This window comes from Streptomyces sp. NPDC050439, from assembly GCF_040655335.1.
In the GTDB taxonomy this organism is placed as follows: Bacteria; Actinomycetota; Actinomycetes; order Streptomycetales; family Streptomycetaceae; genus Streptomyces.
In genome coordinates, this window is sequence record NZ_JBFAJT010000009.1 from 293,474 (window position 1) to 483,268 (window position 189,795).

Consider the following 189,795-nt stretch of genomic DNA (forward strand, 5'->3'; position numbering starts at 1 on the left):
CGTTCAGCCGTGGAACCGGGGGACTTAGCGTCCGCCTTGAGCTCCGCAGGCTTGGCGTCGGCCGTGGCCTCAGCGGACCTGGCGTCCGCCTTGGGGGCGGTGGGCGCAGCGTCCACCTTGGGGGCAGAGGGCTCGGCGCCAACCGTGGACTCGGCGGGCTTTGCATCCGCCATGGGGTCGGCAGACTTGGCGTCAGCCGTGGAACCGGGGGACTTAGCGTCCGCCTTGAGCTCCGCAGGCTTGGCGTCGGCCGTGGCCTCAGCGGACCTGGCGTCCGCCTTGGGGGCGGCAGGCTTTGCGTCAGCCAGGGGCTTCGCAGGCTCAGCGTCAGCCGTGGACTCGGCGGGCTTTGCGTCCGCAGTGGACCCGGCGGGCTTTGCGTCCGCCGTAGGCCCGGGTGCCACCGCGGGCTCGGCGGCAGCGTCGCGGGAGTCGTCCGCGTCGCCGGAGGGGCCGTCCTGGCCCGCAGCCGCGTCAGCCTGTTCGGGCTCATCGGCGGAGTCAGCGGCGTCACGGGAGCCGCCCGCAGCGCTTACGGAACCAGCCGTGCCCGTGGGCTCAGAGGCGCTGGTGGCCGCGTCGGCGTCACGGGAATCGTCCGAGTCGGCAGGCTCATCGGCCGCCGCGAGCTCGGCAGACGCGGTGGCGTCACCGGAACTGCCCGCGCCACCCGCGGAACCGTCCGTCTGCGCAGGCTCGTCGGCCACCGCAGACGCGGAAGAGCCAGCGTTCTCGTTGGCCGCATCGGCATCGTCAGAGCTCGCCACGTCCGCAGCCTTCGCCTCGGCGGCAGCCGAAGCCCCGCTCCCCGCGGCGGACTCACCGGCCGCACCGGCATCGTCAGAGCCATCCGCGTCGCCCGCAGCGTCACCGGAGCTCGCCACGTCCGCAGGCTCGGAAGAGCCGGGAGCCTCGTCAGAGTTGCCCGCGTCGCCGGAGCTTGCCGCGTCCGCAGGCTTGTCAGAGCCGCCCGCGTCGCCGGAGCTCGTCGTGGCCGGAGTCTTCGGCTCGGCGGCAGCCGGAGCCCCGCTTTTCTCGGCGGTCGCGTCCGCCGCCGCAGCCCCGGGGGCCTCCTCCTCGTCCGCCGTGGCCACCCACGCCGCCACAGCGGCCCTCAGCCGGGCGTCGCCGGGCTCGGGGGCCTTCGCGCCCTTGGGGGGCTCCTCGGGCGTGGCCGAGGACTCGCTGCGCTCGTCCGGGCCGGAGGCCACCGCCTTCGTCGAGAAGACCGCCGTCGCCTGATCCTCGCGCTCCTCGCGCGCCGCGGGGACCTCCCGGGCCACCGCGAGACGCGGGTCGCGTTCCTCCGGCGCCGGTGCCGGCACGGACGGTTCTGCCCCAGTCGGGTTCCCCGACGACTTCCGCTGCTTCGACCTGTCGGGGGTCTCGCCCGCCACCGATGCCTCCTCGTACGCCATGCCGCTCGCGTTGCCGTTGCGCCAAAACCACGGCCGGACCCGCTGTCCGAACCATGTACCAGTGTCCTGTGTGAGGGCTTAACCCCCGTGGTAGACGAGAACGACATACCTACTGGTTCCCGTACGTACCGGTCACGCACTCTCGACAGACCAATGTGAGAGGGGTCACCCTGTCATTCATCCACGCGGGGAGGCATGGATGGGCAGGAGCCGCAGAACAATTCCGGAGGAGCTTCTGCTGCTCGCTTTGGACCCGGCCACGGGTACCACAGCGCAGCCGCAGTCGCTCGACCTCGGTCTGGCCGGAGCACAGCTAGTGGAGCTGGCGCTGGCCGGACGGATAGCCCCAGACGGGGATCGTATCGCCGTGGTGATGCCACGGCCGACCGGAGATCCGACTCTGGACTCCGCACTGGAACTGCTGCGCAGGCGCGGCAGCCCGGTTCGGGCAGTCCACTGGATTGGCGGGCCCCGACTGGGGCTGCGCCAGATCTACCTCGCGCACCTGGAGCGGTGCGGCATGGTGCATGCCGTATCGGGCCAGATGTGCGGAGTACTGCCGACGACTCGCTACCAGGCGACGGACACGGCAATCAGCCGGGACATCAGGTCCCGACTGGACAGCGCGATCCGCACCGGCGTACCCCCGGACCCGCGGACCGCGGCGCTCGCCGCGCTCGCTCACGCAGTGGGACTCGGCAAGCACCTCTACCCCGGCAACGAAGGGCGTTCATCGCGCTCCCGTCTCCGGGACCTGATCAGGCACGACCCGATGGGCGGCCTCGTGGCGCACGCCGTGATGGACGTCCAGAACGGTGTGGCCGCTCAGCCACGCCGCAGCCCGGCCCCAGCGGGACCGGGTGGGCCGGGTGGGCCGGGTGGACCAGGCGGTGGCCGACAGCCGGCCAGGACCGTGCCGGAGCCCGGCGGGGTTCCGATGCAGCCGCGCCGCGGATCCATGGCACGTGCCGTGGCCCACTGAGCCGGTCAGAGATGTAGGGAAGCAGGGAAACAGGGAAACAAGGACTCACCCGCAGTACCCGCAACACCCGCAACACCCGCAACAAAGGACTCACCCGCAGTACCGGCAACAGCAACGCCGCACCGCAGTCCCCCAGACCCGGTTCGGGAGCCGCTGGGCCGCGCGGGGCACTGGCATCGGGCCGTCCGGACGACGACACCGGTACCTCCGCCCCGCGCGGCCGCGCAACTGGCACCGCGCGGCCGGGCCGCACCCCTCGCACCAGTCCTCATGTCCGTCTTCGCGTCGCATGCATGGCAATGCAAGGCAGTTCGCACTTCACATCGGCTGTTTCCCAGCGGTGCGCGACGCGTTGGTGGCACTCTGCTGAACAGCAGATACGCAAAGTAGAGGCATGTAGTCGGAGGTGCACGTCCGTGGCGTCCAATGTCAATCCCACCGTCAGGCGACGCCGGTTGGGCCAGGAGCTCCGCAGGCTCCGCGAGCTCAAGGGCATGACGGCCGAGGAGGTGGCCGAGCGCCTGCTGGTCTCGCAGTCGAAGATCAGCCGCCTCGAGAACGGCCGCCGTTCGATCAGTCAGCGCGATGTACGCGACCTCTGCGGGGTCTACGAGGTCGAGGACCACCGCATCGTCGACTCGCTCATGCAAATGGCCAAGGACTCCCGCCAGCAGGGCTGGTGGCACTCCTTCGGCGACATCCCGTACAGCGTCTACATCGGTCTGGAGACGGACGCCGCATCCTTGCGCGTCTACGACCCGCAGGTCGTCCCCGGCCTGCTCCAGACCCGTGCGTACGCGGAGGCGCTCATCACCGGCGCGCTGCCGGAGACCACGCCGACGGACATCGAGAAGCGAGTCCAGGTCCGCGTCCGCCGCCAGGAGCGCATCAACGCCCCGGAGAACCCGCTGCGTCTGTGGACCGTCCTCGACGAGTCCGCGCTGCGCCGCGTGGTCGGCTCCCGGCACCTGATGCGCGACCAGCTGGAGCACCTCGTGGAGCAGTCCCAACTGCCGCACGTGACAGTCCAGGTGATTCCCTTCGAGATGGGCGCGCATCCCGGCCTCAATGGCCAGTACGCGATTCTCGAGTTCCCGGATGCGGCGGATTCCAGCGTCGTCTACATCGAGGGCGTCACCAGCGACCTGTATCTGGAGAAGGCCAACGACGTGCAGCAGTACAGCGTGATGTACGAACATCTGCGGGCACAGGCACTGAACGTGGATCAATCACGCCAACTCATCGCAGACATCGCGAAAGAGTATGCACGCTGAGGCATACGTCGCCTATGAGACCGCCTCGCGAGGGAAAGCGCCGCACGGTACACCTACCACTCGGCGAGGCGGAAGACCCCACTGGAATATGCCATCCGGTCGAGTGAACGCCCGCTTCACTCAGCGATGTTGGCGAGTAGCGTCATTCACGCCATCAAGCAACATCTGTTGGCGCAGCCGCTGCCGGCGGTGACCGCAACTCAACCACTGGGCGAACCGGAGTAACCATGGCAATTCATCAGGGCGCTACGAATACGTGGGTCAAGTCCTCGTATTCCACGGGAAACGGCGCATGTGTCGAGGTCAAGTCCCCTCTTGCGACAGCGATTTCGGTACGAGACTCCAAGGTCACCGAGGGACCCGTCCTCGCCTTTCCCGCCGACTCATGGCGCGCGTTCGTCTCCGAAGTCGGCCGGGAGAAGTAACGAGAGATCGACAATTGCATAAGCAACACCGATTGAGCCCTCTCGACTGGCCCGCCGTCCCGGCCGAGGGGGCTCGGCCTTTCCCGGAGCTGATCGACTACCGGAGCTGATCGACGTACGTATCCGTTCCCGGCACCGTGGGAATGAACGGAGCCACCAGCTCCACCCTCCCCAGGCCTGATTCCGCCACCGCGTCCGCCCGCCCGGCGAAATGCTCCTGCCAGCACTCCCGCGGATCGGCCTGCAGGAACCAGAGCAGCGTGAGGCGCGTGTCGACTCCCTCCACCTGCTTCACGTACGTCATCCGGTCCCCCGGCAGCGGAGTCGGCCGGAAAATGGTCACCATCGCGGCCGGAGACCCGGCGAGGGCACGCGGCAGATGCCTGGCCCGCAGCCACTCCAGCAGTTCCGCCCGCTGCGCGCCCGACTCGGCGTCGACGACTTCGAGCACGAGGCCCTGGTAGGGGTGGTCCAGCGCATGGAAGTCGCGTGGTCCGGCGGCCCCGTCGCGGTAGACGGTGGCCTCGTGGTCCTGGAAGGCCGTGAACACGTGCGTGCGGTCCTGATAGACACGGCCGTCGCGATTCAGGCGCTTGTTGATGCCGACGGTCCACTTCATGTGCTCGTCGTAGCGGCCCTCGGTGACCCAGTAGGTGGAGAGGTAGCAGCCGGCGGTCACGGGCTCGGCGATCGCCGACTTCTCCGGGTGGCGCAGGAGTTGCAGTTCGCGGGGAGCGACCCAGCGGCGGCCCGCGTACATCCAGGGCATCGCCATCGCGCCGGCGTAGTAGTGGTCGTCCTCGTACCAGCGGTTGTACGCGCACTCGTGGCCCGGGTGCGGCTCGACCATGGTGATCAGGGCGTGGCCCGGGTGCACGCCGTACGGGCCGACGGCGGCCAGTTCACCGTAGACCTCGCTGCGGGTGTCCTCGCTCATGAGTCTTCCTTCCTCCGGTGGTCGCCCATACTCTGACGCCCCGTCAGCAAAACTGCCAGAGCCGGGAGGCGCCCCATGCGCTCGCTCCTCGAAGGAAAGACCGTCGTCGTCTCGGGGGTCGGCGCGGGCCTCGGCCACCAGGTGGCGGCCGCCGTCGTACGGGACGGGGGCCGGGCAGTGCTCGGGGCGCGCACGGAGGCGAACCTCGCCAAGTCCGCCGGCGAGATCGACCCCGAGGGCACGCGGACGGCGTACCGCCCGACCGACATCACCGACGAGGCCCAGTGCGAGGCGCTCGCGGGCCTGGCGCGCGAGCGGTTCGGCGGGATCGACGCGGTGGTCCATGTGGCCGCCTGGGACAGCTACTTCGGCGGCGTGCAGGACGCGGACTTCGCCACCTGGCAGCAGGTCATCGACGTCAATCTGCTCGGCACGCTGCGGATGACGCGGGCCTGCCTCCCGGCGCTGAAGGAGCGCGGCGGCTCCGTGGTGTTCATCGGCACGCAGTCGGCCGTCGCGGCGCCCTCGCAGGTGCGGCAGGCGGCGTACGCGGCGTCGAAGGGCGCGCTGACGTCGGCGATGTACTCCCTCGCGCACGAGGTGGGCCCTGACCGTATCCGGGTGAACACCGTACTGCCCGGCTGGATGTGGGGCCCGCCGGTAGAGGCGTACGTCCAGTTCACCGCACACACCGAAGGGGTGCCGGAGACGGAGGTGCGGGACCGTCTCGCGGCGCGGATGGCGCTCCCGGAACTGGCGACGGACGGGGACGTGGCGGACGCCGCGGTGTTCCTGGCGTCGGACATGGCGCGGGCGATCACGGGACAGTCACTGCTGGTGAACGCGGGTGAGCTGATGCGGTAGAGCGCTCGGCGGAACAGGCGACGGCTGTACGGGACTTGGGTCCCGTACAGCCGTTTTCGTGTGCTCCGGGGCTTGAGAACTCACTGCCGGGCCCCCTGCTCGTCGGTCAAGCATGTGAACGCAGGTCAGCAAACAGAACGATTTTACTCGCTCTTGACCTTACTGCCGGTTGTCGGCACCGCACACCCGAACCCACGATGAGCGGGCACTTCAAGGCCGCCCAGGTCCGTATGTCACGAAACTGGCGAAGTGCACGGCATAACAGCACAGTTCACAAGGCGGACCCCTGGAGGGGGCACATGAACAGTCTCGACTGGGCCGTGCTCATCGGCTACTTCGGCATCATGGTCGCGATCGGCGTCTGGTCCCACAAACGCGTGGACAACGTCAGCGACTTCTTCACCGCGGGCGGCAAGATGCCCTGGTGGCTGTCCGGCATCTCGCACCACATGTCCGGCTACAGCGCCGTGATGTTCACCGGGTACGCGGGCATCGCGTACACCTACGGCGTCACGTCCTTCATCACCTGGTCGTTCCCGATCGCGCTCGGGATCGCCATCGGCTCCAAGCTCTTCGCGCCCCGCATCAACCGGCTGCGCGGACGCCTGCACGTGGCCTCACCGCTCGAATATCTCAAGAACCGCTACAACCTGAAGACCCAGCAGGCCCTCGCCTGGTCCGGGATGCTCCTGAAGATCGTGGACGTGGCCGCCAAGTGGGCCGCCATCGCCACCCTGCTCTCCGTCTTCACCGGCATCTCGATCAACCAGGGCATCCTGATCACCGGCGTGATCACCGCCATTTACTGCACGATCGGCGGCCTGTGGGCGGACGCGCTCACCGAGCTCGGCCAGTTCATCATCCAGCTCCTCGCCGGTGTCGCGATGTTCGTGGCCGTGGTGTCGAAGCTGGGCCCGCACGGCGGCTTCTTCGGGGTCTGGGACGAGCCCGAACTCGCGGGCCACGGAAAGCCGCTGGTCGGCCCGTACGGCACGATCTTCCTGCTCGCGTTCCTCTTCATCAAGCTCTTCGAGTACAACGGCGGCATGCTCAACCAGGCCCAGCGCTACATGGCCACGGCGACCCCCCGCGAGGCCGCGCGATCGGCCCGGCTCTCGGCGGTGCTGTGGCTGGTGTGGCCGGTCATCCTCTTCTTCCCCATGTGGATGTCCCCGCTCCTGGTGGACGCGAAGAAGCCGGACGGCTCGGACTCGTACGCCCTGATGACCGAACAACTCTTGCCACACGGCCTGTTGGGCCTGGTCATCGTCGGCTTCTTCTCCCACACGATGGCCATGTGCTCCTCGGACGCCAACGCGATCGCCGCGGTCTTCACCCGGGACGTGGCGCCGGTGATCTCCCGGCAGGCCAGGCTCTGGAACGAACGCTCGGGCCTGCTCGCCGCGCGTCTGACGACCGTCGTCTTCCTCGGCCTGTCCATGGCGGTGGCCACACAGGTCAACTCGCCCGCGTTCAAGGACATCATCACGGTCGTCATCAAGTGGGTGGCCGGTCTGATGGGTCCGATCGCGATCCCGATGATGCTGGGTCTGCTGCGCACGTTCCGCAAGTCGGGTCCGACCGCGGCGCTCACCAGCTGGTCGATGGGCCTGCTCGCCTTCTGGCTGGTCAACTACCCGATCAACTGGGCCGTCGAGGGCGGGGTGCCCCTGGAGTACCAGGTCTCGATCCCGCTGGCGGTCTCGCTGATCCTCTACATCCTGGTCGGCTACCTGAAGCCGGAGGACACTCCGGAGCGGGACGCGATCATCGAGAAGATCAATACCGATGACGACGGCTCGGCGGCGGCGGCTGTTCCGGCACCGGCGGAGCCCTTCGAGCGGGAGGGTGTGGCCCGCTCGCAGGTGAAGGACTGACGCGACAGCTGCGGGAGTCGTCGGGTGGGCCGGGGGTGACACCTCCGGCCCACCCGGCGTTTCTATGCCCGCGGATACCGCGCGAGCCACCCGGGTGACGAGACCGCAGGCCCGTGCAGCGCGGGACCCTGCGTCATCTCCATCGCGAAGTCGTCGGCCAGCTCAAGGATCGTGGCCCGCCCTTCCAGCTCGGTGAGCCAGGCGGGCGGCAACGCGGTCTCGCCGTGCAGCGCGCCGAGCAGCGCCCCGCACAGGGCGCCCGCGGCAGCAGACGAACCGCCGTGGTTGATCGCGAGCCGCAGCCCGTGGCGGATGTCCTCGCCCACCAGGGCGCAGTACACGGCGGCGGCAAGGGCGCCCTCGGCGCCGCCGTCCCCCATCAGCTCCTCCACCCGGGAGGGAGTGGGCATCCCCTGCCGTACGGCTCCCAGGGCGTGCTTCAGCGCGTCGGTCACGGGCTGGTGACCTGGCCGGGCGGCCAGCAGGGCGAGCGCCCGCTGGATGGCGCCGTCCAGGGAATCCCCGCGGGCGAGACCGTGGACGAGGATGGTGTGCGCGCCGGCGGCGAGATAGGCGGTGGGGTGCCCGTGAGTCTGTACGGCGCACTCCACGGCGAGCTGCAGCACCAGCTGCGGCTCCCAGCCGACGAGGAGCCCGAAGGGCGCGGACCGGGTGACGGCCTCGGCGCCCTGCTCGCCCGGGTTCTTGGGGGCTTCGAGCGTCCCCATGTTCTCGTCGCCGAACCCGATCAGGCAGGCGCGGGCGGGCGAGCGGCGCGAGTAGAGCCACTCCTCACGGGCCAGCCAGCCGTCTTCCTTGCGCCGTTCGTCGGGCCCCCAGTCGCTCTGGGTGGCCGCCCAGCGGCGGTAGGCGCGGTGCAGGTCGGTGGGCGGATGCCAGGCGCCGGTGTCGCGCCGCACCTGGGCGCGTATGAGTCCGTCGACGGTGAAGAGGGTGAGCTGGGTGGCGGCGGTGACGGCGCCGCGTCTGCCGTGCGCGGGGGCGGGTTCGGTGAGGCCTTCGGCGCCGTGCGCCTCGCGTATCTCGTCCAGGCTCAGCGCGTCGACGGGCGCGCCAAGCGCGTCCCCGACGGCGGCTCCGAGGAGAGTGCCGCGCACCCGGCTCCGGAAGTCCTGCTGCTCGGCGCGCCCCCAGACTCCGGTGGCTGCTGCGGTACTCACGGCACCTCCTCCCCTGGCTCGCCCCCTGCACTTCCGCGCATGTTCTGCGCAGCACTGTAATCGACCGGGAACAGTCGGTTCAGGGTCGATGCGATTTCTAAGGAGACGCCCTTCAGGTCACTTTTGACCGGCCTTCACCTGGGCTTTCAGAGATCTCCGCAGGACGCCTGCGAGCTCCACCGCTCCCGGAACGCGTCCCTGGCCGCGACCACCCTGGCCAGGCGCGGGGCCAGGCGGGGCCGGTCGGCGCCGGGGGCGTCGAGGAGTCCGGTGAGGAGGTCGGAGAGTTCCGCCAAGTCCTCCCAGTCGACTTCCGGGGGCGCCGTGGCCAGGACGCGGTCCAGGCTCGCGTCGAGGGACGTCCAGTCGGCCATGGCCGCACCAGACACCACGTGCACGCAGTCGTCGGCTACGGAGGGCGGCGCCTCCCGCGGCTGCCAGAGGCGGATCGCCTCCTGCCACGAAGGGAGGGCCGCGTCACACCCCTTCGCGCCGCTCTCCGTCAGCGCCAGGACGAACGCACCGGCCTCCTCGTCGGCCGCGGCGAGCGTCCGCGCCGCCTCCCGCGCACGGTCCCACTGCCCCGTCATGCGATACGCCTTGGCCAGCTCCTCGCCGTCGTCGGGGTCGTCCACGTCCAGCACCGCGAGCGCCCGCTCCGGGTCACCCGTCCACATGTGGAGCTCGGCGGTCTTGCGGCGCGCCCAGGCGAGGTCCACACCGATCTCCGCATAGCGCGCGAGATCGGCGAGGGCCTGCTCCCAGCGGCCGCACGCCAGACAGGTCTGCGCACGGACGGCCAGCGTCCAGCCGTCGTCCGGTTCCGCCTCGACGGCACGGTCGAGATCCGCCGACGCCTGCGCGTATCGGCCCAGTTTCCGCAGCGTGGAGCCGCGCAGCACCAGCGCCAGCTGGTAATCGGGAGCCATGCCGAGCACCTGGTCGAGTTCGGCGCATGCCTCCTCGTACCGCCGGAGATCGTGCAGGACCGCGCCACGCAGGTACAGCAGCCCCTCGCTGTCCGGCCGGAGCGCGCATGCCCGGTCGACGTCGGCGAGCGCGCGCTCGTGATCGGCCAGGGCTCGGTGCACGCCTGCCCTCTGGGTCAGCGCCCAGGCGTTGTCGGGATGAAGGTCGAGGGACCGGTTCAGGTCGGCGAGCGCCTCCTCGTGCCGCCCGAGGTCGTTCAGCGCGGCACCGCGGCTCGCGTACGCCGACGCGTACGCGTCGTTGAGCCCGATCGCCCGGTCGTAATCCGCGAGAGCCTCCTCCGGCCGGTCCGCGGTCCGCAGGGCGTCACCCCGCTCACACGCGACGAACGCCGACTGCGGGGAAACCCGGGCCGCGAGGTCCAGGTCCGCCATCTGCTCCGCGTGCTGCCCGCGGTGACGTCGTATCCGCGCACGGCGCGCCAGCGCCCACGCGTACTCCGGGTCGAGTTCCACCGCCCGGTTCAGATCCGCGAGGGCCTCGTCGTCCTGCTCGATGCTGTACTGGGCGGCGCCCCGGGACGCCCAGGCATACGCGTCCGTCGGCCGGAACTCGATCGCCCTGCTCAAGTCCCTGATCGCCTCACCCCAGTTGCCGAGCACCCGGTGGTATTCGCCCCGCAGCCGCAGGGCCCGGCGGTAGTCCGGGTCCACGGCGAGGGCACGGTCGAGCTCCGTGATCGCGGCGTCGAAATCGCCCTGCTTGGCCCGGGTCGACCCCTTGCCGTAGTGGGCCCGCGCCAGCTCCGGTTCCAGGGCGAGGGCGCGGTCGTACTCGGCAAGCGCCTGCTCGTACGCCCCGCTCTCCCGCAGATCGCGGCCCCGCAGCATCCGGGCGACCGCCTGCCCCCGCACGTCGAGGCCCGCCCGGTCGGCCAGCAGTCCCAGGGCGTCGGCGCACGCGTTCTCCGTCAGCGCGGCCAGCAGGTCCCGCCCCCACCGCCCGGCAACCGCCGCGCCCGCGTCCTCCCCGGCGTCCACCAGGACCTGCGCCCAGCGCCGGGCCACGACCTCGCCCATGTCGCAGGCGTCGACGACCTCCCGCAGGACAGCGGGCAGCGCTCCCCGCTCCCCCGCGCACAGCAGGTGGTACGACTCCGCGAGCCGCAGCTCACGCCAGGCCTCCGACTCCCACAACTCCGCCGCGTCCACGCCCGCTTCCGCCTCCGCCCGCCACGCCGCGAACGTCTCCGCCAAGCGGCCGTGCGCCTCCGCCCACCCCCGTGGCGACCCCCTGCGCTGCGAGCGGAGCATCGGCGCCCGCACCACGTCGTGGTACTGCACCCGGTCGCCCCGGTCGCTCACGAAGGGCAGCCCCCGCAGCCAGCCGAAGAGCCCGGGCACCTCCCCGTCCGTGCAGATCCCGTCCACCGCCGCACGGAACACATCCGCGTCGAAGCTCCTGGGCAGCGCGCACGCCAGCGCCACCGCCCGGCGCACGGGGTCCCGCTCCCACTTCAGGAAGCGCTCGACCGCGGTGGCGCTCGGGTCACCGACGTCGTCCGGGGCCGCGGGCCTGCCCTCGGCGAGCGTGGAGACCAGGACGGGCAGGCCGCCGGAGAGCCGCAGGACCTCCTCCACCACCGGCTCCGCCACCACGCCCTTCCCGGCGAGCAGCCCCCGCGCCTCAAGTTCCGTGAAGGGACCGAGCGGCACATCCATGACGAAGTCGCCGTAGCCGCCCCACCGGACCGTGTCGAAGGGCCGCTGCCCGGCCGTCACCACGATCACGTCGGCGGGCAGCGCACCGTGCCGGTCGGTGAGCATCACGTCGTGCAGCCAGCTGTCCAGGAACGGCGCCGTCCTCTCGTACGTGTCGAAGAAGAGGACGATCCACGGCGCGTCCTTCGCCGCGTCGGCCAGTTCGTCCAGGAAGACCGGGGTGAGGACCCGCTCAGGGGACAGGACCAGCTGGACGTCGTCCTGGTTGCCGAGGCGCGCGCTCAGGCCCGCGCGCAATCTGTCGGCACCCTGCGCGAGTTGGGCCGGGTCGACCGCTCCCGCGAAGGCGCCCACGCCCGGCAGGAGGCCGAGCCCGACCAGGCTCGCGCGGGCGGCGGTCATGCTGCCGGTGGAAGGCGTGGGCACTCCCGCGGGTCCGGGCTCCTGGCCCGCGGCCTCGAACATCGCCGCAGCCGACGCCGATTCCGCTTCGTGACGGCGTTCGCGGTGGGTCGCCAGAAGCCGGGTGAGGTCCTTGCAGCGGCGGCCCCGCAGAGCGAACTGGGCGGCGATCGCCGCCATCGCCTCGGGCACGCTGCCGACCGACTCGTCGACGTACGCGGTCAAGGCGCCGCGCTCGCGGGCGAGTTGCTCCCACTCCCGCACCAGGGACGTCTTGCCGACGCCGCCGATCCCGTGCACGTGGAACAGGAAACGGTGCCGCTCGTCCGCCGGAGGAACGTCGAAGTTCGCGCGGAACGCGTCGAGTTCACCCCGGCGGCCGACGAACCCCGCACGCCTGCGGCGGCGAATCAGCTCCTGCATGGACGGCTGTTCCGCCCCCGCCGACACCACTACAGGATCACCCTCCCCGCGATACGGACTGCCCTGCGCCCAGTGTTCCACCGGTCCCGGGGACGGCGGGCCGAAACCGTGTGGCGGGAAACGGAGGGCAACGTCACGGGAATGTCCGGGCGTCGTAACAAGAAACCTGCGGGGTACAACCACTTCACCCGTGGGCCTGTCTTCCCTGGTGTCACAGCAGTTACCCCACAGGAGGACCAGTGCGTCGCTCACTCATAGCCGCCGTCGCGGTGACCGCGCTCGCGACCCCGTTCGCCGTCGTCGTCACGGCCGGTTCCGCCGCCGCGGCGCCCGCCGCGGCGAGCAAGCCCGTGACCGACTTCAACCATGACGGATACGCCGACCTCGCCATCTCCGCGGGCGGCGGCGCCGTCGACGGCACGGCAGGCGCCGGCTACGTATCGATCGTGTACGGCTCGGCCTCGGGCCCCGACACCGCGCACGCCAAGCAGATCAACCGCACCACCCCCGGCATTCCCGGCGACCCCGAGGAGGACGGCAGCTTCGGCGCGTCCACCGAGGCCGGTGACCTCGACGGCGACGGATACACCGACCTCACCGTGAACAACGGCAAGACCCACGCGGTGGTCTGGGGTTCCGCGAACGGACTGACCCAGGGCGCCGAGCTGCCGGGCGACTACGTGAACGAGCTGAAGGCCGGTGACTTCAACGGCGACGGCAAGACGGACCTCGTCGCCAACTCGCAGAACACCCTGAAGGTGAACTACGGCCCGTTCACCCGCGACGGGAAGCCCGCCTCCACCTCGTCCGTCGAGAACGGCGACGACGGCCCCCAGGACCTCATGGTGGGCGACGTCACCGGGGACGGCGCCGACGACCTGGTGACCGGCCACGCCATGGAGGAGATGCAGCACTCCTCACGCCTGTGGAAGGGCACCAAGGACGGCCTCTCCACGACGTCGACGCCGACCAAGAAGTTCACGACGAACGGCGTCATCGCCGACGTGGACAAGGACGGCTACGGCGACCTCGTGGCCCACGAGGTGGACGAGGTCTCCGAGACCCAGGTGTACGACGCGGGCGCGATCCGTGTCGTCTACGGCTCCAAGTCCGGCTTCTCCACCCGCACCGCGAAGATCGACCAGGACACCGCGGGCGTCCCGGGCGCCAGCGAGGCCGCCGAGATCAACGGCCCCGAGCGCGGCGACCAGTTCGGCTACTCCCTTTCCGCGGGTGACGTCACCGGCGACGGCTACGCAGACATCGTTGTCGGCGTGCCCGGCGAGAACCTCGGCAACGTCGCGGACACCGGTGCGGTCGTCCTGCTCAAGGGCGGCGCGAGCGGCCTGACCGGCACCGGCGCCCAGGCCTTCAACCAGGACACGGCGAACGTCCCCGGCGTCTCGGAGAAGGGCGACAACTTCGGTGAGGCGGTCCAGCTCACCGACGTGAACAAGGACGGCCTCGCCGACCTGACCGTGGGCGTGCCCCAGGAGGACGGCACGACCAAGGACTCCGGCGCCGCCTGGCTGTTCCGCGGCGCGAAGACCGGCCTGACGACGACCGGCATCACGTCGTTCAGCCCGTCCTCGCTCGGCACCCCGGAGGCGGGCGCCTACTTCGGCGCCGACCTCACCGGCTGACCCCGCCCCCCGGTGTGACCTACTCCAGCACCGGAAGCAACTCCGGGAGGTGGCCGTCCGAAGCGGCGGCCGCCTCCTGGCGCTCCACCGGCACCTCTCCGTACAGCGTGGTGCGCGGCTTCGCCGGGCGCCCGGCCTCCTCCGCGATCGCGACGAGATCCTTCACCGAGCGGTACGAGCCGTAACTGGAGCCCGCCATCCGGGAGATGGTCTCCTCCATCAGCGTGCCGCCCAGGTCGTTCGCGCCCGAGCGCAGCATCTCCGCCGCCCCCTCCGTGCCCAGCTTCACCCAGCTGGTCTGGATGTTCGGGATGTACGGGTGGAGCAGGAGCCGCGCCATCGCCACCACCGCCCGGTTGTCGCGGGTGGTGGGGCCCGGCCGTGCGATGCCCGCCAGATAGACCGGCGCGTTCGTGTGGATGAAGGGCAGCGTCACGAACTCCGTGAACCCTTCGACCCCCTTGGCCAGCGCGTCCCGCTGCATCCCGGCCAGTGTGCGGAAGTGCCCGAGCCAGTGCCTCGGCTGGTCCACGTGCCCGTACATCATCGTGGACGAGGATCGGATGCCCAGCTCGTGGGCCGTCTTCACGACCTCGATCCATGTCGCCGTCGGCAGCTTGCCCTTCGTCAGGACCCAGCGCACCTCGTCGTCGAGGATCTCCGCGGCCGTGCCGGGGATCGAGTCCAGGCCCGCTTCCTTCGCCGCGCTGAGCCAGTCCCGTATCGAAAGGCCGGTCCTGGTCGCGCCGTTCACGACCTCCATCGGCGAGAACGCGTGCACGTGCATGCCCGGCACGCGCTCCTTCACGGCCCGCGCGATGTCGAAGTACGCGGTGCCGGGCAGGTCCGGGTGGATGCCGCCCTGCATGCACACCTCGGTGGCGCCGACCTCCCACGCCTGCTGGGCGCGGTCGGCGACCTGGTCCAGGGAGAGCGTGTAGGCGTCGGCGTCCGTGCGGCGCTGGGCGAAGGCGCAGAAGCGGCAGCCGGTGTAGCAGACGTTCGTGAAGTTGATGTTGCGCGTGACGATGTACGTGACGTCGTCGCCGACCATTGACTTGCGCAGGTCGTCCGCGATGCCGCACAGCGCGTCCAGGGCGGGCCCGTCCGCGTGCAGCAGCGCGAGCGCCTGCTCGTCCGTCAGGCGCGTCGGGTCGTCGGCGGCCGTCTTCAGGGCCGCCCGTACGTCGCCGTCGATGCGCGAGGGGACCATGCCGGGCGCGGCCTGCTCGCGCAGGGTCTCCCAGTCGCCGTACACCTCGTCGAAGTCGTCACGCCGGTCCGACGTGCGGCCCGTCGTGTCGATCGTGCGGTGCAGGTCCGTGCGGCCGGACGAGGCGACGTACCCCTCGTCGGGTTCCTGCCAGGGCAGGCCGCTCGGCCGGGCGTCGGGGTTCGCGAGGCCCGTCTCCGGGTCGACGAGCGCCCGCACGTGCGGCAGGAGGCGCGGGTCGAGCCAGGGCTCGCCGCGCTCGATGAACTCCGGGTAGATCGTGAGGCGTTCACGCAGCTCGAAGCCCGCGTCCGCGGTCTTCTCGGCCAGCTCGTCGATGTGCGGCCAAGGGCGCTCGGGGTTCACGTGGTCGGGCGTCAGGGGCGAGACGCCGCCCCAGTCGTCGATGCCCGCGCCGATCAGGAGGGCGTACTCGGCGTCCACCAGGTTCGGCGGGGCCTGGATGCGGGCGCTCGGGCCGAGGATGTGCCGGGACACCGCGATGCACGCGGCGAGCTCCTCCAGCTCGGCGTCCGGCATGCCGCGCATCGCCGTGTCGGGCTTGGCGCGGAAGTTCTGGACGATGACTTCCTGGATGCCGTGGTACGAACGCTGCGTCGAGCGCAGCCGGAAGAGCGCGTCCGCCCGCTCCTCGTACGACTCGCCGATCCCGATGAGGACCCCGGTGGTGAAGGGGACGTTCGAGCGCCCCGCGTCTTCCAGGACGCGCAGCCTGACGGCGGGCTCCTTGTCGGGCGAGCCGTGGTGCGGGCCGCCGGGCTCGCTCCACAGCCGGGTCGCGGTCGTCTCCAGCATCATGCCCATGGACGGCGCGACGGGCTTGAGCCGCTGGAGGTCGGTCCAGGTCATGACGCCCGGGTTGAGGTGCGGGAGCAGGCCCGTCTCCTCCAGGACCCGGATCGCCATCGCGCGGACATAGGCGAGGGTGTCGTCGTACCCCTCCGCCTCCAGCCACTCGCGGGCCTCGGGCCAGCGGTCCTCGGGCCGGTCGCCGAGCGTGAACAGGGCCTCCTTGCAGCCCATCTCGGCGCCGCGCCGGGCGATGTCGACGACCTCGTCGGGCGAGAGGAACATGCCGTGGCCCTCGCGCCGCAGCTTGCCGGGGACGGTGACGAAGGTGCAGTAGTGGCACTTGTCCCGGCACAGCCGCGTCAGCGGGATGAAGACCTTTTTCGAGTACGTGATGACGCCGGGCCGCCCGGCTGCCGCGAGGCCCGCGTCCCGCACCCGCGCGGCGGACGCGGCGAGGTCCTTCAGGTCGTCGCCGCGCGCCTGGAGCAGCACGGCGGCTTCGGCGGTGTCGAGCGCGACGCCGTCCCTGGCGCGTTTGAGCGCGCGACGCATGGCGTTCGCGGTGGGCCGTGCCGGCGCCGGCGTCGGCCCCTGGGGTGCTTTGTCCTGCGGCGCGCTGTTGGTCATGCGTCCGAGCATACGAGCGACCTCCCGCAGAAACAGCTACAGGTCAGTGCTGGTTGCCGGCCGCCTGTCGGGGGCAGGTGCGAGGGGCACGTATCGCTGGAATCCGTCCAGCGCACGCAGCACCTCCGTCTCACCGCGCGCCGGGAGCTGCACGATGACCTCGTCCACGCCGAGCTCCGCGTAGTGGGCGAGCTTGCCCTCGGTCGGCTCGACGGCGGACAGCGCCACATGCAGGTCGGCGGGGTCCCGGCCCGCGTCGGTCCAGGCGGCGCGGAGCTGCGGGAGCGCGTCGCGCAGACCGCCGCCGCCGATGGGCAGCCAGCCGTCGGCGTACTCCGCGATGTGCGCGAACAGCTTGGGCCCGGCGGCTCCGCCGATGAGGGTGCGGGGGCCGTACAGAGGGCTTTTCATGCGCGGCCGTATGCGGGGCACATGCACCGGCTTCGGGTGCGCCTCGCTGGCGCGCACACTCCCGAACTCCCCTTCGTACGCCGTCGGCCGCTCGGCCCACAGGGCCCGCATGACCGCCATCCGGTCCCGCACGAGCGCGCGCCGCGTGCGCCACTCGACGCCGTGGTCGGCGGCCTCCTCCTTGTTCCAGCCGTAGCCGATGCCGAGGGTGAACCGGCCGCCGGAGAGATGGTCGAGGGTCGCGATCTGCTTGGCGAGGTCGATGGGGTCGTGCTGCCCGACGAGCGTGATGTTCGTGCCGAGGCCAAGGCGCCGCGTGACGGCGGCGGCCTGGGCGAGGGCGACGAACGGGTTCAGCATCCGGGCGCACTCGGGCGGCAGTTCACCGCCGGGGTACGGGGTCTCGCGGGACACCGGGATGTGGGAGTGCTCGGGCAGGTACAGCGCCGCGAAGCCCCGCTGCTCAAGGTCCTGGGCCAGGCGGATCGGCGTGATGGTCTCGTCGGTGAGGTAGAGGGTGGCGGCAACTCGCACGGGAGGGCCTCCTGTTGTCACTGCTGTCGCTGGCGGGGCTCACTTACTAGCCGTCAGCGGCGCAGGAGTCCATGCCGCGCCCGCACCTCGCGTCCGCCTCTTGTAGTACGCGGCCGTCACCGCGAGCAGCAGCGGGGCCCACAGGAGCAGCGGCGCGTAGCTGACCACCAGGAGCGTCTGCTTGGCCGCGCTGTCCGTGACGCCGGGTCCCAGATCCGCGAACGCGGCGTACACGAACCAGCCGGTGATGAGGAAAAGACCGGCGGCCCCGAGCACCGCCGGGATCACCGCGGCGAGCGGCCGCACGCGGCGCCCGCCGAGCAGCGGTATCCACCCCGGCACGACCTCGCCCCAGCCGCGCACCAGGCCGAGCGTCAGCAGGGCGAGCAACTCGGAGACGACGCTGAGCCCGAGGACGTAGAGCATCTCGCCCCAGCCCTCCACGGGCATGTCGGCCACCGGGAGCCCGGCGACCAGGGCGACCCGCCACAGCCCCGAGGGCAGGGTGGCCAGCGGCACGGCGTGGGCGGCGATCACGGCCCACCGGGGGACATCGGGAAGAGCGCTCATCTTCAGCATGGGCCTCATGCTGGCCGCGGGCGTAGGCCCGTCACATCGACGTACGGACCGATCAGGGCCACCGGGCCTCCGCCGCACGGGGGAGCGAAAAATCCGACCACCTCGCGCGGCTCCCGAACTACCCTGGCGCCCGATGAGCAGAAGACGACGCAAGAAGCAGACACAACAGCTCGTCATGGCAGCGCAGCTGGGCTGGACCACGCAGGTCAAGGCGCTGCTGCGGGCCGGAGCGAACCCCAGGACCCCCGACCCCGACGGCACGACACCGCTGTACGGCGCGTCCGTGCACGGCGCGGCGCCCATCGTCCGGGCGCTCCTGGAGGCGGGCGCCGACCCCGACGTGGAGAGCGGGCACGGAGACCAGGGGACGCCCCTGTGCGGGGCGGCGTGCTGGGGTCACACCGACGCGGTGCGTGAACTGCTCGCCCATGGAGCGGACCCCAACCTCCGCGAGGACCACGGCACCGGGATCTCCCCGCTGGGGTGGGCGACGCAGGGCTCCCACGCGGAGACGGCGGACGTGCTGCGGGCCGCCGGCGCGAGCGCCTAGGCGTGGGGCTCCGCGTGGCCTAGGATCCGCCAGAACCGGGGTATTCCGGCGAGTTCCGGGGGAATTGGGGGGCTCCATCATGCGACTTCGTCTGGCGACCGTCCTGCTGCTGCTCGGCGCGCTGCTGGGAGGCACGGCTTCCGCGGGGGCCCACGCGGTCACTCCGCGGACCGTGTCGGTCGCGGCCACGGCTGCTTCTTCTTCGGCGGCGTACGCGACAGGGGCCGTCACCGTCCGTACGGACACCAAGGCGGCCGACGAGGCGCAGTCCAAGCCCAAGAAGAAGAAAAAGAAGAAGTCCAAGGGCGGCATCGGGCTGATCATCGGGATCATCGCCGTCATCGCGATCATCATCATCGTCATGATCGCCGTCCGCCGTGTGCGCAAGGCCCGACACCGGGCGTAAGTCTGTCAATTGCCTTCCCTTGGCGGGGAGTTCACGGCTCAATACCAGGGTTGCCCTGCAGTCCCTTCCGACACCCTGGGGAGCCGACACATGTGCGAGGACGAACACCACCGGGCCAGACCCGCCGACACACCCCTGAACCGGCGCGGTCTGCTCGTGACGGGAGCCGCCGCCGCGCTTACGTTGAACAGCGTGAGCTTCGCGAGCGCCGCAGGGCGTGACTCCAGGAGTGGCGACGAGACCAAGGTGGTGCGCGGCACGCTGCCCACCGGGTCCCCCGACTTCGTGTACCTGCCGGTCGAAGTCCCGGACGGCGTACGGGAGATCCACGTCGCGTACACCTACGAGAAGGTCACGGTCCCCGCGGGCACGCAGGGCAACGCACTCGACATCGGCATCTTCGACCAGCGCGGCACCGCGCTCGGCGGCAAGGGTTTCAGGGGCTGGTCGGGCGGCGCGCGCACCGAGTTCTTCATCCGCGCCGACGAGGCGACGCCCGGCTACATCCCGGGCCCGGTCAAGGCGGGCACCTGGAACATCGCGCTCGGCCCGTACACGGTCGCACCGCAGGGCCTGCCCTACGAGGTCACGATCACCCTCAAGTTCGGGGCGCCCGGCAAGGCGCCCAGGCCCACCTACCCTCCGGAGCGGGCGAAGGGGCGGGGCCGCGCCTGGTACCGCGGCGACTGCCACCTGCACTCCTGGCACTCGGACGGCAGGCGCACCCCCGCCGAGATCGCGGCCCTCGCGCGCGCCGCGGGTCTCGACTTCATCAACTCCTCCGAGCACAACACGCATTCCGCGCACGCCCATTGGGCCGAGCACGCGGGAGACGATCTCCTGGTGATGCTGGGCGAGGAGATCACCACGCGCAACGGCCACGTGGTCGCCCTCGGCACGGACCCCGGCACGTTCGTCGACTGGCGCTACCGCGCCCGCGACAACCGCTTCGGCAAGTACGCCCGCGAGGTCCGCGACGCGGGCGGCCTCGTCGTCCCCGCCCATCCGCACGCCACCTGCATCGGCTGCAACTGGAAGTTCGGCTTCGGCGAGGCGGACGCGGTGGAGGTGTGGAACGGCGCGTACACCCCGGACGACGAGATCTCCCTCGCCGACTGGGACAGCACGCTGGTCGCCGCCGTCCGCGGCCGCAAGCCCTGGATCCCCGCCATGGGCAACAGTGACGCCCACCGCGACCCCGACCCCATCGGCACCCCGCAGACGGTGGTCCTCGCGGACGACCTGTCCCGCGAGGCCATCCAGGCGGGCATCCGCGCGGGCCACAGCTACGTCGCCGAGTCCAAGAACGTCTCGCTGAAGTTCACCGCCACCGGCGGCAGGGGCAAGCAGGCGGGCATCGGCGACCGCCTCTACGTCGAGCAGGACGCCCCCGTCACGGTCCGCCTGGACGTCACGGGCGCCCCCGGCTGCACGATCCGCTTCGTCACCGACCAGGGCGTGCTCTTCACGGCCCCCGCGCTCCCCGCCTCCGGGAGCGGCACGGCGGAGTGGCGTACGACGCCTTCGTACGCGGCGTACGTACGGGCCGAGGTCCGCCACCCCGCGACGGTGCCGACCCTCCCGGGCCCCTTGACGGCCTTCACGAACCCGATCTTCCTGGGCCGGACTTAAAGGTCTCCCGATCGGGCGGCCCCGCCCCTGCCCAAGGGCGGGGCCGTCCTTCGCGAGGGCAGGCGCAGACGCATAGGGTCGGTCGACAACCAGCAACCCTGGAGAGCCGTCAATGCCGTCCGCCAAGCCCCGCCTCCTGCTCGTCACCGACCTCGCCTACCAGGCGCGGGGCCGCCGCTACTGCGACGAGGACATCGCGCTCGCCGCCTGCCTGCGCGAGGACTTCGACACGGCGCTGTGCCATCCGCTGGACGCCGCCGCGCTGATGGACTCCTTCGACGCGGTACTGATCCGCAACAGCGGCCCGGTCCTGAACTACCAGGAGGCCTTCGACGCCTTCCGCACCCAGGCGCTCGCCTCGAACACCCGCGTCTACAACCAGCTGACCGGCGGCGCGGACATGGCAGGCAAGCAGTACCTCGTCGACCAGACGGCACAAGGCCACCCGGTGATCCCCACCGTCGACCGCCTGACGGACCTCGACAGGCTCCCGGACACCGCCGAGTACGTGATCAAGCCCAAGCAGGGCGCGGACTCGATAGGCCTGAAGATCCTGTCCCGGGCGGAGCTGCCGGACCACGTCGGCGCCGGGGACACCTTCCTTCTCCAGCCGCGCATCGACTTCGCGTACGAGGTGTCGTTCTACTTCGTCGACGACACCTTCCAGTACGCCCTGCACGCACCGCACCCCGACAAGCGCTGGGTCCTGGAGACCTACACCCCGACCCCCGCCGATCTGGTCTTCGCCCAGGGCTTCGTCGACTGGAACACCGTCACCCACGGCATCCAACGCGTCGACGCCTGCCGCACCCGGTCGGGAGATCTGCTCCTGGTCGAGCTGGAGGACCTCAACCCGTACCTGTCCCTGGACCTCGTCCCCCGGGAACGCCGCGACGCCTTCGTCACGAACCTGAAGGCGTCACTGCGAAAGCTGCTCGCGGGCTGAGGGTCAGTCCGCGACCACCAGCGCCGGGGTGTCCCGCTTCAGGACCTCGCCGCGGAAGAACGCCGGGCTCTTGCGGCCCATCGCCAGCATGATGACCACGCCGAGCAGCAGCAGGCCCACGCCGATCACGAAGACCGAGCCGACGCCGAAGACGGAGGAGCCGCTGCCGTAGGCGGGGTTCCACATGTCGACGAGGGTCTTGAAGAAGACGGCGGTCAGCAGGATGCCGCCGAACACCGGGAAGAAGCCCTTGAAGGCGAAGTCGCGCGCGGACGAGAACAGTTCGCGGCGGAAGTACCAGGCGCAGGCGAATGCGGTGAGCGCGTAGTAGAAGCAGATCATGAGGCCGAGCGCGTAGATCGTGTCGACCAGGACGTGCTCGGAGACCAGCGTCATGACCGTGTAGAAGACGCCGGTGGCGACTCCGGCGACGACCGTCGCGCGGCCGGGGGTCTTGAACCGGGGGTGCACGCGCGCGTAGGAGGGCGGCAGCGCCTCGTACGTCGACATGGCGAGGACCGTGCGGGCCACCGGGATGAACGTGGTCTGCAGGCTCGCGGCTGCCGAGGCGAGGACGGCGACGAAGAGCAGGATGCCCAGGCCGTTGCCCATGATCGGTCCTGCGAGCGCGGCGAAGACGTTGTCGGAGGTGTCGGGGTTGGCGAGGCCGAGCCCCTTGTCGCCGGAACCGACGGCCATCTGGGCGGCGATTCCGGTGGCGAGGTAGGAGCCGATCAGGACGACCATCGAGATGAGCGCCGCGCGGCCCGGGGTCTTCTCGCTGCCGGTGGTCTCCTCATTGGCGGTGAGGCACGCGTCCCATCCCCAGAACATGAAGATCGACAGGGAGAGACCGGCCGTGAAGGCGCCGAAGGACTGGACGGAGAACGGGTTCAGCCAGGACCAGGAGAAGTCCATGGACCCGGCGATCTCACCGCTGTCGGCCTTGCCCAGGGCCATCACGACGAAGAGCGCGAGGACCACGAGCTGCAGGCCGACCAGGAGGTACTGCACACCCTTCGTGGCTGTCATCCCCCGGTAGCTGATGGCCGTCGCAGCGGCGATCAGGGCGAGGCACGTGAGGATGTGTACGGCCTTGTTGTCGTCCAGGGCAGCCACCGAGTCGCTGCCCGTGATCTCGCCCGCAAGGAGCCAGAAGTACGAGGTCGCCACGCCCGCCAGGTTCGACAGGACGATGATCGTGGCGATGACGAGGCCCCAGCCGCACATCCAGCCGATCCGCGGGCCGAAGGCCTTGACCGTCCAGGTGAAGGACGTGCCGCAGTCCGGCATGGCCTTGTTGAGCTCGCGGTAGGCGAACGCCACCAGGAGCATCGGCAGGAAGCCCGCGAGGAAGACCGCGGGCATGGCGAGGCCGACCTCGCCGGCCGTGGAGCCGAGGGTCGACGTCAGGCAGTAGACGGGGGCGACGGTGGAGATGCCGATGACCGCGCTGCCCATGAGGCCCACGGAGTTCCCGCCGAGGCCTTTGGCGCGCACGCCCCCGTCGGGGGCGCCGCTTACCGTGTCTCCGGCCTGTGGCCGTACGTCCAACTGGGTCATGAACAGGACGTTAAGTCCTGCGGTTTCCATATACGGAGGATGGAGATCCGCTTCCCCAGGCTTGCAATCAATGGAGAAAACGGGACAGCGACCATTGATTAGCAGAGGCCTCAGCAGTAATGCTTATTCATTGCGAGGCAAAAGCCAGACTGTCCGGTATGCGGGAACCGCAGCGCTGTCCGTTTTGACCCGTTTCCAAATTTTCCCGCGCCTCTTTCCGCATTTCACATACCGGACTTCTCGCGGCTCTCAGCCCGGCCACACGATCGACTGCAGCTCGCTGTACGCGTGCAGCGCGTACGAGCCCACGTCCCGGCCCACCCCGCTCTTCTTGAACCCGCCGAACGGCGCCTCCATGTTCCGGCCGATCGTGTTCACGCCGACCCCGCCCGCGCGCAGCCGCCGCGCGACCCGGAAGGCGCGGGCCACGTCGCCCGACCAGACATAGTCCAGGAGGCCGTAGTCGCTGTCGTTGGCGAGGGCGATGCCTTCCTCCTCGTCCTCGAAGGGGACCACCACCACGACCGGGCCGAAGATCTCCTCCCGGACCACCCGCATGTCGTTCGTGCAGTCCGCGAGCAGCGTCGGGGCCACGTAGAAGCCACGCTCCAGGCCCGGCCCCGCCGGGCGCTCGCCCCCCGCGACGACCCGTGCGCCTTCCTTGCGCCCCAGCTCGACGTACGACTCGATGCGGTCGCGGTGAGCCGCCGAGATCACCGGGCCGACGATCGTCCCCTTCTCCCGGGGGTCCCCCACCTTCATGAAGCCGATGTAGCCCGTCAGCTTCTCGACGAGAGCGTCGTAGACCGCCCGGTGCGCGATCACCCGGGTCGGGGCCGTGCAGATCTGCCCGCTGTAGAAGGAGAACGTCGTCCCGATGCCCGCCACCGCCGAGTCCAGGTCCGCGTCCTCGAAGACGAGCGCCGCGCCCTTGCCGCCCAGCTCCATCAGCTGGCGTCTCATGCCGCGGCCGCACACCTCGGCGATCCGCTGCCCCACCGACGTCGAGCCGGTGAAGCTCACCATGTCGACGTCCCGGGAATCGACCGCCGCCTCGCCCACCTCGGGACGCGCGCCGCTCACCACGTTCACCACTCCCGGCGGCGCCCCGGCCTCCTCAAGAGCCGCCGCCATCCGGTACACCGACAGCGGGTCCTGCGGGGCGGGCTTCACCAGGACCGTGTTGCCCATGGCCAGGGCGGGCGCCACCTTGCCCGCCGGGTTGGCCCACGGGTTGTTGTACGAGGTGATGCAGGTGACGACACCCACCGGCTGGCGGACGGTGAGCGCCCCCACGACGCCCGCCTTCCCCATCGGCCCCGCCTCGTTGATCTGCGGGGGCAGGCCCTCCTCGACCGGCTCCATCGCCCCCTTCGCGTACCTCCTGAAACGCGCCACCGACACCGCGACCTGCATGCCCCGCGCCGTACCGGTCGTCGCGCCGCTCTCGGCCTGCGCGAGCTCCGCGTACGGGCCCATGTCGCGCTGCATGATCGACGCGGCGCGGTCCAGGACCGTGGCCCGCTCCTCCGGGGTCGTGCGCGACCAGGTGGCGAAGGCCTCCCGGGCGGCGCCGGCCGCCGCGTGCACCTGCTCGCGGCTCGCCTCGGGAGCGAGACCGACCACGCCTTCGGTGGCCGGATTGACGACTTCGTAGTGACCACCGGCGGGTTCGACCCACTCGCCGCCGATGAACAGCCGCTGCTCCTGTGCCCGCTGATCCTGCGGGAGTTCGCCGCTCACTTGGTGCTCACCGTCCTGGTGTCGCGGCCCGAACGCAGCACCGTGCCCGGGGTCGCACCCGTCACCCGGTCCTCGCGGATGGCCTCGACGCCGTTGACCCAGACGGCGTTGATCCCGATGGCCTTCGAGTCCAGACGCGGGCTGTCACCGGGCAGGTCGTGCACAAGGGTGGCCTTGCCCGCGTCGATGCGCTCGGGGTCGAAGAGGACGAGGTCGGCGTGGAAGCCCTCCTCGATACGGCCCCTGCCCCGCAGCCCGAAGAGCTGCGCGGGATCGTCGGTGAGCATCTTCACGGCCTGTTCGAGACCCACCAGCTTCCGCCCGCGCAGACAGTCCCCGATGAACCGGGTCGTGTACGGGGCTCCGCACATGCGGTCCAGGTGCGCGCCCGCGTCGGAGCCGCCCAGCATGACGTCCTCGTGCCGCCAGGTCTCCTGACGCAGGGCCCACGAGGCGGGGTCGTTGTCGGAGGGCATCGGCCACAGGACCGTGCGCAGGTCGTCGTTGGCGCAGATCTCGACGAGGCACTGGAAGGCCTCCTGCCCGCGCTCGGCGGCGATGTCGGCGACGACACGGCCGGTGAGGCCCTCGTTCTCCTTGGAGTACGTGTCCCCGATGACGTACCGGTCGAAGTGCGCGAGCCGCCGGAAGACCCCGGCCTCCTTGCTGTCGGCGCGCCGCAGCATCTCGCCCCTGACGTCCGGGTCACGCAGCCTGGCGATGCGCTCGGGCACGGGCAGGCCCAGTACGTCTCCCCAGCCGGGGATCAGGTTCAGGGCGCAGAAGGTGCCGAGCGACATGTTCATGGGGGTGAGGATCGGCATGGTCAGGGCGACGATCCGGCCGCCGGACTCGCGGGCCCGCTCACTGGCGATCAGCTGGCGTGGCACGCGCTCGGGCACGGCGGCGTCGATGGTGAGGACGTTCCAGTTCAGCGGCCGTCCCGCGGCGGCGCTCATCTCGACGAACAGATCGATCTCGTCGTCGCTGAACTGATCCAGACAGCCCGCGACGATGGCCTCCAGCTGCGTGCCCTCGTGCTCGGCGACGGCCCGGCTGAGCGCGAGCAGCTCGGCCGGCTTCGCGTGCCGGGAGGCGACCGGCTGCCCGTCGCCGTCGGAGTGCGTGGACGACTGGGTGGTGGAGAGCCCCCAGGCCCCGGCGTCCATGGCGTCATGGAAGAGCCGCAGCATCGCGTCGAGCTGCTCGCCGGTCGGCTGCCCGCCCACGGCATCCGCACCCATGACGTACCGCCGCAACGCGCAATGCCCGACCATGAACCCGGCGTTGACGGCGACGCGCCCCTCCAGGGCGTCCAGATACTCGCCGAACGAACTCCACGACCAGGGCGCACCCTCTTCCAGGGCCACCAGGGACATGCCCTCGACCTTGGACATCATCCGCCGCGTGTAGTCGGCGTCCTCGGGACGGTCGGGGTGCAAGGGGGCCAGGGTGAACCCGCAGTTGCCGCCCGCGACGGTGGTGACGCCGTGGTTCAGGGAGGGCGTCGCGTACGGGTCCCAGAAGAGCTGGGCGTCGTAGTGCGTGTGGGGGTCGACGAACCCGGGGGCCAGCACGCGCCCCCGGGCGTCCTCGCTGGACCGGGCCTCTTCGGACGTGGTCCCGGGCTCGGCGATGACGGCGATGCGCCCGCCCCGGATACCGACGTCGGCGGTGTATGCGGGGGCGCCGGTTCCGTCGACTACGGTCGCGCCTTTGATGAGGTGGTCAAGCATGGCGGGAGAGGTCCCCCTTCGGAGAGCGGGTGGGTGGGTGGGAGCAAGCCTGTCCGGCGCTTGAGGACACGCCCGAAGGGCGAAGAGGGGGGCACCCCGGCCTCCGTCCGGGAGGGGAGGCCGGGGCAGTCGGTGGTGACGGCTCAACCGCCGGAGGCACCCCGCATGCGGGACGTCCGATGCACGGGATCCGTGTCAATCTTCGGAATCACATGCTCACCGATCAACTTGATCGTGTTCTTCGTGTCCTCGGGCGAAATCCCGATAGGCAGCCCGAAGCTGAGCTGATCCGCCCCCGCCTGCTCCCACCGCTTGCACTGCGTGAGCACCTCGTCCGGGTCGCCGCAGATCATCAGTTCCTCGGCGATGAGCAGCTCGATGATCTCCTCGGTGTACTCGGGGAGCAGCTCGGGCCACTCGGGGATGCCCTCCGGCCGCGGGAAGGTGTCGTGGTACCGGAACAGCAGCGACTGCAGATAGTTGAGCCCGCCGCTGACGGCGATCTCCACGGCCTTCTTGTGCGTCTCGGCGCAGATCGCCGTGGAGGTCACCATGACGTTGTCGTTGACGAAGTCACCGACCGGCTCGGCGTTCTTCACGGCCGTCTTGTACGACTCCAGGACCCACTCCATGTCGGAGACCTTCTGCACGCTGAAGCCCAGGACCCCGAGTCCCTTCTTGCCTGCCATCGCGTACGAAGGGGGGGACCCGGCGGCGTACCACATGGCCGGGTGCGACTTCCCGTACGGCTTCGGCAGCACCTTGCGGGGCGGCAGCGACCAGTGCTTGCCCTGGAAGCCGACGTACTCGTCCTGGAGCCACATCTTGGGGAACTCGGCGATGGTCTCTTCCCAGAGTTCCTTGGTGTGGTTCATGTCGGTGATGCCCGGCATGAAGCCCAATATCTCGTGCGACCCGGCCCCGCGGCCCGACCCGAACTCGAAGCGCCCCTCGGAGAGGTGGTCGAGCATGGCGACCTTCTCGGCGACCTTGACCGGGTGGTTCACCGGGGCGAGCGGGTTGAAGATGCCGGAGCCCAGGTGGATGCGGTCGGTCGCGTGGGCGAGGTAGCCGAGGAAGACGTCGTTGGCGGAGAGGTGCGAGTACTCCTCCAGGAAGTGGTGCTCGGACGCCCAGGCGTACTTGAAGCCGGACTTGTCCGCCTGGATGACGTACTCGGTCTCCTCGATGAGCGCCTTGTGCTCTGCTTCGGGGTCGACCTTGGCCCGCTTGGCGGGCACGTATCCCTGTACAAAGAGGCCGAATTCCAAGGAGGTTCACCATCCTCGTGAGTATCTTCGAGTTACGAGTTTCTGACGAACCGTCAGATCGTGATGCGACGACTGTTCCACCGGCCGGGGGGACCGTCAATACCCGCGGGCGCGGATACTGACGTCCCGTCAGTTCCAGGTGTCCACGTCAGACGACGCTGACCCCCGCGAGCCACCCGCCGTCGATGACGAACGGCTGCCCGGTGATGTACGCCGAGTCGCCCCCGGTGAGGAAGAGTGCGAGCGCGGCCACCTCCTCGGGCCTGCCGATCCGGCCGAGCGGCACGAGCTTCTTGTAGAGCTCGGCGACGGCGTCGCCCGCCTCGACGGGGTCGGCGGCCGGGTCGAGCTGCGCGGGATTGGTCATGGGGGTGTCGACGGCACCGGGGCAGACGGCGTTGACGCGGATGTTCTTGGCGGCGAGCTCCAACGCGGCGACCCGGGTGAGGCCGAGGATGGCGTGCTTGGTCGCGGCGTACGCGCCGACGTACGCCATGCCGGTCATCGCCGTGTACGAGGCGGTGTTCACGATGGTCCCGCCACCGGCTGCGGCGATCTCGGGGGCGACGGTGCGGATGCCGAGGAAGCAGCCGATCTGATTCACCTGGATGATCTGCTGGAACTCTTCGAGCGGGGTGCTGACGAGTTCGTTGAAGCGCAGGATTCCGGCGTTGTTGACGAGGCCGTCGATCTTCCCGAAGGCGTCCTTGGCGGCGGACACGGCCGCGTCCCAGTCGGCCTCCTGGCTGACGTCGAGGTGCACGTACTTGGCGACGTCACCGCCGAGTTCCTTGGCCAGGGCCTCGCCCTGGTCGTCGAGCACGTCCCCGATGACGACCCGCGCGCCCTCGGCGGCGAAGAGCCGCGCCTCCTGCTCGCCCTGCCCGCGCGCGCCACCGGTGACGATGACGACGCGCCCGTCCAGCTTGCCCATACGAGTCTCCTTGCGTGAGGTCGGGGTCAGGGGGTGCTCAGTTGAGGTGCGGGGCGACTTCGGCGGCGAAGGCGGCCATCTGGTCGGTGAGTTCGGTGCGGCCACGACTGCGGAAGCGCACCTGGATCTGCTGCACGCCCATCGCGCCGTACGCGCGCAGCGACTCGGCGAGGGCGTCAGGCTTCCCGCTCAGGGTGCGGCGCCCCACGGACCAGCCGGGCTCCCCCACGTACAGGGGCTCGGCGATCGCCCCCACGACGATCGGCTCCTCGACCCCCGCCTCCTCCCTCAGCCGCTTGAGTTTGGCGATCTGCGCGGGCAGCTTGTCGCGCGGGTCACCCTGCGGCAGCCACCCGTCGCCGCGGACGGCGGCCCGGCGGACGGCGGCGGGCGAGGAGCCGCCCACCCAGACGGGCACGCGCTCCTGCGCCGGGCGCGGCAACTGCCCGAGCCCGCTGAAGTCGTAGCGCTCGCCGTGGTGTTCGGGATACTCCTCGGGCCCAAGGGCGGCCTTCAGCGCGTCGATGCTTTCGTCCAGCACCGGCCCGCGCCGCTCGAAGTCGGCGCCGACGGCGTCGAACTCCTCCTGCACGTGCCCCGCCCCGACGCCGAGGATCAGCCGCCCGCCGCTGAGCCGGTCCAGGGTGGCGTACTGCTTGGCGGTGACGAGCGGATGCCGGAGCCCGACGACGGCGACGTGACTCATCAGCCGTACGTTCTCGGTGATCCCGGCGAGGAAGGAGAGCGTGGCCACCGGGTCGTACCAGACGGTGCTCATGGTGTCGGCGAGCCGCCGCGGAATGGCCACGTGATCACATACGGCGACGTACGCGAAGCCTCCGCGATCGGCGGCACGGGCGATCTCGGCGAGATCGTCGCCGGCAGCATCGGCCTCCCACGCCTCGGCATAGATGACGCTCTGCGACTGGATCGGGAGCTGCATCCCGTAGACCAGTCGCCCCTGCGGGAAGATGTGCGCCAGCGCATTGGCAGCCATGGGAACCCGACCCCTCACCTTGATCTGACGGTGTGTCATATACGGCGACGGCACTCATCGTCGTAGCTGACGAAGCGTCAGGCAAGGGGTTGGCGGCGCCTGTTCGTGAGGGCGTGAGACAGCGGACGCCACCCCCGGGCGCGGGTCCGCAGGCCACCACCCCCAGGGCAGCGGCCTGCTGACGATGTCCCCGCCTACGTCCCCGCCTGCGCCCCCGGCCCCGCCCACAATCCGTCCGCCGTCAGCCCGAGCAGATCGATCGCGTTGCCCCGCACGATGCGGTCCACGACGTCCGGGGCGAGGTGGCCCATCTGGGACTCCCCCACCTCCCGCGACTTCGGCCAGGTCGAATCGGAGTGCGGGTAGTCGGTCTCGTAAAGAACATTTCCCACCCCGATCGCGTCGAGGTTCTTCAGACCGAAGGCGTCGTCGAAGAAGCACCCGTACACGTGCTCGGTGAAGAGCTCGGACGGCGGCCGGTGCACCTTGTCGGCGACCCCGCCCCACCCCCGGTTCTCCTCCCAGACCACGTCCGCGCGCTCAAGGATGTAGGGAATCCACCCGATCTGCCCCTCCGCGTACATGATCCGGAGGTTCGCGAAGCGTTCGAACTTGCCGCTCATCAGCCAGTCGACCATCGAGAAACAGCAGTTGGCGAAGGTGATGGTGGACCCGACGGCGGGCGGCGCGTCCGCGGACGTGCTCGGCATCTTGCTGCTGGACCCGATGTGCATGGCGATGACCGTGCCGGTCTCGTCGCACGCGCGCAGGAAGGGGTCCCACTCGTCCGTGTGGATGGAGGGGAGCCCGAGGTGGGGCGGTATCTCGGAGAAGGCGACGGCCCGCACCCCGCGAGCGGCGTTGCGCCGCACCTCCGCGGCGGCGAGCTCCGCGTCCCAGAGCGGAATGAGGGTGAGGGGGATCAGCCGGCCCCGCGCCTCGGGCCCGCACCACTCCTCCACCATCCAGTCGTTGTACGCGCGGACACCGAGCAGACCCAGCTCCCGGTCCTTCGCCTCGGTGAACGTCTGCCCGCAGAAGCGGGGAAAGGTGGGGAAGCAGAGGGCGGACTGGACGTGGTTGACGTCCATGTCGGCGAGGCGGTCGGGCACACTGAAGGACCCCGGCCGCATCTGCTCGTACGTGATGACCTCGAGCTTGATCTCGTCCCTGTCGTACCCGACCGCGGTGTCGAGGCGGGTGAGGGGCCGGTGCAGGTCCTCGTAGACCCACCAGTCACCTATGGGCCCGTCGTCCCCTTTCGCCCCCATCACGGGGGCGAACTTCCCGCCCATAAAGGTCATTTCCTTCAGCGGCGCCCGGACGACGCGCGGCCCGCTGTCCTGATACTTCGACGGAAGGCGGTCCCGCCAGACATGGGCGGGCTCAACGGTGTGGTCGTCCACCGAGATGATCCTCGGGAACGTCGGCAAGGTCTCAGTGGTCTCCATGTGCTCCACGGTAGCGCTGATCTGACGACCCGTCAGCTCCCTGTCGGGCACGAGTACGCGGGCTGTCGCCCCGCCCCTGTGTGCGTGGACCCTGTGAGAGCCGTCTCGCACGGCTGACGTATCCGCCATGAACAAGGCAAACTGGCGGGCAGCAAGAATCAGGTAAAGAACGGAACCTGAGAAAGAACAGAAAGCACAAAAACCAACCAAGGCGCAGAAAGCACGGAAAGCACGCACATCGCGGGCAGGGCAGACCCGCGGCGCACTACCAGGCACGGTGACGGCCGGGCACGTCAGGGCAGCAGGGGGAGCGATGGACGGTGTACCGCGAGTACCGGACCAGCGGCGTCCGGCCCCGGGGAACGCCCCCGAGGAACTGAGACCGCACTTCAGCGTGCTCGGCCCGGTACGCGCATGGCACGGCGCCGAGCAGCTTTCCATGGGCTCTCCGCAACAGCGCGCGCTCCTCGCGGCGCTCCTGTTGCGCGCCGGCCGCACGGCGACCGCACACGAACTCATCGACGCCCTCTGGGGCGACGACCCGCCCTCGCAGGCCCTGGCCGCGGTCCGCACGTACGCGTCCCGGCTCCGCAAGGTCCTGCCCGCGGGAGTCCTGGTCAGCGAATCGGGCGGATACGCGATCGCGGTGGCCGAAGGCGCACTCGACCTCTCCCTCGCGGAAGACCTGTCGACGGAGGCGGAGAAGGCACGCGGAGTGGCCGACCTCTGCCAGGCCCGCTCCCTGCTGAACAAGGCACTGAGCCTCTGGGACGGCGAACCCCTCGCCAACGTCCCCGGGCCGTACGCGGAAACCGAACGCACACGCCTGGAGGAATGGCGCCTCCAGCTCCTGGAGTCCCGCCTGGACATGGACCTGGAGGTCGGGTGCCACGCGGAAGCGGTCTCCGAACTCACGGCCCTCACCGCGGCACACCCTCTGCGCGAACGCCTGCGCGAGCTCCTGATGCTGGCGCTGTACCGCAGCGGACGCCAGGCGGAAGCCCTCGCGGTGTACGCCGACACCCGCCGCCTGCTCGACGACGAACTGGGCGTGGACCCGCGCCCCGGCCTGAAGGAACTCCAGCAGCGCATCCTCCAGGCGGACCCGGCACTGACGGAACCCTCGGCGGCAGCCCCGGAACCGGCGGCGGCCGTAGTGCGCCCCGCGCAACTCCCGGCCACCGTCCCCGACTTCACCGGCCGTGCCTCCTTCGTCACCGAACTGAGCGAAATCCTCTCGGCGGCCGAGGGCCGGGTGATGGCCGTATCGGCGCTCGCGGGCATCGGAGGCGTCGGCAAGACGACCCTCGCCGTCCACGTGGCCCACGTGGCACGGACGTACTTCCCCGACGGACAGCTGTACGTGGACCTGCAGGGCGCCGGCGCGCGAGCGGCGGAACCGGAAACAGTCCTCGGCGCGTTCCTCCGCGCCCTCGGCACCCCTGACTCATCGATCCCGGACTCCTTGGAGGAGCGTGCAGCCCTCTACCGCTCGGTCCTCGACGGCCGCCGGGTCCTGGTGGTCCTGGACAACGCCCGCGACGCCGCCCAGGTACGCCCCCTGCTCCCGGGCATGGAGGGCTGCGCGGCCCTGGTGACCAGCCGTATCCGCATGGTGGACCTGGCCGGCGCACACCTGGTGGACCTGGACGTGATGTCCCCCGAGGAGGCCCTCCTCCTCTTCACCCGGATCGTCGGCGAGGAGCGCGTCACCTCGGAACGCAAGGCCGCGCTCGACGTCGTGGCGGCGTGCGGCTTCCTGCCCCTCGCCATCCGCATCGCGGCCTCCCGCCTCGCGGCCCGCCGCACCTGGACGGTCTCCACCCTCGCCGCGAAGCTGGCGGACGAGCGCCGCCGCCTGGACGAACTCCAGGCGGGCGACCTCGCGGTCAAGGCCACGTTCGAACTGGGCTACGGCCAACTGGAACCGGCCCAGGCACGAGCCTTCCGCCTCCTCGGCCTCGCAGACGGCCCGGACCTCTCCCTCGCAGCAGCGGCAGCGGTACTCGACCTGCCGCCCGAGGAAACAGAGGACCTCCTGGAGTCCTTGGTCGACACATCCCTGGTGGAATCCGCGGCCCCCGGCCGCTACCGCTACCACGACCTGGTCCGGCTCTACGCGCGTGCGTGCGCGGAACGCGACGAGCAGCCGCCGAGCGAGAGGGGGGCGGCGATGTCGCGGTTGCTGGACTTCTATCTGGCGACGGCGGCGGGGGTTTACGCGTTGGAGCGGCCGGGGGACCGGACGGTGGACCACCTGGAGGTCACCGAGCGGGTCGGCCTGGACTTCACCGATGGCGCCAAGGCCTTCGACTGGCTGCACGCGGAGGCCTCCTGCATCCTGGCGTGCGTCCAGCAATCACTGAGCAAGGAGGGCCTGCGACGAGCGGTGGACCTGCTGCTCGCGGCGAAGGACCTCGCGGAATCCGGAGCCATCTCCTACCGGTACGAGATGGCGACGCGCGCCGCATGCGAGGTCGCCGCCTCAGAGGGCGACGCACGCGCCGAAGGGCGCGCGAGGGTGAGCCTTGCCCAAGTCCTCAACAAGGTCGGCCGCTTCGACGACGCAGCCGTCGAACTGGAGCGCGCCGCCGCGCTCGCCTCGGACTCCGGTGACCCCTGGACCACCGGAAACGCCCTCAACGAGCAGGGAATCATCAACAACTGCATCAACCGGCCCGCGGTGAGCGAGATCCATCTGCGCGAGGCCATCGACGTCTTCCGGGCCGACGGCAACCGCCACAGCGAGGCGAGCGCCCTGTGCAACCTGTCCCGGGCCCTCCTCGCGATGGGACGCACCACCAAGTCGATCGACCTCGCCCAGCAAGGGATCGCCATATACAGCGATCTCGGGGTCACCTTCCGGCTGGCGAACGCGAAGTACGCGCTCGGGCTCGCCCTGAGCGGCGCGGATCGACGCCCGGAAGCCCTGGATCAGCTGAACGACGCGTTGCAGATCTTCGCCGAGAACCGTCAGCGCCTGTGGGAGGGGACGACGCACTACCGCATCGCCCAGGTGTACCTCGCGGACTGCCATGCGGCGCAGGCGGCCCAGCACTCCGAACAGGCGCTCGCCATCGGGTGCGTCGGTGGCGAGTGGATGCGGGCCAACGTCCTGACCCTGCTGGGAAGGTCTCTCGTGGACCTGGGGCAGGTCGACCGCGCGCAGGCCTGCTGGCGCGAGGCGCTGGCCATCCACGAGGAAGCGGGCGCACCGGAAGCCGCTCAGGTGAGGCAGCTCCTCGCTCCGGCCACCGTCGCCTGACCACGCCCGAAGCGGCGTTCATCGAACGTTTATGAGTGGCTGCCACTCTCATGGAGTCGATCCGTCGCGTCGGGGGGCAGACGGGTCGCACGGGCCCTACGGATAAGGTAAGCGGCCCACTACGCCCGTTCGGCGATCCTCGGGGGAGTTGCCGAACGGGCGTATCCGATCCCGAAGCCCCGCCCAGAGCTTAGGAGTTGTCTCATATGAGCGAAATCGACAAGAACACCGGCATCACCACCATGGGCGAGGGCCACACGCCCGCCCCGCCGAAGGACGGCACGGCCACCACCCAGGGCGAGGGCCACACGCCCGCCCCGCCCAAGGACGGCACGGCCACCACGCTGGGCGAGGGCCACACGCCCGCCCCGCCCAAGGACTGACCCAAGCCACACATCCCGACGGGGGAACGATCGGCCGCGGCGGCGCGGAGGGGGAGCCGCCGCGGCCGACGCATGTCCAAAACCAGCTCCACCCCGGGCCCTGACCCCGCCCCCGCGCCCCGCCCTCGCTCTCGCCCTCGCCCTCGCCCTCGCCCGAGGACTCCCACGCCTCACGCAGCTCAGGCCCCACCCGGCCAAGGCAGAGGGCGCCCGCTTTGCCACTGGGATCGCGCCCCGCCGCGGTCCGGTGGCGGACCGGCCGCTGAGGTGCGGGCTGAGGGCTGGGGGCTGAGGGCTGGGGGCTGGTCGGGGCAGCTGGCGCGCTCTCGCGACTCACCCACCGGCCCCGCATACGGGGCATTCCGGGCTCCTGGTGCCTCATCGCGCCCCCGTACGCAAATTTCTCCCACCTTCCAAACCCCCGCACTGGCCCCCCGCGGGATTCCCCTGCAACCCACCCTCCTCACACCCTCACGCCGCCCCATCCACCCACACCCCACCCAGCGCGGCGGCCCCCACCCACCCCATCGCCCGAACACCCACGCGCCACCGCGGCTCCCCCGACCGCTCAGGCCAGCCTCTCCACCTGACGTCCACCCCGGAAGAACCAGTCCGCACCCGGCAGCGAGACCCCTCACCGCCACCGGAGCCGAGCCGCTCGGCCAGGCGGCCCCAACTTCCCCTGACGTCTGCCCCGGAAGAACCAGTCCGCACCCGGCAGGAGACCTGGCCCCGTCACCGGCCGCAACCATACGCCCCGCCCCGGCCGCCCGGTACACGAAGCCCTTGCGGTGGAGGTGGGGCAGTCAAGGGTGGAGCGCAGCGGAATCGGCGTAGCCGACGCGACGTAGGAGCGCCCTTTACTGGCCCACCTCCACCGCCACACTCCGGAGCACCGGGCGGCCCCGGCCACCACCCGACCCCGGAACATCAAAGCCCCCGGATCGCCCTTCGGCGCCCACAGCTTCCGCCACCAACCGGCCCCCGTTCCACCGAAGCTTCCTCCCCCTCCCCCCACCCCTCCCTCCCCCACCCCACCCCCGGGCAACATCAGCCGCCCCCTCGCCTCGCCCTCCCACCTCCGGGCGCCCTCACTCCACCCCGCACGCACGCTCCCCCCGGCGCTTTCTCCACCCCCGTACGCACTCACCCCACCCCCGTACGCACTCACCCCACCCTCGCGCGCACCCTTACCGCCCGCACCCATACCGCGCGCACTCACCCCACCCCCGCGCGCACCCTTACCGCGCGCCCTCAACCCACCCCCGCCCGCAACGCCCCCTCCACCGCCGCCCGCACCCTCGCCACGAACGCCTCCGGTGCCGCGAAGACCTCCTCTGCTGCGAAGCGCAGGACCACTCTGATCTCGGGGCAGGACGCCAAGTCGTTGTAGCGGGCCAGGTCTCGGCGGTGGGCCTCCCTGGTGCCGTGGTAGCCGTAGCCCTCGATCTCGACCACCACTCCCACCCCCCGGAAGAAGAAGTCCGGGCGCAGTAGGCGGCCCGTCGGCGTCACAAGCCTCGCCTGGGACTCCGGGTGCAGGCCCGCGTCCCGCATCCGGAGTCGGGCCACCGTTTCCGCCGGCGAGCCCGCCTCGGGGTCGGCCAGCGTCAGCCACCGGCGCGCCCTCACCGCCCCCGGCGACCGCGCCACCGGTGGGGAATCCAAGGCCGCCGCCACCGTGTCGAGGCCCCCGATCAGCGGGCCCCGCCAGTGACGACCCCCGTAACGGCGGCTGCTCAGCGCCGAGTCGAGTGCCACCACGGCGTCCTCGCGCGGGCCGCGGCGCAACAGATCCGCCAACGTACGCGCGACCGTCGTCACCCGTAGGTCCCCCACCACGGTGATCTCCTCAGGCGGCAGCGGTAGCCAGTGGACGCGCGCCCCCGTCTTGCGCCCGGCCCCCCTCGGGTCGGTGAACTCCAGCTCCTCCCGTAGGACTTCGATACTCCACAGCCTTGCCGCCGACCTGTGGCTCGCCACCAAACCCGGCATCGTCAACTGCCCCGCCCAGACACGTAACGTCAGGTCGAGCTCCCGCCCCGGCTCCGCCCAGCCACCGCCGGGGATACGCGTCCACCCCTCAGCGGCCAGGCTCCTCGACAACGTGCTCCTCGGCCAGCCCGCCTCCCTGGCCCAGCACGTGAGCAGCACCCCCTCCACGGCCAACTCCCGCAGCTCGCCCCACTTCCTCGCACCTCTCGACCCTCCCGGCCCTCTCGAACCCCCCATGGCCTCAGGCTGCCTCACATCTGCCGCGCGCGTTTCAGCCTGTGGATAACCCATCTCATGGGGATAACCCGCGCCCCCTTCCCCCCCCCACACGCGCACGCACCCCATGGCAGTAAAAGTGGGCTCCTCGTCATTGCGGACATTCCCGACCGCCTGAAGACTTGGGCCCACCTACACAGCCGCGCGCGCAGCGCGCCGTCGGAAAGGGACCCCATGCAGATCGCGATCCTGCTCTACGACAACTTCACCGTCCTCGACGCCATCGGCCCCTTCCAGACCCTCTCCTCGCTCCCCGACGCCGAAGTCGTCTTCGTCGCCGAGCAGGACGGGCCCGTGCTCGACGACACCCGCACCCTCTCCCTCGTCGCCACGAAATCCCTCTCCGAGGTCAGCAGCCCCGACATCGTCGTCGTGCCCGGCAGCCCCGATCCCGACCTGAAGAACGAGGCCGTGCTCAGCTGGCTGCGCGCCGTCGACGCCGGCACCACCTGGACGACCTCCGTCTGCACCGGGTCGCTGATCCTCGCCGCCGCCGGGCTCCTCAAGGGCCGCCGCGCCACGTCCCACTGGCTGGCGCTCGAACAGATCAAGCAGTTCGGGGTCGAATCGACCGGTCAGCGCGTCGTCTTCGACGGGAAGTACGTCACCGGCGCCGGCGTCTCCGCCGGGATCGACATGGGCCTCACCCTCGCCGGGAAGATAGCGGGCGACGAGCACGCGCAGACCGTGCAGCTCCTCATCGAGTACGACCCCCAGCCGCCGTACGACGCCGGCTCACCGGACAAGGCCCCGGCCGCGCTGGTCGAGAAGTTCCGGGCGCAGACCATGTCGTAGCCGTATCTCACCTGGGCCGAGCGGGCCGTGCCCCTCGCGCAACCGTGGCAGAGTCACCGGCATGGTCCGCTTGAGACGTACGCCCGCCATGGTCACCCCAACACAACGGCGCCCCCTCGGCGCGATCTCCGCCCTCCTCCTCGTCTGCGCCGCCACCGCCTCGCTCACCGGCTGCGGCGAGCAGCGGCACGGCACCGCGGCCAACCCCTCCACGGCAGGAGCTCCCACCACCATCAGCCCCACCCCCACCCCTGCCCCGACCAGCCCTACCCCCACCCCCACCCCGCCCGGCGCCTCCCCCTACGTGGAACCCGGCGTCGTCGACGGCGCCCCCCACAACGGGGAGAACAACGCCTACCGCCGGCCCGGCGACATGTCCGCGGCGAGCGAGGAAGCCGCCGAGGCCGAGGCCGCTCGCATCAGACCCGTCCTCAAGCGGCTGCACGCGAAGAAGCAGTGGGATGAGGAGAGTGTGCGGGCGGCCCTCACCGGTGAGCTCGGGTACAAGATCGAGAAGTACGACGCCAAGGGCAAGATCCTGAGCGGCGAACTCACCGTCCAGGACATGCGTGCGCGCTACGAGAACGGCGAGTACGTCACTCCCGAAGGGACCATGATCGGTCTGCGCGTACGCGATGACGCCTGCGTCACCGCCTTCGTCCAGCCGACCAATTACGAGGCGCTGACCAACGGCCCCTTCATGGAGACCGGCTGCCTCTCTCCCCCCATCGGCCACTGAAGCCTCAGGTCGCGCGCGCCGGTCAAGTCGCCCGCGCCGGTCAAGTCGCGCACGCCGGTCAACTCGTACGGAGCCCCAGGAGCCCCGGGAGCATCCGCAGCCACCCCACCAGCAGCCGGTTCACCTCGAACGCCCGCTCCTGCTGCACCCAGTGCCCGCACCCCTCCAGGATGTGCGAGGACACCAGGCCCGGCAGCGTCTCTGGGAAGGCCTTGATCGCGTCCGCCAGCCACGTCGTCGACGCGTCCTGGTCGCCGCCGATGAACAGTGACGGCTGGGTGATCGGGGCCCCGTCCCACTCGGCCAGGTCCTCCCAGTCGCGGTCGACGTTGCGGTAGCGGCTGAGCGCGCCGGTCAGGCCGGTGCGCTCGAACTCCTCGGCGTAGAAGTCGAGATCAGCCTGCGTCAGCCAAGAGGGTAAGGGCACAGTCACAGGCGAAGTCGAAGTCGAAGTCGAACTCGAAGACGAAGACGAAGCCGGCGTCCCTCCTCCTGCGAAACGGTCCGACATGCGTCCGCCCCTCGCCACGAAGTGCAGGCCCGGACCGCCCTCCGGCCTCGGCATCGTGTCCGCCGACAGCCCCGCGTAGAACCCCGCGAGCCAGCCCCGCACATCTGGCTCGATCTCCGCCTCGGCTCTCCCCTCCTCCTGGAAGTAGCTGACGTAGAACTCCTCGTCGCCGCCGATCATGGCGAACGCGTCCGTGGGGCGGAGGCTGTTCCGGGGCGTGTACGGAACGCTCAGCAGGCCCACCGCCGTGAAGACGTCCGGCTGGAGCAGCGCGGAGTTGGCGGCGATGGTCGAGCCCCAGTCGTGGCCCACGATCGTCGCGGTCTCCTCGCCCAGGGCGCGTACGACCGCCACGTTGTCGGCCACGTGAGCCGTCATCCGGTACGCCTCCACCTCGCGCGGCTTCGACGAGCGCCCGTATCCGCGCACGTCGATCGCCACCGCACGGAAGCCCGCCTCGGCGAGCACCGGCATCTGGTGGCGCCACGAGTACCAGGACTCGGGGAAGCCGTGGACGAGGAGCACCAGGGGGCCCGTCCCCTGCTCCACCAGGTGAATCCGGCCTCCGGGGACATCGACCAAGCGGTGCTGCATGTTGTGCTGCATGGCGTGCGGCATGTTTGCTCCCATACCTGGAAGTAAAAGACGGGGCGTATCGAACAAGTACGTACGTCATGATGCCGACGTACATCATGATGTCGACGTACGTCACGATGCTGTCCCCTCGCCTCCCCCACCCGGAAGAAACTTTGCCGACCCGGCAAACCGGCGACAGGCGCTCGGTCACCCCGAAACCCGGTGGACACCCCCCACCCCCCACCCCGATAGTGCCGCCCATGACCTCACTCGTGCGCCACCTCACCTTCGACTGTTCCGACGCCTACCGTCAGGCCACCTTCTGGGCCGAGATACTCGGCGGGAAGATCGCCGACGACGACTTTCCCGGCGACCCCGAAGCCCTGGTCACCGCCGAGGGCATGACGCTGCTCTTCGTGACCGTGGCCGATGCCAAGTCCGCCAAGAACCGTGTGCACGTCGACCTTCAGCCGCAGGACCGCACCCGCGACGAAGAGGTCGAGAGGCTGGTGGAGTTGGGCGCCAAGGTCGTGGGCGACCATCGTCTGCCCGACGGGCGCGGCTGGGTCACTCTCACTGACCTGGAGGGCAACGAGTTCTGCGTCGAGCGCAGCGCCGCCGAGCGTTCGGCCTGAGCGGTCGACTACCCCCGGCGAGCACTCCGCAGTTCCCTCTTCAGCACCTTCCCACTCGCATTCCTCGGCAACTCACCGACGAACTCGACCTCCCTGGGCACCTTGTAGTTGGCCATCTCGCGGCGCGACCAGGCGATCAGGTCGTCCGCCGTGAGGACCGCGTCCGGGCGGCGCACCACGTAGGCCTTGCCCACTTCGCCGAGGCGCGGGTCGGGTACGCCGATCACCGCGACGTCCGCCACCTGCGGGTGTACGCCGATGAGTTGCTCTATCTCGGCGGGGTAGGCGTTGAAGCCGCCGACGATGAACATGTCCTTGATCCGGTCCGTGATGCGGAGGTTGCCGGTCTCGTCCAGGACGCCGACGTCGCCCGTGCGCAGCCAGCCGTCCGGGGTGACGGTCTTCTTCGTCTCGGCCGGGTCCTCGTAGTAGCCCTGCATGACGTTGTGTCCGCGTACGAGGATCTCGCCCGGGTGGCCCGGTGAGAGTGCTTCGCCGGCGGGACTCACCACGCGTACCTCCGTGTCCGGGATGGCGCGGCCTGAGGTGGAGGCGATGACGCGTGCGGCGTCTCCTTGGCGGCACATGGTGACGATGCCGCTGGCCTCGGAGAGGCCGTATGCCGTCAGGACCGTGGCGATGTGCAGTTCGGTGCGCAGGCGCTCGACGAGTTGCAGGGGGACCACCGCCGCGCCCGTCACCACGAGGCGCAGGGCGGACAGGTCGTGCTGGTCGCGGGCGGGGTGGTCGAGGAGGGACTGGTGGAGTGTGGGTGGGCCGGGGAGGACGGAGATGCGTTCCGCGGCCACGTTGGCGAGGACCGTGTCCACGTTGAAGACCGGCTGCGGGATCATCGTCGCGCCGCGCATCAGGCAGGCGATGATGCCCGCCTTGTAGCCGAAGGTGTGGAAGAAGGGGTTGACGATGAGGTAGCGGTCGCCTTCTCGCAGGCCCGCGAGCTCGCTCCAGACGTCGTAGCAGCGCAGGGTCTGGGCGTGGGTGATGACGGCGCCCTTGGGGCGGCCTGTCGTGCCCGAGGTGTAGATGATGTCGGAGGGTGTCGCGCCGTCGACGCTTTCGGCGCGTGCCCGCACGTCGGCGCCGCTCACCCCGTCGCCGCTGGCCAGGAAGTCCTTCCAGGTGCGGAAGTCCTCGGGGGCGTCGTCGGACAGGACCACCACTTGTTCCAGGTGCGGGAGTCCTGGCAGCGGGCCGTCCCCCTCGCCCTCCTGGGTGGCGCGGCGCAGTGAGGCGACGTACGACGTGCCGAGGAATGTGCCCGTGACGAAGAGCAGTTTGGCGCGGCTGCGTCGCAGTACGTAGGACGCCTCGGCGCCCTTGAAACGGGTGTTGAGGGGGACGAGGACCGCGCCCGCCGAGACCGCGCCCAGCGCGGAGACGATCCAGTCCAGGGTGTTGGGGGCCCAGACGGCCACGCGGTCACCGGAGTTGACGCCGTTGGCCATGCATGCGGCGGCGGCCCGCTCCACGCGCCGGCCGAGTTCCGCGTACGTGACGCGGGTGCGGCCCTCGACGACCGCCTCTCGGTCGCCGTACCGCTCGGCGGCCGCCCGGACAAGTCCCGGGATGCTGCCCCACTCCAGGTCGCCGCGCATCACAAGCCCCTCCGCCGCAGTAGCTGACTATCCGTCAGATTAGCTGTAACCTGACGCGCTGTCAGCAGTCGGGACGACGTATGGCGAAGCCCTGGAGCCTCGCCACTCGCGGAGGTGCCGTTGCCCATGCCGTTGCCCATGGCCTCACTCAAAGACGCTACAGCGATAGTCGGGATCGGACAGACCGCCTTCGCGAAACAACTGGCCGAGGACGAGAAGACGTTGGCCTGCCGGGCGATCGTCGCCGCGCTGAACGACGCGGGCATCGCCCCGTCCGAGGTCGACGCCTTCGCCTCGTACACGATGGAGGAGACCGACGAGGTCGAGGTCGCCAAGGCGATCGGCGCCGGAGACGTGACCTTCTTCAGCAAGGTCGGCTACGGCGGCGGCGGTTCCTGCGCGACCATCGCGCACCTCGCGGCGGCCGTCGCCACCGGACAGGCGAGCGTGGGCGTCGCCTGGCGGTCCCGCAAGCGGGGCAGCGGGCCGCGCCCGTGGAAGAACACCGCGGTCCAACTCCCCACCCCGGGGCAGTGGACGCGCCCCTTCGGTCTCCTGCGGCCCGCCGACGAGATCGGGATGCTGGCCCGCCGCTACATGCACGAGTACGGCGCCACCCGCGACCACCTCTTCAACGTCGCCCTCGCGTGCAGGAACCGGGCCAACCAGAACCCTGCCGCGATGATGTACGAACGGCCGCTCACCCGCGAGATGTACATGTCCTCGCGCTGGATCAGCGAGCCGCTCTGCCTCTTCGACAACTGCCTGGAGACGGACGGCGCGTTGGCGTGCGTCATCGTCTCCGCCGAACGGGCGCGGGACTGCCGGCAGAAGCCCGTGTACGTCCATTCCGTCGCCCAGGGGCTGCCCGCGCAGCACCACGGGATGGTCAACTACTGGAACGACGACCCGCTCACCGGGCCCGCGTGGACAGCGGCCCGACACCTTTGGAAGCAGGCGGACTTCGGTCCTGAGGACGTGGACGTGGCGCAGATCTACGACGCGTTCACCCCTCTCATCCCGCTCTCCCTGGAGGGCTACGGCTTCTGCGGCCGCGGCGAGGGCGGCGCGTTCACGGAGGGCGGCGCGCTGGAGAGCGGCGGCCGGCTGCCGATCAACACCGGGGGCGGCGGCCTGAGCGAGGCGTACGTCCACGGCTTCAACCTCATCAACGAGGGCGTGAAGCAGCTGCGGGGCACGAGTACGGCTCAGGTGCCGAACGCGGCGACGTGCTTGGTGACGGCGGGCGAGGGAGTACCGACGTCGGCGGTGCTACTGCGGGCCCCGTAGGAGGGGCGCGGGGCTGTGACACATGCGGCTCCGCCGCGTGAGCGCGAGCAACCACATGCGGCCTTCAGACGCAAAAGGACACCCACATGGCAGACGCGACGACAACGACCGAGCCCCTCCTGAGGCCCACCATCGACAGTGACGGCGCCCCCTTCTGGGAGTACGCCGCCCGGGGCGAACTCCGGATACAGGCCTGCACCGCCTGCGACGAGCTCCGCTTCCCGCCGAGGCCCTGCTGCCCCCACTGCCAGTCCTTCGACTCAGAGTGGCGGCGCATGGCCGGGCGGGGCCGCATCTGGTCCTACGTAAGACCACACCCACCCCTGCTCCCCGCTTACGCGGCGAACGCCCCGTACAACGCGATCATCGTCGAGCTGGCCGACGCCCCCCGCATCCGGCTCGTCGGCAACCTCGTGGCCGCACCGGACGCCCCGCTGGACTCCGTCGAGCCCGAGCGGCTGCGCATCGGCGCGAAGGTGCAGGTCGCGTTCACCGACGTGGACGGGATCGCGATGCCCCGCTGGCTCCTGGAGCGGCCATGAGCGTGCGCACGGAGACCGACAAGGACACGGGCGTCGCGGTCGTCACGCTCGACCGCCCCGCACGGCACAACGCCATGGACGCGGAATCGGCCGAGCAACTCACGACCGCCTGGCGGGAGTTCCGATTCGACGACTCCGTGCGGGCGATCGTCCTGACCGGCGCCGGGGAGAAGGCGTTCTGCACCGGCATCGACCGTGACACCGTCGTCCCGCAGCCCGGCTCCCCCTACTCGATGGACGACCCGCTCCTGAGGGTCGGCCCCAAGGCCAACGACCTGTGGAAGCCGGTCATCGCCGCCGTCAACGGCATGGCGTGCGGCGGTGCCTTCTACCTCCTCGGCGAGGCGGAATTCGTCATCGCCGCCGAGCACGCCACGTTCTTCGACCCGCACACCACCTACGGCATGGTCAGCGCGTACGAGGCGATCCTGATGGCGCAGCGCATGCCGCTCGGCGAGGTCGCCAGGATGTCCCTGATGGGTACGGCCGAACGGATCTCGGCGCGGCGGGCGTACGAGGTGGGCCTGGTGACCGAACTCGCCGCACCCGCCGATCTGTTGACGACCGCCGTCCGCGCGGCCGAGGTCATCGCCTCGTACCCCACCGAGCCGGTCCAGGGGACCGTACGCGCGCTCTGGGCGGCGAAGGAGGCGGCCCGCACCCAGGCCCTGACCCAGGCACCCCACCTCATCGCCCTCGGCAACCTGCCCCCGGAACGGCAGGCGGAGCTCTTCGCGGGGCGGGGGCGGGGGCGAGGGCGCGAGCAGGGGCCCGGCTTCCGCACCAGGTGAGCGGGGGCAGCAAGGACTCGGACCTCGCGTCTGCCATGTCACTGGCGCCTTCCGGGTGCGGCTTCATCGTGGCTGGTCGCGCAGTTCCCCGCGCCCCTTACGGGGCCCGCGGTCCAGGCCGCCGCCTGGCATGGTTCAGCCAGTCGGCGTAGCGTCACGAGTGGACGGCCGCCGTCCGGAGCCCCTTCCAAAGCTGGTGCGACGGCCGTCACGAGGCGCGGCCCGCACCTGACGAGGCTCGACGCGGGGTGCTCGGGTGGGTGGGCGGGCAGAATCCGCCGCGAAGCGGCGGCGCAGGCCGGACGCGGCCCGCACCCGAGAGACAGGCACCCGGGCCGCTAGGACCGAGCCGTGCCCGTCCCCCGCTCCGCGTCCAGCGCGTACACGCAGCGGTCCTTGCTGCACGCGTACACGACGCCGTCCCGCACCACCGGTGCCCCGGTGATCTCGCCGCCCGTGGCCAGCTTCCAGCGCAGGCGGCCGTCGTCCGCCTTGAGCGTGTAGAGCAGGTGGTCCGTCGACCCGAAGTGGATCCGCCGGTCCGCCACGACGGGCGTGCCGACGACCTCGCCGCCCGCCTGGAAGCGCCACTTGGGCGTGCCCGTCACCGCGTCCAGGGTGTAGAGCCCCTTGCCGCTGCCCACGTGCACATGGCCGTCGGCGACGAGCACCGGCTCGATCGAGGCCCGGGACTCCGTGGCGATGCGCCACCGGTCACGGCCGTCCGTGGCGTCGAGGGCGTACACGGTGCCCAGGTAGTCGGCGAGGTACACGCCGCCGCCGGTGACCGCGGGCCCCGGCGCGAACGCGGGCGGACACAGGAACGCGGCGGGCGCCTCGAAGTGCCAGCGGACGTGCCCGCCCGCCACGTCGATGGCGAGGACCCGGGAGCCCGCGGACACGTACACGTACCCGTCCTGGGCGGGCGCGAGACGCACCGGGACGCCGCCGCAGGAGGCCGCGTCGCCGATGGGGTACGACCAGCGCTCGTCGCCCGTACGGGCCTCCAGGGCGCGCAGGCGGGCGTTCTGCCAGACGTAGACCGTGCCGTCGTGGACGACGGGTCCGGCCTCGGGGGTCTCGAAGTCGGTCTGGGCCCCGGTGATCTCCCAGAGCTTCTCGCCGTTCGCGGCCTCCCAGGCCTGTACGCCGCCGCCGCGCGTCCCGGTGACGACGGTGCCGCGGTCGGCCTGCAGGGAGTACACCCAGGCATCGGTGTTCAGGCGCCACAGGTCGGAGCCGTCGGCGCCGTCCAGGGCGTAGAGCGTGGGTCCGTCAGAGGCGTGGATACGGCCGTCGGCCACACCCATGGACCAGGCGACGTCCCGCGTCTTGAAGCTGCGGCGGCCCGTGCCGACGTCCAGGGCGTGCACCTCGAAGGACGTGACGTACACGAGGTTGCCCGCCACGGCGGGCGTACCCCACACGTCGTTGGACATCCGGAAGCGCCACGGGCGCCACGCGGCCCCCGCGTCCGGCGCGGCGGCGGGGGCGGGCACCACGGGCTCGGCGCCGTTCGCCGCGGCCTTGGACCGCGACCAGGAGGCGGCGAGGCCGGTGTCGGCGGGCACGGCGCCCACGGCGGCGCGGGCGTCGGCCACCCGCGGGCCCGGACCGATCGGCACCTTCGCGCCGGCGAGGTGTACGGGGCCGGCGTCCGGCACGCCTCCGAAGGGCGGCGGCTGCGTGGGCGGCACCGGCGGGGCGTGCTGCGGAGGGGGCGGCGCGACTGCGGGGGCGCCACCGCGGCCGCCACTGCGCCCGGAGGAGGCGAGCGCGGCCCGCGCGGGCAGACGGCCGCCTCTGCGGGACTCGATCAGCGCGACGGCCCGCTCCGGAAGCCAGGCGGAGGCCGTGCCGCTGTCGCCGTCCTCGCTCTCGGAGGCGAAGAGGTGCGGGGCGAGCTGGGCCTGGAGGTCGGCGGGGCTTGGCCGCAGCGGGGCCTCCATCTGCATGCACGTCTCGATGAGCGGACGCAGCTCGTCCGGGAGTCCCTCCAGGTCAGGGCCCTCGCGGAGCAGCATGAAGACGGTCTCGACGGGGTTCGCACCGTGGAAGGGCGCGTGCCCGGTGGCGGCGAAGACGAGCATCGAGCCGAGCGAGAAGACGTCGCTGGCGCCGGTGACGCTGCGCGAGTCCTTCGCCTGCTCGGGCGACATGTACGCGGGCGTGCCCACGGCGACGTTCGTCATGGTCAGGCGGGTGTTGGAGACGCCGGACGCGATACCGAAGTCGATCACGCGCGGGCCGTCCTCGACCACGAGGACGTTCGACGGCTTGAGGTCACGGTGGACGAGGCCCGCGCCGTGGATGGACTCCAGGGCCTCGGCGACGCCCGCTGCCAGCCAGCGCACGGCCTGGGTGGGCAGCGGCCCGTGCTCGTTCACTATTTCCTCGAGCGAGGGAGCGGGCACATACGCGGTGGCCAGCCACGGCACGGCCGCGCGCGGGTCGGCGTCGACGACGGCGGCCGTGTAGAAACCGGACACCGCCCGTGCCGCCTCGACCTCGCGCGTGAAGCGGACGCGGAACAGCTGGTCCTCGGCGAGCTCGGTCCTGACCGTCTTGATCGCCACGCGCCGCCCTGACGCGGAGCGCGCGAGGTAGACAAGGCCCATGCCCCCGGCTCCGAGCCGGCCGAGCACCTCGAACGGGCCGATCCGCCTCGGATCGTGCTGCGTCAGCTGATCCACCACTTGCCCTGCCACCTCCCCGTACCCGGGCGCCGTATGAGCGGCCCCGTGCAGCGTCTCACCACCGAGCCGCTACGGCGGCACGCACCCTGATTCTTCCTGTCCGGGGCGGTGGTTGCGAACCCGGGGCGGGATCGGGGTGTTGTGGGACAAAGAAGACGCAAGAAGAAGGAGATATGTGAGCGAAACCTGATCCGAACAGTCATTCGAACGTGTGGGCGATTCAATTTCCGGCCATCAACGATGCCGGGAGCGGCTCCCGGCCCGGCGCTCGACGACCGCACGACCGGCGCCCGACCGGCGCCCGACGGGCGTACGGAAACGCAAGGAATACGGCCCCCAACCCCATTTGCACTCGGCCGAATCGCGCTCCGATCACCCCTCGGTAAGCTGACGGCATGACAGGACAGGTACGTACCGTCGACGGCCGTGTGGCCGGTCGGCGCGGTCAGGCGACGCGTCAGAAGCTGCTCGACTGCCTCAGCGAGATGCTCAGCTCCTCGCCCTACCGGGACGTCAAAGTCATCGACGTCGCCCGGAAGGCGGGGACTTCACCCGCGACCTTCTACCAGTACTTCCCGGACGTCGAGGGCGCCGTCCTGGAGATCGCCGAACAAATGGCCACCGAGGGCGCCGAGTTGACCCAGCTCCTCGACGGCCGCTCCTGGGTCGGCAAGGCGGGGTGGCAGACCTCGCAGGAGCTGGTCGAGGGCTTTCTCGACTTCTGGCGCAAGAACGACGCGATCCTCCGGGTCGTCGATCTGGGCGCAGCGGAGGGCGACAAGCGCTTCTACAAGATCCGCATGAAGATCCTGAACTCGGTCAACAACTCCCTTACGGACACGGTCAAGGAACTCCAGGCCAAGGGCAAGGTCGACAAGGACGTCAACCCGGCGGCGATGGCGGGCTCCCTGGTCGCCATGCTCGCCGCGGTCGCCTCGCATCAGCGGGGTTTCCAGACCTGGGGCGTCAAACAGGCCGAACTGAAGCCGAATCTCGCACTGTTGGTGCATCTGGGCGTAACAGGCAAGAAGCCGACGAAGTAGGGCATCCCATACGTCTCACGTCTCTTCTGAAGCTTTCCAAGTCCTGTCACCCCAGCGGCGGATCACGATTTTCCAGTGATCCGCCGCTGTGTTATCCGGGTACGTACGCGCTTCTATGCCTGCCGACGCTCCAGGCGGAACAGGCGGATCTCCCGCTCCACCCGGGACTGGTACGTCGCGTACGGCGGCCAGAACTTCAGCGCCGCCTCCCAGGCCGCGGCCCGCTCGTCGCCCGTCAACAGCCGCGCGCTGACCGGAATGTCCGCGCCCTGCCAGTTGACGTCGGCATCCGGATGGGCGATGAGGTTGCCGGTCCAGGCGGGATGGCCCGGGCGCCCGAAGTTGGAGCCGACGAGAATCCAACTCCCCGTCTCCTCGGGCATGCAGGCCAGCGGAGTGCGTCGCGGCAGGCCGCTCTTGGCCCCGCGCACCGTCAGGATCACTCCGGGCAGCATCTTCGCACTGAGCAGCACCTTGCCGCGCGTGAGGCGGTGCACTGTGCGGTCCATCGCGGGGATGAAATGCGGGGCGACCTTCGCGAAGGCGCGGGTGGAGGAGACCTTCTGCATGAGGCGGACGCCGGGGGCCATCAGACGGCCGCCGTCGGCTGCGAGGGGGACGGGGAAGGGGAAGGGGAAGGGGAAGGGGAAGGGGAAGGGGAAGGTGAAGGGGAAGGTGAAGGGGGTGGCACGGGCGCTGTGGGCTGCGAAGGGGCCGGCGGCGGGGCGGACTGCGGCGGAACGGGCTGCGGCGCGGCTGCCGTGGTGAACAGCTCGGCCCGCTCCGCCGCGCGCGCCCGCAGCCGGTGCACGGGCCCCAAGAGCAGCTCGTCGCTCGACGCCCGCTTGAAGTACAGGTGCGCCTCGTGCTCCCAGGTGAACCCGATGCCGCCGTGCAACTGCACGGCTTCCGACGCGGCGGTCCGCAGCGCGTCGAGCGACTGCGCGAGGGCAAGTCCCCCAACCTGCTCGGAGTCCGTCCCCGTGGCCCACGCCGCGTAGTACGCCGCCGACCGGGCGGCCTGCACCTGCACGTACACGTCCGCGAGGCGGTGCTTGACCGCCTGGAAGGAGCCGATCGCCCGCCCGAACTGCTCACGCTGCTTGACGTATTCGACGGTCCGCTCCAGGACGCGGTCCGCCGCGCCCACGGCCTCGGCGGCGAGCACGGTCGCGGCGACATCACCGACGGCGGCAAGCACACCCGACACATCGGCACGGTCGTCGGACTCGATGTCGTCTACGGCGCCGAGCAACTCAGCTACCACATACCGCAGTTCGACTCGCGCCTGAGGCCGGGTCTCGTCGAGGGAGGTCTGCCGTGTGCGTACGAGCCCGGCGGCTCCCTCACACACCAGATAGAGGAGCGTACGAGAACGGGCGAAGCCCCCCGTATGCGCGGCCACGACGAGCAAGCCCGCGCTGTGTCCGTCCAGGACCTGCTCGGCCTGCCCATAAAGACGCCAGACCCCGTCGTCCGCGAGCTTGGCCTGCACTCCGCCCGCGCGGCCGCCGCCCGACCAGTCGCCGAGGTTGTCGCCGACCAGGCCGAGGGCGGTGGCCAGACCCGCGCCGGGCACGGCGAGCGCGGCGGTGAGGCCGCCGTTCGCGATGCGGGGCAGGAGCTCCGCCCGCTGCTCTTCGGTGCCGAGGCGCTGGATGAGCGGGGCGACGAGGGCGGCGGTGGCGAAGAGGGGCGAGGGGGTCAGGGCGCGGCCCAGCTCCTCGCTGCCGAGGGCGAGCTCCGCCGGGCCGCACCCCACGCCCCCGTACGCCTCGGGGACGGCGATGCCGGGCAGGCCGAGCTGTTCGGCGAGGGCGGACCAGAGGGCGGCGTCGTACCCGGCGGGGGTGCGGACCGCGGCCTTCACCTCGTCGGGGCCGCAGCGTTTGGTGACGAGCTCACGAAGGGTGCGGCGGATTTCTTGCTGCTCCGCGGTGAAGGCGGCGTCCATCGGCGGGCTCCTCCCCCGGGTCCCGGCCGCGGCCCTCGGCGCCGTGCACGAGGGCGGGCCGACCCGGATCTGACGGGCCGTCATGCTAAGGCGGCACCCGCCAGATGCACAGGGCCGCGACGGACGTAACACCCTCCCGCGGCCACACGCATCTGATGTACCGTCAGATTCATGCCAACTCCGCACCCACTAGGCCCAGATGCGTCGCCGCAGCAGCCCGGCGAGGGCGCGACACCCACCCCACGCAACGCACCCACCCCACGCAACGCACCCAGCCCACGCAACCCACGCAACCCACGCAATATGCACCACCCGCGCAAGGTGGCCGTGGTCGGCATCTCCCTCTCCGACTGCGGCCGGGTCGACGAGGCCACCCCCTACGCCCTGCACGCCCAGGCGGCTCGCCGCGCCCTGGCCGACTCGGGCCTGGGCCGTGAGGTCATCGACGGGATCGCGTCGGCGGGCCTGGGCACGCTTGCCCCGGTCGAGGTCGCGGAATATCTGGGCCTGAAGCCGCGCTGGGTGGACTCCACCTCCGTCGGCGGTGCCACCTGGGAGGTCATGGCGGGCCACGCGGCGGACGCGATCGCGGCGGGCCGCGCGAACGCCGTGCTCCTCGTCTACGGCTCGACGGCGAGGGCGGACATCAAGGCGAGGCGCCGCACGTCGAACCTCTCGTTCGGCGCGCGCGGCCCGCTCCAGTTCGAGGTCCCGTACGGGCACTCCTTGATCTCCAAGTACGCGATGGCGGCGCGCCGCCACATGCACGAGTACGGCACGACGCTCGAACAGCTCGCCTCGGTGGCCGTCCAGGCGCGCGCGAACGCGGCGACGAACCCCGACGCGATGTACCGCGACCCGATCACGGTCGACGAGGTCCTGGGCGGCCCGATGATCGCGGACCCGTTCACGAAACTGCACTGCTGCATACGTTCCGACGGCGGCTGCGCGGTGCTCCTGGCGGCGGAGGAGTACGTGGCCGACTGCGCCTCCACCCCGGTCTGGGTGCTCGGCACCGGCGAGCACGTCTCGCACACGACGATGTCGGAGTGGGAGGACTTCACGGTCTCCCCGGCGGCGGTGAGCGGCCGCCAGGCATTCGAACGGGCCGGGGTACGCCCCGAGGACGTAGACATCGCCCAGATCTACGACGCCTTCACCTACATGACCCTGGTGACGCTGGAGGACCTGGGCTTCTGCGCGAAGGGCGAGGGCGGCGCGTTCGTGGAGAAGGGGCGCCTGCTGCGGGACGGCGAACTGCCGACAAACACGGACGGCGGCGGCCTCTCGGCCCAGCATCCGGGGATGCGGGGCCTGTTCCTGCTGGTGGAGGCGGTACGCCAACTACGCGGCGAGGCAGGCGAGCCCCGCCAGGTCCGCAAACCGGGAGGAAGCCTGCCGGAGGTGGCGGTGGCATCGGGAACGGGCGGCTGGTTCTGCTCGTCGGGAACGGTGGTGCTCGCCCGGTAGGACGGGGGCGGCGCGACCGCCACCCCCCGACCTCCCCCGACCTCCCCCTAGGAGACGTACAGCTTGTAGTAGCCGGTGCCGCCGGGCTTCGGGTCGCACCTGTAGTTGTTGAAGCCCTCACGGACGTACTGCTGCCCGGCGTCGATGCACTTGCTCTGGCTCGAGTACGTGGCGATGTAGGTCCAGGCCTCGGCCTGAGCCTGCGCACCGGTGGCCCCCAGGCCGACCAGAGCGGCGGCTGCGGCGCCTGTGGTCAGAAGTGCGGCGAGCTTGCGCATGATGTTCTTCCTTCCCGTGCGGTCAAGGCGGTGGAAGTGACGCAAGGGGATCCTGTTGCTGCAGCGACGGGCGCGCAACGCCTTCGGGGGAATGCCGCAAGAAAGTCCAAGTGTCCATGGATAAAGGGAAGTTGCACACGCCATGGCGCGCGTCAACACCCGAAGCATCGAAGACCCACCCGACCGCGACCGCACGCTCCCGCTAGATTCACCGAATGGACGAAACCGACAGCCAGGCGGGCCCCCAAGCCAGCCCCGAGACCGGCCCCCAGGCTGAGGGCCAGACCGACGACGCGACCGCCCGCGGCGGCCGGGCCCTGCTGCGTACGCTCCGCGTCTGGGACACCGAGCTGCCCCCGTTCGACCTGGAGGCTGCCCCCGACCGACCGCTGCCCCTGTTCTGGCAGTGGTTCACGGAGGTGGCGGGCGCGGGGCAGGTGGAGCCGCACACCATGAGCCTGGCGACGGTCGACGAGTCGGGCCGCCCGGACGTACGGACGCTGATGCTGCACGACGCGGACGAGGCCGGCTGGCACTTCGGCTCGCACGCGGGCAGCGCGAAGGGCCGCCAGCTCGCGACGCACCCGGAGGCGGCGCTCGGCTTCTACTGGCCCGCGCAGGGCCGCCAGGTCCGGGTACGCGGCCACGTCACGGCAGCGGGCCCCGAGGCAAGCCGCGCCGACCTCGCACACCGTTCGACGGGCGCCCTGGCCTCGGCCCTGGTCGGCAGACAGAGCGAAGTTCTCCCCACATACGACGACTTGCTGACCGCAAGCCAGTCCGCCTGGGAGCGAGCCCAATCGGAACCAAACGCCCCGGCACCAAGCTGGACGCTGTACGTACTCGCCCCAACAGAGATCGAATTCTTCCAGGGAGACGCACGACGCCGACACGTGCGGCTGCGGTATCGGAAGGGGACGGGGTTGTCGGGCGAGACCGGGGATGCGGCGGGTTGGACCAGGGAACTGCTCTGGCCGTGAGGACGCTGGGCGGGGGGCTGGTGTGAGGGGGGGGGCGGCTGAGGCGTCGGCCCCAGGGGAAAGGCAGCTGCGAAGAACGGCGCTTGCAGGTAAATCCCGGCGGGGGCGCGGCTGGGTGGGAGTTCAGTGCGGGTGGCTGGTGTGAAGGGCGCCGCGGGGGCAACCCCGGTAGGCGGCAGCCGCGGGGTGGGAGCTCGGCGCGGGGCGCCCGTCGTGAGGGGCGCCGGGTGAACGCGGGCCGGGGACGGACGGCTGCTGTGAGGGGTACTGCGGGGCGTCAGCCCCCGGCGGATTGCAGCCGCAGGGTGGAAAGTTCGGTGCGGGCGACTGTCGCGAAGGGCGCCGGGTGAACGCGAGCCGCGAGAGGCGCCGGGCGGTGTGAGCGGAGGGGGGCGACCGCTGTCGCGAGGGCACCGGGAGCGTCAGCCGGCGGTACATGGAAGCCGCGGAGTGTGGGCTCGTGTGGACGGCTGTCGCGAAGGGCGCTGGGTGTGAGCGCGAGCCGGTAGCGGACGGCTGCTGTGAGGGGGTGCTCCGGGGCGTCAGGCCCCGGCGGATTGCAGCCGCGGGGCGGGAGTTCGGTGCAGGCGACGGGCGCGAAGGGCGCCGGGCGGGGGCCGAGAGGAGGGCGCCGCGAGGGAATCAGCCCTCGGCGGATGCCAGCCGCAGGGTGCGGGCTCGGTGCGGGCGCCTGTCGTGAGGGGCGCCGGGCAGGTGTGAGCGCGGGGCGACCGCTGTTGCGTGGGGCGTCGCGCGGGCGTCAGCCCCTCGCCGGGCGGCAGCCGCGAAAGGCGGCATCTCCACGTAGATCCCGGCAGGTGGCGCGGGAGGGTGGGAGTTCGGTGCGCTCGGCAGCCGCGAGGGGCACCACGCGCACGCTACCCCCGCCGGGCGGCAACCGCGCAGGACGGCACGCGCCCGTCGACCCCGGCAGGCGGCAGGCGGCAGGCGGCAGGCGGCAGGCGGCAGGCAGCAAGGTGGGAGCTCGGCGCAGGCGGCTGGCGCGAGGCGCACCACGCGCACGACGGCCCCCGCCGGACGACAACCGCGAAAAGCGACTCGTGCACGTCGGTCCCCGGCACGCGGCAGGGAGGGAGCTCGATGCGGGGCGGCTAGCGCGAGGTGCACCACGCGTACGACGCCCCCTGCCGGACGGAGATCACGCGGGACGGCACGCGCCCGTCGGCCCCGGCATGCGGCAGCCGCCGGGTGGGAGTTTGGTGCGGGTGGCTGTCGTGAGGGTGCCACGCGCACGTCGGCCCCGCCGGGCGGCAACCGCGTATGGCGGGACCTGCACGTCGGCCCCGCACACGGCAGCCGCAGGGAGGGAGTTCGGTGCAGGCAGCAGCCGCGACGGCCACCACGCGCACGCCGGGCCCCTGCCGGACGGCAACCGCGGGAAAGCGGCACCTGCGCGTCGCCCCCCCCATTACCGTTTTCGTAGCCCCGCAACGGGGTTACCGGCCTTCGGAGTTGGTATGACTACCTCCCCTTGTCGAGTGCATGGCCTGGGGGGTGGTGTCACCGGCTCCGGAGGCACTGACAGACCGCTGATTAGGGGCATGACCACCGGCCTTTGTGCAGGTCGGGAGGCTCTTCGTAATGTGGATGTGGCGATCAGTGCCGTGGCACGGCCGGGTGAGTACAACCGGAGCGTGCACATGATCGAGAACAGCGACATCGACATCTACCTCGGCCTGGACGTCGGCAAAGGCGAACACCACGCCGCCGCCCTCACCCCGGCCGGGAAGAAGACCTTCGACCGGCGCCTGCCCAACAGCGAGCCCAAGCTCCGCGAGGTCTTCGACAAGTTGAAGACCAAGCACGGCACCGTGCTCGTGGTCGTCGACCAGGTCGCCTCCATCGGCGCCCTGCCGTTGGCCGTGGCCCGCGAGATGGGCTGCGAGATCGCCTATCTGCCCGGCCTGGCCATGCGGCGGATCGCCGATCTCTATCCCGGCGAGGCCAAGACCGACGCGAAGGACGCGTTCATCATCGCGGACGCGGCCCGCTCGATGCCGCACACCCTGCGCTCCGTCGTCCTCGACGACGAAACCATCGCCGAACTGCAGATGATCGTCGGGTTCGACGACGATCTCGCCGCCGAGGCGACCCGTCTGACCAACCGCCTCCGCGGCCTGTTCACACAGATCCACCCGCATCTCGAACGCGTCCTGGGACCTCGCATGCAGCACCCGGCCGTCCTCAGGCTCCTCGATCAGTTCGGCTCCCCGGCCCAGATCCGCAAAGCCGGACGCCGACGTCTGATCACCCTGATCCGGCCGAAGGCTCCCAGGATGGCCGAACGGCTGATCAACGACGTCTTCACCGCGCTGGACGAACAGACCGTCGTCGTCCCGGGCACGGACGCGGCCGCACTGATCGTCCCCAGCCTCGCCAACTCCCTTCAAGCTGTGCTTGACCAGCGCAAACTCCTGGCCCACCGGATCGAGGAACTGCTGGAGGCCCACCCTCTTTCCAAGGTCCTGATGTCCATGCCCGGCATCGGCATCAGGACCGGCGCCCGCATCCTCATCGACGTCGGCGACGGCACCCGTTTTCCCAGCGCCGCCCACCTCGCCGCCTACGCCGGCCTGGCTCCGGCGACCCGGAGCTCGGGCTCCTCGATCCGCGGCGAACAGCCCTCCCGCAGAGGAAACAAGCAGCTCAAGAGGGCCTTCTTCCTCTCCGCGTTCGCCGCCCTGGCCGACCCGGCCTCCCGCACCTACTACGACAAGAAGATCAAGCAGGGCAAGCACCACACCCAAGCCCTCCTCTGCCTCGCAAGACGACGAGCCGACATGCTTTTCGCGATGCTCCGCGATGGCAGCTTCTACGACCCTCAACCCGCCCCAACCCCTTGACCAAAGTCATAGGGGCACCCCCCCAGCAAGCGGCAGGGTGGAGTTCAGTGCGGGCGACAGCCGTGATGAGGGCCCGTGCACATCAGGCCCCCGCCGGACGGCAGCCGCGAAAGGCGGCACGCTGTCGTCGGCCTCCGGTAGACGGCAGCTGCGGAGGGTGGCAGCTGCACGTAGATCCCGGCAGGGGGCGCGGCAAGGTGGGAGTTTCGTGCGGGCGGCTGTCGTGAAGGGTGCCGCGCACACGTCGGTCCCCGCCGGGCGGCAACTGTGCGTCGGCCCGCGGCAATCCGCAGGGAGGCACTTGGGTGCAGGTGGCTGTCGTGAGGGTGCCACGTGCACATTGGCCCCCCCGCCGGGCGGCCAGCCGCGTAAGGCGGCACCTGCGCGTTGGCCCCGGCAGGCCACCGGGGGGAGTTTCGTGCGGGTGGCTGGTGTGGGGGGGCTTCTCGGGTGCCTCGGGCGTTGCCGGGCGGGCGCTGCGGAAGGCTGACGTCGAGGGGGTGTCAGGGGTCAGGGGTCAGGGTGTGAAGTTGTACTGGGTGAAGTCTTGGATGGGGTGGTAGCCGAGGCGTTGGTACAGCGCGTTGCTCGTGGGGTTGTCGGCGTCTGTGAAGAGCAGCACCTCGTCCGCGCCCGCCGCCAGCGCCGCGCGGCTCACCTCGGCGGTGACCGCGCCCGCGTAGCCCCGCCCCCGCAGGTGAGCCGGGGTGTAGACCGGGGCGACCCGGACCTGGCCCGCGACCCGGCGGGTGTTCCCCGCCATGGCAGCCGGGGTGCCGTCGGGGGTCTCCCAGAGCGTGACGCCTCCGTACGCGATCCGCGCGTCGGCCCACTCGCCGGCCCCCATCGCCCCCTTCTCCCCGAGCGCCTCATGGAACTCCCCGTGCCAGCGCACGAGCAGCTCCCGGTCGGCGTCCGTCGCGATACGCGCCCCGCCGGCCGGTGCGGGCTCGGGCGGGGTCAGCGTGCCGAGGCGGTACAGCCGCTGGGGGTAGTTGACTGCGGCGGTCGCCTTCGTCCGCCGCTGCCATGCCGACGCGAACGCAGCTGCCGTGGCGCTCTCCGCTCCCACCCCGGCCGGTTCGAGGCCCGCGTCCGCAAGTACCCCGGCCAGCGCTTCGGCAGCGGCCTCGTCTGGGAGCGGGCTCAGGGCGAGGAAGTGCGGCGGGGTCCACAGGAACGCACCGGTCACCTTGCCGGCCATGCCTGGCTTGCCGGCTCCGGCGTCCCTGTGGATTCCGAAGAGCGGGGCCCTCTCCCCGTACACATGCAGACCGCGCACCCGCAGCGTGTCGCTGACGCTGAGCAGCGCGGTGTGCACAGCAGGCGCCGAGTGCAAGAACGCCGCTGCGCGGGAGTGGAACTCGTCGAGGTCCGAGGTCAACTGCCAGCCGGCGTACGGAAAGGAAGCCATGGGCCATGATCCCCCGCACCGCACCGTCGGCAGAAGCGATTTATGGAGTACGGGGCGGAGTGCGTGCGGTACGGAGCGCGGGGCGGCCTGCGGTACGGAATACCGGGCTGCTCAGCGTCCCCTCGCCTCACACCCCCCTCCGGAACACCGGCACCGTAACCCCCTCAACGGCCCTCTCTCCCCGCCTCTCACCCCGGAACGCCACCTCAAGCGCCATCCCGATCCGCAGCTCGCCCTCCCCGCAGTCCACTATCTCCGTCATCATGCGCGGGCCCTCGGCGAGATCGACGACGGCGGCAACGTACGGGACGCGGGAGCCGAACGGCGGCAGGTCGTTCCGGTGCACCACGGACCAGGTGTAGAGCGTGGCGGCGCCGCTCGCCCGCTCCCAGGTGACGTCCTCGCTCCAGCAGTGCGGGCAGAACTCCCGCGGATAGTGGTGCGCCTTGCCGCAGCCGCCGCAGCGGCGGATCAGGAGCTGCCCCTCGGCCGCCGCGTCCCAGTAGGGGCGCGTGAAGGCATCGGGCTCGGGAACGTCGAAGCGCGGGCCCGCGACAGTAGATGAAGACAGGGGTGGGGGCGGGGACGACCCCTGCCCCGAGCCCGTAGACCCGTCGCTCCCACTCCCACTCCCACTCCCACTCCCGCTCACAAGAACAGCCCCCACACACTGTCCAACGACCACGCCTGCCACGACATCGCGAACAGCGCGACAAGCGAGATCAGCGCCATCATCGCGTTCTGCCCCTGCTCGGCCCAGTCGTGGATCATGAGGACGAGGTAGAGGAGATTGAGCAGCAGGCCGCCGACGAGCGCGACGGGGGTCAGGAAACCGACGATCAGGCCGAGGCCCAGGGCGAGTTCGGCGTACACGACGACGTACGCCATGGTCTTGGGGCGGGGCGCGACCACCGTCGAGAAGCCGCTGCGGACCGCGTTCCACTTGTGCTTCTGGGCCACGTCCGCCGCCCAGGCGATCCCCGTGCCCCGCTCGAACCAGCCCTTCTTGTCCTTGTGCCGCCAACTCTCCAGCCACCACAGGCCGAGGCCTATGCGCAGCACGGCCAGCCATTCGGCGCCGGTGAGCCAGATCGTGTCCATGCGGCGGCATCTCCCAGTCCGGTGTCCGGTACGGGTCCGGGGGCGCAGGGCGTCAGCGCCCAACCAACCCCCACGAATGGTGCGGCCATACGCGCCCGCCCCATGACGGCGCGTCAGCTCACACACTTCTGACGGTACGTCAGTTCAGCGCATGCCCGCCGCCTGCGCAAGGGGCGTACGCAAGAGGGCGTACGTCACGCGGGCCCGCCGACGTGCCGCGCTACCCATGGACGGAGGGCGCGCCGCGCATACCCGTGATCAATTCGCAACCGGTTTGGGGCTTGACCGTCCCCCATCAAGTGACCGCGTGATTACTCTCAGATTCATGGCCGACACCACTCCCCCACAAGCGCCACAACAAGACCGCCCTGTGTACGTCGTCGGCGGCGGACCCGGCGGGCTCTCCGTCGCGGCCGCGCTGCGTGCCCGCGGCGTACGCGCGGTCGTGCTCGAGAAGTCCGACCGGGTCGGCGCCTCCTGGCGCAGGCACTACGACCGCCTGCACCTGCACACGACACGCCGCCTCTCCGCCCTGCCCGGCCTGGCGATACCCCGCTCCTTCGGACGCTGGGTGTCACGTGACAACGTCCTGCGCTACCTGGAGAAGTACGCGGAGTTCCACCAGCTTGAGATCGTCACCGGCGTCGAGGTGTCCCGCCTGGAGCGCGCGGCCGACGGCAACGGCTGGCTGCTGCACGCCACCGGCGGGCGCGAGCTGACCGGCAGCGCGGTGGTGATCGCCACCGGGTACAACCACACGCCCTACGTGCCGGACTGGCCCGGCCGCGACACGTACTCGGGCGAGCTCGTGCACGCGAGCGCCTACCGCGAGCCCAGCCCATACGCCGGCAAGGACGTCCTGGTCGTGGGCGTCGGCAACACCGGCGCCGAGATCGCCGTCGACCTCGTCGCGGGCGGCGCGGCCCGCGTCCGTCTCGCGGTGCGCACCGCGCCGCACATCGTCCGCCGCTCCACGGCGGGCTGGCCCGCCCAGCGCACCGGGATCCTGTGCCGCAGGCTGCCCGTCCGGCTCGTGGACCGGCTCGCGGGGCCGATCGCGAAGGTGAGCGTCCCCGACCTGTCCGCGAAGGGGCTGTCCCGCCCGGACACGGGCCTGTACTCGCGCGTGAAGGAGGGCGCGATCCCGGTCCAGGACGTGGGTCTGATCGACGCCGTACGGAAGGGCAAGGTCGAACCGGTCGCGGCGATCGACTCCTTCGAGGACGGCAAGGTCGTCCTTGCCGACGGCACGCGGATCGGCCCCGAGGCGGTCATCGCGGCCACGGGTTACCGCCGCGCCCTCGAACCGCTCCTCGGCGACCTCGGCGTACTCGACGCGAAGGGCGCCCCGCTGGTCCGCGGCGCCCGTACGTCGAAGTCGGCCCCCGACCTGTACTTCACCGGCTTCACGAACCCCATCAGCGGAATGCTCCGGGAGATGGCCCTGGACGCGGAGAAGATCGCGAAGGCGGTGGCAAGGACACTGGGCGCGGCCCGCTAGCCGGGGCGCCCCAAAGGGCAAAGGGGCGCGGGGAACGGCACGCCCAGCCAGAACGGCCCGGCACCCGATCCTCTCCCTGGGGCCCTCGCAGACCCCCCGTGGCCGGTACTGACCCCTTCCGGAAGCCCACCCCCGGAAGGGGGAGTAGCCCCCCAGGGCACCCGGGTACTGCTAAAGGGCCGCCCCCACTTCGTGCAGCCCTGTTCCTGACACAGCGTCAGTTCAGTAATCTGACTATGCGTCAGTTGCACTGCACTGCATTGCTGTCACACAGGAGCGGGCGGACCGATGCTTGGATCGACTTACGGCACCTTCACCACCGACCCCCGCCGCGCGCGTGTTGTGGCCTGCGGCGAGGCCCCGGCACCCGCCGTCCACGGACAGGCCGCCACGGCGGACGACCTGGACGTCAGCGGACGCCCCCTGCACGCCGACATACCGGATCTGGACCGGTTCTTCCGGCCCGAGTCCGTCGCCGTCATCGGCGCGTCGGACGCCGAAGGGCGGCCGAACACCGGCATCACGCGCCAGCTCATGGACTGGGCCGAGCGGTGCGGCGCCCGGCTGCACCCCGTGCATCCCACCCGTCAGACCGTCTTCGGCACTCCCTGTTTCCCGTCCGTCGCGGACCTGCCGGAGCAGGTGGATCTGGCCGTACTCCTCGTCAGTGACCCCCTTCCGGTGATCGAGGAACTCGCCGAGTCCAAGGTGAAGTTCGCCGTCGCCTTCGCGTCCGGCTTCGCGGAGACCGGCGAGGAGGGCGCGGCCGCCCAGGCCCGCCTGGCCGCCGCCGTGGAACGCTCGGGCCTGCGGCTGCTCGGACCGAACACCAACCTCAACGCCTTCGAGAAGTTCCGCGACGACCTCGAAGGACCCGCCATCGCCCTGATCACCCAGTCCGGCCACCAGGGGCGCCCGGTCTTCACGATGCAGGAGATCGGCGTACGCCTCTCGCACTGGGCGCCCACCGGGAACGAAGCGGACCTGGAGACCTCCGACTTCATCTCCTACTTCGCCGAGCGACCCGAGGTCGGGGCCATCGCCTGTTACGTCGAGGGGCTCAAGGACGGCCGCTCCTTCCTGCTCGCCGCCGACCGCGCCGCCCAGCGCGGCGTTCCCGTCGTCGCGGTCAAGGTGGGCCGCACCGAGACCGGCGCCCGCATGGCCGCCTCACATACCGGCAAGCTCACCGGCGCCGACACGGTCGTCGACGCGGCGATGCGGCAGTACGGCGTGATCCGCGTGGACGGGCTCGACGAACTCCAGGACACGTCCGCCCTGTTGGCGCGCGCGAGGCCTCCCAAGGCCGAGGGCGTCGTCGTGTATTCGATCTCGGGCGGCACGGGCGCGCACTTCTCGGACCTGGCGACCGAGGCGGGACTGCGGCTTCCGCCGCTCTCGGACGCCAAGCAGGCGGAGCTGCACCAGTGGATACCCGACTACCTGAACGTCGCCAACCCCGTCGACAACGGCGGCCACCCGGTGGGCGACTGGCGCGGCCGGAAGATCATCGACGCGATCCTGGACGATCCGGAGGTGGGGGTGCTGATCTGCCCCATCACCGGCCCCTTCCCGCCGATGAGCGACAAGCTGGCGCAGGACCTGGTGGACGCGGCGGAGCAGACGGACAAGCTGGTGTGCGTGGTGTGGGGCTCGCCCGTCGGCACCGAGGAGGCCTACCGCACGACCCTGCTCGGCTCGTCCCGCGTCGCCACCTTCCGCACCTTCGCCAACTGCATCACGGCGGTGCGGGCCTATCTCGACCACCACCGCTTCACGACCCGCTACCGCTCCCCCTTCGCCGAGGCCCCGCGCACGGCCTCGCCGTCCTTCCGCAAGGCGCAGGCCCTGATGCGGTCCGGCAAGGAGCTGAGCGAGCACGCGGCGAAGCAGTTGCTGCGCGCGTACGGGATTCGCGTACCGCGCGAGCAGTTGGTGACCAGTGCGGCGGCGGCCGTACGGGCGGCCGGGCTCGTCGGCTACCCGGTGGTGATGAAGGCGTCCGGGGCGCGGCTCGCCCACAAGAGCGACCTGGGCCTGGTGAAGGTCGGGCTGACCTCGGCGAGCCAGGTGCGGGACGCCTATCGGGACCTGACCGACATCGCCCGCTACGAGGGCATCGCGCTGGACGGCGTGCTGGTCTGCCAGATGGTGGAGCGGGGCGTCGAGATGGTGGTGGGCGTGACGCAGGACGAGCTGTTCGGGCCGACGGTGACCGTCGGGCTCGGGGGTGTGCTCGTCGAGGTGCTGCGGGACGTGGCCGTGCGGGTGCCGCCCTTCGGGGAGGACCAAGCCCTCGCGATGCTCTCCGAACTGCGCGGGCGGCCTCTGCTCGACGGGGTGCGCGGAGGGCCGCCGGTCGATGTGGACGCGCTCGTCGAGGTGGTGCTGCGGGTCCAGCGGATGGCTCTTGAGCTGGGCGACGAGTTGTCCGAGCTGGACATCAACCCCCTGATGGTGCTGCCCCGGGGGCAGGGGGCGGTCGCCTTGGACGCCTTGGCCGTCTGCCGGTGAGCGGGCGGGGCCCGAACCGCCGCCTCGCCGCGGCCATCTCCCGGCCGCCCACCCGATCGCCCGGCAGCGCGACAAGAACGAACGGAGCCGTTCCCCCATGACAAGCACCTCCCCCGAAGCCGGAACTGATCAAACCGATCCCCTCGACTCATTGGTACTCCACGCCACTGACAACGGCGTCTCGTGGATCACGCTCAATCGGCCCGAAGCCATGAACGCCGTCACCTGGGACCAGCGCGAACGCGTCATCTCGCTCCTCGCGGACGCCTCCGCCGACCCCGGCGTGCGAGCCGTCGTCATCACCGCCACCGGCAAGGGATTCTGCGCGGGGGCGGACCTGCGCGGGGCTCCCGGCAGTGGCGCCGAACGCGTGCCGGGTGACGTGGCCCGCGTGATCAGGCTGGGCGCCCAGCGACTGATCGCCGCCGTCCTGGACTGCGAGAAGCCGGTCATCGCCGCGGTCAACGGGACCGCCGCCGGAATCGGCGCGCATCTCGCGTTCGCCTGCGATCTCGTCGTCGCCGCCGAACAGGCCAAGTTCATCGAGGTGTTCGTGCGCCGGGGCCTGGTGCCCGACGGCGGCGGCGCCTATCTCCTCCCTCGCCTCATCGGCCCGCAGCGGGCCAAGGAGCTGATGTTCTTCGGGGACTCCGTGCCGGCCGCGGACGCCGAACGGCTCGGGCTCGTCAATCGCGTCGTACCGGCGGACGAGCTGGAGAAGACGGCCCGCACCTGGGCGGAGCGCCTCGCGACCGGACCGACCCGCGCCATCGCCATGACCAAGCAACTGGTCAACGCATCCCTCGAATCGGACCGCGCCACGGCCTTCGCGGCGGAGGCGACGGCCCAGGAGATCAACATGACGACGAGAGACGCGAACGAGGGCGTAACCAGCTTCGTGGAACGCCGCACACCTTCGTACGAAGGCCGCTGACACCGCCTGCGGCCTCACAGGACCCACAGGCCCCGCGGGCCCCGGAGGCAGCCTCAGCCCTTCACCAGCTTCTCGATCTCGGGGGAGTCGGGATCGCCGGACGTCACGAACAGCTCGGGATCATCCTCCGTGCCGCCGACCATCCAGGTCTGCGATCCCCCACACCCGTCCATCTCGATGTGCACTGTGGGCCGGCCGTTGACGTCGTCGGCGCCGGTCGTCCAGGTGCCGGTCACTTCGCAGTCCGCGTATTCCGTTCCACCGAGGTCGTCGTCAGGGGAGAAGATTCCGGACTCTTCCTGCGCGCCCATCGGAACCTTCGCGAGCTCGGCGTGCCCGTCCGCCCTCAGCTCCAGTACCGCCTTGCCGCCGTCCTCGTCCCGCCACACTCCGGCGAGCTGCTCATTGCTCAGCCGCGGAGGCTCGTACTCCTTGATGAGTCCCGTTTCGGTGGCCAGAAACGCGCACAAGAGAAGCACCACGCACAGCCCCATCGAGGCGACCCCCGACCGGAACCAGATAGTGCGCAGCCGCAAGGGGCCCGCGCTCTCCCGCTTCTCCCAGTATGCGAGGCCCAGCGCCGGAAGCACCCCGGCGGACGTCCCCCACAGCATCGGCTCGACGAACGGTCCGCCCAGCGCCACGAAGAGGAGCCCCCACCCCAGGCCCGGCACCAGTTGGGCGCCGAGTACCCAGGCCCATTCGGGGGCACGTCCGGCCTTCCGCAGTGCCGCACGCCCGATGAGCGTCGCCGGAACCACCTGCACGCACGCGTGCACCAGGCCGAGGACCGGCAGGAGCAGCGGCAGGAAGAGGACCACGCAGGCCAGACCGATGGCGCCGCCCTCGGCCGCCCCGTAGGTGTCGTCGTCCAGGGAGAGCATGAAGGCGACCACCCCGGCCGCGGGCAACTGCGCGGCACACACCGCACTCGCGGCGGCCATGCCCTTGCCTGTGCCTGTGGCTGTGCTCATGCCCGCCCCCGCACCGCCCGCAGGATCGCGTGCGCTGCCTCTGCGTCCCCATCCCCGTCCCCCCACTTCATGAGCCTGAAGATACGCGGACCCGCACGCCGCCAACGCAGGGCCTTCGCCCTCTTCCAATCTGACGATCCGTCAGCTTCAATGGTTGTTGTGATGGGACATGCGGGGATGGCGGCCACCGTCGTCCGATACCTCAGGTCGGTCGGCGCGCCGACCACAAGCGGCCCGGTCGAGGCCCTTCCGCGGCCGCAGTTGCGGGCCGTCGGTGACGACGAGCGGGCGCCGCTCGGCGCGGGCGAGTACCGGCGGGTGCTCGGGAACTTCGCGACCGGCGTGACCGTTGTCACGGCACCGGCATCCGAAGGGGAGGAAGGCCCGGCGGGGTTCGCCTGTCAGTCCTTCTCCTCGCTCTCCCTCGACCCGCCCCTGGTCTCCTTCATGGTCGCGCGTACGTCGACGACGTGGCCCCGCATCGCACGCGCGGGCGTCTTCTGCGTCAACATCCTGGGCGCCGGCCAAGGAGAGCTGTGCCGCGGCTTCGCGGTGAGCGGCGCCGACAAGTTCGCGGGGGTCGTGTATGACGCGGCGCCCGTCACCGGCTCGCCCCGCCTGGCCGGCGTACCGGCCTGGGTCGACTGCACGATCCAGGCCGTGCACACCGGGGGCGACCACCTGATCGTCGTCGGCAGGGTGGACGCCGTCGGCGCCACCGACGACGGCGAACCGCTGCTCTTCCACCGGGGGAAGTTCGGCAGGCTCGCCTAGTTCGCTCAGTTCGGCACGCTCGCTTAGTTGGGCAGGCTCGCCTAGTTGGGCAGCGTCGGCTAGTTGGGCAGGTTCAGACCGTCCGCTACGTGAGTGCGGCGGGCGACCGCACGGCCGACTTCTCACCGGCCCGCCGGATCACCAGAGCCATCAGCGCCGCCGCCGCGCACAGCGCCCCCGAGGCGATCCACATCACGTCGTACGACCCGAAGGCATCGCGCACGACGCCGCCGATGACGGCCACGAGCGCGGCGCCCACCTGGTGCGAGGCGAGCACCCAGCCGAAGACGATCGCACTGTCCTCGCCATACTGTTCCCGGCACAGGGCCAGGGTCGGTGGCACGGTCGCCACCCAGTCGAGACCGTAGAAGACGATGAAGAAGATCATCGGCGGCTGCACGGTCGCATGGAGCAGCAGCGGCAGGAAGAGCAGTGAGATGCCGCGCAGCGCGTAGTACACGGCGAGCAGCCGGCGCGCGTCGAAGCGGTCCGTGAACCAGCCCGACGCGATCGTGCCCACGACGTCGAAGACGCCGATGACGGCGAGGAGCGACGCGGCCACCCTGACCGGCATGTGTTCGTCGTGCGCGGCGGGCACGAAGTGCGTCTGGATCAGGCCGTTCGTCGAGGCGCCGCAGATGGCGAAGGTCCCCGCGAGCAGCCAGAACGGCCCGGTGCGGGCCGCCTTGAACAGCACGGTGACCGCCCGCCGCGCGGCCCCCGTGGCGGGCGGCGGCTTCTCCACGAACTCCTCGGAGCCGTACGGCTTCAGACCCACGTCCGCCGGGTGGTCCCGCAGCAGCAGCCACACGAACGGCACGACGGCGAGGGCGGCCAGGGCGACGGTGACCGCGGCGGGCCGCCACTCGTGCGTGTCCACGATCCAGGAGAGCAGCGGCAGGAAGATCAGCTGGCCCGAGGCAGATGCGGCCGTCAGGATGCCGGTGACGAGTCCGCGCCGCGTGGTGAACCAGCGGTTGGTGACGGTGGCGGCGAAGGCGAGCGCCATGGACCCCGAGCCGAGCCCGACCAGCAGCCCCCAGCACAGCAGCAGCTGCCAGGCGTGCTGCATCCAGACGGTGGCTCCGGCGCCGACCGCGATCACGACGAGCGCGACCGCCACCACGCGACGGATGCCGAAGCGGTCCATCAGCGCGGCGGCGAACGGCGCGGTGAGCCCGTACAGCGCGAGGTTGATGGAGACCGCGAGGCCGATCGTGCCGCGCGACCAGTTGAACTCGTCGTGCAGCGGGTCGATGAGCAGGCCCGGCAGGGAGCGGAAGGCGGCGGCGCCGATGATCGTCACGAAGGTGACGGCGGCGACGAACCATGCCCGGTGGATACGGCGGCGGCGCCTCGGCAGCACCTCCTGGGGCGGCTCGACCGCCTGATTCACGTCTGTCTGGGTCACGACAACCAGCATCGGGATACGTCCGTGCGCGAACGAGTGGCCCGAAGGACAGCATTAGCTAGGATCGGGCCATGCCCCCATCCCACAGCGCCGCGGGAGTGCCCGCCGCCGCACGTCACCGTGTGGTGGTCCTGGCCCTGGACGGCGTCATCCCCTTCGAGTTCGGCATCCCGCAGCGGATCTTCGGCCGCGCGCGGAACGCTGACGGGGCGCGTTTGTACGAGGTCGTGACCGCCTCTGTCCGCGAGCCGGGCCCTGTGCGGACAGACGCCGACTTCTCGATCCTCGTGGAGAACGGCCCGCAGGTCATGGCCACGGCCGACACGGTCGTGATCCCCGCGTCGTACGAGCTCGGCCCGGTCTACGAGGAGGGCCGCCTGACCGGCGAACTAACGTCGGCCCTGGCGCACATCCGGCCGGGCACCCGCATGATCTCCATCTGCACGGGCGGGTACGTCCTGGCCGCCGCGGGCTATCTCGACGGCCGCACGGCGACGACGCACTGGGCGTCGGCGGAGCACTTCCAGCGGCTCTTCCCGCAGATCACGGTGGACCCCGAGGTGCTCTTCATCGACGACGGGGACGTGCTCACCTCGGCGGGTGTGGCGGCGGGCCTCGACCTCTGCCTCCATGTCGTACGCGGCGACCACGGATCGGCGGTCGCCAACGACGTCGCCCGCCGTACGGTGGTGCCGCCCCACCGGGACGGGGGTCAGGCCCAGTACATCGAACGCCCCGTCCCGGAGCCCCAGTTCGCGACGACGACGTCCGCGCGGGCGTGGGCGCTGGCCCGCCTCCACGAGCCGATCCAGCTCCGGGACATGGCGGACCAGGAGTCCATGTCCGTACGCACCTTCACGCGCCGTTTCCGCGAGGAGGTGGGCATCAGCCCCGGCCAGTGGCTCGCACAGCAGCGGGTCGAGCGGGCCCGGCATCTCCTGGAGTCGAGCGATCTCTCCGTGGACCGGATCGCGCGGGGCGCGGGCTTCGGTACGGCGCAGTCGATGCGGGGGCACTTGCAGGCGGCTCTGGGGGTGACCCCTACCGCCTACCGCCGCACGTTCCGCGCCGGAGCGTTCCCCGGGACCGGGCGGTGACCCCGGGGTGCCCCCCTACCGAACAAGCCTTTTACCGAACAAGCCTTTCCCGCCCACCCACCCGATTACCCCGCACCACCACCTGTACGAGCAGACCAACCCCCTCTCAGAACGTCAGCACCCCCCGCGCCACCCGCCCCGCCTCCGCGTCCCCCACCGCCTTCGTGAAGTCCTCCACCGGGTACGTCTCCGTCACCAGTTCGTCGAGGAGCAGGCGTCCCGTCCGGTACAGCTCCGCGTACAGGGCGAAGTCCCGTTGCGGGCGGGCCGAGCCGTAGCGGCAGCCCAGGATCGACTTGTCCAGGAACAGGGACGACACCAGGAACGACGCCTCGGCCGTGGCCGGCGGCACCCCGAGGAGGATCGCCTGGCCGTGCCGGTCCAGGAGGTCGATCGCCTGGCGGATCAGCTCGACCCGGCCCACGCACTCGAAGACGTGGTCCGCTCCCGTCGGCAGCAGCTCCCGCACACCCTCCGCCTGCGCCGACGAGAAGAAGTGCGTCGCGCCGAACTGCCGCGCCATCGGCTCCTTCGCGGGGTTCGCGTCGACCGCCACGATCCGCGTCGCACCGGCGATCCTCGCCCCCTGGAGCACGTTCAGGCCGATGCCACCGGTCCCGATCACCACGACGCTGTCCCCGCGGTCGACCTTGGCCCGGTTGAGCGCGGCGCCGACCCCCGTCACCACCCCGCAGCCGATCAGCGCGGCCGACGTCAGCGGAATGTCCTCCGGGATCTTCACGGCCTGCACGGCCTTCACCACCGTGCGTTCCGCGAACGCGGAGTTCGCAGCGAACTGGTAAATGGGCTCGCCGCCCCGCGAGAACGGCTGGTCCGGCATCCCGATCGCGCGCCGGCACATCGTCGGCCGCCCCCGGTTGCACTCCCCGCACGCCCCGCAGCTCGCGATGGTCGACAGGGCCACGTGGTCACCGGCCGCCACATGGGTCACCCCCGCGCCGACCGCCTCCACCACCCCCGCCCCTTCGTGCCCGAGCACCACCGGCGAGGGGAAGGGGATGGTCCCGTCGATCACGGAGAGGTCGCTGTGGCACAGGCCGGCGGCCTTGACGGCGACCAGTACCTCCCCCGGCCCCGGGTCCCGTATCTCCAGGTCGTCGACGACCTCGACCCTGCTCCCCTCGGCCCTGCTCCTGTCGAAAACGACACCCCTCATCGCGACTCCCTCGGCAGGCCGAGCACACGCTCGGCGATGATGTTCCGCTGAATCTCGTCCGAGCCGCCATAGATGGTGTCGGCCCGCGTGAAGAGGAAGAGCCGCTGCAGCGCGTCGAGTTCGTAGGGCGCGTCCTCGCTCCAGTCCCCCGGGCCGACCGCCCCCGCGGCCCCCCGCACCGCCATGGCCAGCTCACCCAACCGCTGATGCCACCCGCCCCACAGCAGCTTGGCCACACTCGGCGCGCCCGCACCCGCACCCGCCCCTACGTCAGCGCCGCCGCCGCCCGAACTCCCCAACGTACGCAGCGCGTTCCACCGCATGACCCGCAACTCCGCCCACTGCCGTACGAGCCGGTCCCGCAGCACCGGGTCTTCGACGGCGCCGCTCGCGACGGCCTCCCGGACGACGCCTCCCAGTTCCTCCGCGAAGCCGATCTGCTGCACGAGCGTGGAGACGCCCCGCTCGAAGCCGAGCAGGCCCATGGCGACGCGCCACCCGTTGCCTGCGCCGCCCACCACGTGCGAGGCACGCGCTTCCGCCCCGTCGAAGAAGACCTCGTTGAACTCGCTCGTTCCCGTCAACTGCCGTATGGGCCGCACCTCGACGCGGCCCGGCTGGTCCATCGGCAGCAGCAGGAAGGAGATTCCCCGGTGGCCGACGGACCCCGCCTCCGTCCGCGCGAGGACGAAGCACCAGTCCGCCTCGTGCGCGAGGGAGGTCCAGATCTTCTGCCCGGTGACGCGGTACACCTCGCCGTCCCGCACCGCCGAGGTCCGCAGCCCCGCCAGGTCCGATCCGGCCCCGGGCTCGCTGTAGCCCTGGCACCACAGGGCCTCGCCGCGCGCGATGGGCGGCAGGAACTCGTCCCGCTGCTCCTGTGTGCCGTACGCAAGGAGTGTGGGGGCCAGCAGGTTCTCGCCGATGTGGCCGTAGCGTCCGGGCGCCCGCACACGCGCGTACTCCTCGGCCCAGACGACCTGCTGCGTCAGCGTCGCCCGCCGATTCCCGTACGCACCACGGCCCGAGCCCGAGCCCGACCCCGAGCCCGCACCGCCACTCGCACCCCCATCCGTCTCCCACCCGAGGCCGATCCACCCGCCCCGCCCCAACTCCCGCTCCCACGCCCGCCTTTCCGCGGCGCCCTCATGCTCGCTGCCGGGCCCGCCACGCCCCGTCGCCCCGGCGAACACCCCCGTCAGGTGCTCGCCGAGCCACGCCCGTGCCTCCGCCCGGAACTCCTCGTCCTGCGGCCCGAATCCGAACTCCACCGCCCGGCCCGCCCCGCCTACGCGTTCGGCCGGTCTTTGGCGGCCGCGGCCTTCGCCATCGCCTCCAGCTGGGCCAGCATCGGCATCGGGTCGACCCCCACCGTCCCGGGCAGGAAGTCGGCGATCTTCTCCGGGGTCCAGCCGCCCTCGACATACCCGGCACGCAGCTCACGGGGCTGGGCCCAGACGGCGATCTTCGGGCCGGCGACCGTGTAGACCTGCCCGGTGATCTTCTCCTCCCGGGCCCGCTCGCTCAGCAGATACGTGACCAGCGCGGCCACGTCCTCCGGCTCCCCGATCTCCTTCAGCTCCATGGGCACGTTGGCCGACATCCGCGTGCGCGCGACGGGAGCCACCGCGTTCGCCGTCACGCCGTACTTGTTCAGGCCGAGGGCCGCGCTGCGCACCAGCGAGATGATGCCGCCCTTGGCCGCGCTGTAGTTGGCCTGGGCGACGGAACCCTGGTGGTTGCCGCTGGTGAAGCCGATCAGTGTGCCCGTGCCCTGCTTGCGCATGACCGCCGACGCGGCCCTGAAGACGGTGAACGTGCCCTTCAGGTGCGTGGCGACCACCGGGTCCCACTCCTGCTCGGACATGTTGAACAGCATCCGCTCGCGCAGGATGCCGGCCACGCAGACCACGCCGTCGATGCGCCCGTACTGGGCGAGCGCGATGTCGACGATGCGCTGCCCGCCCGCCATGGTGGAGATGTCGTCGGCGACGGCCACGGCTTCGCCGCCCGCCGCCTGGATCTCCTTGACCACCCCGTCGGCTATCTCGCTGGCCGGTTCCGCGCCCTCCATGGAGACGCCGTAGTCGTTCACGACGACCTTCGCCCCCTCGGCCGCGGCGGCGAGCGCGACCGCTCTGCCGATGCCGCGCCCGGCACCGGTCACAGCCACCACCTTGCCTGCCAAGAAGTTCCCCACGTCCGGCCCCTTCCCGCGGTTTCTGACGGACCGTTAGATTCTATGACCCGTCAGATACCCGAAGACAAGACCCGGGGAGGACCCATGTCAGACTCGGCACCCACCGGCCCGGCATCCACAGGCGCCGCGCGACCGACCGGATCAGCCCTGCCGCCCGAGTTCTTCGACATCGCCAAACGCGTGAACAACTGGGGCCGTTGGGGTGCCGACGACGAGATCGGCACGCTCAACCTCATCACCGACGAAGTCGTCCGTGAGGCCGCCGCGTCCATCCGCACCGGGCGCCGCGTCGCGCTCGCGCTGCCCCTCAAGGAGGACGGCGTCCAGACGGGCCTGATACCGGGCCGGGTCAACCCCCTCCACTCGATGGTGCAGATCAACCAGGAGCTCTTCGGCCCCGGCACGGTCGCCACCAGCGACGACGCGGTCACGATGGGCCTGCAGGCGGCCACCCACTGGGACGCGCTCACCCACGTGTCGCACTCGGGAAAGATCTACAACGGCCGCCCCGCGGACACCATCACCGCTCACACCCGCGCGCAGTTCAGCGGCATCGACAAGGTGCCGCACCTCGTCTCGCGCGGTGTGCTCCTTGACGTCGCCCGCGCCAAGGGCGTGGACCGGCTGCCCGGCGATCACGCGGTCACCCCCGAAGATCTCGCGGAGGCCGAGGAGTTCGCGGGGCTCACCGTCCGTGCCGGTGACATCGTCCTCGTACGCACGGGGCAGATCCAGACGTTTCTGGCGGGCGACAAGCACGCGTACGGGTATCCGTCCCCCGGACTCTCGGTGCGCACCCCGGAGTGGTTCCACGCGCGCGATGTCGCGGCGGTCGCCAACGACACCCTCACCTTCGAGATCTTCCCGCCGGAGATCGAGAACCTCTGGCTGCCCGTACACGCGCTCGACCTGGTGGAGATGGGGATGCTGCAGGGCCAGAACTGGAATCTGGAAAAGTTGTCCACAGCCTGTGCAGAAGTTTCCCGCTACAGCTTCCTTCTCTCCGCGATGCCCGAGCCGTTCGTCGGCGGCACGGGGACGCCGGTCGCGCCGGTCGCGGTGCTGTGAGCTTTCCGAACCTTCCGTGAGCCTTCGGATGGCGGCGCCCCGGGCCCCGCCCCGAGCGCGTTGCCGCGCGCGCCGCCATCCGGCTCCGGCGCCCTGGTCCTGCCCTACTCGGCCACGAAGGGACCGACGCCGACGGCGACTCACATCTCGCCGAGGTCCGGGTCACAGGTCACCGTCCCTCGACGTCCCCTCGCGGCGAATCGCTGCACATAAGCGTGATCAATCGGACACGGTACGTCAACACCCGTCCGGTGATTAATGAATTATGCCGCTTATGTACTGGCCGCGCACGGCCGCGCATCGTGGCACGTGACGGCGCATGCGGGCGCCCGGGGCCGCCGTGCGGGGCTCCGGACCGTCAGGCGGGGCTCAGACCGCCTCGTACGCCACGTCCTCGTAGGTCGTCCCGTCGAACGCGACCGCCGCGATCCCCGGCTCGCACCGGTCCACCTCGCACCAGATGCTCTTTCCCGCACCTTCGGCCTGCCAGCCCCATCGGTCGGCGAGGCCGTCGACGAGTTCCAGGCCCCGGCCGTTGGTGGCGTCACCGTCGGCGTGCCGCTGCTTGGGCGGACGCGCGCTGGTGTCGGCGACCTCGACCCTGACCGTGCCCGCCGCCGTGCCCGCTCCCGCCTCGGCGGCCGCGTCGGGCAGGTCCGGGAGGTCGGGGAGCCGCATGCGCAGCACGGCCGGACAGCCCGTGTGCACCACCGCGTTGGTGACCAGCTCCGAGATCAGCAGGATCAGCGTCTCGGCCAGTGGCTCGTCGGCCCCTATCCCGGAACCGGCGAGCCGCGAGCGCGCCCACCTTCGGGCCCGCCCCACCTCTGCGGGGTCCGGCCTGACCTCCAGCTGAACTTGAAGCACCTGCACCGCTCACACCATCCGAACCGGCGGACACATCGCCTCGCGACTCCACGGGGTCACGGAACGTGATCCCCTTGAGAGACAGCATGGTTGACGTTCAGTCACCCCAACAAGCGCTTCAGGCATATTCCAGCGCGAAGGAGTACGCGTGCGGCATACTGTGCGACGCGCGCTGCGGGGGGTCGAACAGGTGGGCATGAAGCCCCTTCCTGCACTGCGAGCGGCATGCATCGTCGGCTCCGGCGCCGCCTCAGGGGCAGCACCGGGATGGCTCGACCTCAGAACCACTCGCATCTGACACAAGGTACCGGAGCGGAAGCCCGACTCCGTGCCGTGACGAGTCACGCATAGGACACAACCCGGTATCGACGCTCCCGTATCGACGCTCAGTAGCCTCCCCCCACTTCGGGGACTTCACAAGTCGATCACCCTGCGCTCCCCCGTGGGGCTCACAAGGCCGCCGCCAGCTCCTCCTCGGCCCGCGCGGCCGACTGCCCGAGACCGGCCCGCACCCAGGCCCGCTTCAGATGCAGATGTACGTCGGCCTCCCAGGTGAAGCCCATGCCGCCGTGCACCTGGAGACAGTCGCGCGCGCCGCGCACCGCCGCATCGTCGGCGAGCAGCTTGGCCGCCGCGATCTCCATGGGGTCACCGGTGACCGACGCCGCGTACACGGCGGCGCGGGCGACCTCCGTGCGGACGAGCATCTGCGCGCAGAGGTGCTTGACGGCCTGGAAGGACCCGATGGAACGGCCGAATTGGGTACGTTCCCGGGCATAGCGGACCGCCGTCTCGCAGGTCCGGCCCGCGCTGCCGAGTTGTTCCGCCGCGAGCAGCAGGTCCGCCTCCGAGGGCTCCGGGGCCTCCGGGGCCGTCGCACCGTCCGCCCGTTCACCCGGCACCCGGTGCAGCGGCGTCAGCGGGTCGACCGATCGCAGCGCGACGGCCCCGGAGGCATCGCCGCGGACCACGTCCGCCTCCTCCAGCCAGGGGACGAGGCCCCCGGACACGGCCGTCACCACGGTCGTCCCCTGGGCCGCTCCCTGGACGTCGGACGCCGCGAGGAACGTGGCCACCAGCGGCCCGGGGAGCAGCGCGCGCCCCGCCTCCTCGAACGCCAGGACCGCTTCGGGAAGTCCGAGTCCGACCCCGCCCTCCGCCTCCGGCATCCGCAGCGAGAAGAACCCGGCGTCCCCGAGTTCCCGCCACAGGGTCCGGTCCAGCGAGGGCGTCCCGGAGTCCGCGGCCTCCCGCAGCGCGGCCCCGTCGAACCGCCCCTCCAGGAGGTCGCGCACGCCGTCCCGCAACGCCACCTGATCTTGCGTGAGTTGGAAGTCCACGCGTGCTCTCACCGCCCCTTCGGGAGGCCGAGTATCCGCTCGGCCACGATGTTCTGCTGGATCTGCGAGGTCCCGGCGGCGATCGTGTACGAGAGGGAGGAGAGCCGGTCCAGGGTCCACTCGTGGCCGAGGTCCAGCGCGCCGGGCCCGAGGACCTCGCCGGCCGCCTCGTACAGCTCCTGGCGGGCGTGGGAGTAGCGCAGCTTGAAGACGGAGCCGCCGGTGCCCGGTACGCCGGTCCCGGCCCGCTGCGACTCGCTGACGTTCCACTGCGTGAGCCGCCACAGCGCCCCGAACTCCGCGCTGAGCCTGCCGAGCCTGCGCCGGAGCACCGCGTCGTCCCAGCTGCCGTTCTTGCGGGCCTCGCGGGCCAGCCCGCCCAGGACGCGGCGGCAGGCGACGACCTCCCCCACGAAGGCCGTCCCGCGCTCGTAGGACAGCGTCACCATCGTCACGCGCCAGCCGTCGTTCTCGGCGCCGACGCGGTTGGTGACCGGCACCCGTACCTCGTCGAGGAAGACCTCGGCGAACTCGGTCGATCCGGCGAGGGTGCGCAGGGGACGGACGGTGATGCCGGGGGCGTCCATCGGCATCGCGAGCCAGGAGATGCCGCGGTGCTTGGGCACGTCCTCGCTGACCGGTGTCGTCCGCACGAGGAGCTCGCACCAGTCGGCGACCTCCGCGTGCGATGTCCAGATCTTGGAACCGCTCACCACGTAGTCGTCGCCGTCCCGCCACGCGCGCGTGCGCAGCGACGCGAGGTCGGAGCCCGCGTCGGGTTCGCTGAACCCCTGGCACCACACCTCGTCGCCGCGCAGCACGGGCGGCAGCCACCGGGCCCGCTGTTCGGCGGTCCCTTCGGAGGCGATGGTGGGGCCCGCGTGCAGCAGGCCGACGAAGTTCGCCCCTACGTAGGGCGCGCCCGCCTTCTCGGTCTCCTCCAGGAAGATGAGGTGCTGGGTGGGGGTGGCTCCTCGGCCGCCCGCGTCGACGGGCCAGTGCAGGCCCGCGTACCCGGCGTCGTACAGCCTGCGCTGCCATCCCATGTCGTACGCCCGGCGCCCCGGCCAGTCCAAGGGGTCGGGTCGCGGCGGCAGTTGGGGAAGGGTGCGGGCGAGCCACTCGCGCAGGCCCGCCCGGAAGGTTTCCTCCTCCTCGGTGTAGGTGAGGTCCACGTCAGGCCCGCTTGCCCTGGTCCAGGTCGAGGCCGAGCATGCGGATGGCGTTGCCGCGCATCAGTTTGTAGATGGTCTCGTCGTCCAGGCCCTTGACGTGGTCGAGGGCGACTTCCTTGGTGTGCGGGAAGGTCGAGTCGACGTGCGGGTAGTCGGTCTCGAAGGTGGCGTTGTCGCGGCCGACGACGTCGAGTGAGGCGACGCCGTGCTTGTCGCGGAAGAAGCAGCAGAACATCTGCCGGTAGTAGTACGTGGAGGGGGGCTCGGGGATCAGGTCGCGGACGCCGCCCCAGGCGCGGTGCTCCTCCCACACGTCGTCGGCACGTTCGAGGGCGTACGGGATCCAGCCCATCTGGCCCTCGCTGTAGGCGAGTTTGAGGGTGGGGAACTTGACCAGGACCCCGCTGAAGAGGAAGTCCATCATCGAGGCCATCGCGTTGTTGAAGGAGAGCGCGGCCTGGACGGCGGGCGGGGCGTCGGGTGAGGCGGCGGGCATCTGGGAGCTCGACCCGATGTGCATGTTGACGACCGTGCCGGTCTCCTGGCAGATCGCGAAGAACGGGTCCCAGTAGCCGGAGTGGATCGAGGGCAGCCCCAGATAGGTGGGGATCTCGGAGAAGGTGACCGCCCTGACGCCCCGCGCGGCGTTCCGCTTGATCTCGGCGACGGCGAGGTCGATGTCCCACAGGGGGATGATGCAGAGCGGGATGAGACGGCCGCCGCTGTCGCCGCACCACTCCTCGACCATCCAGTCGTTGTAGGCGCGCACGCAGGCCAGCGCGACCTCCTTGTCGTGCGCCTCGGCGAAGGTCTGGCCGCAGAACCGGGGGAAGGTGGGGAAGCAGAGGGACGCCTCGACGTGGTTCAGGTCCATGTCCTTGAGGCGTTCGGCCGGGTCCCAGCAGCCGCGGCGCATCTCGCCCCGGGTGATCCCCTCGAGGGTCATGTCGTCGCGGTCGAAGCCGACCGCCGCGATGTTCCGCTTGTACGGGAACTTGAGGTCCTCGTAGATCCACCAGTCGGTGGGAGGGCCGTCCGGGTCCATCGTGATCTGATACTTGCCCGCCACGTACGCGAGTTCGCCGATGCCGGCGGTGAGGGGCTTGGGCCCGCGGTCGCGGTACCGGGCGGGCAGCCAGGTGTCGAAGAGATGCGGCGGCTCGATCACGTGGTCGTCGACGCTGACGATCCGGGGAAGCTCGGTCATGGTGTCCTGCCTTTCAAGGGGCCTCCGGTCATCTCTCCGGTCCCTCCGGGCTATCTGATGACCCGTCAGATAGCAGGCTAGCCGCGCACCCCTGGACCGACAAGGCGGTGAGGCTTACGCTCTCGGCACGATCTGACTGGCCGTCAGTTCCCACGCTGCCGTGAGGGGATCGCATGAGGACCTCGGAGAACGAGACCGCGTACGAACTGGGGGCATCCCGCACCCTCTGGGAGCTCGTCGAGCGCCGCGCCCGGCTCACCCCCGACGCGCCCGTCCTCATCCAGGCCGCGCCCGACGCCGCCGACGACCGGACGCTGACCTTCGGCGAGCTGCGTGACCGTGCCGAACGGGTGGCCGCGGGCCTGTACGCGAGGGGCGTGCGCCCCGGCACCGTGGTGGCCTGGCAGCTGCCCACCCGCATCGAGACCGCCCTACTCTCCTTCGCGCTGGCCCGCATCGGCGCCGTCCAGTCGCCGGTCATCCCCTTCTACCGCGACCGCGAAGTCGGCTTCGCGCTACGGGAGTCGAAGGCGGAGTTCTTCGCCGTGCCGGGCGTGTGGCGCGGCTTCGACCACACCGAGATGGCACGACGGCTCGGCGCACGGGGCGTCTTCGAGGCGTACGCGGACGACGACCTGCCCGACGGCGACCCGTCCACCCTGCCCCCGCCGCCCTCGGACGGCACGTCGGTGCGCTGGATCTACTGGACGTCGGGCACGACGTCCGACCCCAAGGGCGTGCTGCACACGGACCGTTCACTGATAGCGGGCGGCTCATGCCTCGCGCACGCGCTGCACCTCTCGGCGGACGACATCGGCTCGATGGCGTTCCCCTTCGCGCACATCGCGGGCCCCGACTACACGGTGATGCTGCTCCTGTACGGCTTCCCCGCGGTGATGTTCGAGACCTTCGCGCTGCCCGACGCACTCGACGGCTACCGGCGGCACGGCGTGACCGTGGCGGGCGGTTCGACCGCGTTCTACTCGATGTTCCTCGCCGAGCAGCGCCGACTCGCGCCGGGCGAGCGGCTCATCCCGACCCTGCGGCTCCTCGCGGGCGGCGGTGCGCCGAAGCCACCGGAGATCTATCACGCGGTCGTACGCGAGATGGGCTGCCAACTGACGCACGGGTACGGCATGACCGAGGTGCCGATGATCACCATGGGCGCGCCGGACGACACGGCGGAGAACCTGGCCACGACCGAGGGAAAGCCGCCCGAGGGCATGGAGATCCGGATCACGGACGCCGAGGGCAAGGAGGTGCCCGCCGGGGTCGACGGGGACGTACGGCTGCGCGGGGAGGCGGTCTGCCAGGGCTACCTCGACCCCGAACAGAGCGCGGGGGTCTTCGACGCGGACGGCTTCCTGATCACGGGCGACCTGGGCCACGTGCGGCCGACCGGGCACCTCGTCCTCACCGGGCGGGCCAAGGACATCATCATCCGCAAGGGCGAGAACATCTCCGCGAAGGAGATCGAGGACCTGCTGCACCGGCATCCGGCCGTCGGCGACGCGGCGGTGATCGGCCTCCCGGACCCCGAACGGGGCGAGCGGGTCTGCGCGGTGATCGAGCGGCGGCCGGGGGACCACGAGGCCGAGGCCCTGACTCTCGACTCCCTGACGGCGTATCTGCGCGGGGAAGGACTCTCCACGTACAAGCTGCCGGAGCAACTGGAGCTGGTGGAGGCCCTCCCCCGCAACGAGACGCTGCGCAAAGTGCTCAAGTACAAGCTGCGGGAGCGGTTCGCACGGGGCTAGTGCGCGCGAGCGGCTCTCACTCAGGGACGGTGAAGTACGCCGAGAACGCCGCGACGATCTCGTCCTCCGTCACACGCCCGTCCCCGTCGGTGTCGAGCGAGCCGCCCGCGGCGCTCGCGACGTCCGCCGGGACGCCGAGGGCCTTGAGCACGCGCTCGACCTCCTGCGGGCTGACCGCGCCGTCGGCGTCGCCGTCCGCGACCGAGATCACGGCGTCGAGGAACGGCCGCGCGATCTCCGCGAACCGGGCCGGGTTGTCCCGCAGCCGCTTGACCGCGCCGCCCACGAACTCCGGCTTGGTGATCCGCTGGTCACCGTCGCGGTCGGCGATCCCGGCCATGCCCTGCCAGAAGGCCTCGGCCCCGATGTAGAGGGCCTGACCCTTCTCGGAGCGTGCCGTGGCGCCGAACTCGCTGAGCAGGGCGGCGGTCGCCGTGCTGAAGTCCTCACGGGAGATGTAGCCGTTGCCGTCCTGGTCAAAGCTGGCGAAACGGGCCGCGATCTTACGCTCGTACTCGGCACTGTCCATGGTGTTCGGGCCGCCTCACTTCTGCGGTTGGGTGCGTGTGCACAGGGGGTCCCCTGGGTGTGTCTGGCAGCGAGCGTACGTGTTCGGCGACCGCCGGGAGGCCGGAAGCCGACGCTTGTGCCAAGACCGGGACAAGAGAGGTTGTACCAGGAGCCAGCCCCTGGTGATCTTTTGGGTCGGCTCAGGTCTCACACGGAGACTCCCGGGTCTCACGCGGAGAGGGGGATCGCCTCGTCGTCCACCGCGGCGGTCACGTCCGGGAAGACCTCGAAGAGCCTGCGTACGCCGAGGGCCGCGAGGACGCGGTTCACGTGGGAGCCGTCCTCGGCGCCCTTCGCGGGCAGTATCAGGCGCAGCCGGCCCTGGCAGGAGCGGAACAGGCGGCGCGTGGCGATCAGCACGCCGACGCCGCTGGAATCGCAGAACAGCACGTCGGAGAGGTCCAGGACGAGGCTGTGCCGGCCGTCGGCGACGGCGTCGTGCACCCGCTGGCGCACGACAGGCGAGGTCACCAGGTCCATCTCGCCGGACACCCGCAGGACGGCCCAGCCGTCCTGCTCGTCCACGGCCACCTGCAGCGTCACTCGCACGCCTCTCGCTCGCTGATACCGCTCGCTCGTAGCTCGCCGATGCGGAAGCCTTCCCTACGCTTCCTACGTCGCGGCTGCCCCAGCTCCTCTCCATGAAACACCAGGGACACCGCTCCCTATCATCCGAGGCCGGGAGCATGCGCACTTTGCCTTAAAGGGAGTGCGTTGTCGGTGGTGGCGACTACATTCGACAGAGGGTTTCGGGACGAGCAAGGATTCGGGACGAGCAAGGAACGGCACGCGCAGAGGGGGCCTCATGGCGAAGGACGCGCCGCGCCGCTGGGACCGCCGCATGCAGCAGCGGCTGGCGCACGGGGAGGCGGCCGCGCTCGGCGAGCTGTACGACCACTTCGCCTCGCTCGTGCACGGCCTTGCCCACCGCGTGCTCGGTGACGAGGACGCCGCCGACCGCATAACCCGCGAGGTCTTCGCCCACATCTGGGAGAACCCCGACGCGTACGACCCGAAGCAGGGCCCCCTGCGCTCCTGGGTCGCCACACTCACCCATCAGCGGGCCGTCCGGCGGCTGCGCCAGACCGAGTCCGCCGCCCTGGCCCGCGGCGGAGAGGGAACCGCGGAGGACCTGGAGCGCAAGGTCCGCCGCGCCTCGGCCGCCGCCCGCGCGGACTACATCGTCACGGCCATGCCCGCCCCGCTGCGTGCCGCCCTGGAGCTCGCCTACTTCCAGCGGCGCGACTACCGCCAGACGGCCGCCGACCTCGGCGTCACGGAGGACGAGGCGCGCCGCCGCCTCCGCCTCGGCCTGCAGCTGCTGTCCACCGCGAACGACGCGGCGGGCCCCGCGGAGCCCCACCCCGCACCGGGGGCCCGCCCCGGGTACGGGGGCGCGCTGTGAAGGGGCCCGACCGGCAGGACCCCTTCGAGGAACCGGACCTCCCGGGGAACGGTGGCGGTCCGGGTGGGCCCGGCGGTCCGGGTGGGCCCGGCAGTGCTGACGGTCCCGGTGACGGGGACACCCGGCGGCCGCCCCGCATACCGCTGCCGCGCTCCTCCATAGAGGACACGGGACACTCCCTTCCCGACCCTCCGCTCGCCCTCGACCACCGGGTCCTGAAGTCCCTGCTCGGGGCCTGGGCGCTCGCCGCCTGCTCGGTCGAGGAAGCCCTCGCCGTCGAGGTGCACCTGGGGCACTGCGGCCCCTGCGCGGAAGAGGCGCTGCGGCTGCGCGACGCGGTGGGTCTGCTGCACCAGGAGGAGAGCCTCGATCTCGACCCGGGCCTGCGCAACCGCGTCATCGAGAACTGCCTCGGGCGGCGCCCGCCCCGTATCCCGGTCCCCGAGTGGGCCGTTCCGTACGACGCCGAGACCGCCCGACTCGACGCGCTCCTGCGGGACATCGGCGACTCGGAGTGGCACGCCCCGGTGCGTCTGCGGTGGTTCGACGAGGACCAGCCGGTCAGCCGCAAGACGACGGTGGCCGGGGTGATCGCGCACCTCCTCGCCGTCGACGGCCTGGTCGCGCTGGCCCTCGGCCTCGACGACCCGCTCGGCAGGGAGGCGCCGCCGCACTCCGACCCGGGCCACCGCACCGAGGCGTACTGGCGCGCCTCGTACTTCCCGCCCACGCGCGCGGTGCGCGGCCCCTGGCGCGAGCAGTCCCACGAGCTGATCCGCACGGTGTCCTTCACGGCGGGCGGCCCGCACGGCTCCGGCTCCGGCGGCCTCACCGTCCCCTACAGCGCCCCGGACGAGCAGGGCCGCCGCGTCGAACTGCCGTTGCGGGACTCCATGCTGGACCGCGCCTTCGAGTGCTGGATCCACGCCGGCGACATCGCGGAGGCGGTCGACTATCCGTACGAGCCGCCGTCCCCGCGCCATTTGCACCGCATGATCGACCTCGCCGCCCGGCTGCTCCCCGGCACGCTCGCCGAGCGCCGCCGCTCGGGGCTCGCGGCCCCGGCGCACGGCCTGGTGGCGGCGGGCGCCCCGGGCCGCAGCCTGCGCCTGGAGGTCGAGGGCATGGGCGGCGGAGAATGGTTCATCCCGCTCGACTCCCCCGGCGCCAGTGCGTCGGCGGACCGCGAGGTGGCTCATGTCGCCCTTGACGGCGTCGAGTTCTGCCGCCTGGCCGCGGGCCATGTGTCCCCGGAGGAGGCGGCAGCGGGTCAGGTCGGGGACCGCCAGGCGATCAGGGACGTGCTGTTCGCGGCGGCGTCACTGAGCCGGATGTGAGTCCCGCGCGGGGCCCGTGAGCGGTGTCCGCAGCGGTCAGGCGAAGACGACCGTGCGGTGACCGTTGAGCAGGATCCTGCGCTCCGCGTGCCACTTCACGGCGCGTGCGAGGGCCTGGCACTCCACGTCCCGGCCGATCGCGACCAGCTGGTCCGGCGTGACGCCGTGGCCGACGCGCTCGACCTCCTGCTCGATGATCGGGCCCTCGTCGAGGTCCGCCGTCACATAGTGCGCGGTCGCGCCGATCAGCTTCACACCGCGCGCGTGCGCCTGGTGGTACGGCTTCGCGCCCTTGAAGCTCGGCAGGAAGGAGTGGTGGATGTTGATGATCCGGCCGCTGAGCTGCTTGCAGAAGTCGTCCGAGAGGACCTGCATGTAGCGGGCCAGGACGACGAGCTCCACGTTCTCCGCGCGCACGAGCTCCAGGATCTGCGCCTCGGCCTGCGCCTTGTTGTCCTTCGTCACCGGGACGTGGTGGAAGGGGATGTCGTACGAGGCGGCGAGCTCGGCGAAGTCCGTGTGGTTCGAGACGACGGCGGCGATCTCGACCGGAAGCGCGCCGATGCGCGAGCGGAAGAGGAGGTCGTTCAGGCAGTGCCCGAACTTCGACACGAGCAGGACGACGCGCATCTTGTCGTCGGCGCGGTGCACCTGCCAGTCCATGTGGAAGGAGTCACCGATCGCGGCGAAGCTCGCCCGCAGCTTCTCCACCGTCACCGGCGGCTCCGCCGAGAAGTGGACGCGCATGAAGAAGAGCCCGGTGTCGTGGTCACCGAACTGCTGGCTGTCCTCGATGTTGCAGCCGGTCATGAAGAGATAACTCGACACGGCGTGCACGATGCCCTGCTTGTCCGGGCAGGAGAGGGTGAGGACGTACTGCTCAGCGGGGGCGGGGACCTTCTCGTTCATGCGCCCAAGGTTCCCACAATCGAGGCACCCCACGGGACCACGGTCCAAGCCCCGGACGGGAGAAAGGTTCGTGCCCGGGACGGGGAAGCGCCTAGCTCGCCGAGCGGGTCAGGATGCGCAGGACCTCGAGCGTCCGGGGAGCCTCGTCGGGGTCATCCCCGTCGCTCACGGCGAGCCGCACATGGGCCTCGCGCGCGGCGCGGACCGCCTCCGGCCACCCCGGATGGTCGAGATAGGCGGACACCAGCGCGTCCGGCCCCACCTCGTGCATGATCCGCAGGACCCGCAGCACCGCGGTGTCGACCAGGGCCGCCTCCTCCGCGTCACGGAAGATCGTCCCGACGTACTTCTCGGCGGACCAGTTGTCGAGCCACGTGTCCTCGACCAGGCGGTACACGGCGTCGGTCACGTCCCCGTACTCCTCGCGCCCGGCGAGCCAGCACTCACGCTGGAACCTCGGGTCGGAGAGCATGTGAAGAGCCGAGCGCACGTTGCTGCGCCAGCGCCACCATGGCATGTCGTTCGTTGGCATGCCGCCCATGGTGCTTGAGCGACGGCCGCGACGGGAAGAGTTCTCCGAACCTTGCACGGTCATCGATCGTACGTTCCCCCTTGACGCAGCCGAATCGGCCCCTGTCATTCACCTTCTTGTCACCATGCGTTGAGAGCGCGTCACTCCATGGTTGGCACTGCGGAGGAATCGTGCATGACCATGCCCGTCTCGCGACGCACCGTGCTCCCCCGCCCCTCCAAGACCGCAATGCTCACCGTGGCCGCCCTGGTGGCGGCGGGTGCGTCCTTGACCACCGCGTGCGGGGTCATCCCTGGTTCCACGGGGGGATCCAGGGAAGACCCCGTGACCGTCATGACCTGGGCCCCCGAGAAGACCAAGGCCACGAACAAGCCCGGAATCCCCGCGATGGCACAGGCCTACGCGCGCTGGGTCAACGCGAACGGCGGCCTCGACGGCCGCGAGCTCAAGGTCATCACCTGCAACGACCACAACGACCCGGTGGGCGCCGCCGACTGCGCCCGCAAGGCGGTCGACGAGGAGGTCGCGGCCGTCGTCGGCTCCTACAGCCAGCACGGCCGCTCCTTCCTGTCCCCCCTCGAAGTCGCCGGCATCCCCTACATCGGCGGGTACGGCGTCACCGACGAGGAGTTCAGCAGCCCCCTGTCGTATCCCGTCAACGGCGGGGAGCCGGCGCTCATGGCGGGCAACGGCCGCCAGCTCGCCGGCCGCTGCGAGCGCGTCTCCCTCGTACGCCCCGACACGATCGCCGGCGACGACCTCCCCGGGCTCCTGGACGCGGGGCTCGCCGAGGGCCGTCACAAGCCCGCCGCCGACATACGGGCGCCCGAGGACGGCACCGACTTCACCGCGCAGGCCGAGCAGGCGCTGGAGCGGGCGGGCACGGGTGGCTGTGTGACGGCGGCGCTCGGCGAGCGCACGGACACGTTCTACGACTCCTACCGGCGCACCGAGAACGCGTACCCGGCCGCGAAGATGTCCTCCGTGCTCGGCAGCGTCGACCAGTCCCTCGTCGACCGCACGGGCGGCGGCAACGGACCGTACGAGGGCGCCTACCTCACCGGCTGGTATCCGGCGGCCAGTGATCCCCGCTGGGACGACATGCGTGAGGTCATCCGCCAACAGGCGTTCGGCGACAACCGGGTCGACCCGACGGACGCGGGCGTGCAGACGACGTACATCGCCTACACCGTCCTGAAGCAGACCGTCGAGTCGCTGGGGGGCGGCGAGGTCTCGTCGCGGACGCTGCGGCGGGCCCTCGACAAGGGGCTCAAGGTGGAGACGGGCGGGCTCACGCCGACCCTGAGCTGGCGCTTCAAGGACATGCTCGCGGCCAGCGACTTCCCGCGTCTGGTCAACGCCGACGTCACGTTCCAGATGGTGCGCGACGGCCGCCTCGTGCCGGCGCGCAAGGGCTTCGTGAACGTCTCGAAGACGCTGGAGCAGGTCACGTGACCTGCTCCCCGGCCTCGCTCCGGGTCTCGCTGACGCCTTAGAGCTGGGACTTGTCGCGCGTGGTGAGGCCGTACTGCTTGGCGATGGCGTTCCACAGCCCGGCCGCCTCCTGCTTGGCCGTGGTCGCCTCGCCGCTGGACTTGTTCGCGGCGACCGCCTGCGGCGTCGTGCGGGCGTGGCCCTTCTTGCAGCCCTTCTTGCCCGCGACCTGGCCCGCCCAGGCGGCGTAGTGGTTGTCGGCCGCGGCCGACGCCTTCCACGCCTTGGTGAGGGAGGCCGTCAGCTGGGCGTTGGCCGGGAGCTTGTCCACGGAGAGCTGCGAGAGGCGTGTGACCAGGCCGTTGCGCTGCTTGGCCGCGTTGCGCAGATCGGTCGCCGACTGGGCGAGGTCGTTGCACTTTCCTACGTTGCGTACGGCGCCGATCACCGAGTCGCGGCTGTTGTTGCTGTCGGCCAGGAGCTTGTCGAGGGCGACGGCCTGCTCCTTGGCGGGGTCGACGGAGGGGGAGGGTTTCTCGTCGGCGGGCGCGGACTCGGAGACGGTCTGCGGGCTGTCCTTCTCCTCGTCACCGCCGCCGCCGCTGAGGAGGGCGCCCGCTCCGACGCCGACCAGCGCGATGACGACTCCTACGGCCGCGAAGAGCGGCACCTTCGACCCGGTGCGGCCTCCGCCGCGTGCCGCGGGGGCCGCGGCGGCGGCGCGGCGTGCGGCCCGTCCCCCGCCGTCGCCGCCGCTTTGGCCGTGGCCCGCCGGCTGCGGCGCCTCGAAGCGTGGCATCTGCTGGGTGGACGCGGGGCCCTCGTCCTCCGCCGCCTCGGTACGGAAGAGGCTGTCGAACTCGGCGGGCGGCTGCCGGTCGCCCGGGGCGCCGGGCCGTATCCCGAAGGGTGTCTTGCCGGGCTCGGCGGGCACGGGGGCGATGAACTGCGTGGGCTCGCTGTCGGAACCGGCCGCCGGGGGCATCGGCGTACGCCCCAGGAACTGCGTGGCCTCCCCCACGGGCGCCTCGGGCGGCAGGGCTCCGGGGGCGACGGGGGGTATGTACTGGGTGGCACCTTCGTCCACGCCTGCGCCTGCGCCTGCGGCGGGCGTGGCGGGTATGTACTGCGTCGCGTCCGCGTCACCCGCACCGGCGGTCGAAATCGGCGCGAGACCGCCTGCGACGGGGGGCAGGGGGGCGCTCGCCTGCGCGGCGGGCGGCAGCGAGTTCGCCTGCGCGGCGGGCGGCAGCTGATTCGCCTCCGCGCCGGGCGGAAGCTGATTCGCCTCCGCGGCGGGCGAAAACTGCCCGGCTCCTCCGGCCTGCCCGACCTGCCCGGCCTGGGGAAGCGGCTGCCCCGGCTGCCCGGGGTACGAGGCGTTGGCCGTCTGCCCGAGGTAGGCGGCGTCGGCGGACTGTCCGGGGTACGAGGAGTCGGCGGACTGTCCGGGGTAGGGGGCGTCGGTGGGCTGCCCTGCGTGGGCACCACCCGCCTGTCTCGCGTGCGCGCCGCCCTGCGACTGAGCCGCGTGCTGACCGCCGTGCATCTGGCCCGCGTACTGGCCGCTCTGAGGCTGGCCTGCATGCTGGCCGCCCTGAGGGAGACCCGCGTGCTGACCGCCTTGCGACTGTGCCGCGTGCTGGCCGCCGTGCGTGTGGTTCGCGAGCTGACCGCCCTGGGACTGGCCCGCGTGCTGACCGCCCTGCGGCTGCCCTGCATGCTGGCCGCCCTGAGGCTGGCCCGCATGCTGGCCGCCTTGCGACTGTGCCGCGTGTTGGCCGCCCTGCGTGTGGCTCACGTGCTGGCCGCCCTGCGACTGCCCGGCGTGCTGGCCGCCCTGCTGGCCCGCGTACAGCCCGCCCTGCGACTGGCCCGCGTGTTGGCCGCCCTGAGCGTGTCCCGCGTGCTGGCCACCCCCGTACTGGGCGCCTTGCGGCTGGGCCTCGTACGGTGTGCCCGTGCTCTCTGCCGAGCCGTATGAACCGCCCTGCGGCTGTGCCCCGTAAGCGCCGGTCGATGTCTGGCCGCCGTACGACCCGCCGTACGTACCGCCCTGCTGCTGGCCCCCGTACGAAGCGTCCTGGCCGTAGGTCTGGTGCTGTTGGGGGGAGTTCCAGGGCTGGCCCGTGCCGGAGGGTGGGTCCGCGGGGGCCGGGCCCCAGGGCTGGCCCCAGGGGCTGCCGCCCGCGGGGGCCACGTGGTCGCCGGTGGTGCCGGGCATCAGGGGCTCGCTTCCGTCGGCAGGCAGCACGATGCCTTCGTGCGCGTGCCGGTCCGCGGAATGCGGATCGGAGGAAGCGGCACCCTGCCCGCCTTGCTGCGTCACCGGGACTCCTACGAATGGGGGACCTACGGAACCGTCGGCTCACGCTACCGGGTCACCACAGCCGTCTGCCACGCAGCTCAAACCTCCGCGACCGCATCAATCGCGGAAGTAACAAAAGCTCTCCGCGAAACGCTGATTACGTCACCAGGGAGTTTCGAACGCGCACGGGAGTTGCCGTTCACGGTGCGGAAAGGGCCGGGACGGGCCACGTTCACCGGAGCGCGACACACGTCACAAACCCTTCACGCACCCGATCCCGCGCTCCCTCACGCCGCCTGAATGTCCATCCGCGCCCCGAACTCCCTTACCACCGGCTCCTCGCGGTACGGATCGAGCCGCTGCTGGAAGTCCTCCAGATACTCGGCGCCGCGGTTGGACCGCAGCGTGCCGAGGAGTTCGACCGCCTTCAGACCCGTGTGGCACGCCTGCTCGATGTCACGCCGCTGCACCTGCGCCGTGGCGAGCAGGACCAGGCCGATCGCCCGCCGCCGCGCCCGTGTCTCCGGATGCCCCGCGAGGGACTCCTCGGCACTGCGCGCCGCCGCGTCCGCCTGCCCCAAGTCCCGGTGGCAGTGCGCCAGTTCATCGGCCAGGTAGGCGTGGTCGAAGTGCTTGATCCACACCGGGTCGTCGCCCGATTCCGCTTCCCCGGACGCCCGGTCCATCGCCTCGACCGCACGGCCCGCGACGGCCTGCGTCGAGCGCCCGTCACCGAGCAGCGCGTGCCCCCGGGCCTCGGCGGCGTAGAACATGGCCTCCGCGCGCGGGGTGACCCGCCCGCGCGTCCCCTCCTGGGCCGCCCGCGCCAACTGCGCGATCTCCCGCGGGTTTCCGAGCTGCGCCGCGAGATGACTCATCGACGCGGCGAGGACATAACCGCCGTACCCCCGGTCGCCCGCCGCCTGCGCGAGCCGCAGCGCCTGGATGTAATAGCGCTGGGCCAGGCCCGGTTGACCCGTGTCCACCGCCATGTACCCGGCGAGCTCCGTCAACCGCGCGACGGCGGCGAACAGTTCGCGCCCCACCGCCTCGCGGTACGAACCGGCGAGCAGTCCCGACACCACGCTGTTCAGGTAGTGCACGACCACCGGCCGCACATGCCCGCTGCCGTACTGGTGGTCGAGCTGCGTCAGCGCCTCCGTCATGGCCTTCACCGCCGCCACGTCGGAGAGCCCGACCCGCGGCCCCGCCATCCGGCCGACCTGCGCGTCCGGCGACGAGATCAGCCAGTCGCGGCTCGGCTCGACGAGCGCGGAAGCGGCGACGGACGAGCCGGACAGGAAGTCCCGCCGCCCCACGTCGCTGCGCCACAGCTCGCAGACCTGTTCGATGGCGCCGAGCACGGTGGGCGAGAACTGCAGGCCGACGCCGGAGGCGAGGTTCTTGCCGTTCGCCATGCCGATCTCGTCGATCGTGACGGTCCTGCCGAGCTTGCGGCCGAGCGCCTCCGCGATGATCCCTGGCGCCCTGCCACGCGGCTGCTGACCGCGCAGCCACCGGGCGACCGACGTCTTGTCGTAGCGCAGATCGAGTCCGTGCTCCGCGCCGCACATGTTGACCCGGCGGGCCAGGCCCGCGTTCGAGCAGCCCGCTTCCTGAATGAGTGCCTGCAGCCTTTCGTTGGGCTGCCGCGCGACGAGCGGCCTTGCGGCCATGGTGTACCCCCTGATGTGCACCGTGGTTCATCTGGACGGAGGGGCCGGAATCGGCCACCCCAGATGATCAATGCCCTTGGGACAAAGGGAAGATGCACCACAAACGGACCATAAGTCGGTAACTGGGCTTCTTCGGAGTGCCCCAGTCTTGGCTACCCGCACATGGAACCCATTCCCCATGCGCGCCCCCGCCCGTGCACCCATGCGCCCCACATGCAGGATCGATGCTCCGCCCCCGCGCACACGACAGCCGTAACCGTAGGTGTCGGGCGGAGTTGAGAAGTCCGTGGAAGAGACCATGGGAGTCACGTCAGCCGCGCACATCCCGAAGCAGCGCGGAGAATCCTTGCTGGACACGGCCGTGCGATACGCGGAAGAGCGCCACTGGGACGTGTTCCCCGGGACGTGGCTCGAGTCCGTCGAGGGGGCCGAGATCTGCTCGTGCGGTGACACCGCGTGCACGACACCCGGTTCGCACCCGGCGCGCGAGGACTGGGCGACACAGGCGACGGGCAGCGCGACCGTCGCGAGGCGGCTCTGGAACAAACAGCCGAAGTCGTCGATCCTGCTGCCGACAGGCCGTACGTTCGACGCCATCGACGTGCCCGAGACGGCCGGGTTCCTCGCGCTCGCCCGCATGGAGCGCATGGAACTGACACTCGGCCCGGTGACCTGTACGCCCGACCGCCGGATGCAGTTCTTCGTCCTCCCCGGCGCCACCGCCAAGGTCCCTGACCTGGTACGCAAGCTGGGCTGGCCGCCCGCCGCGATCGACCTGGTCTCCCTGGGCGAGGGGGCGTACGTCGCCGCCCCGCCGACCCGCTTCGGCGCGACCGGCGCCGTGCAGTGGGCCTGCCGCCCCACCGCCGCCAACCGCTGGCTCCCGGACGCGGAGGAGATCATCTCCCCGCTCGCCTACGCGTGCGGGCGCGAGGCACGGCGGTAGCGGAGTCCTGCATCTCAGCCCGTCCGGCGTTTGAGGACGAACTCGGCGAAGCCGGTGATGACGGTGCCCGCGACGTATCGTGCACAGTCAAAGGCGGCGACGACAAAGGGCGGCGGGCATCGTGACCGAGGCAGAACCGGCGGCGGCACCCGTACCCGCGGCGGTACGGGTGCAAGGACTCTGGAAGGCCTTCGGCCAGCAGATCGCCGTCGCCGGGATCGACCTCGCCCTCCCCGCGGGCAAGTTCATCGGCCTCGTCGGCCCGAACGGCGCCGGCAAGACCACCACCCTCTCGATGGTGACCGGACTCCTGCGCCCCGACCGGGGCACGGTCGAAGTCGTCGGCCACGACGTGTGGGCCGACCCCGTCCAGGTCAAGGCCCGCATCGGCGTCCTCCCCGAAGGACTGCGCCTCTTCGAACGCCTCTCGGGACGCGAACTCCTCGCGTACACCGGACGCCTGCGCGGGCTCCCCGGCGACGAGGTCGACAAGAGAGCCACCCAGCTCCTGGACGTACTCGACCTCGCCGGAGCCCAGCACAAACTCGTCGTCGACTACTCGACCGGCATGCGCAAGAAGATCGGCCTCGCCGCGGCCCTGCTCCATAACCCCGAGGTCCTCTTCCTCGACGAACCCTTCGAAGGCGTCGACCCCGTCTCCGCACAGACCATCCGCGGCGTCCTGGAGCGCTACACCGCCTCCGGCGCGACGGTCGTCTTCTCGTCCCACGTCATGGAACTCGTCGAATCCCTCTGCGACTGGGTCGCCGTGATGGCCGCGGGCCGCATCCGCGCCCAGGGCACCCTCGCCGAGGTCCGCGGCGCGTCCCCCTCGCTCCAGCAGGCGTTCCTCGAACTGGTCGGCGCGGGCGGCCGCGACGCCGGATCACACCTCGACTGGCTGGGCGGCGGCACCCGATGAGCACGCCACCCGTCGCCGCGTCCGCCCCCTCCATCACCCCGGTCTTCGTACGCCTGAAGCTGTCGCTCCTGCGCAACGGACTGCACCAGTCGACCGGCCGCCGCGCCGCCTACATCGCGTCCGTCGTCGCCGCGCTCCTCGTCGCCGCCCTCCAGCTCCTCGGCCTGATCGCCCTGCGCGGCAACGAACACGCCGCCACCGTCTCCGTCCTGCTCACCGCCGTGCTCGCGCTCGGCTGGGCGGTGATGCCGCTGTTCTTCCCCAGCGGCGACGAGACCCTCGACCCCACCCGCCTGGTCATGCTGCCGCTGCGCCCCCGCCCGCTGGTGCGCGCCCTCCTCGTCGCCTCACTGGTCGGCATCGGCCCGCTCTTCACCCTCTGCCTCGCCCTCGGCTCGGTCATCGCGCTCGCCCACGGCGCCACGGCAGCCGTCACCGGCGTCCTCGCCATCGCACTCACCCTGCTCATCTGCGTGGCCCTCGCGCGCACCGTCGCCGCCGCCAACATCCGCCTGCTGACCAGCCGCAAGGGACGCGATCTGGCCGTCCTGAGCGGCCTGCTCATCGCGGTCGGCGCGCAGGTCGTCAACTTCGGTGCGCAGCGCCTGGGTTCGTCGGGGCTCTCGCAGCTCGACCCGGCCGCGGACGTCGTGCGCTGGATCCCGCCCGCGTCGGCGATCGGCGCCGTCGACTCCGTGAGCGAGGGCTCGTACGCCACCGGGGTCGCCCAACTCGCCCTGAGCGCCGCGGCCCTCGCCGGCCTCCTAGCCCTCTGGCAACGCAGCCTGACCCGCCTCATGACGACCCCGGACGGCTCCACTCTCGCGGCGGCGGAACCCACCAAGGCACGCGCGGCACACGGCCTGGGACGCCTGCTCCCCGGCGGCCGCACCGGCACGGTCATGGAACGCAGCCTGCGCTACGTGTGGCGCGACCCCAAGACGAAGGCGGCCTGGGTGACCTCCCTGGCCATCGGCCTCATCGTGCCCCTCTTCAACGCCCTGCAGGGCACCGGCTCCATCTACTTCGCGTGCTTCGCGGCCGGGATGCTCGGCGTCCTCATGTACAACCAGTTCGGCCAGGACACCTCGGCGTTCTGGATGGTCGCCATGACGATCTCCTCGACGCACGACGCGTACATCGAGATCCGCGCCCGCGCCCTCGCCCTCCTCGTCATCACCCTCCCGTACGCGACGCTGGTGACGGTCATCACGGCCGCCGTACTCGGCGACTGGACCGGCCTGGCGGAGGGGCTCGGCCTCTCCTTCGCCCTGCTCGGCGCGATGCTGGCGACGGGCGCCTGGTCATCGGCGCGCTTCCCCTACTCGATCCCGCAGGAGGGCTACAAGAACGTGGCCCCCGGGCAGGCGGGCCTGGCCTGGATCTCCATCTTCGGCGGCATGGTCGCCGCGGCCCTGCTCTGCGCCCCGGTGCTCGCCGGCACGATCTGGCTGCACGTCGCGGGCGAGAGCTCCTGGTCCTGGGTGCTGCTGCCGCTGGGCGGCGCCTACGGAGCGCTGATCACGTACTGCGGCCTGCGGCTCGCGGCACCGAGGGTGGCGAGGCGACTGCCGGAGATCCTCACGGCGGTCAGCAAGGGCTGAGGGGCGCGCTGTCGCGGGGCGCCCGGAACGCAGACGACCCGCGAGCCGTGGTCCCCGCCGTACGAGACGGCGGGAAGCCGGCCGGACTCACCGGCGGCTCGCGGGTCGGGTGACTGCTTGGGATTGGGCCGGTCGCACGCACATCACACGTGCTGGTCCGGCGCCGAAATCGAGTTGCGACGACGGGCCACTAGCCCGCAGTCACCTCACGCGTCCGGTTTCCATACATCTGCCGAACCACCTCCCTTCGTGTGTACGTGCCACCCTAGGAACGGCCCCGTCCGTCGCACAAGCGATTTATTCAGGGCTTTGCACACGGCTTTGGGGGCAACGATTTCGTCTGACTTCTGGGAAGTGGCTGTGGGCTGCGTCACGTTCGAGTTCAATGATCTGACGTGCGGTATACGCGGAACTCGCAGAACATGCAGCTCATGAGGACACGGCCTGCAGGGGGTGCCAGGTGAGTGCTTCCCGGCGTAGTGGGACCACCGACGAGCTGGGGCCCGAAGAGCCCGAGCCCGGTGGGGCCGAATTGCTCGCGGCACTGCTGGACGGGATGGACGCCGCCCTGTGCGCGTTCGATGCCGATGGGGTGGTGACGCACTGGAATCGTGAGGCCGAGCGGATTCTCGGGTGGTCGGCGGCGGAGGCCGTCGGGCGGCAGGGGTTCGCGGGGTGGGCGGTGCGGACCGCCGACGCCGAGGAGGTCGAGGACCGGCTGTTGTCGGCCATGGAGGCGCATGGGCGGCAGGTGCACGAGTTCGCCCTGCTCACGAAGGACGGCGGGCGGGTGCTCGTGCGGACGCAGTCCGCCGCCGTGCGGGGCGGGGACGGGAAGCCCGCGGGGGTGTACTGCGCGTTCAGCGAGGTCCATGCGCAGATCGACCTGGAGCGTTCCATCGCGCTCAGCGAGGCGCTGTTCGAGAACGCCTCGTGGGGTGTGGTGCTCGTCGACGCGGATCTGCGTCCCGCCGTGGCGAACGAGCATGCCGCGCGGTCCTTGGGGATGGGGCGTACGGCGTTGCTGGGGCGGCCCCTCGGGGAGTTGCTCGGGCAGGGTGTGGAGGAGCTGGAGAGCGCGCTGAGTCATGTGCTCGCCGAGGGGGCGCCGCCCGCGCCCGCCGAGATGTGGGTGTCGGTGCGGGCCACGGAGAGCGGTGAGCCGGAGCGGCGTTGCTGGCGCAGCGGATTTCTGCGTCTCGCGTCGCCGCTCGCGGAGGAGCCGGTGCCGTTGGGGGTCGCCTGGCTCTTCCTCGATGTGACGGAGGCGAAGCAGACCGAGCAGGAGGCGGCGCAACTCCGTTTTCGTTCCCAGCAGTTGCATCGGGCGGCGCGGGCCGCGGGTGAGTGCGAGGATCCGATGGAGGCGGCGACGGTCCAGCTGGACTTCGCCCTTGCCGGGTTCGCCGACCATGCGGTGATCGATCTGGTGGCGGGAGCGGGGGCGGGGGTGGGAGATGCGGGGGGTGAGGAGCCGGTACGGCTGATTCGTGTCGCCGCCACTCCTGCCGGTGCTCCGGGGCCGTGCCTGCCGGTGGCCAAGGCGGGGCTTCCGGTGCGGTATCTGGAGGGTCACCCGGCCCCGCAGTGCGTGGACCGGGTGGGTTCCGTCCGGGCCAGTGCGGGGACCGCGCCGCCGGAGCGTGCCCGGGAGTGGGCGGCGGTCAGGCAGTGGCCGGAGGACACGGTGCATGCGTTGTGCGCGGTGCTGCGGAGCCGGGGGCGGACGTTGGGTGTGGTGACGTTCTTGCGGGGGGCGAGCCGGACTCAGTTCGAGCGGGCGGATGCGGCGTATGCGGAGAGTGTCTCGGCGAGGGTTGCGGCCTCGCTTGACCTTGCCCAGGTTCTGGGCGGTTGACGGCTTCCCCGCGCCGGGGGGCGGTCCCGCTGCGGGGGCCCGCTGGGAGTGCGGTCCCCCCCCCTGGGAGTGCGGTCCCCCCCCTGGGAGTGCGCGCGGCGCCGGGGGGCGCGCGGCCGTGTCGTTGCCTGTGTGCCGGTGGGCGGGTGCTCGGAGTCGCCGCTTCGCGGCGGATTTTCCCGCCCACCCACCCGAGCACCCTGCGGTGCATCGAGTGGGTGATCATCCGCTGCCGGGTGAACGGGTGGGCGGGTGGGGGAATCCGCCGCGGAGCGGCGGTTCAGAGTCCGCCCGCCAGCCGGGCACCGGCGCCCAACGAACCCGCCCAGCGCAGCCGCCCCGCCGCCCAGGCGCCCCCAGAGCCTGAAGTCCGCCCCGCCGGCCGCGCTCCCCCAGAGCCTGGAAGCCCTCCCCGCCCCGCCGGTTACGCCGCGTGCAGCGCCAGTGTCGGGGAGAGGCGGGCCGCCCGTACCGCTGGGTAGAGGCCCGCCACCGTGCCGATGGCCAGCGTTGCACCGAAGCCGCCCGTCACCGCCCAGAGGGGGATCACCCAGGGGAGGTCGCCGGACACGGCGTACGCGGCCGTCGCCGCCGCGCCGAGGGCGATTCCCGCGAGGCCGCCGAGCCCGGACAGCAGGAGGGACTCCGTGACGAACTGGATGCGGATCTGCCCCTTCGTCGCCCCCATGGAGCGGCGCAGGCCGATCTCGTAGCGGCGTTCCAGGACCGAGATGATCATGGTGTTGGCCACGCCGACCCCGCCCACCAGCAACGCGATCCCGCCGAGGCCGAGCAGCAGCGTGGAGAACGCGCCTTCCGTCGCCGCCTTCGCCTGGAGGGCCGAAGAGGGGTCCGTCACCTGGACGTTGCGCGGGTTCTCCGGGTCGATCGACGCGGCGAGCAGCTTGCGTACGTCGTGCACGGAGGCGTCGGTCGACCGTTCGTACACCGAGGTGGGGCGGCCGTCGAAGCCGAGTTCACTCTGGGCGGCGGCCCAGCCCACGAGGGCCGAGCGTTCCACGTCGGGCGAGAGCGGCAGCGGGTCGAGGATGCCGACGACCGTGAAGTAGCGGTCGCCCAGCCAGACTTGCTGGCCCGGCTGCGTGATGCCGAGGCGGTCCGCCGCGACATGGCCGAGGACGAGGGAGGGGTAGCGGCTGTTCGCGGCGTTGAACCACGTCCCGTGCCCCATCTCGCCCCGCAGGACCTTCAGCAGGCCCTCGGTGGCCGCCTTGACGGAGATCCCGCCCGTCTCGTCCTCGGGGATCTTCTCGCTGCGCCGCACGCTGTGGTCGAGGTCGCCGGTCGCGCCGACGTCCTGGACGCCCTCGATGCGGGAGACGCGTCCTGCCGCGTCGCGCGGGAGCACCACCTTTTCGCCGGAGAACATGGGCTCACCGGGTGCGGCCACCAGCATATTGGTGCCCAACGCGTCCAGTTCGCGCATGAGTTGGGCCTTGCTGGAGGAGGAGACGCCGACCACCGCGATCATCGTGGCGATCCCGATGGCGATGCCGAGCGCGGAGAGCACGACGCGCACGGGGCGGCTGCGCAGGCCCGCGGAGCCGACGTGCAGGACGTCACGCGGTCCGAGCCGCGCCGCCTTCAGGCGGGCGCTCCTAGCTCGTTTCGTACGCGTCATCCCGCGCTCACCCCCTCACGCGCCGCGGCGCGGACATCCGCCACCACCTGCCCGTCGCGGATGCGCACCTGCCGTGGCAGCCGTTCGGCGATCTCTGTGTCGTGTGTGATGACGGCGATGGTGGCGCCTTCCGCGTTGAGGTCGTGGAGGAGTTCCATCACCGCCTCGCCGGAGGCGGAGTCCAGCGCCCCCGTCGGCTCGTCCGCGAGGAGCAGATCCGGCGCACCGACCACCGCACGCGCGATGGCGACGCGCTGCTTCTGGCCGCCGGAGAGTTCGTGCGGGCGGTGTCCCATGCGGTCCGCGAGGCCCACGCGGTCGAGGGCGTCGGCGGCCCGCGCGCGGCGCTCCCCGCGCGAGAGGCCCGAGTACAGGAGCCCCTCCGCCACGTTGTCGCGCGCGCTGATCCCCGGCACGAGGTGGAACGCCTGGAAGACGAAGCCGATGTGCCGTGCGCGCAGTGCGGACAGGCTGCGGTCGGCGAGCGTCGCGACGTCGTGTCCGGCGATGGCCACGGAGCCCTCCGAGGGGCGGTCCAGGGTGCCGATGATGTGCAGCAGGGTCGACTTGCCGGAGCCGGAGGGGCCGACGATGGCGAGGAGTTCGCCCTCCTCCACCCTGAGGTCCACGCCGCGCAGGGCGGCGACCCCGCCCGGATACTTCTTGGTGACCCCGGCCAACTCCACGACGGCGCTCATATCTTGGGCACCCCGACCTTCGTGCCGGCCTTGAGGCCGCCCCCGGTGACCTCGACGCGTCCCTGGCCGAACATGCCGAGTCCGACCTTCACCTGGCGGGCGCGGCCGTTCTCGACGACCTGGACGCCGTAGCCGCCGCCGGGCAGCGCGAGGAGGGCGTTGACGGGGACGGAGAGGACGTTCTCGCGGGTCTCGCCGGTGAGGTTGACCGTGACCGGGGACTGGTCGAAGCCGTCGACCTTGCCGGGGTCGTCGAAGGAGACCGTGACCGGGATCTTGGGGGTCTTGTCGGCCGGGTCGTCGCCCGGCTTGGCGGTCTTGCCGACGGAGGCGATCTTCCCCTTGGCGGTGGTGCCGTCCGGCAGGTCCACGGTGACCTTGGTGCCCACCTCGGCGAGCTTTCCCTCGGCGACGTCGAGCTGGAGGCGTACGACTCGTTCGGCGCTCGTGGTGGCGAGCACCGGCTTGCCCGGAGCGACCTGGTCGCCGACGGCCGACTCGGTGGACTTCACGCGGACGCCGCCGGGCGAGAAGGCGATCTGGTCGGGGCCCACGCGGCCCGTCTGCTTCCGGTCGTGTGCCTTCTGCCACTGCTTGACGGCGGCGGCGGTGCCGTCCGTGTACTCGTCGTCGACGGCGAGTCCGGCGCCGTACCCGAGGGCCCGGAGGTTCTCTTCGAGCTGGCGTACGTCGTTGCCCTCGTCGCCGGTCTTCAGCGTGCGGTACATGGGCTCGGTGCCGTACATGAGGCGTACCGGGTCGCCGTTGACCTCGTACAGGCGTCCGTCGCGCTTGATCGTCGAGCCGCTGCCCGTGGACCAGGTGAGGGTGCCGGTGATGCCTGCGTTGACCTTGCGTTCCTTGGCGTAGCCGAGGGTGCCGTCGGCCTGGGTGCCGCTGCTGAGGTCGCCGCGTTCGACGGGGGCGGTGGCGGGCGGGAGGCCGGCGTCCTGGTGCGTGGCCCCGTCCTTGCCGTTGTCGGCGAGGGCGGTGACGGCGACGCCGCCGCCGGTGATCGCGAGGAGGGCGACGACGGTGGCGACGACGGCGGTGCGGCGCCTCACGCGACGATGTCCTTGCACGCCTTGGCGGCCTTCTCCATCTTCTTCGCCTCGGCGCCCTTGGGGACCTTCTGGGCTTCCACGGCGCCGCCCTCGAACTTCGGGTCGGGCATGTTGAAGCCGTTCTTGCGCATGCACTGGGCGTACTTGAGCATCTTGTCCTTGTCGGCCTGCGAGGGGCCGCGGCCCGACATGCCGCCGCCCTTGCCCGTGCAGGCCTTCATGGCGGCCTCCATCTTCTCCTTGGTCATGTCGCCGCCGATGGTGATGCCGCGGGTGTCCTCGCCGGACTTGGGCTCGCTCACCTTGAGGCCGTGCTTGCGCAGGCACTCGCGCTCCTTGAAGGCGGCGTCGGCCTGCTTGCCCTTGCCGCCGTCGGCCTTGTCCTGGCTGCCGCTGTCGCCGCCGGAGGAGCAGGCTCCGGTGAGCAGGGCGAGGGCGGCGATGCCGGTTGCGAGGGCGGTCCCGCGCGTACGAGTCCTACGTGTCCTGAGAGTGCTGCGAGTCCTCATGGCTTCCCCTTCACGTCTTCACTTCTGGCCGTCGCGTTGTCACGGCGTCGCGCACAGGCTGGCGGGAAGGGAGGTTTCGTTTCTCTCAACGGAGACGCTTACACCGACGAAAGGTGCACTTCAGGTACACAGGGCCGCATGCGCGTACTGCTGGTGGAGGACGAGGAATTCCTGGCCGAGATGATCGCCGTCGGGCTGCGCCGTGACGCGCTCGCGGTCGATGTCGCGGCCGACGGCCTGACGGCGCTGCGCAAGCTCCAGCTGGGTGAGTACGACGTCGTCGTCCTGGACCGGGACCTGCCGGGCCTGCACGGCGACGAGGTGTGCCGCAGGGTGGTGGGGCAGCGGCTGCTCACGCGCGTCCTGATGCTGACGGCGTCGGCCACGGTCCGGGACCGGGTGGCGGGCCTCGGTCTGGGCGCGGACGACTACCTGACGAAGCCTTTCGCGTACGACGAACTCCTCGCCCGCGTTCTGGCCCTGGGCCGCCGTACGCGCCCCGCGCTGCCGCCGGTGATCGAACGCGCGGGCCTGGTCCTGGACACCGCCCGCCGCCAGGCGAGCCGCGACGGCCGCCACCTGGCGCTATCCCGCAAGGAGTTCGCGGTCCTTGAGGCGCTGCTGCGGGCGGAGGGCGCGGTGGTCAGCGGCGAGGACCTGATCGAACAGGTCTGGGAGGAAGACACCAGCTACCGCACGAACGCGGTCCGAGTGACCCTCTCCAAACTCCGCACCAAACTGGGCGACCCCCCGGTGGTGGAAACAATCCCGGGCGCGGGCTACCGCATCGCGGGCTGGTCGGCGTGAGGGGGCGGGGCGGGGGCTCCAGCAAGAGGCTCGGCGAGGGCTTCGGGCGGCGTTTGCGTGTCGGGTGGCTCAGCAGTGAGCGGGGGCGGTTGACCGCGCTGTATGGCGGCATGCTGCTTCTGGCGGGGGCCTTGCTTACCGGGCTCGTCTATTTTCTGGTGCAGCAGGGGCTGTACTCATCGATCAGCGCCGCCGTCACCACCGCCGTCCCCCGCAAGGTCGACCCGCCCTGGGTGCTGCCCACCCCGGCCCGATCCGCCGTGCCGGCCCAGCGGGTGCCGTCCGACGCCGCCTCGTCCCTCGACCTCACGCAAGGCCTCGCCGTCACGAAGATCAGTGACGTCGCCGAACAGGCGGCCCTGAGCAGGCTGCTCACCGTGTCGGTGATCGTGCTGTTCGTCTACGCGGCGCTCTCCATCGTTCTCGCCTGGTGGATGGCGGGCCGCGTCCTGCGCCCGGTCGGCGTGATCACCGGCACCGCGCGGCGCCTGTCGGGCGAGAACCTGCACGAGCGGATCGCGCTCGACGCACCGCCCGGCGAGCTGAAGCAGCTGGCCGACACCTTCGACGAGATGCTCGGGCGGATAGAGCAGCTGGTCAGCGCGCAGCAGCGGTTCGCCGCCAATGCCGCGCACGAACTGCGGACCCCGCTCGCCGTCCAGCGGGCCGCCGCCGAGATCGGGCTCGCGGGTGAGCCCGACGCGGGGCAGGTGGCCCGCATCCGTACGAAGCTCATCTCCGTCGCCGACGACAGCGAGCATCTGATCGAGGGGCTGCTGCTCCTCGCCACGTCGGAGCGGGGCCTCGAACTGCGGGAGCCCGTGGCCCTGGACGTCATCGCCGAGGCGGTGGCGGAAGGGCTCGCGGACCGGGCCGCCGAGCGGGACGTCACCCTCTCCCTGCACGCCGAGCCGCTCACCGTGACGGGCGACGGCGTGCTCCTCGACCGTCTCCTGCACAACCTGGTGGCGAACGCCGTGGACTACAACGTCAAGGGCGGCCGGGTCGAGGTGCGCACGGGCGGGGACGGCATCGAGGTCACCAACACCGGCCCCGTCGTCCCGCCGAACACCGTCCCGCACCTCTTCGAACCCTTCCGGCGCCTTCGGGAACGTACCCACGCGCGCGGGGAGGGCGCGGGCCTCGGTCTGTCCATCGTGGCCGCGATCGCCCGCGCACACGGCGCCGAGGCGACCGCCGAGGCGAACGGGGAAGGAGGAGGGCTCACCGTGCGGGTGCGCTTCCCCCACGGGGCCCACAGGCCTCCACAGGGGTGACTCAGCGGCGGTAGAAGATCCGGTCGCCGTACTCGGCGAACACGCGCCCGTTCCACTCGTGCCCGCCGTCCACGTTCCCCGACCGCAGCACCGGCGGCTCGACGCCCCGCGCGGCCAGCCGTTCGACGGCCGTCGCCATCATCGCCTGCATGATCGCGTTGGCGACCACGCTGGAGGCGGGTCCGAAGGGCGCGCCGACCGTGTCGAGGCCGAGCTCCGCGTCACCGACGGTGATCTTGGAGTCGATCACGACGTCGCAGTGGTCCTTGAGGAAGGTCCCGGACGCGTGCCGCGACTTCGTCTCCGTCGCGTACGCCACCGACGTCACCCCGATGACCTTCAGGCCGAGCGCGCGGGCGTTCATCGCCATCTCCACGGGCAGCGAGTTGCGCCCGGAGAGCGAGATGATCACGACGACGTCGCCGGAGCGGGCCGGCGAGGAGTCGAGGACGGCGCCCGCGAGCCCGTCGACCCGCTCCAGGGCCGAGCCGAGCGTGGCGGGCATGACGTCGACGCCGACGACCCCGGGGACGGCGAGGAGGTTCATCAGGGCGAGGCCGCCCGCGCGGTAGACGACGTCCTGGGCGGCCAGCGAGGAGTGCCCGGCGCCGAAGGCGAAGAGCCTGCCGCCGGCCTCGACCGCGTCGGCGAGCAGCGTGCCCGCGGCGTCGACGTTGCCGCCCTCCTCGTCGCGCACCCGCCCGAGCAGTCCGATCGCGGCGTCGATGTACTGGCCGGCCAGTTTGCTCTCGCTCTTCGAGCCCATGCGCCGAGGAACCTTTCCGGGTGTGTATGTGTTCAGTACGTGGGTGGTCCGTACGTACGTCCTGCGCGTATGCCTGCACGCGTGTTTCCCGTGTGCCGCGGATCACGTTGCGGTCTGGACCAGTGCCCTGTCAATACGGCCCGAGCACCCCGTCAAGGCCGTCAGGACCGGGTTTTCCCCTGGCGCGACCCGGTTGTCGGCGGTATGCGTCAGACTTGAGGGCAGGGCCGGCCGCACGAGCGAGATCTGAGGGGCACCCATGTCGGGGCTTATTGACACCACTGAGATGTATTTGCGCACCATCCTCGAGCTGGAGGAGGAAGGTGTGGTCCCCATGCGCGCCCGGATCGCCGAGCGTCTCGACCAGAGCGGGCCGACGGTGAGCCAGACGGTCGCGCGCATGGAGCGTGACGGCCTGGTGGCCGTCGCAAGCGACCGTCACCTGGAGCTGACCGAGGAGGGCCGCAGGCTCGCCACGCGCGTGATGCGCAAGCACCGCCTCGCGGAGTGTCTCCTGGTCGACGTGATCGGCCTGGAGTGGGAGCAGGTCCACGCGGAGGCGTGTCGCTGGGAGCACGTGATGAGCGAGGCCGTGGAGCGCCGCGTCCTGGAGCTCCTGCGCCACCCCACCGAGTCTCCGTACGGGAACCCGATCCCGGGCCTGGAGGAGCTGGGCGAGAAGGACGGGGCCGACCCGTTCCTGGACGAGGGCATGGTGTCCCTGGTCGATCTCGACCCGGGCACGGAGGGCAAGACCGTGGTCGTGCGCCGGATCGGCGAGCCGATCCAGACGGACGCGCAGCTGATGTACACACTGCGTCGCGCGGGCGTGCAGCCCGGCTCCGTGGTGAGCGTGACGGAGTCCGCGGGCGGGGTGCTCGTGGGCAGCAGCGGTGAGGCCGCGGAGCTGGACACGGAGGTCGCCTCGCACGTCTTCGTCGCCAAGCGCTGAGGCCCGCCGGACCAGGGCCCGGCGGGCTCCGGCCCCTGTTACCGAGGGTTCATGTCAACTGGCGGTAACGGTTGGGCAGTTGTGAAGACCCCGGGATCCGATGGGGTCCAAGATTCAGTGTGCGGAATCGCAGCGCCCGGACGTTTTGCGTGCGAGGCTGTCGCGAGAGGCATATGACTTGAGGGCTCTTGCCGTGTCGGCGCCTGGTCGCCGCCACGGCCGTGGGAGGGGGCAGGAGGATGTGCCCATCTGGTGAGCGGGAGCGCGTACGCGAACAGTGCGCGTCATCGCCCCCTGAGCACGCAGAGGGCCCCGGCGCCCTTGAGCGCCGGGGCCTGTCCTCCCCTGTTCTGACCCGGAGCCCCGAGCTCCCAGGGTCATCCCCCTCGGACCGTTTTCCCCGAGCGGCCCGCCTCCCGATGAAGATCTCCCCTCGGCGGCGTCGGCCAATCCTTGAGTGTGGTCACTCGAATGAGGGGTGTTGGCGGCGAACTGGCCGCTTTCGAAAAAGAGTTCGATAGCGTGCGGGGGTGCGTGACGGAACCAGGCGTTCGGCCCGAGAGGATTCAAGGGGGGTGCCAGGAAACATGGTGCGGCGCATTGACGTGACAGGCGCAGGTGGCGTACGCCTCGCGGCCTGGGAGTTCGCCGATCCTCCCAAATCGAGGGAGACCGACGGTCCGCCCGGCGGCGTGCTGTTACTGCACGGCCTGATGGGCCGCGCATCCCACTGGGCGGGCACCGCCCGCTGGCTCGCCGAGCGACATCGCGCGGTCGCACTCGACCAGCGCGCGCACGGGCAGAGCGACAAGCCCCCCGAGGGCCCCTTCACCCGCGATGCCTACGTGGACGACGCCGAGGCCGCGCTCGTCCAGCTCGGCCTCGCTCCCGCCGTCCTCATCGGCCACTCCATGGGCGCGCTCACCGCCTGGCAGCTCGCCGCGAAGCGCCCCGACCTCGTCCGCGCCCTGATCATCTGCGACATGCGGGCCTCCGCGCTCGGGGCCGCGTCGCAGCGCGAGTGGGAGGACTGGTTCAAGGCCTGGCCCGTGCCCTTCGCCACGCTCGCCGACGTACGGAAGTGGTTCGGCGAGGACGATCCCTGGGTCGAGCGGCCCAACCCCTCCCGCGGCGAGTTCTTCGCCGAGGTGATGACCGAGGGCCCCGACGGCTGGCGCCCCGTCTTCGACCGCGAACAGATGCTGAAGTCCCGCGAGACGTGGGTGTTCGACGCCCACTGGGAGGACCTGGCCCAGGTCCAGTGCCCCGCCCTGGTCGTCCGCGGCCTGGACGGCGAGCTGGGCCGTGCCGAGTCCCAGGAGATGGTCCGGGTGCTGCCCCGCGGGGCGTACGCGGAGGTGGCCGACGCCGGCCACCTGGTGCACTACGACCAGCCGGAGGCCTGGCGCGAGGCGATCCAGCCGTTCCTGGACGAAGTCCTGACGGGGCAGGGCCAGGACCTCACGGGCTGAGACGGGCTCACGAGGCGGGCTCACGGGCTGAGGCGCTCCACCGTCCAGCCTGTGGCGGTGTCCGCGGCGCCCTGCTCGGTGCGTGCGTAGCGCAGGCGGTCGTGCAGGCGGTTCGCCCTGCCCTGCCAGAACTCGACGCTCTGGGGCACGACCCGGAAGCCGCCCCAGTGCGGCGGCGCCGGCACCTGCTCGCCCTCGGGGTAACGCGCCTCCAGGTCGGCGTACGCGCGGTCCAGTTCCTCGCGCGTGGCGATGACGGAGGACTGGGCGCTGGCCCAGGCGCCGAGCTGCGAGCCGTGCGGGCGGGTGCGGAAGTACGCGACCGTCTCCGCGCGGGCGACGCGCTCCGCCGTGCCCGTGACGATGACCTGGCGGGCCATCGGATGCCAGGGGAAGAGCAGGGAGATGTTCGGGTTCGCGGCCAGATCGCGGGCCTTGCGGGACTCGTAGTTCGTGAAGAAGACGAAGCCGCGCTCGTCGTACCCCTTCAGCAGGACCGTGCGTGAGCCGGGGCGGCCCTCGGTGTCCACCGTCGAGACGACCATGGCGTTCGGCTCGTGCAGCAGGCCCGCCCCGGCCGCGGCGAGCGCCTGCGTGAACCACACCGCGAACAACTCGACGGGCGTGGCGGGCGCCTGGGCCTCGGTGAGTCCGTCCATGCCGTAGTGGGCACGTATGGCGGCGGGATCGGACACATCAGGGACGGGAGCGGCAGATGAGGAGGCTGATGCTGAGGCGTCGGCTCGATCGGTCACGCGGTCATCTTGCCGTATACGAAGGGCGGGGCGACGGGCTGTCGTACGCCACGGGGAGGTGACGTGTGGCACTGAGTGCCGCTTACCATCGCCAAGGGTGGCACCAAGGGATATCGTTCCGACGCCGAATCGGTTGGGTGACCACCAGCCGCACGGGGCATCACCGGGGTGTCCGATCCGGACCGCGAGTCGAAAGCCGGAAGCCTTCCACGCACCGGCAGACCGCGGAACCGGAGCGAACACGCCCACTTCTGACGCATGGTCACGAGCTGTCTGTCACCACCATCTGTCGTACACATCACGAGGAGCCGCCTGATGTCCGACTTCGTACCCGGACTTGAAGGAGTCATCGCGTTCGAGACGGAGATCGCCGAACCCGACAAGGAAGGCGGCGCGCTTCGCTATCGCGGCGTCGACATCGAGGATCTGGTCGGCCACGTCTCCTTCGGCAACGTCTGGGGGCTGCTCGTCGACGGCGCGTTCAACCCGGGCCTGCCGCCCGCCGAGCCGTTCCCGATCCCGGTGCACTCCGGTGACATCCGCGTCGACGTCCAGTCCGCGCTCGCGATGCTCGCCCCCGTGTGGGGCCTGAAGCCGCTCCTGGACATCAGCGAGCAGGAAGCCCGCGACGACCTGGCACGGGCCGCCGTCATGGCGCTCTCCTACGTCGCCCAGTCCGCCCGCGGCCAGGGCCTGCCGATGGTGCCGCAAAGTGAGATCGACAAGGCCGACACGGTCGTCGAGCGCTTCATGAAGCGCTGGCGCGGCGAGCCCGACCCCAAGCACGTCCAGGCCGTCGACGCGTACTGGACGTCGGCCGCCGAGCACGGAATGAACGCCTCCACGTTCACGGCCCGCGTCATCGCCTCCACGGGCGCGGACGTGGCGGCGGCGCTGAGCGGGGCCGTGGGCGCGATGTCCGGACCCCTGCACGGGGGCGCGCCCTCTCGTGTCCTCGGCATGATCGAGGAGATCGAGCGGACGGGCGACGCGGTCGCGTACGTCAAGCAGGCCCTGGACAAGGGTGAGCGTCTTATGGGCTTCGGGCACCGGGTGTACCGGGCCGAGGACCCGCGCGCGCGGGTCCTGCGCCGTACGGCACGTGAGCTGGGCGCTCCGCGCTTCGAGGTGGCGGAGGCGCTGGAGAAGGCCGCGCTCGACGAGCTGCACGCCCGCCGTCCCGACCGGGTCCTGGCGACGAACGTCGAGTTCTGGGCCGCGATCGTCCTCGACTTCGCCGAGGTGCCCGCGCACATGTTCACGTCGATGTTCACGTGCGCGAGGACCGCGGGGTGGTCGGCGCACATCCTTGAGCAGAAGCGGACGGGGCGGCTGGTCCGCCCCTCGGCGCGGTACATCGGCCCCGGGTCGCGGGACCCGCGGGCGGTCGAGGGGTACGGGGACATCGCCAAGTAGGGAATCTCCCCAACCCCGCCCCCTCCCGACTGTGACATTTGCGGCTCCGCCGCGGGCCTGCTCGGCGCGGGGGCCTTGTCCTCGAACGCCGGGCGGGCCGTCTTTCAGCCCCTCCGGCGTTTGAGGAGCGGGGTCTGGGGCGGAGCCCCAGGTCGGGAAGGGGTGGGATTGGGGAGAGCTCAGCGCAGCGCCCCCTCCACCAGCACCGTCCACTGGGCCACCACCCGCTTCCGCCGCGCCCCGTCATCCGTCAGGAGATTGGCGAGGCCAAGGCCCCGCGCCATGTCCAAGAGGCCCTGGATGGCCTCCCGCACCCCCGGCCGGGACTCGTCCGCGTCCAGGAGCTGGACCGCGATCCGGTGCGTCTCCCGGCCGACCCGCGCCTCCAGCTCCGTCACCCGGGTTCCGAGTTGCGGCTCGTTCGACGCCGCCACCCACAGATGCAGCGCCGCCCGGAACAAGGGCCCCGTGTAGAGGTCGACCAAGGCGGCCACCACGGAGGCGCGGTCCTGGGCCGGGAGCTCCCGCAACGCAGTGGACCGCTGCTCGGCGACGTACTCCACGGCCGCCGTGAAGAGGTCCTCCCGCGTCGGGAAGTGGTGCTGGGCCGCCCCGCGGGAGACCCCCGCCCGCTCGGCGACCACGGAGACCGTGGACCCCGCCCAGCCGCTCTCGGCGAGGCACGCCACCGCCGCCTCCAGGAGCCGCTGACGGGTCGCGCGGCTGCGGTCCTGCTTGGGCGAGCGGTCGGCACGGTCGGACCGGTCGGCGCGGTCGTCCGCGGTCACAGCACCCATGGGCACTCCCGTCGTTCGAGGAACGCCCCCATCCCCTCCCGCGCCTCCGCCGATGCGAAGAGCCGCGCGGACAGGGCGACGAGGGAGTCCGTGTGGTGGTCGAATGCGTCGAGCACCCTAGCCGTGAGCAGCTTCTTCGTCTCGGCCAGGGCCTGCGGCGCCGCCTTCCGCAGCCCGTCCAGGAGGGGCGAGAGCTCCGCGTCCACGTCGTCTCCGGCCACGGCCACCAGCCCCACCCGCGCCGCCTCCGCCCCGCCGAAGCGCTCCCCGGTGAGGAAGTAGCGCGAGGCGGCGCCCGGGTCGAGCCGGGACAGCAGCGGCATGGAGATGACCGCGGGCGCCACCCCGATCCGTACCTCCGTCAGCGCGAACGACGCCCCGGGGCCCGCGGCCGCCATGTCGCACACGCCGAGCAGACCGAGACCGCCCGCGCGCACGTGCCCGTCCACCCGCGCCACCACCGGCTTCGGCAGCTGCAGGATCTGCCGGAGCAGCCCCACGAAGACGGCCGGGTCCGGCGGTTCCCGCAGGTCGGCGCCCGAGCAGAACGTGGAGCCGGTGTGCGTGAGGACGATCGCGCGTACGTCGGGGTCCTTGCCGCAGTCGTCGAGCGCCTCCGCGAAGCCGTCCAGGAGTCCCGCCGAGAGGGCGTTGCGGTTGGCGGGGTTGTCCAGGGTGAAGGTGACGATGCCGCGCTGCGGGGAGGAGCAGACAAGACTCATGGGAACTCCAACTCTCCAAAGGAGACGGCTCAGTACGACTTCGGCAGGCCCAGCGTCTGGTGCGAGACGTAGTTGAGGATCATTTCCCGGCTCACAGGGGCGATCCGAGCCACCCGTGACGCCACGATCAGCGAGGCGAGGCCGAACTCCTTCGTCAGGCCGTTGCCGCCGAGTGTGTGCACCGACTGGTCGACGGCCTTCACGCAGGCGTCGGCGGCCGCGAGCTTGGCCATGTTGGCGGCCTCGCCCGCGCCCATGTCGTCGCCCTGGTCGTAGAGCCTGGCGGCCTTCTGCATCATCAGGCGGGCCAGCTCGATGTCGATGTGGGACTGCGCGAGGGGGTGCGCGATGGCCTGGTGGGCGCCGATCGGGCTCTTCCAGACGCTGCGTTCCTTGGCGTATCCGACGGCACGGGCGAGGGCGAAACGTGCCATGCCGAGCGAGAACGCCGCCGTCATGATCCGTTCGGGGTTGAGGCCGGCGAAGAGCTGGAGCAGCCCGGCGTCCTCGTCTCCCACCAGGGCGTCGGCGGGCAGCCGTACGTCGTCCAGGCTCAGTTCGAACTGCTTCTCCGGGGCCTGGAGTTCCATCTCGATCTGCCGTCGGTGGAAGCCCTCCGTCTCGCGCGGGACGATGAAGAGGCAGGGCTTGAGGTTGCCGGTGCGGGCGTCTTCCGTGCGGCCCACGATCAGGGTGGCGTCGGCGATGTCGACGCCCGAGATGAACACCTTGCGGCCGGTCAGGAGCCAGTCGCCACTCGCCTCGTCCTTGCGGGCGGTCGTGGTGATCCGGTGGGAGTTGGAGCCGGCGTCGGGTTCGGTGATGCCGAACGCCATGGTGCGGCTGCCGTCGGCGAGGCCGGGCAGCCAGGCCCGCTTCTGCTCGTCGGTGCCGAAGCGGGCGATGACGGTGCCGCAGATCGCGGGCGAGACGACCATCATCAGGAGGGGGCAGCCCGCGGCGCCCAGTTCCTCCAGGACGATGGAGAGTTCGGCTATGCCGCCGCCTCCGCCGCCGTACTCCTCGGGCAGGTTCACGCCCAGATAGCCGAGCTTGGCGGCATCGGCCCACAGCTCGTCGGGGTGGCCTTCGGCCGCCACGATCCGGGACATGTAGTCGCGGCCGTAACGCTTGCCGAGCGCGGCGACGGCCGCGCGCAGGGCCTGGTGCTCTTCGGTTTCGAGGACGGTGCTCAGGACGGGGCTCATGCGGATGGTTCCTCCTGTACGACGTCTACGACTGCGAGCAGGGCGCCGACCTCGACCTGGCGGCCGGGCAGGGCGTGCAGGGTGGTGAGCGTGCCGGAGGCGGGGGCACAGATGCGGTGCTCCATCTTCATGGCCTCCAGCCAGATGAGGGGCTGCCCGGCGGTGACCCGCGCCCCTTCCGTGAGCCCCTCGGCCAGGCGCACGACGGTGCCGGGCATCGGGGCGAGCAGGGAGCCGGGTTCCTGGCGGGTGGTCGGCTCGGGGAGCAGCGGGAGCGCGGTGAGGGCGGTGTTGCCGACGTACACGCGATCGTCGCCGTACCGGCTCACGGTGAACTGCCTGCGCACACCGCCGACTTCGAGCACGACGAGCTCGCGGGACACGGACAGCACCCGCACCCCTTCGGCTTCCCCTTCCGCGATCAGCCCCTCCCGCGTGTGCCGGTAGCGGACCTCGTGCTCGGTGCCGTCCGGCTCGCCGCGGAAGAGCTTGACCTGTGGCTGCGACGCGAGGTTGCGGAAGCCGCCGAACCGCGAGCGTCCGTGCGCGTCGGCGAGCGCGGCGGCCAGCGGGGCGTACGGGTCCGGGGCGGGGGCCGCGAGCTCGGGGAGGTGCCGGTCGTAGAAGCCCGTGTCCATGCGGGCCCCGACGAACTCCGGGTGCCGCAGGGACCGTACGAGCAGCTCCCTGTTGGTGACGGGGCCGTGCACGACCGCGCGCTCCAGGGCTCCCGCGAGGCCGCGCAGGGCCTGCGCACGCGTGGGGGCGTACGCGACGGCCTTGGCCAGCATCGGGTCGTAGTGCACGCCGATCGTGTCGCCGTCCACGTACCCCGTGTCGAGCCGCACGCCCGGCACGGACAGCCGGTGCAGGGTGCCGGTCTGCGGGGCCCACTGGGCTGCCGGGTCCTCGGCGTAGAGGCGGGCCTCCACCGCGTGGCCGCGTGCGGGCGGTGGCTCCTTCGCGAGGGCCGCGCCCTCCGCGACCTGGATCTGCAGCGCCACGAGATCGATGCCGAACACGGCCTCCGTGACCGGGTGTTCGACCTGGAGGCGGGTGTTCATCTCCAGGAAGTGCGCCCGGCCGCCCGCGACCAGGAACTCCACCGTGCCCGCCCCGCGATACGAGGTCACGCGCGCCGCGCGCACGGCCTGGGCGTGCAGTTCGTCGACGAGTCCGGCCGTCAGGCCCGGCGCCGGGGACTCCTCGATGACCTTCTGGTGCCGGCGCTGGAGGGTGCAGTCCCGGGTGCCGAGCGCCCAGACGGTGTCGTGCGCGTCGGCCATGATCTGCACCTCGACGTGCCGGCCGCCCTCCAGATAGGGCTCGACGAAGACCTCGCCGTCCCCGAAGGCACCGGCGGCCTCCGCACGCGCCGCCTCCAACTCACCCTTCAGCGCGTTCAGTTCGCGTACGACGCGCATGCCGCGCCCGCCGCCGCCGGACGCCGCCTTCACCAGGACCGGCAGATCGTCCTCGGTGACCTCGTCCACGGCCATCGGCGCGATGCCCATGAGTTCCTTGGCGCGCGTCTTGGACGCCATGGATGCGATGGCCTCGGGAGAGGGGCCGATCCACACGAGCCCGGCGTCCAGGACCGCGCGGGCGAAGTCCGCGTTCTCCGAGAGGAAGCCGTAGCCGGGGTGGACGGCGTCCGCGCCCGCCGCCTGCGCGGCCTTCACGACGAGTTCGCCGCGCAGGTAGGTGTCGGCGGGCGCCGAGCCCGGCAGCCGTACGGCGGTGTCGGCCTCGCGGACGTGCAGGGCGTCCGCGTCGGCGTCCGAGTAGACCGCCACGGTGGCGATGCCGAGGTCGCGGCAGGTGCGGAAGACGCGGCAGGCGATCTCGCCGCGGTTGGCGACGAGGATGCTGCTGATGGTTTTCGTCATGGGGGTCCTCACATCCGAAAGACGCCGAAGCCACCGCGCGCGCCCTCGTAGGGGGCGGTGTGGATCGCGGACAGGCACAGGCCGAGGACCGTGCGGGTGTCGCGGGGATCGATGACGCCGTCGTCGTAGAGACGGCCGGAAAGGAACATCGGCAGCGACTCCGACTCGATCTGCTGCTCCACCATGGCGCGCAGGGCCGCGTCCGCGTCGTCGTCGTAGGGCTGCCCCTTCGCGGCGGCGGACTGCCGGGCCACGATCGACAGGACTCCGGCGAGCTGCTGCGGCCCCATGACGGCCGACTTGGAGCTGGGCCAGGCGAAGAGGAAACGCGGGTCGTAGGCGCGCCCGCACATGCCGTAGTGGCCCGCTCCGTACGAAGCGCCCATCAGGACGCTCAGGTGCGGCACCCGCGAGTTCGACACGGCGTTGATCATCATGGCGCCGTGCTTGATGATGCCGCCCTGCTCGTACTCCTTGCCGACCATGTAGCCGGTGGTGTTGTGCAGGAAGAGCAGCGGGATGTCACGCTGATTGGCCAACTGGATGAACTGGGCGGCTTTCTGCGACTCCTCGCTGAAGAGCACGCCCTGCGCGTTGGCCAGGATGCCGATGGGATAGCCGTGCAGCGAGGCCCAACCGGTGGTGAGGCTCGACCCGTACAGCGGCTTGAACTCGTCGAAGTCCGAGGCGTCGACGATGCGGGCGATGACCTCGCGCGGGTCGAAGGGGACCTTGAGGTCGCCGGGCACGATGCCGAGCAGTTCGTCCTGGTCGTACTTGGGCGGCTCCACGACGGCGGTCGCGGCCGGATCGGCGTACGCCTTACGCCAGTTGAGGCGCTTGACGACCCGCCTCGCCTGCCGCAGCGCGTCGCGCTCGTCGTCGGCGAGGTAGTCCGCGAGGCCGGAGGTGCGGGCGTGCATCTCTGCGCCGCCGAGCGACTCGTCGTCGCTCTCCTCGCCGGTGGCCATCTTCACCAGCGGCGGGCCGCCGAGGAAGACCTTGGCGCGCTCCTTGACCATGATCACGTGATCGCTCATGCCGGGGACGTACGCGCCGCCCGCCGTGGAGTTGCCGAAGACGACGGCGATGGTCGGAATCCCGGCGGCCGACGACTGCGTGAGGTGCTTGAAGAGTGCGCCGCCCGGGATGAAGATCTCCTTCTGGGAGGGCAGGTCGGCGCCCCCGGACTCCACGAGGTGGATGGACGGCAGGCGGTTGGCGTGTCCGATCTCGTGGGCGCGGAAGGCCTTCTTCAGGGTCCACGGGTTGCTGGCGCCGCCGCGTACGGTCGGGTCGTTGGCGGTGATCAGGCACTCCACGCCCTCCACGACCCCGATGCCGGTCACCATCGAGGCGCCCACCGGGTAGTCGCTCCCCCAGGCGGCGAGCGGTGACAGTTCGAGGAACGGGGTGTCGGGGTCGAGCAGCAGCTCGATCCGCTCCCGGGCCAGGAGCTTTCCGCGCTTGCGGTGCCGGGCCACGTACTTCTCGCCGCCGCCTTCAAGGGCCTTGGCCTGCTCGGTGCCGAGCTCTGCGAGCTTGGCCAGCATGGCCTCGCGGTGCTCGGCGTACTCGGCGCTCGCGGAGTCGAGCGCGGACGCGAGGACGGTCACGGGAGTACCTCCGTCGGTTCGGTCACTTCTACGAACGGTGCTTCCGCTTCCAGGAGTTCGGCGGGAAGGTCGACGTGGCGGGCGCGCAGCCACTCGCCCAGACCCTTGGCCTGCGGATCGAAGCGGGCCTGGGAGGCGACGCCCGCGCCGAGGATTCCCCCGACGACGAAGTTCAGCGCGCGCAGATTGGGCAGAACATGCCGTACGACGGCCAACTCGGCAGCTTCGGGCAGGAGTTCACGGAACCGCTCGACGGTCAACTCGTGGGCGAGCCACCGCCAGGCGTCGTCCGTGCGTGCCCAGACGCCGACGTTCGCGTCCCCGCCCTTGTCGCCGCTGCGGGCCCCGGCGACGCGGCCGAGGGGGGCGCGGCGGGTGGGGCCTGGCGGGAGGGGCGCGGGGAGGGATGGCTGCTCGTGGAGATCTTCGAGTACGAGGGTGTCGCCGGGGTCCTGGGCCTTGATCCGCTCGCCGCCGGGCAGTACGGCCACGTGGTCGACGGTGCCGCGATCGACGTACGCGGCTTCGAAGACTCCGTAGGGCGCGCCCTTGCCCGGGGGTGCCGTCACGTGGAAGCCGGGGTAGCTGCCGAGGGCCAGTTCGATCGCGGCGCCGCTCAGGGCGCGGCCGACGGGGTCCTGCTGCGGGTCGCGCACGACGAGCCGCAGGAGGGCGGAGGCGGTTTCCTCGCTCGGGGCGTCGGGGCGGTCGGTGCGGGCGAGCTCCCACCGCACCTCCTGGGGGCGGGACTTGGAGCGCGTGAACGCGTCCTCGACCTGGGCGCGGACGAGGGCGGCCTTGGCCTCCACGTCGAGCCCGGTGAGGACGAAGACGACTTCGTTGCGGAAGCCGCCGAGCCGGTTCAGGCCGACCTTGAGGTCCGGGGGCGGTGCCTCGCCGCGTACTCCGGTGACGCGGACCCGGTCGGGCCCCTCCTGGGTGAGGGTGACCGTGTCGAGGCGGGCGGTGACGTCGGGACCGGCGTAACGGGCGCCGGAGGTCTCGTAGAGCAGCTGCGCGGTGACCGTGCCGACGTCGACGAAGCCGCCGGTGCCGGCGTGCTTGGTGATGACGCCGGCCCCGTCTTCGTGAATCTCGACGATCGGATAGCCGGGCCGCAACAGCTCACGCTGTTGTCGCTCGCCGAAGAAGGCGTAGTTGCCGCCGGTGGCCTGCGTACCGCATTCGAGGATGTGCCCGGCGACGACCGCGCCGGCGAGCCGGTCGTGGTCGCCGTCGCTCCACCCGAAGTGGGCGGCGGCGGGCCCGGTGACGAGGGCGGCGTCGGTCACGCGCCCGGTGACGACGATGTCGGCGCCCGCGCGCAGGCAGGCGGCGATTCCGGCGCCGCCGAGGTAGGCGTTGGCGGTGAGGGCATCCGGGAAGCGGGCCTTGAGATCGTCCCCCTCCACGTGCGCGACACGCACGCCGATCCCGAGCCGGTCCGCCAACGCCCTTACGGCGTCCGCGAGCCCGGCGGGATTGAGCCCGCCGGCGTTCGCAACAATCTTGACGCCCCGCTCCTGGGCGAGCCCCAGACACTCCTCCAGCTGCCGCAGGAAGGTCTTCGCGTACCCGCGGGCGGGGTCCTTGAGCCGGTCACGCCCGAGGATCAGCATGGTCAGCTCGGCGAGGTAATCACCGGTGAGGACGTCGAGGGGGCCACCGGTGAGCATGTCGCGCATGGCATCAAAACGGTCACCGTAGAAGCCGGATGCGTTGCCGATGCGGAGGGGGGCGGGGGGTGGGGAGGCGTGTGGGCCGGTCATCGCCCGCCGCCCTCCTTCGCCGGGCGGCCGGGTCCCGGGGGGCCCGCGAAGGCCTGCGCGATGTCGAGCCAGCGGTCGGCGTCGGCGCCTTGTGCGCGTACGGCGCGGCGGCTGGGGGCGCTCCTCCCGATCCACGGCCGGGCAGTCGGCAGGGACGTCCGCGACCGCGCCCCATGCACGGGGCGGCCCGGCCTCAAGGGTCCCGCGATTGCCCGCGCCATGCCCGACCCCCGCGCGGCGTCAGCGCGCTGGGCGCGCACGGCGAGGCGACCGGAGGCACTACCGAGGCGTGGACGGGCAGTCGGCGGGGTCGTCCGTGGGGCGGTCATCGCTCGCCCTCCTTCGCCGGGCGGCCCGGTCCCGGGGGGCCCGCGAAGGCCTGCGCGATGCCGAGCCAGCGGTCGGCGTCGGCGCCCGTCGCGCGTACCGCGAGGTCGTCCCGGTGGGCTCGCTGTGTGACGAGGAGGCAGAAGTCGAGTGCGGGGCCGGTCACCCGCTGGTCGGCGTCCTCGGGGCCGCTGGTCCAGGGCTCACCGGAGGGCAGCCGGAGCTCCACGCGGAAGGGGGCTGCGGGTGCGTCGAGACCCCGTACCCCGAAGGAGAAGTCCCGGGCGCGCACCCCGATGTGCGCGATGTGGCGCAGCCGGTCGGTGGGCACCCGCTCGACGCCGAGCGCGTCGGCGACGTCCTGGCCGTGCGCCCACGTCTCCATCAGCCGGGCCGTCGCCATGGAGGTGGCCGACATGGGCGGCCCGTACCAGGGGAAACGGGTGCCGCGCGGAGCGGCCGTCAGCGCTTTCAGCAGGGCGTCACGCCCGGCGCGCCACTGGGCGAGCAACTCGCCCGGGGGCTGCGCGGCCCCCTCATCGGCCCCGGCGTCGACGAACGAGTCGGGAGCGGCGAGGGCCTCCTCGACGAGCCGGCCGAAGGCGTCCCCGTCGGTGACGGCGGTCAGCGCGGCGCGGTCGGTCCAGGCGAGATGGGCGATCTGATGGGCGACGGTCCAGCCGTCGGCGGGGGTGCGGAGCGCCCAGCGCTCCTCACCCAACTCCCCTACCAGCTGGTCGAGTTCCTCGCTCTCACGGCGCAGATCATCGAGTACGGGCACAGCTTCGGACACGGAGCGCTCCCCTCGGGGCACGAATGGGGTCTCCCCTGCTCGAACGAAGTTGAGAGCTTGGGGAAGTGCCCCGGAGCATGGCAGCGCCCGGAGAAACAAGCAAGCGTGCTTGCATTACTTTCGAGACGCCTCCGGGAGCGACTCCTCGGCGGCGGGGGCGAGCACGGCGTCCGGGGTGGCCCCCGACACGACGTCCCCGTCCCCCGGCCTGCGGGCCCGCCCCCGCCCGACCTGCGTCCGCACGGCACCCATGCTGGCGGCGATGACGAGCGAGATGGCCAGCGCCTCATTGACGGAAAGCGCCTGGTTCAGCACCAGGAATCCGGCGACGGCGGCGATCGCGGGCTCCAGGCTCATCATGATCGCGAAGGTGGAGGCGGGGAGGCGGCGCAGGGCGAGCAGTTCGAGGGTGTACGGCAGCACGGAGGACATCACGGCGACGGCCGCGCCGAGCGCGAGCACCTCTGGCCGCACCAGCTTCTCCCCGGACTCGATGAGGCCGAGCGGCAGGAAGAGGACGGCCGCGACGACCATCGCGAGGGCGAGCCCGTCGGCCTGCGGGAAGCGGCGCCCCGTACGGGCGCTGAACATGATGTACGTGGCCCACATGGCACCGGCACCGAGGGCGTACGCGACGCCGACGGGATCGAGCCCGCTGAACCCGCCCCCACCGCCCAGCAGGAAGACACCGCACAGCGCGAGTCCGGCCCAGACCAGATTCACGGCACGGCGCGACGCGAAGACGGAGAGGGCGAGCGGGCCGAGCACCTCGAGCGTGACGGCGGGCCCCATGGGGATGCGGGCGACGGACTGATAGAAGAGCCCGTTCATCCCGGCCATGGCCACACCGAAGGCGACGACGGTCCCCCAGTCGGCGCGGGAGTGCCCGCGCAGCTTGGGCCGGCAGACGATCATCAGCACCAGCGCGGCGAAGGCGAGCCGCAGGGTCACGATGCCGAGGGCTCCGGCCTTGGGCATCACGCTGACGGCGATGGCCCCGCCGAACTGGACGGAGACGCCGCCCGCGAGCACAAGCCCGACGGGCCCGAGGGCACCCCACCGCCCACCGGATGCCGCCTCCTGACCACTCCTCGACGCGTCCACAGCCAACCCTTCCGCTTCCTGAGCCTCAACCAGTCTCGACCAGTCCACTCACCTGAACTGCCTCGTCCAAGGTAGTAGACCACGTCAGGATTGTGGAGCCCTTTCACTGCTGTACGCAAACCGGGTCCACATGGCGGCCGACGGTGGAACCCCACGCACCCCGCCCCGCGTCTTGGGTGCAGTCACCACGTAACCGCACGGAAGTCAGGTCAGGGCATGGCGCGCGACGGAAATCAGGCGACCGAGCGGCTGGGCGGCGACTATCGCGGGGCGGCGTACGGCTTCGTCCTGCGGGTGTCGGTTCTCACGGCACTCCTCGGGGGCGCGATCCTGGCCGGGGGGTTCGCGGCGGCGTGGGACACCTTCGAGGGGGTGCGGGACTACGCGGACCGCAACATCGCCAACGAGGACTCCTACGTGGCCTATGCCGACGGCGGCTGGTTTCCGCTGGTGAGGGTCGGTCTCGTGGTGTCGCTGCTGCTGCTCGTCCTGGGACTTCTCGTCGTCTCCGCCCTGCACGCCGCGTACGCCGTCGCCGAGTCCCACGCCGCGCGTGACGGTGGCGGGCCGCTGACCGTGCGCGAGCTGTGGCGGCGTACTCGCGGGCGTTTCCCCGCCGCCCTCGCGGTCTACGCGCTGAGCGGACTGCCCGTGGGTGCCATGGCGATGGCGAGCTACGTGCTGTGGATGACCGTCGAGCGCGGCGAGGTGCCCGGCGTCGAGCCCACGCCCATCGGCGAGACCGCGACCCCGCTCTACACGCTGGTGGGCTGGGTGCTGCCGATCGCCGTCATGTGCCTGGGCCCGCTGCTGTACTTCCGCCTCTCGCTGGCCACCGCCGAGACCGTGCTGGAACGCCGCTCTCCGTTCGTGGCGCTGTACCGCTCCTGGGTGCTGACCCGCCGGGCGCGCATGCGCACCCTCGGCCTCGGCACGCTGTCCGTGGCAGCCGCGGCACTGGTCATCTTCCTGACCGGATACGCGGCCGCCCCTCTCGCCCACTACGCCGGCCTCGGCATGCTGTGGCTCAGCGACGACAACGTATGGATCACGGGCGTACTGATGCAGATCTTTCCCACGACCGTGGCCCTGCTCCTGCTCCCTCCGCTGGTCATGCCCCTGGTGTGCGGGATGTCGGCCCGCTTGTACGGGGAGTTGCGGGCGGGCGAGGCGGACGCGAGGGACGCGGAGACGGGCGCACCGCGGGCAGGCAGCGCGGCTGGCGGTGACGGCTGGCGGTGACTGCTGGGGGCGACGACCTCGGGGTTCTCTGGCGCGGGAGCGGGCCGTGACACCCGGGCAGGCGGGGGCAGGCGGGTGGGGCCGCGTGATGCCGGAACGCCGACGCCGTGGTCAGCACCCCGGCCCCGTAACCCGGCCGCCCCCGTCCGAAATCCGTGACCCCCCGCGGCCCGCGCGCCCCCTCACCTTCCATCCAGCCCCTCCGCCAGCACCTCCGCCACATGCCGGCCCCGGGACCCCTCCCCCAGTTGTTCCAGCTGGGTTCGGCAGGAGTAGCCGTCTGCCAGGATCAGGGGGCCGCCCTTCGACTCCGGGGTGGCGCCTCGTACCGAGGGGAGCAGTTGTTCCTCCGCGCAGGCCGCGGAGACCTCGTAATGGCCTGCCTCGAAGCCGAAGTTGCCCGCGAGGCCGCAGCAGCCGCCGCTCAGCTCGCCCTCCAGGCCCGCCTTCTCGCGCAGGCGGCGTTCCGGCGCGTCGCCGAGCACCGCGTGCTGGTGGCAGTGCGTCTGGCCCACCACCGGGCGGCCGATCCGCGGTGGTGTCCACTCGGGGGCCAGTTCCTCCAGGGTCTGCGCGAACGTCCGTACGCGGGCAGCCAAATCCCTGGCTCGCTCGTCCCCGGGCAGCAGTTCCACCAAGTCCGTCTTCAGCGCCGCCGCGCAGCTCGGTTCGAGGACCACCAGCGGCGCGTCCGAGTCAAGGAGCGGTCCCATCCGCTCCAGGGTCCTCCGCATCACCGCACGAGCCCGGTCCAGTTGCCCCGTCGACACGTACGTCAGGCCACAGCACACGTCCCCCGGCGGCACCACCACCCGCAGCCCCGCGTCCTCCAGGACCCGCACCGCCGCCCGGCCCACCGCCGGTGACAGGTGGTCCGTGAACGTGTCCGGCCAGAGCACGACCGTCGGTCCCCCGGCGGCCACGGGAGCCTCCCGGCCACGGAACCAGCGGCGGAACGTCCGCCCCGCCAGACGCGGGATCTCCCTCTCCGGTGCGATCCCGCCTGCCCTCTTGGCCAGCGACGCCAGCACCCCCACCCCCGACAGCGCATTGACCACCCCCGCCGTCCGCGTCCGTGCGGCCAGGCGCAGCCACAGCGGCAGCCAGCCCATCGCGTAGTGCGCCGCGGGGCGCCTGCGGCCCTCGTAGTGGTGGTGCAGGAACTCCGCCTTGTACGTGGCCATGTCCACGCCCACCGGACAGTCCGACCGGCAGCCCTTGCAGGACAGGCAGAGGTCCAGCGCGTCCCGTACCTCCTCCGAGCGCCAGCCGTCCGTCACCACGTCCCCGGCGAGCATCTCGTGCAGGAGACGCGCCCGGCCCCGCGTGGAGTGCTCCTCCTCGCCCGTCGCCCGGAAGGACGGACACATCACCCCGCCTCCCGAACCGGCAGATGCCGTGCGGCACTTGGCGACGCCCACGCACCGCCGCACCGCCGCCGAGAAGTCCCCGCCGTCATGCGGGTAGCCGAAGGCCACGTCCACCGGCTGCCTCGGCAGAGGGTCGAAGCGCAGGTTGGAGTCCAGCGGCGCGGGCCGCACCAGCATCCCCGGATTCAGCAGGTCCGCCGGGTCCCACACCCCCTTCACCCGCTCGAACAGCCGGACGAGGTCAGCCCCGTACATCTTGGGAAGGAGCTCGGCCCGCGCCTGGCCGTCCCCGTGCTCGCCCGACAGCGAACCCCCGTGCGCGACCACGAGCAGCGCCAGGTCCTCGGAGAAGCGTCGGAAGCGGCGCACACCCACTTCACTCATCAGATCGAAGTCGATGCGTACGTGAATACAGCCGTCCCCGAAGTGCCCGTACGGGGTGCCGCGCAGGCCGTGCTCGGCGAGCAGCCCTCTGAAGTCCCGCAGATACGCGCCCAGTCGAGCCGGAGGCACCGCGCAGTCCTCCCACCCCGGCCACGCCTCGCTGCCGTCCGGCATCCGCGTCGCCGTCCCGCTGGCGTCCTCACGGACCCGCCACAGCACGCGCTGCCCCGCAGGGTCCGTCACGACCACCGAGTCCACCGTGTCCCCGGCGACCGCCCGCGTGATCGCCTCCGCACGCGCGCGTGCCTCACCCTCGCTCGCGCCGCCCGTCTCGACGAACAGCCAGGCGCCGCCCTTGGGCAGCCCCTCGGACCCCCGGACGAGGTCGGCCGCCATCCCCTCCACCGTCAGCGGACCGTGCGGCAGCAGCCCGGCCGCGGCCTCCGCCGCGGCGGACTCGTCGGCGTACCCGAGGACCGCGAGCGCACGCGCGCGTGGCGACTCGACGAGGCGTACGACGGCCTCCGTCAGCACGCCGAGCGTGCCCTCGGAGCCGCAGAAGGCGCGGGCCAGGTCGACGCCCCGCTCGGGGAGCATGGCGTCGAGCGCATAGCCCGAGATGCGGCGCGGCAGGTCCGGGTAGCCGGTGCGCAGGAGCTCCAACTCCCCGTCCACCAGCGCCTGCAAGCCCTCCGGGGCGCCGGACCAGCCCTGCCCCAGCGCGAGCCGTTCGCCCGCGCCGCTGACGACCGAGAGCGAGGCCACGTTGTCGGCGGTCGTGCCCCAGGCGACCGAGTGCGACCCGCAGGAGTTGTTGCCGATCATGCCGCCCAGGGTGCAGCGGTTGTGGGTGGACGGGTCGGGGCCGAAGGTCAGGCCGTGCGGGGCCGCCGCGCCCCGCAGGCCGTCGCAGATCACACCGGGCTGGACGACCGCGGTCCGCGACTCGGCGTCCAGGGACACGATCCGGTTCATGTGGCGGGTGAAGTCGAGGACGAGCCCCGTGCCGGTCGCCTGGCCGGCGATCGACGTGCCGGCGCCGCGGGCCACGACCGGCACCCCGCGATCCCGGCACACGGCGAGCGCCGCCGCCACGTCGTCCGCGTCGCGCGGGGCGAGGACGCCGAGCGGCACTCTGCGGTAGTTGGACGCGTCCATGGTGTTCAGGGCCCGCGCGGTGACGGAGAAGTCCACCTCCCCCCGCACGGCTGCCCGCAGTTCCTCTTCCACTCCTCCGAGATCACTCATGCCCATATCCATGCCCTCAATATGCATCCGCGAAGGCCCGTACCGACCGCAGTCAAACGCCCGACGCGCACCTATAGTTGCCGCGACTTGATCATCGGAACCCCGTTCAGAACCCCGTGTGGCCCCAGAGGAGAGCACTGATGACGACCGGCTGCCCCGCCCGCACCGCACCCGACCGCATTGTCCTCGACCCCTTCGTCACCGACCTGGACGGCGAGAGCGCCCGGCTGCGCGCGGCGGGTCCGCTGGCCGAGGTGGAGCTGCCCGGCGGCGTACCGGTCTGGGCGGTCACGCACCACGCCGAGGCGCGTCAACTCCTCACCGACAAGCGCCTGGTGAAGGACATCGAGGTGTGGGGCGCCTGGCGGCGCGGCGAGATACCCGCGGACTGGCCGCTGATCGGCCTGGCCAACCCGGGCCGTTCGATGCTGACGGTCGACGGCGAGGAGCACCGCCGGATGCGCGCCCTGGTCGCGCAGGCGCTGACGCCGCGGCGGGTGGAGCGGATGCGGGAGCGGATCGCGGAGCTGACGCAGGACCTCCTGGACCGGCTCCCCTCCGACGACGGCCAAGCCACCCGAGACGGTCAAGTGGTTGACCTGAAGGCCGAGTTCGCGTACCCGCTGCCCATGTACGTCATCAGCGACCTGATGGGCATCGACGCCGCCGACCACCCCCGTCTGAAGGTCCTCTTCGACAAGTTCTTCTCCACCCAGACGCCGCCCGCCGAGGTCATGGCCACGCTGGGCGAGCTGGCGGCCATGATGGGCCGGGTCGTCGCGGCGCGGCGGGCCGAGCCGGGCGACGACCTGACCAGCGCCCTGATCCTCGCCTCGGAGGACGGCGACCACCTCACCGACGCGGAGATCGTCTCCACGCTCCAGCTGATGGTCGCGGCGGGCCACGAGACGACGATCTCGCTGATCGTCAACGCGGTGGTGAATCTTTCGGCTCATCCCGAGCAGCTGGCGCTCGTCCTCTCCGGCGACGCGACCTGGGAGATAGTCGTGGAGGAGACCCTGCGCCACTCCACGCCGACCTCGCACGTCCTGATCCGGTTCGCGGCGGAGGACGTACCCGTGGGCGACAAGATGATCCGCCAGGGTGATGCGCTGATCGTGTCGTACGCGGCGATCGGCCGCGACGAGCGGGCGCACGGCCCCACGGCGGACGCCTTCGACATCACCCGCACCTCCCCGAACCGCCACATCGCCTTCGGCCACGGCCCGCACGTCTGCCCGGGAGCCGCCCTGTCACGGCTCGAGGCGGGCGTGGCACTGCCTGCCCTCTACGAACGCTTCCCCGGGCTGACCCTCGCGGTCGACCCCTCCGCACTGCGGAACAAGCCCGTGGTGACGCAGAACGACCTGTACGAGCTGCCGGTGATCACCGGCCCGTCCGCCGGTCTCACCGGACGGACACCCGGAAGCCACGACGCCCAAAGCCGTTAGGCTCCTCCCGTGGCTGAGATCCAGATTCCCGCTGACATCAAGCCCGCCGACGGACGTTTCGGCGCGGGCCCCTCCAAGGTGCGCACGGAGGCGCTGGACGCGCTCGCCGCCACCGGTACCTCTCTGCTCGGCACCTCCCACCGCCAGGCCCCGGTCAAGAACCTGGTCGGCAAGGTGCGCGAGGGTGTGCGCGACCTCTTCTCCCTCCCCGAGGGGTACGAGGTGATCCTGGGCAACGGCGGCTCCACCGCCTTCTGGGACGTCGCGACGCACGGCCTCATCGAGAACAAGTCGCAGCACCTCACGTTCGGTGAGTTCTCCTCCAAGTTCGCCAAGGCCTCGAAGCTCGCCCCGTGGCTCGCCGAGCCCACCGTGATCTCGAGTGAGCCGGGCACGCACCCGGAGCCGCAGGCCGAGGCGGGCGTGGACGTCTACGCCTTCACGCACAACGAGACCTCGACCGGCGTCGCGGCCCCGATCAAGCGGGTGGCCGGCTCGGACGAGGGTTCCCTCGTCCTGGTGGACGCCACCTCCGGCGCGGGCGGCCTGCCGGTCGACATCGCCGAGACGGACGTCTACTACTTCGCCCCGCAGAAGTCCTTCGCGTCGGACGGCGGCCTGTGGATCGCGGCCTTCTCCCCGGCGGCCGTCGAGCGTGCCGAGCGCATCCACGCGAGCGGCCGGCACATCCCGGAGTTCTTCAGCCTTCCCACGGCGATCGACAACTCCCGCAAGAACCAGACGTACAACACCCCGGCGCTCGCCACGCTCTTCCTGCTCGGTGAGCAGTTGGAGTGGATGAACGGCCAGGGCGGCCTGGACTTCACGACCGGCCGTACGGCGGCCTCCTCGCGCACCCTGTACGGGTGGGCCGAGGAGTCGAAGTACGCGACGCCGTTCGTCACGGACCCGGCCAAGCGTTCGCAGGTCATCGGCACGATCGACTTCGCGGACGAGATCGACGCTGCCGCGGTGGCGAAGGCTCTGCGCGCCAACGGCATCGTGGACACGGAGCCGTACCGCAAGCTCGGCCGCAATCAGCTGCGCGTGGCGATGTTCCCGGCGATCGACCCCGCGGACGTCGAGGCGCTCACGAAGTGCATCGACTACGTCATCGAGAAGCTCTAGCTTCGGCAGTTCTACGTGGATGGGGGCGCTCGGCAGGATCATCTGCCGAGCGCCCCCATCTCTGCGTAGACAACGCTCAGTCCACACCTGTGGGCGCGTCGTGGCTGGTCGCGCAGTTCCCCGCGCCCCTTACGGGGCTACCTGCTCAGCTGCTTGAACTTGCGTACCGCCAGCGGCAGGAACAGGAGTGAGATCGCGATCGGCCAGAGCACGGCCATCAGGACCGCGTTCTGCTCGACCCAGCTCGCCCCGCCCGCCCCGGGGTTGCCGAACAGTTCGCGTGCCGCCGTGCCCGTGGAGGAGACCGGGTTCCAGGCGGCGACCGGCGCGAGCCAGTCCGGCATCAGCGAGGGCGCGACGAAGACGCTGGAGATCATGGTGAGCGGGAAGGCGACCGCGTAGAGTCCGCCCGCCGCTTCCGGGGTCGGCACCACGAGGCCCAGGAAGACGCCGACCCAGATCAGGCTGAACCGCAGGAGCAGCAGCAGCGCGAAGGCGGCCAGGGTCTCGGGCAGGCCCGCGCTGGACCGCCAGCCGATGGCCAGCGCGGTGAGCGCGAGGATCGTCAGCTCGGCGCAGGCCACGATCAGGTCGGCGAGGCCGCGCCCCGCGGCGACCGCCGACGGTGCCATCGGCATCGAGCGGAAGCGGTCGATGACGCCCTTGGTGGAGTCCGTGACGACGGCCATCGCGGTGTTCATGAAGCCGAAGGCCATGGTCATCACGAACATGCCCGGCATCAGGAACTGCTTGTAGTCGCCGTCGTCACCGCCGCCGGGCACCTTCATGGCCTCGCCGAAGACGAAGCCGTACAGGAGCACGGAGATGATGGGGAAGCCCAGCTGCCAGGCGATGTTGATGGGCTGGCGTTGGAAGTGGGTGAGGTAGCGGCGGGTGACGTTCCAGGTGTCGGCGAGCGCCCAGTAGAGGCGTCCGCGCGAGGTGTCGGCGGCCAGTGGTTCCGATGTCAGTGGTTCCGGTGTCAGCACGGCGCTCATGCCGCGGCTCCCGTCTTCTCGTCGATGCGGGCGGTGGCTTCCTCGGGAGCGGCCGCGCCCGTCTCGGCCTCCGTGCGGTGTCCCGTCAGGCGCAGGAACACGTCGTCGAGGCTCGGCCTGCGCAGCCCGATGTCCTCCACGGCGACGCCCTGGTCCTGGAGGGTCCGCGCCACGTCCGTCAGGGCGGCGACCCGGTCGGTGACGGCCGCCTGGACGCGGCGCTCCAGGTCGACGGACTCGGGGACGCCCTCGGCGACGCGGGCGACGGCCTTCAGGGCCGCGGGCAGGTCGGCGGTGTCGCGGACCACGACCTCCAGATAGCTGCCGCCCACCGTGTTCTTCAGGCCGTCCGGGGTGTCGTCGGCGATGGCGCGGCCCTGGTCGATGACGGTGATCCGCGAGGCCAGCTTGTCGGCCTCCTCCAGATACTGGGTGGTGAGCAGGACGGTCGTGCCGTCCGCGACCAACTTCCGTACGGTGTCCCAGACTTCGAGGCGGCTGCGCGGGTCGAGTCCGGTGGTCGGCTCGTCCAGGAAGAGGACGGCGGGCGCGAGGATCATCGACGCCGCGAGGTCGAGCCTGCGCCGCATGCCGCCGCTGTACTGGCCCGCTCCCTTGCCCGCCGCGTCCACCAGGTCGAATTGTTCGAGGAGTTCCTGGGCGCGGCGCGCCGCCCGCTTGCCGCCGAGGTGGAAGAGGCGGCCGAACATCTCCAGGTTCTGCCGCCCGGTCAGGACCTCGTCGACGGCCGCGTACTGGCCGGTCAGCCCGATGCGGCCGCGGACGACGTCAGGCTGTCGCACCACGTCGGCCCCCGCGACCTCGGCCCGTCCGCCGTCGAGGCGCACCAGCGTCGAGAGGATGCGTACGGCGGTGGTCTTGCCCGCGCCGTTCGGGCCGAGCAGTCCGTGCACCGTGCCGCGCGTCACGCGCAGATCGAAGGCGTCCAGGGCCTTCTTCTCCCCGTAGCGCTTGTCGAGCCCCTCGGCCCGTACCGCGTAGTCGTTCGTCGTCTCGCTCACTGCCCCTCCAACTCTTCCCGCACCGCCGTACGAGCCCCTCTGGGTACGCCGTACTCAATAGAGAGTACACCGTACCCAGTTTTTCGGGTACACCGTACCCAATTACTGGTCCGGCGATTAGGCTGAGCCTCATGACGAGCACGAACGGCGGTTCCGGCGACCACGCCCAGCGCACCGGCAGCGACATCGTCCACAGCCTGGAGCTGCTCTGGGGCGAGGGCGAGCGCCCCACGCGCGGCCCCAAGCCCGGACTCACCCTGGACCGGATCGTCACCGAGGCGGTGCGGCTCGCGGACGCCGAGGGGCTCACGGCGGTCTCGATGCGCCGCCTGTCCACGGAGCTCGGCACGGGCACGATGTCCCTGTACCGCTACGTCCCGGGCAAGGGCGAGCTGCTCGACCTGATGCTGGACCGCGTCTACATGCCGGCCCCCGACGCCGCGCCCCCGACCGGCGGCTGGCGCGAGGCCGTCGAGGCGTACGCCCGCGAGACACTCGTCCTCTACCGCGCGCATCCCTGGCTGCTGCAGGTCAACCAGGCACGCCCGGTGCTCGGCCCCGGCTCGGTCGGCGGCCTCGAACTGACCCTGGCCGGGATCAAGTCGATGGGCCTGACCGACCCCGAGCTGATCGGCGTGGTCGTCATGGTCGAGGGGTACGTCACCGGGGTCGCCCGCACCCAGGTGCACGAGGTGGAGGCGGTCAAGAAGACCGGCCTGACGGACGAGGCGTTCTGGGAGGCGCAGCAGCCGACCCTCGAACGGATCATGACCAGCGGCCGCTATCCCCTCCTCGCGGGCCTGTCCGAGGACGCGTTCAGCCCGCAGTTCGACCACTTCGAGTTCGGGCTGCAACGCCTGCTGGACGGCCTGGACGTGCTGGTGGCCAAGCGCGAGACGCAGAAGAGCGCCGACGGGCAGGCGTGAGCCTGGCCCGCTACTTCCGGCGGAACATCCGCTTCAGCCCGAAGAAGGCCACGAGCACCGCGGCCAGCGCGAGGCCGCCCACCTTGAGGTCACCGTCGAGCCCGGAGCCGTCCCCCGGCTCACCGGAACTCCCGCCGCCGGACGCGGAGTCGTGGCCGCCGCCCGCTCCCTCGACCTCGACGGGCTCGACCTCGCTCTGCCCGCCCTCGGTGCCGTACAGGATGGTCGTCCCGTCCAGGGTGTACGTCGCGGACTCGCCCTGCCGCTGCAACGGCACGCTCAGCCGCCCCTCGCGCTCGGGCTTCTTGCCCTCGCCCTTCCAGGTGTACGAGACGCCGCCGAGGTACCCGCGCAGGGCGAGCTGCTTCCCGTCGGGCGAGAAGGCGCCGTCCGTGGTCCAGAGTCCGGTGGTGCCCAGGCGCTTGAAGACGTTGACCCCGGACGAGGACATCTGGGCGGGCCCCTCGTACAGCGCGCCGCCCTCCTCCTTCTTGTCGGCGATGTAGATGCGGCCGGTCTTCGGGTGGACCATCAGGGCTTCGGCGTCGCGCGCGCCGTCCTCGTACTTCACCGTGTACTGCGTGGCGCGCACGGTCTGCTCGCCCAGCTTCTTCGGCTCGGGCAGCTTGTAGATCCACACGTGGGACCAGGTGCCGCCGAGGTTGTCGCCGATGTCCCCGACGTAGATGTTGCCGTCGGCGCCGACGGAGACGGCCTCCACGTCACGGGGCTTCCCGACGCCGGTCATGGTGATCGTGGCGACGGTCTTGCCGGTCCTGCCGTCCACCGCGTAGAGCAGCGCGCCGTTCTTGTCCTGGTCGTTGTGCGTCCAGTAGACGCCCGGGTGGGCGCGGGATGCGGCGAGGCCGCTGGACTCGATGATGCGGGGGTCCTTGATGGTGAACCCGTCGTGGCTGTCGTCGGCGGCGGCGGGGCCGGCGGCACTCAGCAGGACCAGGCACCCGGCGGCGGCACCCATCGAAGAACGCAGTGAACGCATGGGCCAAGCCTGCCACCCCCGCGCGGCGGGGCGGGCGTTGGCCAGGTGTTGAGCCTCACATCGGGTCGTCGGCCTCACATCGGGTGGTCAGCCTCACATCGCAGGCCGGGGCGTTGATCCGCGATGATGAGCGGATGCTCAGGTTCATGTTCGTCGGCGACTCGATGACGATCGGCAGCGCGGGGGAACACACCTGGCGCTACCGGATGTGGCAGCACCTGCGGTCCTCGCTCGGCGAGGAGGGCTTCGCGGTGGTGGGGCCGCGCAGCGCGCTGCACGACAAGGTGTCCGGCGAACCGGTCTCGTACGCCTACGCCGGCAGCGACCCCGACTTCCCCCGCCACCACTTCGCGGGATGGGGCGAGGGCTGGCTGCACATGGCGCCGCAGATGGCGGACGCGGTGCGGGAGAACCGCCCCGACGTCCTGCTCATCTCCCTCGGCCTGATCGACCTGGGCTTCTACACGAACGCGGAACAGACGGCGGAGAACGTACGCCGCTTCGTCTCGGCGGCGAGGTCCGCCAACCCGCACATCCGCCTCGTCCTGCTCCCCGTCATCCCGAACATCCGGGCCAGGACGGACGCCCCGTTCGCGGCGGAGGTGTCCCGCTTCAACGTGCTCCTCGCGAAGGCGGCCGCGGACCTCGACACGGGCACCTCCCCGCTGCTCCTGGCCTCGACGCCGGCGTCGTACGACATCGACCGCGACACCTACGACGGCACGCACCCGAACGCGAGCGGCGAACACAGGCTGGCGGCGGCTTTCGCGGAAGCGATGCACCAGGCGTGGGGCCTTGCCGCCCCGTACGACCCCTCGGGGGCGTCACGTGGCCCGCGTCAGCCGGTTCGCCAGGGTTGACATGGTGTACGTGCCGATGCCGAGGACGACTTCGAGGGCGTTGCGTTTCGTGTAGCCGTGGGCGAGGAATTTCTTCAGGTCGTCGTCCCCGACTCCGCCCGCGGTCGCCAGCAACTCCAGGGTGAACTGCCGTACCGCCTCCAGGCGTTGATCGGTCAGAGCCTTCCCCTCGCGCAGCGCGGTGATCAGCTCCGTGTCCGCACCCAGCTTGCGCAGCTTGCCGGTGTGCAGGGTCACGCAGATGTGGCAGTCGTTGCGTACGGCGACGGTCATGACGACGACTTCGCGCGCCACCGGCTCCAGCGTCGACCCCTCGAAGGACGCGCTCAACTCCAGGAAGCCGTTGAGCAGTTCGGGCGACTCGGCGAGCCGCGCCACGGCGTCCGGCGTCTTCCCGAAGGCGGCGGCGGTGCGCTCCATCGCGGCGCGGGACTCGGCGGGCGCGGTTTCCACGGTGTGCTCGGCGAACAAGAGGTACCCCCTACGATGGACAACGTGGTTGACGAAAAAAAGGTAAACCAGGTTGTCGATTCCGGCAAGGGTGTTTCTGCGGACGGCGACGGCAGTGACGGCAGCGACGGGCGCGGCTTCGAGTTGCCGCTGCTCCTCTTCGGCGGGTTCCGCACGATCATCGACCGGCTGCACGCCGAACTGGCCCGCCAGGGTCACCCGGACGTACGCCCCGCCCACGGCTTCGCGATGCAGGCGATCGGCGTACGGGGCGCGAGCGCCAGCGAGGTGGGCCGGCGGCTCGGCGTCTCCAAGCAGGCCGCGGGCAAGACCGTCGACCGCCTCCTCACCCTCGGCTACGCGGAACGCACCGACGACCCCGCCGACGCCCGCCGCAAGCTCATCCGCCTCACCCCGCACGGCATCGACGCCCTGCGCCGCTCGGCGGAGATCTTCGACGCACTGCACGCGGAGTGGGCCGGCCGGCTCGGTGCGGGGCGCCTGCGCACGCTGGAGGACGACCTGCGCACGGTCGTGCCGCCGGACGCGTTCCGCCTCGACGCGGCGGGCTGGCTCGGCGGCCCGTGACCGCCCGCCGGGCGCGCACCCTTGCATAGAGCGCACTCCAAGTCGTTGGCTTGGCAACCATGAAGTACACGCAGCTGGGACGCACAGGACTCAAGGTCAGTCGACTCGTGCTCGGGACCATGAACTTCGGGCCACTGACCAACGAGCCCGACAGCCACACGATCATGGACGCCGCGCTCGACGCGGGCATCAACTACTTCGACACCGCCAATGTCTACGGGTGGGACGAGAACAAGGGCCGCACCGAGGAGATCCTCGGCACGTGGTTCACACAGGGCGGCGACCGGCGGGACAAGACCGTCCTCGCCACCAAGATGTACGGGAACATGGCTCTCGACGGAAAGCCCGCGTGGCCCAACCACGACCTGCTCTCGGCGGTCAACATCCGCCGGTCGGTGGAGGCCTCGCTCAAGCGCCTGCAGACCGACTACATCGACATCTACCAGTTCCACCACATCGACCGCCGCACTCCCTTCGAGGAGATCTGGCAGGCGATCGACACCCTCATCACCCAGGGCAAGATCCTCTACGCGGGTTCGTCCAACTTCCCCGGATACAAGATCGCCCAGGCCAACGAGATCGCCGCGAGGCGTGGCAGCTACGGCCTCGTCAGCGAGCAGTGCCTCTACAACCTCGCCGAGCGCAGCGCCGAGATGGAGGTGATCCCGGCCGCCCAGGACTACGGCCTCGGCGTCATCCCGTGGTCGCCGCTGCACAGCGGGCTGCTCGGCGGCGTCCTGAAGAAGGAGGGCGAGGGCAAGCGGCGTACCGGCGGACGGGCCGCCCAAGAGCTGGCGAAGCCAGAGGTGCGCGCGCAGGTCCAGGCGTACGAGGACCTGCTCGACAAGCACGGCCTCGCGCCGGGCGAGGTCGCGCTCGCCTGGCTGCTCACCCGGCCCGGCATCACCGGACCGATCGTCGGGCCGCGTACGTCGGAGCAGCTCACCAGCGCACTGCGCGCCGTCGAGCTGGAACTCCCGGCCGAGCTGCTCGACGCCCTGGACGAGATCTTCCCGGGCCCCGGGCCTTCGCCGGAGTCCTTCGCCTGGTGATCAGCGGGTGATCACCGCCGGCTGACCAGCGGGTGATTCAGGGCGTGCGTGCGGCCGCGGTCATCGCCTCACTGGCCGACCGCGGCCGCGACCGCCACGACGACGAACATCAGCACGAGCACACCGGCCATGATCCGGTTCCTGGTTTTCGGGTCCACGTGGTCGAGGTTAACCGCCTCCGCCCAACGGCCGTCGACCGACCACCTCCCCAGTTTCGGGAAGGGGCGGGGTGGGGGAGAGAAAGCCGCATGGACAGCCACAGCCACATAACCATCCGGCCCGCCGGTCCCGACGACATTCCCGCCGTCCTCGCCCTCTTCGACGAGGCCGTCGCCTGGCTCGTGTCGCAGGGGCGTACCGGGCAGTGGGGCGACACGCCCTGGTCGGCCAATCCGAAGACCATCGCCCTGGTCGAGAAGTATCTGACCACCGGCTCCGCCTGGATCGCGGAGATCGGCGGCCTGCCGGTCGGCACGCTCACGCTGACCGACGGCCCGGGATCGTACATCGCGCCGGTGGACGAGCCGGAGCGCTACATCCACCTGCTGGCCTCCCGGCACGGGACGGGCGCGGGCGCCGCCCTCCTCGCGCACGCGGCAGCGGAAACCCGGAGACAGGGGGTCTCCCTGCTCCGGGTCGACTGCTACGCGGGCGGTGACGGCAAGCTCGTCGCGTTCTACGAGCGCAACGGCTTCACCCGGACCGAGTCCTTCGTCGAGCAGGACGGCACCTGGCCGGGCCAGATCCTGGCCCGGCGGGTGTGACCGGGTAACAGCTCACGCCGCCGTCGCCAGCTCCCGCGGCACGAACTGCACGTGCTGCTGCCCGCGCCGCAGATCCACCTTGAGCCGCAGGTTCGCGGCGCGGGCCAGCATCAGGCCGACGCCGACCGCGGCCACGGCACAGATGACGCCGCCGGCGGCCATGCTCACGCGCACCCCGTACGCGTCGGCGAGCCAGCCGAAGAGCGGGCCGCCGAGGGGCGTGCCGCCGGTGAAGACCATCATGAAGAGGGACATGACGCGGCCCCGCATCTCCGGGTCGGTGGCCATCTGGACCGAGGAGTTGGCGGTGACGTTCACCGTCAGGCCCAGGATGCCGATGGGCACGATCAGCGCGACGAACATCCACAGCTCGGGCGCGAACGCGGCCACGATCTGCAGCACTCCGAAGGCGATCGCCGCCCCTGCGAGCAGCCGCAGGCGTGAGGTCCCGCGCCGGGCGGCGAGCAGCGCGCCCGCGAGGGAGCCGATCGCCATCAGGGTGTTGAAAAGGCCGTACATCCCCACGCCTCCGTGGAAGATGTCGTCCGCGAAGGCGCTCAGCCAGATCGGGAAGTTGAACCCGAAGGTGCCGACGAAGCCGACGAGGACGATCGGCCAGATCAGCTCGGGGTGCTTGGAGACGTAGTTCAGACCTTCCCTCAGCTGCCCCTTGCCGCGCGGCTTGCGCGGGGTGGGGTGCAGCTCACGGGTGCGCATCAGCATCAGGCCGGTGAGCGGCGCGAGGAAGGACAGGCCGTTGGCGAGGAACGCCCACCCGGGGCCGACGGCGGCGGTGAGACCACTCGCCACGGCGGGGCCGATGAGGCGGGCGGACTGGAAGTTCGCCGAGTTCAGCGAGACGGCGTTGCGGACCTGGTCGGGTCCCACCATCTCGGACACGAAGGACTGCCGGGTCGGGTTGTCGACGACCGTGACGAGGCCCGTGAAGAAGGCCGCGAGGTAGACGTGCCAGACCTGGACGTTGCCGCTCAGCGTGAGCGCCGCCAGGAACAGGCCGCTGATGCTCATCGCGCCCTGGGTGCAGAAGAGCAGCTTCCGCTTGGCGAAGCGGTCGGCGATGACGCCGCCGTAGAGGCCGAACAGGAGCATCGGCAGGAACTGCATCGCGGTGGTGATGCCGACCGCGGCCGAGGAGCCCGTGAGGCTCAGGACCAGCCAGTCCTGGGTGATGCGCGCCATCCATGTGCCGGTGTTGGAGACAACGGCGCCGGAGGCGAAGAGCCGGTAGTTGCGGATCTTCAGCGAGCTGAACATCGACTGCTTTGCGGCAGGGGTCTTGTCGAGGGTGGTTGGTGCGGGGGCGGAGTCTGCTCCGGGTCCCGTACTCAAAGTGCGTTCGCCTCCTTGGCGTCGTACTGGTCGTACTCGTACTGGTCGTACTGCCTGCTGCTTACAGGTGCCTGCTGCTTACAGGTGCGCGAGCTTCTCCAGGACGGGAGCCGCGGCACGCAGTCGCGCCCACTCGTCCTCGTCGAGGTGCTCGGCCAGGCCGGCCAGCCAGGCGTTCCGCTTGCGGCGGCTCTCCTCGAGCATGGCCTCGGCCGTCTCCGTCTGGGTCACCACCTTCTGGCGGCGGTCCTCCGGGTGCGGCTCGAGCCGGACGAGACCCTTGGCTTCGAGCAGCGCGACGATGCGGGTCATCGACGGCGGCTGCACGTGTTCCTTGCGGGCCAGCTCACCGGGGGTGGCGTGGCCGCAGCGGGCGAGGGTGCCGAGCACCGACATCTCGGTGGGGCTCAGCGACTCGTCGACCCGCTGGTGCTTGAGTCGACGGGACAGGCGCATCACGGCGGAGCGCAGGGAGTTCACGGCGGCGGCGTCGTCACCATGGGAGAGGTCCAGCATGTTCGTTAGAGTAACTCATTACTCTAGCTAAAGACCACCTGGTTTCCCGCGACAAGGGCCACGGAACCCTTTCGTCACCCATATGAGTGAGGTGGCCTCGGAAAGTGAGACGCGGTCCGCGGAACGGCAGGGACCCTGGCACGCATGGGATCGACAGTGCTCAGCCTGCGAATAGACGGTGAGCTGCTCGACCGGCTCAAACAGCACGCCGCCAAGAGGGGGATGAGCGTCCAGGACTACGTGGTCGGGACGCTCATCCGTGGTGACTTCGACGAGCGCTTCCAGAGCGCCGTCGAGGAGACGGAAAAGTTCTACGGGGCGGCCTGATGGCCGCCCCGTAGGCATTCACGTGATTGCGGGCCCTTACGTGAGGCCGAGCGCCGGCATCAGGTAGTAGAAGGCGAAGACGCCCGAGACGATGTACATCGCGGCCGGCACCTCGCGCCCGCGGCCCGAGGCCAGACGCAGCACGGTGAAGCTGATGAAGCCGATGCCGATGCCGTTCGTGATCGAGTAGGTGAACGGCATCATCACCATCGTCAGGAACGCCGGGATCGCGATGGTGAAGTCCGCCCAGTCGATCTGGCCGATCGAGCCGGACAGGATCAGGAAGCCGACCGCGAGCAGCGCGGGCGTGGCCGCCTGCGACGGGACCATCGTGGCGATGGGCGTGAGGAACAGCGCCACGGCGAAGAGACCGCCGGTGACGATGTTGGCGAAGCCCGTACGCGCGCCCTCGCCGACGCCCGCGGTGGACTCCACGAAGCAGGTGGTGGCCGAGGAGGACGAGGCGCCGCCCGCGGCGACCGCGATGCCGTCGACGAACAGGACCTTGTTCATGCCCGGCATGTTGCCGTTGGCGTCGGTCAGCTTGGCCTCGTCGCCGACGCCCATGATCGTGCCCATGGCGTCGAAGAAGCACGACAGGAGCACGGTGAAGACGAAGAGGATGCCGGTGAGCAGGCCGACCTTCTCGAAGCCGCCGAACAGGCTGACCTGACCGACCAGGCCGAAGTCCGGGGTCGCGACGGGGTTGCCGGGCCACTCGGGCGTCGTCAGGCCCCAGGAGGGCACCTTCGCGACCGCGTTGATGATCATCGCGACGATCGTCATGACGACGATGCTGATGAGGATGGCGCCCGGCACCTTGCGCACGATCAGGCAGAGCGTGAGCAGCGCGCCGAGCACGAAGACGAGCACGGGCCAGCCGTTGAGGTGCCCGTCGCCGCCCAGCTGCAACGGGACCGTGGTGTGCGCGGCGTCCGGGATGCGCGAGACGAAGCCGGAGTCGACGAGGCCGATCAGCATGATGAAGAGGCCGATGCCGATCGCGATGCCCTTGCGCAGGCCCAGCGGCACGGCGCTCATCACGCGCTCCCGCAGTCCGGTCGCCACGAGCAGCATCACGACGAAGCCCGCGAGGACGACCATGCCCATCGCGTCGGGCCACGACATGCGGGGCGCGAGCTGGAGGGCGACCACGGTGTTCACGCCGAGACCGGCGGCGAGCGCGATCGGGACGTTGCCGATGACGCCCATGAGCAGCGTGGTGAAGGCGGCCACCACGGCGGTCGCGGTCACCAGCTGGCCGTTGTCGAGCTGGTGACCGTACATGTCCTTCGCGCTGCCCAGGATGATCGGGTTCAGCACGATGATGTAGGCCATCGCGAAGAAGGTGGCGAAGCCGCCTCGGACCTCACGGACGAGGGTCGAACCCCGTTCGGTGATCTTGAAGAAGCCGTCGATGCCACCCTGCGGGGGCTTCGGCGGCTCTTTGCTGGCGTCGACCGGGGTGGTGGCCGAGGAAGGCATGCGGGACCTCGTGGACTCAGAGAAACGCAGAGAAAGGGGGAAGATCGTTAAGTGGTGACCAGTGATCGATTTGTTTGTTCTTACGAAAACAACCAGCCATTAACGAGCGGTTTCAGTATGAATACATGAAGGGGAATTCGCTATCTCCGCGCGTAGACCCTTGTGCCGTCAGGGCACGCCGACCCCCGCGGGAGCCCGCCTCGGCTGCTCGTAAGCTAGGCGCATGGAGAAGTGGACCCCCAAGCACGAGGCGCCCGAGCCCCTGGAGGGCCCCGTCGTCGCCACCATCACGGGCGGCACGATCCTCTGGTTCGTCCTCTTCCTGGTGCAGCTGCCGTTCTACGGCTGGTTCGACGACCGCGACGCCACCTGGTGGGTCTGGACCTGCCTGGCCGGAGCGGGCCTCGGCCTGATCGGCATCTGGTACGTGCGGGGCCGCGACGCGGCGATCAAGCGGGACGCGGCACGCAAGGCGGCCTCGGACTCCTCCGTCGGCGAGTAGTCCGTTCGTAGCGGAGCCGCCCGCGCGACCACGGGACTCCGGTACGACCACGGGACGGTCCGTCTCCTACCGTGGTCGGATCTTTGGGCCACTCAAGGGGTGAAGCCCCCGCCCCGCCCGTACCGTCGATGCCATGACGCATATCGACGCGGGCGCCGAGCTCGACCCGGTCCACCCGGTGGCACCGCCCACCGGACGCGCGACGGGTCTGAGTGCCGCCGAGGTCGCCGAGCGGGTCGCACGCGGCGAGGTCAACGACGTACCCATCCGCAGCTCCCGGTCCACCACCGAGATCATCCGGGCGAACGTCTTCACCCGCTTCAACGCGATCATCGGCGTGCTCTGGGTGATCATGCTCTTCGTCGCGCCGATCCAGGACTCCCTCTTCGGCTTCGTGATCATCGCCAACACGGGCATCGGCATCATCCAGGAGCTGCGCGCCAAGAAGACCCTGGACGGCCTCGCGGTCATCGGCGAGGCCAAACCGACCGTGCGGCGCGACGGCACGGCGTCCGAGATCTCCACCTCCGAGATCGTCCTCGGCGACCTGGTGGAGCTGGGTCCGGGCGACAAGATCGTCGTGGACGGCGAGGCGGTCGAGACCGAGAGCCTGGAGATCGACGAGTCGCTCCTGACCGGTGAGGCCGACCCCGTCATCAAGAAGCCCGGCGACAAGATGATGTCGGGCTCCTTCGTGGTCGCGGGCGGCGGCGCGTTCACCGCCACGAAGGTCGGCCGCGAGGCGTACGCGGCGCAGCTCGCCGAGGAGGCGAGCCGGTTCACGCTCGTCCACTCCGAGCTGCGCACCGGCATCTCCACGATCCTCAAGTACGTGACGTGGCTGATGGTCCCGACCTCGATCGGCCTCATCATCAGCCAGCTCGTCGTCAAGGACGACAACTTCAAGGAGTCCGTCGCCTACACCGTGGGCGGCATCGTCCCCATGATCCCGGAGGGGCTCGTGCTCCTCACGTCGGTCGCCTTCGCGATCGGCGTCATCCGGCTCGGCCGCAAGCAGTGCCTCGTGCAGGAACTCCCCGCGATCGAGGGCCTGGCCCGCGTCGACACGGTCTGCCTCGACAAGACCGGCACCCTCACCGAGGGCGGCATGGACGTCACCGAACTGCGCCCGCTGAACGGCACGGACGAGGCGTACGTACGGAAGGTCCTCGGCGCCCTGGGGGAATCCGACCCGCGGCCCAACGCCTCGCTCCAGGCGATCATCGACGCCTACCCCGACAGCGAGGAGTGGCGCTGCACGGAATCGCTGCCGTTCTCCTCGGCCCGCAAGTACAGCGGCGCCTCCTTCAGCGAGGGTGACGGCGACGACTCGACGTGGCTCCTCGGCGCGCCGGACGTGCTGCTGCCCGACGGCGACCCGTCCCTCGCCGAGATCGAGGACCTCAACCAACAGGGCCTGCGCGTACTGCTGCTCGCCCGCGCCGCCGGTGACCTGGACGACCCTGAGGTGGCCGCGGGGGCCCGCGCGACCGCCCTGGTCGTCCTGGAGCAGCGGCTGCGCCCGGACGCCGCCGACACCCTGCGGTACTTCGAGGAGCAGGACGTCAGCGCGAAGGTCATCTCGGGCGACAACGCGGTCTCCGTGGGCGCGGTCGCCGGGAAGCTGAGCCTGCCGGGCGCGGAGAACACCGTGGACGCCCGCAAACTCCCCACGGACCAGGGCGAGATGGCCGAGGCCCTGGACGCCAACTCCGTCTTCGGCCGGGTCACCCCGCAGCAGAAGCGGGACATGGTGGGCGCGCTCCAGTCACGCGGCCACACGGTCGCCATGACGGGCGACGGCGTGAACGACGTCCTGGCCCTCAAGGACGCCGACATCGGCGTCTCGATGGGCTCGGGCTCCGAGGCGACACGGGCGGTCGCGCAGATCGTGCTCCTGAACAACAGCTTCGCGACGCTGCCCTCGGTGGTCGCGGAGGGCCGCCGCGTCATCGGCAACATCACGCGGGTAGCGACGCTGTTCCTGGTGAAGACGGTCTACTCGGTGGTCATCGCCCTGCTGGTGGTCTGCTCCCAGGTGGAGTACTTGTTCCTGCCACGCCACCTCACCCTGCTCTCCACCCTGACGATCGGCGTCCCGGCCTTCTTCCTGGCCCTGGCGCCCAACAAGGAGCGGGCCAAGCCCCACTTCGTACGAAGGGTCATGCGGTACGCGATCCCGGGCGGGGTCGTCGCGGGCGTCGCCACCTTCTGCACGTACCTCCTCGCCCGGCACCACTATGCGGGCGCGGGAGCGCGGGAAGCCGAGACCAGCGCGGCCACGCTGGCGCTGTTCCTGATCGCCATGTGGGTCCTCGCGATCATCGCCCGCCCCTACACGTGGTGGCGGCTCGGCCTGATCGGCACGATGGGTCTCGGCTTCCTGCTGGTGCTCACCGTGCCGTGGCTCCAGGACTTCTTCCAGCTGAAGCTGGTCGGCACGACGATGCCGTGGGCGGCGGTCGCGATCGCGGCGGTGGCCTCACTGATCATCGAGGTCATCTTCCGCTGGGTCGGCCGCCGCTTTCCGGCGTGAGTTACCGCGTGTTTGCTAGTTGACGTCCACGAAGTCGCTGGTCGACGTCACGGCCGGGGTCGTGGACGTACCGGCGAAGACGTAACGGAAGTAGCCGTCCGCGGAGGCCTTCACGGTCGTCTTCAGGTTGCCCTTGGAGTCGGACGTGATGGTCTTCAGGGTGGAGTAGGAGGCCGCACCCTTCTTCTTGTACTGGAGCTTCACCGACTGCTTGGTGTAGCCCGCGTACTTCAAGGTGTCCCAGTTGGCGCGGGTGAGGGCGCCGGTGACCGTGAGGGTCTTGCCCTTCTTGACGGGCTCGGGGGAGGCGTTGGTGGTGAGGCGGGAGTTGCGCTGGACGTTGGCGTCCGAGCTCAGCGAGTCCTTGGAGATGGAGTCGCCGTCGTTGCCGGCCGCGGTCGCCCAGACCTTCCACTTGCCGGCAAGGACGTTGCTGTAGAGGTCGGTCTTCGGGTCGGCTATGACGCTGACCGTGCAGGTGGAGGTGGTCGCGTTCAGGACCTTGCAGTTGCCCTCGAGGTCGTCCGGGATGAGGGCGCCGTCGATGCCGTCCTCGCTCTCGAAGTCGGTGCCGTGCCACAGGAAGGCACTGCCGCCCGCGATGCCCTCGGGGTCGGTGGCGGTGACGGCGATGCTGAACTTCTTCTTCTCGGAGGTGCCGACCACGATGTCCTTGCCACCGTTGACGGTGACCTTCGTGATCTTCGTGTCGCCGTCGACCTCGTCGGCCGGGGCGTTGGCGGCGAAGGGCGCGAGCTTCGGGGCGTTCGGCTCGTCGGCCGCCTGAGCGGCGGGCACGACGAGAGCGGACAGAGCCAGGGTGCCGGTCAGTACGGCCACGGTGGCACGGATGCGCATGTGTTTCCCCAGGTGGGAAGGGGCTCCGCGGTGCGTGGGGGCTGTCACGCGGGGCCCGGTGATCAAGGAGTCTGTTGACTCGCAAGATCAGACCCACGACCTGCCCCTGTGGTTGTACAAGAAGTGAAGATTTAGTGACCGAGATCTGGACTACGGCCTTCCGCGAGCCCCAAAGGGGCGCGGGGAACGGCGCGACCAGCCCCCACACACCCGCGGAAGGCGACGAACCGGCGGTACCTAAGGGGCGCGGGGAACGGCGCGACGAGCCCCCACACACCCGCAGACGACGACGAACCGGCGGTTTCCAAGGGGCGCGGGGAACTGCGCGACCAGCCCCCACACACCCGCAGACGACGACGAACCGGCGGTTTCCAAGGGGCGCGGGGAACTGCGCGACCAGCCCCCACACACCCGCGGACAGCGAACCGCTCAGTCGAACCAGCGGTCCCGCTCAAGCTCATCCGTCCGCGAAGGATCCTCAAGCAACGCCGCCACCTCAAAGCGCCGCGGCCACTGCCCCGCCGCCCAGGCGAGCCCCGCGGCCACGCCCTCCAGCGTGGCGGCGTGGACCGTACCGTCCGGCACCCGCCGCCAGTCCAGCTCGACACCCCCCGCGACCAGCTCCTCGTGCTCGATGTACGTTCCCGGAGTCCCGGGCCCCAGCAGGAGACGTACCGACTCCGGCACCGGATGCTCCGCCCCCTCCCCCACAGGCTCCACCGCCGAGGTCTCACTCAGCCGACGCACCTGGAACAGCTCGGCCAAGTCACCCGCCCTGCGCGGCTCCACCGGCAGCAACGCCACACCCCCGGCCAGCGGCAACAGATCAGGCGCGTCGGCGACAACCGCGTCCGCCACGTCGACGACCACCACCTCACCGTCCACCACGGCCCGCACCTCGTCCGGCAACGTCACCTGCTCCGGGTCCAGATCCGCCAGAGCCCCGTACAACGCGTGCAACTGCGCCGCCGAAACGGTCCTCTCCGGGTCCGCGAGCCGTTCGAGCAGCTCGGCCGCGCCGCCCGGCTCCGCGAGGAGCGCGGCGACCGACGTACGGACGCCGAGCGCCCGCAGCACCTGCTCGTCGTCGAAGCCGGACGCGTCGGCCGCGTCGTAGAGCCCTTCGAGCAGCGGATCGCCGCCCGACGCCCGCAGACCGGCGGGACGCCGCCCGCCGAGCACGGGATTCCCGCGCAGCCACCACGCCGTGTACGAACGGACGCTCTCCGTCGTGCCGTCCGGCAGCAGGACCCGCAGCGGCTGCGTCAACGCGTCCCGCAGCGGCGGGCGCGACAGCATCGCCAGGGCCTGCGGCCAGCACTCCTCGTCGACCAGATCCAGATCCCGTACGGCGATGATCTCGGTGGCGACCGGCGGCACCGGCGTCTCCGGCAGCCGGTCGAGCGTGTCCTCGCACCACACGTCGACCGCGTCGAGCAGCCCCGCGTCGTCGGGCTCGGCGAAGTCACCCTCGCGCGGGTCGAGCTCATCGGGGTCGAGTACGACGTCCGTGGCGCGGACGAGCGCGAAGGTGGCCAGCACCCCGCACGCGGCGAGCGGCTGCTCGCCCCAGCGCTCGGCGAGCTCGGCGTCCACGGTCGCGAGTTCGTCCTCGCGCATGACCTGGGCGAAGGGGCTGCCGGGGAAGACGAGTTCACCGGCGGACGCGAGGTCGCCGTCCTCGTCGTCGGGGAGGGCGAGCGCCCCGAGCCAGGGCTCGTCGCCGGGCGCGAGGTTCGCGTCACGGACGAGCGCGAGCACGATGTCCGCGAGCTCGTCGGCGTCCGGCGCGTCCTCGTCCCACGTGTCGTCGTCGAGCGAGGCGGCGACGGCGGCGCGGACCTGCGGGGTCGTCAGGACGGCGCGGGGCGTGGCGGGCAGCGCGCCGAGCTTCTCCAGGAGAGGGTGCACGGCGTCGGGGTGCGCGACCTTCAGGCCGAGGCGGACGAGAGCGGCCGGGTCGCTGTCGTCGCCGATGACGGGCAGAAGGACCTGGCGCGGACCGATGGTGGTGCGGCCGTCGGCAAGGGGGACGGGAAGTCCGGTGAGCCGATCCGGGTCCACCCCAGCGAGGGTGTCGTACAGCCGGTGCCACCACTCCGGCTCCCGCTCAAGGCCCGCGAGGCGGTCGATCGCCTCGGTCAGCGGTACCCGGGCGACACCGAGAGTCCGCAGCTCGGCGCGCCGCTCGAGTCCCGCGGGAAGGAGGCTGGGCAGGACGTCGGCGAGGACGCGTACGGTGTCGGCGCCCGCGCCCTCCACGACCTCGGCGTCCCGCGGCCGCAGCGCGACGGGCACCTGCCACTCGGGTACGTCGGGGTCCTCCTGCGGTACGGCCTCCACCGCGGGCGGCAGGAAGGCGGTGCGGGGCAGCCGGTCGAGGATGGCCTGGCGCAGGGCGCCGTCGAGCTCGCTCTTGCCGAGCGGGCCGGGGACGAGGCTGATGATGCCTTCCCCGACGGGCCGCCATTCGGCGAGGAGTTCGGCGTACGCGTCGGCCGCCCGCTGCACGAGGAAGTCGGTGAGGGGCCCGGGCGCCGCGTGCCGCCGGGTCGTGTCCAGCGGGAACGAGGCGATGAGCAGCGCGGGCACTCCGAGCGGCTCGTCGCTCGGGGTCGGCGCGTGCAGGACGGGGGCGCTGCGGGGGGCCTGCGGGGCGCCTTCGCGGTCGGTGGGGACGGCCCAGGTGACGGACCAGTGGGGTCGCAGCCGCTCCTCGACGGGCCGGTCGGCGAGGAGGTCCTGCTCCAGGCCGCCCCGATGGCTGACGGTACGCCAGCGGGTGTCGCCGTCACGGGTGTCGGATACGTCCACGTAGCCGGGCTCGGCGGTGCGGCGGAGGGTGCGGGGGGTGTGGTCGCCGACCTGGACCACCACCTCCGCGAGCCCCGGGAGAGCAAGGAGGAGAGCGTCGTCGATATCGCCGAGCAGCCGCAGGACGAGGTCCTCGGCGGCGGCGTCCCGCAGGGGCAGGATGACGACGGTGTCGTACCCCTCCGGGGCGGACCCCTCGGCGGCGAAGGGCAGCCGCAGCAGGGGTACGTGGCCGTCGCGCCGACGGATCTCGTCCCCCAGGCCCGGGCTGAAGCGGGCGGTTTCGGCGGCGAGTTCGCGTGCCTCGCCCAGGGACCAGCGGACTCCGCCGGTACGTCCCACGACGGCGGGCTCGTCGGATACGGCGAGGACGGCGGCGAAGCCGACGCCGAACCGCCCGACGGCGCCGTTGTTCTGATCCTCGTTCTGCTCCTCCCGCTTGGCGGAGGCGCGGAGGGTGGAGAGGGATTCGACGCCGGTGGCGTCGAGGGGGGTGCCGTTGTTGGCGGCGGCGAGTACGCCGTCCCGGAGGGTGAGGGCGAGTCGTCCCGGGGCGCCGGCCCTGGCTGCGGCGTCGGCGGCGTTCTGGGCGAGTTCCACGATCAGGCGGTCGCGGTAGCCGCCGAGGGCGAGGTCTTCCTCGGCGTTCGCGTCCTCCCGGAAGCGGGCCGGGCTCGCCGCCCAGGCGTCGAGGACTCCCCGGCGGAGCCGTGCCGTGCCGAACGGGTCTGTGCCCTCGGCCGCCGGCCGCACGGTCTTGCTCACGGTGTCGTCTCCCTCGCTCGGTTCGCGGGGCGAACGGTATCGCGTCCTGCGGTTTCCCCAGGCCCTGGGCATCCCACTCCCCCTGGCCGAAGGCCTCTTCCCTCACCCACCCCAGCCGTGGCGCAAGGAGCCCCGCCCTGCAGCCCGGCGGCCTCCTCCCCGCGCTCCGCGCAGATCTCCCCCACCCACCCACCCGATTGCCCCGTGGTGTGCCGGGGGTGGCGTGGGAGGAATGTGCGTCTGCTGCTGCGGGCCGACACCACCCCACGCCGCGCTCCGCGCGGATCTCCCCACCCACCCACCCACCCGATTGCCCTGTGGTGCAGGGGTGCCGTAGTGGGGCAGAGGTGTCCTGAGCCTGCGGCTCGGCGCCACGACTCAATGCCGCGCTTCGCGCGGATGCTTCCCGCCCACCCACCCGATTGCCCGGCATCGAGGGCCCCTACGTGAAGGTTGGTGCTGCGGGGTGCACGGGCGGGTGGGCGGGGAAAATCCGCGCGCAGCGCGGGAAGGTGCCACCGGCCCGCAAATCGGGACTCCTCGCGCCATAAAGGGTTCCTGCGGGGTGCTCGGGTGGGTGGGTGGGGGAGATCCGCGCGTAGCGCGGAGAGGTGTCCACCGGCCCGCGAGTTGGGACTCCCCGCGTCGCCGAGGGTTCCTACGTGCAGGTTCGTGCTGCGGGGCAATCGGGTGGGTGGGTGGGAGATATCCGCGCGGAGCGCGGGCATGGAGTTGCGCCGGCCCGCAGGCGGACAGCAGACGCACATTTCTCCCACGCCACCCCGTGCGCACCACGGGGTATCGGGTGGGTGGGTGGGAAAAAATCGCGCGCAGCGCGGCATGCATGGGGTTGTGGCGAGCCGCAGACTCACGACGCCCCTGCCCCACCTACGCCGCCCCGTGCGCCGTGGGGTGATCGGGTGGGTGGGTGGGAGGCATCCGCGCGGAGCGCGGGCCTGGAAATGCGTCGGGGGTCCGCAGGCCGACAGCAGGCCCCCACCCCAATCTCAGCTGTGGCCCAAGTCCTCCGTAGCCCCCTCCAAGGGCACCGACCCCGAGTCGGGGGCCGGCCGCAGGGGCAGGACGTCCACGCGGGTCTCGTCGAGGACCGGCGCGGCCGGCCGCGACGGCGTAGGCATCACGGCCGCCTCCGAATGCCCCCCGCACCCGTACGCGAGCGACACCACATGCCCGTCCGCAGGACCGAACTCATTCGCGCACACCCCGAACGCCTGCCCGAGCGATCCGCCGATCGGGGCAAGGAAGCCGCAGCTGACGCAGGACGCGGGCGCCGCCTGCGCCATCGCCGTCTTCGCGCCGTGCGACTCCTCCCAGCGATCGGCCGCGGCATGCAGGCCGTACCGGGAAAGGACACGCGCCCGGCGCATGCCGAGCTCGTCCGCGAGCGCCGCGATGGAGCCACGTGCCGGCGCCGCCGGCAGCTCGGCGGGCGAGCCCGCCGTCACCTCCGCGTCCTCCGCGTCGGCAAGCTCCGCCATCTCCTCCGAGAACACGGAGTTCGGCGGCGGCTCCTCCTCGCCCGAGAAGCCGGGCTCCAGGCGCAGGTCCTCGGCGTCGGTCGGGAGGAGGTCGCCCGGGCCCATGTCGCCGGGGCGCAGCCGCTCGCTCCACGGCACCCACTCGGGTGCCAGCAAGGCGTCCGGCCCGGGAAGCAGCACCGTCTCGTCGAGCGTGACGACCTTGGCGCGCGAGGCGCGGGCCACCGTCACGGCCCAGCGCCAGCCCCGGTAGCCGAATTCCTTGCACTCGAACAGGTGCGTGACCACGCGGTCGCCCTCGACCACGACCTCGACGTGCTCACCGACCACACCGGGCGCGGCGGCCTCCTCGGCCGCGTCACGGGCCAGTCCCACCGCCTCGGCGCACAGGCGGTCGGGAGTACGCGGGGTACGCGGGGTACGGCTTCGCGTTGTCGCTGCGCTCACAGGTATCGCTTCTCCATTACGCCGTCTCACGAGTGCGCCACCCATACGCGGGGGTGCGGACGGAGCGGACCAAAGGGCCGCGTCGACGTCCGCGCCCGAACGTCCTCGGGCGCACCTACGTCATCCATTCTGCGGGATGACCGAGAGGCGCGCGGCCAAGAACAACCGCCGCAGGCGCGCTACGCACGCTACCTTCTCCTGGCCCCTGGGCCTACACCGGCGTGCGGCTGCCCTCCCCACCGAGCAGAGCGTTTCGCCGCTTCGCGGCGTTTCTCCCGCCCGCCCACCCGTACAGCGCGCCTTTAGGGGGCACTATGACGAGGTGGCAACCGCAAGGTCGTCGTCCCAGGGATACAGCGGACGAAGCTCGGTGCTGAACCGGGCCGCCCGCTGGGTCGGCCGCGCCCTGCACCTGCCCTTCACCGGCACGGCCCGCGGCATCCGCAAGGCCACGCACGCGCACGGCGCGGGCGAGTCGGGCCTCGGCAAGCTCATCGAACTGCACGCCGTGAACGGCGCGGGCGACGTCATGATCACCATCGCGCTCGCCTCAACGGTCTTCTTCTCCGTGCCCACGGACGAGGCCCGCGGCCGTGTCGCCCTCTATCTCGCCATCACCATGGCGCCCTTCACCCTCCTCGCCCCCGTCATCGGCCCGCTCCTGGACCGCCTCCCGCACGGCCGCCGGTACGCGATGGCCGCCGCGATGCTGGCCCGCGCCCTCCTCGCCCTGCTGCTGTCCGAGGCGGTGATCACGGGGAGCCTGGAGCTCTATCCGGCCGCGCTCGGCGTCCTGGTCGCCTCCAAGGCGTACGGGGTCGTGCGAAGTGCTGTGGTGCCACGGCTACTGCCCAAGGGTTTTTCCCTGGTCAAGGCCAATTCCAGGGTCACGCTGGGCGGGCTTCTCGCGACCGGTATCGCCGCTCCCATCGGCGCGGGGCTACAGGCACTCGGCCCACGCTGGCCCCTCTACGGCGCCTTCGTGATTTTCGTCGTCGGCATGCTCCTCTCCCTCTCCCTGCCGTCCAAGGTCGACTCGGCCAAGGGCGAGCACAAGGCGCTGCTCGCGGCCGACGAGGAACATCTGCATCTGCATGCGCGCGCCGAGGCCGCGTCGGACACGTCCAAGAAGCGGCGCCTGGGGCTGCGTACGGTCGGGCCCGGCGTCACGCACGCGCTCACCGCCAACGCGGCACTGCGGTGTCTGTCCGGCTTCCTCATCTTCTTCCTCGCCTTCCTGCTGCGCGAGGAACCGCTCGGCGGCCAGAGCGCCGCCGTGTCCCTGGGGATAGTGGGTGTCGCGGCCGGGGTCGGCAACGCGCTCGGCACCGCCGTCGGCGCCGGCCTCAGATCGCGGGCGCCCGAGGTCATCATCGTGACCGTCGTCGGCGTCGTCCTCGGCGTGGCCGTCACCGCGGCGGTGTTCTTCGGTGCGGTGGGCGTCGCCTGTCTCGGCGCGGTGGCGGGCTTCGCCCAGGCCATGTCGAAGCTCTCCCTGGACGCGCTGATCCAGCGGGACGTACCGGAAGAAGTGCGCACCTCCGCCTTCGCCCGCTCGGAGACCCTGCTCCAGGTCTCCTGGGTGGTGGGCGGCGGAATCGGCATGGCCCTGCCGCTGAACGGGTCACTGGGGTTCTCGGTGGCCGCCGCGATCGTCGCCGTCGGCTGGTTCTCGACGGTGCGCGGTCTGCTCTCGGCGGCCCGCCACGGCGGGAAGCGCCGCCCACGGGTGGCGTGAGCCCGCCACATCGACGGGTGCGGCACGCCGCGACCCCCACGTGGCGGGACGGCACGGGGCGCCCGATAGCCTTCGCCCATGACCTCCCTGCTCCGCGGCGGAGCCGCACTCGTTCACGGCTCGGCGCGTCGCCGCCGTTCCGTGGCCGCCATTGGCGCTGTCTCCGCCGGACTCCTCGTCCTGTCGGCCTGCGACAAGCCGACGCCGCTCGCCACCGTCACGGTCGGCAGCGACTCGGTGAACTCCGAGGCCTCCTGCTACAACGACGGCAAGGAGATCGCGGACTCCCAGCTCCGGGACTGCCTCAAGGACACGGACGTCGAGTCCATCAAGGTCGACCCCGACGAGAAGGTCCGCTTCGGCGTCGACCCCGAGGTCGCCGACAAGGGCTGGACGCTCCTGATGAACGGTCAGCCGCTCACCGAGGCCAGCAACAAGACCTACGTCGTCATCCCCGGCAGCGTCTTCTTCAACCAGCAGTACGGCGGCGGCAAGAACTCCACCACCGTCAGCCTGCTCGAAGGCGGCAAGGGCTCCACGGCCAAGGCGACCGGACTGTGGTCGTTCAAGCTCAAGAAGGACTCCTGACCCCTCCCTCGGCGTCCGCCCCGCACGTCCTGGTGGCCACCGCCGTCCCCGCCGAACGGGACGCGGTGGCCGGCCGGCTGCCCCCTCACATGGACGCCGTCGCCGTCGGTGTCGGCCCCGCGGCAGCCGCCGCGCGCACGGCGGTCGCCCTCGCGCGCGCCCCGTACGACCTGGTGATCTCCGCCGGGATCGGCGGCGGCTTCGCTCCTGACGCGCCGCTCGGCTCCCTCGTCCTCGCCGACGAGATCACCGCGGCCGATCTGGGTGCCGAGACGCCCGACGGCTTCCTGCCCGTCACCGAACTCGGGTTCGGTGCCGTCACCCACGCGCCGCCGCTGTCCCTCGTACGGGATCTTGCCGCCGCCTGCGGCGGTCTCACCGGCAGCGTCCTGACCGTCTCCACCGTGACCGGCTCCGCCGAGCGCGCCGCCGAGCTGCGCCGCCGCCACCCGCGGGCGCTCGCCGAGGCGATGGAGGGCTTCGGCGTCGCCGAGGCGGCCGCCGCGTACGCGCTGCCCGTCCTGGAGATACGCGCGATCTCCAATGCCGTCGGGCCACGGGACCGCGCGGCCTGGCGGATCGGCGAGGCGCTCGGCGCGCTGGGAGAGGCGTTCGGGAAATTCGCGCCCGTACTGGAGAGTTGGAAACGGCATGACTGAATCGCCCGCGCAGGACGCACACGACGCAAACACCACGGACACCGCTGAGACCGCTGAGACCGCTGAGACCGCGGACACCCTGCAGATCGCTTACTCGCCCTGTCCGAACGACACGTTCGTCTTCGATGCCTGGGCGCACGGCCGGGTGCCCGGCGCGCCCGCACTCGATGTCACCTTCGCCGACATCGACATCACCAACGGCATGGCCGAGCGCGGCGAGCTCGACATCCTGAAGGTGTCGTACGCCGTGCTGCCCTACGTCCTCGACGAGTACGCGCTGCTGCCCTGCGGCGGCGCCCTCGGGCGGGGCTGTGGGCCGCTGGTCCTGACCCGGGAGGCCGGGGTCGACCTCACCGGCAAGACCGTCGCGGTGCCGAGCGAGCGGTCGACGGCGTACCTGCTGTTCCGGCTCTGGGCCGCGGACACCCTGGCCGACGGCGTGGGTGAGATCGTCGTGCTGCCCTTCGACCAGATCATGCCCGCGGTGCGGGACGGCAAGGTCGACGCCGGGCTCGTCATCCACGAGGCGCGCTTCACGTATCAGAACTACGGGCTCAACTGCCTTGCCGACATGGGCGAGCACTGGGAGCGGACGACGGGGCTGCCCATCCCGCTGGGCGCGATCATCGCCAAGCGGTCGCTGGGCGCCGAGCGTCTGCGCCGGCTCGCGGACAGCGTCCGCACCTCGGTGCGGATGGCCTGGGACGACCCCGAGGCCTCACGCCCGTACGTGCAGGAGCACGCCCAGGAGATGGATCCGGCCGTCGCCGACCAGCACATCGGCCTGTACGTGAACGAGTTCACGGCCGATCTGGGCGAGAACGGTCACTCGGCGATCCGCGGACTCCTGACGCGCGCCGCGGCGGAGGGGCTCGTACCGCCCCTCGCGCCGGACGCGCTCACGTTCCCCTGACGCTGCGGCTGAGCCCGCTGCTGCGCCAGCTGCTGAGCCCGCTGCCTAGACGTCCAGCTGGTCCGCCACCGCACGCAGCAAGCCGGCGATCTTCGCGCCCGACGCCTTGTCGGGGTAGCGGCCCTTCTCCAGCATCGGCGTGATGTTCTCCAGGAGCGTCGTCAAGTCCTGGACGATGGACGCCAGTTCGTCCGGTTTGCGCCGCTGCGCGGCCGCGACGGACGGCGTCGGGTCGAGGATCGTCACCGACAGGGCCTGGTCACCGCGCTGACCGGCGACGACGCCGAACTCGACGCGCTGGCCGGGCTTGAGTGTGTCGACACCTGCGGGCAGTACGGAGGAGTGCACGAAGACGTCGCCGCCGTCATCGCGGGAGAGAAAGCCGAAGCCCTTCTCGCTGTTGAACCACTTGACCTTGCCGGTAGGCACCTGAAGTCCTCGTCCTCGTACTTTGTCGTCGAACGCGTCTATGCCGCGGAAAACGGCTCTGGATAGCACTACAGCGGGTCGCCCGACCCGCCAGCACCAAGACTATTGGTCCGGGGGCCGGTGACAAGACGTCCCCGGATTCTTCCTTCGCGCTGGGAACTACCCTGGTGGGGTGCGTGACAAAACCCAAGCGAATTCCGCCGGACCGGGCGATGGCCTGGTCCGTGCCGGAGCGATCGTCTTCTTCGTCGGAGCCCTGGCCACTCTGGTCACCGTGGCCCCACTGTTCCTCGGCACCGAACCCTTCCCGTCCATCGCGTACGCGGTGTGCATGCTGATGGGCGTCGGATTCCTCGTCGCCGTGGCGGGAGTGCTGCGCGGGATCGCCGTGCAGCGCCGACAGGCGAAATCCGCGACTACTTGACGGTTCCCGCGACGTAGGAGTCGAGCCAGGCCGGGAACCCCGTCAGGTCGCCGAGCACGATGTCCGCGCCCGCCGCGCGCAGTTCCGCTGCGTCGCACGGCCCGGTGGCCACCGCGACGGAGAGCGCGCCCGCCGTACGCGCGCCGCGTACATCACCGGTGTGGTCACCGACGTACACCGCCGCGTCGTGCTCGCGCAGCGCCTCCGCCTTCGCCTCGGCCCACAGCCAGCCGATCACCGCGTCGGCCTCGATGCCCAGGTGCGCCAGGTGGAGCTTCGCGTTCGGCTCGTGCTTGGCGGTCACCACGATCGCCCGGCCGCCGTGGGCGCGCACGGCCGCCACCGCCTCACGGGCGCCGGGCATCGCGAGCGAGGGGGCGATGGCGTATGTGGGATAGATCTCACGGTAGCGGTCGGCCATCGCCTCGATCTGCTCGGCCGGGAACCAGTTGCCCAGTTCCAGCTCCAGGGGCGGGCCGAGCCGGGTGACGGCGAGATCGGCGTCTATGTGTGTCCCGGTCTCGACGGACAGGGCATGGAAAGCCTTCCTGATGCCGGGGCGGGAGTCGATCAGGGTCATGTCGAGGTCGAAGCCGACCGTCAGAGCGCGTGAGGTCATGAAGCCATTGTGCAGAGGCCCGCGGGCCGGATGACCTGCGCCATGAGGGCCTTACGCTTAGCCGAGCCTTACCGAAGTTCCCCGCTCAGTCCCACCGACCCGAATCGAGCGCAGCCGATGCGTGTGCCAGCCCGACGCGCCGTCGCGATGACGGCAGCCGTCGTGGCCCTGCTGCTCGCGGTCCTGCTCAGCCTCTCCGTCGGCGCCCGCGCCATCGCGCCGTCCGCCGTGCTCGACGCCCTGCTGCACGGCGGGCACAGCGACGCCGCCGACGTCATCCGCGAGATGCGGGTGCCGCGCACGCTCATCGGCCTGATGGTCGGCGCCGCGCTCGCCCTGGCCGGCACGGTCCTTCAGGGCATCACCCGCAACCCCATCGCCGACCCCGGCATCCTCGGCGTCAGCCAGGGCGCCTCGGTGGGCGTGGTCATGGCGATCGCGTTCGCGGGCGTGCACACCCTGACCGGCTACGTCTGGTACGCCTTCGTCGGCGCGGGCATCGCGTCTGTCGCGGTGTACGCGATCGCCGCAAGCGGAAGGGGCGGGGCGACCCCGGTGAAGCTCGCGCTCGGCGGCGCCGCGATCAATGCTCTGTTGGTCTCCGTGACGACCGGGATCCTCACCACCAAGGCCTCGGCCCTCGACGAATTCCGCTTCTGGCAGGTGGGTTCGCTCTCCGGGCGCGACGCGGAGATCGTCGGGCAGATCTGGCCGTTCCTGCTTGTGGGACTCGTGCTCGTGCTGTCCGTCGCGCGGGGACTCGACGCGCTCGCCCTCGGGGAGGACGTGGCCAAGGGGCTCGGGCAGAAGGTCGCGACCGTACGGATCGTCGGGGGGCTCGGGGCGACCGTGCTCACCGGCGCGGGGGTCGCGGCGGCCGGGCCCATCGCGTTCATCGGGCTCGCCGTCCCGCACATCGCTCGCGCGATCGTGGGCAGTGGGCATCGCTGGGTGCTGCCCATGGCCGCTGTCCTCGGGCCCGTCATGCTGCTCGTCTCCGACACCGTGGGGCGGATCGTCTTTCCGCCGAGTGAGGTGCCTGCCGGGGTGATGACCGCGCTCATCGGGGTGCCGTTCCTGGTGACGCTGGTGCGTCGGAAGGCGGTTGCTGCGTGAAGACAACCCCCCGTTGTGGGCAGGCGTTCCGCACGGCGGAACGGGTGGGCACAACCCCTGATGCGGGCCGACCGATGATGCTGCGTCCAGCCGGGTATGCCGTACTGCGGCTCGGGAAAGCCACGTTCCTTCTGCACCGCAGGGCATCCGTGGCCGCCGTCGCCCTCGCCCTGCTCCTGGCTGCGAGCTGCCTCGCGTACCTCTGCGTCGGCGAGTCCTTCGTCGCGCCCGGCGAAGTCCTGAAGGTCCTGACGGGGCAGCCCTCCCCCGACGAACTGGTCGTGGGAACGCTGCGCGAACCCCGCATGGTCGTCGGCCTCCTCGTCGGCGCCGCCTTCGGAGTCGCCGGCGGGCTCATCCAGACCGTCGCCCGCAACCCCCTCGCCAGCCCCGACATCATCGGCATCAGCCAGGGCGCGAGCGCCCTCACGGTGGGCGCGATGACCTTCGGGGTCACGTCGGCCACCGTGCTGCCCTACCTCTCGGTGCTCGGCGGTGTCGCGGCGGCCGCCCTCGTGTACGTCTTCGCCTGGCGCGGCGGCCTGCACGCCACCCGCTTCGTGCTCATCGGCATCGGCTTCGCGATCGCCCTGCGCTCCGTCACCACGCTCTTCATGACCAAGGGCGACTATCTCGTCGCCCAGCAGGCGCAGATCTGGATGACGGGCTCCCTCAACGGCCGCGGCTGGACGGAGGCGTCGCCCCTCGCCCTGACCCTGCTCGTCCTGCTCCCGTTCGTCTTCTGGGCCGCCCGCGCCCAGCGCTCGGTGACCATGGACGACGACACGGCGACGGCGCTCGGGGTGCGCCTGGGACACGTACGCCTCGGGCTCGTGCTGCTCGGCGTGGTCCTCGCCTCCGTGGCGACCGGCGCCGCCGGGCCCGTCGACTTCGTGGCACTCCTCGCCCCGCAGATCGCCCGCCGCCTCACCCGCACCGCGCAGATCCCGCTGCTCTGCTCGGCACTGACCGGCGCGCTGATCGTGGTCCTCGCCGACCTGCTCGCCCGGCGGCTCTTCTCGCCCACCGAGCTGCCGGTCGGCGTGCTCACGGCAGCCGTCGGAGCCCCGTACCTGATCTGGCTGATCGTGAGAAACCACAGCGCCCGCAGCCGCTCCGTCCGCACTGGAGGCACCTCGTGACCGCCCCCGCCGCCCGCCTCAGCGCCCGCGAGCTGACCCTCGCCTACGAGGACCGCGAAGTCGTGCACCAGCTCGAACTCGCGGTGCCCGACGGCAAGGTCACGGTCATCGTCGGCCCCAACGCGTGCGGCAAGTCGACCACCCTGCGCGCACTCGGCCGCCTCCTCAAGCCCCGCGGCGGCGCGGTCCTGCTCGACGGCGAGGCGCTCGCCAAGCTGCCGACCAAGAAGATCGCCCAGCAGATCGGGCTGCTCCCGCAGACGCCCGTCGCGCCCGAGGCGATCACCGTCGCCGATCTCGTCGCACGCGGACGCCAGCCGCACCAGCACTGGTGGCAGCAGTGGTCCGACGAGGACGAGCGGGCCGTGACCGAGGCGATGGCACGTACCGACGTCGCCGCGCTCGCCGAGCGGTCCGTCGACGAACTCTCGGGCGGTCAGCGCCAGCGGGTGTGGATCGCCATGGCCATCGCGCAGGAGACGGACATCCTGCTCCTGGACGAGCCGACGACGTATCTCGACATCGCGCACCAGGTGGAAGTGCTCGACCTGGTCCGTCAGTTGGCCGCCGACACGCCGGAGGGCGACCGCGGCCGGACCGTGGTCGTCGTGCTGCACGACCTCAACCAGGCCGCCCGCTACGCCGATCACCTCGTCGCCATGAAGCAGGGCCGCATCGTCGCCGAGGGCGCGCCCTCCGACGTCGTCACCGAGGATCTCGTGCGCGAGGTGTTCGGTCTGGACTGCGTGGTGGTACCGGATCCCGTGACGGGGTCGCCCCTGGTCGTCCCCGGGGCCCCGTGGGCCGCCGACGCGCACCCGCACCCCTCGTCCGACCGAAAGGTGGCTCCCGGACCATGACCGCCAAGCCCCGCTCACCGCATCGCTCCCCGCGCCGGTCACCGCACCGCTGCCGCGCCCTCGCCGCCGGGGCGCTCGCCCTCGGCGGCGCCCTCGCGCTCTCCGCCTGTGGGTCGTCGGACTCCGGCAAGGAGGACGACCGTTCCGGCGGGACGCACGTCGTCAAGACCGCCATGGGTGACGTGAAGGTCCCCGTCGCCCCGAAGCGTGTCGTCGTCCTCGACACGGCCGAGCTGGACTCCGCGATCACGCTGGGCGTGAAGCCGGTCGGCTCCACGCACGTCGAGGCGTCCACGGGCTTCCCGGGCTACCTGCCCAAGGACAAGGTCAGCGGCATCAAGGACGTCGGCGAGATGCTGAACCCGAACATGGAGGCCATCGCGGCCCTCGACCCGGACGTCATCCTCACCAGCAAGATCCGGCACGCGGCGAAGTACGAGCAGCTCAAGCAGATCGCGCCGACCGTGATGACGGAGAACACCGGCTACCCCTGGAAGAAGAACTTCCAGCTGCACGCCGCCGCGCTGGGCAAGAAGGCCGAGGCGAAGAGGGTCGTCGCCGCCTACGACGCGCATGCCGGGAAGGTCACCACCGCCGTCGGCGGTCCGGCGAAGGCCAAGGCGACGGAGGTCAACGTCGTGCGCTTCGTGGAGGGCGCCGACATCCGCATCTATGGCGAGCAGACGTACGTCGCCACGCTCCTCAAGGACGTGGGTCTGGGCCGCCCGGCCATCGCCGCCAAGGCCAAGGACGGCTTCTCGTACGACGTGTCGCCCGAGAAGATCGACCTCGCCGACGCGGACGTCATCTTCCGTTCCACGTACGGCGATCCGAAGAAGTCCAAGCAGACGCAGACCGTCGGCAGCGGCCTGTGGAAGAACATGGACGCGGTGCGGCAGGGCAACGTCCACACCGTCGACGACGAGCTGTGGATCCAGGGCATCGGCTACACGGCGGCGGACAAGATCCTGGACGAGATGCAGGCGGCTCTGACGAAGGAATGACGGCCGAGGGAATGACGAACGAGGCGGCGCACTCCGACGTGGTGTCGGTGTGCGCCGCCTCGAGGGTGTACGGGCCGCGGTGTCATGGCGGTCACTTGGGGTCGTCGTTGAACCTCGCGGTCGCCCAGAAGTAGCCGAGCAAGGTCAGTCCCAGGCACCAGCCGACGGCGAGCCAGCCGTTGTGGCCGATCTCGGTGCCGAGCAGCAGGCCGCGCAGGGTCTCGATGGCCGGGGTGAAGGGCTGGTACTCGGCGATCGGCCGGAACCAGCCCGGCATCGAGTCGACCGGGATGAACGCGCTGGACAGGAGCGGCAGCAGGATCATCGGCATCGCGTTGTTGCCGGCGGCCTCGGCGTTCGGGCTGATCAGGCCCATGCCGACCGCGACCCAGGTGAGGGCCAGCGAGAAGAGGACGAGCAGCCCGACGGCGGCCAGCCACTCAAGGACGGTGGCGTCGGTGGAGCGGAACCCGATGGCCACCCCGACGGTGCCGACGAGGACGACGCTCATGACGGTCTGGATCACGCTGCCGACGACGTGTCCGACGAGCACCGAGCCGCGGTGGATGGCCATGGTGCGGAAGCGGGCGATGATGCCCTCGGTCATGTCGTTCGAGACGGAGACCGCCGTGCCGATCACGGTGCTGCCGATGGTCATCAGCAGGATGCCGGGGACGATGTAGGCGATGTAGTCGGAGCGGTCCGTGCCGCCGATGCCCGTGCTCATCACGTCTCCGAATATGTAGACGAAGAGCAGGAGCAGCATGACCGGCGTGAGCAGCAGGTTCAGGGTGAGCGAGGGGTAGCGCCGGGCGTGCAGGAGGTTGCGCCGCAGCATCGTGGAGGAGTCGCGGACGGCGAGGGAGAGGGAGCTCATCGGACGTTCTCCTTGGGCTGGTTGGGCTGGCTGGACTGGCTGGGGATGGCGTCGGTGCCGGTGAGGGCGAAGAAGACGTCGTCGAGGTCGGGGGTGTGCACGGTCAGTTCGTCGGCCTCGATGCCCGCGGAATCCAGCCGGCCGAGGACGGCGCGCAGGTCGCGCTGGCTGCCGTCGCTGGGGAGTTGAAGGGTCAGGGCCTCGTCGTCGCCGGTTACGTCGTGCAGGGCGAGGGCGGCTTCCTTGTAGGCGTCGGGGTCGGTGAAGCGCAGGCGTACGTGGCCGCCGGGGATGAGTCGTTTGAGTTCTTCGGCGGTGCCTTCGGCGGCGATCTTGCCGTTGTTCAGCACGGCGATGCGGTCGGCGAGTTCGTCGGCCTCTTCGAGGTACTGCGTGGTGAGGAAGACGGTGACGCCGCCCGTGACGAGTTCGCGGATGATCTGCCACATGTTGTGGCGGGAGCGCGGGTCGAGTCCGGTGGTGGGTTCGTCGAGGAAGATGATGCGCGGGTCACCGACCAGGGTCATGGCGATGTCCAGGCGGCGTTTCATGCCGCCGGAGTAGGTGGAGGCGGGCTTCTTGGCGGCCTCGGTGAGGTCGAAGCGGGCGAGGAGTTCGGCGGCGACCCGGCGTCCCTCGCGCTTGGAGAGGTGGTGCAGGTCGGCCATGAGGAGCATGTTCTCCTCGCCGGTGATCAGGCCGTCGACCGCGGAGAACTGCCCCGTCACGCCGATCGTGGCACGTACGGCCTGGGGTGCGGCGGCCAGGTCGTGGCCGCCGACGCGCAGGTCACCGGCGTCGGCGGTGACGAGGGTGGAGAGGATCTTCACGGCGGTGGTCTTGCCGGCGCCGTTCGGGCCGAGGAGGGAGAACACCGTTCCTTCCGGAACGGCCAGGTCGATGCCGTCGAGCACGGTCTTGTCGCCGTAGGACTTGCGCAGCCCGTTCGCGGCGATGGCCAGGTTGGTCATGAGGAGCGCTCCTAAAGGGCTGCGGGTGGGGCGGGTGGCTGTCGGGGTTTGTCAGATGCTGGGTCGTCAGATGCTGCGTCGTCAGATGCTGCGGGCCGTGATGTCGCCGTAGGCGGTGGTCGCGTGGATGTTCAGGCCCGCGGCGGCGCCTTCGGCGTTCTGGAGCGTGTTGTGGATGCGGCCGTAGGAGGTGCCGGCGTCCAGGGAGGCGGAGACCCCGCGGGCCGCGCCGACCGAGATCGCGCCGGACTCGGTGCGCAGGGTGACCGTGCCGTGCACGGCCTCGGTGACGGTCAGGTCGCCCTTCTGCGTGCTGATCTCCGCGGGCCCGCCGAGGCGGCCGACCGAGATGTCGCCGGCCTGCAGGGCGAGGCGGGCGCTCGCGGTCTCGTCGAGCTTGACCGTGCCCTGCGCGCCCTCGAAGACGACGTCACCGAGCCGTCCCACTCCGCGGAGGTCGGCGGCGGCCGTCTTCGCCTCGACGTGGGAGCCGGCGGGCAGCTGGACGGTCACCTCCACCGATCCGGAGCCGTTGCCGAGGACCCCGTGCTTGGCCGGAGCGGCCGCGATGCGCAGGACACCGTCGGCGTACTCGACCGTGGTCTGCTCGGCCGCCGTCACGTCGCGGCCCTTCGAGGCGCTCGCGGGCCGGACCTCGACCGCGGTGTCGGTCCGGTCGGCGGCGATGAGGCGGATGTGGCCGGCGGGGATGTCGATGACGGCGGAGACCGGGGTGGGGGTGTCGAAGTTCTGCATGGTGTGTTCCTTCGGGTCGTTGTTCGGGGTGGCGCTCGGGGTGTTGCTCGGGGTGTTGCTCTCGTCGTCGTTTCCGACATGGGAAAAGCTACGTTGCGTTCACGCTCCTGGCAACGCACTTGTTGCATCTGAGTTTGATAAATGCAGGTCAGAGCAGCTATTTCGTTGCAACAAGTCAGAAGGTAATGCAACGGCGGCGGCGAGCTCGTTGCAATGGACTGGAAGTGAACGCTATGGTGAGGGCATTCGACGGGTACGAAGGAGATCGCGATGCCGGGCGGCAGACTCACTCAGCAGGAACGTCAGCAGATCGCGCTGGGACTGGCCGAAGGCCTCGCCTACGCGGAGATCGCCAGAAGCCTCGACCGGCCGACGTCGACGATCACGCGCGAGGTGATGCGCAACGGCGGCCCCACCGCCTACCGCGCCGACCTGGCCCACCGAGCGACCGAACGCCGCACCCAGCGGCGCAGGCAGGCGGCGCCCCGCGAGCCGGAAGCCGCCCCGCAGGCACACGGGCGTGACGCCGAGGCCGTACGGGAGTACGAGGAGACGCTGACCACGGTCTTCATGCAGTCGGGGATGCCCAAGATGATGGCCCGGGTCCATGCCTGCCTCTGCACCACCGACTCGGGCAGCCTCACCGCGGCCGAACTCGTCCAGCGGCTCCAGGTCAGCCCGGCGTCCGTCTCCAAGGCCATCACGTACCTGGACGGGCAGGGACTCATCCGCCGGGAACGCGACGAACGCCGCCGCGAGCGGTATGTCGTGGACGACGACATCTGGTACCAGTCGATGATGGCGAGCGCCCGCTCCACCGCCCACGTCGTCGAGACGGCGCGGCAGGGCGTCGGCGTCCTCGGCCCCGGCACCCCGGCGGCCACCCGCCTCGAAAACATCGCCCGCTTCCTCGACTTCGTCAGCGAGAGCATCGCCCGCGCGGCGGACCAGGCACGCGAGGTGCTGCATGCGAAGCCGGAGGCGGGTTCGGACGACCGCGGCTGACCGCGGCCGCGGGCCCACGGCCTTCGGCGCTGCCTACGGCCGTCGGCGCTGGGATCTCCACAGCAGGTAGAGCGCGGAGGCGATGGCGGCGCCGCGTACGACCCATGGCCAGGTCTCGGCCATCGCGTCGCTCATGTGACCCTCGCGGATGGGATCGCCCCAGCGGCCCTCGCTCCTGCCCCACAGCCAGGTGATCCCGGCGGCCACGGAGAGACCCGGCAGCCCGAGTGCGGCCCACTTCGCCTCGGCGCGGCTGAGCCTGCGCGAGGCGTAGGCGAGGAGCCAGCCGCCGCCCAGGGCAAGCCAGTTGCCGAGGATGGCGCCCACGGTGAGGAGGGCCGCCGCGAGCAGGAGCAGCGGGTTGGTGAAGCGGGGGCCGGCGGGGGCGACGGCCGCGGTGACGGGCCGGCGGATACGGAGGCGGCGGCGGGGGGCGCGGGCGGTGTCGTCCGCTTCCTCCCACTCCTCCTCTTCGCCCTCTTCCTCGTCCTCGTCGTCGGCCTCGCGCTTGTCCTCTTCGGGGCGCTTCTTCGGCGGGGGCTTGAGGATCTCCGGGATCTCCACGCCGCCGGTGAAGCCCGGGACGCTGTCGGCGAGGCCGAAGGGGCTGCTGTCCACCCGCCACCAGTCGGGCTCCGAGCCGGGGGCGCCGAGTTCGTCCGTGCTCGCGAGGTGCGGCGGGGACGGCAGGTCGTCCTGCGGCGGCTCCGGTTCCTCCGCGGCGGGGCGGGGGCGGGGGCGCGGGCGCGGGACGACGCCGCGCAGGCGCTTGGGGCGTTCCTTCGGCTGTCCGGTGCGCTGGGTGGGGACGGCGGGGCGGGGGGTGCGGGGCGTGCGGGCTTCGCGGGGTGTGCGGGACTTGGGCAGGTCGCGGTCGTCGGCGTCTACGGCGTCGGTGGCGGTCGGGCCTCTGCCGCCTGAGCCCGCGGCTTCGACCAGTTCCTCGGGGGAGCCGAGGCGGTCCAGGATGCGGCGTATCGCGGCCGGGTTGTCGGCGGTCGCCTTCGCTCTGCTGCGGTCGATCTCGTTCCGCAGATCCGATACGAGGCGCATGCGGGCGGCGGACGGCAGCTGGTGCTGCTGGGCCAGGTCGCCGACGCGGCTCAGATAGTCGAAGACGAGCTGATCGCTCTCGATCCCCACGAAGTTCCCTCCGGGGCGGTGCCGTTGGCCCGCCCTTTGTGCCCGGTAGGACGACCGTACCTTCTTCTGGCGTGGGCGCCTGTGTGTCCTCCCTCCTTGAGCCGGGCTTCGGGGCCTGCCCCCCGCTTTCCTTGCGAACAGGCCTTCCCGCCCACCCGCCCGTTTGCCCCGCGGCTGACCTCGTAACGAACAAGCCTTCCCACCCACCCGCCCGATTGCCCCGTAGTCACCCTCGCCTCCCTCGCCACCCCCGCCACCTGCGCAGCCCCCAGGAACGCCCGGGGTCGTACCCCAACCCGCTACCGTGAGCCTGATGAGCACCGACGAGCAGCCACAGCGCCCCGCGGACAGCCCCCGGTCCCTCGCCGAGGCGCTTCGTTTTCGTGATGACGCGTCCCTCGGTGCGCTGCTCCACGCCCGCCCCGATCTGCTCACGCCGGTCCCGAACGACCTCACCCAGCTCGCCACCCGCGCGGCCACCCGCGCCTCCGTGGTCCGCGCCCTGGAGCGCCTCGACCGGTTCGCCCAGCAGGTCGCCGAAGCGCTCGCCGTGGCCCCGGAGCCGGCCACGTACGAGGAACTGCACGCACTCGTGGCCGGGGACGAGGGAAGCGAGGAGAGCAGCACCGTCGAGGCGGCGCTGAACCGCGCCCTCGCCACCCTCCGCGAGCAGGCCCTGGTCTGGGGCGCCGACGACCGCCTCCGCCTGGTCCGCACCGCACGCGAACTCCTCGCCCCCGCCCCGCAGTACCCCTCCCCCACCGGCCTCGGCCCGACCGTCGCCGAGGCCACCGCGGGCATGTCGCCGAACCGCATGCAGGACATCGTGGCGGCGGCCGGGCTGCCGTCCACGCACGACGCCGTGTCCGCGGTCCGCTCGCTCACCGAACTCTTCACCGACCGCACCCGGATGTCCGCGCTCCTCGACGAAGCCCCCGCCGAGTCGGTGGAGGTGCTCTCGCGGCTCGTCTGGGGGCCGCCGTACGGCCAGGTCACCGCCGACCCGGCGCGCCACCTGCGCTGGCTCCTGGACCGCGGGCTGCTCCTGCCGACCGCGCCCGGCACCGTCGTCCTCCCCCGCGAAGCGGCCCTGCACCTGCGCGCGGGCCGCGCCCACCGGGTGCTCGAACCCGCCCCGCCCGCCGTCGAGGCGCTGCGCGAACACCGTCCACAGGCTGTGGACGCGGCGGCGGCCAGCCAGGCGTACATGGCGCTCGACACCGTCGAGGAGCTCCTGAAGGACTGGGACGAGGGCGGCCCCACCGTGCTCCGCGCGGGCGGCCTCAGCGTGCGCGACCTGAAGCGGACGGCGGTCGCCCTGGACCTGCCGGAGCCGGTGGCGGCGTTCTGGGTCGAACTGGCCTACGCGGCGGGACTCGTGGCGTCGGACGGCGAGGCCGACGAGCGGTACGCGGCGACGCCCGCGTTCGACGACTGGCAGGAGCTGCCCCCCGCCGAGCGCTGGTCGGTCCTGGCCACGGCGTGGCTGACGGCGACCCGCACGGCGGGCCTGATCGGCGGCCGTGACGGCAAGGACCGCACGCTCTCGGCGCTCGGCCCGCACCTGGACCGCTCGTCGGCGCCGGAGATCCGGCACCGCGTGCTCACGCTCCTCACCACCCTGCCGGACGGCGCGAGCCCGACCCCCGAGTCGATGCTGGCCCGCCTGCGGTGGGAGCGCCCGCCCCGCGGCAGCACCACCGGCTCCGGCAGCAACGCCCCCCTGGAGCTGCGCGCCCGCATCGCCCAATGGACGCTGAACGAGGCGGAGTTGCTCGGAGTCACCGGGCGCGGGGCGCTGTCCGCGCACGGCCGGGCGCTGCTCGGCTCCGAGAGCGAGGACGACTCCGTGGGGACGGCGGCCCCCCACCCCTCCCCCGCCGAACTCGCCGCGTCCGGCGCACGGGCCGCCCGGCTCCTCGCCCCGCTGCTCCCCGAACCCCTCGACCACGTCCTGCTGCAGGCCGACCTCACCGCCGTGGCCCCCGGCCCGCTGGAGCGGCCGCTCGCCGAGACGCTCTCCGTGCTCGCCGACGTCGAGTCGAAGGGCGGAGCGACCGTGTACCGGTTCACGCCCGGCTCCGTGCGGCGGGCACTCGACGCGGGCAAGTCCGCCTCCGACCTGCACGCCTTCCTCGCCGCGCACGCGCGTACGCCGGTGCCGCAGCCCCTCGCGTATCTCATCGACGACGTGGCCCGTAAGCACGGCCACCTGCGGATCGGCGCGGCGTCCGCGTACGTGCGCTGCGACGACGAGGCCCTGCTGAACGAGATCCTGGCCGACAAGCGCTCCCAGGGTCTGCGCCTGCGCCGCCTGGCGCCGACCGTGCTCGCCGCGCAGGCCGACCCCGGGGCGCTCCTCGAGGGGCTGCGCGGGATGGGCTTCGCGCCCGCCGCGGAGAGCGCCGAGGGCGACGTCCTGATCACGCGGGCGCACGCCCACCGCTCGCCGCCCCGCACCGCTCCCGAGCCGGTGCACGACGGGCCGCCGTTGCCGGACACCACCTTGATCGGCGCGGCCGTGCGCGCCATCCGTGCCGGTGACCTCGCCTCGACCGCCCCGCGCAAGGCGACCCCGGACAAGGGCGACGCGCTGCCCCGCACCACGGCCGCCGAGACCCTCGCCACGATGCAGGCCGCGGTCCTGACCGGCGAGGCGGTGTGGATCGGGTACGTCAACGCCGAGGGCTCCGCGAGCCAGCGCGTGATCGCCCCGATCCGGGTGGAGGGCGGCTTCGTCACGGCGTACGACCACACGGCGGACGAGGTGAAGACGTATCCGCTGCACCGCGTGACGGGGGTCGCGGAGCTGGCCGACGACTGAGGCGGACGGTTCGGGCGCGCCATGCGGCACACTGGACGTTTGGCTTACCGAAAGGGTGCGCGCGTGAATGGTCCCCTGATCGTCCAGTCGGACAAGACTCTCCTGCTCGAGGTCGACCACGAGCAGGCGGAGGCCTGCCGCCGTGTCATCGCGCCCTTCGCGGAGCTGGAGCGTGCTCCCGAGCACATCCACACCTACCGCGTGACGCCGCTCGGCCTGTGGAACGCCCGTGCCGCCGGGCACGACGCCGAGCAGGTCGTGGACGCGTTGGTGGAGTTCTCCCGCTATCCCGTGCCGCACGCGCTGCTCGTGGACATCGCCGAGACGATGGCGCGCTACGGCCGCCTCACGCTCTCGAAGCACCCCACTCACGGTCTCGTCCTGACGACCACCGACCGGCCGGTCCTGGAAGAGATCCTGCGGTCCAAGAAGGTGCAGCCGCTCGTCGGCGAGCGCCTCGACGCGGACACTGTCGCCGTACATCAGTCCGAGCGCGGTCAGATCAAGCAGACGCTCCTGAAGCTGGGCTGGCCCGCCGAGGACCTCGCCGGGTACGTCGACGGCGAGGCGCACCGCATCGACCTCGCGGAGGACGGGTGGGCGCTGCGGCCGTACCAGAAGCAGGCGGTCGAGGGGTTCTGGCACGGCGGCAGCGGTGTGGTCGTCCTGCCCTGTGGCGCGGGAAAGACGCTGGTCGGGGCCGGTGCGATGGCCGAGGCCAAGGCGACGACGCTGATCCTGGTGACCAACACGGTCTCCGCCAGGCAGTGGAAGCACGAGCTGATCAAGCGGACGTCGCTGACCGAGGACGAGATCGGCGAGTACAGCGGTACGCGCAAGGAGATCCGCCCGGTCACCATCGCCACGTACCAAGTCCTCACGACGAAGCGCAAGGGTGTCTATCCGCACCTCGAACTCTTCGATTCCCGCGACTGGGGCCTTGTCATCTACGACGAGGTGCACCTGCTGCCGGCCCCCGTCTTCAAGTTCACCGCCGACCTCCAGGCGCGGCGGCGCCTCGGCCTGACGGCGACGCTGGTGAGGGAGGACGGCCGCGAGTCGGACGTCTTCTCCCTGATCGGGCCCAAGCGGTTCGACGCTCCGTGGAAGGAGATCGAGGCGCAGGGGTACATCGCGCCCGCGGACTGTGTCGAGGTGCGGGTGAACCTCACGGATTCGGAGCGGCTCGCGTACGCGACGGCCGAGGCCGAGGAGAAGTACCGCTTCTGCGCCACGACGGCCACGAAGCGGAAGGTGACGGAGGCGCTCGTCAAGAAGCACGCGGGCGAGCAGACCCTGGTCATCGGCCAGTACATCGACCAGCTGGACGAGCTGGGCGAGCATCTGGACGCGCCGGTCATCAAGGGCGAGACGACGAACGCGCAGCGCGAGAAGCTGTTCGGGGCGTTCCGGGAGGGCGAGATCTCCGTTCTCGTCGTCTCGAAGGTCGCGAACTTCTCGATCGACCTGCCCGAGGCTACGGTCGCGATCCAGGTGTCGGGGACGTTCGGCTCCCGCCAGGAGGAGGCACAGCGGCTCGGTCGCGTCCTGCGTCCGAAGGCCGACGGCCATGAGGCCCGCTTCTACTCCGTCGTGGCGCGGGACACCATCGACCAGGACTTCGCCGCGCATCGTCAGCGGTTCCTGGCGGAGCAGGGGTACGCGTACCGGATCGTGGACGCGGACGAGCTGCTGGCAGACAACTGAGGGGCAGACAGCTGAGGGCCAGGGCGAGGGCCAGCAGGGGGTAGGGCGAGGCGAGCGGCTGCTGCCAGCCGGGAAGTCGCAGGTCCGTCGCCCCCTGGTGGGGGACGAGCCACAGGGTGCGGGCCGTGAAGAGGGCCGCCACCGCCGCGGTCAGGCGGGGGCGGCCCTCCGCCATGAGCAGGACCAGGAGCGGCACGCACCAGACCCAGTGGTGGGACCAGCTGATGGGCGAGATCAGCAGTGCGGTGCAGGCGGTCAGGAGCACGCCACGGGGCTCCGTCCCGGCCCGGCGGGCCAGCCACAGCCCGGTGGCGGCGGTGAGGGCCGCGGGGAGGGCCCAGACGAGCCCCGGGTGCGGGTCGTGGGTCACGCGGGCGACGAGCCCCTGCAGCGACTGGTTGTCGACGATCCACGCCTTGCCGACGCGGCCCGTCTCGTAGAGCCGCCGGGTCCAGAAGTCGACGCTGGCGCCGGGCAGCACGAGCGCGCCGAGCGCGAGGGTGCCGGTGAGGGCGGCGGTGGCGGTGAGCCCTTCGCGTACGCGCCCGGTGAGGAAGAGATACGCGATGAAGACCGCCGGGGTGAGCTTGATCCCCGCGGCGACCCCGATCGCGGCGCCCTTGCCCGGGGCGCCGGGCGGCCGGGTGAGGTCCCAGAGGATCAGACACGCGAGGGCGAGATTGATCTGCCCGAAGACGACCGTCTGGAACACGGGCTCGACCCAGACCCCGAGGGCGGTGGCCGCGAGGAGCGGACCGGTGCGGGTGGGAAGCCCGGCGAGGCGGCAGGAGAGGTGCACGAGGAGCGCGAGGAGGAGGACGTTCCCGGCGAGGAAGGCGAGCTTGAGGGCGGGGAGGGGGAGCCAGGTGGTGGGCACGAAGAGGAGGGCGGAAAAGGGGGGGTAGGTGGCCGGAAGCTCCCACTCGGTGACGGTGAACCCGTAGAGATCCCCACCGCTCGCGACGGCGGCCCCCTCGGCCCGATAGACGAGAACATCGGCCATGGGGATGCGCTGCACGAAGCAGAGGGCGGCCAGGGCAACGAGGGATACCCCCAGGAGCGAGGCACCCAACGTCACGCTCCGAACCCGACCGCTCACTCTCAGTACCGTCACCCGGGCGACCCTAGTGGATCACCTCTGCCCCCCACGGCGGGGCGCCTCCCCTGGACCTCTCCCACCCACTCGCCCGTTGCCCGGCATTCGACAGCCGGGAAGAACAGGCGGAAGGGCCAAGACCCGGAGTGCCGAGCGGGTGGCTGGGAGAGGCCCGTTCGGCAACAGACAAGACCCGGGGCGCCGGGCGGGCGGGCGGGAGAGGCCCGTTCGGCAAGAGGCAGGACCCAGGGTGCCGGGCGGGTGGGTGGGAGAGGCTTGTTCGGCAAGCCCCCCGGCGGATGCATAAATCGGTGGCCCCGTCACACAGCGGGGCATAAGATGCCCGGTCTGCCCGCACGCCTCGCGTCGCGACCGCCACCGCCCGGACGGCAACCGGCCGGCCCCAGACCCCGTACCCCCTGCCGGAGGCAACCGTGCACGCCCAGCCCGACCCGCTCTCCCGAGAGCGGAACCACCTCGCCGCCTCCCGCTCGGCCCTCCGAGCCATGCGCGAGGACGCCGAAGCGCTCGACATCCGTGACGTCACCGCGAACTGGGTCAACGCCGCCGTCCTGCAGAGCCAGATCGACGAGCGGATCAAGTCCCTCGCCGACCTCTCCCACACCCCGCTCTTCTTCGGGCGGCTCGACTACCTCCACGCCCCCGGCGCCGAACAGGCGGAAGGCGCCGAGGGCGAGCAGTTCTACATCGGGCGGCGCCACGTCCACGACTCCGACGGCGACCCCATGGTCATCGACTGGCGCGCCCCGGTCTCGCAGCCCTTCTACCGCGCCTCGAAGAAGGCGCCGATGGACATCGCGCTGCGGCGGCGGTTCGGTTACACGGGCGGCGACCTCACCGCGTACGAGGACGAGCACCTCAGCGACGCCGACGAGGCCGAGCGGACCAGCAAGCTGCTCCAGCAGGAGATCGAGCGGCCCCGCGTCGGCCCGATGCGCGACATCGTCGCCACGATCCAGCCCGAGCAGGACGAGATCGTGCGCAGCGGCCTCGGCGGGTCCGTGTGCGTGCAGGGCGGGCCCGGCACCGGCAAGACCGCCGTCGGTCTGCACCGTGTCGCCTATCTGCTCTACGCCCACCGCGAGCGCCTCGCCCGGACCGGGACCCTCGTCATCGGGCCCAACAAGTCCTTCCTGCACTACATCGAGCAAGTGCTGCCCGCGCTCGGCGAGTTGGAGGTCAAGCAGGCCACCGTCGACGACCTCGTCGCCCATGTGGAGGTACGCGGGGCGGACGAAGCCGCCGCCGCCGTCGTCAAGGGCGATGCCCGCATGGCCGCCGTACTGCGAAAAGCCCTGCGCTCGCACGTGTCCATGCCCGACGAGCCCGTCGTCGTCGTGCGCGGTTCCCGGCGGTGGCGTATCCCCGCGTACGAACTGGAGGAGATCGTGGGCGAGTTGCTCGCGCGCGACATCCGGTACGGGGCCGCCCGCGACGCCCTGCCCCAGCGCATCGCGCACGCCGTGCTCGTACGGATGGAGCAGGCCGGCGAGGCTCCCGACGACCGGGTGCAGGACGCCGTCGCACGCAACGCCGCCGTGAAAGCCGCCGTCAAGGCCGTGTGGCCGCCCGTCGATCCAGCGAAGCTCGTGCTGCGGCTGCTCTCCGACGCCGAGTTCCTCGCCACGCACGCGGACGGCATCCTCGATCACGACGAGCAGAAGCTGATCCTCTGGGAGAAGCCCGCGCGGAGCCTGAAGGCCGCCAAGTGGTCGGCCGCCGACGCAGTGTTGATCGACGAGGCGAGCGATCTCGTCGCCCGGACCCATTCCCTCGGGCACGTCGTCCTCGATGAGGCGCAGGACCTCTCCCCCATGCAGTACCGCGCCGTCGGGCGCCGCTGCACGACCGGTTCCGCCACCGTCCTCGGCGACCTCGCGCAGGGCACCACCCCATGGGCCACCCGGAGTTGGGAGCAGGCCCTGGCGCATCTGGGGAAGGGGGACGCCGTGGTGGAGGAGCTCACCGCCGGTTTCCGTGTGCCGCGGGAGGTCATCGCGTTCGCCTCCCGGCTGCTTCCCTCGATCGCGCCGGGCCTCGCCGAGGTGAAGTCCGTGCGTGAGTCGCCCGGTTCACTCGTGGTGCGGCACGTGGCGGACAGGGACGCCGCCTCGCTCGAAGCCGCTGTCGAGGCCTGCGTCGAGGCCTGTGTCGAAGCCTGTGTCGAGTCTCTGCGGCAGGAAGGTTCGATCGGGCTCATCGCCGCCGACGCCCGCATCCCCGCGCTCGCCGAAGCGCTCGGCGCCGCGGGGATGACGTACCTCTCGCCCGGCGAGGAGACCACCCCCGACACCCGGCTGACCCTCGTGCCCGCGTCCCTCGCCAAGGGACTCGAGTACGACTACGTGGTCCTGGACGAGCCCGCGGCCGTCGTCGACGGCGAGCCCGACGAGCGGACGGGCCTGCGGCGGCTGTACGTCGCCCTGACCCGTGCCGTCTCCGGGCTCACCGTCGTGCACTCGGCCGCGCTTCCCGAGCAGCTCGCCGGCTAGGCCCCTTCTGCCGAAGGACCCTGGGCGCGGGTCCCGGAGCCGTCCGCCGCGGTGCCGGCGGACGGCAGGTGCGTGACGACGAGGACGAGGCCCGCGAGCGTCACGATCCGGGTGGCCGCGTCCAGGCCGTTCCAGTCCTCCGACTGCCACATGGCGAACCATTCGCCGCCGATCCCGATGAAGCCCGCCCCGAAGAGCAGGAGCACCATCAGGAGGCCGACCGTGCCCGCCCGGCGGGCCCGGCGCAGTCCCTGGGGGCGGCGCAGCGCCCCGGCCCACAGGACCGTCGCGGCGACGAGGACGAGCGCCGCCAGGGTCTCCCAGACGATGATCCCGACGTACGCGATGTCCTGCAGCGTGGTGGACTCCACCGCGCGCCACATCAGGTCGTCGTCCTTGAAGGTGGTGTCCATCGCCAGGACATGGCGTACGAACTGCTGGTTGGTGCCGAAGTCGGTGATGTTCCCGAAGGCCACGAGTGCGATGTAGAGCGCCACCGTTCCGGTGAGCACCGTCGCGGCGACGGGCAGTGCCCCGGCCGCGAGCATCCGCTCCGCGGGACGCGTCTTGCTGGCTGGTGTCGGCATGAAGTCCCCTCCCTGTCACTCCAGTTGTATCGCGTCCCGCGCGTCAGCCTCACACGCGGTCAGGCGTCGAGCGCCTCGCGCCACGTACGGACCGCGGCCGCCGAGACCGGCGCCGTCCAGCCGTCGGGGCGTGAGGCGCCGCCGATGTGGAAGGCGTCGACGCCCGCGGCCCTGAGCCGCGGCAGGTGGTCGAGGCGCAGGCCGCCGCCGATCAGGATCTGCTGCTCGTAGCCCGGTTCGCCGGACCGCGCCGCCTCGTCGAGCAGCGTGGTCATGCCCTCGTCGACGCCCGTGGCCGCGCCCGCGGTGAGGTAGGTGTCGAGGCCGGGCAGGTCCGCGAGCTGCTTGCGCAGGGAGTCGCGGTCGGGGGTCCGGTCGATGGCCCGGTGGAACGTCCAGCGGCAGCCGTCGAGCGCGCCCACCACGGCTTCCACCGCGGCCAGGTCGGGTCCGCCCGTCTCGTCGAGGAAGCCCAGGACGAACTCGTCGGCGCCCGCGCCCCTGAGCTCGCGCGCACGGCGTACGAGAGCGTCGACGTCGCCCGCGTCGAAGCCGTCGGCGAGGCGCAGCATCACGCGCAGGGAGATGTCCACGGCGGCGCGGATCTCGGCAAAGGTCTCGCGGGACGGGGTCAGGCCGTCCGCGGCCATGTCGGTGACCAGCTCGAGGCGGTCAGCGCCTCCGGCCTGGGCGGCGACGGCGTCCTCGGCATCGAGGGCGATCACCTCCAGGACTGCACGCTTGCTCATGGATGTCTTCCTTCGGGTCCGGGGCCGCGGGGGCGGGCGACGCGGAGGCCTTGAAGCCGCCACACATAGGTCTAGTCCAATTACCCAGCCTACGCGCAGATCACCCCGGCGCGCCCCAAGCGCACCGGGGTGATCGTAGGGACATGTTCAGCTCAGCGGCTTGAACCCCCGCAGGCGCAGGCTGTTGCCGACCACGAAGACCGAGGAGAACGCCATCGCGGCGCCCGCGATCATCGGGTTGAGGAGGCCCGCGGCGGCCAGCGGCAGTGCGCCCACGTTGTAGGCGAAGGCCCAGAACAGGTTGGACCTGATCGTGCCGAGCGTGCGGCGGGAGAGGCGGATGGCGTCCGCCGCCGCGCGCAGGTCCCCCCGTACGAGAGTCAGGTCGCCCGCCTCGATCGCGGCGTCCGTGCCCGTGCCCATCGCCAGGCCCAGGTCGGCCTGGGCGAGCGCCGCCGCGTCGTTCACGCCGTCGCCGACCATCGCCACGCTGCGGCCCTCCGCCTGGAGGCGCTTGACCACGTCGACCTTGTCCTGCGGCATGACCTCGGCGATCACGTCCTCGGGGGCGATGCCCACCTCGGCGGCCACCGACGCCGCGACCGCCTTGTTGTCGCCGGTCAGGAGGATGGGGGTCAGGCCGAGGGCGCGGAAGCGGCGGATCGCCTCCGGGCTCGTCTCCTTGACCGCGTCCGCGACCTCCAGGACCGCACGCGCCTCGCCGTCCCAGGCCACCGCGATGGCCGTACGCCCGGCCGCCTCGGCCTCCTCCTTCGCCCGCCGCAGCTCCACGGAAAGGTCGATCGCCCACTCCTTCAGCAGCGCCTCGCGGCCGACCAGGACCGCGTGCCCCTCGACGATGCCCTGGACGCCGAGACCCGCCACGTTCGCGAAGTCCTCGGGGGTGGGCAGCTCGCCGACCTTCTCCGCAGCCCCCATGGCGACCGCCTGGGCGATGGGGTGCTCCGAGGAGTGCTCCAACGCCCCTGCCAGCCGCAGGACTTCGGCCTCGGTCGTGCCGTCCGCGACGTGCGTGGCGAGCAGGGTCATCTTGCCGGTGGTGACGGTGCCGGTCTTGTCCAGGACGATCGTGTCGACCTTGCGAGTGGTCTCCAGCACCTCCGGGCCCTTGATCAAAATACCCAGCTGGGCGCCGCGTCCGGTGCCGACCATGAGGGCGGTCGGCGTCGCGAGCCCCAGGGCGCAGGGGCAGGCGATGATCAGTACGGCGACGGCCGCGGTGAAGGCCGCCGTCAGGCCGGAGCCGTTGCCGAGCCAGAAGCCGAGGGTGGCCACGGCGAGGGCGATGACGACCGGCACGAAGACCGCGGAGATCTTGTCGGCGAGGCGCTGGGCCGCCGCCTTGCCGTTCTGCGCGTCCTCCACCAGCTTGGCCATGCGGGCGAGCTGGGTGTCGGCGCCGACGCGGGTGGCCTCGACGACCAGGCGTCCGCCGACGTTGAGGGTGGCGCCGGTGACGGAGTCGCCCTGGGTGACCTCGACCGGCACGGACTCGCCGGTGAGCATGGAGGCGTCGACGGCGGACGCCCCCTCGATGACCTTGCCGTCGGTGGCGATCTTCTCGCCGGGGCGCACGAGGAACCGGTCACCGACCTTCAATTCACCCACGGGGATGGTCTCTTCGCGCCCGCCGCCCGCTCCGTCACGCAGCACGGTGACGTCCTTGGCGCCGAGCTGGAGCAGCGCCTTCAGGGCGGCGCCCGCCTTGCGCTTGGAACGGGCCTCGAAGTAGCGCCCGGCCAGAATGAAGGCGGTGACGCCTGCCGCCGCCTCCAGATAGATGTTCCCGGCGCCGTCCGTGCGGGCGATGGTCAGCTCGAAGGGGTGCGTCATGCCGGGCGTGCCGGCCGTACCGAAGAAGAGCGCCCACAGCGACCAGATGAACGCGGCCGACGTGCCGACCGAGATCAGCGTGTCCATCGTCGCCGCGCCGTGCCGCGCGTTCGTGTACGCGGCCTTGTGGAAGGGCCAGGCCGCGTACGTCACGACCGGCGCCGCGAGCGTCAGGGACAGCCACTGCCAGTACTCGAACTGCAGGGCGGGGATCATCGCCATCGCGACGACGGGCAGGGAGAGCAGGACGGCGGTGATCAACCGCTCGCGCAGCGGCCGCAGTCCGTCGTCGGCCGCCCGCTCTTCGGCGTCCGGGTCCGACTCCTCCGTACGGGCCGGGGCGGGCTCCTGCGCGGTGTAGCCGGTGGCCTCGACGGTGGCGATCAGGTCCTGCACGGCGACGTCCTGGCCGCGGTAACTGACCTTGGCCTTCTCGGTCGCGTAGTTGACGGTCGCCTCGACGCCGTCCATGCGGTTGAGCTTCTTCTCGATCCGGGCGGCGCACGAGGCGCAGGTCATGCCACCGATGGCCAGTTCTACTTCTGCCACCTCGGTGGTGCCGGGTGTGGTGGTCATGGCTGCGGGCTCCTTGTGACAGGGGTACCCGGGGCGGGTACCTTCGACCTGGATCCCTTTATACCCCTGGGGGGTATCACCCGCAAGGGTCACCCTGGGCTTGACTTGATACCCCCAGGGGGTATGGTCGGAAGCGAAGAGCCGCAGCCGCCACTCGTCCCATGGGAGCCGTCATGAACACCGGACTGAAGATCACCGCCTTCGCGGCGGCCGTCGCCGCCACCTTCGGCACCGCGTACGGAGTGGGCCAGGGCGTCGACCCCGTGACCGCGGAGAAGAAGCCCGCGAGCGAGCACGGCGGGCATGCGGGCGAGGGCGGGAAGGAAAAGAAGCCAGGAGAAACGGACGCCGGCGGGGGCCACGCGGAGACCGTGCCCGGCGGCCTGCAGATCTCCGAGCGCGGCTACACCCTGGACCTGGAGACCTCCCGCATCGACGCCGAGAAGCGCGAGGAGCTGCGGTTCACGGTCGTCAAGGACGGCGAGGGCGACCAGGGCAAGGACGGCCGGGGCGAGAACGTCACGGCGTACGAGAAGGAGCACGGCAAGGAGCTGCACCTCATCGTCGCCTCACAGGACCTGACGACCTACCGCCACCTGCACCCGACCCGCGCGGCGGACGGCACCTGGTCGACGCCGGTCGAGCTCCCGGAGGCGGGCGGCTACCGCGTCTTCGCCGACTTCAAGCCCGCGGGCGCGAAGGAGGGGCTGACGCTGGGGGCGGACCTCGCGGTGGCGGGGACGTACGAGCCGCGGTCGCTGCCGAAGGCCGCCACGAAGGCGAGGGTCGACGGCTACGAGGTCAGCCTGAAGGGGGAGTTGAAGCCCGGGAAGGCTGCGGACGTGACCCTGAACGTGGAGAAGAACGGCAAGCCCGTCACCGATCTTCAGCCCTACCTCGGTTCATACGGGCACCTGGTCGCCCTGCGGTCCGGCGACCTCGCCTACCTCCACGTCCACCCCACCGGTTCGCCCGGCGACGGCCGCACGAAGCCGGGGCCCGGCGTGTCCTTCGCGGCGACGGCTCCGAGCGGGGGCGCTTATCGGCTGTTCCTGGACTTCAAGCATGAGGGTGAGGTGCGGACGGCGGCGTTCACGGTGTACGCGGGTGCCGGTGCCGGCGGCGAGGGCGGGCACGGGGAGACCCCCGGGTCGGGCGACTCGGAACACGCACACTGACGCCTCGCGCTGGGCGCCCGAAGGGGCGCGGGGAACTGCGCGACCAGCCACAACGGACCCGCACAGGACGCATGACAGGCCCCACCCCAGGGGCGCGAGGAACTGCGCGACCAGCCACGGCGGGCCCGCACAGGACGCATGACAGGCCCCACCCCCAGGGGCGCGGGAACTGCGCGAGCAGCCGCGGCGAGCCCGCAGACGGAGTGAACCGGGGTCAGTCGAAGATCGGGAGTTCCGATTCCTTCGCTCCCGCCAGTTCATACCGCGTTCCCGCGAGAGGGCGGCCCGTGTAGAGGCGGATCAGGGTCGGCGCGTCGCCGATGTAGCGGGCCGGGGGCCGCTTGCCGTCGGGGACGCCCAGGGCGAGCGGCTCGTCCCTGCCGTCCACGTCCGCGTGCAGCGCAAGCGCCGACGTAGCCCTGCTGTACTCCCCGAGCAGGGTCAACGCATCGGGCAGTCCCGGGCCCCCGTACGCCCCGGGCAGGCCCCACGCCTCCCGTACGTCCCCCGCGTGCACCCACTCCCCCAGCGCCACGCCGTCAAGGCGCCCCTTGAACTCGACCATGACCGCACCCGCCTCCGTCATGCCGCGCTCCAGCTCGTCCACGACACGGGAGTTGGACCAGTCGGCGCGCTCGGCGATGTCGCGGTCATTGCTCTCGGCGCTGTAGACGCCCTCCTCGAAGCGGCGGTCGATGACGCGCATCAGCGCGGCACCGCAGTGCGCGAGGACGTGCCGTACGGTCCAGCCGGGACAACAGGTCCTGACCGCGTACGCGGAGTCCTCGGCTTCCCTCAACAGCGGTATGAGCAGGTCGCGTTCGGTTCGCAGCAGCCGTCCGGGCAGCTCGGGGTCGTATGTCTCGTCGCGGTGCGTCATGGAAGTCATGCGGGCAAGCCAAGCGCGTGCGGCGGCATACGGCAACGCCGCAGGGGTGGTACGCGGTCACATACCCCTCCCCAGTATGGGCCCGACCACCCACTAGAGTCGCCCCATGCCCCACGACGACAAGGACCTGGACCTCCGCGCCCGCTGGCACGCGACGCTGCTGCGCGTGAGCGAGGGGACCCCCGACCCCGGCCCCTACGCGGACAACCTGCTGACGCGCTGGGCCGAGCCGCAGCGGCGGTATCACACCACCGCCCACCTCGCGGCGGTCCTCGGTCACATCGACGTACTGGAGGAGCACGCCGAGGAGCCCGATCTCGTACGGCTCGCGGCGTGGTTCCACGACGCGGTCTACGCGCCGGACCGTTCCGAGAACGAGGAACGCAGCGCCCGAATCGCCGAACGCGCCCTGGCCGAGGCCGGGTTGAGCGAGGCGCGGATCGCCGAGGTGGCCCGCCTCGTCCGGCTCACCGTCACCCACGACCCCGCCGAGGGCGACCACAACGGCGAGGTGCTGTGCGACGCCGACCTGGCGATCCTGGCCGCGGCCCCGGACGCCTACGCCGCGTACGCCGCCGCTGTCCGCGAGGAGTACGCCTTCGTGCCGGACGAGGACTTCCGCGCGGGACGGGCCGCTGTGCTCCGACAGCTCCTCGCGCTGCCGAGGCTGTTCCGTACGCCGTACGGAGCGGCCGAGTGGGAGGGTCCGGCGCGCGCGAACCTGGCGACGGAAATGGAGCTGCTGGACTCCTGAGGCTCCCGTACGCTCGCCGCATGCTTTCCATGGGTGGGGACCAGATCGAGGAGGCCGTGGCGCACGCGGCGAAGGTGCTGCGTGCGGGGGTGGAGCTCGACTGGAGCGTCAAGGCGGGCGGCCTCGAATGGAGCTGCCTGGAGACGGCCGAGCACATCGCGGGCGATCTCGTGGCGTACGCCGGGCAGTTGACGGGCCGGGCGGCCGACGGGTGGGTCCCCTTCGAGATCGCCTTCGACGAGGGCTCGGGTCCCGCGGATGCGATCAGCGTCATCGAGTCGACGGGCGGTCTGCTCTCGGCGGTGGTGCGGACGACGCCCGCGGGGGCGCGGGGCTACCACCCGTACCCGCACGGGAGCGCGGACGCGACCGGCTTCGCGGCGATGGGCACGGCGGAGGTGCTCCTGCACACGTACGACATCGGGCAGGCGCTCGGCCTGGACGCGCAGCCGCCGGCGCGGCTGTGCGAAGCGGTGCTCGCCTGGCTCTTCCCGCAGGTCATGCCCGCACGCACGCCCGACGAGCAGTGGGCGACGCTGCTCTGGGCCACGGGGCGCGGTGCGCTGGCGGGGCGGCCGCGACGCGACAAGTGGCGCTGGCACAACGCCCTCTCGATCCCCGCGGGGCGGATCGCGCTGCGGGAGGTCTCCCCCGCGGCGGCGGCGGATCTCGCCGCGGGCGGCACGGGGGGTCTGAACTGGATCGAGGGCGGACCCTTCGACGGGACGCGGCGGGCGGCGGAGGGGGTCACGAAGGCGTACGCGTCCGGGGTGCACCGGCCCGAGTGGGGCATGTTCGCCCTGGTGCGGGTGGCGGACGAGGTCGCGGTCGGCGGCATGGGCTTCCACGGACCGCCGGACGAGGAGGGTGTGGCGGAGGTCGGCTATGACCTGGCGGTCGGCGCGCGGGGCCGGGGGTACGCCACGGAGTCCCTCCGCGCGCTCTCCGACTGGGCCCTGACCCGCCCGGACGTCTCGGCCCTCCTGGCCGTGATCGACCCCGAGAACGCCCCTTCCCAGGCGGTGGTCACCAGAGCGGGCTACACCCGCGCCTCGGACCGCGAGAACCTGCGGGCCTACTTGCGCCGCGTGTCGCCTGCGGCACAAGACCGGACTACCCCGCAGCACGGGAACCCTTAATAGCCGCCGCTTCGCGGCGATGTCTCCCACCCACCCACCCATCACCCCCGGGAATGTCATCACCCACCCCAGCGTTCACCACTGTTATGCCGACTCCTGACCCAAAGGCCCCTCTCCCCAAGGCCCCCGAGCCAGGGACAAGCCGTCATCGCATGCCCATGGCCGTCTACATCCTCGGCCTCGCCGTCTTCGCGCTCGGCACGAGCGAGTTCATGCTCTCGGGGCTCCTGCCCCCCATCGCGGACGACATGGACGTCTCCATCCCCCGCGCCGGCCTCCTCATCTCCGCCTTCGCCATCGGCATGGTCGTCGGCGCTCCCCTGCTGGCCGTGGCGCCCCTCCGCCTTCCGCGCCGTACGACCCTGATCACCCTCATCACCGTCTTCGGGCTCGGCCAGGTCGCCGGCGCCCTCGCGCCCACGTACGAGATCCTCTTCGCGTCCCGCGTCGTCAGCGCCTTCGCCTGCGCCGGATTCTGGGCGGTCGGCGCGGCCGTCGCCATCGCGATGGTGCCGGTCAACCAGCGGGCCCGCGCCATGGCCGTGATGATCGGCGGCCTCTCCATCGCGAACGTCCTCGGCGTCCCCGCGGGCGCGTTCCTCGGCGACAACTTCGGCTGGCGTTCGGCCTTCTGGGCGGTGGGCGTCGCCTCCGCGATCGCACTCGTGGGCGTACTGACCCTCATCCCCCGTATCCCGCTCCCGGCCGAGAAGCCGCGCCTGAAGCGGGAGTTGGCCATCTACCGCGACCGGCAGGTCTGGCTCTCCATCACGATCACCGCCCTCGCGGCGGGCGGCGTCTTCTGCGCGTTCTCGTACCTCTCGCCGCTCCTGACGGACGTCGCGGGCCTCGACGAGGGCTGGGTGCCGACCGTGCTCGGCCTCTTCGGGCTCGGCGCCCTCATCGGTACGGCGATCGGCGGCCGCGTCGCCGACGCGCACCTCTTCGGCGTCATGCTGAGCGGCGCCGCGGCCTCCACCGTCTTCCTCGTCGCCCTCGCCCTCTTCTCCGGCACGACGGCCGTCGCGGTGACCCTCTCCTTCCTCCTCGGCGTCTCCGCCTTCTACACGGCCCCCGCCCTCAACGCCCGCATGTTCAACGTCGCGGGCGCCGCCCCCACCCTCGCGGGCGCGACCACGACGGCGGCGTTCAACCTGGGCAACACCGGCGGCCCCTGGCTCGGCGGCACGGTCATCGACCTGGACCTGGGTTACGCCTCGACGGCGTGGGCGGGCGCGGCGATGACGGCGGTGGCGATCGTCGCGGTGACGGTGTCCCTGCGACTGCACCGCAAGACACCCAGCCGCGTGATCACGACGTCCCCGGCCGAACCCGAGGCAGAAGCCGAAGTCCCCCATCCCGCCTCCGCGCCCTCACTCCAGAGGCCGTAGGAACCGTCGCTCGTAGCGCCGGATGCACTGCGTCCGGCGCGCGAGCTCGACGGCCTCCTGGCACTCGGGGTCAGTCGCGCTCTCGGCGCGGTAACGCTCGTACTCGGCGAGGCCCGGGAAGGAGAACAGGGCGTACGCGATGTCGCTGTCGCCCTCGCTGGGCAGGAAATAGCCGTGGTGGTCGCCGCCGAGGCGGTTGACCAGGACGACCCAACGGCGGCCGTACTCCTCGAAGTCGGCGATGCGGTCGGGGTCGATCTCGTACTTCAGATGAACCGTGATCATGCGGCTCACCCTAGGCTCGCCCCGCGTAGCGCCGCGGGCCTTTAATCGCGCCGCCCGCCTTTAAGCGGGCCTCCCCTTGGGCCTCCGCAACCCCGCATCCGTAAGCCTGCGCACAAGCTCCTTGGAGCCGATCTCGACCGCGCCCGCGCGCACCGCTTCCTCGTAACGGTGCGAGGGCAGGTCGTAGTGGTCGCGCTCGAAGGCGCGCGCGGGGGCGCCGATGCCTGCCGCGAACGCGTGCAGTTCCTCGTACGAGACGTCGCTGACCAGGTGCGACCACATGCGGCCGTGCCCCGGCCAGGTCGGCGGGTCGATGTAGACCGTCACGCCGGATCGCCCGTCAGGCCGCCCACCGGCGCCACCACCACGCCCGCCTTGCCGCACACCCAGTGCGGATCGGGACCCAACTCCGGCTCCACGTCCAGCGCGTGCGGGTCGCCCGAGCCGCACACCGGGCAGAGCGGCCAGCGGCCGTAGCGCTCCAGGAGCGCGTCCTGGACGTCCTGGGCGACGAGGCCCGCGACGTAGTCGACGCCCTCCGGCCACTGCTCTACCCACCAGCGGCGGTGCGCCACCGACTCCTCGACCAGCGAGACGACCTCGGCCTGGGCGACCTCGCGGGTCACGAGGTCGGCGAGGACAAGTGCACGAGCGGCGTGCAGCGCCTGCTCCAGAGGGTCGATCGCGTCCATGCAGCCATTGTCCACCCCACGCGCAACCCGCCGAAGATCCACCCGAGACCGTGAGACGAGATCGGGACCAAAGGGGTCTTGACCCATCCGGGGTCCGAAAATATCTTTCAAGCGTGACCAATGACGTGAAGGAAATTTTCGCGGGCGCGGCGCCCCCCGCCCCGGCCGCCCTCGCGGCCAAGGTGCGGACCCTCGCCCCGTCCATGACCCGCTCCATGCAGCTGGTCGCCGAAGCCGTCGCCGGCGACCCCGCGGGCTGCGCGGCCCTCACGGTCACCGGCCTCGCCGAGCTCACCGGGACCAGCGAGGCCACCGTGGTCCGCACCGCCCGCCTCCTCGGCTACCCCGGCTACCGCGACCTGCGGCTCGCCCTCGCCGGACTCGCCGCCCAGCAGCAGTCGGGCCGCGCGCCCGCCGTCACCGCCGACATCGCCGTGGACGACCCGATCGCGGACGTCGTGGCGAAGCTGGCGTACGACGAGCAGCAGACCCTCGCCGACACCGCGGGCGGCCTCGACACCGTCCAGCTCGGCGCCGCCGTCGCCGCGCTCGCCGTCGCGCCCCGCACCGAGATCTACGGCGTCGCCGCATCCGGCCTCGTCGCCCAGGACCTCGCGCAGAAGCTTCTTCGCATCGGCCACATCGCGCACGCGCACTCCGACCCGCACCTGGCCGTCACGAACGCCGTCACCCTGCACTCCAAGGACGTGGCCATCGCGATCACGCACTCCGGGTCGACCGGAGACGTCATCGAGCCGCTGCGGGTCGCCTTCGAGCGCGGGGCGACGACCATCGCGATCACCGGACGCCCCGGCAGCCCCGTCTCGCAGTACGCGGATCACATACTGACCACCTCCACCGCCCGCGAGAGCGAGCTCAGGCCCGCCGCGATGTCCTCCCGCACGAGCCAGCTGCTCGTCGTGGACTGCCTGTTCGTGGGTGTCGCCCAGCGCACGTACGAGACCGCGGCCCCCGCGCTCGCCGCCTCGTACGAAGCCCTCGCGCACCGGCACAGCCCGCGCGGCGGCACCCGCTGAGCCCCACTCCCGGCAGCACCCGTACCCACCCCCCTCGCCGCACACGAAAGAGCCGCACCTCATGACCTCCACGACCGACGCCACGGACTCCCCCGCCCCCGGAAGCGGGCCCGGGGCCTCGTACGGCGAACTCCGCGCCCAGCTGGACACGCTCACCACGGAGGCGTTCCGGCCCGAGCTCTCCGAGATCGACCGGCTGCCCACGTCGGAGATCGCGAAGATCATGAACGGCGAGGACGCCACCGTCCCCGCGGCCGTCGCCGAGCAGCTCCCGGCCATCGCCGCCGCCATCGACGGCACCGCCGAGCGCATGGCCCGCGGCGGCCGGCTCATCTACGCGGGCGCGGGAACGGCGGGGCGGCTCGGGGTGCTCGACGCCTCCGAGTGCCCGCCCACCTTCAACACCGACCCGGCCGAGGTCGTCGGCCTCATCGCGGGCGGCCCGAGCGCCATGGTCACGGCGGTCGAGGGCGCGGAGGACAGCAAGGAGCTCGCGGCCGAGGACCTGGACGGGCTTCGGCTCACCGCGGACGACGTGGTCGTCGGTGTCTCGGCGTCCGGCCGCACCCCGTACGCGATCGGCGCGGTCGAGTACGCACGCACCCGCTGCGGCGCGCTCACCATCGGCCTCTCCTGCAACGCGGACAGCGCGCTCGCGGCGGCGGCCGACCACGGCATCGAGGTCGTCGTGGGCCCCGAGCTCCTCACCGGCTCCACCCGCCTGAAGGCGGGCACGGCCCAGAAGCTCGTCCTCAACATGCTGTCGACGATCACGATGATCCGCCTCGGCAAGACCTACGGAAACCTGATGGTGGACGTACGCGCGTCGAACGAGAAGCTGCGCGCCCGCTCGCGCCGGATCGTCTCCCTCGCCACCGGCGCGTCCGACGAGGAGATCGAGGCCGCGCTCGCCGCCACCGACGGGGAGGTGAAGAACGCCATCCTCACCATCCTCGGCGGGGTGGACGGCCCCACCGCGGCCGACCTCCTCGCCTCATCGGACGGCCACTTGAGGGCAGCCCTCGACAACTCACGCTCGCCCCGCACCCCCCGTACCACCTGACTGACTTCCCCCCAGCCGCTGGAAGAACAGCGCCACCCGCACGCACAGCAAGGCACCCCGCACCATGGCAACTGACAAGAACCGCGCCACAGCCGCCGCGATCCTCCCCCTCGTCGGCGGCGCCCAGAACGTCACGTCCATCGCCCACTGCATGACGCGCCTGCGCCTGAGCCTGGCCGACCGTTCGCTGGTCGACGACGAGGCGCTGAAGGCGCTGCCCGCCGTGATGGGCGTGGTCGAGGACGACACGTACCAGATCGTGCTCGGACCGGGCACGGTCGCCCGCGTCACGCCGGAGTTCGAGGCCTTGGTGGCGGAAGCCGGGGCTGCGCCCGCCCCGGAACCCACCCGCACCGCCGATGAACTGGCGGAACAGGGTGCGGCGATGCGGGCGGCCCGCAAGGAGAAGAACGCAACCCCCTTCAAGCTCTTCCTGCGCCGCATCGCGAACATCTTCGTGCCGCTGATCCCGGCCCTCATCGGCTGCGGCATCATCGCGGGCATCAACGGCCTCCTGATCAACCTGGAGTGGCTGCCGGGCATCACCCCGGCGCTCGCGGCGATCGCCTCCGGGTTCATGGCGCTGATCGCGGTGTTCGTGGGCTTCAACACGGCGAAGGAGTTCGGCGGTACGCCGATCCTGGGCGGCGCGGTCGCGGCGATCATCGTGTACGCGGGTGTCGCGAACATCGAGGCGTTCGGCCAGAAGCTGTCGCCCGGACAGGGCGGCGTACTCGGCGCGCTCGGTGCGGCGGTCCTCGCCACGTACATCGAGAAGTGGTGCAGGCGCTGGGTCCCGGAGGCCCTGGACGTCCTCGTGACCCCCACCGTCACGGTCCTCCTGTCCGGCCTGGTCACGATCTTCGGCCTGATGTTCCTGGCGGGCGAGGTCTCGACGGGCATCGGCACGGCGGCGAACTGGCTCCTGGACAACACGGGCGCGTTCGCGGGCCTGGTCCTGGGCGGCCTGTTCCTCCCCCTCGTCATGCTCGGCCTGCACCAGGCGCTCATCCCCATTCACACCACGCTCATCGAGCAGCAGGGCTTCACGGTCCTCCTGCCCATCCTGGCGATGGCGGGCGCGGGCCAGGTGGGCTGCGCGATCGCGGTCTACAAGCGCCTGCGCCACAACACCTCGATCCGTACGACGATCAAGTCCGCGCTCCCCGCGGGCTTCCTGGGAGTCGGCGAACCCCTCATCTACGGTGTCTCGCTCCCCCTCGGCCGCCCGTTCATCACGGCGTGCGTGGGCGGCGCGGCGGGCGGCGCGTTCATCGGCTTCTTCTCGATGATCGGCGACAAGGTCGGCTCCACGGCGATCGGCCCGTCGGGCTGGGCCCTCTTCCCGCTCCTCGACGGCAACCAGGGCCTTGGCCTGACGATCGCGATCTACGGCGGCGGCCTCCTCGTCGGCTACCTCGTGGGCTTCTTCGCGACGTACTTCTTCGGCTTCAGCAAGCAGATGCTGGTCGAGCTGAACGTCGACACGACGGCCCACGAACAGGTCGTCGCGGCCTCCTCCGGCACGGCACCCGAGCCGACGACCCCGGAGGCGGAGCCGGCCAAGGTCTGACCCGCGTGCGCGTCCGCCGCGGCGAGTTGTCCGCGGACTTCCCCGGGATTGTCCGTGATCCGTAACGGACTCGGCCCCGGTGCATCCTCCCGCCCCCGTACCTCGTCCTGCCAGGTGCCGCGCGTGACCGGGGAGCGGCGAGGGACTGGACGCAAAGGGGCGGACGATGGCGCGGCACAGCGGCGGGCGGGGCTGGTACGGCAAGTTGATCGGGGCGGCGCTCGGCGTGACGCTTCTCGCCACCGGCGCAGGGGTGTGGAGCGCACAGGCCGGCACCTCGGAGGGAGCACCGGCGGCCAAGAAGCCCGGCGCCGTGAAGCCGGTCTCGGCGACCATCGCGCACGCCTCGGAGAAGGGGAAGCAGGGCGTCAACCTCACCATCGACGACGGCCCCGACCCCAAGTGGACCCCTCAAGTACTCGACGTGCTGCGGGAGTACGACGTGAAGGCCACGTTCTGCATGGTCGGGACGCAGGCCGAGGCCCACCCCGACATGGTCAAGAAGGTCGTCGCCGCCGGGCACCGCCTCTGCGACCACTCGGTGTCGCACGACACCGGCATGGACAAGGACTCCAAGGCCTACCAGTCCCGGCAGATCCTCGACGCCGAACGCATGATCACCAAGGCGTCCGGCGGCGTACGTCCGATGTACTACCGGGCCCCCGGCGGCGCTTTCACCCCGTACAGCCGCAAGCTCGCCGCCGACCGGGGCATGCGCCCGCTGGGCTGGAACGTGGACACCAAGGACTTCGAGCGCCCCGGCACGGACGCCATCGTGGCCACGGTCCAGCGAGAGCTGCCCAACGGGCCGACCCTCCTCTTCCACGACGCGGGCGGCGACCGCACCCAGACCGTCGAGTCCCTGCGCACGCTCCTCCCCCAACTCAAGCAGCAGGGCTACACGTTCGGCTTCCCGGTGCGGTGACGCCGATTGCAGGAAATTCCCGCGGGCACGCCGCGCTGACGGCACGCCCCCGGGATTTTCCTGCACTGGCCGCCGACAACAGCACCCCCGTTCACGGCAACTGCCCCTCCCGGTTCAACTGCCGCACCCGCGCCCGCAGCACGTCCCCCGACGGACCGGCTGCTTCGCGACATACTTCCGTCGCCGAGGCGCCCCGAAGCTGACCGAGTTGAGCGCCGGTGAGCCCGCTGTTCCGCCGGCAGCCGGGGATCCCCGTCGAGGCCACCCGCAGGGCCTGCACTCCGCCGGCGCGGCGCACGCAAAAGCGGACAACTCCGGGCTGTCCGAAAGGGCCGTGCCCCCCGTGCGGAAGACCGGGACCGGCTTCCCGCGGCTACCCCTGGTGCCCAAGATGACACCGACCGTCATTGAAGCGGCACGACCGGAGGGGACCGTTCATGACCGAGTCCAACGAGCGCAACCAGCCCAACGAGGCGCACGCGACCGAAGAGCTGCAGATCGCCGAGGCCCTGGGCGCCGCCGCGAACATCACCCTGGCCCCCGGCCCCCGGGAGGTCTCCGAGGCCGCTCCCGCCCCCGACCAGGAGTGGACGCTGCCGGAGGGCAGGGCCTGGGTGTATCTCGCCGACCCGGGGCGGGGGCTCACCAAGCCGGTGATCCTCGCCGACGGCTTCAACACCGGGCCGAGTGACCTCGACTTCCTCTGGGTGGGCCTGGAGCGGGGCCAGTACGCGCTCATCAGCGAGCTGCGGGCGCGCGGCAGGGACGTCATCCTGCTCGGCTTCGACGAGCGCAGCGCCTCGATCCTGGACAACGCCAGGGCCGCACGGTCGGCGATCCAGGAGGCCATCGCGCGGCGCGCGGGCGACCACCCTCTGACCGTCGGCGGCTTCAGCATGGGCGGCCTCGTCACGCGGTACGCGCTCGCCAAGATGGAGCACGAGAGCGTCGACCACGAGACCGAGCTGTATTTCTCGTACGACAGTCCGCACCGCGGTGCCTGGATTCCGATCGCCCTGCAATCGTTCGCGCACTACATCCGGCGGCTCAACGCGGCGTTCTCGAACCAGATGAACAGCCCGGCCGCGCGTCAGCTCCTGTGGCAGCACATCGCGGAGTGGAACGACACCCCGGCGACCGACAAGGAGCGCGTCGAGTTCCTCGCCGAGCTGGCGCGGGTCGGCGGCTGGCCCAGTCGCCCGCGGAAGATCGGCGTCGCCAACGGCGTGCGCACCGGCGTGGCCAACGGCATCGGCCCCGGCGAACGGGCCTTCCACGGCAGGGGCCTGGCCATCACCGGCACCCACCTCTACACGCAGCCCGCGGGCGAGGAGAAGCTCGTCGCGCAGCTCCGGGTGGTGACCCTGCGCAAGCCGCAGATCCACACCTCGGGCCTGCCCGAGATCGACGGCGCCCCCGGCGGCACCCTGGAGGGCTTCGGCATCCTGGCCGACGAGCTGAACAAGATCCCCGCGATCATCGGCCTCGGCTCCGAGGCCACGATCCGCGAGCACTGCTTCGTCCCCTCCGTGAGCGCGGTCGCCCTGCGGGACATCGACACCCAGGAGAAACTGCACGACCCGTTCCCGGAGCAGTCCGAGGACAGCGAACTGGACGAGTACCTCTGCGCCACCCACAACGAGGGCCACACCCTGATCACCCAGGAACTGTGCACCTGGCTCCTGGACCGCCTGCCGTAACTCCCGCTCGATGAACGCGAGAACGCCCGAGGGCGGCACCCCTTCGTGAGAAGGAGTGCCGCCCTCGGTTCGCGTGAAGCGATGAACCGCAGATCAACCAGAGGTCGATCAGAAGTCCATGTCACCGCCCGGCATGCCGCCGCCGGCCGGGGCAGCGCCCGCCTTCTCCGGCTTGTCGGCGATGACGGCCTCGGTGGTGAGGAACAGCGCGGCGATCGACGCGGCGTTCTGCAGGGCAGAGCGCGTGACCTTCGCCGGGTCGAGGATGCCCTCGGCGATCATGTCCACGTACTCACCGGTCGCGGCGTTGAGGCCGTGACCGACGGTGAGGTTGCGGACCTTCTCGACGACGACGCCACCCTCAAGGCCGGCGTTGACCGCGATCTGCTTCAGCGGGGCCTCCAGGGCCAGCTTCACAGCGGCGGCACCGGTGGCCTCGTCACCCTCGAGCTCAAGCTTCTCGAAGACAGCGGCGGCCTGGATGAGCGCCACGCCACCACCGGCGACGATGCCCTCTTCGACGGCGGCCTTCGCGTTGCGAACGGCGTCCTCGATGCGGTGCTTGCGCTCCTTGAGCTCGACCTCGGTCGCGGCACCGGCCTTGATGACCGCAACACCGCCGGCGAGCTTCGCCAGGCGCTCCTGCAGCTTCTCGCGGTCGTAGTCGCTGTCCGAGTTCTCGATCTCGGCGCGGATCTGGTTGACGCGACCCTGGACCTGGTCGCTGTCGCCCGAACCGTCGACGATCGTGGTCTCGTCCTTGGTGATGACGACCTTGCGGGCGCGGCCGAGCAGGTCGAGACCGGCGTTCTCCAGCTTGAGGCCGACCTCCTCGGAGATGACGGTGCCACCGGTGAGGATGGCGATGTCGCCGAGCATGGCCTTGCGGCGGTCACCGAAGCCCGGGGCCTTGACGGCGACGGACTTGAAGGTGCCACGGATCTTGTTGACGACCAGGGTCGACAGGGCCTCGCCCTCGACGTCCTCGGCGATGATCAGCAGCGGCTTGCCGGACTGCATGACCTTCTCAAGGAGCGGAAGGAGGTCCTTCACGTTCGAGATCTTCGAGTTCACGATCAGGATGTACGGGTCGTCGAGCGACGCCTCCATACGCTCCATGTCCGTGGCGAAGTACGCCGAGATGTAGCCCTTGTCGAAGCGCATGCCCTCGGTGAGCTCAAGCTCGAGCCCGAAGGTCTGCGACTCCTCGACGGTGATGACGCCTTCCTTGCCGACCTTGTCCATCGCCTCGGCGATGAGCTCGCCGATCTGCGTGTCGGCGGCGGAGATGGAGGCGGTCGAAGCGATCTGCTCCTTGGTCTCCACGTCCTTGGCCTGCTCGAGCAGGGCGCCGGAGACGGCCTCGACGGCCTTCTCGATGCCGCGCTTGAGGGCCATCGGGTTGGCACCGGCGGCCACGTTGCGAAGGCCCTCGCGGACCAGCGCCTGGGCCAGGACGGTCGCGGTCGTCGTGCCGTCACCGGCGACGTCGTCCGTCTTCTTCGCGACCTCCTTGACCAGCTCGGCGCCGATCTTCTCGTACGGGTCCTCGAGCTCGATCTCCTTGGCGATGGAAACACCATCGTTGGTGATCGTGGGGGCACCCCACTTCTTCTCGAGGACGACGTTGCGACCCTTGGGGCCCAGGGTCACCTTGACGGCGTCGGCGAGCTGGTTCATGCCGCGCTCGAGGCCGCGCCGTGCCTCCTCGTCGAACGCGATGATCTTGGCCATGTGAAGTGGTCCTCCCGGACAGGGGTGGCATGCTTCCGGATCGCGCCAGCGCCCGCGACGGACGGCCTGCAAGCCTTGTGGTTCCTTGCCCCACCCGGCCTGCGGGCCTCACCGACCCGATCCAAGTTCTGTCACTCTCACTCGGAGAGTGCTAAGCCCAATGATTAGCACTCGACCCCTACGAGTGCAAGCGCCTCTTACGGATCCCCGACGTACGAGGGGGCGCGCGGCCAGGAGCGCGCGGCGGACGCACGAGGGGCCCGCACCCCTGTCGGGATGCGGGCCCCTCGTCACTCGCTAAGTTCGCTGGCCGATCGCGCCGAGATCAGACGGCGAGCTTGACCATGTCCGCCTGCGGACCCTTCTGGCCCTGCGAGATCTCGAACTCCACTCGCTGACCTTCTTCAAGGGTGCGGTAGCCGTCCATCTGAATCGCGCTGTAGTGGACGAAAACATCCGCACCACCGTCGACCGCGATGAAGCCGTACCCCTTCTCCGCGTTGAACCACTTGACGGTGCCCTGAGCCATGCCTAACTCCCCTATTACTGGCCCTTGCACGGACCCGCACTTCGCGGACCCGGGTCAGACCTCACCCCCCCAATGGGTTGTGGAGGCGTGCGCCGGAACGCGTCGACCGCGGCTGAATGTATCTGTCCAACTGCCCTCTGCAACAGGTCAATCGGACGAGAATTCTGGGCACGCCTGATCGGTAATATGCGGAGAATTCACCGGAGTTCAGGGCAAGTCGGGCCAGGCAAATGCCACGAGAAGGGCAAATGGGCAGTGCACTTTGGCTACTTCTTGTCGCCCTCGGGGCGACTTCGTATATGCGCTCGGCACAAACGGGGAAGCTCGCTTCCCAACTGTACCGCGCTCAACCACATGGAATTGCCCCCTCCGTTTCTCTCGCGGAGGGGGCAAACCCGATTACGCAGGGTATTTCAATTAAGAATCAACCACCGGCGACGGCGGGGATGATCGAGACGCCGGCGCCGTCCGGCGTCGCGGTCTCCAGCCCCTGCTCGAAGCGGACGTCGTCGTCGTTCACGTAGACGTTCACGAAGCGCCGCAGCTTGCCCTGGTCGTCCAGGACACGGGCGGCGATACCGGCGTGGTTCTTCTCCAGGTCGGCGATGACCTCGGAGAGGTTCGCCCCCTCGGCGGCGACCTCGGACTGACCGCCGGTGTAGGTGCGAAGAATGGTGGGGATGCGGACGTTGACGCTCATGGGATTCACCTCTTGATACGGGGAGGAAGCGCCCCTGCAAGGGGCGCGGGGAACTGCGCGAGGACGGACCACGACCGCCGGCCGGGGACGGCGATCAGGCCCTACGGCGGCTAACCGGCAAGACCAGCGGAGCGAAACGCCTCAAGGCTGGGCTTGATCGTCGCGGTCGCCTGAGACGTCTCCGCAACGGCATCAAGAGTCTTGAGCCCGTCACCCGTGTTCAACACCACCGTGGTCAACGCCGGGTCAATGAGCCCCGCCTCAAGAAGCTTCTTCGTGACGCCCACCGTCACACCACCGGCGGTCTCCGCGAAGATCCCCTCGGTCCGGGCGAGCAGCTTGATCGCATCGACGACCTGCTCGTCGTTCACGTCCTCCACCGCACCGCCCGTGCGACGCGCGATGTCCAGGACGTACGGCCCGTCCGCGGGGTTGCCGATGGCGAGCGACTTGGCGATGGTGTTCGGCTTCTGCGGACGCACGACGTCGTGACCGGCCTTGAAGGCGGTGGACACCGGCGAACAGCCCTCGGCCTGCGCACCGAAGATCTTGTAGGGCTTGTCCTCGACCAGCCCCAGCTTGATGAGCTCCTTCAGACCCTTGTCGATCTTCGTGAGCTGCGAGCCGGACGCGATCGGGATGACCAGCTGGTCGGGCAGGACCCATCCCAGCTGCTCGCAGATCTCGTACGCGAGGGTCTTGGAGCCCTCGCCGTAGTACGGCCGCAGGTTCACGTTCACGAAGCCCCAGCCCTCGCCCAGCGGGTCGCCGATGAGCTCGGAGCAGAAGCGGTTCACGTCGTCGTAGTTGCCCTCGATGCCGACGAGCTCGCCGCCGTAGACCGCGGCCATGACGACCTTGCCCTGCTCCAGGTCGTGCGGGATGAACACGCAGGAGCGGAAGCCGGCGCGGGCCGCGGCGGCGCCGACGGCACCCGCGAGGTTGCCGGTGGAGGAGCAGGAGAGCGTGGTGAAGCCGAAGGCGCGCGCGGCCTCGATGGCCTGGGCGACGACGCGGTCCTTGAAGGAGTGCGTCGGGTTGCCGGAGTCGTCCTTGACGAACAGCTTGCCCTGCTCGACGCCGAGCTCACGGGCGAGGTTGTCCGCCTTGACGAGCTTGGTCCAGCCGGGGTTGATGTTCGGCTTCTCGGCGACGTCCGCCGGGACGGGCAGCAGCGGGGCGTAGCGCCAGATGTTGTCCGGGCCGGACTCGATCTGCTTGCGGAGTGCCTCGGGGTCACCGGTCGGCAGGTCGTACGCCACTTCGAGCGGGCCGAAACAGGCCTGACAGGCGAAGATCGGGCCGAGGGCGTAGAGCTCGCCGCACTCGCGGCAAGAGAGGCCCGATGCGGGGCCGAGGTCCACGGAACCCGTGGTGGAAGGGGTGGTGTCGTTCGTTGCGACAGTCTGCGCAGCCATGGAGGCGAGGCCCTTTCTCCTCATCTTCCCCGCGACGAATTTCGCCGCGAGACGGAATTGGCACCTTCCCCACCGAGACCTCGCGTGCGCGGTCGGCGGGATGGTTGCCGGGGCTTCAACGGGCCGTATCCCTCTGCCCCTCTGGATGAGCGGTATGGCGCCGGGGGCTTCAGGGGCCCCAGGGCATTTGTCGCGCGATGACCCCGGCATGCGATGGTCATCGGCGTTGTTCAAGACTGTAACCGACGGCCTGGACCCTTGAGATAGTCGTCCGAACCGCGAGATGGATCACACGTAGGCCACACACAGGAGGAGCCACCCGTGCTGGAAGAGGCCGAGCGCTGGCTGACCAGGCGTTCCTGGTCCGTTGCCGACCGTCCGCTCAGCGCACTCGTCGCCGCCAAGCGGGCGTCGGGGGCCTCGGTGAGTGTCGTCCTGCCCGCGCTCGACGAGGAGGGGACGGTCGGCGGGATCGTCGCCGAGATCCGCCGTGAGCTGGTCGAGAAGGCCGCTCTCGTCGACGAGCTCGTGGTGATCGACTCCGGCTCGAAGGACCGTACGGCGGAGGTCGCGCGGAGGGCGGGCGCGCGGGTCGTGCACCGGGACGTGATCCTGCCGCGTATCCCGGCCGTGCCCGGCAAGGGCGAGGTCATGTGGCGCTCGCTCCTGGTGACCGGCGGTGACATCGTCGCGTTCGTCGACGCGGACCTGAGGGAGTTCTCGGCGGACTTCGTCACCGGCACGGTGGGCCCGCTCCTGACCGACCCCGACGTGCACTTCGTGAAGGCGATGTACGACCGCCCGCTGGGTGAGACCGCGGGCCAGGGCGGCCGGGTGACCGAGCTGATGGCGCGCCCGCTGCTCAACATGCACTGGCCCCAACTGGCGGGCTTCGTACAGCCGTTGGGCGGCGAGTACGCGGCGCGCAGGTCCCTCCTTGAGCGACTGCCGTTCCCGGTCGGTTACGGGGTGGAGCTGGGCCTGCTCGTGGACGCGCTGCACACCGTGGGACTCGACGCGCTCGCGCAGGTCGACGTCGGGGTGCGCAAGCACCGGCACCAGGACGGGCAGGCGCTCGGCCGGATGGCGGCGGCGATCTACCGGACGGCGCAGCTGCGGCTCGCGCGCGGCCATCTCGTACGGCCCGAGCTCACCCAGTTCGAACGGGGCGCGCAGGGGTTCGAGCCGCGGACCCATTCGGTGGACACCGAGGAGCGCCCGCCGATGTGCGGCATCGCGGAGTACACGGCTCGCCGCGTGGCGTAACCACTCCAAGCCGGGCATTTTGTCTACATTCCCCACTTATGTGGGTCAGACAAGTAATGGGAAGCGCGCTACGCGTCGGTGCCGTGGCCTTGGCGACGGCCACCCTCTCGGCAGGAGCAGTCGGCGCGGCCGGCGCGTCCGGCGCCGTGGCGGATCTCGACACCGGGCCGAGGATCAGCCACCACACCGACGACATCGCCCGATGGGCGCAGGCGCGGCCCGCGCCGCCGGAGCGACAGGGCGCGCCCGTGCGCCGGGAGGGCCCCCGGGGGGAGCTGGCCAAGGCGGGCAGCGACTCGGACACGATGCTGTACGCGGGTCTTGCGATCTCCCTGTGCGCGCTGGGAGCGCTGGCGGTGGCGGCCGCGAGGAGCAGGCGCGACTAGGTTCGACAAGGGCCCTTCGGACGTGTTTGAGGCCCCGCCCCAGGGGCTAGGTTCGCCTCATGGTCTCCGAGCACGCCTCCGCCCAGGTCCTCGTCGCGTCCAACCGCGGCCCCGTCACGTACGCCCTGGAGGAGAACGGGGACCTGACGGCCAAGCGGGGCGGCGGCGGGCTCGTCTCCGGGCTCAGCGCGATCGGCGGCTCGGACGGCGACGACGCGGCCCTGTGGGTCTGCGCGGCGCTGGGCGACGGCGACCGGGAGGCCGTGCGGCGCGGGGTGGGCGAGCCCGGGGTCCGGATGCTCGACATCGACCCCCAGGTGCACGCCGACGCGTACAACGGCATCGCGAACTCGGTGCTGTGGTTCGTCCACCACATGCTCTACCAGACGCCGCTCGAACCGGCCTTCGGCCCGGAGTTCCGGGCCCAGTGGGCGTCGTACGAGACCTACAACCGGGCCTTCGCCGAGGCGCTCGCGGAGAGCGCCGGAGCGGACGCGGCGGTCCTCGTCCAGGACTACCACCTGGCGCTGGTGCCGGGGATGCTGCGCGAGCTGCGCCCCGACCTGCGCATCGGCCACTTCTCGCACACGCCGTGGGCGCCGGTGGACTACTTCCGGATGCTGCCGGACGACATCGCGGAGCAGCTCCTTCGCGGCATCCTGGGCGCCGACCGCGCGGCGTTCCTGACGGGCCGGTGGGCGGACGCGTTCACGGAGTGCTGCGTCGCCGTCCTCGGCGGTACGTCCGGCACGCGAATCGGCGTGCACGGGCTCGGGGCGGACGCGGACTTCCTGCGGGAGCGGTCGCGGCGGGCGGACGTGGAGGAGCGCCTTGTCGCGCTGCGGGAGCAGATCGGGGGCTCCGGCGACCGCAAGGTGATCGTCCGGGTGGACCGTACGGAGCTGTCGAAGAACATCGTGCGGGGTCTGCTCGCCTACCGGGAGCTCCTCGAGTCCCGCCCCGAGTGGCGGGAGCGGGTGGTGCACGTCGCCTTCGCGTACCCCTCGCGGCAGGATCTCGCGGTGTACCGCGACTACACGGCGGAGGTCCAGCGGGTCGCCGACGAGATCAACTCCCGCTTCGGCGTGGAGGGCTGGACCCCGGTCGTCCTGCACGTGAAGGACGACTTCGCGCGGTCGCTCGCGGCGTACCGGCTGGCGGACGTGGCTCTGGTGAATCCCATCCGGGACGGGATGAACCTGGTGGCCAAGGAGGTTCCGGTCGTCTCCGACGAGGGCTGCGTGCTTGTCCTCTCCCGAGAGGCGGGGGCGTACGAGGAGTTGGGCGAGGACGCGGTCGTCGTGAACCCGTACGACGTCACGGGGACGGCTGTGGCACTGCACGCGGCGCTGACGATGCCGGAGGGTGAGCGAGCGGAACGCACGAAGCGTCTCGCCTCGGCGGCGACGGCACTCCCCCCGGCCCAGTGGTTCCTGGACCAGCTGCGGGCGCTGAGGGCCTGACTTAGTCCCCAACCCCGCCCCTTCCCGAAAACTCGCTCGGCGCGAGGGCCCTCCTCAAACGCCGGAGGGGCTGAAAGATTCAGCCCCTCCGGCGTTTGAGGAGCGGGGTCTGGGGCGGAGCCCCAGGTAGGCCCGGGGCGCAGGCACGGTTTTCGGGAAGGGGC

The 189,795-nt window shown here is 71.2% G+C and carries 157 protein-coding genes, 3 pseudogenes and 1 riboswitch; of the genes and pseudogenes, 77 read left to right on the top strand and 83 right to left on the bottom strand.

Annotated features, from left to right (window positions below; all coding sequences use genetic code 11):
• A pseudogene (locus tag AB0I66_RS33780) lies at positions 1-1,418 on the bottom strand (hypothetical protein); the annotation flags it as partial.
• A 199-nt stretch (positions 1,419-1,617) separates the two neighbouring features.
• Here AB0I66_RS33780 and AB0I66_RS33785 point away from each other — a divergent pair.
• The 3 genes from AB0I66_RS33785 to AB0I66_RS33795 all read left to right on the top strand — a co-directional run bounded on the left by AB0I66_RS33785 (position 1,618) and on the right by AB0I66_RS33795 (position 4,099).
• Entirely contained in the window at positions 1,618-2,400 is a 783-nt protein-coding gene (locus AB0I66_RS33785; RefSeq protein ID WP_363211804.1) for a GPP34 family phosphoprotein, read from the top strand.
• Positions 2,401-2,816: 416 nt separating this feature from the next.
• The gene (locus tag AB0I66_RS33790; protein WP_363211805.1) at positions 2,817-3,674 is read left to right on the top strand and encodes a helix-turn-helix transcriptional regulator; all 858 of its coding nucleotides are present in this window, start codon (positions 2,817-2,819) and stop codon (positions 3,672-3,674) included.
• Between the two features lie 227 nt (positions 3,675-3,901).
• On the top strand, positions 3,902-4,099 hold the full coding sequence (locus AB0I66_RS33795; protein ID WP_363211806.1) for a DUF397 domain-containing protein: 198 nt from the start codon (positions 3,902-3,904) through the stop codon (positions 4,097-4,099).
• A 97-nt stretch (positions 4,100-4,196) separates the two neighbouring features.
• On the opposite strand, the gene AB0I66_RS33800 is transcribed toward AB0I66_RS33795, so the two are convergent.
• The gene (locus AB0I66_RS33800) at positions 4,197-5,036 is read right to left on the bottom strand and encodes a hypothetical protein (protein ID WP_363211807.1); all 840 of its coding nucleotides are present in this window, start codon (positions 5,034-5,036) and stop codon (positions 4,197-4,199) included.
• Between the two features lie 75 nt (positions 5,037-5,111).
• On the opposite strand from AB0I66_RS33800, the gene AB0I66_RS33805 reads away from it, so the two are divergent.
• Complete coding sequence (locus AB0I66_RS33805; RefSeq protein ID WP_363211808.1) at positions 5,112-5,900, top strand: SDR family oxidoreductase; 789 nt, start codon at positions 5,112-5,114, stop codon at positions 5,898-5,900.
• A gap of 299 nt (positions 5,901-6,199) precedes the next feature.
• Positions 6,200-7,777, top strand: coding sequence for a sodium:solute symporter family protein (locus AB0I66_RS33810; RefSeq protein WP_363211809.1), 1,578 nt, complete (start codon positions 6,200-6,202; stop codon positions 7,775-7,777).
• Positions 7,778-7,839: 62 nt separating this feature from the next.
• Here the strand turns inward: AB0I66_RS33810 and AB0I66_RS33815 are convergent, their stop codons facing one another.
• Together AB0I66_RS33815 and AB0I66_RS33820 are read right to left on the bottom strand one after the other, a co-directional pair.
• Positions 7,840-8,958: an ADP-ribosylglycohydrolase family protein gene (locus tag AB0I66_RS33815; RefSeq protein ID WP_363211810.1), complete on the bottom strand. Its 1,119-nt coding sequence runs from the start codon at positions 8,956-8,958 to the stop codon at positions 7,840-7,842.
• 146 nt (positions 8,959-9,104) lie between these two features.
• Positions 9,105-12,434, bottom strand: coding sequence for a tetratricopeptide repeat protein (locus AB0I66_RS33820; protein ID WP_363211811.1), 3,330 nt, complete (start codon positions 12,432-12,434; stop codon positions 9,105-9,107).
• Positions 12,435-12,673: 239 nt separating this feature from the next.
• Here AB0I66_RS33820 and AB0I66_RS33825 point away from each other — a divergent pair, with 239 nt between their 5' ends.
• A complete protein-coding gene (locus tag AB0I66_RS33825; RefSeq protein ID WP_363211812.1) occupies positions 12,674-14,077 on the top strand; it encodes a VCBS repeat-containing protein in 1,404 nt (467 codons plus the stop codon).
• 19 nt (positions 14,078-14,096) lie between these two features.
• Here the strand turns inward: AB0I66_RS33825 and AB0I66_RS33830 are convergent, their stop codons facing one another.
• The 3 genes from AB0I66_RS33830 to AB0I66_RS33840 are packed head-to-tail and all read right to left on the bottom strand — an operon-like array spanning position 14,097 to position 18,254.
• Positions 14,097-16,730 carry a bifunctional FO biosynthesis protein CofGH gene (locus AB0I66_RS33830; protein WP_363211813.1) on the bottom strand — a complete coding sequence of 878 codons (2,634 nt, stop codon included), beginning with the start codon at positions 16,728-16,730 and terminating at the stop codon, positions 14,097-14,099.
• Positions 16,731-16,766: 36 nt separating this feature from the next.
• A complete protein-coding gene (locus tag AB0I66_RS33835; protein ID WP_363211814.1) occupies positions 16,767-17,675 on the bottom strand; it encodes an LLM class F420-dependent oxidoreductase in 909 nt (302 codons plus the stop codon).
• Between the two features lie 39 nt (positions 17,676-17,714).
• On the bottom strand, positions 17,715-18,254 hold the full coding sequence (locus AB0I66_RS33840; RefSeq protein ID WP_363211815.1) for a hypothetical protein: 540 nt from the start codon (positions 18,252-18,254) through the stop codon (positions 17,715-17,717).
• 133 nt (positions 18,255-18,387) lie between these two features.
• On the opposite strand from AB0I66_RS33840, the gene AB0I66_RS33845 reads away from it, so the two are divergent.
• The 4 genes from AB0I66_RS33845 to AB0I66_RS33860 all read left to right on the top strand — a co-directional run bounded on the left by AB0I66_RS33845 (position 18,388) and on the right by AB0I66_RS33860 (position 21,788).
• Positions 18,388-18,804, top strand: a complete 417-nt coding sequence (locus tag AB0I66_RS33845; RefSeq protein ID WP_363211816.1) for an ankyrin repeat domain-containing protein — start codon at positions 18,388-18,390, stop codon at positions 18,802-18,804.
• 79 nt (positions 18,805-18,883) lie between these two features.
• Positions 18,884-19,210: a hypothetical protein gene (locus AB0I66_RS33850; protein WP_363211817.1), complete on the top strand. Its 327-nt coding sequence runs from the start codon at positions 18,884-18,886 to the stop codon at positions 19,208-19,210.
• A 90-nt stretch (positions 19,211-19,300) separates the two neighbouring features.
• A complete protein-coding gene (locus AB0I66_RS33855) occupies positions 19,301-20,842 on the top strand; it encodes a CehA/McbA family metallohydrolase (protein WP_363211818.1) in 1,542 nt (513 codons plus the stop codon).
• Between the two features lie 112 nt (positions 20,843-20,954).
• Positions 20,955-21,788 (top strand): hypothetical protein, encoded by an 834-nt coding sequence (locus AB0I66_RS33860; protein ID WP_363211819.1) that lies wholly within the window; start codon positions 20,955-20,957, stop codon positions 21,786-21,788.
• Positions 21,789-21,791: 3 nt separating this feature from the next.
• On the opposite strand, the gene AB0I66_RS33865 is transcribed toward AB0I66_RS33860, so the two are convergent.
• The 7 genes from AB0I66_RS33865 to AB0I66_RS33895 form a co-directional block, all read right to left on the bottom strand.
• Positions 21,792-23,351 carry an APC family permease gene (locus AB0I66_RS33865; RefSeq protein ID WP_363211820.1) on the bottom strand — a complete coding sequence of 520 codons (1,560 nt, stop codon included), beginning with the start codon at positions 23,349-23,351 and terminating at the stop codon, positions 21,792-21,794.
• Positions 23,352-23,600: 249 nt separating this feature from the next.
• Entirely contained in the window at positions 23,601-25,094 is a 1,494-nt protein-coding gene (locus AB0I66_RS33870) for an aldehyde dehydrogenase family protein (protein WP_363211821.1), read from the bottom strand.
• Positions 25,091-26,830: a D-aminoacylase gene (locus tag AB0I66_RS33875; RefSeq protein WP_363211822.1), complete on the bottom strand. Its 1,740-nt coding sequence runs from the start codon at positions 26,828-26,830 to the stop codon at positions 25,091-25,093. Before AB0I66_RS33875 ends, AB0I66_RS33870 begins: the two co-directional genes overlap by 4 nt.
• Before the next feature lie 143 nt (positions 26,831-26,973).
• Positions 26,974-28,101 (bottom strand): LLM class flavin-dependent oxidoreductase, encoded by a 1,128-nt coding sequence (locus AB0I66_RS33880; RefSeq protein ID WP_363211823.1) that lies wholly within the window; start codon positions 28,099-28,101, stop codon positions 26,974-26,976.
• 148 nt (positions 28,102-28,249) lie between these two features.
• The gene (locus AB0I66_RS33885) at positions 28,250-29,035 is read right to left on the bottom strand and encodes a glucose 1-dehydrogenase (RefSeq protein WP_363211824.1); all 786 of its coding nucleotides are present in this window, start codon (positions 29,033-29,035) and stop codon (positions 28,250-28,252) included.
• Between the two features lie 37 nt (positions 29,036-29,072).
• Positions 29,073-30,032, bottom strand: coding sequence for an LLM class F420-dependent oxidoreductase (locus AB0I66_RS33890; RefSeq protein WP_363211826.1), 960 nt, complete (start codon positions 30,030-30,032; stop codon positions 29,073-29,075).
• A gap of 194 nt (positions 30,033-30,226) precedes the next feature.
• Positions 30,227-31,465, bottom strand: a complete 1,239-nt coding sequence (locus AB0I66_RS33895) for an amidohydrolase family protein (protein WP_363211979.1) — start codon at positions 31,463-31,465, stop codon at positions 30,227-30,229.
• Between the two features lie 331 nt (positions 31,466-31,796).
• On the opposite strand from AB0I66_RS33895, the gene AB0I66_RS33900 reads away from it, so the two are divergent.
• Both AB0I66_RS33900 and AB0I66_RS33905 read left to right on the top strand, forming a co-directional pair.
• Positions 31,797-34,748 carry a BTAD domain-containing putative transcriptional regulator gene (locus tag AB0I66_RS33900; protein ID WP_363211827.1) on the top strand — a complete coding sequence of 984 codons (2,952 nt, stop codon included), beginning with the start codon at positions 31,797-31,799 and terminating at the stop codon, positions 34,746-34,748.
• A gap of 206 nt (positions 34,749-34,954) precedes the next feature.
• Positions 34,955-35,131, top strand: coding sequence for a sigma-like protein (locus AB0I66_RS33905; RefSeq protein WP_363211828.1), 177 nt, complete (start codon positions 34,955-34,957; stop codon positions 35,129-35,131).
• A 1,254-nt stretch (positions 35,132-36,385) separates the two neighbouring features.
• On the opposite strand, the gene AB0I66_RS33910 is transcribed toward AB0I66_RS33905, so the two are convergent.
• Positions 36,386-37,237, bottom strand: a complete 852-nt coding sequence (locus AB0I66_RS33910; RefSeq protein WP_363211829.1) for a hypothetical protein — start codon at positions 37,235-37,237, stop codon at positions 36,386-36,388.
• A 339-nt stretch (positions 37,238-37,576) separates the two neighbouring features.
• On the opposite strand from AB0I66_RS33910, the gene AB0I66_RS33915 reads away from it, so the two are divergent.
• Together AB0I66_RS33915 and AB0I66_RS33920 are read left to right on the top strand one after the other, a co-directional pair.
• On the top strand, positions 37,577-38,197 hold the full coding sequence (locus AB0I66_RS33915) for a DJ-1/PfpI family protein (RefSeq protein WP_363211830.1): 621 nt from the start codon (positions 37,577-37,579) through the stop codon (positions 38,195-38,197).
• 61 nt (positions 38,198-38,258) lie between these two features.
• Complete coding sequence (locus AB0I66_RS33920; protein WP_363211831.1) at positions 38,259-38,936, top strand: hypothetical protein; 678 nt, start codon at positions 38,259-38,261, stop codon at positions 38,934-38,936.
• A 58-nt stretch (positions 38,937-38,994) separates the two neighbouring features.
• Here the strand turns inward: AB0I66_RS33920 and AB0I66_RS33925 are convergent, their stop codons facing one another.
• Complete coding sequence (locus AB0I66_RS33925; protein ID WP_363211832.1) at positions 38,995-40,077, bottom strand: alpha/beta hydrolase; 1,083 nt, start codon at positions 40,075-40,077, stop codon at positions 38,995-38,997.
• Positions 40,078-40,283: 206 nt separating this feature from the next.
• Between AB0I66_RS33925 and AB0I66_RS33930 the strand changes: the two genes are divergently transcribed.
• The gene (locus tag AB0I66_RS33930) at positions 40,284-40,658 is read left to right on the top strand and encodes a VOC family protein (RefSeq protein WP_363211833.1); all 375 of its coding nucleotides are present in this window, start codon (positions 40,284-40,286) and stop codon (positions 40,656-40,658) included.
• Positions 40,659-40,666: 8 nt separating this feature from the next.
• Here AB0I66_RS33930 and AB0I66_RS33935 read toward each other — a convergent pair whose 3' ends face one another.
• A complete protein-coding gene (locus AB0I66_RS33935; RefSeq protein WP_363211834.1) occupies positions 40,667-42,274 on the bottom strand; it encodes a FadD3 family acyl-CoA ligase in 1,608 nt (535 codons plus the stop codon).
• Positions 42,275-42,412: 138 nt separating this feature from the next.
• On the opposite strand from AB0I66_RS33935, the gene AB0I66_RS33940 reads away from it, so the two are divergent.
• From AB0I66_RS33940 to AB0I66_RS33950, 3 genes are all read left to right on the top strand, one after another.
• Complete coding sequence (locus tag AB0I66_RS33940; protein ID WP_363211835.1) at positions 42,413-43,564, top strand: lipid-transfer protein; 1,152 nt, start codon at positions 42,413-42,415, stop codon at positions 43,562-43,564.
• 86 nt (positions 43,565-43,650) lie between these two features.
• Entirely contained in the window at positions 43,651-44,106 is a 456-nt protein-coding gene (locus AB0I66_RS33945; RefSeq protein ID WP_363211836.1) for an OB-fold domain-containing protein, read from the top strand.
• A complete protein-coding gene (locus tag AB0I66_RS33950) occupies positions 44,103-44,897 on the top strand; it encodes an enoyl-CoA hydratase/isomerase family protein (protein ID WP_363211837.1) in 795 nt (264 codons plus the stop codon). The genes AB0I66_RS33945 and AB0I66_RS33950 overlap by 4 nt, the downstream gene beginning before the upstream one ends.
• 338 nt (positions 44,898-45,235) lie before the next feature.
• On the opposite strand, the gene AB0I66_RS33955 is transcribed toward AB0I66_RS33950, so the two are convergent.
• Complete coding sequence (locus tag AB0I66_RS33955) at positions 45,236-47,593, bottom strand: PQQ-binding-like beta-propeller repeat protein (protein ID WP_363211838.1); 2,358 nt, start codon at positions 47,591-47,593, stop codon at positions 45,236-45,238.
• Between the two features lie 395 nt (positions 47,594-47,988).
• On the opposite strand from AB0I66_RS33955, the gene AB0I66_RS33960 reads away from it, so the two are divergent.
• Positions 47,989-48,636, top strand: coding sequence for a TetR family transcriptional regulator (locus AB0I66_RS33960; protein WP_363211839.1), 648 nt, complete (start codon positions 47,989-47,991; stop codon positions 48,634-48,636).
• A gap of 113 nt (positions 48,637-48,749) precedes the next feature.
• Here AB0I66_RS33960 and AB0I66_RS33965 read toward each other — a convergent pair whose 3' ends face one another.
• Both AB0I66_RS33965 and AB0I66_RS33970 read right to left on the bottom strand, forming a co-directional pair.
• The gene (locus AB0I66_RS33965) at positions 48,750-49,226 is read right to left on the bottom strand and encodes a nitroreductase family deazaflavin-dependent oxidoreductase (RefSeq protein WP_363211840.1); all 477 of its coding nucleotides are present in this window, start codon (positions 49,224-49,226) and stop codon (positions 48,750-48,752) included.
• Positions 49,226-50,590: an acyl-CoA dehydrogenase family protein gene (locus AB0I66_RS33970; RefSeq protein WP_363211841.1), complete on the bottom strand. Its 1,365-nt coding sequence runs from the start codon at positions 50,588-50,590 to the stop codon at positions 49,226-49,228. Before AB0I66_RS33970 ends, AB0I66_RS33965 begins: the two co-directional genes overlap by 1 nt.
• A 303-nt stretch (positions 50,591-50,893) precedes the next feature.
• On the opposite strand from AB0I66_RS33970, the gene AB0I66_RS33975 reads away from it, so the two are divergent.
• Positions 50,894-52,060 carry an acetyl-CoA acetyltransferase gene (locus AB0I66_RS33975; protein WP_363211842.1) on the top strand — a complete coding sequence of 389 codons (1,167 nt, stop codon included), beginning with the start codon at positions 50,894-50,896 and terminating at the stop codon, positions 52,058-52,060.
• A 47-nt stretch (positions 52,061-52,107) separates the two neighbouring features.
• Here the strand turns inward: AB0I66_RS33975 and AB0I66_RS33980 are convergent, their stop codons facing one another.
• On the bottom strand, positions 52,108-52,338 hold the full coding sequence (locus AB0I66_RS33980) for a hypothetical protein (RefSeq protein ID WP_363211843.1): 231 nt from the start codon (positions 52,336-52,338) through the stop codon (positions 52,108-52,110).
• 215 nt (positions 52,339-52,553) lie between these two features.
• Here AB0I66_RS33980 and AB0I66_RS33985 point away from each other — a divergent pair, with 215 nt between their 5' ends.
• Together AB0I66_RS33985 and AB0I66_RS33990 are read left to right on the top strand one after the other, a co-directional pair.
• Positions 52,554-53,318, top strand: a complete 765-nt coding sequence (locus tag AB0I66_RS33985) for a pyridoxal 5'-phosphate synthase (protein WP_363211844.1) — start codon at positions 52,554-52,556, stop codon at positions 53,316-53,318.
• Between the two features lie 1,661 nt (positions 53,319-54,979).
• The gene (locus tag AB0I66_RS33990) at positions 54,980-56,182 is read left to right on the top strand and encodes an IS110 family transposase (protein WP_363211845.1); all 1,203 of its coding nucleotides are present in this window, start codon (positions 54,980-54,982) and stop codon (positions 56,180-56,182) included.
• A gap of 517 nt (positions 56,183-56,699) precedes the next feature.
• Here the strand turns inward: AB0I66_RS33990 and AB0I66_RS33995 are convergent.
• The 3 genes from AB0I66_RS33995 to AB0I66_RS34005 all read right to left on the bottom strand — a co-directional run bounded on the left by AB0I66_RS33995 (position 56,700) and on the right by AB0I66_RS34005 (position 58,697).
• Positions 56,700-57,596: a GNAT family N-acetyltransferase gene (locus AB0I66_RS33995; protein WP_363211846.1), complete on the bottom strand. Its 897-nt coding sequence runs from the start codon at positions 57,594-57,596 to the stop codon at positions 56,700-56,702.
• A 127-nt stretch (positions 57,597-57,723) separates the two neighbouring features.
• A complete protein-coding gene (locus AB0I66_RS34000) occupies positions 57,724-58,167 on the bottom strand; it encodes a Zn-ribbon domain-containing OB-fold protein (protein ID WP_363211980.1) in 444 nt (147 codons plus the stop codon).
• Positions 58,168-58,244: 77 nt separating this feature from the next.
• Positions 58,245-58,697, bottom strand: a complete 453-nt coding sequence (locus AB0I66_RS34005; RefSeq protein ID WP_363211847.1) for a DoxX family membrane protein — start codon at positions 58,695-58,697, stop codon at positions 58,245-58,247.
• A gap of 325 nt (positions 58,698-59,022) precedes the next feature.
• On the opposite strand from AB0I66_RS34005, the gene AB0I66_RS34010 reads away from it, so the two are divergent.
• The 3 genes from AB0I66_RS34010 to AB0I66_RS34020 all read left to right on the top strand — a co-directional run bounded on the left by AB0I66_RS34010 (position 59,023) and on the right by AB0I66_RS34020 (position 63,646).
• On the top strand, positions 59,023-60,198 hold the full coding sequence (locus AB0I66_RS34010; protein ID WP_363211848.1) for an NAD(P)/FAD-dependent oxidoreductase: 1,176 nt from the start codon (positions 59,023-59,025) through the stop codon (positions 60,196-60,198).
• A 288-nt stretch (positions 60,199-60,486) separates the two neighbouring features.
• Positions 60,487-62,712 (top strand): acetate--CoA ligase family protein, encoded by a 2,226-nt coding sequence (locus tag AB0I66_RS34015; protein ID WP_363211849.1) that lies wholly within the window; start codon positions 60,487-60,489, stop codon positions 62,710-62,712.
• A 97-nt stretch (positions 62,713-62,809) separates the two neighbouring features.
• Entirely contained in the window at positions 62,810-63,646 is an 837-nt protein-coding gene (locus AB0I66_RS34020) for an enoyl-CoA hydratase-related protein (protein ID WP_363211850.1), read from the top strand.
• A gap of 53 nt (positions 63,647-63,699) precedes the next feature.
• Here the strand turns inward: AB0I66_RS34020 and AB0I66_RS34025 are convergent, their stop codons facing one another.
• Positions 63,700-64,620: a hypothetical protein gene (locus AB0I66_RS34025; protein WP_363211851.1), complete on the bottom strand. Its 921-nt coding sequence runs from the start codon at positions 64,618-64,620 to the stop codon at positions 63,700-63,702.
• Positions 64,621-64,782: 162 nt separating this feature from the next.
• Here AB0I66_RS34025 and AB0I66_RS34030 point away from each other — a divergent pair, with 162 nt between their 5' ends.
• On the top strand, positions 64,783-65,394 hold the full coding sequence (locus AB0I66_RS34030; protein ID WP_363211852.1) for a flavin reductase family protein: 612 nt from the start codon (positions 64,783-64,785) through the stop codon (positions 65,392-65,394).
• Between the two features lie 85 nt (positions 65,395-65,479).
• Here AB0I66_RS34030 and AB0I66_RS34035 read toward each other — a convergent pair whose 3' ends face one another.
• On the bottom strand, positions 65,480-66,817 hold the full coding sequence (locus AB0I66_RS34035; protein ID WP_363211853.1) for an MFS transporter: 1,338 nt from the start codon (positions 66,815-66,817) through the stop codon (positions 65,480-65,482).
• A 59-nt stretch (positions 66,818-66,876) separates the two neighbouring features.
• On the opposite strand from AB0I66_RS34035, the gene AB0I66_RS34040 reads away from it, so the two are divergent.
• Positions 66,877-67,902, top strand: a complete 1,026-nt coding sequence (locus AB0I66_RS34040; RefSeq protein WP_363211854.1) for a helix-turn-helix domain-containing protein — start codon at positions 66,877-66,879, stop codon at positions 67,900-67,902.
• A gap of 106 nt (positions 67,903-68,008) precedes the next feature.
• On the opposite strand, the gene AB0I66_RS34045 is transcribed toward AB0I66_RS34040, so the two are convergent.
• Genes AB0I66_RS34045 through AB0I66_RS34055 form a run of 3 tightly spaced genes read right to left on the bottom strand, consistent with a single transcriptional unit; the run spans position 68,009 to position 71,279 of the window.
• Positions 68,009-69,079 carry a Zn-dependent alcohol dehydrogenase gene (locus AB0I66_RS34045; RefSeq protein ID WP_363211855.1) on the bottom strand — a complete coding sequence of 357 codons (1,071 nt, stop codon included), beginning with the start codon at positions 69,077-69,079 and terminating at the stop codon, positions 68,009-68,011.
• The gene (locus AB0I66_RS34050; RefSeq protein WP_363211856.1) at positions 69,076-70,350 is read right to left on the bottom strand and encodes an acyl-CoA dehydrogenase family protein; all 1,275 of its coding nucleotides are present in this window, start codon (positions 70,348-70,350) and stop codon (positions 69,076-69,078) included. The genes AB0I66_RS34045 and AB0I66_RS34050 overlap by 4 nt, the downstream gene beginning before the upstream one ends.
• A gap of 17 nt (positions 70,351-70,367) precedes the next feature.
• Positions 70,368-71,279 carry an SDR family NAD(P)-dependent oxidoreductase gene (locus AB0I66_RS34055; RefSeq protein WP_363211857.1) on the bottom strand — a complete coding sequence of 304 codons (912 nt, stop codon included), beginning with the start codon at positions 71,277-71,279 and terminating at the stop codon, positions 70,368-70,370.
• 84 nt (positions 71,280-71,363) lie between these two features.
• Here AB0I66_RS34055 and AB0I66_RS34060 point away from each other — a divergent pair, with 84 nt between their 5' ends.
• Positions 71,364-72,347, top strand: coding sequence for a cyclase family protein (locus tag AB0I66_RS34060; RefSeq protein WP_363211858.1), 984 nt, complete (start codon positions 71,364-71,366; stop codon positions 72,345-72,347).
• Positions 72,348-72,716: 369 nt separating this feature from the next.
• On the opposite strand, the gene AB0I66_RS34065 is transcribed toward AB0I66_RS34060, so the two are convergent.
• The 4 genes from AB0I66_RS34065 to AB0I66_RS34080 form a co-directional block, all read right to left on the bottom strand.
• Entirely contained in the window at positions 72,717-73,220 is a 504-nt protein-coding gene (locus tag AB0I66_RS34065; protein ID WP_363211859.1) for an ATP-binding protein, read from the bottom strand.
• Positions 73,221-73,663: 443 nt separating this feature from the next.
• Positions 73,664-74,554 (bottom strand): acyl-CoA dehydrogenase family protein, encoded by an 891-nt coding sequence (locus AB0I66_RS34070; RefSeq protein ID WP_363211860.1) that lies wholly within the window; start codon positions 74,552-74,554, stop codon positions 73,664-73,666.
• Between the two features lie 8 nt (positions 74,555-74,562).
• Positions 74,563-75,729 carry an acyl-CoA dehydrogenase gene (locus tag AB0I66_RS34075; protein WP_363211861.1) on the bottom strand — a complete coding sequence of 389 codons (1,167 nt, stop codon included), beginning with the start codon at positions 75,727-75,729 and terminating at the stop codon, positions 74,563-74,565.
• A gap of 1 nt (position 75,730) precedes the next feature.
• The gene (locus AB0I66_RS34080) at positions 75,731-76,936 is read right to left on the bottom strand and encodes an amidohydrolase family protein (protein ID WP_363211862.1); all 1,206 of its coding nucleotides are present in this window, start codon (positions 76,934-76,936) and stop codon (positions 75,731-75,733) included.
• A 173-nt stretch (positions 76,937-77,109) separates the two neighbouring features.
• On the opposite strand from AB0I66_RS34080, the gene AB0I66_RS34085 reads away from it, so the two are divergent.
• A complete protein-coding gene (locus tag AB0I66_RS34085) occupies positions 77,110-78,693 on the top strand; it encodes an AMP-binding protein (protein ID WP_363211863.1) in 1,584 nt (527 codons plus the stop codon).
• Between the two features lie 16 nt (positions 78,694-78,709).
• On the opposite strand, the gene AB0I66_RS34090 is transcribed toward AB0I66_RS34085, so the two are convergent.
• Positions 78,710-79,222: an EF-hand domain-containing protein gene (locus AB0I66_RS34090; protein WP_363211864.1), complete on the bottom strand. Its 513-nt coding sequence runs from the start codon at positions 79,220-79,222 to the stop codon at positions 78,710-78,712.
• Positions 79,223-79,431: 209 nt separating this feature from the next.
• Entirely contained in the window at positions 79,432-79,806 is a 375-nt protein-coding gene (locus AB0I66_RS34095; protein WP_363211865.1) for an STAS domain-containing protein, read from the bottom strand.
• A gap of 262 nt (positions 79,807-80,068) precedes the next feature.
• Between AB0I66_RS34095 and AB0I66_RS34100 the strand changes: the two genes are divergently transcribed.
• Together AB0I66_RS34100 and AB0I66_RS34105 are read left to right on the top strand one after the other, a co-directional pair.
• Positions 80,069-80,668, top strand: a complete 600-nt coding sequence (locus tag AB0I66_RS34100; RefSeq protein WP_363211866.1) for a sigma-70 family RNA polymerase sigma factor — start codon at positions 80,069-80,071, stop codon at positions 80,666-80,668.
• The gene (locus AB0I66_RS34105) at positions 80,665-82,005 is read left to right on the top strand and encodes an MDMPI N domain containing protein (protein ID WP_363211867.1); all 1,341 of its coding nucleotides are present in this window, start codon (positions 80,665-80,667) and stop codon (positions 82,003-82,005) included. The genes AB0I66_RS34100 and AB0I66_RS34105 overlap by 4 nt, the downstream gene beginning before the upstream one ends.
• Positions 82,006-82,041: 36 nt before the next feature.
• On the opposite strand, the gene purU is transcribed toward AB0I66_RS34105, so the two are convergent.
• Positions 82,042-82,914 (bottom strand): formyltetrahydrofolate deformylase, encoded by an 873-nt coding sequence (gene purU, locus AB0I66_RS34110; RefSeq protein ID WP_363211868.1) that lies wholly within the window; start codon positions 82,912-82,914, stop codon positions 82,042-82,044.
• 91 nt (positions 82,915-83,005) lie between these two features.
• Positions 83,006-83,509, bottom strand: a complete 504-nt coding sequence (locus tag AB0I66_RS34115) for a hypothetical protein (protein WP_363211869.1) — start codon at positions 83,507-83,509, stop codon at positions 83,006-83,008.
• Between the two features lie 111 nt (positions 83,510-83,620).
• Between AB0I66_RS34115 and AB0I66_RS34120 the strand changes: the two genes are divergently transcribed.
• Positions 83,621-84,901 (top strand): ABC transporter substrate-binding protein, encoded by a 1,281-nt coding sequence (locus tag AB0I66_RS34120; RefSeq protein WP_363211870.1) that lies wholly within the window; start codon positions 83,621-83,623, stop codon positions 84,899-84,901.
• A 37-nt stretch (positions 84,902-84,938) separates the two neighbouring features.
• Here the strand turns inward: AB0I66_RS34120 and AB0I66_RS34125 are convergent, their stop codons facing one another.
• A complete protein-coding gene (locus tag AB0I66_RS34125; RefSeq protein WP_363211871.1) occupies positions 84,939-87,209 on the bottom strand; it encodes a hypothetical protein in 2,271 nt (756 codons plus the stop codon).
• Positions 87,210-87,475: 266 nt separating this feature from the next.
• Positions 87,476-88,864, bottom strand: coding sequence for a transcriptional regulator (locus AB0I66_RS34130; RefSeq protein ID WP_363211872.1), 1,389 nt, complete (start codon positions 88,862-88,864; stop codon positions 87,476-87,478).
• Positions 88,865-89,162: 298 nt separating this feature from the next.
• Here AB0I66_RS34130 and AB0I66_RS34135 point away from each other — a divergent pair, with 298 nt between their 5' ends.
• The 4 genes from AB0I66_RS34135 to AB0I66_RS34150 all read left to right on the top strand — a co-directional run bounded on the left by AB0I66_RS34135 (position 89,163) and on the right by AB0I66_RS34150 (position 94,194).
• Entirely contained in the window at positions 89,163-89,810 is a 648-nt protein-coding gene (locus AB0I66_RS34135; RefSeq protein ID WP_363211873.1) for a bifunctional DNA primase/polymerase, read from the top strand.
• Between the two features lie 121 nt (positions 89,811-89,931).
• Positions 89,932-90,732, top strand: a complete 801-nt coding sequence (locus tag AB0I66_RS34140) for an ABC transporter ATP-binding protein (RefSeq protein WP_363211874.1) — start codon at positions 89,932-89,934, stop codon at positions 90,730-90,732.
• Positions 90,729-92,336 (top strand): transporter, encoded by a 1,608-nt coding sequence (locus AB0I66_RS34145; RefSeq protein WP_363211875.1) that lies wholly within the window; start codon positions 90,729-90,731, stop codon positions 92,334-92,336. Before AB0I66_RS34140 ends, AB0I66_RS34145 begins: the two co-directional genes overlap by 4 nt.
• 460 nt (positions 92,337-92,796) lie before the next feature.
• Positions 92,797-94,194 (top strand): PAS domain-containing protein, encoded by a 1,398-nt coding sequence (locus tag AB0I66_RS34150; RefSeq protein WP_363211876.1) that lies wholly within the window; start codon positions 92,797-92,799, stop codon positions 94,192-94,194.
• Positions 94,195-94,618: 424 nt separating this feature from the next.
• Here AB0I66_RS34150 and AB0I66_RS34155 read toward each other — a convergent pair whose 3' ends face one another.
• Genes AB0I66_RS34155 through AB0I66_RS34170 form a run of 4 tightly spaced genes read right to left on the bottom strand, consistent with a single transcriptional unit; the run spans position 94,619 to position 98,107 of the window.
• Positions 94,619-95,836, bottom strand: a complete 1,218-nt coding sequence (locus AB0I66_RS34155; RefSeq protein WP_363211877.1) for an ABC transporter permease — start codon at positions 95,834-95,836, stop codon at positions 94,619-94,621.
• Positions 95,833-96,534, bottom strand: a complete 702-nt coding sequence (locus AB0I66_RS34160) for an ABC transporter ATP-binding protein (RefSeq protein ID WP_363211878.1) — start codon at positions 96,532-96,534, stop codon at positions 95,833-95,835. The genes AB0I66_RS34155 and AB0I66_RS34160 overlap by 4 nt, the downstream gene beginning before the upstream one ends.
• A complete protein-coding gene (locus AB0I66_RS34165; RefSeq protein ID WP_363211879.1) occupies positions 96,531-97,598 on the bottom strand; it encodes a peptidoglycan-binding protein in 1,068 nt (355 codons plus the stop codon). The genes AB0I66_RS34160 and AB0I66_RS34165 overlap by 4 nt, the downstream gene beginning before the upstream one ends.
• A complete protein-coding gene (locus tag AB0I66_RS34170; RefSeq protein WP_363211880.1) occupies positions 97,595-98,107 on the bottom strand; it encodes a hypothetical protein in 513 nt (170 codons plus the stop codon). Before AB0I66_RS34170 ends, AB0I66_RS34165 begins: the two co-directional genes overlap by 4 nt.
• A gap of 138 nt (positions 98,108-98,245) precedes the next feature.
• On the opposite strand from AB0I66_RS34170, the gene AB0I66_RS34175 reads away from it, so the two are divergent.
• Both AB0I66_RS34175 and AB0I66_RS34180 read left to right on the top strand, forming a co-directional pair.
• Entirely contained in the window at positions 98,246-98,914 is a 669-nt protein-coding gene (locus AB0I66_RS34175) for a response regulator transcription factor (protein WP_363211881.1), read from the top strand.
• Positions 98,915-99,024: 110 nt separating this feature from the next.
• On the top strand, positions 99,025-100,191 hold the full coding sequence (locus AB0I66_RS34180; protein ID WP_363211981.1) for an ATP-binding protein: 1,167 nt from the start codon (positions 99,025-99,027) through the stop codon (positions 100,189-100,191).
• Position 100,192: 1 nt separating this feature from the next.
• On the opposite strand, the gene AB0I66_RS34185 is transcribed toward AB0I66_RS34180, so the two are convergent.
• On the bottom strand, positions 100,193-100,957 hold the full coding sequence (locus AB0I66_RS34185) for an SIS domain-containing protein (RefSeq protein ID WP_363211882.1): 765 nt from the start codon (positions 100,955-100,957) through the stop codon (positions 100,193-100,195).
• A 259-nt stretch (positions 100,958-101,216) separates the two neighbouring features.
• On the opposite strand from AB0I66_RS34185, the gene AB0I66_RS34190 reads away from it, so the two are divergent.
• The gene (locus AB0I66_RS34190; RefSeq protein ID WP_361832210.1) at positions 101,217-101,909 is read left to right on the top strand and encodes a metal-dependent transcriptional regulator; all 693 of its coding nucleotides are present in this window, start codon (positions 101,217-101,219) and stop codon (positions 101,907-101,909) included.
• 587 nt (positions 101,910-102,496) lie between these two features.
• Complete coding sequence (locus AB0I66_RS34195) at positions 102,497-103,381, top strand: alpha/beta hydrolase (protein ID WP_363211883.1); 885 nt, start codon at positions 102,497-102,499, stop codon at positions 103,379-103,381.
• A gap of 20 nt (positions 103,382-103,401) precedes the next feature.
• On the opposite strand, the gene pdxH is transcribed toward AB0I66_RS34195, so the two are convergent.
• Positions 103,402-104,076 (bottom strand): pyridoxamine 5'-phosphate oxidase, encoded by a 675-nt coding sequence (pdxH, locus tag AB0I66_RS34200; protein WP_363211884.1) that lies wholly within the window; start codon positions 104,074-104,076, stop codon positions 103,402-103,404.
• Positions 104,077-104,451: 375 nt separating this feature from the next.
• Between pdxH and AB0I66_RS34205 the strand changes: the two genes are divergently transcribed.
• Positions 104,452-105,552 carry a citrate synthase 2 gene (locus AB0I66_RS34205; RefSeq protein ID WP_363211885.1) on the top strand — a complete coding sequence of 367 codons (1,101 nt, stop codon included), beginning with the start codon at positions 104,452-104,454 and terminating at the stop codon, positions 105,550-105,552.
• 179 nt (positions 105,553-105,731) lie between these two features.
• Here AB0I66_RS34205 and AB0I66_RS34210 read toward each other — a convergent pair whose 3' ends face one another.
• The 9 genes and pseudogenes from AB0I66_RS34210 to AB0I66_RS34250 all read right to left on the bottom strand — a co-directional run bounded on the left by AB0I66_RS34210 (position 105,732) and on the right by AB0I66_RS34250 (position 115,777).
• The gene (locus AB0I66_RS34210) at positions 105,732-106,349 is read right to left on the bottom strand and encodes a TetR/AcrR family transcriptional regulator (protein WP_363211886.1); all 618 of its coding nucleotides are present in this window, start codon (positions 106,347-106,349) and stop codon (positions 105,732-105,734) included.
• Positions 106,337-107,071: an enoyl-CoA hydratase family protein gene (locus AB0I66_RS34215; protein ID WP_363211887.1), complete on the bottom strand. Its 735-nt coding sequence runs from the start codon at positions 107,069-107,071 to the stop codon at positions 106,337-106,339. Before AB0I66_RS34215 ends, AB0I66_RS34210 begins: the two co-directional genes overlap by 13 nt.
• A gap of 29 nt (positions 107,072-107,100) precedes the next feature.
• Positions 107,101-108,279: an acyl-CoA dehydrogenase family protein gene (locus tag AB0I66_RS34220; RefSeq protein WP_363211888.1), complete on the bottom strand. Its 1,179-nt coding sequence runs from the start codon at positions 108,277-108,279 to the stop codon at positions 107,101-107,103.
• A complete protein-coding gene (locus AB0I66_RS34225) occupies positions 108,276-110,168 on the bottom strand; it encodes a biotin carboxylase N-terminal domain-containing protein (RefSeq protein WP_363211889.1) in 1,893 nt (630 codons plus the stop codon). The genes AB0I66_RS34220 and AB0I66_RS34225 overlap by 4 nt, the downstream gene beginning before the upstream one ends.
• Positions 110,169-110,176: 8 nt before the next feature.
• Complete coding sequence (locus tag AB0I66_RS34230; protein WP_363211890.1) at positions 110,177-111,784, bottom strand: carboxyl transferase domain-containing protein; 1,608 nt, start codon at positions 111,782-111,784, stop codon at positions 110,177-110,179.
• The gene (locus AB0I66_RS34235; protein WP_363211891.1) at positions 111,781-113,553 is read right to left on the bottom strand and encodes an acyclic terpene utilization AtuA family protein; all 1,773 of its coding nucleotides are present in this window, start codon (positions 113,551-113,553) and stop codon (positions 111,781-111,783) included. Before AB0I66_RS34235 ends, AB0I66_RS34230 begins: the two co-directional genes overlap by 4 nt.
• Positions 113,550-113,657, bottom strand: a pseudogene (locus AB0I66_RS34240) (wyosine base formation domain-containing protein); the annotation flags it as partial. The pseudogene AB0I66_RS34240 and the gene AB0I66_RS34235, both read right to left, overlap by 4 nt.
• Before the next feature lie 221 nt (positions 113,658-113,878).
• Positions 113,879-114,673, bottom strand: a complete 795-nt coding sequence (locus tag AB0I66_RS34245; protein WP_363211892.1) for a TIGR03084 family metal-binding protein — start codon at positions 114,671-114,673, stop codon at positions 113,879-113,881.
• Between the two features lie 114 nt (positions 114,674-114,787).
• On the bottom strand, positions 114,788-115,777 hold the full coding sequence (locus tag AB0I66_RS34250; protein WP_363211893.1) for an EamA family transporter: 990 nt from the start codon (positions 115,775-115,777) through the stop codon (positions 114,788-114,790).
• A 216-nt stretch (positions 115,778-115,993) separates the two neighbouring features.
• Between AB0I66_RS34250 and AB0I66_RS34255 the strand changes: the two genes are divergently transcribed.
• A complete protein-coding gene (locus AB0I66_RS34255) occupies positions 115,994-117,019 on the top strand; it encodes a hypothetical protein (RefSeq protein ID WP_363211894.1) in 1,026 nt (341 codons plus the stop codon).
• A 182-nt stretch (positions 117,020-117,201) separates the two neighbouring features.
• Here the strand turns inward: AB0I66_RS34255 and AB0I66_RS34260 are convergent, their stop codons facing one another.
• Positions 117,202-120,021, bottom strand: coding sequence for an FAD-binding and (Fe-S)-binding domain-containing protein (locus AB0I66_RS34260; protein ID WP_363211895.1), 2,820 nt, complete (start codon positions 120,019-120,021; stop codon positions 117,202-117,204).
• Between the two features lie 140 nt (positions 120,022-120,161).
• On the opposite strand from AB0I66_RS34260, the gene AB0I66_RS34265 reads away from it, so the two are divergent.
• Together AB0I66_RS34265 and serC are read left to right on the top strand one after the other, a co-directional pair.
• Positions 120,162-121,472, top strand: a complete 1,311-nt coding sequence (locus tag AB0I66_RS34265) for a cytochrome P450 (RefSeq protein WP_363211896.1) — start codon at positions 120,162-120,164, stop codon at positions 121,470-121,472.
• Between the two features lie 9 nt (positions 121,473-121,481).
• Positions 121,482-122,600: a phosphoserine transaminase gene (serC, locus tag AB0I66_RS34270; protein WP_363211897.1), complete on the top strand. Its 1,119-nt coding sequence runs from the start codon at positions 121,482-121,484 to the stop codon at positions 122,598-122,600.
• Between the two features lie 137 nt (positions 122,601-122,737).
• Here the strand turns inward: serC and AB0I66_RS34275 are convergent, their stop codons facing one another.
• Positions 122,738-123,598 (bottom strand): ABC transporter permease, encoded by an 861-nt coding sequence (locus tag AB0I66_RS34275; protein WP_363211898.1) that lies wholly within the window; start codon positions 123,596-123,598, stop codon positions 122,738-122,740.
• On the bottom strand, positions 123,595-124,620 hold the full coding sequence (locus AB0I66_RS34280; protein WP_363211899.1) for an ATP-binding cassette domain-containing protein: 1,026 nt from the start codon (positions 124,618-124,620) through the stop codon (positions 123,595-123,597). The genes AB0I66_RS34275 and AB0I66_RS34280 overlap by 4 nt, the downstream gene beginning before the upstream one ends.
• Positions 124,621-124,751: 131 nt before the next feature.
• Here AB0I66_RS34280 and AB0I66_RS34285 point away from each other — a divergent pair, with 131 nt between their 5' ends.
• Positions 124,752-125,546, top strand: a complete 795-nt coding sequence (locus tag AB0I66_RS34285) for a TetR/AcrR family transcriptional regulator (RefSeq protein ID WP_363211900.1) — start codon at positions 124,752-124,754, stop codon at positions 125,544-125,546.
• Positions 125,547-125,556: 10 nt separating this feature from the next.
• On the opposite strand, the gene AB0I66_RS34290 is transcribed toward AB0I66_RS34285, so the two are convergent.
• Positions 125,557-126,546, bottom strand: coding sequence for a WD40 repeat domain-containing protein (locus AB0I66_RS34290; protein ID WP_363211901.1), 990 nt, complete (start codon positions 126,544-126,546; stop codon positions 125,557-125,559).
• Positions 126,547-126,680: 134 nt separating this feature from the next.
• On the opposite strand from AB0I66_RS34290, the gene AB0I66_RS34295 reads away from it, so the two are divergent.
• Positions 126,681-127,406 carry an SGNH/GDSL hydrolase family protein gene (locus tag AB0I66_RS34295; RefSeq protein WP_363211902.1) on the top strand — a complete coding sequence of 242 codons (726 nt, stop codon included), beginning with the start codon at positions 126,681-126,683 and terminating at the stop codon, positions 127,404-127,406.
• Here AB0I66_RS34295 and AB0I66_RS34300 read toward each other — a convergent pair.
• The gene (locus tag AB0I66_RS34300) at positions 127,371-127,877 is read right to left on the bottom strand and encodes a carboxymuconolactone decarboxylase family protein (protein ID WP_363211904.1); all 507 of its coding nucleotides are present in this window, start codon (positions 127,875-127,877) and stop codon (positions 127,371-127,373) included. The two genes, AB0I66_RS34295 and AB0I66_RS34300, sit on opposite strands and share 36 nt — an antisense overlap.
• Positions 127,878-127,892: 15 nt before the next feature.
• On the opposite strand from AB0I66_RS34300, the gene AB0I66_RS34305 reads away from it, so the two are divergent.
• The 3 genes from AB0I66_RS34305 to AB0I66_RS34315 all read left to right on the top strand — a co-directional run bounded on the left by AB0I66_RS34305 (position 127,893) and on the right by AB0I66_RS34315 (position 130,260).
• A complete protein-coding gene (locus AB0I66_RS34305) occupies positions 127,893-128,444 on the top strand; it encodes a MarR family transcriptional regulator (RefSeq protein WP_363211905.1) in 552 nt (183 codons plus the stop codon).
• Between the two features lie 59 nt (positions 128,445-128,503).
• Positions 128,504-129,496, top strand: a complete 993-nt coding sequence (locus tag AB0I66_RS34310) for an aldo/keto reductase (protein WP_363211906.1) — start codon at positions 128,504-128,506, stop codon at positions 129,494-129,496.
• Positions 129,497-129,744: 248 nt separating this feature from the next.
• Complete coding sequence (locus tag AB0I66_RS34315) at positions 129,745-130,260, top strand: GNAT family N-acetyltransferase (RefSeq protein WP_363211907.1); 516 nt, start codon at positions 129,745-129,747, stop codon at positions 130,258-130,260.
• A 12-nt stretch (positions 130,261-130,272) separates the two neighbouring features.
• Here AB0I66_RS34315 and AB0I66_RS34320 read toward each other — a convergent pair whose 3' ends face one another.
• Together AB0I66_RS34320 and AB0I66_RS34325 are read right to left on the bottom strand one after the other, a co-directional pair.
• The gene (locus AB0I66_RS34320) at positions 130,273-131,610 is read right to left on the bottom strand and encodes an MFS transporter (RefSeq protein ID WP_363211908.1); all 1,338 of its coding nucleotides are present in this window, start codon (positions 131,608-131,610) and stop codon (positions 130,273-130,275) included.
• 78 nt (positions 131,611-131,688) lie between these two features.
• Positions 131,689-132,126, bottom strand: coding sequence for a MarR family transcriptional regulator (locus AB0I66_RS34325; protein WP_363211909.1), 438 nt, complete (start codon positions 132,124-132,126; stop codon positions 131,689-131,691).
• Positions 132,127-132,270: 144 nt separating this feature from the next.
• Here AB0I66_RS34325 and AB0I66_RS34330 point away from each other — a divergent pair, with 144 nt between their 5' ends.
• Positions 132,271-132,453 carry a ribbon-helix-helix protein, CopG family gene (locus tag AB0I66_RS34330; protein WP_363211910.1) on the top strand — a complete coding sequence of 61 codons (183 nt, stop codon included), beginning with the start codon at positions 132,271-132,273 and terminating at the stop codon, positions 132,451-132,453.
• A gap of 36 nt (positions 132,454-132,489) precedes the next feature.
• On the opposite strand, the gene AB0I66_RS34335 is transcribed toward AB0I66_RS34330, so the two are convergent.
• On the bottom strand, positions 132,490-133,938 hold the full coding sequence (locus AB0I66_RS34335) for an NCS2 family permease (RefSeq protein WP_363211911.1): 1,449 nt from the start codon (positions 133,936-133,938) through the stop codon (positions 132,490-132,492).
• Between the two features lie 223 nt (positions 133,939-134,161).
• On the opposite strand from AB0I66_RS34335, the gene AB0I66_RS34340 reads away from it, so the two are divergent.
• Both AB0I66_RS34340 and AB0I66_RS34345 read left to right on the top strand, forming a co-directional pair.
• Positions 134,162-134,440, top strand: coding sequence for a DUF2530 domain-containing protein (locus AB0I66_RS34340; RefSeq protein ID WP_363211912.1), 279 nt, complete (start codon positions 134,162-134,164; stop codon positions 134,438-134,440).
• 133 nt (positions 134,441-134,573) lie between these two features.
• Entirely contained in the window at positions 134,574-136,976 is a 2,403-nt protein-coding gene (locus tag AB0I66_RS34345; RefSeq protein ID WP_363211913.1) for a cation-translocating P-type ATPase, read from the top strand.
• 15 nt (positions 136,977-136,991) lie between these two features.
• Here AB0I66_RS34345 and AB0I66_RS34350 read toward each other — a convergent pair whose 3' ends face one another.
• From AB0I66_RS34350 to AB0I66_RS34360, 3 genes are all read right to left on the bottom strand, one after another.
• Positions 136,992-137,834 (bottom strand): calcium-binding protein, encoded by an 843-nt coding sequence (locus AB0I66_RS34350; RefSeq protein WP_363211914.1) that lies wholly within the window; start codon positions 137,832-137,834, stop codon positions 136,992-136,994.
• A gap of 429 nt (positions 137,835-138,263) precedes the next feature.
• Positions 138,264-141,413, bottom strand: a complete 3,150-nt coding sequence (locus AB0I66_RS34355; RefSeq protein WP_363211915.1) for a molecular chaperone Hsp90 — start codon at positions 141,411-141,413, stop codon at positions 138,264-138,266.
• A 1,007-nt stretch (positions 141,414-142,420) separates the two neighbouring features.
• Positions 142,421-143,359, bottom strand: coding sequence for a DUF3027 domain-containing protein (locus AB0I66_RS34360; RefSeq protein WP_363211916.1), 939 nt, complete (start codon positions 143,357-143,359; stop codon positions 142,421-142,423).
• A gap of 373 nt (positions 143,360-143,732) precedes the next feature.
• Between AB0I66_RS34360 and AB0I66_RS34365 the strand changes: the two genes are divergently transcribed.
• From AB0I66_RS34365 to AB0I66_RS34380, 4 genes are all read left to right on the top strand, one after another.
• Positions 143,733-145,097: an MFS transporter gene (locus AB0I66_RS34365; RefSeq protein ID WP_363211982.1), complete on the top strand. Its 1,365-nt coding sequence runs from the start codon at positions 143,733-143,735 to the stop codon at positions 145,095-145,097.
• Positions 145,098-145,175: 78 nt separating this feature from the next.
• Positions 145,176-145,685, top strand: coding sequence for a DUF2771 domain-containing protein (locus tag AB0I66_RS34370; protein WP_363211917.1), 510 nt, complete (start codon positions 145,176-145,178; stop codon positions 145,683-145,685).
• Entirely contained in the window at positions 145,655-146,344 is a 690-nt protein-coding gene (locus AB0I66_RS34375) for a futalosine hydrolase (RefSeq protein WP_363211918.1), read from the top strand. The genes AB0I66_RS34370 and AB0I66_RS34375 overlap by 31 nt, the downstream gene beginning before the upstream one ends.
• A complete protein-coding gene (locus AB0I66_RS34380) occupies positions 146,337-147,257 on the top strand; it encodes a 1,4-dihydroxy-6-naphthoate synthase (protein ID WP_363211919.1) in 921 nt (306 codons plus the stop codon). Before AB0I66_RS34375 ends, AB0I66_RS34380 begins: the two co-directional genes overlap by 8 nt.
• Before the next feature lie 45 nt (positions 147,258-147,302).
• Here the strand turns inward: AB0I66_RS34380 and AB0I66_RS34385 are convergent, their stop codons facing one another.
• Positions 147,303-147,686, bottom strand: coding sequence for a cold-shock protein (locus AB0I66_RS34385; protein ID WP_055701393.1), 384 nt, complete (start codon positions 147,684-147,686; stop codon positions 147,303-147,305).
• A 172-nt stretch (positions 147,687-147,858) separates the two neighbouring features.
• Here AB0I66_RS34385 and AB0I66_RS34390 point away from each other — a divergent pair, with 172 nt between their 5' ends.
• Positions 147,859-148,110 (top strand): hypothetical protein, encoded by a 252-nt coding sequence (locus AB0I66_RS34390; protein WP_363211920.1) that lies wholly within the window; start codon positions 147,859-147,861, stop codon positions 148,108-148,110.
• Here the strand turns inward: AB0I66_RS34390 and AB0I66_RS34395 are convergent.
• A complete protein-coding gene (locus AB0I66_RS34395) occupies positions 148,103-148,729 on the bottom strand; it encodes a haloacid dehalogenase-like hydrolase (RefSeq protein ID WP_363211921.1) in 627 nt (208 codons plus the stop codon). The genes AB0I66_RS34390 and AB0I66_RS34395 overlap by 8 nt on opposite strands.
• 117 nt (positions 148,730-148,846) lie before the next feature.
• On the opposite strand from AB0I66_RS34395, the gene AB0I66_RS34400 reads away from it, so the two are divergent.
• The 4 genes from AB0I66_RS34400 to AB0I66_RS34415 all read left to right on the top strand — a co-directional run bounded on the left by AB0I66_RS34400 (position 148,847) and on the right by AB0I66_RS34415 (position 152,851).
• Positions 148,847-149,845 carry an iron ABC transporter permease gene (locus AB0I66_RS34400; protein ID WP_363211922.1) on the top strand — a complete coding sequence of 333 codons (999 nt, stop codon included), beginning with the start codon at positions 148,847-148,849 and terminating at the stop codon, positions 149,843-149,845.
• Positions 149,846-149,919: 74 nt separating this feature from the next.
• Positions 149,920-150,987, top strand: a complete 1,068-nt coding sequence (locus tag AB0I66_RS34405; RefSeq protein ID WP_363211923.1) for an iron chelate uptake ABC transporter family permease subunit — start codon at positions 149,920-149,922, stop codon at positions 150,985-150,987.
• Positions 150,984-151,847 (top strand): ABC transporter ATP-binding protein, encoded by an 864-nt coding sequence (locus AB0I66_RS34410; RefSeq protein ID WP_363211924.1) that lies wholly within the window; start codon positions 150,984-150,986, stop codon positions 151,845-151,847. The genes AB0I66_RS34405 and AB0I66_RS34410 overlap by 4 nt, the downstream gene beginning before the upstream one ends.
• Complete coding sequence (locus tag AB0I66_RS34415) at positions 151,844-152,851, top strand: iron-siderophore ABC transporter substrate-binding protein (RefSeq protein ID WP_363211925.1); 1,008 nt, start codon at positions 151,844-151,846, stop codon at positions 152,849-152,851. The genes AB0I66_RS34410 and AB0I66_RS34415 overlap by 4 nt, the downstream gene beginning before the upstream one ends.
• 91 nt (positions 152,852-152,942) lie before the next feature.
• Here the strand turns inward: AB0I66_RS34415 and AB0I66_RS34420 are convergent, their stop codons facing one another.
• From AB0I66_RS34420 to AB0I66_RS34430, 3 genes are all read right to left on the bottom strand, one after another.
• The gene (locus AB0I66_RS34420; RefSeq protein ID WP_363211926.1) at positions 152,943-153,728 is read right to left on the bottom strand and encodes an ABC transporter permease; all 786 of its coding nucleotides are present in this window, start codon (positions 153,726-153,728) and stop codon (positions 152,943-152,945) included.
• Positions 153,725-154,699 (bottom strand): ATP-binding cassette domain-containing protein, encoded by a 975-nt coding sequence (locus tag AB0I66_RS34425; RefSeq protein WP_363211927.1) that lies wholly within the window; start codon positions 154,697-154,699, stop codon positions 153,725-153,727. Before AB0I66_RS34425 ends, AB0I66_RS34420 begins: the two co-directional genes overlap by 4 nt.
• Positions 154,700-154,780: 81 nt before the next feature.
• The gene (locus tag AB0I66_RS34430) at positions 154,781-155,455 is read right to left on the bottom strand and encodes a DUF4097 family beta strand repeat-containing protein (protein WP_363211928.1); all 675 of its coding nucleotides are present in this window, start codon (positions 155,453-155,455) and stop codon (positions 154,781-154,783) included.
• Between the two features lie 270 nt (positions 155,456-155,725).
• Here AB0I66_RS34430 and AB0I66_RS34435 point away from each other — a divergent pair, with 270 nt between their 5' ends.
• Complete coding sequence (locus AB0I66_RS34435) at positions 155,726-156,460, top strand: helix-turn-helix domain-containing protein (RefSeq protein WP_363211929.1); 735 nt, start codon at positions 155,726-155,728, stop codon at positions 156,458-156,460.
• A gap of 33 nt (positions 156,461-156,493) precedes the next feature.
• On the opposite strand, the gene AB0I66_RS34440 is transcribed toward AB0I66_RS34435, so the two are convergent.
• Complete coding sequence (locus AB0I66_RS34440) at positions 156,494-157,603, bottom strand: hypothetical protein (RefSeq protein ID WP_363211930.1); 1,110 nt, start codon at positions 157,601-157,603, stop codon at positions 156,494-156,496.
• A gap of 313 nt (positions 157,604-157,916) precedes the next feature.
• On the opposite strand from AB0I66_RS34440, the gene AB0I66_RS34445 reads away from it, so the two are divergent.
• Entirely contained in the window at positions 157,917-160,427 is a 2,511-nt protein-coding gene (locus AB0I66_RS34445) for a helicase-associated domain-containing protein (protein WP_363211931.1), read from the top strand.
• 63 nt (positions 160,428-160,490) lie between these two features.
• A complete protein-coding gene (locus AB0I66_RS34450) occupies positions 160,491-162,134 on the top strand; it encodes a DNA repair helicase XPB (protein WP_363211932.1) in 1,644 nt (547 codons plus the stop codon).
• 19 nt (positions 162,135-162,153) lie between these two features.
• On the opposite strand, the pseudogene AB0I66_RS34455 reads toward AB0I66_RS34450, so the two are convergent.
• Positions 162,154-163,137 (bottom strand): annotated as a pseudogene (locus AB0I66_RS34455) (glycosyltransferase 87 family protein); the annotation flags it as partial.
• A gap of 527 nt (positions 163,138-163,664) precedes the next feature.
• Here AB0I66_RS34455 and AB0I66_RS34460 point away from each other — a divergent pair.
• Entirely contained in the window at positions 163,665-165,743 is a 2,079-nt protein-coding gene (locus AB0I66_RS34460) for an ATP-binding domain-containing protein (protein ID WP_363211933.1), read from the top strand.
• On the opposite strand, the gene AB0I66_RS34465 is transcribed toward AB0I66_RS34460, so the two are convergent.
• The 3 genes from AB0I66_RS34465 to AB0I66_RS34475 form a co-directional block, all read right to left on the bottom strand.
• Positions 165,740-166,291 carry a DUF2165 domain-containing protein gene (locus AB0I66_RS34465; protein ID WP_363211983.1) on the bottom strand — a complete coding sequence of 184 codons (552 nt, stop codon included), beginning with the start codon at positions 166,289-166,291 and terminating at the stop codon, positions 165,740-165,742. The genes AB0I66_RS34460 and AB0I66_RS34465 overlap by 4 nt on opposite strands.
• 98 nt (positions 166,292-166,389) lie before the next feature.
• On the bottom strand, positions 166,390-167,079 hold the full coding sequence (locus tag AB0I66_RS34470; protein ID WP_363211934.1) for a copper homeostasis protein CutC: 690 nt from the start codon (positions 167,077-167,079) through the stop codon (positions 166,390-166,392).
• A 147-nt stretch (positions 167,080-167,226) separates the two neighbouring features.
• Positions 167,227-169,509, bottom strand: coding sequence for a heavy metal translocating P-type ATPase (locus AB0I66_RS34475; RefSeq protein ID WP_363211935.1), 2,283 nt, complete (start codon positions 169,507-169,509; stop codon positions 167,227-167,229).
• Positions 169,510-169,682: 173 nt separating this feature from the next.
• On the opposite strand from AB0I66_RS34475, the gene AB0I66_RS34480 reads away from it, so the two are divergent.
• Positions 169,683-170,687, top strand: a complete 1,005-nt coding sequence (locus AB0I66_RS34480) for a hypothetical protein (protein WP_363211936.1) — start codon at positions 169,683-169,685, stop codon at positions 170,685-170,687.
• Positions 170,688-170,901: 214 nt separating this feature from the next.
• Here the strand turns inward: AB0I66_RS34480 and AB0I66_RS34485 are convergent, their stop codons facing one another.
• Positions 170,902-171,576 carry a maleylpyruvate isomerase family mycothiol-dependent enzyme gene (locus AB0I66_RS34485; protein ID WP_363211937.1) on the bottom strand — a complete coding sequence of 225 codons (675 nt, stop codon included), beginning with the start codon at positions 171,574-171,576 and terminating at the stop codon, positions 170,902-170,904.
• A gap of 106 nt (positions 171,577-171,682) precedes the next feature.
• On the opposite strand from AB0I66_RS34485, the gene AB0I66_RS34490 reads away from it, so the two are divergent.
• The 3 genes from AB0I66_RS34490 to AB0I66_RS34500 all read left to right on the top strand — a co-directional run bounded on the left by AB0I66_RS34490 (position 171,683) and on the right by AB0I66_RS34500 (position 174,860).
• On the top strand, positions 171,683-172,330 hold the full coding sequence (locus AB0I66_RS34490) for a hypothetical protein (protein ID WP_363211939.1): 648 nt from the start codon (positions 171,683-171,685) through the stop codon (positions 172,328-172,330).
• Positions 172,331-172,350: 20 nt separating this feature from the next.
• Positions 172,351-173,469, top strand: coding sequence for a GNAT family N-acetyltransferase (locus AB0I66_RS34495; protein ID WP_363211940.1), 1,119 nt, complete (start codon positions 172,351-172,353; stop codon positions 173,467-173,469).
• A 152-nt stretch (positions 173,470-173,621) separates the two neighbouring features.
• Complete coding sequence (locus tag AB0I66_RS34500) at positions 173,622-174,860, top strand: Cmx/CmrA family chloramphenicol efflux MFS transporter (protein ID WP_363211941.1); 1,239 nt, start codon at positions 173,622-173,624, stop codon at positions 174,858-174,860.
• Here the strand turns inward: AB0I66_RS34500 and AB0I66_RS34505 are convergent.
• From AB0I66_RS34505 to AB0I66_RS34515, 3 genes are read right to left on the bottom strand one after another with little or no spacing between them, the layout of a single operon-like run.
• The gene (locus tag AB0I66_RS34505) at positions 174,843-175,145 is read right to left on the bottom strand and encodes an NIPSNAP family protein (protein ID WP_363211942.1); all 303 of its coding nucleotides are present in this window, start codon (positions 175,143-175,145) and stop codon (positions 174,843-174,845) included. The genes AB0I66_RS34500 and AB0I66_RS34505 overlap by 18 nt on opposite strands.
• Positions 175,146-175,205: 60 nt before the next feature.
• The gene (locus AB0I66_RS34510) at positions 175,206-175,472 is read right to left on the bottom strand and encodes a DUF4031 domain-containing protein (RefSeq protein WP_363211943.1); all 267 of its coding nucleotides are present in this window, start codon (positions 175,470-175,472) and stop codon (positions 175,206-175,208) included.
• On the bottom strand, positions 175,469-175,837 hold the full coding sequence (locus AB0I66_RS34515) for a hypothetical protein (protein WP_363211944.1): 369 nt from the start codon (positions 175,835-175,837) through the stop codon (positions 175,469-175,471). The genes AB0I66_RS34510 and AB0I66_RS34515 overlap by 4 nt, the downstream gene beginning before the upstream one ends.
• A 113-nt stretch (positions 175,838-175,950) precedes the next feature.
• Between AB0I66_RS34515 and AB0I66_RS34520 the strand changes: the two genes are divergently transcribed.
• The 5 genes from AB0I66_RS34520 (at position 175,951) to AB0I66_RS34540 (ending at position 182,135) form a co-directional block, all read left to right on the top strand.
• Complete coding sequence (locus tag AB0I66_RS34520; RefSeq protein ID WP_363211945.1) at positions 175,951-176,874, top strand: MurR/RpiR family transcriptional regulator; 924 nt, start codon at positions 175,951-175,953, stop codon at positions 176,872-176,874.
• Positions 176,875-176,935: 61 nt separating this feature from the next.
• Positions 176,936-177,937 (top strand): N-acetylmuramic acid 6-phosphate etherase, encoded by a 1,002-nt coding sequence (gene murQ / locus AB0I66_RS34525; RefSeq protein ID WP_363211946.1) that lies wholly within the window; start codon positions 176,936-176,938, stop codon positions 177,935-177,937.
• Positions 177,938-178,001: 64 nt separating this feature from the next.
• Positions 178,002-179,510 (top strand): PTS transporter subunit EIIC, encoded by a 1,509-nt coding sequence (locus AB0I66_RS34530; RefSeq protein ID WP_363211947.1) that lies wholly within the window; start codon positions 178,002-178,004, stop codon positions 179,508-179,510.
• A 166-nt stretch (positions 179,511-179,676) separates the two neighbouring features.
• Positions 179,677-180,435 (top strand): polysaccharide deacetylase family protein, encoded by a 759-nt coding sequence (locus tag AB0I66_RS34535; protein WP_363211948.1) that lies wholly within the window; start codon positions 179,677-179,679, stop codon positions 180,433-180,435.
• Between the two features lie 437 nt (positions 180,436-180,872).
• A complete protein-coding gene (locus AB0I66_RS34540) occupies positions 180,873-182,135 on the top strand; it encodes a hypothetical protein (RefSeq protein WP_363211949.1) in 1,263 nt (420 codons plus the stop codon).
• Between the two features lie 108 nt (positions 182,136-182,243).
• On the opposite strand, the gene groL is transcribed toward AB0I66_RS34540, so the two are convergent.
• From groL to thrC, 4 genes are all read right to left on the bottom strand, one after another.
• A complete protein-coding gene (groL, locus tag AB0I66_RS34545) occupies positions 182,244-183,869 on the bottom strand; it encodes a chaperonin GroEL (RefSeq protein WP_363211950.1) in 1,626 nt (541 codons plus the stop codon).
• 325 nt (positions 183,870-184,194) lie between these two features.
• Positions 184,195-184,398 carry a cold-shock protein gene (locus AB0I66_RS34550; RefSeq protein WP_005315736.1) on the bottom strand — a complete coding sequence of 68 codons (204 nt, stop codon included), beginning with the start codon at positions 184,396-184,398 and terminating at the stop codon, positions 184,195-184,197.
• 424 nt (positions 184,399-184,822) lie between these two features.
• Positions 184,823-185,098 (bottom strand): MoaD/ThiS family protein, encoded by a 276-nt coding sequence (locus AB0I66_RS34555; protein ID WP_363211951.1) that lies wholly within the window; start codon positions 185,096-185,098, stop codon positions 184,823-184,825.
• Positions 185,099-185,208: 110 nt separating this feature from the next.
• The gene (gene thrC, locus AB0I66_RS34560; protein ID WP_363211952.1) at positions 185,209-186,516 is read right to left on the bottom strand and encodes a threonine synthase; all 1,308 of its coding nucleotides are present in this window, start codon (positions 186,514-186,516) and stop codon (positions 185,209-185,211) included.
• 17 nt (positions 186,517-186,533) lie between these two features.
• A riboswitch (SAM riboswitch) is annotated at positions 186,534-186,668 on the bottom strand.
• A gap of 169 nt (positions 186,669-186,837) precedes the next feature.
• On the opposite strand from thrC, the gene AB0I66_RS34565 reads away from it, so the two are divergent.
• The 3 genes from AB0I66_RS34565 to AB0I66_RS34575 all read left to right on the top strand — a co-directional run bounded on the left by AB0I66_RS34565 (position 186,838) and on the right by AB0I66_RS34575 (position 189,631).
• A complete protein-coding gene (locus AB0I66_RS34565; protein WP_363211953.1) occupies positions 186,838-187,782 on the top strand; it encodes a glucosyl-3-phosphoglycerate synthase in 945 nt (314 codons plus the stop codon).
• A gap of 83 nt (positions 187,783-187,865) precedes the next feature.
• Positions 187,866-188,168 carry a hypothetical protein gene (locus AB0I66_RS34570; RefSeq protein ID WP_363211954.1) on the top strand — a complete coding sequence of 101 codons (303 nt, stop codon included), beginning with the start codon at positions 187,866-187,868 and terminating at the stop codon, positions 188,166-188,168.
• Between the two features lie 59 nt (positions 188,169-188,227).
• A complete protein-coding gene (locus AB0I66_RS34575; protein WP_363211955.1) occupies positions 188,228-189,631 on the top strand; it encodes a trehalose-6-phosphate synthase in 1,404 nt (467 codons plus the stop codon).
• Positions 189,632-189,795: the final 164 nt, after the last annotated feature.

Coding starts and splice junctions, on each gene's coding strand:
- AB0I66_RS33785 (WP_363211804.1), top strand. CDS start 1,618: ATGGGCAGGAGCCGCAGAACAATTCCGGAGGAGCTTCTGCTGCTCGCT.
- AB0I66_RS33795 (WP_363211806.1), top strand. CDS start 3,902: ATGGCAATTCATCAGGGCGCTACGAATACGTGGGTCAAGTCCTCGTAT.
- AB0I66_RS33800 (WP_363211807.1), bottom strand. CDS start 5,036: ATGAGCGAGGACACCCGCAGCGAGGTCTACGGTGAACTGGCCGCCGTC.
- AB0I66_RS33805 (WP_363211808.1), top strand. CDS start 5,112: ATGCGCTCGCTCCTCGAAGGAAAGACCGTCGTCGTCTCGGGGGTCGGC.
- AB0I66_RS33810 (WP_363211809.1), top strand. CDS start 6,200: ATGAACAGTCTCGACTGGGCCGTGCTCATCGGCTACTTCGGCATCATG.
- AB0I66_RS33820 (WP_363211811.1), bottom strand. CDS start 12,434: ATGCAGGAGCTGATTCGCCGCCGCAGGCGTGCGGGGTTCGTCGGCCGC.
- AB0I66_RS33830 (WP_363211813.1), bottom strand. CDS start 16,730: ATGACCAACAGCGCGCCGCAGGACAAAGCACCCCAGGGGCCGACGCCG.
- AB0I66_RS33840 (WP_363211815.1), bottom strand. CDS start 18,254: ATGCTGAAGATGAGCGCTCTTCCCGATGTCCCCCGGTGGGCCGTGATC.
- AB0I66_RS33845 (WP_363211816.1), top strand. CDS start 18,388: ATGAGCAGAAGACGACGCAAGAAGCAGACACAACAGCTCGTCATGGCA.
- AB0I66_RS33850 (WP_363211817.1), top strand. CDS start 18,884: ATGCGACTTCGTCTGGCGACCGTCCTGCTGCTGCTCGGCGCGCTGCTG.
- AB0I66_RS33855 (WP_363211818.1), top strand. CDS start 19,301: ATGTGCGAGGACGAACACCACCGGGCCAGACCCGCCGACACACCCCTG.
- AB0I66_RS33860 (WP_363211819.1), top strand. CDS start 20,955: ATGCCGTCCGCCAAGCCCCGCCTCCTGCTCGTCACCGACCTCGCCTAC.
- AB0I66_RS33865 (WP_363211820.1), bottom strand. CDS start 23,351: ATGACCCAGTTGGACGTACGGCCACAGGCCGGAGACACGGTAAGCGGC.
- AB0I66_RS33875 (WP_363211822.1), bottom strand. CDS start 26,830: ATGCTTGACCACCTCATCAAAGGCGCGACCGTAGTCGACGGAACCGGC.
- AB0I66_RS33885 (WP_363211824.1), bottom strand. CDS start 29,035: ATGGGCAAGCTGGACGGGCGCGTCGTCATCGTCACCGGTGGCGCGCGC.
- AB0I66_RS33890 (WP_363211826.1), bottom strand. CDS start 30,032: ATGGCTGCCAATGCGCTGGCGCACATCTTCCCGCAGGGGCGACTGGTC.
- AB0I66_RS33900 (WP_363211827.1), top strand. CDS start 31,797: ATGGACGGTGTACCGCGAGTACCGGACCAGCGGCGTCCGGCCCCGGGG.
- AB0I66_RS33905 (WP_363211828.1), top strand. CDS start 34,955: ATGAGCGAAATCGACAAGAACACCGGCATCACCACCATGGGCGAGGGC.
- AB0I66_RS33915 (WP_363211830.1), top strand. CDS start 37,577: ATGCAGATCGCGATCCTGCTCTACGACAACTTCACCGTCCTCGACGCC.
- AB0I66_RS33920 (WP_363211831.1), top strand. CDS start 38,259: ATGGTCCGCTTGAGACGTACGCCCGCCATGGTCACCCCAACACAACGG.
- AB0I66_RS33925 (WP_363211832.1), bottom strand. CDS start 40,077: ATGGGAGCAAACATGCCGCACGCCATGCAGCACAACATGCAGCACCGC.
- AB0I66_RS33930 (WP_363211833.1), top strand. CDS start 40,284: ATGACCTCACTCGTGCGCCACCTCACCTTCGACTGTTCCGACGCCTAC.
- AB0I66_RS33935 (WP_363211834.1), bottom strand. CDS start 42,274: ATGCGCGGCGACCTGGAGTGGGGCAGCATCCCGGGACTTGTCCGGGCG.
- AB0I66_RS33940 (WP_363211835.1), top strand. CDS start 42,413: ATGGCCTCACTCAAAGACGCTACAGCGATAGTCGGGATCGGACAGACC.
- AB0I66_RS33945 (WP_363211836.1), top strand. CDS start 43,651: ATGGCAGACGCGACGACAACGACCGAGCCCCTCCTGAGGCCCACCATC.
- AB0I66_RS33950 (WP_363211837.1), top strand. CDS start 44,103: ATGAGCGTGCGCACGGAGACCGACAAGGACACGGGCGTCGCGGTCGTC.
- AB0I66_RS33960 (WP_363211839.1), top strand. CDS start 47,989: ATGACAGGACAGGTACGTACCGTCGACGGCCGTGTGGCCGGTCGGCGC.
- AB0I66_RS33965 (WP_363211840.1), bottom strand. CDS start 49,226: ATGGCCCCCGGCGTCCGCCTCATGCAGAAGGTCTCCTCCACCCGCGCC.
- AB0I66_RS33970 (WP_363211841.1), bottom strand. CDS start 50,590: ATGGACGCCGCCTTCACCGCGGAGCAGCAAGAAATCCGCCGCACCCTT.
- AB0I66_RS33975 (WP_363211842.1), top strand. CDS start 50,894: ATGCACCACCCGCGCAAGGTGGCCGTGGTCGGCATCTCCCTCTCCGAC.
- AB0I66_RS33980 (WP_363211843.1), bottom strand. CDS start 52,338: ATGCGCAAGCTCGCCGCACTTCTGACCACAGGCGCCGCAGCCGCCGCT.
- AB0I66_RS33985 (WP_363211844.1), top strand. CDS start 52,554: ATGGACGAAACCGACAGCCAGGCGGGCCCCCAAGCCAGCCCCGAGACC.
- AB0I66_RS33990 (WP_363211845.1), top strand. CDS start 54,980: ATGATCGAGAACAGCGACATCGACATCTACCTCGGCCTGGACGTCGGC.
- AB0I66_RS33995 (WP_363211846.1), bottom strand. CDS start 57,596: ATGGCTTCCTTTCCGTACGCCGGCTGGCAGTTGACCTCGGACCTCGAC.
- AB0I66_RS34005 (WP_363211847.1), bottom strand. CDS start 58,697: ATGGACACGATCTGGCTCACCGGCGCCGAATGGCTGGCCGTGCTGCGC.
- AB0I66_RS34010 (WP_363211848.1), top strand. CDS start 59,023: ATGGCCGACACCACTCCCCCACAAGCGCCACAACAAGACCGCCCTGTG.
- AB0I66_RS34015 (WP_363211849.1), top strand. CDS start 60,487: ATGCTTGGATCGACTTACGGCACCTTCACCACCGACCCCCGCCGCGCG.
- AB0I66_RS34020 (WP_363211850.1), top strand. CDS start 62,810: ATGACAAGCACCTCCCCCGAAGCCGGAACTGATCAAACCGATCCCCTC.
- AB0I66_RS34025 (WP_363211851.1), bottom strand. CDS start 64,620: ATGAGCACAGCCACAGGCACAGGCAAGGGCATGGCCGCCGCGAGTGCG.
- AB0I66_RS34030 (WP_363211852.1), top strand. CDS start 64,783: ATGGGACATGCGGGGATGGCGGCCACCGTCGTCCGATACCTCAGGTCG.
- AB0I66_RS34035 (WP_363211853.1), bottom strand. CDS start 66,817: ATGCTGGTTGTCGTGACCCAGACAGACGTGAATCAGGCGGTCGAGCCG.
- AB0I66_RS34040 (WP_363211854.1), top strand. CDS start 66,877: ATGCCCCCATCCCACAGCGCCGCGGGAGTGCCCGCCGCCGCACGTCAC.
- AB0I66_RS34045 (WP_363211855.1), bottom strand. CDS start 69,079: ATGAGGGGTGTCGTTTTCGACAGGAGCAGGGCCGAGGGGAGCAGGGTC.
- AB0I66_RS34060 (WP_363211858.1), top strand. CDS start 71,364: ATGTCAGACTCGGCACCCACCGGCCCGGCATCCACAGGCGCCGCGCGA.
- AB0I66_RS34080 (WP_363211862.1), bottom strand. CDS start 76,936: ATGACCGAGCTTCCCCGGATCGTCAGCGTCGACGACCACGTGATCGAG.
- AB0I66_RS34085 (WP_363211863.1), top strand. CDS start 77,110: ATGAGGACCTCGGAGAACGAGACCGCGTACGAACTGGGGGCATCCCGC.
- AB0I66_RS34090 (WP_363211864.1), bottom strand. CDS start 79,222: ATGGACAGTGCCGAGTACGAGCGTAAGATCGCGGCCCGTTTCGCCAGC.
- AB0I66_RS34100 (WP_363211866.1), top strand. CDS start 80,069: ATGGCGAAGGACGCGCCGCGCCGCTGGGACCGCCGCATGCAGCAGCGG.
- purU (WP_363211868.1), bottom strand. CDS start 82,914: ATGAACGAGAAGGTCCCCGCCCCCGCTGAGCAGTACGTCCTCACCCTC.
- AB0I66_RS34115 (WP_363211869.1), bottom strand. CDS start 83,509: ATGACCGTGCAAGGTTCGGAGAACTCTTCCCGTCGCGGCCGTCGCTCA.
- AB0I66_RS34120 (WP_363211870.1), top strand. CDS start 83,621: ATGACCATGCCCGTCTCGCGACGCACCGTGCTCCCCCGCCCCTCCAAG.
- AB0I66_RS34130 (WP_363211872.1), bottom strand. CDS start 88,864: ATGGCCGCAAGGCCGCTCGTCGCGCGGCAGCCCAACGAAAGGCTGCAG.
- AB0I66_RS34135 (WP_363211873.1), top strand. CDS start 89,163: ATGGGAGTCACGTCAGCCGCGCACATCCCGAAGCAGCGCGGAGAATCC.
- AB0I66_RS34145 (WP_363211875.1), top strand. CDS start 90,729: ATGAGCACGCCACCCGTCGCCGCGTCCGCCCCCTCCATCACCCCGGTC.
- AB0I66_RS34155 (WP_363211877.1), bottom strand. CDS start 95,836: ATGACGCGTACGAAACGAGCTAGGAGCGCCCGCCTGAAGGCGGCGCGG.
- AB0I66_RS34160 (WP_363211878.1), bottom strand. CDS start 96,534: ATGAGCGCCGTCGTGGAGTTGGCCGGGGTCACCAAGAAGTATCCGGGC.
- AB0I66_RS34170 (WP_363211880.1), bottom strand. CDS start 98,107: ATGAGGACTCGCAGCACTCTCAGGACACGTAGGACTCGTACGCGCGGG.
- AB0I66_RS34175 (WP_363211881.1), top strand. CDS start 98,246: ATGCGCGTACTGCTGGTGGAGGACGAGGAATTCCTGGCCGAGATGATC.
- AB0I66_RS34180 (WP_363211981.1), top strand. CDS start 99,025: ATGCTGCTTCTGGCGGGGGCCTTGCTTACCGGGCTCGTCTATTTTCTG.
- AB0I66_RS34185 (WP_363211882.1), bottom strand. CDS start 100,957: ATGGGCTCGAAGAGCGAGAGCAAACTGGCCGGCCAGTACATCGACGCC.
- AB0I66_RS34190 (WP_361832210.1), top strand. CDS start 101,217: ATGTCGGGGCTTATTGACACCACTGAGATGTATTTGCGCACCATCCTC.
- AB0I66_RS34195 (WP_363211883.1), top strand. CDS start 102,497: ATGGTGCGGCGCATTGACGTGACAGGCGCAGGTGGCGTACGCCTCGCG.
- AB0I66_RS34205 (WP_363211885.1), top strand. CDS start 104,452: ATGTCCGACTTCGTACCCGGACTTGAAGGAGTCATCGCGTTCGAGACG.
- AB0I66_RS34210 (WP_363211886.1), bottom strand. CDS start 106,349: ATGGGTGCTGTGACCGCGGACGACCGCGCCGACCGGTCCGACCGTGCC.
- AB0I66_RS34215 (WP_363211887.1), bottom strand. CDS start 107,071: ATGAGTCTTGTCTGCTCCTCCCCGCAGCGCGGCATCGTCACCTTCACC.
- AB0I66_RS34220 (WP_363211888.1), bottom strand. CDS start 108,279: ATGAGCCCCGTCCTGAGCACCGTCCTCGAAACCGAAGAGCACCAGGCC.
- AB0I66_RS34225 (WP_363211889.1), bottom strand. CDS start 110,168: ATGACGAAAACCATCAGCAGCATCCTCGTCGCCAACCGCGGCGAGATC.
- AB0I66_RS34235 (WP_363211891.1), bottom strand. CDS start 113,553: ATGACCGGCCCACACGCCTCCCCACCCCCCGCCCCCCTCCGCATCGGC.
- AB0I66_RS34255 (WP_363211894.1), top strand. CDS start 115,994: ATGGCGCGCGACGGAAATCAGGCGACCGAGCGGCTGGGCGGCGACTAT.
- AB0I66_RS34260 (WP_363211895.1), bottom strand. CDS start 120,021: ATGAGTGATCTCGGAGGAGTGGAAGAGGAACTGCGGGCAGCCGTGCGG.
- AB0I66_RS34265 (WP_363211896.1), top strand. CDS start 120,162: ATGACGACCGGCTGCCCCGCCCGCACCGCACCCGACCGCATTGTCCTC.
- AB0I66_RS34275 (WP_363211898.1), bottom strand. CDS start 123,598: ATGAGCGCCGTGCTGACACCGGAACCACTGACATCGGAACCACTGGCC.
- AB0I66_RS34285 (WP_363211900.1), top strand. CDS start 124,752: ATGACGAGCACGAACGGCGGTTCCGGCGACCACGCCCAGCGCACCGGC.
- AB0I66_RS34290 (WP_363211901.1), bottom strand. CDS start 126,546: ATGCGTTCACTGCGTTCTTCGATGGGTGCCGCCGCCGGGTGCCTGGTC.
- AB0I66_RS34295 (WP_363211902.1), top strand. CDS start 126,681: ATGCTCAGGTTCATGTTCGTCGGCGACTCGATGACGATCGGCAGCGCG.
- AB0I66_RS34305 (WP_363211905.1), top strand. CDS start 127,893: ATGGACAACGTGGTTGACGAAAAAAAGGTAAACCAGGTTGTCGATTCC.
- AB0I66_RS34310 (WP_363211906.1), top strand. CDS start 128,504: ATGAAGTACACGCAGCTGGGACGCACAGGACTCAAGGTCAGTCGACTC.
- AB0I66_RS34315 (WP_363211907.1), top strand. CDS start 129,745: ATGGACAGCCACAGCCACATAACCATCCGGCCCGCCGGTCCCGACGAC.
- AB0I66_RS34325 (WP_363211909.1), bottom strand. CDS start 132,126: ATGCTGGACCTCTCCCATGGTGACGACGCCGCCGCCGTGAACTCCCTG.
- AB0I66_RS34330 (WP_363211910.1), top strand. CDS start 132,271: ATGGGATCGACAGTGCTCAGCCTGCGAATAGACGGTGAGCTGCTCGAC.
- AB0I66_RS34335 (WP_363211911.1), bottom strand. CDS start 133,938: ATGCCTTCCTCGGCCACCACCCCGGTCGACGCCAGCAAAGAGCCGCCG.
- AB0I66_RS34340 (WP_363211912.1), top strand. CDS start 134,162: ATGGAGAAGTGGACCCCCAAGCACGAGGCGCCCGAGCCCCTGGAGGGC.
- AB0I66_RS34345 (WP_363211913.1), top strand. CDS start 134,574: ATGACGCATATCGACGCGGGCGCCGAGCTCGACCCGGTCCACCCGGTG.
- AB0I66_RS34350 (WP_363211914.1), bottom strand. CDS start 137,834: ATGCGCATCCGTGCCACCGTGGCCGTACTGACCGGCACCCTGGCTCTG.
- AB0I66_RS34370 (WP_363211917.1), top strand. CDS start 145,176: ATGACCTCCCTGCTCCGCGGCGGAGCCGCACTCGTTCACGGCTCGGCG.
- AB0I66_RS34380 (WP_363211919.1), top strand. CDS start 146,337: ATGACTGAATCGCCCGCGCAGGACGCACACGACGCAAACACCACGGAC.
- AB0I66_RS34395 (WP_363211921.1), bottom strand. CDS start 148,729: ATGACCTCACGCGCTCTGACGGTCGGCTTCGACCTCGACATGACCCTG.
- AB0I66_RS34400 (WP_363211922.1), top strand. CDS start 148,847: ATGCGTGTGCCAGCCCGACGCGCCGTCGCGATGACGGCAGCCGTCGTG.
- AB0I66_RS34405 (WP_363211923.1), top strand. CDS start 149,920: ATGATGCTGCGTCCAGCCGGGTATGCCGTACTGCGGCTCGGGAAAGCC.
- AB0I66_RS34415 (WP_363211925.1), top strand. CDS start 151,844: ATGACCGCCAAGCCCCGCTCACCGCATCGCTCCCCGCGCCGGTCACCG.
- AB0I66_RS34420 (WP_363211926.1), bottom strand. CDS start 153,728: ATGAGCTCCCTCTCCCTCGCCGTCCGCGACTCCTCCACGATGCTGCGG.
- AB0I66_RS34425 (WP_363211927.1), bottom strand. CDS start 154,699: ATGACCAACCTGGCCATCGCCGCGAACGGGCTGCGCAAGTCCTACGGC.
- AB0I66_RS34430 (WP_363211928.1), bottom strand. CDS start 155,455: ATGCAGAACTTCGACACCCCCACCCCGGTCTCCGCCGTCATCGACATC.
- AB0I66_RS34435 (WP_363211929.1), top strand. CDS start 155,726: ATGCCGGGCGGCAGACTCACTCAGCAGGAACGTCAGCAGATCGCGCTG.
- AB0I66_RS34445 (WP_363211931.1), top strand. CDS start 157,917: ATGAGCACCGACGAGCAGCCACAGCGCCCCGCGGACAGCCCCCGGTCC.
- AB0I66_RS34465 (WP_363211983.1), bottom strand. CDS start 166,291: ATGCTCGCGGCCGGGGCACTGCCCGTCGCCGCGACGGTGCTCACCGGA.
- AB0I66_RS34470 (WP_363211934.1), bottom strand. CDS start 167,079: ATGAGCAAGCGTGCAGTCCTGGAGGTGATCGCCCTCGATGCCGAGGAC.
- AB0I66_RS34475 (WP_363211935.1), bottom strand. CDS start 169,509: ATGACCACCACACCCGGCACCACCGAGGTGGCAGAAGTAGAACTGGCC.
- AB0I66_RS34480 (WP_363211936.1), top strand. CDS start 169,683: ATGAACACCGGACTGAAGATCACCGCCTTCGCGGCGGCCGTCGCCGCC.
- AB0I66_RS34485 (WP_363211937.1), bottom strand. CDS start 171,576: ATGACTTCCATGACGCACCGCGACGAGACATACGACCCCGAGCTGCCC.
- AB0I66_RS34490 (WP_363211939.1), top strand. CDS start 171,683: ATGCCCCACGACGACAAGGACCTGGACCTCCGCGCCCGCTGGCACGCG.
- AB0I66_RS34495 (WP_363211940.1), top strand. CDS start 172,351: ATGCTTTCCATGGGTGGGGACCAGATCGAGGAGGCCGTGGCGCACGCG.
- AB0I66_RS34500 (WP_363211941.1), top strand. CDS start 173,622: ATGCCCATGGCCGTCTACATCCTCGGCCTCGCCGTCTTCGCGCTCGGC.
- AB0I66_RS34505 (WP_363211942.1), bottom strand. CDS start 175,145: ATGATCACGGTTCATCTGAAGTACGAGATCGACCCCGACCGCATCGCC.
- AB0I66_RS34515 (WP_363211944.1), bottom strand. CDS start 175,837: ATGGACGCGATCGACCCTCTGGAGCAGGCGCTGCACGCCGCTCGTGCA.
- murQ (WP_363211946.1), top strand. CDS start 176,936: ATGACCTCCACGACCGACGCCACGGACTCCCCCGCCCCCGGAAGCGGG.
- AB0I66_RS34530 (WP_363211947.1), top strand. CDS start 178,002: ATGGCAACTGACAAGAACCGCGCCACAGCCGCCGCGATCCTCCCCCTC.
- AB0I66_RS34535 (WP_363211948.1), top strand. CDS start 179,677: ATGGCGCGGCACAGCGGCGGGCGGGGCTGGTACGGCAAGTTGATCGGG.
- AB0I66_RS34540 (WP_363211949.1), top strand. CDS start 180,873: ATGACCGAGTCCAACGAGCGCAACCAGCCCAACGAGGCGCACGCGACC.
- groL (WP_363211950.1), bottom strand. CDS start 183,869: ATGGCCAAGATCATCGCGTTCGACGAGGAGGCACGGCGCGGCCTCGAG.
- AB0I66_RS34550 (WP_005315736.1), bottom strand. CDS start 184,398: ATGGCTCAGGGCACCGTCAAGTGGTTCAACGCGGAGAAGGGGTACGGC.
- AB0I66_RS34555 (WP_363211951.1), bottom strand. CDS start 185,098: ATGAGCGTCAACGTCCGCATCCCCACCATTCTTCGCACCTACACCGGC.
- thrC (WP_363211952.1), bottom strand. CDS start 186,516: ATGGCTGCGCAGACTGTCGCAACGAACGACACCACCCCTTCCACCACG.
- AB0I66_RS34575 (WP_363211955.1), top strand. CDS start 188,228: ATGGTCTCCGAGCACGCCTCCGCCCAGGTCCTCGTCGCGTCCAACCGC.